Here is a 230686-nt window from a genome sequence, read left to right as displayed (position 1 = left end):
TCACTTCGAGGCGCGAACTTCCGGGTGACAGCTGGACCTCGCGCTCGACCGTTGCGCCGCCGGGATAGAGCGTGATACCCGATATCGCCGAAAGGGCCGCATTGGCGCTTGAGCCCGCGAAAACGCCTGCAAGCATCACCGCAATGGCGATAGGGGAGCGTCGAAGTATTGCGGATTTTTTGGATAACATTGGCGCGTTCCGTCGGGAAGATCATGTAGACGCCCTACAAGGCGCGAGCGAAGGTCGCACTTTAGCAGTGCGATTGAATGACACTGCGCCGTGTGGGATCTTCTCGTTCGTTATCGTTGACTAGCGTCACCGACCGCGTGATCTCAATTTCGTCGGAAATGTGCCGTGGTTAATTGCTACTTGCCGGCGTCGCGCCGCAACTGCGCAAATCGACGTGGTTCCCATTCACGTATGCCAATGAGCAGACCCGTTCCCCGCCGATGTGTCAGCGAGGCGTTGGCAGACTCGTCGTTTGACGCCAACACGGATCGCCAGTGGCGCATCGTGGTCGATACGCGCGGCGGAGGTCTCGGCAGCGGCACGCCGGCAGTCGAGGTGGGATGGCATCCCGCTCAACTGACCTTCGTGGCGTGTGGCAACGCGGTTATGCCCTCAGCGGCGACCGAGCGCGATGTGCTGGTCGTCGGCGCAACGGCGACGATCATGACCGCTCGCGTTGGTGCGATGCAGACGGACCAGTCGAATGTGGCGCCCGTCGTCGAACGCGTGTCGGCGGATTCGGATGCCTTGCGGCGGTACGTATTGTGGGGGGCGCTGGTGATTGCCGTCGAGGCATTGAATGCGATGGAGGTCCGGCTGGCGCGCGGTGAGATTGTGCGGGGAGGAGAGGATGAGCGGTAACAGGATGGGGGTTTCATGCGCGTCAGGATCTGCGCTAACGTACTGCGGCTGGTCTGCCTGAAAACGGCCGGAACCGCGAGCCGAAACTTCGAGCGTATGCACGCAGTCATGCAATGGGCTTGGGTGCACGAGACCATGTCGTCCATCGTTGCCCCCCGCCTCGCACGGCCAACATAAACTGAATCTAGAGGGCAGCAACGGCCTTGGGCGGTATCGACTGTTCGCTCGATGACGGGCTATTACTGGGCGGGAAAAACAAAAACCCCGCAAGCCATTGAGCTTGCAGGGTTTGGTCGACGTTATCTGGCGGAGGCGGTGAGATTCGAACTCACGGAAGGGTTACCCCTTCGCCGGTTTTCAAGACCGGTGCATTCAACCACTCTGCCACACCTCCGGAGCCGCGCATTGTAACCCAAAAGGGCTCATCGCCGGCATAGTCGCTTGACTCACTCCGTGTCTTTGAGAAACAGCCCCTGCAGATCGTTCAGGAAACGCTGGCCGAGTTCAGTCGGCGCGATGTTCTCGAAGTCGCGCGTGATGAGCCCGCGCCTCTCGGCCTCCTGAAGTGCCGGTTCGATCGACGTCATGGACAGCCCCGTGCGTTCAATGAAGCTATGCACCGGAAAACCTTCGACGAGCCGCAGCGTGTTCAGCATGAACTCGAACGGCAGGTCGCGCGGACCGACCTCGCGCTCTTCCTGCACCGGCGAGCCCGCGCGCGCCTGTTCGATGAACGTCGCCGGATGCTTGTAACGCGCCTGACGCACGATTCGGTTCGGGAACGACAGCTTCGTGTGCGCGCCCGCGCCAATGCCGAGGTAGTCACCGAAACGCCAGTAGTTGAGGTTGTGGCGGCTCTGCCGATCCGGCTTCGCGTAGGCGGAAACCTCGTAGTGTTGATAACCCGCTTCGGCCGTGCGCGCGTGGATCCAGTCCTGCATGTCGGCGGACTGGTCGTCGTCGGGTAGCGGTGGCGGGAACTTCGCAAACAGCGTGTTCGGCTCGAGCGTCAAGTGATAGAGCGACAGATGCGGCGGCGCGAACGACAGAGCGGTCTCGATGTCGGCGCGGCATTCGGCGAGCGTCTGCTGCGGCAGCGCGAACATCAGGTCGAGATTGAAGTTGTCGAAGTGCTTGGCCGCCACTTCGACGGCATCGCGTGCTTGCGCCGCATCGTGAATCCGTCCGAGCGCCTTGAGGTGTCCCTCGTTAAAGCTCTGGATGCCCACCGACAGCCGGTTCACGCCGCTCGCGCGAAACTGCGCGAACTTCGCTGCTTCGAATGTGCCTGGGTTGGCCTCGAGCGTGATTTCGGCGTCGGCGTCGAGCGGCAGTAGTGCACGCACGTCCGAGAGCAGCCGGTCGAGTCCGGCTGCGGACAGCAGGCTCGGCGTCCCTCCGCCGATGAAGACCGTATGCACCTGGCGGCCCCAGACGAGCGGCAGTGCCTGTTCGAGGTCGGCACGCAGTGCATCGAGGTAGTCGTTTTCGGGAAAGCGCTCGCCTTTCCACTCATGCGAGTTGAAGTCGCAGTACGGGCACTTGCGCACGCACCACGGGAAATGCACGTAGAGGGCGAGCGGAGGCAGCGAGGTCAGGCGGATGCTGCCCGGCATCGAGAACGCCTGGATCACGCGATTACCGGTTTGATGCGCGTCGCTCACGCGTCCTCCTTGAGCCGCGCGAGCAGGTGCGCAAGCGCGATCGCTCGATGGCTCGATGCGTTCTTCACCGCCGGATCGAGTTCGGCGGCGCTCGCCTTCAGGTCCGGAAGGTAGAAGTAGGGGTCATAGCCGAAACCGTTCGCGCCGCGTGGCGCGTCGAGCACGACGCCTTGCCAGCGTCCCTCGGCGATGAGCGGCTCGGGATCGTCGGGGTGGCGCACGAGCGCGAGGACGCAGTAGTAGTACGCGCGGCGGTCCGTATGTTCTTTAAGCATGTCGATGAGCCGCGCGTTGTTCGCCGCGTCGCTCTTTTCGCCGCCCGCGAGCTGCGCGTAGCGCGCCGAATAGACGCCCGGCGCGCCGCGCAGCGCACGCACGCACAGGCCGGAGTCGTCGGCGAGCGCCGGCAGGCCGGTCAGCTTCGCCGCGTGGCGCGCCTTCGCGAGCGCATTTTCGACGAAGGTCGGATGCGGCTCGTCCGCCTCGGGCACGTTGAACTGGCCCTGCGGCAGGAGTTCGATGCCGGCCGTTGCGAAGAGCGCCGCGAACTCGCGCAGCTTGCCCGCATTGTTCGAAGCGAGCACGACGCGCGCGAGCGCGTCGCGAGCCATGTCGGCCGTGTCAGACATGCGTGATCTCCAGCGCAGCCTTCTGCTTTTCGACGAGCGCGCGAATGCCGTTCTGCGCGAGGTCGAGCAGCGCGTCCATTTCGGCGCGCGAGAACGGTGTGCCTTCCGCGGTGCCCTGGACTTCGACCATGCCGCCCGAGCCCGTCATCACAACGTTCATGTCGGTGTCGCACTGCGAGTCTTCGGCGTAGTCGAGATCGAGCACCGGCACGCCTTCGTACACACCGACTGAGATCGCCGCGACGTAGTCGGTGATCGGCGAGCGTTCGATGCGGCCCATCGCCAGCAGCTTCGACACGGCGTCGTGCGCCGCGACGAAAGCGCCCGTGATGCTGGCGGTGCGCGTGCCGCCGTCGGCCTGGATCACGTCGCAGTCGATGTTGATCGTGCGCGCGCCGAGCGTTTCGAGGTCGAACACCGCACGCAGTGCGCGGCCGATCAGGCGCTGGATTTCCTGGGTGCGCCCGGTCTGCTTGCCACGCGCGGCTTCGCGGTCGCTGCGCGTGTGCGTGGCGCGCGGCAGCATGCCGTACTCGGCCGTGAGCCAACCCTGGCCCTTATCACGCAGGAACGGCGGCACGCTTTCGGAGACGCTCGCGGTGCACAGCACCTTCGTATCGCCGAACTCGACGAGCACCGAACCTTCGGCGTACTTCGTATAGTGGCGGGTGATGCGGACGTCGCGAAGCTGGTCGGCCGGGCGGCTGCTCGGGCGCTGGAGGGATTGGGTCATCGTTCAGACGTGCGCGCAGGCACGGTTGGCAGGGGAAACGCTAATTTTACCGCTTGCAGCGAGGTGTGCGATGGGCGGCGTGGGCGCGTCAGCGCAGACGGCCGTGCGAGAAAGGTAAAGAGGGCGGCAATGCGGCGGCGTCCTGGGCGTCCGCGCCCCCAAAAATGGGATAATGTGGTCTCTCCGCCCCGCGTCATCTCCTATACGCCGGGCGCCTCGATCCCTCTGCCGTGTTCCGCGCGCTTCTCCGCGCGAAGCCACGGCCTTATCGCGAGACGAACCATGATTTACAGCATGACTGGCTACGCAAGCGCCACACGCGAGCTTGTAGCGGCATCAGGCACGGGCGGTGTGAGCGTGTCCGTCGAATTGCGTACCGTCAATTCGCGGTTTCTCGATCTGAATTTCCGCATGCCCGAAGACGTGCGCGTCTGCGAGCCCACGTTGCGCGAGATGCTGATGACGAAGCTTTCGCGCGGCAAGGTCGATATTCGCATCAATGTGCAGCGCAGCGAGCAGGGCGCGAATGCGGGCGCACTGAACCGCGATGCGCTCGATCAACTCGCCACGCTCGAACGTGCAGTGCTCGAAGCGTTCCCGCAATCGGGCCATCTGCGTACGGGTGAGATCCTGCGCTGGCCCGGTGTGCTGGCTGAAAGCGAAATCGCGCCCGAAGTGTTGCGCGACGCGGTACTCGGTTGCGGCAAGCAGGCCATTGCCGATCTCATCGACGTACGCGGGCGCGAAGGCGCGCAGCTCGCGGGCGTGCTGCTCGCGAACGCGGCCGAAATGGAAGCGATCGTCGCGAAGATCACGCCGCTCGTGCCCGAGCTGATCGTGAAGCATCAGCAAAAGATCGTCGAACGACTGCAGGAGGCGCTCGGCATCGTCGCGCCTGAAGCGAACGGCAATCCCACGATCGGTGGCGTCTCGCGCGAGGAGATCAACGAGCGCATTCGCCAGGAAGTGACGATGTACGGCATCCGCATCGACATCGCCGAAGAACTTTCGCGTCTCACTGCGCATCTGAACGAAACGCGTCACGTGATCGAGAAGGGCGGCAGGGTCGGCAAGCGGCTCGACTTCATGATGCAGGAACTCAACCGCGAGGCGAACACGCTCGGCTCGAAGGCGGCGGCAAAGGAACTCGCCGATGCGTCGATGACGCTCAAGCTCCTCATCGAACAGATGCGCGAGCAAGTCCAGAATCTCGAGTGAACGAAGGAATGAACATGACCGTTACCGGACATCCCGGCGAAGCGAAACCGCGCAATCCGTACGCGGGCGTCTATCCGGGCAACCTCTTCATGGTGGTGGCCCCGTCGGGCGCAGGCAAGTCGACGCTCGTGAACGCGCTGCTTGCCTCGGACAGCGCGATCCGCCTGTCGATTTCGTACACGACGCGCGCGCCGCGCTCGAAGGAGCGCGACGGCGAGCACTACCATTTCACAAGCGTCGACGACTTCCTCAAGCGGCACGCCGAAGGCGAGTTCCTCGAAAGCGCCGAAGTGCACGGCAACTACTACGCGACGTCGCGTGTGTGGATCGAAGATCAGATGAAGATCGGCCATGACGTGCTGCTCGAAATCGACTGGCAGGGCGCGCAGCAGGTGAAGCAGCGCTTCCACAACGCGGTGGAGATTTTCATCCTGCCGCCGTCGCTCGATGCGCTCGCGGATCGTCTGAGAAAGCGCGGCGAAGACGAGCCGAACGTCATCACGCGGCGGCTCCTTGCGGCAGGTAGCGAGATGGCGCATGCGAGCGATGCGGAGTACGTCGTGATCAACGAAAACTTCGACACGGCGCTGCAGGATTTGCGTAACGTAGTGACGGCTACGCGTCTGCGTTTCGCGTCGCAATACGCGCGTCATACTGAACTCTTCGTGGAGCTCGGCATACACCACCCTCAGCCCGGGTCGTCGAGCACATAAGGTAGAATGAGAATCTGCTGAGAAAGAGAAGGAAACCGACATGGCCCGCATCACCGTCGAAGACTGTTTGAAACAGATTCCGAACCGCTTCGAACTGGCGCTCGCCGCGACGTATCGCGCGCGCCAGCTCGCACAAGGTCACACGCCGAAGATCGAGAGCCGCGACAAGCCGACCGTCGTCGCGCTGCGCGAGATCGCGGCTGGCCAGGTGGGCCTGGAAATGCTGAAAAAGGTGCCCGTTTAACGGCACCTCGACCGCATTCCTGGTCAGCCGTAAGTTGTACCTGTACCGCGCGCAGCCGCTCTAACGTCAACGCCAACCTGATACGGAGGGGAACATGAGCACCACGCCCTCGCCGGCCACGGAAGTGGACCAGGAAGCCGAGACCGCGAGCCCTGCGCGCAATTACATCGACGCGGTTCTCGAACAGTCGTTTCGCCATCTGTTCGGACCGACCGCGACGCCGGAGCAGCCCCGCAAGCACGGGGTCGTCTCCATCGCCAATCTGACCGCGGCACTCTCCGGTTACCTCACACCCGAGGAAATCAAGGAGGTCAAGTCCGCGTTCCACTTCAGCGATGAGGCCCACCTCGGGCAGTATCGTCAGAGCGGCGAACCATACATCACCCATCCGGTCGCCGTCGCGGAAATCTGCGCCGGCTGGAAGCTCGACGCCCAGTCGATCATGGCCGCGCTGCTGCACGACGTGATCGAGGATCAGGGCGTGACCAAGGCCGAGATCGCCGAGCGCTTCGGTGCGAAGGTCGCGGAACTGGTCGACGGGTTGTCGAAACTCGACAAGATGGAGTTCCGCAACCGCGAAGAGGCGCAGGCGGAGAACTTTCGCAAGATGCTGCTCGCGATGGCGCGCGACGTGCGCGTCATCCTCGTGAAGCTCGCGGACCGGCTGCACAACATGCGCACACTGGGCGCAGTGCCGCCGGAGAAGCGCCGTCGCGTCGCGCGCGAAACGCTCGATATCTACGCGCCGATCGCGCACCGGCTCGGCCTGAACAATACCTATCGCGAGCTGCAGGACCTGAGCTTCGCGAACTTCAACCCGAAACGCTACGCCACGCTTGAGAAAGCGGTGAAGGCAGCGCGCGGCAATCGCCGCGAGGTCGTTGGGAAGATCCTGGAAGCCGTGCAGCGCGCCATTGCTGACGCGAAGATCGACGCCGAAGTCACCGGTCGCGAGAAGACCATCTTCAGCATCTACAAGAAGATGCGCGACAAGCAGTTGTCGTTTTCGCAGGTGCTCGACGTCTATGGTTTTCGCGTCGTGGTCGAGTCGGCGCTTGAGTGCTACACCTGCATCGGTGCGCTACACGCGCTCTACAAACCGGTGCCGGGCAAGTTCAAGGACTATATCGCCATTCCGAAGGTGAACGGCTACCAGTCCCTGCACACCACGCTGGTCGGCCCGTTCGGCGCGCCGATCGAGTTCCAGGTGCGCACGCGCAAGATGCATGAGATCGCCGAAGCGGGTGTGGCCGCGCACTGGCTCTACAAGAATGGCGGCGCCGATCTGAACGATGTCCAGAAGCGCGCGCACCAGTGGCTCAAGTCGCTGCTCGACATCCAGAGCGAGGCGGGCGATTCGAGCGAGTTCCTCGAACACGTCAAGATCGACCTGTTCCCGGATGCGGTCTACGTCTTCACGCCGAAGTCGAAGATCATGGCGCTGCCGCGCGGCGCCACGGCGCTCGACTTCGCGTATTCGATCCACAGCGACCTCGGCAACCAGTGCGTCGCCGTGAAGATCAACAACGAACTGCTGCCGCTGCGTACCGAGCTGAAGAGCGGCGATATCGTCGAGGTGATTACGGCGCCGTATTCGAAGCCGAATCCGGCGTGGCTCGGCTTCGTGCGCACCGGCAAGGCGCGCTCGGCCATCCGTCACTACCTCAAGACGATGCGCCTCACGGAATCGGTGCAGCTCGGCGAGCGGCTCGTCGATCAGGCGCTCAAGAGCTACGGCTACCAGCTTTCGGAAGTCACGCCGGAAGTGTGGGACAAGCTCGTCCAGTGGACGGGCAACAAGGACCGCCAGGAAATCTTCGCGGATATCGGCCTTGGCCGGCGCGTCGCGGCGGTCATGGCCAAGCGCATCGAGGTGCTGATCAGCGGCCAGGATGCCGACGACGACGAGCACCACCACCATCCGTCGCGCGACCCGAACGCGCCGCACGCCCCACCCGTCGTCATCACGGGCACCGAGGGCATGTCGGTGCAGTTGTCGGCGTGCTGCCGGCCGATTCCGGGTGACAGCATCATGGGTTACATCGGTATCGGGCTCGGTATGGCGATCCATACGACCGACTGTCGCGTCGCACAGCGCATTCACCGCCGCGATCCGGGTCGCTGGATCGACGTGGCCTGGGCGCCGCAACCAGGGCGACTTTTCGACGTCGCGGTGAAGGTGCTCGTGAAGAACACGAAGGGCGTGTTCGCCCGCGTGGCCGCCGATATCACCTCCGCGGATGCGAACATCGTGCACATCGCCATGGACGACGACCTGGCGCAGGAATCGAACCTCTTGCGCTTCGTGATCCAGGTGAGCGACCGCGTGCACCTTGCGAACGTGATGAGGCGCGTGCGCACGAATCCGGACGTGATGCGTATTGCCCGTGAACGTTCGAGCGACGAAGGGCACCATCGTCACGACGGCGGCATGCGGATCGAACGCGAGCGCGCCGACTACTAAACGTGCCCACGCGGTCTGCCGAGGCAGGGCGGCGGACGTGTCACGGCCTTCGCGCCTCAACCGCTCGCTCACTACCGGCTCCCGGGACACAGTTCCAGTGGACTCGCCGCGCGGCAGGATCGGCTTGCTTGTCTGTCCTATTGCCGTCAGTCGTTCGATTCCCGATTCAAGGCGAGGGAGTGGCGATGAACGTAGCTGATCTGACCGGCGTCATGCTCGATTACTGGGTCGCGCGCAGCCTCCATGATTTTGTCCGCGAGATTTATTTCACCGATAGCGGTACGACGGTCGCGGTGCGCGGCAACGACCGCGGACGGCCGTGGGACGGTCGCTTTACGCCGTCGACATCGTGGGAGGCGGCCGGCGTCGTGCTCGAGCGAGCGCAGCGTTTCGAGTTGCGCGAGCGCCGCGACGGGGAGGAGGCGTTCTGCGTCGCCGAGTTTCAGGGCGGCCATCAATTGGTACAGGCGCACGGCGATACGGTGCGCATCGCGCTGCTGCGCGCGTTCGTGACGAGCCGCTTCGGCGATACGGTGACTGAGATGCTGCGCCAGCCGCAGGCGCTCACCGGCCCGCACGCGCAGCGAGTGGGGGAGCCGAGTGCTGTCGATGACGTGGAGGACCCGCCGCACCCGGATGCGCAGATCGGCGATATCGGGACGGCGCCGCGCTAGATGGCTGGCGAGACGCCGCGCGGCAATTGGGACGCGGAAGGGGCTCAAATGGGCCACAAACTGGCCACAAAAGACAAAGGGCCTTCCTGAATCATCAGGAAGGCCCTTCGAAAGATGGCGCGGCTGGCAGGATTCGAACCCACGACCCCTTGGTTCGTAGCCAAGTACTCTATCCAACTGAGCTACAGCCGCACGCTAAAACGGTACTACCGAATGCTGTAAAACAAAAGGACCTTCCATCGTTTGACTGAGGAAGGCCCTCGGAATAAGTGGCGCGGCTGGCAGGATTCGAACCCACGACCCCTTGGTTCGTAGCCAAGTACTCTATCCAACTGAGCTACAGCCGCACGCAGAAGTGAGATTATAGCAGAGCTTCAAGAAAAGAAAAGGCTTCTATCGCGATTTGTCTTGCTGTCCGCTTCGTGTAACCTGAGTGTGTAACCCGAGCGCATGTTGTACGCATAGCAGTGATCCATCATGAACAAGGCATTTGTTAAAGAGTCGACCGGCGACGACGATGACGATCTCGAAGGTGGTCTGCCCGAGATTCCACCGGGCGCGAAGAATTACATCACGCCTGCGGGCTACCACCGCATGCGCAGCGAATTGCTGCATCTGATCGACGAGGATCGCCCGGAGGTGGTCAAACTCGTATCGTGGGCCGCCTCGAACGGTGACCGCTCCGAGAACGGCGATTACATCTACGGCAAGCGGCGCCTGCGTGAGATCGACCGGCGTATCCGTTTTCTGACCAGGCGGCTCGATCTGGCCGAGGTGGTGGACAGCAGTCGTCAGGAGCACACCGATCAGGTGTTCTTCGGTGCGACTGTCGAATATGGCACCGGGGATGGCGAGTCGCATACGGTAACGATCGTCGGAATCGACGAGATCGATCTCGATCACGGACACGTGAGCTGGATCTCGCCCATTGCGCGGGCGCTGCTCAAGGCGAAAGTCGGGGATCAGGTGACGCTGCACACGCCTGCGGGTCCGGCGCCCATCGATGTGCTCGACGTTCAGTATCCGGCGCCCGGCGGTTGAGCTGCTGCAGGCGAGCCAGGATTTCCCGCACTCAAATAAAAAAAGGCGCCGCAAGCGGCGCCTTTTTTAGCTGCAGTACTGCCAGCAGGGTACTTCTTAGAAGCGGTGACGCATGCCGACCGTCACAGCGACCTGATCTTGCGTATGCGAAGCTGCGCCCGCACCCAGACCGTTCAGCATCGGGCCGATGCTTTCGCCAGACGCGTTCTTGTTCGACGACACGTGCTGCCAGTTGCCTTGCAGGTAGACGTCGGTGCGCTTCGAGAGCAGGTAGTCCGACTGCAGCGAAACCGTATTGAAGTTCGGGTTCACGCCGCTGCCGAGGTTTGCACGGGTGTACGTGTACGCGCCAGCCAGGGTCAGTGCCGGGGTCAGAGCGTAACGGATGTTGCCTTCGACGTTCTGGAAGCGTGCGCTGTTTGCGCCGAAGCCGATGCCAGCCGTGGTGCCCGACTGGACAGGCGAGATGTTGCCACCGTTTGTGCCGCTGAGGTTGGTCTGCGTGTACAGGAGGCCAGCGGTTGCCGGGCCGAACGTATAGTTCACGCCGCCGCCGAACGTGCGCTGACGGCCTGCGTTGAAGGTGTATTCGCCAGTTTGAGTACCCGGGTTCGACGCCGAGGCGCCCTGGAAGGCTGCGCCCGTGTCGTTGTTCAGTTGCAGGTAGCCGGCCGCGAACTTCAGGGGACCGTAGTCATACGACGCACCGAAGCTATACGCGCGGTTGTTTGCAAACTCGGTGCTGTTCGAGAACGCGTACATTGCGCCGAACTTGAAGCCCGCATAGTTGACGCTCGAATACTTGACCGCGTTGTTGAAGCGGATCGAGTTGTTCAGGTTGTCGTTGTCGAACGGGTGTGCAGCGATCGTGCCGCCGTATTGCGTGCCGGTGTTCGAGAGCGGTGCCAGGTAGTCGACGACGCTGTCGTACTGACGGCCGAGGGTCACGGCGCCGTACTGGTCGCTCGCGAGGCCCACGAAAGCTTGACGGCCGAACATGCGGCTCGACTGGCCGAGCGTACCGTTAGCGATGTTGAAGCCGTTTTCCAACGTGAAGATTGCCTTCAGACCGCCGCCGAGATCTTCAGCGCCGCGCAGACCCCAACGGCTACCGTTGACCACGCCGCTGCGCAGTTGCTCTGCGCTGTGGCCACCCTGGTTATTCGTGTACGTAAAGCCTGCGTCGATCAGACCGTACAGCGTAACGCTGCTTTGGGCGTGCGCGGCCGTTGCAAAAACGCCCGACAGGGCAGCGACCAAGAGAGTCTTTTTCATCTTTGTAAACTCCGAGAACAGTATGGGTTTTGGAAAACCCAGGCTTGTGGAAACCGCTCACGCGAAAGGCAGCGAGAGGCGAAATCGCGTGGTACGGATTATTCGGACGAAGTCGGTTTCCGGACAGGCAGAGTGTAGAGATGGCCTTTGGAAAGGAGGCGTTCCAATTGCCGCAATAAAGTATTGCGGTATCTGAAATTGTTTTTCAGATCGTGTTAAGCCTTACTCGTAAAGGCTTTGAGCGGTATTTGCCGGGAGCGGGGAGGGGGTGTCAACCGACTGACGTTGTGCAATCGCCACACCCCAAATGACTGCAAATCGAACAAGATAAATCGGTTCTGACGCGATTATTGCGCTTCAGGAAAGAGATGATTGTCTTTCGTATGGTTAATTCGCCATGCCTGACGCAGCTATACTGCACTCACTGCTTTCCGAAGCAGCCTTTTTCGTTGACGAAAAAGATCTCCAAACCTTTGTTAGCGCGGCCGCAAGCTGCGCTTTTTTTTGCCCGCCGTTTGCCTTGCCTTTGCCTGGCACTGCCGCTTGTCGTCGATTCACCAGATCGTTATCTGGCTTGCGTGCCGTGCGGCGGCTCGGGTTGCAGGCTCCAGTCTTCCATTACGTAGTGTCGCGCGTCCATGGGGGAACACAGCAGGTTGTGCCAGTGATCGCCGTGCCACGAACCGTAGGTGTCAAATTCGCCAGGTGCCTCGGGCGTGATGTCTTCCATTTGCACAAGCCACTTCAACCAGCGCCGCAGACTCGTCAGCATGGCAACCTCCCGATACGCGCAAACTATATTTATCCTGGATTGAATGTTTTACTTTAACAACCGGGAAAAACACTTACGTTTGACACTAATTGTTACGCCTCGGGAATTTTTTCCGGTTTTAACTATTTAAAGAGAAATCGGGTAAAAATGACGCAGTACAACCGCATTCCTCAACGACGCGTTTTTTCATTAACTTGATACACGCTCGTTTATCGTGAGTGTGGGAAAGCTGTTATAAAAAATTCGCTTGACTGGCGATTGACGTTCCCTTTATAACGGCAAAACTGATTTTCCCGCTGTGCTCAATATCGAAGCGCTTTGCCGAGATTGCGATGAAGCGGGTATCAGTTGCTTTTGGCGTAAGGGGTCATGCCCGCGTCACCCAAATTTCGAGGAAAACTGAAACATGGAAACCGGTTTTGTCAAATGGTTCAACGATGCGAAGGGCTTTGGCTTTATCACGTCTGACGCCGGCGGCGACGATCTGTTCGCGCACTTTTCTGAAATCCGCTCCGACGGCTTCAAGTCGCTCAAGGAGAACCAGCGAGTGTCGTTCGAGGTGAAGGTTGGGCCGAAGGGCAAGCAGGCTGCGAACATTCAGCCGCTGTAAGTGGCTGCGCCTCGCAGTTGCGACACGTTGCGATGCGACAAGAGCCCTGGCTACGCCAGGGCTCTTTGTATTTCGATGTATCAAATCCAGAATCAATAATCGGCCCTGCAATTTATTTTTTCGCAATCGGGAAATAACCGGATGCTAAACCACGGGGTCGTAATAGAAAGAAAATCATCTCCGCGCGGGCAACCCAGGCAAGCCGAGCGCGAACAGGGCATACTTCGCCTGTTTCCTCTCAATCTAGGTTTGCCGCTTCACCATGTCCGACAGTCATCTGAGTCCCGGCGTGTCGCCGGTCGATATCCCCATTGTTTTTGTGGACCTGGAAACGACGGGCGGTTCGGTGGGCGAACACCGGATTACCGAAGTGGGCGTTGTCGAAGTGGTGGCGGGTCAGGTTACCCGGTGGTGCACGCTGGTCGATCCGCAGCAGACAATTCCGCCCTTTATTCAGCAGCTCACCGGCATCACCAATCAGATGGTGCAGGGCGCACCAACGTTCGATGAAATCGCGCCCGCGCTGCTCAAGCGGCTGGAAGGCAAGTTGTTCGTCGCCCACAACGCTGCCTTCGATCGTGGTTTCCTGCGTGCGGAATTCGAGCGTGCTGGCTTCTCTTTCAACCCCGACGTGCTGTGCACGGTGCGTTTGTCGCGGGCGCTTTTTCCGGCCGAGAAGCGTCATGGTCTCGACGCGCTCGTCGAGCGACACGCGCTTGTGCCATCCGATCGCCACCGGGCGCTCGCCGATGCCGATCTGATCTGGCAATTCTGGCAGCAACTTCCAGCTCTCGTGCCGCAAGAAGTGCTCGACGCGCAGATCGACCGACTGACGCGTCGTCATCGCCTGGCCGGCGAGATCACCGACGAGCTGATCGACACGGCGCCGGCCGGCCACGGCGTCTACGCTTTTTATGGTGAAAACGGTGTGCCGATCTACGTAGGGCGCAGCGTGCGGGTGCGTCAGCGTGTTCGTGCGCATCTATCGGGCGAGCGACGCTCGGCGCGCGAGCAGCGTATGGCGCAGCAGATTCGGCGAGTGGAGTGGCGCGCGACGGGCGGTGAACTCGGCGCGCTGCTGGTCGAAGCGCAATGGATCGCCGCACTTCGGCCCGCCTTCAACCGCGTGCCGCGCGTGACGAGGCACGATCCGCAATCGGCGCCCTGGCCGTTCGAGGGCGTCGTGCTGGTCGAAGAGTGCGATGTGTCGGGCGGCCCCAGCGTCTTGCATCTGGTCGACCGGTGGTGCTACCTGGGCGCGGCGGCAAGTCTTGCCGAGGCGACGGCGCTCGCGCGCGAGGCAAGTGAGCCTCCATTCGAACTTTCGACGTGGCGTATCCTGCAGAGCCGTCTCGAACGCGGTTTGCGCGTGCAACCGCTGGACGCGTTCGGAGCGACTGGAATTGCGAACGTTGCCTGAGCACTTCACGATAAGCGCAGCGACTCCGGTGCCTGACGCTTAAGCCGTTCCGCCCACGCCGCCCGCTTCGCAGACGTGTCCGAGCGCGCGATTCATTGCATCGGCGCTCACGGCGTCGTAGCGAGTCAACTGTTTCCAGGTTGCAATCGATCGAGCCACGCGCACGGGGCAGTCGGCGGACGCGCGCAGCGGCTCAACTCGAGCGAGCGCGCTGACCAGTTGCCCCGTGAGACGGTCGAGTTGCGGACGCGTCACGGTAGCCAGATCGGGGGCCGGACCCGCCGGGGCTTGTGACTCACGCCAGGTTTCGAACAAGGCGTTCTGCACCTGCGTGCTTGCATCGATTTGATCGCGGAAAAACGTGCGCGCGAATGCGGGGTCGATACCTGCTGCGGACGCGCGCTTCTGCACATCGTCGAGCAGTGCCGCTTCGCGGGGTGCATCGGTGATCGGTTTGTGATTTGCCCACTTCCAGAGGGCGACCGGCTCGGCGAGCGAGAGGCGCTGCGCGACGAGCGCAATGAGACTGGTCAGTGCCGTGTCGTCGCCATCTGCGCGAACAGGGGCGACGGGCAGGGCGAGTAGCAATGCGGCGGCGCAGCATGCGCTCGCACGAACGAAGGCTTTCATGTCGGGAGGGAAGCCGGCAGGCCCGGAATGCAAAGAGCGAAGAATAGCCGGAATCATTGCCAATGCGGCAAATCGAATAACGGATCCGCGCGGCGAGTCACGACGGCAACGCGACGATAGCATGCGCGAACGCGCACAAAGGAGTGTGGCTACCTGATGCGGCGGATGAAGTCAGGCGCACACTCGATCGGCAGTCCGGTCGTCTCGCCTCTCCCCCGCGTGCGCGCGTTCCCCGTTATTTCTGTTCGTGGGCCTTGCGTTGCTCGTCAAGAAACGCCCGCACGTGTGCGGGCAATTCATCGCCGAGGAACTCGACGGCCACCGGTTCCGGATCCGGGCTGAAAACTTGGTCCGGGGTCGGAATGTTTGGCGCTTTGGCGTCCATGATCTTTCTCCTATATGAGTCGATTATCTGACTCGGCCCTTCAACTGCGCTAGTGCCGATCACGGAAACAGTGCTTTTCCGGCGCGCGTGTTGCTTTAACCGCACAACGTCACATCGTATTAATCGCCGGGGAATATAATCGAGCGGTTCCCTCTCTTTCCCTCGCATGCGCGCTGGATCTTTCCAGGCCCCGCGCCGAAACTAAACACGCTAGCATCCGCGCGCTGGCCGTCACAAGTGACGCGTTGCCACTTCTTCATGCGAGCGCGCCGCTGCGCGCTTCGCATTGCCCAGTTCATTTCCGCCGTGTTAACTCAACGGATAGTTATTGGCGGAGGTTGACGCCAAAACTGTTAATTCTTCTTTAAAACTCGCCGTGATGTTGTAGCAGTTCGTTCATTCGATTTAATTAGCCGCGAGAAAGTCAGTCTATATGATTTATCGTGTTGCTCACATAAATGAGGGTGCCAGGTAGTGCGAATCGCTCCGCCGCCATTGATTTACCGGTTCGCGCTGTTGCGCTCCGTGTCGCTTAAGTCGACGTCGGTTGCGGCGCAGGCACGCGTTGCGAGCGACTATAGTCTGGCGGTTGCGCGGCCACGTTGACCTGTCCGTGGATGCGCGCTTGATGACCGTCCGCGAACATGTAGTACGGGAACGGGTGGGATGGCTCAGAGGCCGCGTCTAGCCGGTCGACCAGTTCGGACGCCAGAACGAAATCCAGAGCGCAAAGCGATTCCTCGAGTTGCGCAGCCTTCGTCGCGCCGACGATTATGCTCGCGACGCCCCGTTTCTGATGAAGCCAGTTCAGCGCCACTTGAGCCATCGGCCGGTTCGCGATGTTCGCGACCGTCTCCAGTTCCGCGACGATCGCGAAGTTGCGCGCCGAAAGCTTGTCGAATCCGGGTGGCGGATTGGCGCCGATGGTCTGCAGGCGGCCGCTGCCCGTGACGTCGGTCGGACGTTGGGCGCCCTGTGACGGACGGTACTTGCCCGACAGTACGCCCATGCCGAGCGGGCTCCACGGTACGAGCCCCATCCCAAGGTTCGTCGCGAGGTCGGCGAACTCGTGTTCCGCGTTGCGTTCAATCATCGAATACTCCACCTGCATTGCTGCGACAGGTTCGAAGCCGCGCCAGTCGGCCAGCGTCTGCGCGCGGCCCGCGTACCATGCGGGTACGTCGGAGAGCCCGACGTAGCGGATCTTGCCCGCGCGCACGGCGTCGTCCATTGCGCGCATCACTTCGTCGACGGGTGTCATGCGGTCCCAGGTGTGCAGGTAATAGAGGTCGATGTAGTCGGTGCCGAGTCGCTTGAGCGAGCCTTCGAGCGCGCGTAGCAGGTTTTTGCGGTGATTGCCGCCCGCATTGGGGTTGCCCGGCTGCGCGTTGTAAGAGTACTTCGTCGCAATCACCAGCCTCTCGCGCAGCCCGCGCGCCGCCGTGAACCGGCCGATCCATTGCTCACTCGTGCCTTCCGTGTAGAGATCGGCCGTGTCGATGAAGTTGCCGCCCGCGTCGACGTAGAGATCGAAAAGCTGCCGTGCGGTGGTTTCGTCAACGCCCCAGCCCCATTCGGTGCCGAATGTCATCGTGCCGAGCGATATCGGGCTCACGCGCAGGCCTGAATGGCCGAGCAGGGTGTAGTGGTCGAGCGTCATGGCTGTCTCCTTGGGTGGTGGGTCAGCGATGGCCCTATCGTGCGCCCGTTCTTTTTGTGAAAAAATCGGCTTCACCTGAAAGGACTGTGAAGCGCCGCTTCACAATGGAGGCGTCATGGATGCGTCCCGCCTGTCCGCGCTGTCGGGCGTCGCTGCCGTCGCGCGGCTTGGCAGCTTTACGCGCGCCGCGCAGGCAATGAGCATGTCGACGTCTGCGCTTTCGCAGAATGTGCGCGCGCTCGAGGCGCAACTGGGTGTGCGCCTCTTCAATCGGACGACGCGCCGCGTCGTGCTGACCGAGGCCGGTGCGCAGTTCCTCGCTCGCGTGCAGCCGGCACTTGCTGAAATCGACGCCGCCTTCGAGGCGCTGGACGAAGCACGCGGCCGCCCGGCGGGTACGTTACGCATCAACCTTTCGCGTATCGCGAGCGAGTTGCTGGTGATGCCGCACCTCAGCGAGTTTTTGCAGCGGTATCCGCAGATCCGGCTGGAACTCGCACTCGACGACGGCTTCGCCGACCTCGTGGGTGAAGGCTTCGATGCCGCCATCCGCCTCGGCGAAAGTGTTGCGCCTGGGATGGTCGCGGTCGCGCTGGGCGGGCCGATACGGATCGCGGTCGTCGGCTCGCCGGACTACTTCATGCACCGTCCACCGCCTGCGACGCCCGACGAACTCGGCGCGCATGACTGCCTGCATTACCGGTTCGCGTCGGGTGGGGTGTATCGGTGGGAGTTTGCGCGGTCCGAAGAGCCGCGGCGTGTGTTCGACGTCATCACGCAAGGGCGCTTCGTCACCAACGATCTGCGGACGATGGTGCAGGCTGCAGAGCGGGGCGTCGGCTTGTTGCATGTGATCGACGACTACGTGCGTGCGCAGCTCGACGACGGGCGGCTCGTGCCCGTGCTGCAGACGTGGTGTCCAACGTTCCCCGGCTTCCACTTGTACACGGCGGGTCGCGCACAGATGCCCGCGAAGCTGCGGGCGTTGATCGACTTCTTGAGGGAGAAAAGAGAAGGGCTGTAACGACGTGGCAGCACGAAGCCGCTGCAAAGCAAAAAGCCCAGTCGCGAGGACTGGGCTTTTTGCTTGATTCTTTTGGTGCCGGAAAGAGGAATCGAACCCCCGACCTTCGCATTACGAATGCGCTGCTCTACCGTCTGAGCTATTCCGGCATCAGAGAAGGAAGATTATAGGAAGGATTTCGCTGTCTCGCAAGCCCCTCCTGCATTTTTTTATTTGTTTACTTCGTGGTGGTAGCGGGTCACACGCTCGACCTCATTTTTCGAGCCGAGGAACACCGCGACGCGCTCGTGCAGGCTCTTCGGCTGGACGTCGAGGATGCGCTGGTTGCCGTTGGTCGCCGCGCCGCCTGCCTGCTCGACGATGAACGCCATCGGATTCGCTTCATACATGAGTCGCAGCTTGCCCGGCTTCGACGGATCGCGGCGGTCCGCCGGGTACATGAAGATGCCGCCGCGGCTCAGGATGCGGTGCACGTCGGCGACCATCGACGCGATCCAGCGCATGTTGAAGTTATCGCCGCGCGGACCTTCCTTGCCGGCGTTCAGCTCGCTGACGTACTTCTGCACCGGCTCGTACCAGTGACGCGCATTCGAGGCGTTGATCGCGTACTCACGCGTGTCTTCGGGGATGCGCATGTTGCTCTGCGTGAGCACCCACGAGCCCAGTTCGCGGTCGAGCGTGAAGCAGTTCACGCCGTGGCCGGTCGTGAGCACGAAGACGGTCTGCGGGCCGTACACGGCGTAGCCGGCCGCGACCTGCTGCGTGCCCGGCTGCAGGAACGACGCTTCCGTGGGCTGCTTGCCGTCCGGGCAGCGCAGCACCGAGAAGATCGTGCCGATCGAGACGTTCACGTCGATGTTCGACGAGCCGTCGAGCGGGTCGAACACGAGCAGGTATTCGCCTTTCGGGTAGTTGGCGGGAATCGGGAAGAAGGTTTCCATTTCCTCCGACGCCATCGCGGCCAGGTTGCCGCCCCATTCATTGGCGTCGAGCAGGATTTCGTTCGACAGAATGTCGAGGTTCTTCTGGACTTCGCCCTGGACGTTCTCGCTGCCGGCGGTGCCGAGCGCATCGCCGAGCGCGCCCTTGCTGACGTTGTAGCTGATCGCCTTGCACGCACGCGCGACGACTTCGATCAACAGGCGCAGATCGGCGGGAAGATTGTGGTTTTCGCGTTGCTGCTCGATCAGGTACTTCGTGAGGGTGGTACGACGGTGCAAGGCCATTGCGGTCACTCCGGAAACACAGGGAATAGCGCAATTCTACCTGCTCGGTCTCGCCCGACCCGGGCGGGACGGGGTAAAAAATATTGCAGCGCGGCGATCCGGTCGTGCGTCAGGGTGCAACCGGCGCGCAGTCACGCGACAAAATGTGGAAAAGCAGGCGAAAAAAAACCGGCCACGCGGGCCGGTTTTGAGGGAGCGGTCACTGTCGCGCTGCCGCGTCAGGCCAGCGCCTTCTCGACGATCTCCCGCACGTCGCGCGACTTCACGCCCGCGGCGACCTTCTCCAGCGCCGCGCGCATCCGTTCGCGCAGTTGCGGCGTGAAACGGCGCCATAGTTCGAGATTGCGCGCGAGGCGAGCGGCGACCTGCGGATTGATGGCGTCGAGTTCCAGTACCTGTTCGGCCCAGAACGCGTAGCCCGAGCCGTCGGCGGCGTGGAACTGCGCCGGGTTCGCGGCGCAGAAGCTGAAGATCAGCGAGCGCGCGCGATTCGGATTCTTCAGATTGAACGCCGGATGTTGCATCAGCGCGCGCACGGTCTCGATCACAGGGCGCTGTGCGCTTCCGCGTTGCGTGGCTTGCAGGGCGAACCACTTGTCGATGACGAGCGGCTCGCGCTCGAATCGCGTGTAGAAGTCGGCCAGCGCGCGGCTCGCGACGTCGCCGCCTGTAGCGGCCGAGGTGTTCAGCAAGGCCGACAGCGCTGCCGCGCGGTCGGTCATGTTGTTCGCCGCGTCGTATTGCGCGGTGGCGAGGCGCACGGCGTCGGCGGGATCGTCGAGTTCGGACAGATACGACAACGCGAGGTTCTTGAGCGCGCGGTGGCCCGCCGCCTCGGGCGTCGGTTCGTAGGCGCCCGGCGTGCGGTGCTTGTCGAACGTGGCGAGCCAGTCGGCCTTGAGCGCGGTGCCGAGGCGCTTGCGCACGAACTGGCGCGCGGTGTGCACGGCGGCGGGGTCGGACAGGGCCATCTGTTCGGCGAGATACGTTTCCGATGGCAGCATCAGCGCCAGTTCGCGGAACGAAGGCGAAAGCGTTTCGTCGTTGAGCACTCGCCCAAATGCATCGACGAGCCCGCCGTCGACTTCGAGCGGCTCGCCAGCCGCCGCGCGCGCGGCAAGTGCCAGCAGTTCGCGCGTCGCGAACCGCTGACCGGCTTCCCAGCGGTTGAAGGCGTCGCTGTCGTTTGCAAGCAGGAACGCGAGTTCGTCGTCACCGTAGTCGTACTCGACGATCACGGGTGCCGAGAAGTCGCGCAGCAAGGAGGGCAGCGGCTTCGCGGGGACGTCGACGAACGTGAAAGTCTGCTGGGCCTCGGTGAATTCGAGTACGCGCGTCGTGCCGTTCGCCGCCGATTCGCCTTCGAGGCGCAGCGGCAGGTCTGCCCCGTCCGGGCCAATCAGGCCGATCGCGAACGGGATCAACAGGGGGCCCATCTGCGTTTCGCGTGCGGCGGGCGAAGCGTTGCCGTAATCCTGCGCGAGCGTCACGCTGTACCGCTTTTGCGCTTCGTCGTAGCGCGTCGTCACGCGCACGCGCGGCGTGCCGGCCTGGCTGTACCAGCGCTCGTACTGTGCGAGGTCGCAGCCGTTGGCATCGGCCATCGCGGCGCGGAAGTCGTCGCAGGTCACGGCCTGGCCGTCGTAGCGCTGGAAGTACAGATCCATGCCCTTGCGGAAGCCGTCGCGGCCGAACAGCGTCTGATACATCCGCACGACTTCCGCGCCTTTTTCGTAGACGGTCATCGTGTAGAAGTTGTTGATCTCGACGTAGCTCTCAGGGCGCACCGGATGCGCCATCGGACCCGCGTCCTCCGCGAACTGCATCTGGCGCAGCACGCGCACGTCTTCGATGCGCTTCGTCGCGCGCGCGGCGGCATTTTCGTCGCCGCCGGACATCGCCGCCGAGAACTCCTGGTCGCGGAACACCGTGAGGCCTTCCTTCAGGCTCAGCTGGAACCAGTCGCGGCACGTGACGCGGTTGCCAGTCCAGTTATGGAAGTACTCGTGGCCGACCACGGCTTCGATGTTGGCGAAGTCGGTGTCGGTGGCCGTTTCGGGATTCGCCAGCACGTACTTCGTGTTGAAGATGTTGAGCCCTTTGTTCTCCATCGCGCCCATGTTGAAGTCGCTCACCGCGACGATCATGAAACGGTCCAGATCGAGTTCGAGGCCGAAGCGCGCCTCATCCCAGCGGATCGAGTGGATGAGCGAGTCCATCGCGTGGCGCGTCTTGTCGAGGTCGTGCGGCTCCACCCAGACCTGCAGCAGCTTGTCCTTGCCCGAGCCCGTCTTGATGCGCTCTTCGAGCGCGACGAGCTTGCCCGCGACCAGCGCGAACAGGTAGCTCGGCTTGCGAAACGGGTCTTCCCACTTTGCGTAGTGACGGCCGTCGGGCAGGTCGCCTTCGGCGATCAGGTTGCCGTTCGACAGCAGCACGGGATACGCCGCCTTGTCGGCGCGCAGCGTGACCGTGTAGGTGGCCATCACGTCGGGGCGGTCGAGAAACCAGGTGATGCGGCGAAATCCTTCGGCTTCACACTGCGTGAAGAAGTTGCCGCTCGACACGTAGAGGCCCGAGAGCGTCGTGTTGGCCGCGGGGTCGCACGCGCCGGTGAGCGTGAGTTCGAACGAATCGGGCACGTCCTCGATCGTGATGCCGTGGTCGTGGACGCGCACATTCGCGTACGGCTTCGCGTCGATCGCCGCGCTGACGAATTCCAGTTGCTCGCCCATCAGTTCGAGGTCGCGGGTGTGAGCCGCGGCGGGGTTGCGGCGCACCCGCATCGTGTTCTTGACGATCGTACGTTCGGGGACGAGGTCGAACTCGAGATCGACCGTGTCGATCAGAAAGGCGGGCGGCGCATAGTCGGCGCGGCGGATCACGTTGGGCGTGGCGGCGGTATCGGTCATGGTCGGGGCTGGCGTTTCGTCGAATAGGTGGCACGCGGGCTCGGGCGGCGGGTTCGGGCCGCGACGCGAGGTGTATCGCGTTTCATTGTACAAAGGCGCGGGCGGCTTGTCCGGGGGCCGCTCGCACGACGGCCGTTGTGCAGCGTGCGACCTGGCTCCGAACGCGCAGGGCAGTGCGCCCGGACTGCTTTGCTAGCCGGCCGTTTTTCGCGTGCTCTCAATCCTTCAAGCAATGCTTCAGGCGCTTCAGACGCCCACGCCCATCACCGCAAGCACGCCGAGCACGACGAACAGGACGGCGGCGATGCCGTGCACGAGTTTCGTCGGCAGCTTGTGGGCGAAGCGGTCACCGAGCAGGATCGCCGGTACATTGGCGATCATCATTCCGAGCGTCGTGCCGGCCACCACGCCGATAAAGTCGTGAAAACGCGCCGCGAGCGCGACGGTGGCGATCTGCGTCTTGTCGCCCATTTCGGCGAGGAAGAAGGTCACGACGGTCGTGCCGAACACGCCAAGATGCGAGCGGTTGATGTTGCTTTCGCCATCGTCGAGCTTGTCGGGCACGAGTATCCACAGGCCCATGGCGACGAACGAAGCGGCGAGCGTCCAGCGCATCACCGAAGGCGTAACGAGCGAGCCGAGCCACGTGCCGAGCGCCCCTGCGCCGGCGTGGTTCACGAGCGTCGCGACGAGCACGCCGAGAATGATCGGCACCGGCTTGCGATAGCGGGCGGCGAGGACGAGCGAAAGCAACTGGGTCTTGTCGCCGATTTCAGCGAGCGCGACGGCGCCAGTAGAGACTAGAAATGCCTGGTTCACGTTTAGATGGATCCTCGGGCCGGAAGGTGTGCGAGCGACGACCCGCGACGCGCCGGGCCCTGTAGCGGCGGTCATGGGTCATCGGTCTCGCCAGGCCAGAGGCTGCACCTGCCATGGCCGCAACGGCCAAGTCTGTTGACAGGTGCCCCCGCGAATCGTGCGCGGCGCTTGCGCGGCTTTTGCGCGAATGGCGTCTGGTGTGATGAAAGTCCAGAAGCGCGGCACGATGCGGGGCGGCTACTCCCCAATGAGCGGCGGATTATAGCACCGCGGGTAGCGCTGCGCGCTCACCGCGGCGATGCACGCACTCGCCGGCCGCGTAGGTCTCGTACACGGTGCGGTCGTCGCCGAGCACCGCAAGCGCGAACAGCAGTTCTTCGAGCGATCGTGCGCGCGCCGTGCGCCGCGCGAGCAACGGCGTCGCCTGTAGATCGAGCACGACGAAGTCGGCTTCGCTCTTCGGCGCGAGCGTGCCGATTGTCTCGCCCAGGTCGAGCGCCTCGGCTGCGCCAGCCGTCGCGAGCCAGAACATGCGGGTCGCGGTGAGGTGATGGCCGCCCATGCGTGCGACCTTGTGCGCTTCGTTCATCGTTTGCAGCATCGAGAACGACGTGCCGCCGCCGACATCGGTCGCGAGCGTGACTCGCATCGCTGCCTCGCTGGCCTTTTCGAAGTCGAACAGGCCGCTCCCGAGGAACAGGTTCGACGTCGGGCAGTGTGCGGCTACTGCGCCCGTCTGCGCCATGCGGCGGCGGTCTTCGTCGTCGAGCCAGATACAGTGGCCATACACGGCGCGGCGCCGCAGGAGTCCGTAGTGATCGTAGACGTCGACGTAGCTGCGCTGTCGCGGGAAGAGTTTGCGCACCCACTTCACCTCGTCGCGATTCTCGGCGACGTGGCTCTGGATGAAGATGTCCGGATGCGCTTTCGCCAGCGCCTGGCAGGCCTCCAACTGCGCCTCGGTCGACGTGGGCGCGAAGCGCGGCGTCAGCGCGTACATCAGGCGGCCGCGATTGTGCCAGCGGCCGATCAACGCGGCGCTGTCGTCGTAGCCCGTCTGCGGTGTGTCGCGAAGGAACTCGGGGCAGTGGCGGTCCATCAACACTTTGCCCGCGATCATCCGCAGGTTCTTCGCTTCGCTCGCGCTGAAGAGCGCATCGGCGGACTGTTTGTGCACCGTGCAGTAGACGAGCGCCGTGGTCGTCCCGTTCGCGAGCAGTTCATCGACGAAAAAGCGCGCCGTGTCTTCGGCCAGCGCCTGGTCCTCGAAACCGCGTTCGGTCGGGTACGTCCATGTTTCGAGCCACGGCAGCAGGCCGGCCGCCGGCGACGCGATGATGTCGGTCTGCGGGTAGTGGATGTGCGTGTCGATGAAGCCCGGCACGATCAGCTTGTCGCGCAGGTCATGGACGCTCGCGTCATCTTCGACACAGTTGGCGAGCTCAGTCCACGCACCCGATGCGACCACATGTCCGTCTTCGACGATCACGACGCCGTCTTCATGATAGACGGCGGCGTCGGCCGATTGCGCGGGGTCGCCGGTAAACGTCAACAGTTTTGCGCGGTAAGCGGATTGAGTCATGGCAACGACGTCTCTGGAGTGTTCAGGTATTCAATGACGTTCAACGTTCGTCGGGCGTTGCGTTACCGCAAACACGGCGCGCAAGCGCCCATGGCCCGGCGTTCGCGCGGTGCAATGCGGTACGTTGCAGGCGCGCGGCGGCCTGGGCAGGGGCTCGCGTTTTGCTGGTCAATGGGCTTAGGCAGCGGTGCCGTTCCAGTAAGCGTCGAGTTTCGCGATCATCGCGTCGCGTTCTTGCGGCGTCACGAACGACGCCTCGAAGCTGTTGCGCAGGATGGTGTGGACCTCGGCGTCATCCAGTTTGAGTGCATCGATGGTCGCCGTGTAGTTGTCGTTCACGTAGCCGCCGAAGTAGGCGGGATCGTCGGAATTGACGGTTACCGCCACGCCGTGGTCGAGCAGGTCCTTGAGCGTGTGCCTCGTCATGTCGTCGAATACGCACAGCTTGATATTCGAAAGCGGGCAGACCGTGAGCGCCACGCGCGTGTCAGCGAGACGCGTGACGAGCGCCGCGTCTTCGATGCTGCGCACGCCGTGATCGACGCGGTCCACCTTGAGCAAGTCGAGCGCCTCGTAGATGTACGAGGGTGGACCTTCCTCGCCTGCGTGCGCGACCAGCTTCAACCCAATGGCGCGTGCGCGTTCGAATACGCGCTCGAACTTCGAGGGCGGATGCCCGCGTTCCGACGAATCGAGGCCCACGCCGATCAGGCGTGGGTAACGCTCGAAGAGCGGCAGTGCGGCGTCGAAGGTGGCAAGTGCATCGGCTTCGCTCAGATGGCGCAGGAAGCACAGGATGAGCTTGCTCGTGAGGCCGCGTTTTTCGGTGTCGGCGAGCGCGCGGTCGATGCCTGCGACGACCGTTTCGATCGCTACGCCGCGTTCGGTGTGCGTCTGTGGGTCGAAGAAGATTTCCGCATGTACGACGTTGTCTGCGAGCGCACGCTCGCAGTAGGCCATCGTCATGTCGTAGAAGTCGGCTTCCGTTAGCAGCACGCTCGCGCCCGCGTAGTAGATGTCGAGGAACGATTGCAGATCGGTGAATGCGTAGGCGTCGCGCAATGACTCGATCGAGTCGTAAGCGAGCTTCATGTTGTTGCGCTGTGCGAGCTTGAAGATCAGCTCGGGTTCGAGTGAGCCTTCGATGTGAATGTGCAGCTCGGCCTTCGGCGCGCGTGCGGCCTTTTCAGTGAGCGGGACGGTGTGGGTCATGACGGTCATGGTCTGGTTGGTCTGTGAGTAGGTGACATCACGCGCAATGCACGGCGGCGTGCGCCTCGATCGTCTGCAGCAGCTGCGCGGCGGCGGAGATCGCAATCGCTTCCGGCGACTTGTCGGCGATACCCTCGACGCCGAGAGGGCACTTCATCCGCGCGATCTGCGCGGGGTCGATGCCGCGTGCGGCAAGCCGGTGCTCGAACTGCTTGCGCTTCGTATGCGAGCCGATCATGCCGAAGAACACGTAATCGCCGCGCCGCAGGATGCGTTCGGCGAGTTCGAGGTCGCGCGAATGATCGTGCGTCATCACGATGAAGCTCGTGCCGGGCAAAGCTTTGTCGACGGCTTCGTCGGGGGCATCGTTCGCGTCGATTTCGACGTTGCGCGCGCCGAGCGCCGCGAATGCCTCGGGCGTCGGGAACGCAGCGTCGCGCTCGTCGACCCAGCGCACCCGGCACGGCAGCGTGCCGAGCACGCGCACGAGCGCCGCGCCGACATGTCCCGCTCCGAACAGCACGACGGGGAAATCGTTGGGCGCGATGGTCTCGGTGAGGATCGCCACGCCGTCGCCATCGCGGGCGTTCCAGAGCAGGCAGTCGGTCGCTTCGACGCCCGCTTCCGGTTCGGAAAGCATCACGGCGTCGGCTGTTGCCGCCACGCTCCTCTGGCCGTTTTGCGTCCCGGATGTGCCTGCGTCGTGCGAGGGGCGAAATGATACGCTACGCACCGTCGATTCACCCGCCGCCAGACGGCGCGCCAGCGACGCGAGCCACCCGAGATCGCCCACGTCGAGCCGCTCGAACGCGAGCACGACTGCACCGCCGCAACATTGGCCGAGGCTCGGTCCGAGTGCGAGGCGCTCGAGACGGCGCATGCGCGGCACGCGCATGCCGTCGCGCAGCACCTGGCGCGCGATTTCGGTGGCCTTCCATTCGAGGTGGCCGCCCCCGATCGTGTGTCGCGCGGTGTCGCGCGTGACGATCATCTTCGTGCCGGGATCGCGCGGTGCCGATCCCTCGACGCGCGCGACCGTCACGAGCACAGCGGCGTCGCCGTGTGCGAGCAGGTGTTGCAGATCGGTAAGCCAGGTGTGCATCTGGCGCTTCTCCTTCCTGTGCGGCACGTTTCGCGTGCCGCCGGTTCATCTTCTCGTGGCTTCGCGCGGGGCGCGGTCAGCTTCGTCGTGTGGTGCGCCGGACGAGTCGCGCGCTAACGCGCTGCCGCAGTCGCACTTGATCGTTCGAGCGCACAAGTCGTCAACTGGTTCGCGCCTTCAGTCCACCTTCTGGTTGCGGGCCGCTGCCGGCACGGCTGGAAGGTCGGCATGACCACGCCCGGCCGCGCTCGTCCCGGCTTGCGTCGGCGACAAGGCGCGCAGCGCGTCGAGCGCGTCGAGGATCGCCTCGGGCGTCGCCGGTGCACGCAGCGGCGCAGCTTCGCGCGCCTCGGGCACCGCCGCGCCGATCGCGTCGCGGATAGCAAGAAACACCGAGAACGCCAGCAACAGCGGCGGCTCGCCTACGGCTTTCGAGCGGAAGACAGTCGGCTCTGCGTTGTCGTTGCGATAGAGCCGGACGTTGAACGCGGCGGGTGTGTCGCTGATCGCCGGGATCTTGTAGGTGGAGGGCGCGTGCGTCATCAGGCGCCCGTCGTTGCTCCACCAGAGTTCCTCGGTCGTGAGCCACCCCATGCCCTGGATGAACGCGCCTTCCACCTGGCCCATGTCGATGGCCGGATTGATCGACCGGCCCGCATCATGCAGCACATCGGCGCGTACGAGCTTCCATTCGCCCGTGAGTGTATCGACGACCACCTCGGACACGGCGGCCCCATACGCGAAGTAGTAGAACGGATGGCCGGTGAGCGTGCGCGCGTCCCAGTGGACCTTGGGCGTCGCGTAGAAACCGTCCGACCACAGTTGCACGCGTTTCAGATACGCGAGTTCGACGAACTGCGCGAACGCGATCGACACACCGTTCGCACGCACCGCGCCGTTTTCGAATGCGACGCCATCGGGCGTGCCGCCATACTCGGCGGCCGCGAGTGAGGCGAGGCGATTGCGGATCGTGAGCGCTGCGTCTTCGGCGGCCTTGCCGTTGAGGTCGCTGCCGGTCGAGGCGGCGGTCGCCGAGGTGTTCGCCACCTTCGCGGTATCGGTGGCGCTCACGCGCACGCGTTCGAGAGGAAGACCGAACGCGCCTGCCACCACCTGTGCAACCTTCGTGTTGACTCCCTGGCCCATCTCGGTGCCGCCGTGGTTCACGAGCACCGAGCCGTCCCGGTAGACATGCACGAGCGCGCCCGCCTGGTTCAGATGCGGCACGTTGAACGAGATGCCGAACTTGACCGGCGTGATCGCAATGCCGCGCTTGAGCACCGGGCTCGCGCGGTTGTAATCGACGAGCGCGGCGCGTCGTTCGGCATAGCGGCTCGATGCGAGCAGATCGTCGGTGAGCGGGGCGAGCACGTTGTCTTCGACATGCTGGCCGTAGGGCGTGACGTCACGCTCGCCGATGCCGTAGTAGTTCACGCGCCGCACGTCGAGCGGATCGCGGTTCAGACGTCTCGCGATGGCGTCGAGCATCACTTCCATCACGAGCGCGCCCTGCGGTCCGCCGAAGCCGCGAAATGCGGTGTTCGACTGGGTATTCGTCTTGCAGCACAGCGCGACGATCTCGACGTCGGAGAGGTAATACGCGTTGTCGACGTGGCAGACCGCGCGTGTGGCGACCGCGCCGGACAGATCGGCGGAGTAGCCCGCGCGTAGTGCGATTTCCACGCGTGCGCCGAGCAGGCGGCCGTCGTCGTCGAAGCCTGCTTCGTATTCGTACTCGGCGTCGTGGCGCTTGCCGGTGATCATGAAGTCGTCGTCGCGATCGGCGCGCAACTTCACGGGGTGGCCGGTCTTGAGCGCCGCCAGCGCGGCCACGCACGCAAAGAGCGCCGACTGCGATTCCTTTCCGCCGAAGCCGCCGCCCATGCGGCGGCACTCGCATGCGACGCGATGCGCGGGCCAGTCGAGCAGATGCGCTACGACCTGCTGCATCTCGGACGGATGCTGCGTCGAACTGTGGATCAGCATGCCGCCCTGTTCCTGTGGCAGCGCGTAGGCGATCTGGCCTTCCAGATAGAACTGTTCCTGGCCACCCACTTCGAATGTGCCAGCAATGCGATGCGGCGCGGCGGCAATGCGTTGCGCGGGCTTGCCGCGCGTGAGACGCAGCGGCGGCAGCACGTAATGCTGCATCGCCTTTGCCTCGGCGACACTGAGCACGGGCTCGAGCGGTTCGTAGCGCACGACGTCGTCGCTCGCGGCTAGCGCGGCCGCGCGGCGCGCGAGATCGTGGCTCGTCGCGACCACCGCGAAGACGGGCTGGCCGAGGTACTGGACCTCATCGTGCGCGAGCACTGGGTCGTCGTGCAGCACCGGGCCGCAGTTGTTTTCGCCGGGGATGTCGGCCGCGCTGAGCACTGCGATCACACCAGGCGCTTCGCGCACGCGGCGCAGGTCTAGCGACACGATGCGCGCGCGCGCATGGCGCGAGAGGCCGAGCGCTGCATGCAGCGTGCCGTGCAGTTCGGGGATGTCGTCGATGTAACGGGCTTCACCGCTGACGTGCAGGTCGGCGGACTCGTGCGGTAGCGGTGCGCCGAGTGCCGGCGGGGCCGCAACGCCTTCGCGTGCCGGATCGGTCGAATGAATCGACTGCGTTGCGTGTGTGGCGATGGGATCGGATCGGCGGTTCATCGCGTGTCTCCAGTCCCATGCAGCGCGAGCGCCACGTCGTCCTCGCCTTCAAAGCCGAATACATCGACGTCGCGTAGCGCAAGCGGAGCGTCGTCGCGCGTTTCCAGCCAGCAGCGCCACAGCAGGTTGCGCGCGACCTTTGCGCGGTACGCTGCGCTTGCTCGAAAGTCGGTGAGCGGCTCGTAGTCGGAGGTCAGCGCGTCCATTGCGCGAAGCGCCGTCGCTTCGTCCCAGCGCGCACCGGTCAGCTCGGCTTCGGCGCGCGCGGCGCGCAACGGCGTTGCAGCCATTCCGCCAAAGGCGACGCGTGCATTCGCGATCACGCCGTCCTCGCCGATATCGAGTGCGAACGCAGCGCACACCGCCGAAATGTCCTGGTCGTACCGTTTCGCGATCTTGTAGGTGCGAAAGCGCAGCGTGGGAGCGGGGCGCGGTACGCGGATCGCCTCGATGAACTCACCCGGCGCGAGGGCGTTCTTTTGATAGCCGGTGTAGAAGGCGGCGAGCGGCAGCGTGCGGGTGCGATCGGCGCGGCGAAGCACGAGCTCTGCATCGAGCACGAGCAGCGCGGGCATCGAATCGCCAATCGGCGAGCCGTTCGCCACGTTACCGCCGAGCGTCCCTGCATTGCGTATCGGCAGCGATGCGAAGCGCGCCCATAGTTCGGCGAGCTCCGGATAGTCGACGGCCAATGCGGCATACGCCTCTTCGAGCGGCACCGCCGCGCCGATCGTGAGCGCCTGCGCGTCGCGCGTCAGCGCACGCAGTTCGGCGACGTTGCCGGTGAAGATCACGTCGCCGAGGTCGCGGAACTGCTTCGTGACCCACAGGCCGACGTCGGTGCTTCCGGCCAGCACGCGCGCATGTGGCCGGGCGGCGCGTAGTGCGGCGAAGTCAGCGAGCGTACGCGGCGCGAAGAACGTGGCGTCACCGTATTCGGCGCCGCGTGCGTCCGGGCCGCGGAACTCGAAGGTCCCTGGGCGTTGGAGCGGACGCAGGAGATTCTCGATCGCCGTGCGATCAAACGCGGCACGCGGATAGCGCGCGTAATCGAACATGCGCTGGGCGGCGTCGACGATGGGCCGGTAGCCGGTGCATCGGCACAGGTTGCCTGAGAGGGCCTGGCTGATCTCGTCGCGCGCGGGGAGGCCCGCGTCGGCGCGCTGGCGCTCGTAGAGCGCCCATAGCGACATCGCAAAGCCCGGCGTGCAGAAGCCGCATTGCGACGCATGGCAATCGACCAGGGCCTGCTGGACCGGATGCAGCGCGCCATCGGGCGCACGCAGGTCTTCCACGGTGAAGAGCGCGCGGCCGTCGAGCGTAGGCAGGAACTGGATGCAGGCGTTGACGGCCTTGAGGGCGAGACGCCCGTCACCATCGAGTTCGCCGATGACGACCGTGCACGCGCCGCAATCGCCTTCTGCGCACCCTTCCTTGGTGCCGCAGGCATGCAGGTCTTCGCGCAAGTACTGGAGCGTCGTGCGTGTGACGGGCACGTCGCGCACTTCATGCACGTCGCCCCGGTAGAGGAATCGGATGGATTGCGTTGTCATGGTGAACCCGGAAGACATTGCGGATCAGGCGCGCGTTACGCAGGGGGTGTGCCTCAGCCGGCCTCGCGCACGTAGATCGCCATCCAGTTCCGAAGATAGCACCGCTTGTGTCAGGAAAGTACTACCCGTGAATGATGGGGACTATTACACGGTTGTCATGACCGCGGTGCGCGTGATCGGGCCCTTTAATGGCGGCTGCGGGCGTGCAAAGACGGTTGGAAGATGAGGGAGGCCTGGCGCCCGCCTGCAAACGGGCGGAACGCAAGTCAGGCAGACGACGACGGCGCGCGGCGGCGCCGTCGCCCGGGGGACCGTGGGCGTGGAGGGTGGCTTAGCGGCGGATGCCCGGCCACGACACCTGGCGGCGCCGATTGCGCAACAGGCTAAACAGCACGGGCACGAATATAAAGAGGAATGCGATCAGGCCCCACATGGGCATCGACAAACCGAGGATCGGCGGGTAGACCGTCTCGCACAGGCCCTGAACCTTGAAGACACTCGGTAGCCAGCGCGCCGGGGGCAGGCCATCGACGATGGGCTGCAGCGCGTCGAAGCCGCAGCTGAAGTTCGGGAATGCCTGCACCCAGACGAGCCGCGCCGAAGCAACGAGGCCACCCGCGGCCGCCAGCACGATCAGACCTTCGAGCACTCGCACGCCGCGCCAGCTCGAGCTGCGCGCGCCGACGAACGCGCACAACGCGATCAGAAGGAAACAGTAGCGCTGGATGATGCACAGCGGACACGGGTCCTGGCGTTCGACGTGCTGCATGTACAGCGCGCCGCCGAGCAGGGCGAGGCAGATCAGGCCAAGAAAGGCTAGCAGGCTGCGCTCGCGGCGCAACAGTGCGTTATCGTCGTTCATGTTTTCGGTTTTCTGTTTTGATGGCGCAGCATGTGCGCGCTGCGACGGCGTGTTGGGGATTCTAGCGCGAAGGACGTAGCGCGCGCCTATGCCTGTGGGCCGCGGCGCGCTCGCGCCCACGATCCTGCGAGCGCGACACACACCGCGTCATGAGCCGTCAACGCAACGGCGCGAGGACGGCTTCCACGCCGCGCCCGATCGCGAGCAGCGCGTCGTCGGCGTACGGAGCGCCAATCAGCATCAGTCCGACCGGCGCTGCGCCGTGGTGGTGGCACGGCAGCGACAGCGCGCACGCATCGAGGAAGTTGAACGCAGCAGGATTGCGCAGCACGAGCGCGTTGGTCTGCGCGAAGACCTCGTCGTCGGCGACTAGCGGTGCGACGTTTGGCGGCACGATCGGCACGGTCGGCGCGATCACGGCGTCGAAGCGCGACCAGAGCGTCTCCTGCGCCTCTTCGAGCACGGCCGCGCGCGCGGCGATCAGATCGAGGTAGTCGACGGCGCGGGCCGGCTCGCCCTTCAGGATGCGCGCCAGAACGCGCGGGTCATATTCGCCGCGGTGCTGCGCGATCAGCTCGCGATGCCATGCGTAGGCCTCGATCGGCGAGAAGCCGAAGCGGTTGATTTCGGCCAGCCGGTCGAGCGCGCCGAAACGCACCTCGTTGACGATTGCACCGGCTGCGTCCAGATGCTTGAGCGCGGTGTCGATTGCGTCTGCAACCTCGGGCTCGACACCTTCGGTCACATGGTTGGTCAGCACGCCGAGTCGTACGCCTTCGAGATGCCGGGCAGCCGGCACGTGCGGTACGAGCCCGGCGAGGATGCGGTCGACGAGCGCGCAGCACGCCACGCTATTGCCGATCGGGCCGAACGAGTCGAGCGTTGGTGAGAGCGGCACGCCGCCCGTTTTCGGGATGCGTGCGGCAGTCGGTTTAAAGCCGGTGAGACCGCAGAACGCGGCCGGGATGCGGATCGAGCCGCCCGTGTCGGTGCCGAGCGCGACGGCGGCCATGCCGTCGGCCACAGATGCCGCCGCGCCTGATGACGAGCCGCCCGCCACGCGCGCGTCGCCCTCGACGCCACGCCGGTACGGCGAGAGCGGCGTGCCATAGTGGGGGTTCAGCCCGAGCCCGGAGAACGCGAATTCGCTCATGTTGGTCCGCCCGATCAGCACGGCGCCCGCGTTGCGCAGGCGCGCGACGGCGGCGGCGTCGGATCGCGCGGGGGCCGCGCCAGCGAGCATGGTGGAGCCCGCACGCGTGACTTCGCCAGCGATGTCGAACAGATCCTTGACCGAGACAGGAATCCCCGCGAGCGGTGAGAGCACGGTGCCGCTCGCGCGCAAGCGATCGTGGGCATCGGCGGCGGCGCGGGCGCGCGCGGCGTCGACGTGCATGAAGACGGTCGAGCCCTGTCCTGCCGGGTCTGCGATGCGTTCCAGCGCGATCTCGACGAGCGCCCGGCTAGTGGTGCGGCCCGCGGCAAGGTCGTCGCCGAGTCGGGCGAGAGGGGCAAAGGGCGTGAATTCGATGGTCATGGCGATGAGCGGTTTGGGGGCTGGCCAGCGCGGTGGCTGCGAAGCAGCAGTCGGCGCCGGATCGCCTCACGCTGCAGCAGCAAGGGACGCATCATTGTAGGGCCGTATGTTCGGCGTGGCGTGATCTTGACATGTATCGTATCGGCGCACGCGGATTCGATAGGGCCTCGTGCCTTCGTTATCGGTGCGATTGCGCGCCGGGTTGCGACGCTGCGCTCGTAGTTCCATCTTGGCGCTGGTCACGTGACGCTGGTCACGTGAAATTCGCACGTCGATTCGGCTCACCGCATTGCGCGAGACCAGCGGTGCATGTCAGGAGACGTAAGTGCCTGCCCCGTCCCGGTTGCGAGCGCCGCGAGCGGGTGGGCCGTTGCGCACGGGACTGGCGGCTCACCGCAGGGCGACGGATAATCCACGGATGTTCATCGTTCGCGCGCCGCGCGCCTGACCCCACGTCATGAGCGAAAACAAATCCGACAACCCCGAGATCCCCGATGGCGCTAGCCGCGCCTCCGATACCGGGTCCCCCGGCACCTCCCATCCCACTGCATCGGCCAGTTCGTCTGGCGCTTCAACCGATTCACCATCTGCGACCGCATCCGCTTCAACTGCTTCAACCGCTTCGGGCCGCGAGCCCGGGCAGCGTGCATCGAGCGATGCACCCGAACCTGCGCGGACGGTGACGCCTGGCGGTTCGTCGCGCGTGGCCGAGGTGGCAGAAGCGCGCGACGATGCCGCGCGTGCAGTCGCGCAGCAGGAAGCGGCGGCACGTGGACCTGAAATTCCGATCAGCGCGACCGCGGAGGCCGGCAAGACAGCGCCCGCCACGGCCGATGCCGCAAAGGCGCCTGGCGCCGTGCGCCCTGGTGCGGCGCCGGCGGGCTTCGGGAAGGCCCCGGACTTCAGTGCGCAGAACCCGCCGCCGCCAAACGCGCTGCCGCCCAATCCGCCGCGTTACTTGCGTCCGAGCGATTCGGCGTGGTCGGTGTTCGGGCGCATCCTTGCGGCGCGTGCGCGGCAGATGTTCGACCGCGCGGGGCAGCGCATCACGCAGCGGACGTTGCGCATCGGCGTGTCGGCGCGCCTCTTCCACCCCGAGCCGGGCGCGAAGGGGCTGCGCGGAAAGACGCTGCAATACCTGGAAGAATCGGTTGCGCACTGGGTCATGTCGCGCGACGTGATCGTGTTCATGATCCCGACGGTCGGGCATCAGGGCATGCTGCACCCGAGCAATATCCGCCTGCGCGACTACGCGAAGCATCTCGACGGCTTGCTGCTGCAAGGCGGTGCCGACGTTTCGCCGCAGAGCTATGCGGAAACGGGCGTGCATCCCGAGTGGCCAGGCGACCGCGTTCGCGACATGTACGAACTGGAACTGCTGCACGAGTTCATCGAGTCGGGCAAGCCCGTGCTCGGTGTCTGCCGGGGATGCCAACTGATCAACGTGGCATTCGGCGGGACGCTCTACCAGGACATCGCCACCGATGTGCCGACCGCCGGCGTGCACGTGAGCGAGCACTACGACCAGCATCGTCACGCGATTACTTTCCCGGAAGGCTCCTCGCTCGCGAGCATGTTCCCGGGTCGGCGCGAAGCGATCGTGAACTCGATCCACCATCAGGCGGTGAAAAATGTGGGCCGAGATCTGACGGTGGAGGCCGTGTCAGCCGGCGATGGACTGATCGAGGCGGTGCGCTATCGCCGCGCGCCGTTCGTGGTGGGCGTGCAGTGGCATCCGGAGTTTCATCGCGCAGGCGGGCCGGAACTGCTCGACTGCACGCCGCTGCTGGACAGTTTCCTGCGTTCTGCGCGCGAGACGCGTTTCTAGCAAGAAGTGGTGCCTTGCGTTGGCCCGCGTGTTTGCCCGCGCGGCGGGCCTTTGCGACTGCCGTTTTCCGGCGCGACGTTGCCACTCGACTTTGCAGCCCGACTTTGCCACCCGACGTTTCCACCATTACTGGCCTTACCGTGTTCCGGTCAATTTGAATTACGTTATCCGAAAATAAAGCGTGATTTTGAGATTTTCGGGCGGCGATAATGAGCGGTTACTCAGAATTGCTAACGGAAAACGGGCAGGTATGAAGCATTCAATCCAACTGCGACGCGTCTTGCTGGGTGCCGCGGCTGTCTTGATGATGGAGCACGGCGCGGTTGTGTGGGCGCAGAACAACACGACCGAACTGGCGCCGGTGGCGGGCAGCCGTCCGCCGCTCGGCAGCCTTTTGCCGCCGCCTGCCGATGCAGGGAAGAAGGCGCCGTGGGTCGACGAGCAGGCGAGCGTTGACGTGAGCCAGGGCGAAGTCGCCACATTGATGCAACTGATCCACGACGCGCAGATCGTCGAAATGCGTACGACGTACAACGGTAGTTACGGAGCGAGTCTGTTTTTCTATCCTCCTGACATGACCTGGTACATGGCGCTTTTCCAGGACAAGCGTTTCTGGCGCGTGATCCGGTCGCAGGACGAGATGCGCGCCGAGGCCATCTACGCGGATTTTGCCCGCCAGACCGAGCGGCTGGCGGACGTGGAGATTCGACGTACGCAGCTCGAAGCGCAGAAGGCGAATATCGAGCGGTTCATTGCCCTGTCGGAGGATCGCGCGCGGCGTCTGCAGGCCGATCTCGACGTTGCCCGATCGCAGCAGGCTAAGGTCGACGCGCGCCAGAGCCAGATGCAGGCCGACGCTGTGGCTTTGCGGACCGAGAAGGCGCGCGCGCAAGCGCAGTTGCAGGACTTGCAGCGCGAGGTTCAGATGCTGCAGCGCGCGACGGAAGCCGGGCTGCCAGGTGTGCAGAAGTGAGGCTGGCGATGCGGCGCGTTCTGCCGTCAACAAAAAGCCCGGCGGATGCCGGGCTTTTTGTTTTCGTTACACCGGGTCATTTCCCGAACCGATCGGGTATTTCGGTCACGCGACGCTGGGAAACGTGGTTGACCCACTCCGTGCTGTCGACAGGCACCGACGCGCGGCTCGCTGGACGCGGGGCCGTGTGCGTGGTCGCGTAGGTGATGATCGATGCATAGTCATCGTCCTGGCGTGCGCTGGGCTGGCGGGGCGAGTAGTCGCTTGCTTCGGAGTACGTGCCGAGCGTGCGGTGTGTTGTGACCGGCTTCGCCATGCGGGTCGGTGCGAACGAGTGTGCCGGATGGCGGCTGCTTTCGACACGTGACACGCCTGCGATGCGCTCGCGCGACGGGCGGCCCCGTACGGACTCTCGTTTCTTGTTGGTGCGGCCTTCGCCGGCCCGGTTTGCGCGATCTGATAGCGTTGCGCGTAGCGGCGCAGTCGGGTGATTCGCCGCAGCGTAGTCAGGTCTGGTCGAAGACGGACTTGGGGCAGGTGCAGTGACAACTGGGCTGGCAACTGCCCTGGCAACGTCCCTGGCAACCTCGCCGACGGTTGCCGAAGCCGCGCGCTGTGACGCATCAGTGATTTGACCTGACTGCGATGCGCTGGTGACCGTGTCTGTCGTGGGCGCGGTCGTGGTTGTCGTGGTCGTTTCGTGAGCGGCGCGTGTATCGGCAAGGCGTTGTGACGCGACGTTGCCTGCATCGCTGATCGGGCCGGCATCCACCGCGGCGTTCTTGTAGTCTTGATCGTGCGGCGTGTGGCTCGCCACGATCCACGCGAGGAGTGCGGCGCCGCCGATTGCGCATGCACCGCCCGCAAGTTTGTGCCCGCCGGATGCCGGCGTAGGCGAGGGCCTTGGGGACTGTGCGGCGGCGACGTGCGGCGGCGCCTTGTCTTTGGCGAGCGACTGGCTTGCCTTTACGCCTGCACTCGGGCGAACCGGCGCCGCGGTGGGCACAGGGAATAAGTGATGCTGCGTGTCCCAGCGGCAGGCTTCGCGAAAAGCCTCGGCGCTCAGGCAAACCGTGCGCATGATGGCGGCGTAGAGCGCCCGAATTTCGGCGCGCAGGCAGAAGTGCGGCGGTGTCAGCATCCATTCGCGGCCGAACGTCAGCGGCATACGGCCGAGCGGGCGTATGCGCGGGAGCGCGATAGAGCCTTCCACCTGAATGAAAGGAGAATTTAACATTGATCTCTCGCAACCACGGCGTGAAGGGGGGCCCGCACGTGCTTGTCACGCGGCGCCGAGGGGGCCGCACATGGCGCAGCAGTCTTGCTTAATAGTGCGAATAATGCGGGTGGTTGCGCGAATAGGCCATCAGATACGTCCGAAAATTCGGGAAGGAGCAGATTCCGATGGCTGGCGATCAATGAGTAGCGACGGACCGCGTTGTGTCGTCCGCAAGGGACTTCCTGGGCGGTCTCGGGAGTGTGGCCCTACGACATCAGAGCGCATTTAGCCGATAGATGTAGCGTAACGCGGTAATGTCGGCGCCGCCCATGCGATCCGGTTCGGCGCCCGAGTACTGCCACCCTTGCCGCTCGTAGAAGGCGATCGCCGCGGTGTTGCCTTCGAGCACATACAGATAGATCTGCGATTCGCCGCGCGCGCGTGCCCAGTCCTGGGCGGCCTGCATCAGCCGTTTGCCCACCCCGATGCCCTGCCAGGCGGGCAGTGTATGCAGGTTGTCGAGCAGCACGCCCCACGGTGAGTCGGGCTGGCGTTCGACGCACACGAAGCCGACGGGCGTCGTCTCGTTCAGTTCGGCGATCAGAACGAGGCGCCGGTCGCCACCGGGCGCTTCCATGCGGGCGCGCCACCAGGTCGCGCGCTCCGTGCCGACTTCGTCGTCGAGGAAGGCGGCGGGCAGGAGGTTGCGATAGGTGGCCTGCCAGCTCGCCGTGTGCATGGCGGCGATCAGCGGGGCGTCGGCAGCTGTGGCCGGACGTAGTGTCAGCGAGGGGATGGACATTCGATGATTGCGAGCGACGAAGCGGAACGCGCGCGGAACTGAGCGTGCATGATATTGTGCATGATAAGCGCGCGGGCGCAGCACGCTACACGCGCGATGAAAGCTGATGTAATGTTAATCGAAGCCAAAGTGAAAGAAATGGGCGACGTTGTTGCTGTTTAGTTTTGTGCGTCCTCGGGTGAAACCCGGATATCAGAAGGTGCAACCGGGGCGCATATAATAGCCGCCCGTCCGGACACGCCCCTCGCGTGGCACCCCCCGGCGGCGCCCATGTTCATTGTCTGCCCAGCCGGTCACGGCGGAGCAGACCGCATCAAACGAGACCCTCATGTCTACCGCTGCCCACGCTACCGATACCACCAGAGAATCCAAAATCCGGACTGTGTTCCGCGTCACGAGCGGAAACTTTCTGGAAATGTACGATTTCATGGTCTATGGCTATTTCGCGTCGGCGATTGCCAAGACCTTTTTCCCGAGTGACAACGCGTTCGCTTCGCTGATGCTCTCGCTCTCCGTGTTCGGCGCCGGCTTCCTCGTGCGGCCGATCGGCGCCATCGTTCTCGGCGCGTACATCGACCATCACGGACGGCGCAAAGGCCTGATCCTCACACTTGGTCTCATGGCGCTTGGCACGCTCGCTGTTGCAGTCGTCCCAGGCTACGCCACGATTGGTCTCGTGGCGCCGCTGCTCATCCTGTGCGGGCGTCTGCTGCAGGGTTTCTCGGCAGGCGTGGAGTTGGGCGGTGTCTCGGTCTATCTGTCGGAAATCGCCACCAAGGGCAACAAAGGTTTCTACGTGTCGTGGCAGTCGGGCAGCCAGCAAGTGGCCGTCGTGTTCGCGGCGCTGCTTGGTGTGGTGCTGCATCGTCTGCTGCCCGTCGAAGTGATGACGGCGTGGGGTTGGCGTGTGCCGTTCATCATCGGCTGCCTGATCGTGCCGTTCCTCTTCCTCATTCGCCGCTCGCTGCAGGAAACCGAAGAATTCGCGAAGAAAAAGCATCGTCCGTCGATGGGCGAAATCATGGCGTCCATGGCAGAGAACTGGGGCATCGTGCTGGGTGGCATGGGCATGGTCATCATGACGACCGTGTCGTTCTACATGATCACGGCCTACACGCCGACGTTCGGCCGCGAAGTCCTCAAGCTGAGCGATATCGACACGCTGGTCGTCACGGTCTGCGTCGGCCTCTCGAATCTGGTCTGGCTGCCGGTGTCGGGCGCCGTGTCGGACCGCATCGGCCGCCGCCCGGTGCTGCTCACCTTCACGATCCTCACGATTCTCACCGCTTATCCGTCGGTGCAGTGGCTTGTCGCGGACCCGTCGTTCGGCCGTCTGCTGATGGTCCTGCTGTGGCTGTCGTTCCTGTATGGCAGCTACAACGGTGCAATGGTCGTGGCGCTTACCGAGGTCATGCCGGCGGACGTGCGCACTGCGGGCTTCTCGCTCGCGTACAGCCTTGCGACGACGATCGGCGGCTTCACGCCAGCGATCTCGACTTATCTGATCCACGCGAGCGGCAACAAGGCCGCGCCGGGTGCGTGGATGGGCGTCGCCGGTATTTGCGGTCTCATCGCGACGCTCTGGCTCTATCGCACCGCTGAAGCGCGCAATCAGTACAAGGCGGCTTGATACACGTCGCGCACAGTCGCGCGTACCCGCCGTCGCATGACGAAACAGCCTCGCAGTTTGAATTGCGAGGCTGTTTTTTTTCTGCGTTCGAAACGGAAAGGGACGGGCGCTTCGCGCTCACGTCTCGCGTAAATCGCGCGCGACAGCCGCGACGACTTCGTCCCACGCGCCCGGTCGCGGCTGGCGCACGAGCCGCGCGCGCGGATACCACGGGCTCTCTTCGGTGTCGGCGAACCAGCGCCAGTCGGCGGCGTACGGCAGCATGAGCCAGAGCTTCGCATTAAGTGCGCCTGCGAGATGCGCGATCGATGTGTCGATCGATACCACGGCGTCGAGTCGGTCGATCACGGCGGCCGTGTCGGCGAAATCGGCGAGCTTGCTCCCGAGCCGGTGAATCGAGCGCGCACGCTGATGCGAATCGAGCGCGGCGTGCTCCGCATCGTTCAATTGCGGCTGGAGCACGATCCAGTCGATGCCATCGAGCGCGAAGAGCGGTTCCAGCGCGGCAAGCGGCATCGTCCGGTTCTCATGCTTCTGGATGCGCCCCGACCACGCGATGCCGATCTTGCGCTTTGCCTGACCGCCGAGCGAGCCGCGCCATTTGCGCTGGTACGTAGCCGGCACCGTCAGGTATGGCGTGCGCGTGGGCAGGTCGTCGAACGTTGTGCCAAGCGCGAGCGGCAAGGAGAGCAGCGGGCAGTGCAGATCGGCGGCGGGGCGCGGCGCACCCTGGGCGATCAGCGTGACACGCGTGGCCAGCGCTGTCGGCGCGATGAGCGGCAGTAATTGCGGTTGCACTTCCAGCACGATGCGCGCGCCGCGCGCCGCGAGGAGCGGCACAAAGCGCACGAACTGCAGCGTGTCGCCGAAGCCTTGCTCGGCCTGGATCAGGAGCGTGCGCCCGTCGAGTGGTTCGCCACGCCAGCGCGGCAGCGTGGTGGCCCGTGCGGCTTGCCCGGTGTGCGGAGCGGGCTGCGTCGGGCGCGTATCGGATCGCGCGGGTTCGCGCGCGGTTGGGTCGAGACGCCATTCGTATTCGGGCAGGCCGCGCCGGAAGTCGCCGATCGTGAGCCACGCCAGCGCGCGGTTCAGATGCGCGGCCGCGAGATCGGGGCGCGCGCGCAAGGCTTCGTCGAAGGCGCGCACGGCGGGCTCAAAATGGCCGAGCGCGTGGTGCGTGGTGCCGAGCGCAAGCCACGCCAGCGCGAATTTCGGATCGACGCCGACCGCACGCTCGAGCGGGGCGATGGCTTCGTCGTGCCGGCCGAGGGCGCAGAGCGCGTTGCCGAGGCCGAACAGCGCAGGCGCGAATCGCGACTGCAGTGCGATTGCTGCCTCGAACGCGGTAACGGCTTCGCTGTGCTGGCCGATGGCGTCGAGCGAATTGGCCAGGTTGAAGTGTGCGGCGACGAAGCGCGGTTGCGCCTTCAGTGCTGCACGGAACTGCGCAAGCGCGCCCGCAGTGTCGCCGAGCGCGTTCAGCGACATGCCGAGATTGTTATGCGCGCCCGCGTGCCCGGGGCGGATCTTCAGCGCGCGGCGGAACGATTCGACGGCTTCGGCGTGGCGTCCGAGCGCGTGGTAGGCGTTGCCGAGGTTGTTATGCGCAGATGCATCGCCCGGTTGCAGGCGCACGGCGTGGCCGAACGAGAACATTGCGTCCTCGTGGCGGCCGATCACCGCATAGGCGTTGCCGAGGTTGTAGTGCGCGAGCGCGAACGCGGGGGCGAGCGTCAGCGCGTTGCGAAAGCGTTCGATCGCGCCCTCGAGTTCGCCGAGCGCCTTGAGCGCATTGCCGAGGTTCAACTGCAGCGCAGCGTCGTCGGGGCGCAGATCGACCGCGCGCCGCACGAGGTCCACGGCTTCGGCGTGCTGGCCCTGCTGGTGCCGCAGCACGCCGAGCAGATGCAGCGCATCGACGTGCACGGGATCGGCGGCGAGCGTGGCGCGGTAGCCGCGCTCGGCGTCTTCCAGCCGGCCGTCGCGATGTGCGGCGTACGCGCGGACAAAAACCTGTTCCATGGCCGAATGGGCAAACCGAAATGCAAAGGACGCATTTTCCCATACTCGGGAGAGGGGCCCCGGAGCTTGACGTTAAAACGACATCGAATTAACATTTGAATACGTATTCATATGTTTGGATGAGATTTATGGCCCCGGTTTTTGACGACGAGCGCGTGACACCGCTCGCCGATCTGTTTCGCCTGCTCGGCGATCCCACGCGTCTGCGTATCGTGCTTGCCTGCGTGCGCGAGCGGATCGCCGTGGGCGCGATTGCGAATGCGCTCGGGCTTTCGCCGTCGCTAGTTAGCCACCATCTGCGGTTGTTGCGCGCGGCGCGCATCGTGCGCTCGGAACGCGAGGGCAAGCAGGTGTTCTACGCCGCCGCTGACGCGCACATCAGCGCGATGCTCGCGGGTATGCTCGAACACGTCGCGGAACCTGTGGCGGAGTCGGTTGTGGATTGGCAGGAGCACGCGTGATGGACGAGCAGCGCAGGCAGAAGGGCGCCGTCGAGGAGCGCGAGGACGAGCACGCGCCGACGTGGCTCGAAGACGAAGATGGCGGCTTGCCGGCGGCGTCTGCGGGCGAAGGGCGTGATGGCGAGCGCGTTGGTCACGGGGATGCCCACGAGCACCCGTGTGAACACGCGCATGCACATGAAGCAGGCCATGTACATGACCACGACGAACATGCCGCTCACGCACACGGCCACAGCCACGGCCACCATCACCACCACGCTCCCGTCGTCGGCCATGGCCGCGCTTTCGCGCTGGCCGTCGTACTGAACCTCGTGATCGTCGTCACGCAGACGATCTACGGCGTGATTGCGCATTCAACTGCGCTGCTTGCCGACGCGGGCCACAATCTCTCCGACGTCCTCGGCCTGCTGCTCGCCTGGGGCGCCGCGTGGCTTGCCACGCGCAGGCCTTCGGGGCGCTACACGTTCGGCTTCGGCAATTCGTCGATCCTCGCATCGCTCGCGAACGCAGCGCTGCTTCTGATCGCCTGCGGCGCGATCATCGCGCAGGCGATCGGCCGGCTCGTTTCGCCCGCGCCCGTGGCGGGCCTCGACGTGTTCATCGTCGCGACGATCGGCATGGTTGTGAACGGCTTCTCGGCGTGGCTCTTCATGCGCGGCCAGAAGGACGATCTCAACATCCGTGGCGCCTTCCTGCACATGGCCTCGGATGCGGGTGTGTCGGCCGCGGTCGCCATCAGCGGACTCGTGATCCTCGCCACCGGCTGGAGCTGGGTCGATCCCATGATGAGCATCGTGGTCGTCCTCGTGATCGTGTACGGGACCTGGGGCCTGTTGCGCGAGTCGATGCGGCTCGCGCTCGCGGCGGTGCCGCAGGGCGTCGACATGGAGCGCATTCGTGTCTTTCTCGCGGCCCAGGACGGTGTGACGGACGTACACGATCTGCACATCTGGCCGCTCTCGACCACGGGCAACGCGCTGAGCGCACACCTCGTGATGCCGGCCGGCCACCCAGGCGACGATGTCCTCGACGGCATCGTCCACGCGCTCTGCACGCGCTACAGCATGAAGCACGTCACGCTGCAGGTCGATCTGGGCACGACCGCGCATCGCTGCGCGCTCGACGTGCCGCCGCATCCGCACTGATTCGCGTTGCCCCTTTGTTTGATGCGCCGCCGCCGTGCCGGGGGCCCGGGTGGCGGGCGTACACTACGTTCACGTTGACCACATGGAGGTCTGCATGACCGTGGTTTCTCCCTTGTCGTCCGTGCTCATCGTCGGCGCAGGACCGACGGGTCTCGCTGCTGCGATGAGTCTCGCCCGTGCGCGCATTCCGGTCCGCCTGATCGATCGCGCGCCCGAGCCCGGGCGTCATACGCGCGCCATCGGCATTCAGGCGCGCACGCTCGAACTTTTCGAACAGCACCGCATCGTCGAGCCCTTTCTCAAGCTTGGCCACCGTGCTCATGTCGCGAATCTCTATTCGAACGGGCAACGCCGCGCGCGACTCGACTTCGATCCGCTGCTCACGCGTTACCCCTATCTGCTGTTTCTCGACCAGACCGTCACCGAACGCATTCTCACGGACCATCTCGCGACGCTCGGTGTCGAGATCGAACGCGGCAGCGAGTTGCTGGAACTCACGCAGGGATCGGCGGGGGTAAGCGCCGAAGTGCGTCGCCCCGATGGGCGAATCGAATCGATCCGAAGCTCATTCCTCGTTGCGGCGGACGGCGCGCATAGCACGATACGGCACAAGCTCGCGATGCAATTCGACGGCGATACCCTCGCGCAGTCGTTCCTGCTTGCCGACGTCACCGCAGAGGTGCCCTGGCCCGATGATGAATTTCACGTCTTCGCGTCCGGAGAAGGGCTCGTCGTGTTGCTTCCGCTCGGCAATGGGCGCTGGCGATTGATGGCCGATCACAAGGCCATGCCGCCCGCTGCGCCTGAAGGGGCTGTGGCGCTACCGACGCTCGACGAATGCCGCGAGATCATCGAGCACCGCGTACACCATCCGGTCGAGATCTCGGACATGACCTGGTCGTCGTATTTCACCGTGAACAGTCGCATGGTGCGCGAGCTGCGTATGGAGCGCGTGTTCTTTGCCGGCGACGCCGCGCACGTGCACAGCCCGGCAGGCGCGCAGGGGATGAACACGGGCATTCAGGAGGCGTTGAATCTGGGCTGGAAGCTCGCGCGCGTGCTCGCGGGCGGTGCGCCTGATCGCCTGCTCGACACCTATCACGCCGAACGCTACCCGATCGAGCGCAACGTCCTGCAGCAGACGAGCTTCATGACGCAACTCGTCGAAGCCGACCACGGCCCGATGAAGCTGTTGCGCGAGCGCGTGATGCCGGCCCTCGCGGCGCTTGGCCCGCTGCGCGACGCAGCGCGCGAGGCACTGAGCGAACTGTCGATCCAGTACCGGCGTAGCCCGCTCACGCTCGATCGTGTAGTGGACGGCGGTCCGCGTGCGGGCGATCGCGCGCCCGATGCTCTCGCGCGCGTAGTCGATGGACCTTTCGGGCAGGCGCCCGGCACGGGCCGCATCTTCGACCTGCACGATCCGGCGAGCTTCTCGCTGTTTCTACTCGTGGATGAGGATGTCGCACGCGCGGTCGATAACGGCAATGCCGCAGGTGATGCCGAGGCGCTCGCGCATTTCGTGCAGGCGATTGAGCGGATCTTGTCGCAGGCATTGCGCGTATGGTGGCTCAGCGACGCGCCGGCCGGCGAGACGACGCCCGTAGGTGAGGGCGCGCCGTCGCTGAGCGAGGCGTACGGGCGGACACGTCCCGCGTTCTATCTCGTGCGGCCCGATGGATATCTCTGCGCGCGCGGCCGCCCATCGTCCGATCTGAACGCCGTGCTGCGCCTTTGCGAGGCCTGGTTCGCGGCGAACGGCTTTCCGCAGGCAAGCGACGATTGACCTGCAGAGAAATGTCAAAACGCGGAACCGCGCACTGACCGCGTGCGCGGTTCCGCGTTACGGGTGCACGCGTTCAGGCTGCCGCAGCGGGCACCAGCGACTCGCGATGCTTCACCAGCGCGGCCAACACGATCTCAGTGAAGCCCGCCTCGACGCCGCTGTCGAGTTCGGCGAGCAGCACGCGGCGCATGCGCGGCTCCCAGAAGCGGCGGATGTGTTCCGCGATATCGAAGAGCGCTTCGTCACGATCAGGCAGCGAGTCGAAGAACATCCCGATCTGGTTGGCCATTTCGATCAAATGGTCTGCTTTCATCGCATCATTTCCCTGAAGTCGTGACAGCCTCGCCCTCGCGCCTGCGATGCAGGTCGAGCTGCTCGGCGTTGAAGCGCGAGTACTCGCGTTGCCACTCGGAAGGCTGCTGGACGTGGCTCACCTGCACCGCGGTCACCTTGTACTCGGGGCAGTTGGTGGCCCAGTCGGACGATTCGGTCGTGATGACGTTCGCGCCCGATTCGGGGAAGTGGAACGTCGTGTAGACCACGCCCGGCTGCATGCGCGTGCTGACTTTCGCACGCAACACGGTGTGCCCTGCGCGTGACTCGATGCCGACCCAGTCGCCGTCGCGGATGCCGCGATCGTCGGCGTCGACCGGATGGATCTCGAGCCGGTCCTCCTCGTGCCAGCGCGAGTTCTCGGTGCGGCGCGTCTGCGCGCCCACGTTGTACTGCGAGAGGATGCGGCCAGTCGTGAGCAGCAGCGGATAGCGGCGCGTGACCTTCTCCGGCGTCGCGAAGAACTTCGTGATCACGAACTTGCCCTTGCCGCGCACGAACTCGTCGATGTGCATGATCGGCGTGCCGTCGGGTGCTTCTTCATTGCAGGGCCACTGGATGCTGCCGAGTTCGTCGAGACGCGGGTACGAGACACCGTGGAAGGTCGGCGTGAGGCGCGCGATCTCGTCCATGATCTGCGACGGATGCGTGTAGTCCATCTCGTAGCCGAGCGCGCGTGAAAGCAGGATCGTGACTTCCCAGTCGGCGTAACCGGCGATCGGCGGCATCACCTTGCGAACGCGCGAGATGCGGCGCTCGGCGTTCGTGAACGTGCCGTCCTTTTCGAGGAACGACGAGCCCGGCAGCAGCACGTGCGCATACTTCGCGGTTTCGTTCAGGAAGATGTCCTGCACGACGATGCATTCCATCGACGCCAGCGCCGCCGACACGTGCTGCGTGTTCGGATCGGACTGGACGATGTCTTCGCCCTGGCAGTAGAGGCCCATGAAGGTGCCGTCGAGCGCAGCCTCGAACATGTTCGGGATGCGCAGGCCCGGCTCGGCCTGCAGCGCGACGTTCCAGGCGTCCTCGAAAAGCGTGCGCGTCGTGATGTCGCCGACGTGGCGGTAGCCCGGCAGCTCGTGCGGGAACGAACCCATGTCGCACGAGCCCTGGACGTTGTTCTGGCCGCGCAGCGGATTCACGCCGACGCCTTCACGTCCGATGTTGCCTGTCGCCATCGCGAGGTTCGCGATGCCCATCACCATCGTCGAGCCTTGTGCGTGCTCCGTGACGCCGAGGCCGTAGTAGATCGCGGCATTGCCACCTTTCGCGTAGAGACGTGCGGCTTCGCGCACGCTTTGTGCGGGTACGCCGGTAATCGCTTCGCTGGCTTCCGGCGAGTTCTCCGGCAGCGACACGAAATCGCGCCATTGCCCGAACGCGCGCGTCTCGCAACGCTCGGCGATGAAGGCTTCGTTCAGCAGACCTTCGGTGACGATCACATGCGCCAGCGCATTGACCATCGCGACGTTCGTGCCGGGGCGCAGTTGCAGGTGATGCTCGGCCTTGACGTGCGCGGTATCGACGATATCGATGCGGCGCGGATCCACGACGATCAGCTTTGCACCCTCGCGCACGCGGCGCTTCAGGCGCGAGCCGAAAACCGGATGGCCGTCGGTGGGATTGGCGCCGATCACCATGATGACGTCGGAGTGATCGACCGACGCGAACGTCTGCGTGCCCGCCGATTCACCGAGCGTCGTCTTCAGGCCGTAGCCCGTGGGCGAGTGGCAGACGCGCGCGCAGGTATCGACGTTGTTGTTGCCGAACGCGGCGCGCACGAGCTTCTGCACGAGATACGTTTCCTCGTTCGTGCAGCGCGACGACGTGATGCCGCCGATCGAATCGCGGCCGTATTTGGCCTGGATGCGGCGGAACTCGCTCGCGGCGTAGCTGATCGCTTCGTCCCAGCTCACTTCGCGCCACGGATCGGTGATCTTCGCGCGGATCATCGGCTTCTTGATGCGGTCCTTGTGCGTCGCGTAGCCCCACGCGAAGCGGCCCTTCACGCATGCGTGCCCTTCATTCGCCTGGCCGTTCTTGTGCGGCACCATGCGCACGACCTGATTGCCCTTCATTTCGGCCTTGAACGAGCAGCCGACGCCACAATAGGCGCAGGTCGTCACGACCGAGTGTTCGGCCTGGCCGAGCATCACGACGCTCTTCTCCTGCAGCGTTGCGGTCGGGCATGCGGCGACGCACGCGCCGCACGACACGCATTCCGAATCCATGAACGGCTCGCTCATGCCTGCCGCGACGCGCGATTCGAAACCGCGTCCTGCGATGGTCAGGGCGAAGGTGCCTTGCGTTTCCTCACAGGCCCGCACGCAACGATTGCAGACGATGCACTTCGACGGATCGTAGGTGAAGTACGGATTCGACTCGTCCTTCTTGTCCTTGAGGTGGTTGGCGCCCTCGAAGCCATAGCGCACTTCGCGAAGGCCCGTGACGCCCGCCATATCCTGCAGCTCGCAGTCGCCGTTGGCGGGGCAGGTGAGGCAGTCGAGCGGGTGATCGGAGATGTACAGCTCCATCACGTTGCGGCGCAGACCCTGGAGGCGATCGGTCTGCGTGCGCACTTTCATGCCCGCTTCCACGGGCGTCGTGCACGAGGCAGGGTAGCCTTTTCGTCCCTCGATCTCGACGAGACAAAGACGGCACGAGCCGAACGGTTCGAGCGAATCGGTGGCGCAGAGCTTCGGCACATTGATGCCTGCTTCGATCGAGGCGCGCATCACGGACGTGCCCGCGGGCACGGTCACGGACTGGCCGTCGATTTCGAGCGTGACGTCGACGTCGGAATGGCGCACGGGCGTGCCGTAGTCGGTGTCGTCAAACGGATCGCGTTGCTTCATCGCCTGCGACTTGCAACTGCAATTGCCGGAGCCGCAACCGGCTTGGGACATGAGCGTGTCGGACATGCTGGCTCCTCGTTCAGGCGGCCGCCGCGGGGGCGGCGGGTTGTGCTGCGGGTTCGAGACCGAAATCTTCGGGGAAATGGTTCAGTGCTGAGAGCACCGGGTAGGGCGTCATGCCGCCCATCGCGCAGAGCGAGCCGGCGACCATCGTGTCGCACAGATCGCGCAGCAGCGTGACCTGTTTCTCCGATGTGTCTCCATTGCGGATCTTCGCGATCACTTCGACGCCGCGCGTCGAGCCGATGCGGCACGGCGTGCACTTGCCGCACGATTCGAGCGCGCAGAACTCCATCGCGTATTGCGCGAGTCCGGCGAGATCGGAGGTGTCGTCGTGGACGACGAGCCCGCCGTGGCCAACCACCGCGCCGACGGCTGCATACGCTTCGTAGTCCATCGGAATGTCCCACTGGCTTTCGGGCAGATAGGTGCCGAGCGGGCCGCCGACCTGCACGGCGCGCGCAGGACGACCGCTTGCGGTGCCGCCGCCGTAGTCGAACATCAGCTCGCGCAGCGTTACACCGAACGCCAGTTCGACGAGTCCGCCGCGCGCGATGTTGCCCGCGAGCTGGAACGGCAGCGTGCCACGCGAGCGGCCCATGCCGAAGTCCTTGTAGAACGCGGCGCCCTTCGCGAAGATGATCGGCACCGTGGCGAGCGTGATGACGTTGTTGATGACCGTCGGCTTGCCATACAGACCGGAGAGAGCGGGCAGCGGCGGCTTCGCACGCACGATGCCGCGCTTGCCTTCGAGCGATTCGAGCAGCGCGGTTTCCTCGCCGCATACATAGGCGCCCGCGCCCTTTGCGACGAAGAGGTCGAACTTTTTACCGCTGCCGAGCACGTCATCGCCGAGCCATCCTGCTACGCGCGCGCGGCGGACGGCTTCTTCGAGTGCTGCGATCGAATGCGGATATTCGCTGCGCACATAGATATGACCGACCGTCGCGCCGACCGCGATGCCCGCGATCGTCATGCCTTCGATCAGCACGTACGGATCGCTTTCCATGACGAGCCGGTCGGAGAAGGTGCCCGAGTCGCCTTCGTCGGCGTTGCAGACGATGTACTTCTGGTCGGCCTGCGCGTTTGCGACCGTGCGCCACTTGATACCCGCCGGGAACGCAGCGCCGCCGCGTCCGCGCAGGCCCGATTCGATCAGCGCGTCGCAGACGGCGGCGCCCGTCATCGCGAGCGCGTTTTGCAGCCCTTCGAGGCCGCCGTGGGCGACGTAGTCGTCGGTCGAGAGCGGGTCGGTGATGCCGATGCGCGCGAACGTGAGACGCTGCTGGCGGCGCAGATACGGAATCTGTTCGACGAGCCCGACGCTGCGTGCGTGCTGCGCGCCTTGCACAAAGCCTGCATCGAAGAGTGCGCCGACTTCTTCGGGCTCAACGTTGGCGTAGCCGACGCGGCCTTCGTCCGTCTCCACTTCGATCAGCGGTTCGAGATAGAGCAGGCCGCGCGAGCCGTTGCGCACGAGATCGATCTGGATTCCGCGCGCGGCGGCTTCGCGCTCGATGGCTTGTGCGATGGCGTTGGCGCCGAGTGCCAGCGCGGACGAGTCGCAGGGGACATAGATCCGCGTCATGCGACCTCCCTGGCACCGTCGATGCTGGCCATGGCGGCGGCGAGCAGGGCGTCGAACTTCTGCGGGGTCACCTTTGCGTGCAACGTGCCGTTAATGGTCATGGTAGGCGAGAGAGCGCACTGCCCGAGGCAATAGACGGACTCCAGCGCGAGCAGGCTGGCACCTTCTTGCTCTTGCGGGTGATCGTGGCCGTGACCGTGCTGCTGGGCGAAACGGCAGCCGGTGCTCGACTCGACGTGCTGCGCGAGCGTTTCGCTGCCCATGCTGCGGCACGCTTCGGCGCGACAGAGTTGGACCGTCACGGCCGCCGGCGGCGAAGTGCGGAAATGGTGGTAGTACGTGATGACACCGTGAACTTCGGCGCGCGAAAGGTTTAGTGCCTTCGCGAGCGGCACCACCGTTTCGGGCGGAATGAAGCCGGTTTCGTCCTGAATTGCGTGCAGGATCGCGAGCAGCGTGCGGCCGGGTTGCGCGTGACGGCGCACAAGTTCGTCCGCAGGGGTGACTGTTATGTCGTCCAAAGTGGGGCTCCTCCTGGTGCATATATGCACTTGTAATTCATAAACTGTGCACGTATGCTGCGGTTGTCTTCGTTGTATGGTCGAACAATAGGTCGGTGCACCGGCTTTCGCAATAGGAACAACGATTTCATAATGATCAAGGTCGAATGCCGTGCCCAGCTGATCGTGCGTGATGGGGAAGGCCGCGAGTCAAGCCTGACGGACGTTGTAGCGCTTCTCGCGCTCGTTGCAGAGGAAGGCAGCATCGCGCACGCCGCGCGGCGCAAGGGTTTGTCCTACCGGCACGCGTGGGGGCTGCTGCGCGAAGTCGAGGAGCATCTCGGGGGGGCGCTGATCGCCAAAGAGCGCGGGCGAGGCTCCGTGCTTTCGGAACTCGGCGAGGCTGTGCTGCGCTCGCAACGGCTGTGCGGCGAGCGCTTGCAGGGGAATCTACAGGCGCTCGCGAGTGAGGTCGCGAGCGATCTGAACCGCTGGCTCGCGCCGCATGGGCCGGAACTTCGTATCCACGCGTCGCACGGCTATGCTGTGGCATCGCTCGTCACCGCGCTCGTTGCCGATCAGGTCCCGGTGGAGATCAAGTACCGCGACAGCGTCGACGCCATTACGGCGCTCACGCGTGGCGAATGCGATCTGGCGGGCTTTCATCTGCCGCGTGGAGATTTCCGTTCCGCGTGTGCCGATGCCTACCGGCAATGGCTCGATCCGCAGCGCCACGTGTTGCTCCACCTGACGCGCCGCAAGCAGGGACTTTTCGTCGGGCGAGGCAACCCGAAGCAGATTGCTGGGCTTGCGGACCTCGCGCGCGCCGACGTCCGCTTCGTTAACCGGCAGCGGGGCTCGGGTACCCGGATGCTGATCGATTTGCTGCTTACGCGGATCGGCATCGATCCGGAGCGCGTGAATGGCTACGCGTCATCGGAGTTGACGCACTCCGCGATCGCGGCGTTTGTCGCGAGCGGGGTGGCCGACGTCGGCTTCGGCGTCGAACCGGCCGCGCACCATTTTGGCCTTGATTTCGTGCCTATCGCCGACGAAGACTACTATTTCGCGTGTGATCGTACTCAGATCGAGCGTGAGCCACTGTTGTCGGTGCTGAAGCTGCTGCGCAGCGGTGCGTTCCGGCAGGTGGTCGCGCGTCTGGAGGGTTACGACCCGGCCGAATGCGGCAAGGTTGTGCCGCTCGAGGATGGCTGGGCCGGATTGCAGAGCGGGCTGTAACACGATGCAATCAGTCTGTGCTGCAGAGCGCGGCACTTTTTGTGATACTTTCGCCTACTTACTGGCTTCCCGTTTCAGATGCGCGCCCGACGCGCCGATCGACCATGAAATTTGCGCTTAATGTTTGTGCTGCTGCCGCGACCGCGGGAGCCCTGTTCGCCACCGTCTCGATTGCTTTCGCGCAGAACTCTCCGGGCGTGCCGGGCGGCATTCTTACCGACGGGTTCAAATTCCAGGAGCACCCGCAAATGCAGTTCGCGGCTTCGGCGCCTTCGGACAAATACCAGCACGGCAAGCCGTCGGCCAAGCGCCGCAAGGGCGATATGGGCGACCAGAACGGCTGCAATCTGCAGTGTCCGCAGGACGATTGATGTTTTGAGCGCCTGGGTGCCGGGAACGATGCGGTTTCAGGACAGGGCGGTTTCCGTGGCGCACAAGAAAAACTCGCGAAGCCCAAAAGGACTTTGCGAGTTTTTTTGTTTGAGGCGGGAATTCTGGTGACGTGCCCACCGTCGAGCGGGCTCCGTATAGTCGCGCCAAAACAAGCCACGGGGCGAAGGGCGGGCCAACGTGACTAGAATCGGTAGGCAAGCAGCAGTGTATTCGTCCCCGTGACGATCCCGGGATATGGGTTCCACTTCGAGCTGACGTTGTAATAGCGATAAGACAACGCCAGCGGCCCGCGTTCGATGCGCGTACCCGCGACGTACCCGAGTTGTGCGGTCGCCCTGTGGGACAGGTTGCCCCAGGTTCCCCACTCTTGAAACGCATTCACGTGCCACGTTTGCCAGTACACCCAGGCGCCCGCGTCAACCGCAAAACGCCATTTCCCCCATGAGTAACCCGCGTCGAGCGTCAACGGAATGCCCTGGACGTGGCCTTGTGAATGGAAGTAGGAGAGCTGCGCAGTCTGTCCGAGCGGAATGGCGCGCGCATGAGCGACGGCGTTGTATTGCGCATCAGGTACGCAGGTGCAACCTGCCTCAAGGCCGCCGTAATACACGTAGTCGAGATGCCAGCGAACCGACCAGTTTGCAGGCGCCCACACTGGGCCTGTGAGGCCAGCCATGAATGCGGGACCGCTCAGGCGCCGGGTGTACGGGCCGCCCTCCTGATACCAGGTACCGTCTCCCATATCTCGGGACACCTGCCAGCCAGCGCCGAGTTCTGGGCGCACGTAATCGGTGATGCCATTGGCGCGCGCGGCGCACGATGCGATCGCGACAACAAATACTGCAATACTGCGTTTCATGATTCCCCGGTGTTTCTAGTCTTTTCTTTGTGCGATCGCTCGCTCTGTGCGGCGGGCTGAACGCGGGCTCGGATTGTCCGCATTAGATAGTGGATATGTCAAGTTTCTCTCGCGCCCCTGCATACGCCTGGTCTGTCGCCTGGCTTTGTAGTAGCGGAAGCCAACTATTTCCGAGCATTCCGCGCGGCGCAGGTACGCCCACATGACGCAACCGACCGGTGCCGTGGCACAGGCAAGCAGACGTAACAGGTTGAGTCAGACTGAAGCGCGGAACCGAACCGTACTTGAAGGTAGGGTTTGTCGATTAACAGGGATGCCATCGAACCCGATACGAAATCGGGCAGCCGTGAACCCTATATGCTTGTGCGTTTCGGTCGGTTCCGGCTTCACCGGCTTGCTCATGGTTTCTGCAAATGTTCGCGCGCGCGTCGGCTTGCCGGTCGGTGCGGCTATTCCCATAGCGACAATCAACAGTTCGGGATTTGCTGCTATCAGCCTCGTCAGCGCTGTTCGCACCATAGGCTTACGGAGACATTCAGGATCGGGCAGTAAGCGGTCTATCGCCGTCCGATCGGCAGTCTCTCGTAAGGCTCCGCTAAGGCGCTTTGGCTGGCTCGGACGGGCTGGCGTGGCGACACCTGCGCGTGAAAATCAGCGTGGATCGCCGGCTGGTGTTACGAGAAGCATCAACCCCTCGCCGTCGAACAGTTTCTGTTGCTTGTCGGATGGGTTGGCGTTACGGATCGACAGATCGGATAGGCCCACGGTTCGCTCGCTGGGGTTGTCAGTACTGGGTTTAATCGACAACCGCCGATACAACCGCCCGGGCGGGGGTTATATCGGCTGGGGAAGTTTGACGCAGTCTGCAAAAGAGAAAACCCCGTTTGGCCAGGCCAGACGGGGTTTTCCAGGCAAACGTGGTTGACGTTTGATGATATTTTGGGCCGACGGCTCAAAACAACTCTCTGAATCGACCGCCTGATAAAGCCTCGTGAATTGGCTTTGCGAAAGTAACCACCAAACTTACCCTCCAATCGTGTTCGTTGGAGTCTCGCGAAAGGTTGCGAAAGCTGGCGGGTTCACGTCTGCGCTGTGCGCCGCCGGACCTGGCAAATCTGAACATCGCGGCGCTCAGTCCGGCAAGGCAGCAGTCGTGCCCATATCAGGCATCGGACAACGGGGCGCCGCTTATGTTGGTGGATTCGTGGCGACCGGTGGCCTCACTGAGTTATCAACGACGCCACCTGAATAGCAGTCGGACTATGCGGTCGCATAGTTTTTTGATGCCCGTGCCATTCGCCGACGATTTGCGCGAGCGTGCTGGCGGCGGCGTGTTTCGACGTTCCCGCTTCATCCGACGAGGGCCGATGCTGTACGCCAGTTCATGCCAGCGGCGGGTTGATTTCGAATCAATCTTGCCCGGCGGAAACCGCATTTCCCGGATTTCGACCAAGGCTCGTGCATCGTCGGCGGCATTGCCGCTGCTGCGCTTCAGGATCACATCCTGAATGCGGCCTTTGTCGTCAAGCAAGACTCGCACTATCACCTTACGGCTCAGCTCGTCTGAAGCGACGGCGCGCGCCAGCAATTTATCCATTAATGGCATTGAATCAACCCTCTCGGATTACGGGGCACGCCTTCGGCGGCTCGATCTTTCTGCGCATACGCTTCACCTTCGCCTGGTTCTTCGTCCCGTCCCCGTTGCCGAGCCGAGCGGTGTGCGGTCGCTTTCAGGTGCGTGGCAATCACGGAATTTTCAAGGGCGGTCTGCGCCGCAGCATCCTCAATGCTGACCGGATCGACCCGACTCCAGAGCGGACTAATCTCCATGTACGCAAACGGATCGTTCGAGTTGCCTCGCGAAGGCAAGCTGTGGCACGGGCGATGTCGCAGCAGTGGGCCGACTTGTGTGCACTGGGTATGGACCGGTTTTAGCGGAGTGCAGCGGCCATGCGACGGACGACACGCGTCGAGCCGAATCAACGGACCAGCCGTGAGACGATGCTCGATGATGGGTTGCGTGATGGGCTGAGAAAAATAAAACCCCTGCGAATCTTTGAATTCGCGGGGGTTTTTAGTGAAATTCTGGTGGAGCCGGCGGGAATCGAACCCGCGTCCAAAGGCAGTCCACACCCAGTTCTACATGCGTAGTTCTGTCATTTGATTTAACCGTAGAGACGCGGACGAACACGCTGCGCTACGGCGATTCACTAGATTTTCGACTCTGGCGTCGTGACGCCGACAGAGCTTAACTGACGTAAATGACCTCTGGCGGTATTGCTACCGGTCTTGCGACGCTAGCCCGTCAGTAAGCTAGGCAGAGGACGGCGGCCCTTAGGCTGCCAGTGCGAACGTATCGTCGTTTGCAGTTACGTTTTTCCCATTGATTAACGAGGTGACGGGTCCTCGGCATGCCCTGACTGCTTCATAACCCCTGTCGAAACCAGGTCGGCCCCAGAGGAAGTAACAATTATCCCACACTACGGCAGATGAGGCGAACCGCGTCCATTTCAAGGGCGCATGCCGCTGATGGCGCTCATACGGTGTCTATACCACCCGCGCCGCCCGTGCCGTTTGGCGGACGTGGCCGAGTAGCGTGAGCAACGTCGCTGCCGTGTCGGCAACGTAGTGCGCATTCCACCTGGATGGCGGCACGTCATTGCCGCAGTAGCCATAGGCGGCCGCGATGGTCGCCATGCCGGCGGCAGCGCCAGCCTGAACGTCGCGCAGATCGTCGCCGACATAGACCGCGCGGTGCGGATCGACGCCGAGCGTCTGCGCCGCGTGGAGCAGCGGCGCGGGATGCGGCTTCGAGTAAGGCGTGGTGTCGCCGCTGACGACGCAGGCCGCGCGCGTGTCGAGGTGCATCAGTGCGACGAGCGGGTCGGTAAGCCGCGCGACCTTGTTGGTCACGATGCCCCAGCGCACGCCTCGCGCGTCGAGGTCGTCGAGGACGGCATCGATACCCGGAAAGAGCGCCGTCTCGACGCGCAGGTTAGCCGCGTAGTTGGCGAGAAACTCCTCACGCATTGCCGCGAATTCCGGATGGTCGGGCCCGATGCCGAACGCACCGCCGATCAGTCCGCGCGCACCGGCGGAGGCAAGCGGCCGCAATCGTTCGAGCGGCGCGGGCGCGAGACCGCGTGCGTGACGCATCTGGTTGACTGCGGCGGCGAGGTCGGGCGCGGTGTCGGCGAGCGTGCCGTCGAAATCGAACAGCACGGCTTCGCACGCGGCAAGTGCTGCGCCGTTATCGGGCGCAGGAGAGGCTTTCGTGAATGAACTCATATCGGACGAGGAGCGCGCGCCTCAGGCGTCACGCCTGCAGGCGATCATGTAATTGACGCTCGAGTCGTTCGAGAGCGAAAAGTGCCGGGTGAGCGGGTTATACGTGATCCCCTTGATCTCGACGAGGCTCAGTCCGGCTTGACGAACCAGCCCGGCCAACTCGGACGGCCGGATGAAGCGCGCGTAATCGTGCGTGCCCTTGGGCAGCATCTGCGCGATGTATTCGGCACCGATCACGGCGAGCAGATAGGACTTCACGTTCCGGTTGAGCGTTGAGAAGAACACCCAGCCGCCCGGCTTGACGAGTGTGGCGCAGGCGTCGACCACACCGGACGGATCGGGCACGTGCTCGAGCATCTCCATGCAGGTCACGACGTCGAACGAGGCGGGTTCGCGCGCAGCGAGCGCTTCGGCTGCGATTTCCTCATAGTCGACGGTCACGCCGCTTTCGAGGCTGTGCAGGTCGGCGACGCCGAGCGCTTCGCGCGAAAGGTCGATGCCTTTGACGTTCGCGCCAAGTCCGGCCATCGACTCGGACAGGATGCCACCGCCGCAGCCGATGTCGAGCGCGCGCTTTCCGGTCAGGTGTGCGTGAGCGTCGATCCAGTCAAGCCGGACGGGGTTCAGTTCGTGCAGCGGTTTGAATTCCGCGTTCGGATCCCACCAGCGATGCGCGAGATCGCTGAATTTCTGTAGTTCATGGGGATCGGCGTTCGTCATGTCGTGTGGCCTGAGGCGCGGGTTCAGGTGGAAGAGGATAAACCCTGAGTATACAGGCGGGTCGGCATGGCAGCCAAATGCCACCGTTTCCCGCCAGTTGAGCAGACCGTCCGTCGGCGCAGGGCAGTCAGGGTAATAAAAACGGCAACAAAAAAGCCCCGCCGAAGCGGGGCTTTGAGACTTTCAGTCGCGACTCGCGAATTACTTGCGGGTGCCGACGACTTCGACTTCCACGCGACGATCCGGTGCGAGGCAGGCGATGAGAGCCTTGCGGTTCTTCTGGTTGCAACCCGTCGTAACCGGTTGACGCGGACCCTTGCCTTCCGTGTAGATACGGTCGGCCGGAACGCCCTTGCTGACCAGGTATGCCTTGACGGCTTGTGCACGACGCAGCGACAGACGGTCGTTGTAGGCAACCGTACCGATGCGGTCGGTGTGGCCCGTTGCGACGACGACTTCGAGGTTCAGCGCCTGGATCTTCGTTGCCAGTTCGTCGAGCTTGTCGCGGCCGGCCGGCTTCAGGATAGCCTTGTCGAAGTCGAACAGGGCGTCAGCCTGGTACGTGATCTTCTCGCTGGTGATGGCCGGGGCCGGTGCCGGAGCAACCGGAGCCGGTGCCGGTGCCTGGGCGACCAGAGCGCCATCGCACTTCGCGTTGGCCGTAGCCGGCGTCCAGAATGCATCGCGCCAGCAAAGCTCGTTCGTGCCGTTCATCCACACGTATTCGCCGGTGCCATTCACCCAGTTGTCATTGACGGCTTGTCGCGACGCCGGCACCGATTGTGCCGAGGCGGATGCAGCCATAACTGCGGTAGCTGCAATGAACGCGAGCTTTGAAAGTTTATTCATATTTCTCCTCTCGAAATTGAGATTACCGCAGGTTTACTGCGAGCTATATGACGAAGACCGGTCATACATTGCTCGAAGTATAACATCGGCGCGTTGTCGGAAACGTGTTGTGTAGACTTCGAGCAGTGTCTAACTCTAACTTTGTGCGTTGGCATTTTGCCATATCGTTCCCGTCCGACGATAAAAATTATCCGCCCCTTTGTTTACGGCGAGTTTAATGTGGTACACCCGCAACAAAAAGTTCCCGCGGCATACCCTGGGTGCGGGGCTCGGCCCCCAGTGTCCCGCAAAAGGCCCCGCGATGTCTTTCAATTGCCCGAGGTGTCCCGCGAGCGTCCATTCAACGCGCTTTTGAGCGGTCCGGCGCGACCCCTCTAATAGGTATACGCAGGGCGCGGACGGGGGTGTCGCGCATGGTAGAATCGCGTGATGCGCTGCGTCCGCGGCGTCCATGCGACAGCATGGGCGCGCCGGGCCGTCTGCCGGCTTCCTCCGGCTGCGTCCGGTGCGCCTGTATACGACATCGATAATGGATCAATTCGCCAAAGAGACTCTGCCTATCTCCCTCGAGGAGGAAATGCGTCGCTCGTATCTCGATTACGCGATGAGCGTGATTGTCGGACGGGCGCTCCCGGATGTTCGCGACGGCCTGAAGCCCGTGCACCGGCGCGTGCTCTACGCGATGCACGAACTGAACAACGACTGGAATCGTGCCTATAAGAAATCGGCGCGTATCGTCGGCGACGTCATCGGTAAATACCACCCTCACGGCGACACCGCCGTCTACGACACGATTGTCCGGATGGCGCAGAACTTCTCGCTGCGCTACATGCTCGTGGACGGGCAGGGCAACTTCGGCTCGATCGACGGCGACAACGCCGCGGCCATGCGGTACACCGAAATCCGCATGGCGAAAATCGGCCATGAACTGCTCGCCGACATCGACAAGGAAACGGTCGACTTCGGGCCGAACTACGACGGCAGCGAAAGCGAGCCGCTGATTCTGCCCGCGCGCATCCCGAACCTGTTGATCAACGGCTCGTCGGGCATCGCGGTCGGCATGGCCACGAACATTCCGCCGCACAACCTCAATGAAGTCGTCGATGCCTGCCAGCACCTGCTGAAGAATCCGCAGGCTTCCATCGACGAGTTGATCGAAATCATTCCGGCACCTGATTTCCCGACCGCCGGTATCATCTACGGCGTCGCCGGCGTGCGCGACGGCTATCGCACCGGACGCGGCCGCGTCGTGATGCGTGCGGCCACGCACTTTGAAGAGATCGATCGCGGCCAGCGCATGGCGATCATCGTCGACGAATTGCCGTATCAGGTGAACAAGCGTTCGCTGCTTGAGCGTATCGCCGAACTGGTCAACGAGAAGAAGCTCGAAGGCATTTCCGATATCCGCGACGAATCCGACAAGAGCGGCATGCGCGTCGTGATCGAGCTCAAGCGCGGTGAAGTGCCCGAGGTCATCCTCAACAACCTGTACAAGGCAACGCAACTGCAAGACACGTTCGGCATGAACATGGTCGCGCTGGTGGACAACCAGCCGAAGCTGCTGAACCTGAAGGAAATGCTCGACCATTTCCTGTCGCATCGCCGCGAGGTGCTGACGCGGCGCACTGTATACGAACTGCGCAAGGCGCGCGAACGTGGCCACGTGCTGGAAGGTCTGGCGGTCGCGCTCGCAAACATCGATGAGTTCATCGCGATCATCAAGGCCGCACCGACGCCGCCGATCGCGAAGCAGGAACTGATGAACCACTCGTGGGATTCGTCGCTCGTGCGCGAAATGCTCGCGCGCGCGGAAGCGGAGAACGCGGCGGCGGGTGGGCGCGAGGCCTACCGTCCGGAAGGGCTTAACCCGCTATATGGTATGCAGGGCGATGGCCTCTACCGTCTGTCCGATACCCAGGCGCAGGAAATCCTGCAAATGCGTCTGCAGCGCCTGACCGGTCTGGAGCAGGACAAGATCATCGGCGAGTACCGCGAAGTGATGGCGCAGATTGCCGACCTGCTGGACATCCTTGCGCGCCCCGAGCGCGTAACGCTCATGATCTCCGACGAACTCACCGCGATCAAGAGCGAATTCGGCGACGCGCGTCGCTCGAAGATCGAGATGAACGCGACGGAGCTGAACACCGAAGACCTGATCACGCCGCAGGACATGGTCGTCACCATGTCGCATACGGGTTACGTGAAATCGCAGCCGTTGTCCGAATATCGCGCCCAGAAGCGCGGAGGTCGCGGCAAACAGGCGACGTCGATGAAGGACGACGACTGGATCGACACGCTCTTCATCGCCAACACGCACGATCACATCCTGTGCTTCTCGAATCGCGGGCGCGTCTACTGGGTGAAGGTCTACGAGGTGCCGCAAGGTTCGCGCAATTCACGCGGCCGTCCGATCGTCAATATGTTCCCGCTGCAGGACGGCGAAAAGATCACGGTTGTGCTGCCGGTGAAGGAATTCTCGGCGGACAAGTTTGTCTTCATGGCGACCGCACTCGGCACCGTGAAGAAGACCCCGCTGGAGGCATTCAGCCGCCCGTTGCGCAAGGGTATTATTGCCGTCGGTCTCGATGACGGCGATTACCTGATCGGCGCTGCCATCACCGACGGCCAGCACGACGTCATGTTGTTCTCCGACGCGGGCAAGGCCGTGCGCTTCGACGAAAACGACGTGCGTCCGATGGGCCGCGAAGCACGCGGCGTGCGCGGCATGCAGCTCGATGACAACCAGCAGGTCATCGCGCTCCTCGTGGCGGGCGACGAGCAGCAGTCGGTGCTCACCGCGACCGAGAACGGCTACGGCAAGCGCACGCCGATCACCGAGTACACGCGCCACGGGCGCGGTACGAAGGGGATGATCGCGATCCAGACGTCGGAGCGCAACGGCCGTGTCGTTGCGGCGACGCTCGTGGAACCCGAAGCCCAGATCATGCTGATCACGACGACGGGTGTGCTGATCCGCACGCGCGTATCGGAAATCCGCGAAATGGGCCGTGCGACGCAAGGTGTTACACTCATCAGCCTTGACGAAGGTACCAAGCTCTCCGGTCTGCAGCAGGTCGCCGAGGCCGATGTGGACGGCGAAGCGGGTGACGCCGATTCAGGCGAGGGTGAGGCCCAGGAATAACTTAGGGTAACCCAGGGGTAATGGATGGTGGCGGTCCGCGCGAGCGAGCCGTTGCTTCAGAATGTAATGAATGGCCCCATGCGGTTCCGGCTGGATGCGAATGACGCATCTCGCGGTCCGCAGGGCAGGCGGTTCGACTAATTTCTCATAAGTGTGGGAGTAATGATGCAAAAACGATTCAAGCAGGTTTTGTTGCTGGCCGCTCTCGTGCCGACGTTTGCCATGGCCCAGGCGCTTTCGACCCAGGCGCCTGCCCAGGCACCGGCCGCTGCTGCCGCACCGGTTGATCCGGCCAAGCAAGCCGCGATCAAGGACCTGCTCGATGCGATCGATGCGGAGAAGCTTGTTGGCGCAATCGGCAACAGCGCGCAGATGCAGGCCAAGCAGCTCGTCCCGGCGATCCTGTCGGACGCGCTGTCGGAAAACAAGACGATGACGGACAAGCAAAAGCAGGCTTCCGTCCCGACGCTGCAAAAGACCGCCGTGCCGAAGCTGGTTGACGGTGCAGGCCAGGTCTTCACGACCGACGCGTTCAAGAACGACGCCATGCAGGCTCAGTACGAAGCGTATGCGAAGTACTACAGCGTTCAGGAAATCAAGGACCTGACCACGTTCTACCGCAGCCCGACCGGCCGCAAGTTCATCCAGGTCCAGGACCAGGTGGGCCGTGACGTCGTCAACAGCCTGATGCAGAAGTACATGCCGGCATCGATCAAGGCGACGCGTGACCAGGCCGACAAGGAAGTCGCCGCGGTCAAGCCGGCCAAGTAATTAGTCGAACGGCGGCGGCCGAAAGCAGGCGCGTCGGACCCGAGCGCACGTTTCGGGGTTCGATTAGCGCCGACGGCCGCCGGACCTGCGTTGGCGGGTTCCCGGTGACAGTGCGATAATGGCTGTTTGCGCGCAAGCGCAGACGGCCATTTTCTTTTTCGGGCGCGGTTTCCGGCCTTTTTTGCCGCAGCGCCTGCCTCGGGGATCTCATTACGATGCGCGTCTTCAACTTCTCCGCCGGACCTGCTGCCCTGCCCGAAGAGGTCCTGCACCAGGCCGCCGACGAAATGCTCGACTGGCACGGCAGCGGCATGGGCGTGATGGAAATGAGCCATCGCGGCCCGGAGTTCATGCAGATTCACAGCGAGGCGCTGCTCGACCTGCGCGACCTGATGGAGGTCCCGGCGAGCCACCACATCCTGTTTCTGCAGGGCGGCGGCATCGGCGAAAACGCAATCGTTCCGCTCAACCTGTTCGGTACGAAGCCGCGCGCCGACTTCGTGATCACGGGCTCGTGGTCGCAGAAGTCGCAGAAGGAAGCGCTCAAGTACGGCGCGGCACATATCGCCGCGACAGGCCGCACAGCCGAGGGGTTCACGCACTCGCCGCCGATAAGCGAGTGGCAGCTCTCCGACGATCCCGCTTACGTGCACCTTTGCACGAACGAGACGATCGACGGCGTCGAGACCTTCGAGATTCCCGATCTCGGTGACATTCCGCTCGTCGCGGACGCCTCGTCGCACATCCTGTCGCGTCCGATGGACATCGCCAAATACGGCGTGCTCTACGGCGGTGCGCAGAAGAACATCGGCATGGCCGGCGTTACGGTCGTAATCGTGCGTGAGGACCTGCTCGAGCGCGCGATGCCGATCTGCCCGTCCGCGTTCGAATGGAAGACGGTCGCCGCGAACAACTCCATGTTCAACACGCCGCCCACCTATGCGATCTACATCGCCGGGCTCGTGTTCAAGTGGTTGAAGCGCCAGGGCGGTCTCGCCGCCATGGAGGCGCGCAACATCGAAAAATCGAAGCTGCTCTACGACGCGATCGACGCGAGCAGCTTCTATATCAACAAGGTGGAGCGCCGCGCGCGCTCGCGGATGAACGTCCCGTTCTTCCTCGCCGACGAAACACGTAACGAAGATTTCCTTGCCGGCGCGAAGGCGCGCGGGCTGTTGCAGCTGAAGGGCCACAAGTCCGTCGGCGGCATGCGGGCGTCGATTTACAACGCGGTGCCGCTCGAAGCAGTGAAAGCACTGGTCGAGTACATGTCGGAATTCGAAGCAAAGCACGCGTGAGCGCTTCCTCACGCCTCCTTTCTGATTGCCGGTTTCACGCATGGACGACGAACTCAATTCAAAACTCAAACCACTGCGCGAGCGTATCGACGCGATCGATACGCAGCTCATCGCATTGCTGAACCAGCGTGCGGCGGTCGCGCTCGAAGTGGGCGAGGTCAAGAAGCACTACAACGCGCCGGTGTTCCGTCCCGAGCGCGAACTGCAGGTCATCGCGCGCCTGCAGGAGTTGAGCGCGGGGCCGCTCGGCAACGATCACATCAGCGCGATCTGGCGCGAGATCATGGCCGCGAGCCGCTCGCTCGAAAAGACGCTCACGGCCGCCTATCTCGGGCCGGTGGGCACATACACCGAGCAGGCAATGTATGCGTACTTCGGCCAGTCGATCGAAGGCCTGCCGTGTCCCTCGATCGACGAGGTGTTCCGTTCGGTGGAAGCGGGTGCCGCCGAGTTCGGCGTCGTGCCGGTCGAGAATTCGGCCGAGGGCGCCGTGTCGCGCACGCTCGACTTGTTCCTCGAAACGCAGCTCGTGATCGGCGGCGAGATTGCGCTGCCGATCCAGCACAACCTCATGACGCAAAGCGGGAACCTGACCGGCGTGACGCGCGTGTGCGCACATCCGCAGGCGCTCGCGCAGTGCCAGCAGTGGCTCACGGCGAACGTGCCGCAACTGGAGCGCCAGACCGTTTCGAGCAACGCCGAGGCTGCGCGTCTTGCCGCCACAGACCCGACCGTCGCGGCCATTGCCGGCGAGCGCGCTGCCACGCACTACGGACTCTTGATCGCGAACGCGTTGATCCAGGACGATCCGCACAACCGCACGCGTTTCGTGATGATCGGCAAGCAGCCGTCGGGTCCCTCGGGCCATGACCAGACGTCGATGATCGTATCGGTGAAGAACGAACCGGGCGCCGTCTACAAGCTGCTCGAGCCGCTCGCGCGGTACGGTGTGTCGATGACGCGCTTCGAGTCGCGTCCGGCGCGCGTCGGTACGTGGGAGTACTACTTCTACATCGACTTCGAAGGCCATCGCGATGATCCCGGCGTGGTCGCCGCGCTCGACGAGCTGGGCAAGAAGGCCGCGTATCTGAAGATCCTCGGCTCGTATCCTCGCACGCGCTAAGGCGGCGCACGGCGTCGCCGTTCTGAAACGATCCGCTGATGCCATCGGGCCTGTGGCCGGGCTGTGCATGGGATGACAGTAAGCGCTGAAGCACTTGGTACAACCGACAGCTTTGCATGGGATCGCACCAGGTGCTGAAGCACCAGGTGCGATCGACAGGAGAGACGCATGACAACGCAATTCGGCCCCGATTACGTGCGCGCAATCGCGCCATATATCGCGGGCAAGCCGATTTCGGAAGTCGCCCGGCAATTCGGGCTCGACGAGGCGCGTATCGTGAAGCTGGCGTCGAACGAGAATCCGCTCGGCATGCCCGAGTCGGCCCAGCGCGCGATGGCGCAGGCTGCGAGCGATCTGGGCCGTTATCCGGATTCGAACGCGTTCGAACTGAAGTCCGCCCTGGCCGCGCGCTACGACGTGCCGCCGGAGTGGATCACGCTCGGCAACGGAAGCAACGACATTCTCGAAATCGCGGCGCATGCGTTTGTCGAGCGCGGCCAGTCGATCGTCTATTCGCAGTACTCGTTCGCGGTCTACGCGCTCGCCACGCAGGGTGTGGGCGCGCGCCATCTCGTGACGCCCGCCGTGCAGTACGGTCACGACCTCGACGCGATGCTCGCGGCCATCGCTGACGACACGCGCCTCATCTTCGTCGCGAATCCGAATAACCCGACCGGCACCTTCATCGACGGTGCGGCGCTCGAAGCCTTCATCGCGAAGGTGCCGCGCCACGTCGTGGTGGTCCTCGACGAGGCGTACACGGAGTACCTCGCCGCCGACAAGCGTTACGACTCGATCGCGTGGGTGCGTCGCTATCCGAACCTGCTCGTCTCGCGCACGTTCTCGAAGGCCTATGGGCTTGCGGGCCTGCGCATCGGCTTTGCCATCGCCCAGCCTGGGCTGGCCGATCTGCTGAATCGTCTGCGCCAGCCGTTCAACGTGAACACGCTCGCGCAGGCCGCGGCGATTGCCGCGCTCGGCGATGCGGAATTTCTGCAGAAGAGCGCCGCGCTGAACGCCGAAGGCTATCGGATGCTGACCGCCGCGTTCGAGCGTCTTGGCCTTGAATACGTGCCGTCGGACGGTAATTTCGTCCTGGTGCGCGTCGGCAACGACAATGGCGCGGGCGATCGCGTGAACCTCGAATTGCTCAAAGAGGGTGTGATCGTGCGGCCGGTCGGCAACTACGGGCTGCCGCAATGGTTGCGCGTGACGATTGGCCTGCCCGACGAGAATGCAGCGTTTCTCGCTGCGCTCGAGCGCACGCTCGCGACCGCATGAGTGCCGTCCTTGTTTTCCTCCTTCCGGTGATGTCGTGAGCGCGTTTTCCTTCAACAAACTGGTGATCTTCGGCGTTGGCCTGATTGGCGGATCGCTTGCGCGCGGCTTGCGCGAGCGTGGCGCAAGAGGGCGCGTGATCGGCGTCGGGCGTCGCCTGCATGCGGTCGAGCGCGCGCTCGAGTTGGGCGTGATCGACGCTGGGGCAACGCTCGATGACGATGCGGCTCTCGCCGAAGCGCTCAAGGGCGCCGATATCGTGCTGCTCGCCGCGCCTGTTGCGCAGACGCGCGCGTTGCTCGAACGCATCATGCCGCACCTCGAAGCGCAGACCCTCATCACCGACGCGGGCAGCACCAAAAGCGACGTGATCGAAGCCGCGCGCTCGGTGCTCGGGGCGCGCACCGCCCAGTTCGTGCCGGGACATCCGATCGCGGGCCGCGAGTCGAGCGGCGTCGAGGCCGCGCTGCCCGAACTCTACGTCGGCCGCAACGTCGTGCTGTGCCCGCTCGCGGAGAACGCACCCGAAGCTGTCGAGCGCATTGCCGCAATGTGGCGCGAGGTCGGAGCCGTGATCGGCACGATGAGCGCCGCGCAGCATGACCGCGTATTTGCGTCGGTGAGCCATCTGCCGCACGTATTGTCGTTCGCGCTCGTCGATCAGATCCTCGCGTCGCCCGATGCCGAACTCAAGTTGTCGTTCGCGGCGGGCGGCTTTCGCGATTTCACGCGCATCGCCGCGTCGAGCCCCGAAATGTGGCGCGACGTCTGCCTCGCGAACCGTAGCGCGTTGCTCGCCGAACTCGACGGCTACACTGAAGTGCTCGCGAAACTGCGTGCAGCCATCGACGCGGGCGACGGCGCCGCGCTTGAGACGCTGTTTGCGCGATCGCGAGCGGCGCGTACCGCGTGGCAGGAGCGCGGCGGCAAGCGTGCCGCCGATGCGGTCCCCGACAAGTAAGCTGGCAAATGAGCAGGCCAATGAGCCGATAAACCAGCGCCCGACCGAACTCTCAGGACACGTTCATGGAATATCTCGATCTCGGACCGTTCTCCCATGCGTCCGGCACGATCCGTCTACCCGGCTCGAAGAGCATCTCGAACCGCGTGCTGCTGCTTGCGGCGTTGGCCGAAGGCGAGACGACGATCACGAATCTGCTCGACTCCGACGACACGCGCGTCATGCTCGACGCGCTTCAGACGCTCGGCGTGAAGCTCAGGGTCGAAGGCGACACCTGCGTCGTGCAGGGCACGCGCGGAGCGTTCACGGCGCGCCGCGCGGACCTGTTCCTCGGTAACGCAGGCACGGCAGTGCGGCCCCTCACGGCCGCGCTCGCGGTCAACGGCGGCGACTACCGCATCCACGGCGTGCCGCGCATGCACGAGCGGCCCATCGGCGATCTCGTGGATGGCCTGCGCCAGATCGGCGCGACGATCGACTATGAGGAGAACGAGGGATATCCGCCGCTGCGCATCCGTCCGTCGCAGATCACGGTTAATGAGCCTATCCGCGTGCGCGGCGACGTGTCGAGCCAGTTCCTCACGGCGCTTTTGATGACGCTGCCGCTCGTGCGCGCCCAGGACGGCGTGAGCGTCGTCCAGGTGGAAGGCGAATTGATCTCGAAGCCGTACATCGAGATCACGATCAAGCTGATGGAGCGCTTTGGCGTGACGGTGACACGTCACGGCTGGCATCGCTTCGAAGTGCCGTCTGGCGTGCGTTATCAGTCGCCGGGCAAGATCATGGTCGAAGGCGACGCATCGTCGGCTTCGTATTTTCTCGCCGCCGGTGCGATCGGCGGCGGGCCCGTGCGCGTGGAGGGTGTGGGTCGCGCGAGCATTCAGGGCGATATCGGCTTTGCCGAAGCGCTCGGCCGCATGGGCGCGAACGTGACGATGGCGGACGACTGGATCGAGGTTCGCGGCATCGGCAACGACCACGGCAAGCTCGCGCCGATCGACATGGACTTCAACCTGATTCCCGATGCCGCGATGACGATCGCCGTGGCGGCACTGTTTGCGGACGGCGCGACGACGCTGCGCAACATCGCAAGCTGGCGCGTGAAGGAAACCGATCGCATTGCCGCGATGGCGAAAGAACTGCGCAAGGTCGGCGCCGATGTGGAAGAGGGCCCCGACTACCTGATCGTGCGTCCGCCCGCGCAGCTCACGCCGAACGCCGTCATCGACACCTATGACGACCACCGCATGGCGATGTGCTTCTCGCTCGTGAGCCTCGGCGGCGTGCCGGTGCGCATCAACGATCCGAAATGCGTCGGCAAGACGTTCCCCGATTACTTCGAGCGTTTCCTCGCGCTCACGCAACCTTGAAGCCGAGCTTGTCGCCAGCATGAAATCGTCCCGCCCCTTTTATCCGACCCCCGTCATCGCGATCGACGGTCCGACCGCATCCGGCAAGGGCACGGTGGCCACGCTGGTCGCCGCGCATCTCGGGTTTCACCTGCTCGATAGCGGCGCGCTGTACCGGCTCGCGGCGCTCGCGAGCGTGCGCTACGCGATCGAGCCCGACGATGCCGACGGCCTGGCCAAGCTTGTCGACGATCTGCACATCACGTTCCGAGAAGGGCTCGCACAGCTCGACGGCGAGGACGTATCGAGCGAAATTCGCCAGGAGGCGGTCGGCAACCGGGCGTCGGTGATCGCCGCGCATCCGCAGGTCCGCACGGCGCTGGTGGCACGCCAGCGGGCTTTCCGCAAGCTGCCGGGACTCGTCGCCGACGGCCGCGACATGGGCACGGTGATCTTCCCGGATGCCGTCCTGAAGGTGTTTCTGACCGCCAGTGTGGAGGCCCGCGCGGCCCGCCGGCATAAGCAATTGATCCAGAAGGGATTTTCTGCTAATATGGATGACTTACTCCGGGATTTGCGTGAACGCGATGCGCGCGACAGTGGTCGCGCCGCCGCGCCGCTCAAGCCTGCGGAGGATGCGATGCTGCTCGATACCTCGGCGCTTTCGATCGATCAAGCGGTCGATCAGGTGGTGCAGTGGTACCGGGAAAGCCAGGCGAAGCCGCTCCGTCATCACGACGGGCAAGGCAAGCCAGTGTGAGCTGAGTGTGAGTTGTAAAAGTAGCAGTAGCAGTGGTGCTCCGCGTAAGCGGTGCGTGTGTTAAACCCCTTAACCCCGCGTGGCATTTTGCAGATGCGCCGTGAACAGGTGTTCCGGCAAGAAGGCGCGACCGGTCGTATGACCGGCATGCAGTGAAAACTGCAGTAAATCGCCGTGCAAAATCCATGCAAATTCAGATTTTTATGTCCGACCTGCAAACCTCTACCCCGAATACCGAATCTTTCGCGGCTCTGTTCGAAGAGTCGCTGACCCGCCAGGACATGCGCGCCGGCGAAGTCATCTCTGCCGAAGTCGTGCGTGTTGACCACAATTTCGTGGTCGTCAACGCCGGCCTGAAGTCCGAGGCCTACATCCCGCTCGAGGAATTCCTGAACGACGCGGGCGAGGTGGAAGTGCAGGCGGGCGATTTCGTTTCCGTCGCGATCGACGCGCTGGAAAACGGCTACGGCGACACGATCCTGTCGCGCGACAAGGCGAAGCGTCTGGCTTCGTGGCTGTCGCTGGAAAAGGCTCTCGACAACAACGAACTCGTGACCGGCACGATCACGGGCAAGGTCAAGGGCGGCATGACCGTCATGGTCAACGGCATCCGCGCGTTCCTGCCGGGTTCGCTCGTCGACACGCGTCCGGTCAAGGACACGACGCCGTACGAAGGCAAGACCCTCGAATTCCGCGTCATCAAGCTCGACCGCAAGCGTAACAACGTCGTGCTGTCGCGCCGCGCAGTGATCGAAGCCACGCAAGGCGAAGAGCGCGCAAAGCTGCTCGAAACGCTGAAGGAAGGCGCGATCGTCAACGGCGTGGTCAAGAACATCACCGACTACGGCGCGTTCGTGGACCTCGGCGGCATCGACGGCCTGCTGCACATCACCGACATCGCATGGCGTCGCGTGCGTCACCCGAGCGAAGTTCTCTCGGTTGGCCAGGAAGTCACCGCCAAGATCCTCAAGTTCGACCAGGAAAAGAACCGCGTTTCGCTCGGTATCAAGCAACTGGGCGACGATCCGTGGGAAGGCATCTCGCGCCGTTACCCGTCGGGCACGCGTCTGTTCGGCAAGGTCACGAACATCACCGACTACGGCGCGTTCGTTGAAGTCGAGTCGGGCATCGAAGGCCTCGTCCACGTTTCGGAAATGGACTGGACCAACAAGAACGTTGCTCCGTCGAAGGTTGTCCAGCTGGGCGACGAAGTCGAAGTCATGGTCCTCGAGATCGACGAAGACCGCCGCCGTATCAGCCTCGGCATGAAGCAGTGCAAGCCGAATCCGTGGGATGACTTCAGCCGCAACTTCAAGAAGGGCGACAAGCTCCAGGGCGCGATCAAGTCGATCACCGACTTCGGCGTGTTCATCGGCCTGCCTGGCGGCATCGACGGCCTGGTTCACCTCTCCGACCTGTCGTGGAGCGAAACCGGCGAAGAAGCCGTGCGCAAGTACAAGAAGGGCGACGAAGTCGAGGCTGTGGTTCTGGGCATCGACGTCGAGAAGGAGCGTATCTCGCTCGGCATCAAGCAGCTCGAAGGCGACCCGTTCAGCAACTTCGTTGCCATGAACGACAAGGGTTCGATCGTCGACGGTATCGTCAAGTCGGTCGACGCCAAGGGCGCTGTGGTCACGCTGAACGCCGACGTCGAAGGCTACCTGCGTGCTTCGGAAATCGCGCAAGACCGCGTGGAAGATGCTCGCAACGTGCTGAAGGAAGGCGACAAGGTCAACGCGATGATCATCAACATCGATCGCAAGTCGCGTGGCATCAACCTGTCGATCAAGGCGAAGGACTCGGCCGAGCAGCAAGAAGCGCTGCGCAGCATTTCGGCTGACTCGGGTGCGGCTGCCACCGGCACGACGAACCTGGGCGCGCTGCTGAAGGCCAAGCTCGACGGCCAGAACCAGTAAGCCTCAAAAACGGGGGCAGCTGAAGTATGACCAAATCAGAATTGGTCGCGCAGCTGGCTACGCGATTTCCGCAACTTGTTCTCAAGGATGCGGATTTCGCGGTCAAAACGATGCTCGATGCGATGTCCGACGCGCTTGCGAAGGGCCATCGCATCGAAATTCGCGGCTTCGGCAGCTTCGGCCTGAACCGCCGGCCGTCGCGTGTCGGACGTAATCCGAAGTCGGGGGAAAAAGTGTTGGTGCCCGAGAAGTTCGTGCCGCACTTCAAGCCTGGCAAAGAATTGCGCGAGCGCGTGGACCGGCGCTCGGGTGAGCCGTTGAAGGCAGACGAGCCGGACGACGATCTGTAAGTGTTGCTCGCAGCTTCGGTGATCTCTCGATCGCCGGCGGCCAATCGGGTTGGCCAGACGCATGGACCAGAAAAGCGCCTTAGGGCGCTTTTTTTTCGCCTGCTATTTTTGCCTCTGTTCCGCGCTCGCGGCCAGGCGCCATGTCCGGCAGCCGTGCGGCACATTTTCGTGTGGGTGCCCGCTCGCCAGGCGTTCATTTACAATACGGGTCACTTCTGCGCGGCTCGTGCTGCGGCGCAGTATGGCGACCGTCGCCGGCACCTCGCCGGTGCCTTCCTTGCAACTGCCAAGAGACTCTTTCATGAGATTGATCGCCTGGGTGGTCCGTGTGCTGGTGTTCGTGTTGCTGCTCGTCCTCGCACTCGACAACACGCAACCCTCGACGTTGAACTTCCTTGCCGGGTATGCGTGGCAAGCTCCGCTGATCCTGATCGGCCTCGCGTTTTTTGTGGTCGGGCTGCTCGCCGGGCTGCTCTCCGCAGTGCCCGCCATGTTCCGGCTGCGCATGGAGAACGGTCGCCTGAAGCGGGATCTGCGCACGGCACGCGAGACACCCGCGCCGGTCGCTGAACCGCCACTGCCGCCGCTTATCTGAAATGACCGCTTCGCCGCGTGCCTTGAAGGCGCGCGGTTCATCTTTCCGCTTACACCATCGCTCGCATGGATCTCGATTTCTGGTGGTTGCTCGTCATTCCCGTCGCGTTCGCGCTCGGGTGGATGGCGTCGCGCTACGACCTCAAGGCGCTCTTGTCCGAAAGCGCCAATCTTCCGCGTTCGTATTTCCGCGGCTTGAACTTCCTGCTCAACGAGCAGCCGGACAAGGCCATCGACGCGTTTATCGAGGTCGCTAAACTCGACCCCGAAACGGTCGAACTGCACTTCGCGCTCGGCAACCTGTTCCGTCGCCGCGGCGAGACCGACCGCGCAATCCGCGTGCACCAGAACCTGCTTTCGCGGCCCGATCTGCCGGTCAACGAACGCGACCACGCGCTCTATGAACTCGGCCAGGATTATCTGAAGGCGGGCTTGCTCGATCGCGCGGAAGAGACGTTCGTCTCGCTGCAGTCGGGCGACTACGCGCAAGGTGCGCAGCGCGCGCTTCTCACGATCTACGAGATCGAGAAGGACTGGAACCGCTCGATCGACACCGCACGTCAGCTCGAAAAGATGGGTGCGGGCTCGCTCGACCTCGAAATCGCCCAGTTCCACTGCGAACTGGCGCAGGAAGCGCTGCAGCAGAAGAAGCCCGACGAAGCGCGACGTCAACTCGCGTTTGCGCTGAAGGCCAATCCGCAGAACGTGCGGGCGACGATCCTCGGCGGCGACGTCGATGCCGCGAGCGGGGCCGGCGAGTCCGCGCTCGCGCAGTGGCGCCGCGTGGAAGAACAAAATCCCGCGTATCTGCCGCTCGTTGCCGAGAAGGTGATGAAGGCCTACGAGACGCTCGGCCGTGCCGATGAGGGTGCGCAGTTGCTGACTCAATGGGTCGATGCGTATCCGTCGAACGATCTGCTCGACGTCGCCTACAAGTACGTGGCGGCCCTGCGCGGCGCCGATGCGGCGCACGCGCTCGCTCGCGCACAGATGCAGAAGTCGCCGAATCTCGCTGGCATGTCGCGGCTACTGGAAGCGCAGCAGGCTGCTGCCGAGGAGCCGCGCCGCAGCGAACTCGAACTGATGCGCTCGCTGCTCCAGCAGCGCACCAAAAATCTGCCACGTTATACATGCCAGAATTGCGGTTTCCGGGCGCGCCTCTTCTATTGGCAGTGCCCGGGGTGCAGCGGCTGGGAAACCTATGCGCCGCGCCGCGTCGAGCCGGTTCCGGCCTCGAACTGACCGTCCGGTGGCCTTCGTGCGGACTGCGCCGCTGACTGGCGCGTCTGCCCGCGGTCCTCGCCGGCCGCGCGGCCGGCCACCCGCCCAACATCAGAATCTGTCACCGGAGAGCGTATGAAAATCACCATTATCGGTACAGGGTACGTCGGCCTCGTCACCGGGGCGTGCCTGGCCGAGATCGGTCACGACGTGTTCTGCCTCGATGTCGATCCGCGCAAGATCGACATCCTGAACGCCGGCGGCGTGCCAATCCACGAACCCGGCCTGCTCGAGCTCATCGCGCGCAATCGCGCGGCGGGCCGTATCACGTTTTCAACGGACATCGCCGCGAGTGTCGAACATGGCGACGTGCAGTTCATCGCCGTGGGCACGCCGCCCGACGAGGATGGCTCGGCTGACCTCCAGTACGTGCTCGAAGCGGCGCGCAGCATTGGCCGTTACATGAACGGTTTCAAGGTGGTCGTCGACAAATCGACGGTGCCCGTCGGCACGGCGCAGCGCGTGCACGACGTGCTCGCCGAGGAAATCGCGAAACGCGGCCTCGCGGGCAGCGCGCAGCACGGATTTTCGGTCGTCTCGAATCCCGAGTTTCTGAAGGAAGGCGCGGCCGTCGAGGATTTCATGCGGCCGGACCGCATCATCATCGGTATCGACGAGGACGAAAGCGGCAACGTCGCGCGCGAGAAGATGAAGCGTCTCTATGCGCCGTTCAACCGCAATCACGAGCGCACGATCTACATGGACGTGCGTTCCGCCGAGTTCACGAAGTACGCCGCCAACGCGATGCTCGCCACGCGCATCTCGTTCATGAACGAAATGGCGAATCTCGCCGACCGCGTCGGCGCCGATATCGAATCGGTGCGGCGCGGTATCGGTTCCGATCCGCGCATCGGCTATCACTTCCTCTATGCGGGCTGCGGCTACGGCGGCTCATGCTTCCCGAAAGACGTGCAGGCGCTGATTCGCACTGCCGCGGAATCGGGGCAGAACCTGCGCATCCTCGAAGCGGTCGAGGACGTGAATCACGGCCAGAAGGAAGTGCTGGTGCGCAAGATCCTCGACGCCTTCGGCGACGACCTGACGGGCAGGCACTTCGCCGTGTGGGGCCTCGCGTTCAAGCCGAACACCGACGACATGCGCGAAGCGTCGAGCCGCCGCGTGATCGAGGCGCTGCTTTTGCGCGGTGCGACGGTGACCGCGTACGATCCGGTCGCGACGGACGAAGCGAAACGTGTGTTCGCGCTCGACCTCAAGCAGGCGCCGGAACTGCTCGGCCGCCTCACGTTCGCATCGAGCCAGGACGAGGCGCTCGTGGGTGCCGACGCGCTCGTGATCGTCACGGAATGGACCGCATTCAAGGCGCCGGACTTCGTTCATCTGAAGTCGGTGCTCAAGGCGCCGCGTATTTTCGACGGACGCAATCTCTACGAGCCGGACGCAATGGCGGAACTCGGCATTGACTATCAATCGATTGGGCGGCCGCATGTCAAGCTCGCAACGGATGCAACCCCTGCAGTCTGAACCCGTGACGCCCCGCACGGGTATTCCGGCGGGAGCGACGCTTGCGCCCGCCGTCGAGCACGTGCCGCGCGAGAAGTTCGCCGCATCGCGCGTGCTCGTGGTGGGGGACGTCATGCTCGACCGCTACTGGTTCGGCGACGTCAACCGTATTTCGCCCGAAGCGCCTGTGCCCGTCGTGCACGTGCAGCGCCAGGAGGACCGCCTCGGCGGCGCGGCGAACGTCGCCCGCAACGCTGTCGCGCTCGGTGCGCAGGCGGGGTTGCTCTGCGTGGTAGGTCATGACGAGCCGGGTGAACGCATCGTCGAGTTGCTCGGCGAAAGCGGTGTGAACGCGTTTCTCGAACGCGATCCCGCGCTACCCACGACGATCAAGCTGCGCGTGCTGTCGCGTCAGCAGCAGTTGCTGCGCGTGGACTTCGAAAACACGCCGGCACACGAAGTGCTGCTCGCGGGCCTCGCGCGCTTCGACGCGCTTTTGCCGTCGCACGACGTGATCCTCATGTCCGACTACGCGAAGGGCGGTCTCACGCACGTCACGCAGATGATTGCCACGGCGCGCGCTGCGGGCAAAGCCGTGCTCGTCGATCCGAAAGGCGACGACTGGGAGCGCTATCGAGGCGCGAGCGTCATCACGCCAAACCGCGCGGAACTGCGCGAAGTGGTGGGCACCTGGAAGTCGGAAGCGGACCTGCTTGCGCGCGTGACGAAACTGCGCCGCGAATTGCAGTTCGATGCGCTGCTGCTCACGCGCTCGGAGGAGGGCATGACGCTCTTCACCGACGCGGGCGTGCTGCACGCGCCGGCCGATGCACGCGAAGTGTATGATGTCTCGGGCGCCGGCGACACGGTAATCGCGACTGTCGCGGTCTCGCTTGGCGCGGGCCTGCCGCTCGTGCAGGGCGTCGCGCTTGCGAACCGCGCCGCGGGCATCGTGGTCGGCAAGCTCGGCACGGCCACCGTCGACTACGACGAACTCTTTCACTGACGTTGCGCGCGCGGCCACCGCCCGCGCGCTGCGTATCCAACCGGTACGTGGCGTCGACGGCGGTGCGCTTCGCGCGCGACGCGACCTCCTCATCACAGGCACACCATGACCCTCATCGTGACCGGCGCGGCTGGCTTCATCGGCAGCAACATCGTCAAGGCGCTCAACGAGCGTGGCGAAAACCGCATCATCGCCGTCGACAATCTCACGCGCGCAGACAAGTTCAAGAATATCGTCGACTGCGAGATCGACGATTACATCGACAAGACCGAGTTCGTCGAGCGCTTCGCGCGCGGCGACTTCGGCAAGGTGCGCGCGGTGTTCCACGAAGGCGCCTGTTCGGACACGATGGAGACCGACGGCCGCTACATGATGGACAACAACTTCCGCTACAGCCGCGCGGTCCTCGACGCCTGCCTCGCGCAGCGCGCGCAGTTCCTGTATGCGTCGTCGGCGGCGGTCTACGGCGGGTCGACCCGCTTCGTCGAAGAGCGCGAAGTGGAAGCGCCGCTGAACGTCTACGGCTATTCGAAGTTCCTGTTCGACCAGGTGATTCGTCGCGTACTGCCCACCGCGCAGAGCCAGATCGCCGGTTTTCGCTACTTCAACGTCTACGGTCCGCGCGAAACGCACAAGGGGCGCATGGCGTCGGTGGCGTTTCACAACTTCAACCAGTTCCGTGCCGAAGGCCACGTGAAGCTTTTCGGCGAATACAACGGCTACGGGCCCGGCCAGCAGACGCGCGACTTCGTGTCGGTCGAGGACGTCGTGAAGGTCAACCTGTTTTTCTTCGATCACCCCGAGAAGAACGGCATCTTCAACCTCGGCAGCGGCCGTGCGCAGCCGTTCAACGATATCGCGAGCACCGTGGTCAACACATTGCGCGCGATGAAGGGCGAAGCGCCGCTCACGCTCGACGAGCAGGTGCAACACGGTCTGATCGAATACGTTCCGTTCCCCGACGCGTTGCGCGGCAAGTACCAGTGCTTCACCCAGGCCGATCAGACGAAGCTGCGTGCAGCCGGCTACGACGCACCGTTCCTGACGGTTCAGGAAGGCGTCGATCGCTACGTACGTTGGCTGTCTGGCCAGGTGTAATTCGAAGCCGCAACTTTCTAAACTGGACTCTCCCTGCCGGCGATGGTCGTCGGCAGGCGGTTTCAAGGGAGATCCAGCATGTTCAGGAAACTGCTCGCGGCAGCTCTGCTGCTTGCCGCATTCGGCCACGCGATCGCGGCGGTCGACGTCAATACGGCCAATGAAGACGCCCTGCGCGGCATCAAGGGCATCGGGCCCGCCAAGGCCAAAGCCATCCTCGACGAGCGCGAAGCGCACGGCCCATTCAAGGATTCCGCCGACCTCGGCAAGCGCGTGAAGGGCATGGGCGGCCATACGGTCGAACGTCTGCAGACCGAAGGATTGTCGGTCGGGCCGGCAAACACGCAAGCCGGCCAGAGTGGTCCGAGCGACCCGATAACGCAGACGGCGCAGGCGAAGACACCGCCACCCGGTCAACCCGCTACCACGGTGACGATCAAGAAGTAGTCCCGCGCCAGCACGTCCATTTCCGTCGGCCACTCACGGCGGTTATTCCGCGCGTGCCGGGGCCGTTCAACTATCCTTCAGGCGCCGCTTCTGCGGCGTTGACCCGCAGTCCGGGCTGCGGGTCTTTTTTGCGTGCTCGGCGCGGGCAGGGAATGTCACGCCGGGGCCACGCCGCGTGAGCGTCTGCGCTTACCCGGGCGCACCGGAAATGGCACAGTGGGCGTGCCGGGCGAGCACGTTACGGCCCTATGGCGGCAAGGGCTCATCGGCGCGGGCTCGCCGCGTGGTTTAGAATCGGTTCATCAGGTCAATCACATTAATGGCGCCGTGCCAGGCGCCGCGCGGAATCGCAATCAGCCATGTCATACAAAACCATCGAAGACACCATCGGCAATACGCCGCTCGTGCAACTCGTCCGTCTGCCGGACGATGAAATCCGCGCCCGTAACAACGTCGTCCTTGCCAAGCTGGAGGGCAACAATCCGGCGGGCTCGGTGAAGGACCGCCCGGCACTTTCGATGATCCGCAAGGCCGAAGAGCGCGGCCGCATCAAGCCGGGTGACACGCTGATCGAGGCGACGAGCGGCAACACGGGCATCGCGCTCGCGATGGCTGCAGCGATCCGCGGTTACAAGATGCTGCTGATCATGCCGGAGGACCTCTCGGTCGAGCGCCGCCAGAGCATGGCCGCCTATGGCGCGCAAATCCTGCTCACGCCTGTGAAGGGCGGCATGGAATACGCGCGTGATCTCGCTGAGCAGATGCAGCGCGACGGCAAAGGCATCATCCTCGATCAGTTCGCGAACCCCGACAATCCACTCGCGCATTACGAGGCCACCGGCCCTGAAATCTGGCGCGACACGGAGGGCCGCATCACGCACTTCGTTTCGTCGATGGGCACGACCGGCACGATCATGGGCGTGTCGCATTATCTGAAGGAACAGAATCCGGCTATCGAGATCGTCGGTGCGCAGCCGGAAGAGGGCTCGCGCATTCCGGGTATCCGCAAGTGGCCCGAGGCCTATCTGCCGAAGATTTTCGACCGTAGCCGAGTCGATCGTGTCGAGAACGTGAGCCAGGCCGCCGCCGAAACGATGGCGCGTCGTCTCGCTTCGGTCGAAGGTATTTTTGCGGGGATTTCATCGGGCGGGGCTTGCGAGGTGGCCATGCGTCTCGCGCGCCAGCTGGAGAATGCCACGATCGTGTTTATCGTCTGCGATCGCGGTGACCGCTATCTCTCGACGGGCGTGTTCCCGGCTTGAGGGACGCTATCGCGTGTGTATGGCGGATGCGGCCGCATGCACCTGTCGCACCCGCGCGTAATGTCGCGCGTCAGATCGAGTTAATCGGTCGGTGTGGGTGAGGCGGCACGTGGCCGCCTCCAGCGCACCCGTTACTGCTGGCCTGGCGCGGATGCCGGTGCCGGCGGCGGAGTCGCCCCGCCATTCGTAGCGCCGCTTCCGCCGCCTGGCTGCGTCGCCAGCATCTGCGCCTTGACGCGCTGACCCAGTTGATACACCGCGAGCGCGTAGAAGAAGCTGCGGTTATAGCGCGTGAGCACGTAGAAGTTCTTCAGCCCGAGCTTGTATTCGGTCGCGCGTCCCGGTGTCGGCAGATCGACGATCGTGACTGGCGTGCCCGCTTCGGCCACGATGTCCACACCCGGCTCGTTTAGCACGAGCCCCGAGCGCAGCAATTGTTCCAGCGGCCAATGCGGTTCGGGCGTTCCGTCCGCGGCGGCCTGTGCTATGCCCTGGCTGCCCGCGTCGGCAGCGATTCTCCACACCACCGGACGGCCCGACTCCCAGCCGTTCTGCTTCAGATAGTTCGCGACACTGCCGATCGCATCGGCTGCATTCGTGCGCAGGTCGATGTGATTGTCGCCGCTGAAGTCGACGGCGTATTGCACGATGCTGCTCGGCAGGAATTGCGGAATGCCGATTGCGCCCGTGTACGAGCCGAGCACCGACGTCGCGTCGATCTGCGCGTCGCGCGTCCACACCAGATAATCTTCAAGATTCTTGCGGAAGGTCACTTCGCGGTCGGCGCGGTTCGGCGTGTTCGGATAGTCGAACGCGAGCGTCGTGAGCGCGTCGAGCACGCGGAAGTTGCCCATGTAGCGCCCGTAGATCGTCTCGACACCGATGATGCCGACGATCACCTCCGGCGGCACGCCGAACTGGTCCGCCGCGCGCTGCAACGTGGCCTGGTTTTCGCGCCAGAACTTCACGCCCGCGTTGATGCGCACGGGATCGAGAAAGCGCGCCTGATACGCGCGCCAGTTCTTGATGCCCGGCGTGGGTGAGGGCGTGACGAGCTTAACTGCCGTCGCCGAGTAGCTCGCGCTCGCAAAGAGGGCATGCAGTGCGTTCGCGTCGAAGTCGTAGCGGGCCACCATGTCGTTGATGAATGCTTCGACGTCCGGGTTGTTCACGTAACGCTGAGGGACGATTTCCTCTTCGAACGTCTGTCCCTGCTGCGTGGGTGTTTGCGGTTGCGCCTGGGCGACGGTGAGCGGCGGGTGCTGCCGCGTTTGCGCCAATGCCACGTCGCTCATGGCCGGCAGCGCTGTGCTGCATGCGAGGGCGAGAATCGTGGTGCGCAGGCGGCCGGGGACTGACAGAACGGACTGGAGCGTCATGGGAAGCGGCGTGGTTCGAGCGAGGGTAGGTGAACCGGGGAAGTATACCCGAGCGTTTCGGCTGGAACGGAGGCATTTCGGGGCTGCGCGGCCCTGACAGAAAGGGCCGCTGTGGTAACGTGATGGCTGTGCGCGCAATCCGACGCGCCCCATGGATGGAGACACGCGGCGACGCATGTGCCGCGGCACGTACGACGACATATGACAACCGGATTTTTTTCGCACCCCGACTGCCTGCTGCACGAAATGGGCGAATGGCATCCCGAATGCCCGGCGCGCCTGCAAGCCATCGAAGATCAGCTGATTGCGAGCCGCATTGACATGTTGATCGAGCGCGACGAATCGGCGCCGCTCGCCGACGAATCGGCGCTATTGCGCGTGCATACGCAGGCGCATATCGACTTCGTCCGTAACACGTCCCCGGTGGAAGGCTACGCGGCGATCGACGCCGATACGTCGATGAATCCGCATACCTGGCAGGCTGCGTTGCGCGCCGCCGGCGCCGCGATCGCCGCCACCGACGCCGTGATCGAGGGCCGCTACGAGAACGCGTTCTGCGCCATCCGTCCGCCGGGCCACCACGCCGAGCCTGCGCGCGCCATGGGATTCTGTTTCTTCAACAACGTCGCCGTGGCGGCGCGGCATGCACTGGCAGTGCACGGTCTTTCGCGTGTCGCGGTCATCGACTTTGATGTACATCACGGAAATGGCACGGAAGCGGCTTTCGCGGGCGACTCTCGCGTCCTGATGTGCAGCATCTTCCAGCATCCGTTCTATCCGTTCTCGGGCGCAGACCAGGTGCCGCCGAACATGGTCAACGTGCCGTTGCCTGCGCGCACGAAGGGCATGGAAGTGCGCGAAGCGATCGATCTGCTGTGGCTGCCGCGTCTGCACGAATTCAAGCCGGAGATGGTGTTCATCTCGGCGGGCTTCGACGCGCACCGCGAGGACGATCTCGGCAACATGGGTCTCGTCGAGAACGACTTCGCGTGGATCACCGGGCAAATACGCGCGATCGCCGAGCGCTACGCCAAGGGGCGCATCGTGAGTTGCCTCGAGGGCGGCTACAACCTTTCCGCGCTCGCGCGAAGCGTGGTCGCGCATTTGCGTACGCTCGCCGACTTCTGAGCGCATCGCGTTCTGTGGCGTCGGCCTGGGCCCGTACATCCCCCTAATCGCCTCGCGCGTATCGCGTCCCTTCGTCAGGCGTGTCGCGCGACATTGTGCATAGACATTGAAGGAGATCTGACATGAGCGCTCACCCGTCCTCATCGGTCGTTGCCGACGCCGCCATGCCGCTCGTCGAACTGACGCACGACGCGTATGGCGTGCCCGGCGTCGTCCGGCTCACGCTGAATCGCCCCGATGCGTTCAACGCGCTCTCCGAGGCGCTCATCGATGCGCTACAGGAACACCTGAGCGCGCTTGCGTCGTCGTCGGCGCGCGTCGTTGTGATCGCGGGCGCCGGACGCGCCTTCTGCGCGGGACACGACCTCAAGGAAATGCGCGCGGCGCCGTCGCGCGACTACTACGTGCAACTCTTCGGGCGCTGCTCGAAGCTGATGCTGACGATCCAGAAAATGCCCCAGCCCGTGATTGCGCGCGTGCACGGCGTCGCGACCGCGGCCGGTTGCCAGCTCGTCGCGATGTGCGATCTTGCCGTCGCCGTCGATACCGCGCGTTTTGCCGTGTCGGGCATCAATCTCGGCTTGTTCTGCTCGACCCCCGCCGTGCCGCTCACGCGCAACGTCTCGCGCAAGGCGGCGTTCGAAATGCTGATGACGGGCGAGTTCATCGACGCCGCCGCCGCGCAGCGCGAGGGCCTCGTGAACCGCGTGGTCCCGCCCGACGAACTCGACGCCGCTGTGACCGCGCTCGCGGCGAGCATCTGCGCGAAGCCGCGCGAAGCGGTGCAGGCGGGCAAGGGACTTTTTTACCGGCAGCTCGAAATGGGCATCGAAGCCGCGTATCAACTGGCGGGCCAGACGATGGCCTGCAACATGATGACCGACCCCGCGCTCGACGGCGTGCAGGCGTTCATCGAGCGGCGCGGCACGAAGTAACGCGTTACCGACTGGCCGGTGCGCAGTGCGCGCCGACCCAGTCGATCATCGCGTCGATCACGCGCTTGCGGTCGAGGTCGTTCAGCGTCTCGTGATAGCTGCCCTCGTAGAGCATCAGCGTGCGGTCGGGCGAGCCTGCATGCGTGCCGAAGGCCCGGCTGCCGTCCGGCTCCGTGAGTTTGTCCTCGGTGCCGTGCCAGATCAGCAGTGGCACACGCAGCGATGCGCGTCCCGCTTCAATGCGCCGCATCGCTTCCAACACCTCGGCGCCTGTGCGTGCCGGGATTCCACCGTGATGGACGAGAGGATCGGCGCGGTTCGCGGCGACCACCGCCTCGTCGCGCGACAGCAGGGCCGCGTCGATCTTCATCGCCGGAAAGCGCGGGCACACCGCGCTGATCGCGCGGCTCGCAGCGATCATCCACGCGGGGACGTTGCGCCCGGGCGCGAGCGCGGGGCTCGACAGCAGCAAGCCCGCAAGCGGCACCCTGTCTCGTGGCGCGCGCTCGATGGCGTAGAGCGCGGCGATGGTGCCGCCCATGCTATGACCCATCAGGAACAGCGGCGTGGATTGCGGCGCGCATTTTGCACCAGCGTGCGCGACCAGCGCCTGCGCGTCTTCCAGATATTCGTCGAAACGCGTCACCCATGTGCGGCGGCCGCTCGCGTGGCCGTGACCGCGCAGATCGATCGCAAATACGTCGATGCCTGCCGCGTTCATGTCGGCCGCGAATGCCGCATAGCGTCCCGCGTGTTCCGCGAGGCCGTGCAGCAGCGCAATGGCTGCGCGCGGCGGCGTTGCGGTCGTGCGCCAGACGTAGAGGGGCAACGTGATGCCGTCGCGCGTGTGCAGCGTCGATGTTTCGGGTACCGCGGTTGGCTCGGTGTTGTGTACGGCAGCTTCGAACGGCGGGGTGGTCTCCATCATGTCTCTCCTCGTTCTCGTGTGTTTTTATCGGCTGGAGCGGACTGCCGCCCGATCATAGCGCCCACACCACGGCCGACGCGCCGCAGTAACCCTCTAATGCCGTTGGGTTATGAAGGCATCGGAATTGATTATTAAAATGAATTTAACGTGCCAGGGTAAAATCTGGGATCAAAATCAGACCAGCAACGGCGGCTGTCTGCTGGCGCGCGGCAGTTCCGGCACGTTCAATGTGACGTGCCCGGACGTGCGTGACGCCCGGCGCGCCCGCCGTTTCGTTTTTTCATGATCCAAATACGCAATGTGTCGCAACGCTTTGCCGGCCCACAAGGCTGGATCGAGGCGCTGCACAACGTCAATCTGACGATCCCCCCCGGCGAAGTGTTCGGCATCATCGGACGCAGCGGCGCGGGCAAGAGCACGCTCGTGCGCACCATCAACCTGCTCACGCGGCCCACCGAAGGCGACATCATCGTCAACGGTCGCACGCTCACGTCGCTCGCGCCAGCCGCGCTGCGCGAGGCGCGCCGTGAGATCGGCATGATCTTCCAGCACTTCAATCTGCTCTCGTCGCGCACCGTGTTCGACAACGTCGCGCTGCCGCTCGAACTCGCCGGCATGAAGCGCGCGCAGATCGAAGAGACGGTGCTGCCTTTGCTCGAACTCGTCGGGCTTGGTGCGCAGAAGGACCGCTATCCGTCGCAGATCAGCGGCGGGCAGAAGCAGCGCGTCGGCATCGCGCGCGCGCTCGCGAGCAAGCCGAAGGTGCTGCTCTCCGATGAAGCGACGTCCGCGCTCGACCCCGAAACGACGCGCGCGATCCTCGACCTGCTGCGCCGGATCAATCGCGAACTGAACCTGACGATCGTGATGATCACGCACCAGATGGAAGTGATCAAACAGGTCTGCGATCGCGTGGCCGTGCTCGATGCGGGTCGCCTCGTGGAGACCGGCCCCGTGATCGACGTGTTTCTGCAGCCGCGTCACGAGGTGACGCGCGCGCTCCTCGGCGACGTGATCGCACAGGAATTGCCCCCCGCGCTCAAGGCGCGCGTGGCCGAGCGCCTCGCGAAGGGCAGCGGCCATCTGCTTCGCCTCGCGTTCACGGGTACGGGTGTCGATGCGCCCGTGCTTTCGGAGACGATCCGTCGCTTCGAACTCGATTTCAACATCCTGCACGGCCAGATCGACGAGATCCAGGGGCAGGCGTTCGGCTCGCTCGCGGTGCTCGCGAGCGGCGATCCGGCGAAGGTGGCACAGGCCGTGGCCTGGTTGCGCGAGCAGGGCGTAGTGGTGGAGGAACTGTCCCATGTGGACTGAAATGTTCGACATGTTCGTCCAGTCGTTCTGGGAGACGCTCGTGATGGTGGGCATCTCGGGCGTCGTGGGCGCCGCCCTCGGTTTGCCGCTCGGCGTGCTGCTCTATCTGACCGACAGGGATGGTGTGCTCCAGAACCTCGCGGTGAACCGCGTGATGGGCGCGATCGTCAACGCAGTGCGCTCGACGCCGTTCATCATCCTGCTCGTCGCCGTGATTCCATTCACGCGCCTCGTGGTGGGCTCGTCGATCGGCACAGCCGCCGCCATCGTGCCGCTCACGATCGCGGCCGCGCCGTTCATCGCGCGTCTCGTCGAAACGGCGTTGCGCGAAGTCGACCGCGGTCTCATCGAAGCCGCGCTCGCCATGGGGGCGAGCACGCGCCAGATCGTCTTCAAGGTGCTGTTGCCCGAGGCGCTGCCTGGCGTCGTCGCGGGGCTGACGATCACGTTCATTTCGCTCGTCGGCTATTCGGCGATGGCGGGCGCGATCGGCGGCGGCGGTCTTGGCGACCTCGGCATCCGTTACGGGTATCAGCGCTTCGAACCGATGGTGATGCTGATCGTCGTCGTGATCCTGATCGTGTTCGTGCAGATCGTGCAGTCGTTCGGTGACTGGCTCGTGCGTCGCTTGAGCCATAAGTAGCACTACTAATATCGCGCTGTTTCGATAACTACAACGCAAGTCGGGGGTTTCGCATGCAACGTCGTTTCATCATCCGTATCGCCGCGGCGCTCGGTGCGGCAACGCTCTTCGCGTCGTTCGGCGCGCAGGCCGACGAGACCATCAAAGTGGGCGTAACGGGTGGGCCGCACGAGCAGGTGATGGAGGTGGTGAAGCAGGTCGCGGCGAAGAACGGCCTGACCATCAAGATCGTTGAGTTCTCCGACTACGTGCAGCCGAACGCGGCGCTCGCGGGCGGCGACCTCGACGCGAACAGCTACCAGCATCTGCCGTATCTGGATGCGCAGGTAAGGGATCGCAGCTACAAGCTTGTTCGTGTCGCCGATACGGTGACCTTCCCGATGGGCATCTACTCGAAGAAGGTCAAGTCGCTCACTGAACTGCCGCCTGGCGCGAAGATCGCAGTGCCCAATGATCCGACGAATGGCGGCCGGGCACTGCTGCTGCTGGAGAAGCAGGGCTTGATCAAGCTGCGCGCGGACGCGGGCCTGAAGGCGACGCCGCTCGACATCGTGGAAAACCCCAGGAAGCTGAAGATCGTCGAACTGGACGCGGCGCAGATCCCGCGCTCGCTTGCCGACGTCGATGCTGCCGCGATCAACACGAACTTCGCGATGGAAGCGGGCCTCAAGCCGAAGCAGGACGCGATTGCGATCGAGGACCCGAAGGGCCCGTACGTGAACATCATCGCAATCCGCGATGCCGACCGCAGCAAGCCGTGGGTGGCCAAGCTCGTAGCGGCTTACCGCTCGGCGGAAGTGAAGCAGTACATCGAGTCGAAATTCGGCGGCGCGGTGATCGCTGCGTGGTGATGCACCGAGCCACAGTTTTCAGTTTAGAGATATCAGTCGGAACCCGGACTTGAGCCCGGGTTGTCTCCGGCCTAAAATAGCACGACCGTTCACTATTGTCGATTCTCTGGCGCAGAAGCGGTATCGTGAAAAGTAATGGCGACAGACGCCTCCAGCGGGGCGCTCGTTATAATGTCGGCCAGGTTGACGTATTCGTAACTTCGGAGCATGTGAATGAAAGTCCTTGTGCCAGTTAAGCGCGTAGTCGATTACAACGTGAAAGTCCGCGTGAAGTCGGACGGTACGGGCGTCGATATCGCGAACGTGAAAATGTCGATGAACCCGTTCGACGAAATCGCAGTTGAGGAAGCGGTGCGCCTGAAAGAAGCAGGCGTGGCGACCGAAGTGATCGCCGTGTCGTGCGGCGTCGCGCAGGCGCAGGAAACGCTGCGTACGGCGCTGGCGATTGGCGCCGACCGCGCGATCCTCGTCGAATCGAATGAAGACCTGCAGCCGCTGGCTGTCGCGAAGCTGCTCAAGGCGCTGGTCGACAAGGAACAGCCGCAGCTCGTGATTCTCGGCAAGCAGGCCATCGACGACGATTCGAACCAGACCGGCCAGATGCTTGCCGCGCTCGCGAACCTGCCGCAAGCGACCTTCGCTTCGAAGGTCACGGTTGCCGATGGCAAGGCCACGGTTTCGCGTGAAATCGATGGCGGTGCAGAAACGTTGTCGCTGAAGCTGCCCGCAGTTGTCACGACCGATCTGCGCCTGAACGAGCCGCGCTACGTGACGCTGCCGAACATCATGAAGGCGAAGAAGAAGCCGCTGGAAACCGTCAAGCCGGAAGACCTCGGTGTGGACGTCACGCCGCGTCTGAAGACGCTGAAGGTTGCCGAGCCGCCGAAGCGTTCCGCAGGCGTGAAGGTGCCGGACGTGAAGACGCTGGTCGAGAAGCTGAAGACCGAAGCCAAGGTGCTGTGAGGAGCGAAGGAAAATGACGATTCTGGTAATTGCCGAACACGACAACGCATCGGTCAAGGCTGCAACGCTGAACACCGTGGCTGCCGCGCAGAAGATTGGCGGCGACGTGCATGTGCTGGTCGCGGGTCACAACGCGCAGGGTGCAGCGGACGCCGCTGCGAAGATCGCGGGCGTTTCGAAGGTGCTGCTGGCCGACGCGCCGCAACTCGAAGCGGGTCTCGCTGAAAACGTCGAAGCCACTGTGCTCGCGATCGCGAAGAACTACTCGCACATCCTCGCGCCGGCCACGGCTGCGGGCAAGAACGTTTCGCCGCGTATCGCCGCGAAGCTCGACGTCGCGCAGATCAGCGATATCACCGCGGTCGTTGGTGCTGATACGTTCGAGCGCCCGATCTACGCGGGCAACGCCATCGCTACGGTTCAATCGGCTGATCCGGTCAAGGTGATCACCGTGCGTACCACGGGATTCGATGCAGTGGCAGCAGAAGGCGGCAGCGCAGCGGTCGAGAAGATCGACGCAGCAGCCGACAGCGGTCTTTCCCAATTTGTGAGCCGCGAAGTCACGAAGCTGGACCGTCCGGAACTGACCAACGCGAAGATCATCGTGTCGGGCGGCCGTGGCCTCGGCAGCGGCGAAAACTACACGAAGGTGCTCGAGCCGCTGGCGGACAAGCTCGGCGCAGCGCTGGGCGCTTCGCGCGCGGCAGTGGACGCGGGCTACGTGCCGAACGATTTCCAGGTGGGTCAGACGGGCAAGATCGTCGCGCCGCAGCTTTATATCGCGGTCGGTATCTCGGGGGCGATCCAGCACCTCGCCGGTATGAAGGACTCGAAGGTCATCGTCGCGATCAACAAGGACGAAGAAGCACCGATCTTCAGCGTGGCCGACTATGGTCTCGTGGGCGATCTGTTCACGCTCGTGCCGGAGCTGGTCAAGGAACTCGGCTGATCGCCGGCGCTAATTGACGCCAATCGACGCGATGCGGACTGACCGCCTCGCGTCAGGCAAAACAGAAAGGGGCGCCGCGGCGCCCCTTTTTTTTCATCGTCCGAAATCAGGGAGCTGACATGTACAACGCACCAACGAATGACATGCTGTTCGTGATGAAGGAGCTGGCGGGCCTCGACGAAATTGCAGCGCTGCCGGGCTACGAAGACGCGACGCCGGAAACGGTTCAGGCCGTGCTCGGAGAAGCGTCGAAGCTGTGCGGTGAAGTGCTTGCGCCGCTGAATGCCGAAGGCGATCGCAACCCAAGCCGCTGGGACAATGGCAACGTGCGCGCGACACCGGGTTTCGCCGAGGCGTTTCGCCAGTTCGTCTCGGGGGGCTGGCAGGGCGTGCAGCATCCACAGGAGTACGAAGGACAGGGGCTGCCGAAACTCGTCGCGACCCCATGCATCGAGATGCTCAACGCGTCGAATTTGTCGTTCGCGCTGTGTCCGCTCTTGACCGACGGCGCGATAGAAGCGCTGCTTACCGCCGGAACGGAAGAGCAGAAGCGCCACTACGTGCCGCGCCTCATCGCCGGCGACTGGACCGGCACGATGAACCTGACCGAGCCGCAGGCCGGTTCCGATCTCGCAGCCGTGCGTACGCGGGCCGAGCCACAGGGCGACGGGACCTACAAGCTCTTCGGTACGAAGATCTTCATCACCTGGGGCGAGCATGACATGGCCGCCAACATCGTCCATCTCGTGCTCGCGCGCACGCCCGATGCGCCCGCGGGCGTGAAGGGCATTTCGCTCTTCATCGTGCCGAAGTTTCTCGTCAACGACGACGGCTCACTCGGCGCGCGCAACGACGTGCATTGCGTCTCGATCGAGCACAAGCTCGGCATCAAGGCGAGCCCCACAGCCGTGCTGCAGTTCGGTGACCATGGCGGCGCGATTGGCCAGCTCGTCGGCGAGGAGAATCGCGGACTCGAATACATGTTCATCATGATGAACGCCGCGCGTTTCGCGGTGGGCATGCAGGGCGTGGCCATGTCGGACCGTGCATACCAGAAGGCCGCCGCGTATGCGAAGGAGCGCGTGCAGAGCCGTCCGGTCGACGGTTCGTCGAAAGAGGCCGTCACGATCATTCATCACCCGGACGTGCGCCGCATGCTCTCGACGATGCGTGCGCTCACCGAGGCCTCGCGCGCGCTCGCGTATGTCGCGGCGGCGCAGAGCGATCTCGCGCGTCGTCACCCCGATGCGCAGATGCGGGCGATGCACGAGGCGCGCTATGAATACCTCGTGCCGATTGTGAAGGGTTGGAGCACCGAACTCTCGATCGACGTGACGAGCCTCGGCGTGCAGGTGCTTGGGGGCATGGGCTTCATCGAGGAAACGGGCGCTGCCCAGTTCTATCGCGACGCGCGCATCTTGCCGATCTACGAGGGCACGACGGCGATCCAGGCGAACGATCTCATCGGGCGAAAGACCCTGCGTGACGGCGGTGCGGCGGCGAAGGCACTGATCGCCGATATCGCGCGGACGGTTGCCGCGCTCGGTGCGCAGGACGGCGCGCCGTTCAAGTCGATGCAGAACCATCTCGCGCGCGGGCAGCAGGCGCTGGCGTCCGTGGTGGACTACGTCCTCGCGAACGCGAAAACCGATCCGAACGCGGTGTTCGCGGGCAGCGTGCTGTATCTGAAGCTGGCGGGCATCGTACTGGGCGGATGGCAGATGGCGCGGGCGATGTTGGCATCGGCACGTTTGAAGTCCGCGGATCCCGCGTTCCACGGCGCGAAGATCGCGACTGCGCAATTCTATGCGGAGCATGTCCTGCCGCAGGCGGTGGCGCTCGAAGCGGCAATCGTGAGTGCGAAGGGGGACGAGGGCGTGCTGGCGCTTTCGGCGGACCAGTTCTGATGCGCGTCCCACGAACGCAGAAATGAAAATCGGCACCCGAGGGTGCCGATTTCGCTTCCGACGTGCCGCAAGTGGCACGTAATGGCCGTGTTACGCGTAAGCCGGGCGAGGCGTGCCTTGGGTGTCGCCGAGGTAGCGGTGCACAGAGAGATCATCGGCCTTGATCGCGGGCTGCTTGCCCGAGATGAGATCGGCGAGCACCTGGCCAGAGCCGCACGACATCGTCCATCCGAGCGTGCCGTGGCCCGTGTTCAGGAACAGGTTCGACATCGGCGTGCGGCCGACCACGGGCGTGCCGTCCGGCGTCATCGGGCGCAGGCCGGTCCAGAAGGTGGCCTGGGTCGTATCACCGCCGCCCGGGAACAGGTCGTTCACGCACATTTCCAGCGTCTCGCGACGCGCGTCGCGCAGGTTAAGGTCGAAGCCTGCCACCTCGGCCATGCCGCCCACGCGGATGCGATCGTCGAAACGCGTGATCGCGATCTTGTAGGTTTCGTCGAGCACGGTCGAGACGGGCGCTGCGTCCGCGTTCACGATCGGCGCGGTGATCGAGTAGCCCTTGAGCGGATACACGGGGATCTTCACGACGTCCGCGAGCATCTTCGTCGAGTACGAGCCGAGCGCGACCACGTAGGCGTCTGCACGCACGAGTTCGCTGCCGCAATGCACGCCGGAGATGCGGTCGCCCGACACGGCGAGCCCGTCGATCGGCGTGTTGTAGCGAAACTTGACGCCAAGCTCCTCGGCCATCGCGGCGAGGCGCGTGGTGAACATCTGGCAGTCGCCGGTTTCGTCGCCGGGCAGACGCAGGCCGCCCGTCAGCTTGTGCGTGACTGCGGCGAGCGCCGGTTCGGCGCGCGCGAGTTCGGCGGGGCTGAGCAGTTCGTAGGGGACGTTCGCGTCCTCGAGCACTGCGATGTCCTTCGCCGCGCCATCGAATTGCTGCTGCGTGCGGAACACCTGGAGCGTGCCGCCCGTGCGACCTTCGTATTGGATGCCCGTGTCGGCGCGCAGCGCCTGCAGGCAGTCGCGGCTGTATTCGGCGAGGCGCACCATGCGGCCTTTGTTGATCGCATAGCGTTCGGCGGAGCAGTTCTGCAGCATTTGCCACATCCACTGCAACTGGAACTTCGTGCCGTCGAGACGGATCGCCAGCGGCGCGTGCTTCTGGAACATCCACTTGATCGCCTTGAGCGGGATGCCCGGCGCGGCCCACGGGGCGGCATAGCCTGGCGAGATCTGGCCCGCGTTGGCAAAGCTGGTTTCGAGCGCGGGGCCGGCTTCGCGGTCGATGACCGTTACTTCGTGACCCGCGCGAGCGAGGTACCAGGCACTCGCCACGCCGACCACACCACTGCCCAACACGACGACTCGCATAGCTGCTCCAATATTTATTGGTGGTTGATGCAAACCCGGGATGCAATCCCGGACGCTACCCCGCGAGCCCCGTCAAACAGCGGAAAAATGAGGTCAACACGGAGTGGCCAGTATTTGCAGCTATGCTATTGTTATATGTCCAGATTTTGTTATTGTATTTTTCAAATATTCAGGAAAAAAACATGAGAACGCAGCGCCAGCCGGTCCGCGCACTCGACCGGCTCGATCACCGCATCCTCAAGCTGCTTCAGGAGGACGGGCGCATGGCGATGAAGGACCTCGCCGAGCAGGTCGGACTCTCGGTCACGCCGTGCATCGAACGGGTCAAGCGCATGGAGCGGGACGGCGTCATCACGGGCTACTACGCGCGTGTGAATCCTTCGGTGCTCGGGGCCGCGCTGCTGGTGTTCGTCGAGATCACGCTCGACCACAAGAGCGGCAACATGTTCGATCAGTTCCGCCGCGAGGTGCAGAAGATTCCCGAGGTGCTCGAATGCCATCTGGTCTCGGGCGACTTCGACTATCTGATCAAGGCGCGCATCGGCGAGATGGCCGACTACCGCAAACTGCTCGGCGATATCCTGCTGCAGTTGCCGGGCGCCGTGCAGTCGAAGAGCTACGTCGTGATGGAAGAGATCAAGGAGACGCTGACGATTGCCGTCGGCGAGTGAGGGCACGCAGTCAGTCGTAGAGGCACATAGAGGACCGAAGAAGAGCGAGAAGTCCCCATTTTTCGGGCTCGACAAAGCGCGTTGATACTGTATATTTATACAGTATCAACGCGCTTTTTTGCATGCTCCCGTGAACGACTCCGATCGCGTACCGCACCACGATTCCGACACCTGGCAGACCGTCATGCCACCTGAACCCAGAAAGGGGCGAGGGGCTGTCACGAATCTGCAAGGGCGGTACGAAGTGGACCAGCGCGAGGCCTTCGACGACGGCTGGCAGCAGCTACCCGGCGAGGAGGAGGGCGGCGCGCCCGCGCTGCGCACGCAGGTTTTCGAAGAGCGCGCGAAGAGCATCCTCACGCGCAACCAGTCACCGGACATTCCGTTCAGTGTGTCGCTGAATCCCTATCGCGGCTGCGAGCATGGTTGTATTTACTGCTTTGCGCGGCCCACGCACAGCTATCTGGGGCTGTCGCCGGGACTCGATTTCGAAAGCCGCATTTACGCGAAGGTCAACGCACCGGAACTGCTCACGCGCGAGCTGTCGAAGCCCGCCTACGAGCCCGAGCCGATCGCGCTGGGTGTCAACACCGACGCATGGCAGCCCGTCGATCGTGACTTGCGTCTCACACGTGGCGTGATCGAAGTGCTGGCCGAGCGGCAGCATCCGTTTGCGGCTATCACGAAATCGTCGCTGATCGAGCGCGACCTCGACTTGCTCGTACCGATGGCGCAGCGTCAGCAGTTCATGGCGGCGATCACCATTACGACGCTCGATGCCGATATCGCCCGCACACTGGAGCCTCGCGCGGCGACACCTTCGCGGCGTCTGCGCACGATACGCACGCTTGCGCAGGCGGGCATTCCGGTCGGCGTGAGCATTGCGCCGGTGATTCCGTTCGTCACCGAGCCGGACATGGAACGCGTGCTCGAAGCCTGTGCCGAGGCGGGGGCGACGAGCGCGAGCTACATCGTGCTGCGTCTGCCGTGGGAGGTGGCACCGTTGTTCCGTCAGTGGCTTGCAGCGCATTTTCCGCAGCGCGCGGACCGCGTGATGAGCCGCGTGCGCGACATGCGCGGCGGCAAGGACTATGACGCGTCGTTTTCGCAGCGCATGAAAGGCACGGGCCTTTGGGCCGACCTGCTCAAGCAGCGCTTCCAGCAGGCCGTGAAGCGCCTCGGGCTGGACGCCCGGCCACAAGGCATCCTCGACATGTCGGCGTTCGTCGGCGCGAAGGTCGCGCGTGAGAAACCGCAGCTCGATCTTTTCTAGCTAGTGGTCACGCGCGTTACTGCGATAGCGCCTTCGCCGCTTCGACTTGCGATTCGAAATACGTCTGGAATGCGAGGGCGAGGCCCGTCATCAGAAGGAACGCGCCGATCAGCAGCGAGAAGATCACGACGAAAATGACAGCCCAACCGGAGCGGCTCTGGCGGCCAGCCTGGGCATTGAATTGAGCGTCCCACTTTGCGTCGGGCCGCAGGCCGTAGACGATCGCCGCCAGAAAAGCCACGAGCACGGACACGGCGCCGATCACCGCGAGCACCCAGCCTGGGATCGAGGCGCGTTCGGTGGCGACGAGCAGCATGACGCCGGGGATGCCGACGAGCGTGCCAATCACGTGTACCCAGCCCCAGACGTCGCGCGGGCCATAGAGATAGAAACGGTGTGCGCCGAGGCTGCCGAGAAAGAACGCGAGCGCGGCGGTCAGCGTTTTGGAGCGGAAACGCGCGGGATTATTTTCGTTGGACATGGGCGGGCGGATTCGTTGACAACGCAAGGGCGGTGACCGTCGGGCATTGTACGTCCCGACCGCGTGCGTCAGCAGTGGCGCACGTTCAGGGTTGAGGGAGCGGCGAGGGGCGAAGGATGCCGCTTACGGTTTGGTCCAGGTCACGCGATAGATCGCGCCTGCGTAATCGTCGCTGATGAGGAGCGAGCCGTCGGGTAACGGCTGTACATCGTCGGGGCGGCCCCATTCGGTTTCGTCGGGGTTGAGCCAGCCTTGCGCGAACACTTCCTGATGCGCGTTCGTCCCGTCGGCATTCGCCGTGATCCTGACGACGCGGTAGCCAACCTTCTTGCTGCGGTTCCACGAGCCGTGCTCAGCGATGAAAATGCTGTCCCGATACTCGGGCGGGAACATCGCGCCCGCGTAGAACCGCATGCCGAGCGAAGCGACATGCGCACCCAGCTTCGCGACTGGCGGCGTGAAGCCGCTGCACGGATGGCCCGCGCCAAACTCGGGATCCGCGACGTCGCCGCCGTGACAGTACGGGAAGCCGAAATCGAGCCCGACGCGCGCGAGGCGGTTGAGCTTGTCATCGGGGATATCGTCGCCCAGCATGTCGCGGCCGTTGTCGGTGAACCACAACTCGTGCGTCTGCGGATGCCACGCGAAACCCACGGTGTTGCGCACGCCGCGCGCGATCGTCTCGTAGTGGCTGCCGTCCGGATCCATGCGGCCGATCATGGCGTAGCGCGTACGTTGCGGGTCGCTCGACGGAAGGCACACGTTGCAGGGCGCACCTTGCGGCACGTAGAGCTTGCCATCCGGCCCGAACGCGATGAATTTCCATCCGTGGTGGCGCTCGGCGGGCAGCGAGTTGGTCACGACGACGGGTTTCGGCGGATCGTCGAGATGGGAGTCGATCGCGTCGAAGCGCAGGATCGACGAAACGGCCGAGACGTAGAGTGCGCCGTCGTGCCACGCGACACCCACCGGCATCTCCAGCCCCGAAGCGATCACACGGCGCCGCATGAGCTTGCCATCCCGCAGTTCGAGGGCGTAGACATGACCGTCCAGGCTCCCCACATAGAGGATGCCTCTAGGCGATAGCGTCATTTCGCGGGCTGCCGGAACGTCGTCCGAAAGCACTTCGATGTGGAAGCCGGGCGGCAACTGGATGCGCTCGATGGGCAGCGCTGCCCGGGCGACCGGAACCGCGAGCGCGAGAAGGGCGAGGGTGCGGGCGGCAAGGCGCGCGCCACATGTCAGAATATCGGGGCGAGACGCGCGAAAGCCCCCGCTAGCGAGGCCGACGTGCGTCGAATACGGGGATCGATCACAGGGCCACGCGCCTATGATGCCCCGCAGCCGCTCGCGCACCCGTTCAAATGGCCGCTGCAGCGCAGAGGGAACCTGCCCGGACCGGCCGCGGGCCGGGGATCGATCGCCATTCATCGCGCTTTTCCTCCTGGGTCCTTCCGGGTTCCCAGTTAAGTGTTTGTTATGGCTTCGGTTTCGGGCTATAATCGCGTGTTTCAGTGGTTCCGAACGGTTCCAAACTCTCCGGTTTTCAAGGATTCTAGTATGGTCATCATCCGTCTGGCACGCGGCGGCTCGAAGAAGCGCCCGTTCTACAACATCGTCGCAACCGATTCGCGCAACCGTCGCGACGGCCGTTTCATCGAACGCGTGGGCTTCTACAACCCGGTCGCGACCAAGGGTGAAACGCTGCGTATCGCGCAAGATCGCGTGACGTACTGGCAAGGCGTTGGCGCACAACTGTCGCCGGCCGTCGAGCGTCTCGTGAAGGAATCGCAAAAGGCTACGGCTGCTGCGTAAGCAGTGGTTGTCCCTTTCGTCGATTTTCGTCGCCAGGTTGGCCCGCGTGCGCGCAGCATGAGCCGCGTATGCGTGTCCCTTTGGCGGCGTGATTGAAGCAAGAGCTGTGAAGCATAAGCTGGCTGCGAGGTTCGCCGATGCATGACGACGCAAAAGCGGACGCCCCGGCGGCCAGCAAGCCGCGCAAGGGTGCGGCTGACGGTGCCGCGCCGTCCGCTGTTCCTTCCTTCGGTGCTTTCGTGCGCAAGCCTGCGCGCGCGAGCGCGGCAGGCGCGGCGACCGCAACGAATAAAGCGGCCGCGGCCGAAAGCCTGCGCCCCGAAACCGAGGTGAGCTTTCCCGCAGATGCGGTCGAAGTTGGCGCCGTGATCGACGCCTATGGTCTCAAGGGTTGGGTGAAAGTCGCGCCGCACGCTCAGGGCGGTGGTGCGTTGCTCTCGGCGAAACGCTGGTGGCTCGTCAAGGGCCACGGGCGCCAGTCGTCGGTGCGGCTCGCCGCGAAGGTGCACGGCGACAGCGTCGTCGGACAACTGGCCGGTGTAGACGACCGCGACGCGGCTTTGCTCCTGCGCGGTTCCCGCATTTACGTGAGCCGCGCCGAATTCCCGGCTCCCGCGGCTGACGAATATTACTGGGTCGACCTGATGGGGCTCGACGTCGCCAATGAGGCGGGCGTCGAACTCGGCAAGGTCGCCGACCTGATCGATAACGGCGCGCAGTCGGTGTTGCGCGTTGAGTATCCGTCGACGGACAAGGACGGCAAGCCGACCACCGGCGAGCGGCTGATCCCGTTCGTCGGCGTTTTCGTCAAGACGGTGGACCTGGCGGCGAAGCGCATCGTCGTCGACTGGGAAGCCGACTACTGAGCGCATGTTCACGGTACTGAGCGCGTTTTCACGTTTTACAGAATGGAGAGGGCGATGCAGTTCGATGTCGTGACGCTCTTTCCCGAGATGTTCGGCGCGCTGACCGACTGGGGTATCACCAGCCGGGCGGCGAAGCAGCAGCGCTACACGCTGCGCACGTGGAATCCGCGAGATTTCACAACCGACAACTACCGCACGATCGACGACCGCCCTTACGGCGGCGGCCCCGGCATGGTGATGCTGGCGAGGCCGCTGGAAGACGCGATCGGCGCAGCGAAGGCAGCGCAGACGCAGGCGGGCTTGCCCGCTCCGCGCGTGCTGCTGATGTCGCCGCAAGGCAAGCCGCTCACGCACGAACGCGTGATGCAGTTCGCACAGGAGCCCGGTCTCGTGTTGCTGTGCGGTCGTTACGAAGCGATCGACCAGCGTCTGGTGGACCGTTGCGTGGACGAGGAAGTCAGTCTCGGCGACTTCGTGCTGTCGGGCGGCGAATTGCCGGCGATGGCACTGATGGACGCTGTGGTGCGTCAGTTGCCGGGCGTGTTGAACGATGCGCAATCGGCCGTGCAGGATAGTTTCGTCGACGGTCTGCTCGACTGTCCGCATTACACGCGTCCCGAGGAATACGACGGCGTGCGCGTGCCCGATGTGCTGCTCGGCGGCCATCATGCGGAAATCGAGAAGTGGCGCCGTCGCGAGGCGCTGCGCAATACGTGGAACAAGCGGCCCGATCTGATCGCGCGGGCCAGAAAGAGCAAGATGTTGAGCCGTGCCGATGAGGCATGGCTTGCTAGTCTCGCGAAGGGTACGAGCGAAGCCTGACGTTACGTCGTGCTTCGAACGGGCGCGCGGCGAGGCGCAAAAGGCGGTGCCGCTTCATGCGTGAACGGCGCCAGTTGTGAATCCATCCTCTATCGGGGCCGTAGTTGCTGGAGAAATTCAGCACAGGTACGAACGCCGACACGATGGCTTTAGGAGTTAATCCATGAACCTGATTGCAAAGCTTGAACAGGAAGAAATCCAGCGCGTGCTGGGCGAGAAGACCATCCCCGAATTCGCCCCCGGCGATACGGTGATCGTCAACGTGAACGTGGTTGAAGGTAACCGCAAGCGCGTTCAGGCGTACGAAGGTGTCGTGATCGCAAAGCGTAACCGCGGTCTGAACTCGTCGTTCATCGTGCGCAAGATCTCGTCGGGTGAAGGCGTCGAGCGTACGTTCCAGACGTACTCGCCGCTGCTCGCCAGCATCGTCGTGAAGCGTCGCGGTGACGTTCGTCGCGCGAAGCTCTACTACCTGCGCAACCTGTCGGGCAAGAAGGCTCGTATCAAGGAAAAGCTGGTGTCGAAAGACCGCGCAGCAGCTCCGGTCGAGCAGGCGTAAAAGCTGTAAGAAAAAGCACCCTCCGGGGTGCTTTTTTTATTTTCGACGCAAAATAATCGCTGTGCAGGGCCGTGCGCGCCCCCTGGCACCCCCGTGCACCCCGATGGTGGCGGTTCGTCGGCGTGATTCGCACCAGCGTGCGCTTGCATTTTGAGATTTCCGTTGATCCGTCCAGTTTTTGAACCCGAAAGCCTGCCGATCGAATCGACCGGCGCCAGTCTGCCCGTCGTTGCGGCCGAACGGCTCACGCCAGAGGGTCTGCGCGCGCGCTTCACACAGCGCCTGCCGTGGGATCCCGAGCCGCAGGAATCGAGGCTCACCACCGACATGCGCGATCCGCGTAATGCTGCGGTGCTGATGCCGCTAGCGATGCGCGAGTCCGGTCTGACCGTGCTGCTTACCCAGCGCGCCGACAACCTCAGCAACCATGCCGGCCAGGTGAGCTTTCCGGGCGGTAGCGTCGAGCCCGTCGATCCGACGCCCATCGCCGCGGCGTTGCGCGAGGCGCACGAGGAAGTGAACCTCGACCCGGCGCGCGTCGAAGTGCTGGGCGCGTTGCCCGACTATTTGACCGGTACGGGCTTCCGTGTGACGCCGGTGGTCGGCCTCGTGCACGAACCGTTCAGCCTCGCCGCCGATGCTCTCGAAGTGGCCGATATCTTCGAAGTGCCGCTGAGCTTCTTGATGAACCCTGCACATCATCAGGTGCGTCTGCTGCGCTGGGAGGGCGGCGAGCGTCGTTTCTTCGCGATGCCGTATTCCGGGTCAGGTGCGAGCGGCGTTGCGGCGTCGCATTTTATCTGGGGCGCGACGGCGGGCATGTTGCGCAATTTCTATCGTTTTCTGTTGGCGTGAACTACGCCACGAACGCGAGTGCCGCGTGAAGCATATGCTTCACGGTGTTGTACGTTTGCCTCCCCCTGCTCAGGCACATCTGGCCCTGTGATATCGTTGCAAAAATTCCATAAACACGTACCACACGGCGCGTCGCATGACCTTCTTCTCCGTATTGCTTGCTCTCGTCATTGAACAGGTACGGGCGCTTTCGCCGAACAACCCCGTGATGGCGCTCGTGCGCCTCAATGCGGAATGGGCCGCGCACGGTTTCGACGCCGGCAAGCAAAAGCACGGATTGATTGCCTGGCTCGTTGTCGTGGTGCCGTGGACGCTCGCCACGGCGCTCGTCTACTACGTGCTCTACCACATCAGCTTCGTGCTGGCGTTTCTGTGGAACGTGGTGGTGGTGTACTTCACGCTCGGCTTCAGGCAGTTCAGCCACTATTTCACCGACATCCACCTCGCGCTGAATAACGACGATGCGCCGCGTGCCCGCGAAATCCTGCACGAGTGGTCCGGCATGGAGACGGCCGACATGCCCGTCAGCGAGATCGTGCGTCACACGCTGATTCATGCGGTGGTGGCGTCGCATCGGCACGTCTTCGGCGTGTTCTTCTGGTTCCTCGTGCCGATCGGTCCGGCCGGCGCCGTGCTGTACCGCATCGCCGAGTACCTTGCGCGCGAATGGTCACGTCCCGCAAACGAACGCAGCGAGCCGTTCTCGAACTTCGCGCAGCAGGTGTTCTTCGTGATCGACTGGGTGCCCGCGCGCCTCACGTCGCTCGGCTTTGCGATCGTGGGCAACTTCGAGGACGCGATCTACGCCTGGCGCAATCACGCGAACCAGTGGCCCGACACCAATGAAGGCGTGCTGCTCGCCGCAGGCAGCGGCGCGCTCGGCGCGCGCCTGTCGGGTCCGCTTGCCGAGCCGTCGAGCCTCGACGCGCTCGCCACGCCGGGCGACGGCGGCCCCTATACGGTCGGCGACGACTGCACGCCCCGCACGCTCCAGTCCGCCGTGGGCCTCGTGTGGCGTGCGGTGATTCTGTGGATGATCCTGCTGCTCATGCTCACGATCGCCTTGTGGCTCTGAGTGTCGTCGCCCTACGCGGCATCAACGGCTTCAATGCAAAACGGCCCGCTTCGCGCGGGCCGTTTTGCATCGTGCATCGTCATTCATCGCGCACATCGCGCTCGTGCCCGCATTGCCAGCAAACTGTAAATTGCGCCTCCAGCGTCTCGCCGCAGTGCGGGCAACGCCACGATGGCGCACCGGCGGGCGGGCCGCTCCGCGCTTCGTCGATGAGACGCCGCGCCAGCTTCTCGTCGCGCTCGTCGACAAGCCACAGCTCGGGCGCGCACTGCTCGGCGGGGATCTCGCCCATCGCGCCGCTCAGGTAGCGGTTGTGCAGCTCGCACGGAACGCCCGCAGTGGCGAGGATGTTCATCCAGTGCTGGGCGACCAGCAGGTTCGGTGCGCGGACGAGCCTGATCATGGTGTTTGCCGCCTTCAGCGCACGATCTGGCCGATCTCGTGCATGAGCTGCGCGTAGAGCGCGTGGCGTTCGGGCGCAACGCGTCCGTCCTCGACCGCTTCGAGAACCGCGCAGCCCGGCTCGTGCAGATGATGGCAGTTGTAGAAGCGGCAGTGCGCGAGGAGCGGCCGGAATTCCGGGAGCGCGCGCTCGAGCGTGCCTTCAGTGAGGTGATAGAGGCCGAATTCCTGAAAACCGGGCGAATCGATCAGCGCGCCGCGTGCAGTTTGATCACCCGGTCCGTCACCCGGCAGTCGGTAAAGCCGCGTGAACGTCGTCGTGTGGCGGCCGCTGTTGAGCGCCGTCGAGATCTCGCGTGTGGCTGCTTCCGCATCGGGGATCAGCAGGTTTACGAGCGTCGATTTTCCCATGCCCGACTGGCCGAGCAGGATCGTCGCGTGTCCGCGCAGATGCTCGGAAAGCGCTGCGCGCGCCGCTTCCGGCTGGCCTTTCACGGATACCTCGATGACCGTATAGCCGAGCGCCCGATAGCGTTCGAGCCGTGCGCGGGCGAGCGGCAGCGCCGCCTCCACGTCGATCTTGTTGAGCACGATCAGCGGCTTGAGGTCGTTGGCCTCGGCGGCGATGAGTGCGCGGCCGAGCAGGTCCTCGCTGAAGTGCGGCTCGGTGGCGAGCACGATCAGCAACTGATCGAGGTTCGCGGCGAAGAGCTTCGACTTGTACTGGTCGGAGCGATAGAGCAGGTTGCGCCGCTCGCCGATCGCAACGATCACGCCCTGATCGGCCGACGTCGATTGATACTCGACGCGGTCGCCCACCGCTACCTCGCTCTTCTTGCCGCGCGGAAAGCACTGGAACGGTGCGCCGCCGTCATCGGGTGCGACGAGATAGTGGCGGCCGTGCGCCGCGATTACGACGCCGTGCAACGTGTTCCCGGCTCCGCCTTTTGCGCTGGATGCAGCGGCCTTCGGTGCGCGCCGGTTCATGCGTGCGCGAGCAGCCGGTCGATCCGCTGCGATGCGGGCGGGTGCGAGTAGTAGAACGCGGTGTAGAGGGGATCGGGCGTCAGTGTCGACGCGTTGTCCTCGTAAAGCTTCACGAGTGCATTGACGAGGTGCTGGGCATCGGTCTGCGTTGCGGCGAATGCGTCGGCTTCGAATTCGTGCTTGCGCGAGCTGAGGCTGCCGAGCGGCGTCACGAAGAACAGGAACACCGGCACGGCGAGGAAGAACAGCACGAGCGCGAGCCCTTCGTTGCCGCCGAGCAGCGACGGCCGCACGCCGAGGCCCTCGAAGAACCAGACGCGCTGCGAGAGCCAGCCGAGCAGCGCGAGCAGAGCGAGGCTGATAGCAAACGTCACGACCATGCGCTTGATGACGTGGCGGCGCTTGAAATGGCCGAGTTCGTGCGCGAGCACGGCCTCGATCTCGCTGCCGGAAAGGCGCTCGATCAGCGTGTCGAAGAACACGATCCGCTTGGCAGCGCCGAAGCCCGTGAAATAGGCGTTGCCGTGCGCCGAGCGGCGGCTGCCGTCCATCACGAAGAGGCCTTTGGCGGCAAAGCCGCAGCGTTGCATGAGCGCTTCGATGCGCGAACGCAGCGCCTCATCCTTGAGCGGCTCGAACTTGTTGAAGAGCGGCGCGATGAACGTGGGGTAGAGCACGAGCACGAGCATCTGGAACCCGACCCAGACCGCCCACGTCCAGAGCCACCAGAGGCTGCCGGCCTGCCTCATGAGCCACAGCACGACGAAGAGGAGCGGAATGCCGAAGACGGCGCCGATGAGAAGGCCCTTGAGACGATCCACGACGAAGATGCGCCGCGTCATGCGGTTGAAGCCGAAGCGCTCTTCGATCACGAACTGGCGATAGTAGTCGAGCGGCAGCTCCACAGCGCCGCTGACGGCCAGCACCGCCGCGATGAGCGCCATCTGACCGACGTAGTCGCGCCCGAGCCAGTCGGAGAGGCCGAGATCGAGTTCTTGCACGCCGCCGAGCAGCGTCAGCCCGATCAGCACGACGGCCGAGAGCACGATCTCAATCATGCCGAGCCGGGTGCGCGCGACGGTGTAGTCGGCGGCGCGCTGGTGGGCGGCGAGCGGGATGGTGGCCGCAAATTGGGCCGGCACCGCGCCGCGGTGCGCACAGACGAAGCGAATCTGTCGCGAGGCGAGCCAGAGTTTGGTTGCGACCATCGCGAGCACGGCGATGACGAAGAGGGCGCTGAAGGCCAACGCGGGGGGCAAATTGGGCATCCGTGGGGTCCGTTTTATCTATGCGACAATTATATGTTCTTGCCGGCTGGGCCACGCATTGCCGCGTTGCCATCCAGCGGCCGCGTCCACATTGCTCCGGGTTACCTCTCATGAATGACATCGCATCCGCCACGACGGCCGGTCAGGCACCGCTCATCGAACGCACCGATATGAACCTGATCTGGCTCGACATGGAGATGACGGGACTCGACCCCGACAACGACCGGATCATCGAAATCGCCGTGGTGGTGACGAATTCGACGCTCGACAAGGTGGTGGAAGGCCCCGTGCTGGCGATTCATCAGACGCAAGCCGAGCTCGACCGCATGGACGAGTGGAACCGTAACACACACGGCCGCTCGGGCCTGATCGAGCGCGTGCGTGCATCGACGGTGACCGAGGAGAGCGCCACGGAGCAGATCATTGCGTTCCTGTCGCAATACGTACCGCCGGGCAAGTCGCCGATGTGCGGCAATTCGATCTGCCAGGACCGCCGCTTCATGGCGCGCTGGATGCCGACGCTCGAGCGCTTTTTCCACTATCGCAATCTCGACGTCAGCACGCTCAAGGAACTGTGCCGCCGCTGGCAGCCGGCGATCTACAAGGGCTTCCAGAAGCGCGCGATGCACACGGCGCTCGCGGACATCCACGAGTCGATCGACGAACTCAAGTACTACCGCGAGCATTTCCTCGTGCCGGCTGCGGCGGCGGACGTGTCCGCCACCGGGCCGGCCGTCGGCACGGAGAAGTAAGGCCGCCGCGCCTGGCGTGTCCGGGCAGCGGGATTTACGCGCGCGGCGGACGCTGCGCGCTCTTCGGCCGGAATGCCGTGACGATGGCCGGATCGGTTTCGATATACGGGCCACCGATCAGATCGATGCAGTACGGCACGGCCGCGAAGATGCCCGGCACTTTTATCGCACCCGCCTCGTCCCGCAGGCCCTCCAGCGTTTCCTTGATCGACTTCGGCTGGCCGGGCAGGTTGACGATCAGCGCCGCGTGATCCGCCGTTTCGCGGATCACCGCCACCTGGCGCGAGAGGATCGCGGTCGGCACGAAGTTCAGGCTGATCTGGCGCATCTGCTCGCCGAATCCCGGCATTTCCTTTGTCGCCACCGCGAGCGTCGCCTCGGGCGTCACATCGCGGCGCGCAGGGCCGGTGCCGCCCGTCGTCAGCACGAGGTCGCAACCGAGGCCGTCCACGAGCGCCGTGAGTGTCGCGGAGATGGTCGCCGCGTCGTCGTGGATCAGGCGCGTTTCCGCGCGCCACGGCGACTTGAGCACTGTGCCGAGCCAGTCGGTCAGCGCCGGAATGCCCTTGTCCTCGTAGACGCCCGCCGTCGCGCGGTCGCTGACCGACACGAGGCCGATCAGCAGTTCGTCGGGGTGGCTGCGCTCAAGTCTGGTCATCGTCGATGTCCTCGTTCGCGTTGCCGGCTTCTTCGGCGCCTTCCTGCGCGCTGCCGCTCGCGGTCTTGATCCACTGAAACAGTTCGCGGAAGTATTTCGGCGGACGGCCTTGCTGCTGTTCGCGGCGCACATTGCGGATCAGCGTGCGGCCTTCCTGCGGGTCCGCTGCGGGATGCTGGCGAATGAATTCGGTGAGCGCGGCGTCGTCGGCGAGCAGCTTGTCGCGCGTGCGCTCGATCCAGTGCAGGCGCGCCGTGGCGGCCTTGTTCACGCCGCGATGCTCGTCGAGCGTGGTACGCAGCGCGGCGGCTTCGGCCTCGGTGAGGCCGCGCATCATGCGGCCCACGTACTGGAGCTGGCGGCGCTTGCCTTCGTGGTCGGTGATACGGCGGGCCTCGTGGACGGCGTCAGAGAGGTCTTCCGTCATCGGCATGCGCTTCAGGGCGTCTTTCGGCAGATCGACGAGCGCCTCGCCGAGTTCCTGAAGGGCCACCATCTCACGCTTGAGCTGCGATTTGCTCGGGCGGTCGTATCCGTTGTCGTCCTCTTGGTCGACAACCTCGTTCATCGGTTGAATGCGGGTTTTGCGTTTCATGGGCGTTATTGTAGCGTGCCGGGGCGTGCGGCCCGGACTGGCGAGTCGCGGGCGCAAGCGCGCACTTGGGCCCGGCGCGAGTCATCGCCGTGGACGGCGCGGCGGCTGTGCAGGGCGTGCGCGATGCTGGCGCGGCATCGGCACCGCATGGCCGCCCAGCCCGGCTCGACGCCGCGCGGTGTTTTCCCCGGCACCCGAGACCGGTGAGGCACCGGATACCTTGATATGATCGCGGGATGCGCCAAGGCGCCGAATCATCCGACACACGACACCAGCGGGCCCGCGTCACTTGTGGGCCCAGAACCGGACCGTAACGACAATGGCAGCAGACATCGAAGCCCGGCAACGCGTTTTCCCGCATACCCAGGACGAACTGAAGGAGATCGCGTCGGACATCCTCCGACACGCGAAGGCGCTCGGCGCAAGCGACGCGGCGACCGAAATCTCCGAAGGCGACGGATTGTCCGTGTCCGTGCGGCGCGGCGAAGTCGAAACCATCGAGCACAACCGCGACAAGATGGTCGGCGTGACCGTCTATATCGGCAACAAGCGCGGCAATGCGAGCACCTCGGACTTTTCGCGCGAGGCGCTCAAGGACACGGTTGCGGCCGCGTACAACATCGCGCGCTTCACCGCCGACGACGACTGCGCGGGCCTCGCCGAGCACGATTTGCTCGAAATGTCGCCGCGCGACCTCGATCTCTATCACCCGTGGAATCTCTCGGCGGACGAAGCCGTCGAGATCGCGCGACGCGCCGAGGACGCCGCGTTCGCTACCGATCCGCGTGTGAAGAACTCGGAAGGCGCGAGTGTATCCGCGCAGCACTCGCAGTTCGTGCTCGGCACGACGGGCGGCTTCCTGCACGGTTATCCGTATTCGCGCCACTACGTTTCGTGCGCGCCGATCGCGGGCGAGGGCCGCAACATGCAGCGCGACGACTGGTACACGTCGCGCCGCAGTGCTGCCGAGCTGGCGTCGCCCGAAGCGGTGGGCCGCTACGCCGCCGAGCGCGCGCTTTCGCGCCTGAACGCACGCAGTCTCGACACGCGCAAGGTGCCGGTGCTGTTCGAGGCGCCGCTCGCGGCGGGCCTGCTCGGCGCGTTCGTGCAGGCGACGAGCGGCGGCGCGCTGTATCGCAAGACGTCGTTCCTCGTCGATAGCCTCGGCAAGCCGGTGTTCGCGCCGCATATCCAGATCGTCGAGGACCCGCACGTGCCGCGCGCGGCCGGCAGCGCGCCGTTCGACGAAGAGGGCGTGCGCACGCATCGCCGGGAGGTCGTGAAGGATGGCGTCGTGCAGGGCTATTTCCTGTCGTCGTATTCGGCGCGCAAGCTCGGCATGCAAACCACCGGCAATGCGGGCGGCTCGCACAACCTGCAATTGAAGAGTTCGCTCACGCAATCCGGCGACGATTTCGAGGAAATGCTGAGGAAGCTCGGCACGGGCCTCTTGCTGACTGAACTTATGGGGCAGGGCGTGAACTTCGTGACGGGCGACTATTCGCGCGGCGCGTCAGGCTTCTGGGTCGAGAACGGGAAGATCCAGTATCCGGTGGAAGAGATCACCGTGGCTTCGACGCTGCAGGAGATGTTTCACCACATCGTCGCCGTGGGTGCCGATACGCTCGCGCGCGGTACCCGGCAGACGGGCTCAGTGCTGATCGAACGGATGACGGTGGCAGGGCAGTAACGCTCGTTTCGGTCCTCGCGAATGCAAACGGCACGCCAATGGCGTGCCGTTTTTGCTTTGGCGCGTGAAGTGCGTGGCGTACGTTAAATCCGTCTCAGTCGTCGCGTCGCTCGTAAGTCACGAACGCGAAGTCGAAGTCGTTGGGTGCGTTGGCGTGCAGCGTCTCGCGTGACGTTTCGCGCCACTGCGCAGGATCTGGCGCGGGGAAGGTCGCGTCGCCTTCGAAGTCTGCGGCGATTTCGGTGATGACGAGCTTGTGCGCAAGCGCGAGGCCCTGCTCGTAAAGCTGCGCGCCGCCGATCAGAAACGCCTCGGGTGCGTCGTCCTGTGCCGCGATCGCAAGCGCCTCTTCGAGGCTCGTCGCGGTGTCGCAGCCGGGAAAGCGCTTCGAGCCGTCGCGTGTCACGACGATGTTGCGGCGCCCGGGCAGCGCGCGTCCGATCGATTCGTGCGTCTTGCGGCCCATCACGATCGGCGCACCCATCGTGGTCCGTTTGAAGAAGGCGAGGTCTTCGGGCAGCCGCCAGGGCAGTTCGTTGTCGCGGCCGATTACGCCGTTGCTGGCGCGCGCGACGATCAGCGTGAGCGTCGTCATCGAGTGAGTCGAATGGGAGGGAACATCCGTGCGATTCTACCCGACGCCGCCGAAGCGGCCGACCGTCGGCTTTGCCGCCTCACCTCATTCGTGGTGTCCCGGACGGTGTTCCGGCTGGTTTTCTGCCTCGCCTGCGAAGATCGTCTTTTCGTCGCGCAGTCCGTGCGTGCCCATCAGTCGATACAGTGTCACGCGCGAGATGCCGAGGTCCGCGGCCGCTTCGTTCAGGCGGTGGCGGTGGCGCAGGAGCGCGGCCTCGATCGCGCGCTTCTCCGCCGCCTCGCGCGCCTGCGCGAGCGTCACGGTCTCTCGCGCGGTGAACTGCGCGAGGTCGAGGTCAGCGGCCGAGAGCAGCTTGCTCTCGGCCATCACGATCGCGCGCCGCACGCGGTTGATCAGCTCGCGCACATTGCCCGGCCAGATGTAGTTGTACATTGCCTCGATCGCGTCGGGCGTAAACCCGCGGATCTTGCGCGCGCTATCCATCTGGAACTTGTGCAGCACGTGATGCGCGAGGATCTCGATGTCCTTGCCGCGTTCGCGCAGCGGCGGTTCATCGACGCGCAGCACGCACAGACGGTGAAAGAGGTCCGCGCGGAAGCTGCCGTCGCGCATCGCCGCTTCGAGATCGACGTGCGTCGCGGAGATGATGCGCACGTCGACCGGAATCTGCTCGTGAGCGCCGAGGCGCTCGATCTTGCCTTCCTGCAGGAAGCGCAGCAGGCTTGCCTGGCTCTCGACCGGCATGTCGCCGATTTCGTCGAGGAACAGCGTGCCGCCATTGGCCGCCTCCACGCGCCCGATCTTGCGCTGGTTCGCACCCGTGAACGCGCCGCGTTCGTAGCCGAATAGTTCGGATTGCAGAAGATGGTGCGGAATCGCGCCGCAATTGATCGGCACGAACGGTGCCTTGCGTCGCGCCGAGCGTTCGTGGATCGCGAGCGCCGTGAGTTCCTTGCCGGTGCCCGATTCGCCCGAGATGAACACGGTGGCGTCGGTGTTCGCCACCTTGCGGATCGTGCGGAAAAGCTGTTGCATGGCCGCACAGGTGCCTACCATTTCGTCTTCGTCGTGGCTCGCCGCGGCGGCGGCCGCGCTTTCGTCGACCTCGCACAGCGACACCATGCCGAATGCGTGGCTCACGAGGTAGTCGAGCGTCGCGTTCGCGACCGGCAGATGCACGTAGTCGAAGCAGAAATGGCGGATCATCCTGCGCACTTCCGAGCAGGCGAGCCGCGCGGAATCGGTCAGCGCGATCCAGCCCACCTGCTGCAGCCGCAGTACCGCTTCGAGCCCGGCATAATCGCTCGGCGCAAAGCCAGTCAGATCGACGAGGCCCGCGCACGCGGACGAGGGTTTCACGAGCCGCGACGCCTCGTGGACGGTGCGTGCCGTCGCCAGTTCCCAGCCGCGGTTCTTCAGGTAGGCGGACAGGTCCGGGTCAGGCGTGCGGGCAAGGTAGAGCAGCGTACGTGCGAGGCCCACCGCGATCCGCGCGACGGACTCGTCTGTCTCGCGCGGCGAGCTCACGGCATCTGGCGGATCGAATGGCGGTGGGACGGCAAGCCGTTGACCGGCGCCAGCGAGAGGCGTCACGGTGGCGCCGAAGTGAGAGGATTCGCGCACGATCGTTCTCGCATTTATCAGAAGGTGTAGGGGAACCGCACGCCGACGACGAAGTTCGGCGCGTCGGGTGTGAGGCCGACGGCAACCGCGCCGTTGATCGTCAGGTGCTTGTTGACGACGTGATTCAGGCCGAAGTTGAGCGTCGACGCGGTGGTCTCGCTGCCCGGCACGCCGACCCAGCCGCCGCCTGGCGACTTGGTCTGCGACTGCGGCGCGATCGCCATCGTGTATGAAATGCTCGCGGAATCCTTATCGGAGAACGCAAGCGCGACGCCGCCGCCGAACTGGTAAATGTCTCCGAGCTTCACGTCGGCCGGCTCGATTTGCCCGACCACCGACGAAATGTCGGCGAACGAGCGCGCAACGTTGTACGTGTACGAGAAACTGCCGAATAGCACGACCGGATCGTAGGTCTTCAACACGGACACGCCGGCCGTGATGTTCCAGAAACCGGTACCGGTGGGTAATTTGCTGGGCGCGACGAGGTTCGTGTTATCGGGGGCGAGTTGCACGAGCTTGATGCCGAACGGCGAACTGCCGGTTGGCGTTTTCACGCGCAGACTGCCGACCACGTCGGGTATGTCGTTGGTTTCCTTCAGGAACTGGTAGTACATGCCGAAGCTCACGTCGCCGATGTCGTGCGAACTGACCGAGGCATCGGAGAGTGTGCCGGCCGCCCCGCCTGCGCCGCCGATAATGAAGGTGCTGTGGCGGTAGATGTACGGCACGTCGACGTCGACGCTGATCCGGTCGGTGAGGCCGTAACGCGTGTCGAGGTCGGCCTGGACCTGGTGCGACTTCGTCTGGCCCAGATTGATGTTGCCGAGGAAAATCGCGTCCAGCGCGAGGAAGCCCGAGAGCTGCAACTGGCGCCGGTCGTAGTACGTGTCGCTGATGCCCCAATCCAGCGTGAGCCTGCGGTCGAAGAGCGGCGCATGCTCTCGTTGCACGACGGCCTGCTCGGCTTCGGTGCGCTGCGGCTGCGCCTGCTTCTGCGTTTCGCCGACTTCGGGATTCACGCCAACCGGCGCGCCCTGTTGCGGGCCGCTCGAAGCCGAGCTGCCGGTTGCGCCGGTCGTCGGCCCGGAATCGGGCGAGGGCGGATTGACCGGCACGCCCGTTGCGGTGCCCGTGAGCGAGCCTGGCGCTGCCGCGCCAGGCAGCACCTGCGCGAGCGGCGGCAGGGGCACCGGCAGGCCGTCGTCGCCGGGCTGCTCGGCAACCGCCGTCTCCGACGCCGCGTTGGGCGCACCCGAGCCTGGCGTGCCGCGGCCGCGCTGGGCCATCTCCAGGTTCGTGACCTGGCGTTCGAGCGACTGGATCTGCTTCTGCTGCTCGTCGACCACTCGCATGAGCATGTTCAAGCGGTCTTCGACCGACTGATTCTTGAGTTCCTGAGCGCCGGCCGATTGTGCGAGCGCGAACAGCATGGCCGCTGCGGGTATGGCCGCGAGCCTCATACGCGGCACCCCAGTCCTGGACATTGTGTTCATTCTTGTACCCCCGGGTTTGCACATGGGCGCATAGCCTGTCGTTCCGGTATCCGCGCCCGCATGCCGCGATGTTCCTCGTTCCTCCTGTACGGCTCGCGGGGCTCGTGCCCGCGTCGCTCCTCCTCGTCAGTGGCCGTTGCGCAGCGCCTGAAGGACACCGGTCTGCCGGATCATGGCGGCGCTCATCTGCTGTGTGCGCAGGCTCAGGGCCAACTGATTGGCCACCTGCTGGTTGTTGCCGGCGATCTGGAGCAACTGGGCGATCGCGCCGGTCTGTTGTGCGTTGCCCGGCACGATGCTCTGGGTCGCGATGCCGGAGGGTGTCTGTACCGACACGTTGATGCTGTTATTGGCGAACGTGATGCCCGCCTGAACGCTGCCATTCGCGTTTGCGGCGAACGCGGATGGCTGGCTGGTCGCGCCCTGGATGCCCGGGAGTTGCGGGGCGCTGTTGCTGTAGGTGATAGTCGCGGCGTTCGTGCCGACATTGCCGTTGCCCGCGACCTGCGTGATCTGCGACACCCCGTTGACCGCCACTTGCTGGCCGCCCGTGACTCGCGCGGCAGGGTTGGCGCCGCTGTTGCTCGTGGTGGTGACTTTGCTGTTTGCGCTGGCGCCACTGTTGTTCGCGACGGTCCCGCCGGTGTTTGCGCTGGTATTCGTGTTTGTGCCATTGGTTCCACTGGTTCCATTGGTGCCATTGGTCCCATCGGCTCCATTGGCTCCATTGGCTCCATTGGCGCCGGTGCCGCTCGTCTGCAGGCTGGCGCCTCTATCGTTCGTGTTGGTGTTCTGGGTGGTCTCCGTCACGCGTGCATAGGTCTCGACCTGGGCGGTGATCTGGTTGGCGAGGTTCTGCGCAACCGAGATCGCGCCCTGGGCGATCGCCGTAGCGCCATTGGGCAAATCCCACTTGGAAAGCACGCTTAAAACGAACCCGGAAATCATGCTGCTGCCGGCGTACTTGCCGGTCTGGCTGGAGAGCACGTCGTCGTCGACGGGCTCGCACTTGATGGTCTCTTTTGCGGCGCTGCCGGTGTTCAGGAAGGTCGGCAACGTCGAGGCTTCGATGCTGCCGGCGGCTGAAGCGTCGCCCGCATGGCTGCAGGCGAGCGCGAGGAGCGCTCCCGTGACGCCACAGTATGAGAGGCTGCGTTTCATGGCTCGATCAGGACATCAGAACATGACGGCCCGCTCGAGGCCGTAGTCGACGAAGGGAGTTGCCGCGGTGCCGGTTGCCAGTGCATTGGCGCGCAGCTTGAGCGCGAGCGACTCGTTGTTTTGCAGCAGAGGAGAATCCTCCCTGAATGGCTTGCCGAGCACGGCGAAGACGAGGCCGTTCCACGACTTCGCGAAATCGTCTTCGGCGACGATACGGTTGCCGAGTGCCGGATCCGCGATGAAGATCCGGCCTTCGTCGGCATGCTTGACGATGACGAAGTGCTCGTAGCCCTCGATGTTCATGAGAACGAGCACGGGAATCTGCAGGTGATGGAGCGCATCGATGTTGACGCGGAAACCGCGTCCGCGCAGGCCGATCGTTTCGACGAACTTCTTCATGTCGAGCATCGAGAAGCCGTTCTTCTGGACCACCTCCGGCGTCGAGAACGCCATCATCCGGCGGATCAGTTCCACTTCCGGAATGTCGATGTCGTAGCCGTACTTGAGCAGCGTCGCGAGCGCGGCCGCGCCGCAGCTGTAGTCGAACTGCTGGGTGACTACGCTGCGGTAGCGGAGGTCTTTCATCGAGCGAATCGGCAACTTGACTGGCACGCCGATCAGATTCGTCGCGTCGATGCTCGACTGCGCCTGGGCCGGCGCGTAAAACGCACAGGCAGCAAGCGCCGTTGCGCAAACCTTCCGCACCGGGAACCGAACGAGCCCGGACATGATGGTCTCCTTGGCGGCCGGCTTGCACGGGTTCCATAGCGGGTGTCGACTGGAGTTGCGGCTTCATCCCGCGTCGACCGGGGTCAGGACGTTAGCCCTCACTCCGGTCCATCCAGTACCCACTTTGCCCAGGCAGGTCTGCCGAAACCGTACCGGCTGCTGCAACGGCAGCCGGCACGGGTGCTTCGCTCAATCGACTACTTCGGGCTACTTCGATACGGTCACCGCGGCGATCGCGAGGCCGTTGTGCTGCACGTTCCCCGCGCCACCCGCGATGTTCACGCCGATATTGCCGCTTGCGCCGGCGAGCGCGTTCGCAGCCATCGAGGCGGTACCGCTGAACTTCCCGGAGAAGTCCATGCCGGCCGACTGGGTGCTTTCGTCGGTGGCGACCATGGCAGCGCTACTCGGGGCCGACTTCTCGGTGCTGCTCGATACGGCGAGGCTGTTGTTCTGCGCATTGCCCACACCTGCCGCGACGTTCACGCCGACGTTGCCGCTTGCATTGGCGAGCGCGTTGCTGCCGACGGACGCGTTGATGTTGAAGTTCTTGATCTTCGCGTTGCCCGAGGTCGACTGGTTGTTGAAGATCTGGGCGTTGCCGAACACGTTGCCTGCATCGATCATGGCGAGCGACGCATCGTTGCTCTGCGCATTGTCGACACCTTCCGTGATGTTGATGCCGACATTACCCGAAATGCCCGTTGTCGGCGCCGAGGTGGTACCGCCGATGTTCGCGTCGAGCGAGCCGGTCGGAACGCCGTTGTAGTGCGTCGTGACTGCACCGACGGTCGTTTCGTTGGTCGTGTTGTCATGCGACTTCACGTTCCAGTTGGCCTGGAAGGTGTGCGAGTCAATCGACCCGCCGACCGAATACCCGCTCGACTGCTCGCCGAACGCCTGGTAGCCCGAGCCCTCGTTCTTCGAGAAGCCCCATGCCACGCCCTGGCCCGAACCTTCCGAGGCCTCGAAGTTGCCGCCGATGCCCGACCCCTTCGCCCAGCTGGACGCGTTGTAGCCGGCTGAGAAGCCGCCCTGGACATGGGCTGAACCTCCGCCGAAATACTTGTTGCCGTAGTTGTTGTAGCTATACGAGCCGCCGGCATGGCCACCGGCTGAGATATGACCGCCCTGGCTCTGGTTCACGTCGTAGAAATAACCGCCGACAGCCGCGTGTTGCTGGCTATATTCGTAGCCACCGCCGGCGACGCTCGACTTCTGGTTCGCGTAGGCATAGCCCGACGATTCCTGGAAGCCCTGTGCGCCGCCCGACGCGTGGAAGCTCGTCGTCGTGACCGAACCGGACGCGGTTCCGCCGGCGTCGACTGAATGCTTTGTATCGTAGGTGTAGGTGGTCGTGTGGCCGGTCAGGTACGCACCGGTCGGATCGTTCGGTCTCAGCGTAACGCCGTCGAGGTTGACGGTCTGCGAATTGTTGACGACCGCGCCGGTGGTGTTCGACACGTTAACGCAGCCAAACAGCAGGACACCGCCCCAGATGCCGACGTTTTCGTTGACGACGGTCGAGTTGAAGATGAACGGGTCTTTCAACGCATGGGCGAAGACGCTGCCCGACGAGACCGCGAGAACTGCGGCAGCAATTAGAGTGCGCTTCATGATGTCGCTCCGATACTGATTGTCAGTTAGAAAAGAGTGCCCGCCGGGGGACGGAGCACAAAACTGTTCGCCGTAGCATTACCGGCTCCGACGGTCTGGTTCACCTGCACGAGACCCGTAGCATTCCTGAATGCCGCACTGCCGATACTGGCTTCACGAATGCCTCTTGCCTCGGGCGTTCGACCCGGACCCCCGTTCGTCGCAGCCGCCGCAGACAAGTCCCCATCTGAGACGGTTTCAACACCCACTACAGCAGTGCCGATGCGGGCACTGTTGCTCTGGGTATTCCCGATGCCCGCAGCCTGGTTGACCATGACTGCGCCCGACGCGTTGGCAAAGGCGCCCTCGCCGATGCTCGCGCTTGCCGCGCTTGCGTTAGTGAGGCGCGCCCGCGCGCCGGCGTTCTGCTCGCTGCTGGTGCCGTTGACCATGCCGGAGCCGCCGCTCGTGACCGTCAACTGGTTGGCCTGTGCGTTGTTGAGGCCCGCCGCTTCGTTGACGGCGACTACGCCGACCGTGCCGTTTGCCACGCCGGCCCCGATGTCCGCAATCGCGCCGGTGACGGCCTGTGCCTGCGCCGTGCCCGCGCAGACGATGAGCGCGGCGGTGGCGAGCACCGCCTGCTGCGGCCAGCAAGAGACAAGCGGGTGCGCGGTCATTTCGCGGCTCCGAGCGCCGCCGAGAGCGGCGCCAGCGCGCCGGCCATGGTGGACGAGATCATGCCGCCGATGCCTCCACCCTGGCCGCTTGCGCCCAACGCGACGTTGGAGCCGGTGTCTCGTCCAGTAAGGATGGACGAGAGCGCCTGCATGCCTGCCGCGTTGGCGCCGGTCGGGCCGCCGGGCGCGACACCCGCGGAACCGTGCGCGTTGGTGAGTTCGGTGTCGGAGACGACGGCCGCCATCGTCGGATCGAAGGTGTTGGCCGGGAAAGTCGTCGCGCGAACCACGACGGGGTCCTGGCTCTTTGGGACGCTGGCGAAGGCGCTGCGCGGGGTGATGTCACGTTCGACGATGATGTCGCCCGGATTCACGACCTGTTGCGCCGTCGTTACGGCCGAAATCCCTGCTGCAAGGCATCCGCAAACGATTGCGGCAACCCTCGCTGAACGCCGGCTGTGGGCCGGCGCCGTGTTGCATGCCGTCATGTCAGTCCCCTGCGAGTCCGGCGTGGACGGCTCACGTCACGCCGGACGCCGCGCCGCGCGAGCGGCCCGGTTCACTTTCTCGTATAACTGGCGATGTTTCCTTGTGCAGCCTGCGAGCTGTCGACCGGAATCGGCAGCGGGGCGGGCGGGGCAATCTCATCCCACAGCGTCACGCTGTTGCCGCCGTGCATCAGCTGCGGCGTGGCGGCGACCATCAACATGCCGACTGCGCCACCGCGCTGGCGCGACAACGTCTGATCGTCCAGTGCGCGAGCACCGACCAGCACGCTGTCGTCGCCGGGCGGCGTCGGGTCGGCGGCCACCGGGCCGTTGTCCGCGTCGGCGCTGTCCGTTTGCCCGGAGCGTGCTTCGAGCGTCGCGGGAACGATGGCCGGGGCGACGATGGCGTCGCGCGTTGCAGGAATGACATCGGCGTTCATGGTGGCGGGCGTCGCGGCGACCGGCGCATCGACTGCCGCTTCCAGCGACTGCGCGTGAACCGTGCTCGCAAGCCCGAGCAGCGCGGCGGCCGCGAGGGCCACAGTGCCGCCGAATGCATGGCGCCTGACGATGAAGGGATTGAATCGCATGGCGTATCTCCTCGTGCTGGAGATTTAGCGAAACATGTGCCATGCGCCGCAATCCATTGATGCACCTGATGCGTGCCTTTCCCGTCGGTTTTTGAATGGCCGATTTTGTCTAAAATGTTTCAGTGCTGAAACGCGTAACTAATTAAAGGACTATGCGCATTGCGCACAGGTAACCATTCGTTAAGCGGAGTCTTAATCAGAATGTAATCGGCGAGTGAAACATTCGATTAATTTCGCTTCTGACAAAGTGCGGTAATATTCGCCTTGAAAACCTTTTCATATCGCCCTGTTAGGGCGGGGTGCATGTAAAAACCATCCCGGAATTCCACATATAGAGTAAGCTTCAGGAAGCGCTCTAAAGAAGATAAGTAAAAAGTGCCCGTATGGGCCTGTGACACCCACGCCGAGATTCGGGGATTCATCGTCAGCAAAAGCATGTTCGTTCGCTTCTATTTCAGAGGCGAATTGGCGCTTTATGTTGGGTGTCTGGACATTCAGGTGCGTGCCGGCATTTTTAACGATCTAGTGGCGAGAGGATCTGAATAATGGAACCCGCAACACGGCAACTGATATACGTGACGCGCAGCCCGAGTGATGAGCTGAACGAGCGGTTCCACGAGCGTGGCTGGCAAGTGGAAGTCGTCAGCAATGCACGCGACGCGCGCAGGGTGCTGCGCGCGGGCCTTCCAGCGGGTGGACTTCTTGACGTCTCCAGTCATTTCCACCTGCAGGAGCTCGGCGCGTTCGAGCCATGCCTCACGTTGCCTAACATCGGCTGGGTGGCCGCGACGACCACGGGACAGCTTCAGGACGCAACGCTGCGCCGCCTGGTACGCGATTACTGTTTCGATTACGTAACGGTCCCATGGAGCGGCGATCGCATTGTCGATTCGGTCGGCCATGCGTATGGCATGGTTTCGCTCGGCGAACCGGCCTCGAACGACACGACCGGCGGCACGGAAGGCGAGATGGTCGGCTCGTGCGAGGCGATGCTCGCGCTCTTCCGCTCGATCCGCAAGGTCGCCATGACCGACGCCCCGGTGTTCATCTCGGGCGAGTCGGGCACCGGCAAGGAACTCACGGCCGTCGCCATCCACGAGCGCTCGTCGCGGCGCAATGCGCCGTTCGTACCGATCAACTGTGGCGCGATTCCGCCGCACCTTTTGCAGTCGGAGCTGTTCGGCTATGAGCGCGGCGCCTTCACGGGCGCGAGCCAGCGCAAGATCGGACGCGTCGAGTCGGCCAACGGCGGCACGCTCTTTCTCGACGAAATCGGCGACCTGCCGATGGAAAGCCAGGCGAGCCTGCTGCGCTTCCTCCAGGAAGGCAAGATCGAGCGGCTCGGCGGCCATCAGTCGATGCCCGTGGACGTGCGCATCATCTCTGCGACGCACGTCGACATGCGCGCCGCGATGCTCGAAGGGCGTTTTCGCCAGGATCTGTATCACCGCCTGTGCGTGCTGCAGATCGACGAGCCGCCGCTGCGCGCGCGCGGCAAGGACATCGAGCTGCTCGCGCGGCACATGCTCGAACGTTTCCGCAAGGACGGTTGCCGGCGCTTGCGCGGCTTCTCGCCCGACGCGATCGCTGCGCTTCACAACTACAGCTGGCCGGGCAACGTGCGCGAGCTCATCAACCGCGTGCGGCGCGCGATCGTGATGTCGGAAGGGCGCGCGATCACGGCGAGCGATCTCGAACTCGGCGACTACGTCGAGGTGATGCCGGTGTCGCTCGCGCAGGCGCGCGAAGCCGCCGAGCGCCAGGCGATCGAACTCGCGCTCCTGCGCCATCGCGGGCGCCTCGGCGACGCGGCGCACGAACTGGGGATCTCGCGTGTGACGCTTTACCGGTTGCTGTGCGCGCACGGTATGCGTCACATGGAAAGCGAACACCTCGCTCCGCATCCGGGGGGGCTGGCCTCGGGGGCGTAAATTCGAGGCACGTCCGCGCCTCGATGTGCGCCCCGGCGGGCCGGCAGGCCCGCGGGCGCGTTGTATGTCTCCTGTTCGCGTTTCCCGCACGCGACGCTTCGGGCGCTACCCTCGTGCCCGGTGGGTTTTCCCGGCTCCGCCGCCGCGCTTGTTAAAATCCCGGTTTCTCGATCCGAACCGGGTGCCGCGCGCGCCCGCCGAAGGGGCCCCGCATGAAACAGTACCTCGAGCTGGTCCGCTCGATTCTCGACACCGGCACCTGGCAGGAAAACCGCACGGGCATCCGCACGATCAGCCAGCCCGGCGCGATGCTGCGCTTCGATCTCCAGCAGGGATTTCCCGCCGTGACCACGAAGAAACTGGCGTTCAAGTCGGCGGTCGGCGAACTGATCGGCTTTCTGCGCGCGTCGCGCAGCGCGGCCGATTTCCGGGCACTCGGCTGCAAGGTCTGGGACGCCAACGCGAACGAGAACGCGCAATGGCTCGCGAATCCGTATCGCGAGGGGACCGACGACCTCGGCGACGTCTACGGTGTGCAGTGGCGCCGCTGGCCGGCGTACAAGGTGCTCGACGCCGATGCGGCGGCGCGTCTGGCGGACGCCGAGTCGCGCGGCTATGCGCGTGTGGCGCAGTTCGTCGAAGATGGTCGCCCGAAGGTGCTGCTCTACAAGACGGTCGACCAGTTGCGCCAGTGTCTCGACACCATCATGAACAACCCTGCCGATCGCCGCATTCTGTTTCATGGCTGGAATCCCGCGGTGCTCGAGGAAATCGCGCTGCCCGCTTGCCATCTGCTGTATCAGTTCCTGCCGAATCCGGCGAAGCGGGAGATCTCGCTGTGCCTGTATATCCGCAGTAACGACGTTGGGCTCGGCACGCCGTTCAACCTGACCGAAGGCGCCGTGCTGCTGCATCTGGTCGGCCGGTTGACGGGCTACACGCCGCGCTGGTTTACGTACTTCATCGGCGACGCCCACATCTACGAAAACCAGCTCGACATGCTCAATGAACAGTTGCGCCGGGAGCCGTTTGAGAGCCCGCAGCTGGCGATCTCGGAGCGCGTGCCCGAATACGCGAAGACCGGGGTCTACGAGCCGGAATGGCTGGAAAAAGTCGAACCCGGTGATTTTTCGCTTGTCGGCTACCGACACCATGAACCGTTGACCGCACCGATGGCGGTCTGATCCGGCGTTGCCCGGCTTAAGCTAAAAAGCCCGCGGACCTATGGTCCGCGGGCTTTTTAGTTTGTCAGGCGAGAGGCGAGGCCTTCGCGATGGGGGCGCTCAGCCGTGCGGATGGTCGTCGCGGCCGTGGCTCGCGCGTTCCTGTGGTTGCGGCGCCGGGTGTGCCTGAGGCTGGGGTTGCGGTTGCGGTTGCGGCTGCGGGTGGAACTCAGCACGCGGTTGGGGTTGAGGCTGCGGCTGCGGGCGAACCTCCGCACGCGGTTGGGGTTGAGGCTGCGGGCGAACCTCGGCACGCGGCTGGGGTTGAGGCTGCGGGCGAACCTCGGCACGCGGCTGGGGTTGAGGCTGCGGGCGAAACTCGGCACGCGGCTGCGGTTGAGGCTGCGGGCGGACTTCGGCGCGCGGTTGCGCTTGAGGCTGCGGCTGCGGGTTGAACTCCGCGCGCGGTTGCGGCTGCTGTTGCGGACGAACCTCCGCACGCGGCTGCCCTTGAGGTTGTGGCTGCGAGTTGAACTCCGCGCGCGGTTGCGGCTGCGGACGAACCGCCTCGCGCGGCGCGGGCTGTGGCTGTTGCATCGCGTATTGCGGCTGGCGGGCACCATCGACTGCGCCGGGCTGGCCACGCGTTGCCATCGGCTCGTGCGGCTGCGTCCACATCGGCTGACGCGCTTCGCCCGGGACCGCGCCAGGCGTGCGGCCAGGTGCGCGAGACATGTCGCCTTCCGGGCGGCCCGCCAACTGTGGCGGGCGTGGCACGCCACGCTCCTGTTCCGACGGACCACGCGGGTTCGCCATCGCAGGTGCTCCGCCCGGCTGGCCGCGTTCCTGCGTCGGTGCGTTCGCCGCAAAGCCTCCCGGACGGCCAGGCTGAGGCGCCGTGCTGCCGGGTCGTCCGGCCCCACCCATCACCGGCGAATGCGGCGGCACGACGCGCACATTTTGCGCAGCCCACGCGCCGTGCGCAGCATCGAGAGGCGCGTGCGCGGGCGCAGAAACGCGCACCACCGGCGCGCCTGCGCCCGGCACCGTGCCGTGCTCACGCGCAAAGCGCTGCGCGAGGTTGTCGCGCAAGGCTGGCGGCGCGACCGGCGCGCGCGTCGCTACGACCTGGCGCTGAGTGAGGGCAGCAGGAGGACGATAGTCGGCGCGCCGCGCGCTGCTGCCGAAGCTGCCCGCGACCGGTGCGATGCCCGGCGTGCCCGACTCGATGTGAGCCCCGTGCCATTGCCGCGGGTCGACGCGCTGTCCAAAGCGGGAGACAGGCTGGCCGTGGACGAACGCGGTTGCCGGCATCGCGGTGACGCCGCCCGGCACGCGATAGTTCACGTACGTGTTGTGAACGTTGTTGACGACGACGGTACGGTTCACGCGCTCGTAGTAATGCGGACTCCAGTCCGCCCAGCGCGGATGCCACGGCTCACCGGGGCCGAGCGCGAACCACGCGACGCCTGCCGCACCGATGCCGCCCGCCGCAAGGCTCACGCCCCAGTCGACGCCGCCATCCCCGCCGCCGACAAAGCCGACGAGCGCCGGCGCATAGACCGGCGGCTCGCTCTCGACCATGGGGCCCGGGACCCACGCCCAGGAATCGTCGACGTAGGCCCAGCGGCCGTAGTGATACGGGGCGAAGCCCCACGGCGCATCGTCGACCCACGTCCAGCCCCATGGCGCCTGCCAGACCCAGTGGCCGTCGTGATACGGCGCCCAGCCCTCGGGCGTCGCGTTCGGCACCCAGACTTCGCCGTACTGCGGGTTGTTGTGCCAGGTGCCGTTGGCGTCGAGGTCCTGATAGCCCGTCATGTCGCGCGAGACGTAGCGTGCCGACACCGAGCGGTCCTCGGCGTTGTCGCGCGCGAGCGCCCACTGGTCGAAGGCGTCGGGCTGTGGCGCCTCGTTGCTCGCGACCTGCTGCAGGTCCGCTCCCGCGAAGCGGATCTGCTGGCCCGCCGACATCGGCATCTGGCCGTTTTCGCCGTAGACCGTCACGTTGCCGCTGTGCACGGTGACCGTGGTCGAACTGCCATCCGGCGCCACGTCGACGCGATAGTCGCCCGGGCCGCTCACGCCGAGCGCCAGATTCGGCGTGTCGATTTCATACGACGTGCCGGCGGGCAGTTCGCGCACGCGCGTCGAGAGCGTGCCTTGCGCGACTTTCAACTGGGCTGTCGAGTCGTCGAGATTGAGGACGTTGACGCTCGTCTGCGCGCCCAGGCGCACCGCCGTCGATCCGATGTGCAACTCGGAGCGAGCATTCGCGTCGTTCCACAACTGGTCGCCGGTCGTGAGCGGGCGGTTGAGCTGGGCGTAGGACCAGTCGGTGGCGCCGGCCGGTTCAGTTGTGACGGGGCCGGACATGTAGTCGAGCCGCGCGACGCGCCCCGGCGGATCGATAGTCGCACCCTGGGACGGGGGCTCGCTCTGGACGTACCCGGGCGCGCTCTGGGCGAACGCAGGTACGGCGGCGAGTTGCAGCGCCGCAAGCGCGGCGCAGGCAACCAGGGTAGGCGTGTGGCGGGGAAGCCGGCGAAACTCGATGATCGGTAGGGTGCGCGTTTTCATGTTCTTTCTCCACGGCACGCCGTCGTTTGCAGCGTGTCCTGTTGGGGACTGTAGCGGGCTTGGCTGTTACCATGCGCGGCGAATTGTAATGAGCCATGATCCAGATGTAACAGAACGTGCGACTCCTGTCGGCGCGGTGACGCAGGAAAGGGGACACAGCCGTGTTGCCGGTGGTAAACGGGGACGCGCGACGAGCGCCAATGATTGTGGTGTGGCGACAGGTTTAGCGGGCAGTCAGCGCGTCGAAACCGCGCTGACCTGCGGGCGTGATGCGCAGTACGCGTGGCCGGCTCGCGCGCTCGACCCAGCCGCCGGCGATCCACGAATCGAGCAACGCGGCGCCGAGCGCGCCACCCAGGTGCGGCCGTCGCTCGCTCCAGTCGGGACACGTGCACGCGAAACGTCGCCGCCGCGCGCGCAGCGCGCCAATGTCCACGCCCCAGCCGGCGAGACGCGCCGCGCCCTCGGGGGTCGCATCGAGGTTGTCGCCGTCGCGCACGAGGAGGCCGCCTCCGACGAGCCGCTCAAACACCTGTACCGCGACTTCGCCTGCCATGTGGTCGTAGCAGGTGCGCGCATGGCGCATGTCGAGCGGCACCGTGCGCGCGGGCTTCGCCGCGTGCAATGACGACGTGCTTGCCTCGGCGACGTTCATGAGCGCCTCGATCGCCGCCGCGACATCGGCCGTTGCGATCCGGTAGTAGCGGTGCCGGCCGCGCACTTCGAGCGCGAGCAGGCCGCCGTCGGTGAGACGTGCGAGGTGCGCGCTCGCGGCCGATGGCGAAAGTCCCGCGATGAGCGTGAGTTCGCCCGCCGGACGCGCGGTGCCGTCCATCAGCGCCCAGAGCATTGCAGCGCGGCCGGGATCGGCGAGCAGTGCGCCGATGCGCGACAGGCCGGGAAAGTGGCCAGTTTCGTTGCCAGGTGTTGCGGACATGGCGATTCCTTCGTGGCTGTTGCGGCACGCGGGGTGCCCATGGCGCCACTTTAGCCGGAGGCGGCATTCGACGTTTCAGTACGACATGAAATGTCGAATCCGCTCGCTTCTGCAAGCTACTGGGCCTCGGCGCTAAAATTCCAGTTCTCCTCCCCATTTGCCACGCTGACATGAAACGCTTTTTCGCCCTCGCGGCTGTCTGCTCCCTCGCGCTGCTCGGCGCGGCGTGCGCCCAGGGCGGCCCCGCGCCGTCGAGCGGCGCGAGCGGCATCACGATGTACGGCACGGTGGACGAAGGCGTCGTCGTTCGCCACTGATCGCCCGGCTTGGACGTTCGGCACGCTCGGGACTGGCAGGAATTGATGCGGATTTGACGCGACTGCCAGGCGCGCCGGTGCGATGATGACGTCATCGTGTCCCGATCGACCTCTCTGCCATGTCCGTATCGTTTGCTGCGCGCCACATCGTCTTCGCCGTCGCACCCGATCTCGTGCTGCTCGACGCCTGCGGGCCCATCGAGGCCTTCTGGCGGGCCGAACTCACGGCGCGTGCCTCAGAACGAACGCTAGCCGGGCAAGGCGAGCCGTGCGCGTACCGCGTCACGGTTGCGTCGGTTGCGGGCGGGGTGCTGCCGACCTTCGCGGGCCTGCCGGTCGTCACAGAGCGGCTCGACTCGCTCGACTGTGCCGCCATCGACACGCTCATCGTCCCCGGCGTCCCCATCGACGACACCACGTCCCTGCAGCCCGAACTTGTCGCGTGGATCGCGGCCTGCGCGCCGCGCGTGCGGCGCGTGGCGTCGGTCTGCACGGGCGCGTTCTATCTCGCGGCCGCTGGTCTGCTGGATGGCCGTCGCGCGACGACGCACTGGCGCAACGCCGCGCAGCTCAGGCGGCGCTTCCCGCTGGTCGACGTCGACCCCGAGCCGATCTTCCTGTGCGATGCGAGCGACGGACGTGCCATCTGGACCTCGGCGGGCGTCACGGCCGGCATCGACCTCACGCTCGCGCTGATCGAAGAGGATTGCGGGCACGCCGTGGCGATGCAGGCCGCGCGGCGGCTCGTGGTGTTCATGAAGCGGCCCGGCGGGCAGGCGCAGTTCAGCGAGGCGCTGACCGCGCAGATGTCCGCGGGGGGGGACTTCGACGCCTTGCATGGCTGGATGGCGGCGAATCTTCATACGGAATTGAGCGTCGAGCGCCTTGCCGAGGCGGCGCGCATGAGCCCGCGCACATTCGCGCGCCGCTACGTCGAGGCGGTGGGGCGCACGCCTGCGCGCACGGTGGCGGCGATGCGCGTCGAGGCTGCCGCGACGCGGCTCGTCCAGTCGCGCCAGCCGCTCAAGCGGATCGCCGCCGATTGCGGCTTCGGCAGCGAACAAAACCTGCGGCGAGCATTCGAGCGCTCGTATGGCGTGCTGCCGCTCGATTACCGGGCGCGCTTCGCGGCCGCATAGCGCGACGGCAGCCGGTGGGAACTTTCCCCGCGAAGCCAGGCGTGGGACGGGCTAATTCTGCAGCGCGGCCCTTGGCGCGAGACTTTCGGAGTGCGTTCGAATCTACCGCAGCGCGCTCTTTATCGTCCTCGTATAATCGACGCCTTTCCATCAAACCGCCGCGCAAGCGGACGACCCACGAGCGAAGCTCAACATGAATATGCCTGCCCAGCCGCTGGACCGTTCGGAAACGACGTTCCGCTTCCTTGCCGAGCCGACCTCCGTGAATTTCGGGGGCAAAGTGCACGGTGGTGCACTGATGAAATGGATCGACGAGACGGCCTACGCGTGCGCGGCCGTCTGGTCGGGCCGCTACTGCGTCACGGTGAGCGTCGGCAATATCCGCTTTCGCCGGCCGATTCTCGTCGGTAACATGGTCGAGCTGCGTGCGCGCGTCGTCGCGACGGGCCGCACGTCGATGCACATCCATATCACCGTCCAGGCGGGCGATCCGAAGAGCGGCCAGTTGCGTATCACGACCGATTGCATGATCGTGATGGTCGCCGTCGACGAAAACGGCACGCCGATTCCGGTGCCGTCGTTCGTGCCGGAGACCGAAGAGCAGAAGCATCTCGCCAAGTACGCGCTGGATGTGAAGGAAGCGCTCGATGCGATCGTCGAGCTCAAACCCGACGAAGTTGCGAGGGGCGCGATCTGACGCGCAGATACAAAACGGGCGGCATTGCCGCCCGTTTTTCATTGGAGCGGGTTGAATGCGTCGTTATTTTTTCAGACTCCCGACCATGTCTTCAGGCTTCACCCATTCGTCGAACTGCTGCTCGGTGACGTGGCCGAGCGCGAGTGCCGCGGCCTTGAGCGTCGTACCTTCCTTGTGCGCCTTCTTGGCGATCTGCGCGGCCTTGTCGTAGCCGATGTGCGGATTGAGCGCCGTCACGAGCATCAATGATTCGTTGAGCAGCGTGTCGATGCGCGAGCGGTTCGGCTCGATGCCCACGGCGCAGTGATCGTTGAACGAGAGTGCGCCGTCGGCGAGGAGACGGATCGACTGCAGTACGTTGTGCGCGATCATCGGGCGAAACACGTTCAGCTCGAAGTTGCCGCTCGCGCCGCCGAAATTCACGGCGACGTCGTTGCCGAACACCTGGCAGCAGAGCATCGTCACTGCTTCGGATTGCGTAGGATTCACCTTGCCCGGCATGATCGAGCTGCCCGGCTCGTTCTCGGGGATCGACAGTTCGCCAAGCCCGCAGCGCGGGCCGCTCGCGAGCCAGCGGATGTCGTTCGCGATCTTCATGAGGCTCGCGGCGACGGTCTTGAGCGCGCCATGCGCGAACACGAGCGCGTCAGCGGCCGCCATGACCTCGAATTTGTTGGGCGCGCTCACGAAGGGCAGGCCCGTGAGCTTGCCAATTCCTTCGGCGACCTTCTGTGCGAACTGGGGATGAGCGTTGAGCCCCGTGCCGACTGCCGTGCCGCCCTGCGCGAGTTCGTAGAGATGCGGCAGCGTCGATTCGACATGCCGGATGCCCTGGTCGAGTTGCGCGACATAGCCCGAGAATTCCTGGCCGAGCGTGAGCGGCGTGGCGTCCTGCAGGTGCGTGCGACCGATCTTCACGATGTCGGCGAACTGGGTCGCCTTGGCGCCGAGCGTGTCGCGCAGCGTCTTCAGTGCGGGCAGCAGATGCTTGACGATGCCGTACGCAGCGGCCACGTGCATCGCCGTTGGGAAGACGTCGTTCGACGACTGGCCGCGGTTCACATCGTCGTTCGGATGGACCTTGCGCGCTTCACCCCGCTCGCCGCCGAGAATCTCGCTCGCGCGGTTCGCGATCACCTCGTTGAGGTTCATGTTCGTCTGAGTGCCCGAGCCGGTTTGCCAGACCGCTAGCGGGAATTCGCCCGGATGCTTGCCCGCGATGATCTCGTCGGCGGCCTGCATGATCGCGTGCGCTTTCTGCTCGTCGAGCACGCCGAGTCCAAGATTGACCTCGGCCGCCGCGCGTTTGACCGTCGCAAGTGCGGTGATCAGTTCCGGCGACTGCTTCTCGGTCGAGATGCGGAAGTTCTGCAGGGAACGCTGCGTCTGCGCGCCCCAGAGACGCGCGGCGGGTACGGCGATCTCGCCGAACGTGTCACGTTCCATTCTTGCTTCATCGGTCATGGTGCACTCCGGTGGATGCGCGCGGCACCGGCTCGCCGCGCGCCGTTTTCGGGTCCGGCAGGGGGAGGGAACGAAGAGCGAATGCGATGCGCGGTTACTGCTCGCCGCTATAGCTGATCGTTCACTGGCAACAGCAAGAATAGCCCCGTTAACACATTCCGGTAGAAACCGGCGTGCGGGTCGAGGTTGTAGGTACGGATCACGCCGTCTTCTTCGTCGGTCCAGACGAGCGGTGACTCCGCGGCGGGGGTACCCGCGAGCTGCGCACGCTCTTCGGGTGTGACGAGCGTCACGTGGTAGCTGATCTGGGGCGACGTCGCCCGCGCGAAATAGCCGGCGACTTCGTGAGCGAGCGCGGGGCTGTCGATCGTGAGCGCAAGCTCCGTATTCAGTCTCGCCGAACGCGGATCGAGGTTGAGCGAGCCGATCACGAGCGTGCGCTCGTCGATGACATACGCCTTCGCATGCAGGCTCGAACGCGAGCGCGAACCCATCATGCCGGGCCGCTGCCGCCGCTCGCCCCGCGCCGGTTGCGTCGGTTTGAACTCGTAGAGTTCGGCGCCCGCGTGCAGGAGCGGCACGCGAAACGGGCTGTAGCCGGACTGGACGACGACGGCATCCGTGGCGGCGAGCGAGTTCGTGAGAATGGCGACGCGCACACCGCGTGCGGTCAGCTTGCGCACTTCCTCCACGCCCGCGTCGTGCGGCACGAAATACGGCGAGAACACGAGCACGCTCTGGCGCGCCGCACGGATCTGTTCGATGAGCGAGCGCATCGCCTCGCCGGGTTGTGCGTTCTGGGTCGCTTGCGCGTTGGCGATCTTTTCGGGGGAGTCGGGGACGAACAAACAGTCCGCCCAGACGAGCACCAATTCGTGCCGGGCGATCTGCTCGGCAAGCGGCGTGGCATTCAGCGGTTTCGCGTCATAGGGCTCGGCGTTTTTGCGCCAGTGCTCCCGCAGCGCCTCGCGGGCGGTGTCGAGGTCGTGCGGATCGAACTTCTGCTTGCTCAGCGCGCTGAGCGGATAGGACACGCTGCTGTTCCAGTACTCGTCGAAGCTCGCGGACACCTGTGCGGCGACCGGGCCGGCAGCCAGCACATCGAGGTCGGAGAACTCCAGTGTCGGGCTCGCGTTGAAATACTCGTCGCCGAGATTGCGGCCGCCCACGATTGCCGTCTGGTTGTCGACGATCATCGCCTTGTTGTGCATGCGGCGCGTGAACTGGTCGAGTTTCGTCAGGAGGTTCGTCGTGCGCGCGAACATGCTTTCCTGCGCGCTGCCGTATGGATTGAACACGCGGACCTCGATCAGCGGGTGCGTGTCGAGCGCGGCCATCAGGCTGTCGATGTCGCGGAAATTCAGATCGTCGACGAGCATGCGCACGCGCACGCCCCGGTCCGCCGCGTAGAGCGCCGCGCCGAGCAGCAGCTTGCCGGTCGTGTCCTCGTTGGCGATGTAGTACTGCATGTCGAGCGTTTGCGTCGCCGCGCGCGCGAGCGCGATGCGTGTCTGCAGCGCGTCGGTCCCGTTCGCGAGCAGGCGAAAGCCCGACTGGCCGGGATGCGCGGCTTCGTCGGCGGCAAGTGCGGCGCGAAGCGGCGTATCCGCGGACGCGGACAGCGCATGCGTGGTCTCGCGCGGCAGGGCGGTGGCGGGCGGGCGTGTTGCGCACGCGGCGAGAAGTGTCGCGAAAAGCAGGGCGAGACACGCGCGCGCGACGATCGCGATGCGGTGCGTGCCGTTTGCGTGGGCAGTCGAGGGCGGCAGCGCGCCGCCGGTCGCGGGCGTGCTCCGCCGGCCGCGATGCGACGAGGGTTCGGTCGGGGCTGAAAAGACGGTCAAGCAGGGTTCTCCGGAGCGGGCGAGGTGCGCGGCGGTTCGCTGTCGTGTAGCGGCGTTCGGCCGGATTCTACGGGATGCGGCGCGGCTGGCGCGCAGACCCGTCCGGACCGCATATCTCGTTTCAGCACGGCCGGAAACGTCGCGACCCCGGTGCACGCGACACTGCAGACATCCTGGACGGCTGGAGGCGGCGATGAACGCAGTGGAGACGACGATGAACATCGCGCGCGGTACGTGCCGCACGTGGCGTGCCACGCGTGGCGGCTGGCTGGGCGCGCGCGCCGGGCTCGTGTGGGTCACGGTGGAAGGCGATTCCGAGGACTACTGGCTCGCGCCGGGCGAAGCGCTTCCCGTCGCGCGCGGCGAGCGGGTCCGGATCGGCGGGTGGGACGAGGACGTGATCTGCGCGTGGCATTCGCTTCATGCGGGAGAGGTGGTTCTACAGGCACCTCAGGCGGCACAGTCGCAGCGGCAGCCGTGGGCCGCGCTCCGTGTGTGGCTCGGCCGGCGGGCATCGCGTCTGGCGCATGGGTCCGGTCGCACGCGGTTGGGCGCGTTGCGCCGGATGCGGGCAATGCGCTGAGCCGGGCACTGGTGAAGCCGGAAAGTGCCACGGGCGTGCGGCGGCGATTCGCGGCAGGCCGCCATGGCGGCCCGTACGGCGAATGGCGCCTCGTCAGCGCCGCGTAACCGTGGGGCGCGGCTGCAGCACGGCGTCGGCATCGCGCATGCCGCCACGCACGGGTTTGCCTGCCCAGTAGCCGGCGAGCAGCGATCCCGAGAGGTTGTGCCACACCGAGAACAGCGCACCGGGCAGTGCCGCGAGCGGCGAAAAATAGAGCTTTCCGAGCGTCGCGGCGAGCCCCGAGTTCTGCATGCCGACCTCGATGGCGAGCGTGCGGCACACCGACTCGTCGAAGCCGAGCAGTCGTCCGCCCCAATAGCCGCCGAGGAGGCCGATGCCGTTGTGCAGCACGACCGCGAGCGCGACGAGCGGCCCGACCGTCGCGATGCTCGCGTGCGTGCCGCCCACGACGGCGGCGATGATCGCGAGGATCGACACCATCGAGACGAGCGGCAGTACGGGCTCGATGCGGCGCACGAGCGAGCCCGCGATGCGATTCACGACGAGACCGATCAGGATCGGCAGGGCGACGATCTGCAGGATGCTCATGAGCATGCCGCGCACGTCGACGGTGATCGACGCATCGACATAGAGGCGTGTGAGCAGCGGCGTCGCGAATACGCCGACGAGCGTCGAGAGCGCGCTGATCGTCACCGAAAGCGCGACGTCGCCGCGGGCGAGATAGATCATGACGTTCGACGCCGTGCCGCTGGCCACGCTGCCCACGAGCACCATGCCGGCGGTGAGATCGGGCGGCATGTGCAGCGCTTTCGCGATCGCCCATGCAGCGAGCGGCATCACGAGGTAATGCAGGACGATGCCGGCCAGCACCGGAGCGGGGCGTGTGAATACGCGCTGGAAGTCCGCGAACGAGAGCGTGACGCCCATCGAAAGCATGATGATCGTGAGCAGCGTCGTGACGTGCGGTGCGATCGGCGCGACCGAGGCTGGCGCGAAGTACGCGAGCAGCGACACGACGACGGCCCAGAGCGGAAAGAGTCGGGTAATCGGGGCGAGCATGGAAGGGGGGTCCGGTTGTGCGTTCGTTATAGTTCGTGGCGCAGTGCGGAGGTCTTGCGCACGCTGCGCGGTGAAGCCGGCAATGGACAGCGCGTGCGGTGCCGCGGTGGCGGCGGGGTCTCCTCGGCTACACGTCGATGTCGCTTTGTGGGCGGGACGGCGAGTGTGGCGGCCGGGGTATTTTAACTGCCTGCTTAACCGCGCGGGGGACCCGGCGAGGCATCCGCCGGCTCAGGCGGCGGCGGGCGCGGCGGCGCGGCGCAAGCTCATCCTGTGAAAGCGCAGCGTCATCATGAACGCAACGGTGGCGAGTCCTGCGGCGAGACCCCACCAGAGGCCGCGCGCGCCGAGGCCGAAGTGGAACGCGAGCGCGTAGCCCGTGGGAAAGCCAATGCCCCAGTAGCCGAGCGTCGCCGCCATCATCGGAACGCGCGTGTCCTTGAGGCCGCGCAGGCAACCGGAACCCACCGCCTGCACGCCATCGACGATCTGGAAGACCGCGGCCACGCCGAGCAGCGTCGTGGCGAGCGCGACCGTCGCCGCGTTGGCGGGGTCGTTCAGATGCAGGTACAAGCCGACGATCCAGTGCGGCGCGAGCACCATCACGAGCGCCGACATCGACATGAATCCCACGCCGAGTCCGAGCGCGGCGAAGCCCGCATGGCGCGCCGCGCGCGGCTCGCCCGCGCCTGCCCAGTAGCCGACGCGCACGTTCGCGGCCTGGCCGATCGCAAGCGGCACCATGAACGTCATCGACGCCACGTTCAGCGCGATCTGGTGCGCTGCGAGCGGCATTGCGCCAAGCAGGCCCATCAGGAGGCCCGTGGCGAGGAACAGCGTGGCTTCGACGGCGTACGTGATCGCCACGGGCCAGCCGATCGAGACGAGTTCGCCCATCAGCGGCGCCGTGGGCCGCCGCGCGGCGACGTAATGCTGGTGCGAAGGCCGAAGGTGCAGCAGCGCCATCAACACGGCGGCGGTGAGCCAGACCGTGATCGCGGTCGCCGCTGCCGAGCCGAGAAAGCCGAGTCGGGGCAGGCCCCACGCGCCGTGGATCAGGCCGTAGTTGAGGAAACCGTTGACGAACACCCCCGCGATCGACACCCACAGGAGGCGCCTCGCCGCGCCGATCGCCGGCAGGAACGAGCGCATGAGCCCGACGCCGATCAGACTGGCGGGCGCGCCCCAGCGCAGCACCGCCGCGTACTCGCCGACGTGATGCGCGAGCAGTGCCGGCTCGCCGAGCGCGAGCAGGAGAGGCCTGGCGAACGAGAGCAGCGCAAACGCGGGCAGTGTGAGCAGGAGCGACAGCGCGAAGCCCGTCCAGTAGATGTGCGGGACGTCGCTTTCGTTGCGCGCGCCGCGCGCCTGCGCGACGCTCACGCTCACCGAGGTCAGCACGCCTTGCAGCACGATCAGGGTGACCAGATACAGATTCGCGCCGAGACCGCCCGCCGCGAGCGCATCGGCGCCGAGCGAGCCGAGCAGCACCGTGTCGGTGACGCTCATCGCCGTTTGCGAAAGCTGGGCGATGGCGAGCGGGGCGGCGAGGCGGGCGGTGTCGGCGGCGTGGCGCGTCAGCGTGGGCGGCGCGACGGGGCGAGCGAAGAGCGTCGGTCGGGTCATGAAAAGCGCGCGGCGCGAAAACTCGCGCCGCAGGGAAGTCGGGGGCTGCTATCGGAAACAACAGCTTAGGGGGGGATTGCGCTGTTGTCGATCAAAAAGCCCGTTCCTGGTGCGCTTTCTTTCAATCGGCTTCGCGCACCGCGATGCGCGTATCGCCGAGCAGTACCACCTGACCCGCGCGGATCTTGCAGGTCTTGCGCAGTTCGACTTCGCCGTCCACCTTGACGGCCCCCGACGCGACGATCTGCTTGGCCGAGCCGCCGCTGTCGGCAAGTCCGGTGATCTTCAGGAGGTTGTGCAGTTCGACGTAATCGCCGGTCAGTGTGAAATCGAGGTTGGGCATGGCGTTTGGGTTTTCCGGATGCTCGCACGTACCGCGAGCCGGTGCGTCGAAGGGTTCGCATCATAAAGCATATGCCGTCGCCCGAATCGCAAACGGCGGGTCGATGCGCCCGCGCTTTGTCGCCGGAAGGGGAACCCCGGTGTGATCCGGCCGCGATGCGATTCGCGCCACGCGGCCGGAAATCCGCGAAAAATACCGCCAGATCGTGGCCTGATCGGCGCTTGCCGGGTTGGGGTGTATGGATATACAGTATCCGTCGCCACCCTTATCGACCTGACGCTCCTGACGTCCATTACCGTGTCCACCGTCCTCGAAACGCCTGCCGCGAGCAGCGTCACCGCTTATCTTTCGAAGCTCAATGACGCGCAGCGCGCCGCTGTCGAGCACGGCGGCGCCAGCGCGTTCGCACCGGGTGCCGTGCTTCCGGCACCGTTGCTCGTCATTGCGGGCGCCGGCTCGGGAAAGACCAATACGCTCGCACATCGCGTCGCGCATCTGGTCGTGAACGGCGCCGATCCGCATCGCATCCTGCTCCTCACGTTCTCGCGCCGCGCGGCGCTCGAGATGACACGCCGCGTCGGCCGCATCGCCGCCGGCGTGCCGGGTGCCGCGTCCGTGCTTGCGCAGGGGCTCACGTGGGCGGGCACGTTTCACGGCATCGGCGCGCGCCTGTTGCGCGAATACGCCGAACGGATCGGCCTGTCGCCCGCGTTCACGATTAACGACCGCGAGGATTCCGCCGATCTGATGAACCTCGTGCGCCACGAACTCGGTTTGTCGGCGAAGCAGAAGCGCTTTCCGTCGAAGAACACCTGCCTCGCGATCTACTCGCGCGTCGTCAACACGGGCGACACGCTTACGAACGTGCTCAATCGCTCGTTTTCGTGGTGCCTCGAATGGGAGCCGCAACTGAAGGCGCTGTTCGCGGCCTACGTCGACGCCAAGCAGAAGCAGAACGTCCTCGACTACGACGACCTGCTGCTCTACTGGGCGCACATGGCGGCTGAACCGTCGCTTGCCGCCGACCTCGCGGGCCGTTTCGATCACGTGCTCGTGGACGAGTATCAGGACACCAACCGCCTGCAGGCTTCGATCCTGCTCGCGCTCAAGCCCGACGGCCGCGGCCTCACGGTGGTCGGCGACGACGCCCAGGCCATCTACTCGTTTCGGGGCGCGACGGTGCGCAACATCCTCGACTTCCCGGCCCACTTCGATCCGCCCGCGCGCCAGGTCACGCTCGAGCGCAACTACCGCTCGACGCAGCCGATTCTCGCCGCGTCGAATGCCGTGATCGACGCCGCGCGTGAGCGCTTCACGAAGAACCTCTGGAGCGACAAGGCGTCGGCGCAGCGTCCACGTCTCGTGACCGTCGCCGACGAAGCCACCCAGGCGCGCTACGTCGTCGAACAGATCCTCGCGGCCCGCGAGGAGGGCATGAAGCTCAAGCAGCAGGCCGTGCTGTTTCGCGCCGCTCACCACAGCGCGACGCTCGAAATCGAACTCGCACGGCGCAACATTCCGTTCGTGAAGTTCGGCGGGCTGCGCTTTCTCGATGCCTCGCACGTCAAGGACGTGCTGGCCGTATTGCGCTGGGCCGAGAATCCGCTCGACCGCGTTGCGGGCTTTCGCGTGGCGCAACTGCTGCCGGGCGTCGGTCCCGCCACTGCCGCGCGGCTGCTCGATCAGGTTGCGGCCTGCACGGGCGCGTACCGTGCGGCCGAAGCGCTCGCTGCGTTTGCGCCGCCGCCGCGCGCAGCGGAGGACTGGGCCGCGTTCGTCGCGCTGATCGAGGATATCGGCGCGCACGTTACACCGTGGCCCGCCGGGTTCGAACGCGTGCGGCGCTGGTACGAGCCGCATCTGGAGCGCAACCACGAGGACGCCGCCGTGCGCCTGGCGGACCTGCTGCAGATGGAGAGCATCGCGAGCACCTACGCGTCGCGCGAGCGCTTCCTCACCGAACTCACGCTCGATCCGCCCGACGCAACGAGCGCCGAATCCGCCGATCCGCTGCTCGATGAGGACTACTTGATCCTCTCGACGATTCACTCGGCGAAAGGGCAGGAGTGGCGCAATGTGTTCGTGCTCAATGGTGTGGACGGCTGCATTCCGTCCGACCTGGGCGTCGGCAGCGACGAGGAACTGGAGGAAGAACGGCGCCTGCTATACGTGGCGATGACGCGCGCGAAGGAGGACCTGCATATCGTCGTGCCGCAGCGCTTTTACGTGCACAACCAGGCGGCGTCCGGCGATCGCCATGTCTGGGCGTCGCGTACGCGTTTCATTACGGCGTCGGCGCTGCCGCTCTTCGAATCGTGCGCCTGGCCCCCCGTGCCCGTGGCGAGCGCGCCCGGTACGGCAGGCCTGGCGGCTGCCGCGCACGCGAAGATCGAAATCGGTGCGATGCTGCGGAAGATGTGGGACTAGAAGGGCCGTGAAGGGCCTGTTCGTCGCGTGAACTGAACAGGCCCAGGGTGCGCGCGCGTCAGTTCGACTGACGACGCGGCTGACTGCGTTGCGGCGGCACGAAGAAGTTGCGCAACCAGGCGGCGAGGCGCGCGAACACGTCGTCGGGTTCCTCGACGAAGATGTCCGGCTTCAGAAGACGCAGATACTCCATGATCTGCTGCGCTTCCTGCTTCTGGAAGACCCCGTGGGTGATCGCAAGCCGCAACAGTCCGCGCAGCTCGCCGAGTCGCTCGCGCGCGGTGCTGCCGGTGCTCGTCTCGCAGTCGATCTTCGCTTCGTAGATGCGCTGGCGCAGCGATTCGGACAGGCGCCACGCGGGCGTCTGCATGGCTTCTTCCAGCGTCTGCATGTCCTGCACGGACGCCTTGATCTGCGAGGCGAGCGGATCGACCAGCATCGCGTCGCCCTGTGCCTCGTGGACGATTGCCGTCGCCCACTCGCGGCACTGCTTGGTCAATTCCTCGGGCGTCCACTCGGTCCGCGACGCAAAGCCGAAGCCGAACTCGCTCGCCTGCCGCATCAGGATCGAGACCACTTCCGGGAATTCCTTGTCGAGCGTGCGCTTGGCCCATGCGTACTGGCCGCCCGTCAACATGCGCTGCACCGCGTGCTCGGTCAGCGGCACCATGTTGTCGAGCAGCTTGGCGCGCAGGAAATCCTCGAAAGACGGCGTGGCGAACTGCGGATCGAGCTTGACCGATACGCGCAGGAATGCCTCGAAGTCCTTGCGCAGCGACGCAAGCGTTTCGTCCTTGATAGAGAGGGTGATGTGCCCCATTCGTTTTCCCGTGTGATCCGTGCTGCACTGCGTCGCGTGCGCTTTCGCGCAGCGCGGCAGCGCGAAAGCAGCCATTGACGGGATTAACGGCGCAGAAGGGGGAAACTTGAGGCGCGATCGTGAAGGGCTGCACCTGGTGCAACCGCCAGGCCCGGCGCGTCAGTGCAGCACGACGCCCTGCCAGAGGAAAAACACGCCAAGCCCGGCCGCGATCGTGACGAGGGGCCGCCGCGTGAGCACGCTGACTGCGATGGCCGCGAGTGCGCCGACGAGCTGCGGATTGCGCCAGGTGAGCTCGGCGCCCTGGCCGTGCGGCGAGACGGCCATCGGCACGATGATCGCGGTGAGCACGGTCACGGGCACGAAGCCGAGCGCGGTGCGCACGATCGGCGGAAACACGAGCCGCTCGCCGAGCACGAAAACCGCGGTGCGCACGAGCCAGGTGATGGCGGCCATGCCGAGGATGAGGACGACGTAGCTCATTGGCGGGCTCCTGCCGTGTGGCGGGTGTTGCTGGTATTGCGGGCGTTGTCGGTGTTGCCGGCGCTGCGCGTAGCGCCCGCCGACGGCGCTGCGGCTGCGCCGTCGCGCGCGCGGCGCGGCAGCGAGAGTGCGACGCCCACCGCGACGCCCGCGAGGACGGCGCCGAGCAGGCCGAGCTTGTACGGCCAGCCTTGCCAGAAGAACGCGAGCGTGCCGGCCGTGACGGCTGCCGCGATATAGCGCACGGCGACGAGTTGCGGCACGACGATCGCGATGAACGTGGCGACCATCGCGAAGTCGAGGCCGAGCGACTGGAGGCCGGGAAACGCTGCGCCGAACAGCAGGCCGACAGCGGTCCAGATCTGCCAGTTGACGTACATCGCGACACCGGAGCCGAGGAAGTGCCAAGGCGAGACATCGCCGCTGGGCGGGTGGCGGCGGAAATGCGCCCAGGCGACGGCAAAGACCTCGTCGGTGAGCAGGCCGCCCAGCACGAGACGCCAGCGCAGGGGCAGGTGCGAGACGTAGGGGGCGAGCGTCGCGCTGTAGAGCACGTGGCGCAGATTGACGATGAACGTGGTCGCCCAGATCACGACGAAGCTCGCGTGCGACGCGATCAGGCCGAGCGCAATGAATTGCGCGGAGCCGGCGAAGACGGCGAGCGACATGAACTGGCCATGCCACAGCGAGAGCGAGCCCGAGGTGACGAGCGTGCCGAAGATCACGCCGAACGGCGCGGCGCCGACCATCATGGGGATCGTGTCGCGCGCGCCGGCGACGAACTCCTGGGAGCGGGTGGGGTGAGTGGTCAAACTGTCCTCGTGATACGGCAACCGTCTTTCATGGGACCAGGTGGGGCTGTCGGGACTGTCCGGGACCGGTGTGAAGCCTGAAGCCCTGGTCCCCGTCGACGCGCCAACGCTGGTCGATACACGCCAGCAGCATAGCGGGCGCGTGTACGCGTGGCTTGTACGTTCTTGCGGGGAGGGGCGGCGGATTTATTCGGGGCCGGTACGCGATCGCGGCGTGAAGCCCGCTATAAGCCCATTAGAAGCCCACTACGCCGACTGCCAGCGCCCTGGCGGCACGCCGAACATACGGCGAAAGTGACGCGTGAAATGGCTTTGGTCGGTGAAGCCGCTGGCGGCGGCGACGTCGGCGATCGAAGCGCCCGCTCGCAGCGGCGCGAGCGCGCGCTGCAACCGCAACTGGGTGCGCCAGGCGTGCGGCGGCAGTCCGGATGCTTCGGTGAAGAGCCGCGTCGCGTGGAATGGCGAGAGGCTGACCGCCTGGGCGAGATCGGCCACGCGCAACGGCGTTTCGAGATCGGCGGCGAGCAGCGATTTCATCGTCTCGACGCGCGGATCGTTCATCTGCGGCTGCAGCGGCGCTTCGCGCGTGCGGCCGTGGCGCGTGAGCAGCGTCGAAAGTGCGTCGAGCAGCGCACCTTCCACGGCGAGCACGTCGATGTCCGTGACGGGACTGGCGTCGGCGCGGGCGATCCTGCTTGCGCCGGAAGCTGCGCGGCGCCGGTCGGCATCCGCTTCCAGCAACCGGTGGGCGAGCGAGAGGCGCCGGGCCAGATCGGGGTCGCGGATCACGTCGGCGCCGAACCACGGCAGCGGCTGCAGGCGGTCCGCGATTCCCGAGGCGAGATCCCGCAGGTAGTCGACCGGGACGTACATGACGCGGTAGCGCCAGCCCTCGTCGACGGCGCGCGATCCCGTGTGCAGCTCACCCGGATTGATGACCGGCACCGTGCCCGCCTCCGCGACGTGTTGCGCGCCCAGATAGCGAAAGCACTCGGCGCCGTCTTCGATCACGGGGATCGTGTACGCCTCGTGCCAGTGAGGCGCGAATTCGTGCTCGTGGTACTCGGCGGTAAGCAGATCCGCGCCGGGCAAAAGCGGCGTGCGCCAGTAGCGGGCGGAATCGCGGAAACGTCGGGCGGTCATGGCAGGTGTCCGGGCGAGGCTCTCAGTGTAGCGCGGGCCTATCGAAGCGGGATCGCCGTGCCGGCCGGCACCGGCACGGCGCTGACGCTGTTCTTCGCGCTGCCGCTCACGATACGGTCGCTATAGGTCAGGTAGACGAGCGCGTTGCGCTTCGCGTCGACGATGCGCACGACGTGCAGCGTCTTGAAGATGAGCGACATGCGTTCGCTGAAGACGTCGGTTTGCACTTTGAGCGGCCCGGTGAAGGACATCGGCCCGACCTGGCGACAGGCGATGGACGCTTCGGTGGGGTCCTCAGCGAGGCCTAGCGTGCCCTTCACGCCACCCTTGCGCGCACGCGAGACGTAGCACGTAACACCGGTCACTTGCGGATCGTCATAGGCCTCTACGACCACGCGGTCCGATCCGGTGATGTGGAAATTGGTGTTCACACTGCCGATCTCTTCGGCGTGCGCGGCAGCGAGCGCGCCGAGGCAGGCGCTGGCGACGGCTGCGCGCGAGACGAGTGACGCGAGTGACACGAAACGAGATGCTTTCATGGGGAATCCCAAAGATGACGACGCGCCATTATCGGGCAGTGCGATGGCTGTGCAGCAGTCGCAGCGCAAGCGCGATGCTGCAAAAAGAAAAAGGCGTTGCACGAGATTCGCGCAACGCCTTCGATTTTTTGGCTCCCCGACCTGGGCTCGAACCAGGGACCTACGGATTAACAGTCCGGCGCTCTACCGACTGAGCTATCGGGGAACAGCAGTACAGCAACTCTTCACTACATAAAAAAGCCCGTTATGGTTAGCGGGCTTTTGTGATTTTTTGTGACTTGCAATCTCGTTTGCAAATTCGTTTTGCCAATTTTATTTGGCTCCCCGACCTGGGCTCGAACCAGGGACCTACGGATTAACAGTCCGGCGCTCTACCGACTGAGCTATCGGGGATCAACAAAAGCAGAGAACGAGATTCTATGGGGCGCGGCTGGATCTGTCAACACCTGCACGTATTCCTGGAAATAAGTCGCTTCCGGGACGACGCAACGGCAGCCACAGCCGACGGCCCGCCGCACAGATCGCACGGCTAAGTGCACCTGGCGCGCGTATCGTACGCCGCACTTACGGCGCTTAGCGCACGAGCATCGCGAGCTTGTCCTTCACGTCCTTGAATTCTTCGGCTTCGGGCAGCGCGGCTTTCGTCTTGGTGATGCTCGGCCAGCCTTTGGCCAGCTCGGCGTTCAGGGGGATGAACTGCTGCTGGTCGCCAGGCACGTCCTCTTCGGCGTAGATGGCATTGACGGGGCACTCGGCTACACACACGGCGCAGTCAATGCACTCGTCCGGATCGATCGCGAGGAAGTTGGGACCTTCGCGAAAGCAGTCCACCGGGCACACATCGACGCAGTCGGTATAGCGGCACTTGATGCAGCTTTCGGTCACAACGTGGGTCATTCAGGCAACTCCTGCATGCTTTGTATCGGGGGATGGCACAGGGCCGAAACAGCTATTGTAACTGAACGTGAAAATCCCCAGCGAGCGGTCCGCATGGGTTTTTAGATCGTTTCGTGATTAGTTTATGGCGCTCTTGGGACCACGTGTCAAATCCCCCTCCTGGCCGCGCGGGCGTGCTGGCGGCGCGGCGGGGCGCCCGCGCGTTCAGGTAACATGGGCGCATCGCTGACGCCCGGCCTTGCAGGGCACGAGCCGGGAACAGCCGATGCGCGACGTCACGTCACAGGCCCGGTCCTCCCGCAGGCGCGCGTCCTCAGAATGCAGTCCGGCTGGCTCACCATGATCATTAATTCGCTGCTCGATACCGACCTCTACAAGTTCACGATGATGCAGGTGGTGCTGCATCACTTCCCGGCTGCGAGCGTGGAGTACCGGTTCCGCTGCCGCACGCCGGACGTCGATCTCGTGCCGTACGTCGACGAAATCAGGAGCGAGATCCAGAAGCTCTGTCGCCTGCACTTCACCGAAGCCGAGCTCGACTACCTGCGCCGCCTGCGCTTCATGAAGAGCGATTTCCTCGATTTCCTCGCGCTCTTTCATCTGAACGAGAAGTACATTTCGGTCACGCCGTCGCCGAAGAACAATGGCGAAATCGACATCGAGATCAAGGGGCCGTGGCTGCACACGATCCTCTTCGAGATTCCCGTGCTCGCGATCGTCAACGAGGTCTACTTCCGCAACACGCAGCGGCAGCCGCAGTACGAGGAAGGCCGCGAGCGTCTGCGCAGCAAGATCGAGATGCTCGGCGCGAAGCCCGAGTTCGCCGACTGCAAGATCGCCGACTACGGCACGCGCCGCCGCTTCTCGAGGCACTGGCACGAGGAGGTGATCCTCACGCTCAAGGAGGATCTCGGCGAGCAGTTCGCCGGTACGAGCAACGTGTACTACGCGATGAAGCACCACCTCACGCCGCTCGGCACGATGGCTCACGAGTATCTGCAGGCGTGCCAGGCACTCGGCCCGCGTCTGCGCGATTCGCAGATCTTCGGCTTCGAGATGTGGGCGAAGGAGTATCGCGGGGACCTCGGCATCGCGCTCTCGGATGTCTACGGCATGCAGGCATTCCTGCGCGATTTCGACATGTACTTCTGCAAGCTCTTCGACGGCGCGCGCCACGATTCCGGCGATCCGTTCGACTGGGGCGAGCGTCTGCTCAAGCACTACGAGGACAACCGGTGCGACCCGCGCACGAAGACAATGATCTTCTCGGACGCGCTCGATATTCCCAAGGTCCTGCGTCTCTACGAGCGCTTTCGCGGACGCTGCCGGCTCGCATTCGGTGTCGGCACGAACCTCACCAACGACCTCGGCTATCAGCCGCTGCAGATCGTCATCAAGATGGTTCGCTGCAACGGCCAGCCCGTCGCCAAACTGTCCGATTCGCCGGGCAAGAACATGTGCGACGACAAGGCCTATATCGCGTATCTGCGCCAGGTGTTCGGCATTCCCGCCGATGAGGAAAGCGCAGGCAAGTAGACCGGCCATCGAGGCGGCGTGCGCCGCATGATTTGCGCGCCTTCGTCGAGCGCGGCGGAGCGTCGCCGCGTGAGGACTGCGTACTCGCTCGTCACTTCGCGTCGGCGGCCCGCGTGCGCGCGATGCACGCCGCTTGCATCGGTATAATCGGCACGAGTGATCGCCACGACGCCCGACCCCCACGGTAAGAGGACCGCACATGGACACGACGGCCGCACGCCGCAGCATACTCGCGCGCATTCGCGCGGCCCAGGGGCGCGGCGCGACTCCCGACGCGTCCGAACGCGAGGCCGTCGCTGACTACCTGACTCACCATCCCGAAGGCCCGCGTCCGCCGCTGGAGGGCGATCTCGTTGCACGCTTCGTGCGTGAGGCGCGCAAGATGTCCACGACGGTCGATGAAGTCGAGGGCCTGGCTGGCGTACCCGTCGCCGTGCAGCGCTATCTCGCGGAAGGCGGACTGCCGATGCAGGCCGTCGCCTGGCAGACGCTCGATTCGTTCGATTGGGCCGCCGCAGGACTATCCGTCGAATTCCGCAAGCCCGAAGACCGCGATCTGGTCGGTCTCACCGGCTGCTTTTGCGCGACTGCCGAGACCGGCACGCTCGTGTTGCTCTCAAGCCCGCAGACCTGGGCCTCGGGCGCGCTCCTGCCAGAGACGCACATCGCCGTCGTGCCTGCATCGCGCATCGTCGCCGGTCACGAGGACGCCTTCGCGCTGATCCGCGCCGAACGCGGAGAACTGCCGCGCGCGGTCAACTTCGTATCGGGGCCGTCGCGCACCGGCGATATCGAGCAGACCATCGTCCTCGGCGCGCACGGGCCGTATCGCGTGCATGTCATCGTCGTGCATGGCGCGTAAGGGCGCGGCGCCCGTACCCCGGCAACGCGCTGGCGCGGGCCGCCGTCGCGGGCAACTCGCGCGTGGAATGCCCCGCATCGCACCGGGCCTGTGCGCCGCGCTGACGCTGATGCCCGCGTGGGCGCATGCCGAAGGCGTCAACGGCGCCACGCTCTCGCCGGCCTGGGGCCTTCCGTTCGCGGGCATGCTGCTTTCGATCGCGCTCTTTCCGATGTTTGCGCCCGTGCTCTGGCATCGGCACTTCGGCAAGATCGCCGCGCTTTGGGCGCTCGCGTTCCTGCTGCCCTTCGCCGTGACGCACGGCTTTGCCGCCACGTATCCGATGTTCCTGCACGCGGTGATCGACGAGTATCTCCCGTTCATCGTGCTGCTCGGTGCGCTTTTCACGATCGCGGGCGGCATCTGCGTTGAAGGCAACCTGCGCGGCTCGCCGCGCACGAATACGACGATCCTCGGGATCGGGACGCTGCTCGCGAGCATCATGGGCACGACCGGCGCGGCGATGCTGCTGATCCGGCCGCTCCTGCGCGCCAACGACAACCGGCGCCACAATGTCCACGTCATCCTGTTTTTCATCTTTCTCGTCGCGAATGCGGGCGGGCTGCTGACGCCGCTCGGCGATCCGCCGCTTTTCCTCGGGTTCCTGAACGGCGTTGGTTTCTTCTGGACTACGCAGCATCTCGTGTGGCCCTGGCTGTTTGTCTGCGGGGTGCTGCTCGCCGCGTTCTACGCGCTCGATTCGTGGTTCTTCCACCGCGCAGGCGAGGCGCGTGCCGCAATCCTCGACCCGACGCCTGACACGGGGCCGCTCGGCATCACGGGCAAGTTCAACTTTGTGCTGCTCGCACTCGTCATCGGCCTCGTGCTGATGAGCGGAGTCTGGAAGCCCGGCATCACGTTCGCCGTTCCCGGTGCGCATGTCGAATTGCAGAATCTTCTTCGCGATGCGGGGCTAATCGCGCTCTCGCTCGTTTCGCTCGCCTTCACGCCGCGTTCGGTGCGCGCCGCCAACGACTTCAACTGGGCGCCCATCGCCGAAGTCGCGAAGCTCTTCGTGGGCATCTTCGTGACGATTACGCCGGTCATCGCGATTCTGCGCGCGGGCGAGGCGGGCGCATTCGGGGGCCTGATTCATCTCGTGAACGAGACGCCGGGCCGCCCCGACACCATCATGTACTTCTGGGCGACGGGCCTCTTGTCGTCCTTCCTCGACAACGCGCCGACCTGGCTCGTGTTTTTCAACCTCGCAGGCGGCGACGCCCCGGCGCTGATGACGACCGGCGCGAAGACGCTCGCTGCAATATCGGCGGGCGCGGTGCTGATGGGCGCGCTCACCTACATCGGCAACGCGCCGAATTTCATGGTGAAGTCGATCTCCGAGTCGCGCGGCGTACGCATGCCGGGCTTCTTTGGCTATCTTGGCTGGTCGTGCGCGATACTCCTGCCGGTTTTCCTCATGGCGACCTGGCTCTTTTTCGCCTAGCCGCGCGGCCCGTCACGCCTGACAATGACGCATGCAGCGAACGCGTGCGCGACCGAACAACCTGAAGTGGAGAGTAACGATGCAAAAGATCCTTGTGGCGCGGCCGATTTTTCCGGACGTGATCGACCGGCTCAAACACTATTTCGACGTCGAGTGGAACAACGGCGACGCACTGCCTGCCGATGAACTCACGCGCCGTCTCGCCGACAAGGATGGCGCACTGACCGCGGGCGATCCCGTCGGCGCCGCGACGCTTGCTGCCGCGCCGCGTCTGCGTGTCGTCGCGAACATGGCCGTGGGCTACAACAACTTCGACATGGCCGCGTTCAACGCCGCGAACGTGCTCGGCACCAATACGCCCGACGTGCTCAACGAAACGACGGCCGATTTCGGCTGGGCGCTGATGATGGCCACGGCGCGCCGAATCACCGAATCGGAGCACTTCCTGCGTGCGGGCAAGTGGGAGAAGTGGGCGCACGACGCGTTCCTTGGCCCGGACGTGTACGGTTCGACGCTCGGTATCGTCGGCATGGGCCGTATCGGCCAGGCGATCGCGCGGCGTGCGAAGGGCTTCAACATGCGCATCGTCTATCACAACCGTTCGCGCGTCGCGCCCGAAATCGAAGCCGAACTGAACGCCGAATACCGCACGAAGGAAGCGCTCTTGCGCGAAGCGGATCACGTCGTGCTCGTGCTGCCGTACACCCCGGAAAACCACCACACGATCGGCGCGGCCGAACTCGCGCTGATGAAACCCACCGCGACGCTCACCAACATTGCGCGCGGCGGTATCGTCGATGACGCGGCGCTCGCCGAGGCGCTGCGCGCGCGCCGCATCGCGGCCGCGGGCCTCGACGTGTTCGAGGGCGAGCCGAACGTGCATCCGGCGCTGCTCACCGTGCCGAACGTCGTGCTCACGCCGCACATCGCGAGCGCGAGCGAAGCGACGCGCCGCGCGATGGCGAACCTCGCCGCCGACAACCTCATCGCCGCACTCGGCGAGGGACCGCGTGCAGGCCGTCCGCCCAATCCGATCAATCCTGACGTTCTCGGGAAAGCCCGTTCATGAGCCCATTGCTGCTGATGTCCGTCGCGACGTTGCTGGTCGCTGTTGCGCTTGTCGTCACGGTGGTTGCGCTCATGCGTGCGCGCGGTGGCAACGAAGGCGATGCCGTCCACGAGTCGCTCGACGCGCTCTCCGGCCGTGTTGCAACCTCGACCGAGACGCAGGCGCGCGCCGCCGAGCGCATCGAGCGTGAATTGCGCAATGAGATCGCGCATACCGCGCAGGTCTCGCGCAGCGAGTTCGGTGGCGGTTTCGCTCAAGTGCAGCAGGCGCTCGCATCGCAGCTCACGAGCATCGCGACGGTTCAGAACAACCAGATCGACGGTTTCGCGCAGCAGCTCGCCAAGCTCACCGAGACCAACGCGCAGCAGCTCGAAGCCGTGCGCCAGAGCTTGCAGCAGCAGGCGCAGCAGGCCCGCGAAGAGCAGGGCGCGGCGTTGCGCCATTTCGGCAACGTGCTCGCGCAGCAACTCACGCAGCTCACGGAGGCGAACGACCGCCGCTTCGCCGAAGTGCGTGCGACGCTGGAGCAGCGCTTGAAGGACATCGAGGCGAACAACGCGGCGAAACTCGAAGAGATGCGCCGCACCGTCGACGAAAAGCTGCACGCGACGCTCGAACAACGCCTCGGCGAATCGTTCAAGCTCGTGTCCGATCGCCTTGAGCAGGTGCATCGCGGGCTCGGCGAAATGCAGACGCTTGCGGCCGGCGTCGGCGACCTGAAGAAGGTGCTCACGAACGTGAAGACGCGCGGCACGTGGGGCGAAGTGCAGCTCGAAGCACTGCTGGAACAGATTCTCACGCCCGACCAGTACGCGAAGAACGTTGCGACGGTGCCGAAGAGTACGGAGCGCGTCGAGTTTGCGATTCGCCTGCCGGGGCGCGGCGACACAGGCGGTGCGGCCGAGCCGGTCTGGCTGCCCGTCGATGCGAAATTCCCGCGCGAGGACTACGAGCGCCTGATCGACGCGCAGGAGCGCGCGGACGTCGGGGCCATCGAGGAAGCGGGCCGTGCGCTGGAGGCGCGCGTGAAGGCAGAGGCGCGCACGATCGCCGAAAAGTACGTCGCGCCGCCGCACACGACCGACTTCGCGCTGCTGTTCCTGCCGACTGAAGGGCTCTACGCGGAAATTCTGCGCCGACCGGGCCTGACCGACCTGTTGCAGCGCGACTTCCGCGTGACGGTCGCGGGGCCGACGACGCTCACGGCGCTGCTCAACAGTCTGCAGATGGGCTTCCGCACGCTCGCCATCGAGCGGCGATCGAGCGAGGTCTGGCAGGTGCTGGGCGCGGTGAAGACAGAGTTCGGCAAGTTCGGCGACGTGCTCGCGAAAACCAAGTCGCAGCTGGAAACGGTGACGCGCTCGATCGAGGCGGCAGAGGTGCGCACGCGCGCGATGAACCGCAAGCTGCGCGATGTGGAGGCGTTGCCGGGCGAGGAGGCGACGAACCTGCTCGGCGATGCGCTGCCCAACGGGGCGTCGGACGAATAAAGCACGTTGCGTCCGCATCAATGCGAACGGGCCGCCTGCGCTTATACGCAGGCGGCCCGTTTCTTTGGGTGCATTCGAAAGCCGTGAGCCGTGCTTAGCCGGCGGACTGCTCTGCGGGCGCGGCGAGATAGTCGAGCGCCTCGCCGGTCACGCGCACGACGCGCCAGTCGGGCAGCACGGTCGCGCCCATTTTCTCGTAGAAGCTGATGGCCGGCTGGTTCCAGTCGAGCACGGTCCACTCGAAGCGGGCGCACTGCCGCTCGAGGGCGATCGCCGCTAGCGCGCGCAGCATCGCCGTGCCGAGGCCCGTGCCGCGCTGCGACGGCTGCACGTAGAGGTCTTCGAGGTAGAGTCCGCGGCGGCCAATAAACGTCGAGTAGTTATGGAAAAAGAGCGCATAGCCGACGATTCGCCCCGCCTCCTCGGCAACGAGCGCCTCGGCCGCCGGACGTGCGCCGAAGAGCGCGTCTGCGAGGGCGTCCGTCGTCGCGACGAAAAGATGCGTGAGCCTCTCGAACTCGGCCAGCTCGTACATCAGCGCGTGCATCGCGCCGACATCGGCGGGGTTGGCCGCGCGGATCGTCGCCGTCATTATGCTTCCTCAGGTACGTCGGAGAGATGGATCTCGATGCCGCCGAAGCGCGACGCGACCCAGTTGTACGCGTGGCACGCGATCCAGAGCAGGACGAAGCCGAGAATCGCGTTGAGCAGCAGCGCGCTGAAAATCGTCGACAGTTCGACCGAGCCGTACCGGAAGAAGGCGACGAGCACGCCAAGCAGCACGATCGGCACGCTGAACGTCAGGTACACGAGGATGAGCGCCTTGGCGGTCTGCCCCGGAGCGATGAACGAAATCTGTTTTTTCATGTTAGTCGGTCCGTATTACGTGGTGGACGTGCCGAATTTGACGATGGCGGGTAAGGGGCGGCCCGCACTAGACGAGTCCGTCGAAAAGCATGACGTCGACGACGTCGCCGGCGTCGAGATCGGAAGCTTCATGGGCAAGCACAATAAAGCAATTTGCTTCACTCATGGTGCTTAATGCGCCGGAACTTTGCGAACCGGTGGGCGTGACGCGCCACTGGCCTGTGCCGTCGCGCGTGGCGATGCCGCGCTGGAATTCGGTGCGGCCCGGGCGTTTCCTGATGGGCGCGTCGCAGCGGGTGGGGATCAGCGGCACCGGCTGGGGCGTCGCGCCCGCCATGGCGAGCAGGGCGGGGCGCACGATCTGGTAGAAGGTGACCATGGTCGCCACCGGGTTGCCTGGCAATCCAAAGAGGAGCGCGGGATGCCCAACGCCTGGCCGGCCGCCAGACCAGATGCGCCCGAATGCGAGCGGGCGACCGGGCCGCATCGCGAGTCCCCAGAACGTGACGTCGCCGAGTGTTTCTACCTGCTCGCGCGTGAAGTCGGCGTCGCCGACCGAGACGCCGCCCGAGGTCAGTACGACATCGGCGCATTCCGCCGCCTGTCTGAGCGTGGCGCCAAGCGCGACCGGGTCGTCGCGCACCATGCCGAGATCGATCGCCTCGACGTCGAGCCGCTTGAGCATGGCGCCGAGCGTGTAGCGGTTGCTGTCGTAGATGCAGCCCGCATCGAGTGGATCGCCCGGCGCACGCAATTCGTCGCCTGTCGAGAAGTACGCGACGCGCAGGCGCTGTTTCACCTCGACGTCGACGAGCCCGAGCGACGCCAGCAGACCGATGTCGGACGCGCGCAGCACGCGGCCCGCGCGCAGCGCGGCAAGACCCTTCGCGAGGTCTTCGCCCTGGCGGCGGCGGTTCGCGCCGCGCGCGACAGCGTGCGCCGCGAACGTGACGCTGTCGCCGTCCGGCTGTGTGTGTTCCTGTGGCACGACCGTGTCGCAACCGGCGGGCATCGGCGCGCCGGTCATGATGCGCACGCAGGTGCGCGCGGCGATTTCGCCTGTGTACGGATGCCCGGCGAACGCCTTGCCGACGATGTTCAGCGTGAGCGGATCCGTTGCTCCTTCCAGCGCTGTCCCGTCGAATGCGTAGCCGTCCATCGCCGAATTGTCGTGGGCGGGTACGTCGATCGGCGAAATGACGTCCGCTGCGAGCACACGCGCAAGCGCGTCGCGCAGCGGCACCCGCTCACTGGCCGCGAGTGGCGTCACCCACTGAAGCACGATTGCCTGAGCGGCGCAGACGGGCAAGGCTTGGGGATCGTAGCGAGTGACGCAACCGGACAGAGTGTTAAGCGTGGTCATCGGGTGGAGCAGCGGCGCGTGCGCACTGCGAGTGCGGCGATCGTCCTGATGGGCATGCCGGAGGATGGTGGGCGGCGACAGGCGGCTGGCCGGTCGCGCACTTCAGGCACGGTCGAGGTCGGCGAGTTCCTGTAAGGAATTGATATTGTAAAACGCACGCTCGTCGGCAAACGCCACTTCGACCGTCTTGTGGCGCGCGTACCACGCGCGCACCTTGCGCTCGCCCGCGTGCAGAAAGGCGGCGAGGTCGTCCGCGAGCGACGTGCGAACGAGCGCGAACACCGGGTGCAGCGAGACATCGCCTGCGGCGTTCATCGTGGTGACGGTGGCGATGTCGGCATCCTGCGCGAGCGCGGCAGCGGCGAGGCGCGCTGCGAGATCGGCCGGCAGCCACGGCGAGTCGCACGGTACGGCGAGCAGCCAGTTCGTGCGGCTGGCCTGCAACCCGGCGAGCAGACCGGCGAGCGGGCCAGGAAAGTCGGGCAGCGTATCCGCGAGAACGGCCGCGTGCCACGGCGCGCCTAGCGCCGCGTAGGTGTCGGTGTGTCGGTTTGCGCTGATTGCGAGCTCACCGACCTGTGGTGCAAGCCGCGCGAGCACATGGGCCGCAAGCGGCTGGCCACGCAGCAACTGCAGGCCCTTGTCGGCGCCGCCCATGCGCTGGCCGCGTCCTCCCGCGAGCACGAGGCCCGTGATCGCAGCAGCGCCCAGGATTGATTCCATCGATGCGTCAGCCACCGATGTAGGACATTTCGATGCGTCGCTCGGCACGGGTGGCCGGCCCGGTTTCGCTGCCGCGCAGTTGCGAGTAACGGTCGGTGCGCCCCGACCAGATCCGGGCAATGGCCGCGGAGATTGACTCGTCGCTCGCGCCGTTGCGCACGAGTGCGCGCAGGTCATAGCCCATCGACGCAAACAGGCACAGATACACCTTGCCCTCGGTCGACAGCCGTGCGCGCGTGCAGTCGCCGCAGAACGCGCGCGTCACGCTCGAAATCACGCCGATCTCGCCCGCGCCGTCTGCATAGCCCCAGCGCTGTGCGGTTTCGGACGCGCTGTGCGGATCGAGCGGCACGAGCGGGAAGTGCTCGGCAATGCGCGCGACAACGTCGGCGGATGGCAACACCTCAGCCATGTTCCAGCCGTTCGACGTGCCGACGTCCATGTACTCGATGAAACGCAGCGTAGCGCCCGAACCACGGAAGTGACGCGCCATGGGCACGATTTCGCGATCGTTGGTGCCGCGCTTGACGACCATGTTGATCTTCAGCGGGGCGAGCCCCACAGCGTGCGCCGCCTCGATACCGTCGAGCACGTCCGCGACGGCGAAGTCGGCGTCGTTCATGCGGCGAAAGAGTGCGTCGTCGAGGGCGTCGAGACTCACCGTGACCCGCGTGAGGCCCGCGTCTTTCAGCGAGCGCGCCTTGCGGGCGAGGATCGATCCGTTGGTGGTGAGCGTGACATCGAGTGGCTCGCCTTGGGGCGTGCGCAGTAGAGCGAGACGCTCGATCAGAAATTCGACGTTCTTGCGCAGCAGCGGTTCGCCGCCGGTCAGGCGGATCTTGGTCACGCCTTGAGCGACGAAAAGCCGCGCTACACGCTCGATTTCTTCGAGCGAGAGGAGCGCGGAATGCGGCAGGAATTGATAGTTCTTGTCGAAGACTTCGCGCGGCATGCAATAGACGCAGCGGAAGTTGCAGCGGTCCGTGACGGAGATGCGCAGATCCTTCAACGGCCGCGCGAGCGTATCGAGAACCTCACCCGTGGGCGAAGGTACGGCCGCGCCTGCTGCCGGGGGCGGCAGCGAGCGGAAATCGGCAACCGGGATCACGCGTCGGGACATTATGGTTTCGAATCAAACGTTATGTTGATTTTAGCCGAACACGAGAGTATCAGCGGACGGGGTGCGACGCTGTTGTACCAAAAAAAAGCCCGCCGATGAGGACGGGCTTTTTGCGGGGGGCGTGCAGCTCACGACGTCCCCCCGTCTGGCTTACCGTGGGCCTTACTGCGCCTGACGGTTCGTTTCGACTTGCTGCATCGGCGTCGTATCGGCCGGCGGCAGCGGCTTGCGCTCGCGCGGCACGCGTGCGGGCTTGGCGACCAACGCGGCTGCGGCATGGGCGGTGCTCAACTTGTCGGCGTCGGTGTTGACCCAGACGAGGCCCGCGGACGCGAGCATCGGGGCCAACGCCTCGGCCGACAGCGCGCTTGCTGCGGTCCCACGCGTTCCAGCTTGCGGTGCGGGTGCAGCGGCGACCGGAGCGGCTTCGGCCTGTGCGGTAGACTCGACCGGCTGCGGGGCGGGCTCGGAAACAGCCGGGGCCTCCACGCGGGCTTCGTGAGCCGGCACTTCGACCGGTGCCTGCGCCGCGACGGGCGCAACAGCCACTTCGGCCGGCGCCGCCGGTTCAACCGGCGCGACGGGTTCAGCCGCAGCCGGGGCGACGTGCTTGATCGGCGCAGCAGCCTGTTCGGCCTGTGCTTCGGTCTTCGACTCCACGGGCTGCGCCGCTTCCGGCAATGCCGTCACGATCACCGTTTCGGCGACGACAGCATGCACTGTCGCTTCCGACGATTTCGCTTCGGCCGGGACTTCCGGCTGCGCAACGACGGGGGCAATGACCGGGGCAACAGCGGGAGCCGCGACAGGGGAAGCAACCGGCGCGACATCGGCACGATGCTCCGGTGCCGATTCCTCGACATCCGTGTCGCCTTCCTGCGCGCCTTCGGCGGTCAGGCCAGCTACATCTTCGACCTCGCGCTCGCGACGGCCACCGCGACGGCCGCGACGGCGGCGACGACGTTCCTCGCCTTCACGCGGAGCGCCCGCGTCCTCGTCGGTGACGCCCGGCGGGACGCCTTCGGTCTGCACAGCGCCAGCGGTGTCGATGGCGGCTGCGTCGAGACGCGCTTCCTGGGCCTCGGCGGCCTCGGCCTGTTGCGGACGACGGCGCTCGCCACGTTCGCCGCGCTCACGGCGCTCGCCCCGTTCCTGACGCTCGCCACGCTCCTGGCGCTCACCGCGCTCCTGGCGCTCACCGCGCGGTGCGCCGGCTTCCGCCGTCTCGCTGCGGTCCTGACCGCGTTCGACACGTTCGATGCGTTGGTCGCGCGGCTCGCGTTCGGTACGGGCTTCGCGATTGTCCCGGCCCTCACGGCCTTCGCGGCCCTCGCGGCCTTCACGCGGTTCGCGGGTAGCCCGGCCTTCGCGTCCTTCACGGCCTTCGCGTCCGTCACGCCCTTCACGCGGCTCACGCTCTTCGCGGCGCTGCGACGGCTGGCCAGTGCGCGCGCCGCCTGCGGCTTCGCCGCGGCCTGCTGCGTCACGACCGCCACCGCGGCGATTGCGGTTGCGATCGCCAGCCTTTTCGCCGCGCTCGGTACGTTCACCGCGTGCTTCGCGGGCCGGGCGGCCGGCCTTGTCCTGCTGCTCGACCGGTGCCGGTGCGGGGGCCGCAGCCGGTGCGCCACCGAAGAGGCGCTTGATCCAGCCAAAGAAGCCGCCGCTCGCGGCCGTCACCGCGGCCTGCGCGGCAGCGGGCGCTGCCTCGGCGGGCTTGGCCGTCGAAGTCGGGGCCGGACGCTCCGGCGTGATGCCCTTCACAGCGGCTTCCTGCTTGGGCTTGGTTTCGGCGCTGCGCTTGCTGTAACCGGATTCCGATTCGAGTTCGCGAGCCGCTTCCTCGGCCATCTTCCACGAGGCGCGCGGTTCGTCGAGGCGCGCATCGTCGTGACGCAGGCGCTCGAGCTTGTAGTGCGGCGTTTCGAGATGCTTGTTCGGGATCAGGACGACGCCGACCTTGAAACGCGACTCGATCTTGTTGATCTCTGAGCGCTTTTCGTTGAGCAGGAAGGCGGTCACTTCGACCGGCACCTGGCAGTGGATTGCCGCGGTGTTTTCCTTCATCGCTTCTTCCTGGATGATGCGCAGGACCTGAAGCGCCGAGGATTCGGTATCGCGGATGTGACCCGTGCCGTTACAGCGCGGGCAGGTGACGTGGCTGCCTTCCGACAGAGCGGGGCGCAGACGCTGGCGCGACAGCTCCATCAGGCCGAAGCGCGAGATTTTGCCCATCTGCACGCGCGCGCGGTCGTGGCGCAGCGCGTCCTTCAGGCGCTGCTCGACTTCGCGCTGGCTCTTGGCCGACTCCATGTCGATAAAGTCGATCACGATCAGGCCGCCCAGGTCGCGCAGACGCAACTGGCGCGCGACTTCGTCGGCGGCTTCGAGGTTGGTGCGCGCGGCGGTTTCCTCGATATCGGCGCCCTTGGTAGCGCGCGCCGAGTTCACGTCGATGGCGACGAGCGCTTCCGTATGGTCGATAACGATTGCGCCGCCGGACGGCAGCGGCACCGTGCGCGAGTACGCGGTCTCGATCTGGTGTTCGATCTGGAAACGCGAGAAGAGCGGGACGTCGTCGTGGTAGCGCTTCACCTTGTTGACGTTGTCCGGCATCACGATGTCCATGAAGGCGCGTGCCTGGTCATGGATCTCGGTGGTGTCGATGAGGATTTCGCCGATGTCCGGCTGGAAATAGTCGCGGATCGCGCGGATCACGAGGCTCGATTCCAGATAGATCAGCATCGGCTGGCCGCTCTGGCCGGCTTGCGACGCGGCTTCGATGGCGCGCCACAGTTGCAGCAGGTAGTTCAGGTCCCACTGGAGCTCTTCGGCCGAACGGCCGATGCCGGCCGTGCGCGCGATGATGCTCATGCCGTCCGGCAGTTGCAGCTGCGCCATGGTTTCGCGCAGTTCCTGACGGTCGTCGCCCTCGATGCGGCGCGACACGCCACCGCCGCGCGGGTTGTTCGGCATCAGGACGAGATAGCGGCCGGCGAGCGAGATGAACGTGGTCAGGGCCGCGCCCTTGTTGCCTCGTTCTTCCTTCTCGACCTGGACGATCAGTTCCTGACCTTCCCTGAGGGCGTCCTGGATGCGCGCGGAGCGCATGTCGACGCCGTCACGGAAATACTGGCGCGCGACTTCCTTGAACGGCAGGAAGCCGTGGCGGTCTTCGCCGTAGTTGACGAAACACGCTTCGAGCGACGGCTCGATGCGGGTGATGACGCCCTTGTAGATATTGCCTTTGCGTTGTTCGCGTCCGGCGGTTTCGATGTCGATGTCGATCAGCTTCTGTCCATCGACGATGGCGACGCGCAGCTCTTCCTGCTGCGTCGCGTTGAACAGCATTCGTTTCATTGAACGGCTCCAGAGCGGCTTCGCGCGCGGCCCGTGCCGGCGCCAGGCGTCAAGCCTGGCGGCACAGGACGGGCAGCGGCATGCCGCGCCTTATCGTGTTTTCACAAGCACGCGGGAGCGGGAACGATGGCGGGGAGAATTGCCTTCAGTGCGCCCAGCCGGGGCACACGCAGCATACGGCTGCGCTGTCCTGGATGGGCCGCGGGGGCACATGCGAATACGGCTTCAACAAGCGGCGTGACTTGCCGCGGGAGCGCGACGGTGCGTCATCCTCAACTTCCGGCTTTCCCGCTGGGCGCACGATGCGAGGCATCAGCACGCGCGACAGGCGGTACAGGCATATCTGCCGCCGCGCGAACCGCGCGCTGCCGGCAGAAACGGGTTCGCGGCTGCTGCAGTCGATACCTGCAATACCTGCGCCGCGCACGGGAAGCTTTCGAGGAACGCCCGTCTTCCCCCTCGGGGTGTCTCGCCACCTTTTGACGTCGCCATGTCCCGCACGTTGCCAGGACGCTTCGGGCGCTCGCCGTATTTCGCCACCGGCGCGTCCTCTCGCCGGTCACTTCGACCGTGCGCCGGGACTCACCGGATGAATTCTTTATACCAATGTTCCGTTACCATCGGAGCCGTACCTGACCGAACGTGCCTGTGGGCGCCGTCCCTGCCGGTGCGGATTTCCGTGCGTGCAACTCGTTGCTTCTCATCATGCGGGGTGAGCAACCAACCCCGGGCGCAAGTAAAATAACCGTTTATCGCTTGCTGCCTGCGCCGTCGGCACGGATCGAGGACCTGGCGGAATTGCCGTCTAGTCAACCGTCGTCGCGTGAGCGCTGGGCAAATTATATTCAGAATGAAAGGGTTAGGCAAAACATCCCAGAATCAGGTCGCAAGCGACCAGGTTTCGTTCGTCGAAATCGACGACGGCGCGGCCGGGCAGCGCATCGACAATTTCCTTGTGCGCGTCTGCAAAGGCGTGCCGAAAAGTCACATCTACCGGATCCTGCGAAGCGGGGAAGTCCGCGTGAATAAGGGCCGGGTCGACGCGCAATACCGGCTGGCGGAAGGCGATATCGTGCGCGTGCCGCCCATCCGCACGGCTCAATCCGGCGCGAGCGCGAGCGCCGCGCCCGTGCCCGCTGGACAGTTCTCGGTGCTCTTTGAGGACGAGGGGCTGCTCGTGATCGACAAACCCGCGGGCGTGGCCGTTCATGGTGGCAGCGGCGTGGCGTTCGGCGTGATCGAGCAGTTGCGCGAGGCGCGGCCGCAGGGCAAGTTCCTCGAACTGGTGCATCGGCTGGACCGCGAGACCTCGGGTATCCTCATGCTCGCCAAGAAGCGCGCGGCGCTGGTCGGCCTGCACGAGCAGATTCGCGAAAACAGCATGGACAAGCGCTATTACGCGTGTGTCCACGGCGACTGGGAAAGCGATTGGGGCCGTCGTCGCGCCGTGAAGGAGCCGCTGCACAAGTATCTGACCCCGGAAGGCGAACGCCGCGTGCGCGTGCAGCCGGATGGTCTGGCATCGCATACGGTGTTCAATCTCGTCGAGCGCTGGTCTGAATACGCGCTTCTCGAAGCCGAACTGAAGACCGGACGCACGCACCAGATCCGCGTGCACCTCGCGCACCTTGGGCTGCCGATCGTCGGTGACGCCAAATACGGCGACTTCGCGCTCAATAAGGCGCTGGCGCGTCAAGGGGCGAATCCGGGCATCAAGCGCATGTTCCTGCACGCGCACCGGCTGAAGATTACGCACCCGATCACACACGAGACGCTCCAGTTCGAGGCGCCGCTGCCCGCGGAATGCCGCCGTTTCATCGACGAACTGCGGGCCCGGCGCGAGCGTGCCGAAGGCGCCGGCAGGCCCGCCGCGCAGCCCGACTAGAACGACACTGCATTGGAGAAGGACCGCATGGCCCGAGAGCAATTTGACCTGATCGTGTTCGATTGGGATGGCACGCTGATGGATTCGACCGTCCATATCACGCGCAGCATTCAGGCCGCCTGCCGCGACCTGGGTTTGCCCGTGCCCGGCGACGAGGCCGCGAGTTACGTAATCGGCCTTGGCTTGCGCGAAGCGCTGCAGATTGCCGCGCCGACGCTCGATCCGGCGGACTATTCCCGCCTCGCCGAACGATATCGCTTCCACTACCTCATCAAGGGACAGGTGACGGAGCTTTTTGTCGGCGTGCGTGAGATGCTGGCCGAGCTGCGCGACCGCGGCTACCTGCTGGCCGTGGCGACGGGCAAGAGCCGCGTTGGTCTGAACCGTGCGCTCGACGAGGCGCGCCTGACGAGCATCTTTGACGGCACGCGCTGCGCCGATGAAACCTTCTCGAAGCCGCATCCGGCAATGCTCCACGAACTGACGCGCGAGCTGGGGCAGGATAACGGCCGCACGCTCATGATCGGCGACACGACGCACGACCTGCAGATGGCGATCAACGCCGGCGTCGCCGGTGTCGGCGTGGGGTACGGAGCGCATTCGCCGGACTCGCTCGAGGCGCTCTCGCCGCGCTACGTCGCGTCGGACGTCGCGTCGCTCGCGCTCTGGCTGCGGGAACACGCGTGAGCGCGACGGCCAATGATCCGGTGCGCGTCTGCGCGGCGGAAGAATTGCTCGAAGGCGGTTTGGGCCACCGCCTGGACGTAACCTACGCGGGCGGCGACGCCGTGGTGTTTTTCGTGCGTTACGGCGGCGAGGTTTTCGGTTACCTGAACCGGTGCGCCCACGTACCCATGGAGCTCGACTGGGTGGAGGGGCAGTTCTTCGAATCTTCGGGCCTTTACCTGATGTGTGCGACACACGGCGCGATTTATGAGCCCGACACCGGCAAATGCGTGGGCGGCCCGTGCCGCGGGGGGCGGCTGCGGCCCGTGCGTGTCGAGGAACGGGACACGCCGGAGGGCCGTGCGGTATTCTGGCTGCCGGACGAGGATCTGCGTCCGCATCAAAACTGACAAACCACCATACGCATGTCCGACAATCCGACCCCTGAATCGAACGAGCCGGCCCGTCCGGTCCCGGTGGACCGCAACGCGCCTGCGCCCGGCTGGGAGCGCGACGCGCTGGAGCGTATTGCGCTCGCTGCGATCAACGAGCAGCGCGCCGCGCGGCGCTGGAAGATTTTTTTCCGCTTCGCGTTTCTGTTCGTGTTGCTGGTGATCGCGTGGAGCGTGGTGGACCTGTCCGGCGCACGCGTCGAAAACGGGGGGCGCCATACGGCGCTCGTGACGCTCGATGGCGAAATCGGGTCCGACACGAACGCAAACGCGGAGGACATCGACACCGCGCTCCGGAGTGCATTCGACGACGACGGCACGGCCGGTGTCATCCTGCACATCGACAGCCCGGGCGGCAGCCCGGTCCAGGCGAGCATCATCAACGGCGAGATCCAGCGACTGCGCGCGAAGTATCCGGCCATCCCCCTCTACGTCGTGGTAGGCGACATGTGCGCGTCGGGCGGCTATTTCGTCGCGGCCGCCGCCGACAAGATCTATGTGAACAAGGCGAGCATCGTCGGCTCGATCGGCGTGCTGATGGACGGTTTTGGATTCACCGGCCTGATGGACAAGCTCGGTGTCCAGCGCCGGCTGCGCACGTCGGGCGAGAACAAGGGCTTCTTCGATCCGTTCTCGCCGGATACGCCGAAGATGGACGCCCACGCGCAGGCCATGCTCGATCAGATCCACCAGCAGTTCATCGACGCCGTGAAGGCCGGCCGCGGCAAGCGCCTGCATGAGACGCCAGACCTCTTCTCGGGCCTTTTCTGGACCGGCGAAAAGAGCGTGGAACTGGGGCTGGCGGACGGCTACGGCGATACCGACTACGTCGCGCGCGAAATCATCAAGGCGCCCGATGTCGTCGATTACACCGTCAAGCAGAGCTTGACCGACCGGCTCGCGAAGCGATTCGGTGCCGCCGTGGGTACGGCGGCGGTTCACGCGTTGATTCTGGGCGGAAGCAAGGTCGTCCGCTAACACGCGCGTGGTGCCACGAACGGCCGCTAACGCCTTGCGTAAGCGGCCGTTGTGTTTTTGGGGCTTGCTGCGTGAGGGGCGTTTTGGGGCCCCGGAGGCACGGCTTCAGACCGCGAGTAGCAAGAAGATCGCCGGCCGCTTGTGCAGATCGGGGCCGGTGTGCTTCTTCCAGTCGGACACGGTGCGGCTCTGAATCGTTTCGGTGGGCAGTGTGAGGTCGGCGGCGACGCACACGAGCGTCGAAGGTGCGCAGGCGCTGAGCAGTGCGTCGAGCATCGTGCGGTTGCGATACGGCGTCTCTATGAAAATCTGTGTCTGCTTTGCCTTACGCGAGTGCTGTTCCAGTTCGCGCAGCTTCTTCGCACGCTCGTTGGCGTCGACGGGCAGATAGCCGTGGAACGCGAAGCTCTGGCCGTTCAGGCCCGAGGCCATCAGCGCGAGCAGGATCGAACTCGGCCCGACGAGCGGCACGACCTTGATGCCGCGCTCGTGTGCGCGCCGCACCAGCAGGGCGCCCGGGTCGGCCACGGCGGGCACGCCCGCCTCCGAAACGAGTCCAGTGTCGACACCGGCGAGAAGCGGCGCGAGCAGCTTGTCGATCTCGCCGGCCGGCGTGTTGACGTTCAGTTCGCGAATCTCGATTTCCTGGATCGGCCGCGTGGTGCCGACGCGCTTCAGAAACGCACGCGTCGTCTTCGCGTTTTCGCCGATATAGCTTGCGAGCGTTCCAGCGCGCTCGCGCACCGGCGCGGGCAGGACGGCAGCTAGCGCAGCTTCGTCGCCGTCGCCGAGCGTGTTCGGGATCAGATAAAGCGTGCCGGTCATTGCGCCTCCAGCAGCGGATAGCCCGCGGCGAGCAGCATGCGCGTGAGCGCGATCAGCGGCAAGCCGATCAGCGCGGTGGGGTCGTCCGATTCGATCGCTTCGAGCAGTGCAATGCCGAGCCCCTCCGATTTCGCGCTGCCCGCGCAGTCGTAGGGCTGTTCGGCGCGCAGATAGGCGTCGAGGGCCGCGTCGGGCAGGTCGCGAAAGCGCACCTTCGTCACGACGTCGACGGTATCCGTTTGGCCAGTAGCGGTATCTAGCAGACTGAGCGCACTATGGAACAACACTTCGCGACCGCGCATCGATTGCAGCTGGGCGAGGGCGCGCTCGTGCGTGCCGGGCTTGCCGATCTGGTGGCCGTCGAAAGTGGCGACCTGATCCGAGCCGATCACGAGCGTGCGGCCTGCCGTCGCGGGAAGGGCAGCAGCTACGGCGCGGGCCTTGGCGGCGGCAAGACGTAGCGCGGTGGCTTCGGGCGTCTCGCCCGCAAGCGGAGTTTCGTCGATGGCGGGCACAGTGGTCTGGAACGGAATACGTAGCCGCTCCAGCAGTTCGCGGCGATAGCGCGAGCTCGAGGCGAGAATCAGGGCGGGCCGGCTTGCGGCCGGAGTGGCTGGCGTGGCCGGACTTGAGAACGAGGAATCCTGCATGGTCGATCTGTCAGAAAAAGCGGGGGCGGATAACCGAAAAGTGAAGCTGCACAGGCACTTGCATCCGTGCAGTTAAGTGTTTGACTCGTAAAGACAAAGGCGATATGATTTTGGGCTTTTCATCGGTACGCTCGTTTCGCGTGCTTTTCCATGTGCCTGCAATATTGCAGCACGGACAAACACGAGCAAGCACGCTGGCGCCAGAGCTTACAGGCCATGTCTGCTTTGTGCGACGTCTGTATAAGCGAAAGTGGTAGCGAACACGTGCCGACTGAACGCCTCGAAGCAGGAGCGCACATGACCGAACGAACCGAACCGGCGGGCAAGCCTGCAGGTCCCATTGAGTCGCTGAATCCGCGCGATCTCGATATTTTCGAATTTGCGCGTAGCGCTCGCGAGGCCGCAGGAGCGGTGCGTCTGTCGCAACTGCCGCGCATGTTAAACGAAGTCCCGGTCGACGCGCCAGATCGTGACACCGTGTTCACGTGGCAGGCGGCAGGTTTCACGCAGCCGGAATTGCAGGACGACGGCGCCGAGGGTCAGCAGCCCTATCTGCGGCTCGCGATTCACGGTACCGCGTGGTTGACGTGTCAGCGTTGCCTCGCTCCCAGCGAGCAGGCGTTCAACGCTGACCCTGTCTTCCGTATCGTCCAGACGGAAGACGAAGCGGACGAGTTTCCGCTCGACGACGATGAAGCCGAAGTGATCGTAGGCTCGCGCCATTTCGATCTCGTCGACTTGATCGAAGAGGAGCTGTTGCTTGCGCTGCCGCTCGTGCCGAAGCACGAGGTCTGTCCGGCAATCCACGAAAGTCTTGCCTCGGGTGCCGACGGCGCGGACGGCGTGGATTCAGTGGACGATTTGCCGGAGCAGGAAATCGAAGCGGAGGAGCGCGTCAACCCGTTTGCGGCGCTCGAATCGCTGAAGAAGGACGGTCCCGGCGGCAAGCACTGAAGCGGCCGCAGGCGGCGGGCAGCATTGGCGCAGTACTCGCGCAGCTTTAGTGCGGTTTCGGCGCAGTTTCAGCGCAGTTTCAGATTTGTGGGCCTCGTCCCGGCGTCAGGTCATCCCCAGGGTGGCGGCTGCTGGATCGGGCTGTGATAGAATTCGCAAAATTTCTCAGGAGTTATCATGGCAGTTCAACAAAACAAGAAGTCGCCGTCGAAGCGCGGCATGCACCGCTCGCACGACTTCCTCACGGGCGCTCCGCTGGCTGTCGAGCCGAGCACGGGTGAAGTGCACCTGCGTCACCACGTCAGCCCGAACGGCTACTACCGCGGCAAGAAAGTCGTCAAGACCAAGAACGATTAATCGTTGCACTGTGCGGCGCCAGGTGGGGGACCACGCGGTGCCGTGCATGGCGATTCTGTTCGCTTGACTATATTCCGGCTCGGCAAAAAAGGCGGCATTCATCTGCCGCTTTTTTGTGCCTGAAATCCGTCGCATTCCATGACTGTTACGCTCACGATTGATTGCATGGGAGGCGACCACGGTCCGTCCGTGACGGTGCCTGCCGCAGTCAGTTTCGTCCGCCTGCATCCCGATGCGCGTCTTATGCTCGTCGGTATCGAAACGGCGATCCGCGCCCAGTTGAAGAAGCTGAAGGCGCTGGACAATCCTGCGCTCTCCATCGTTCCCGCCACCGAGGTTGTCGAAATGGACGACCCGGTCGAGGTCGCACTGCGCAAGAAGAAAGACTCGTCGATGCGCGTCGCGCTCAATCGCGTGAAGGACGGCGAGGCGCAGGCCTGCGTGTCCGCCGGCAACACTGGCGCGTTGATGGCCGTGTCGCGCTACGTGCTCAAGACGCTGCCTGGCATCGAACGCCCGGCCATCGCATCCGCGATGCCCACGCCCACTGGTTACACCACGGTCCTCGACCTCGGCGCCAACGTCGACTGCGAGCCGCAGCATCTGCTCCAGTTCGCGGAGATGGGCCATGCGCTCGTCGCAGCGCTCGAGGGCAAGGAGCGCCCAAGCATAGGGCTCCTGAATATCGGCGAAGAGGTCATCAAGGGCAACGACACCATCAAGCGCGCGGGTGAACTGCTGCGCGCGAGCACGCTGAACTTCTTCGGTAACGTGGAAGGCAACGACATTTACAAGGGCACCGTCGACGTGATCGTCTGTGACGGTTTCGTTGGGAATGTCGCGCTGAAGACATCCGAGGGGCTCGCGCAGATGCTCAGCAATGCGCTCAGGGAAGAGTTCAGCCGCTCGTGGCTCACGAAGCTGATGGCGCTCGCAGCGATGCGCGTGCTCAAGCGCTTCGGGAAACGTTTCGACCATCGCCGGTACAACGGCGCGGCGCTGCTCGGCCTGAAAAGTGTCGTTATCAAGAGCCACGGCTCCGCGGACGCTTACGCGTTTGAGTGGGCGATCAAACGCGGGTATGATGCCGTCAAAAATGGCGTGCTGGAACGCCTCGCGCATGCCATGGACGAGAACTCCGGATCGCTCGAACGGGCGGCCGACGCGTCTGCCAGCGGCCATTCTGGCGACCCGCTTCCGGGAGGAATTCCGCCCGGAACCGCATCTTCCCCGAAGGCATAATGACTCAACCGACTCTATTTTCCCGCGTGCTCGGCACGGGCAGCTATCTTCCGTCTGATCGCGTCACCAATCAGGCGCTGGCTGAACGTCTCGCCGCGAAGGGCGTCGAGACGAGCGATGAGTGGATCGTCGCCCGCACGGGCATACACGCGCGCTACTTTGCCGCGCCCGACCAGACCACGAGCGATCTCGCATTCGCCGCATCGCAGCGCGCGATCGAGGCTGCCGACGTCGACCCGCAGTCGATCGACCTGATCATCGTCGCGACTTCCACGCCTGATTTCGTGTTTCCGAGCACCGCCTGCCTGCTGCAGAACAAGCTCGGCATCCGCAATCACGGCGCGGCGTTCGACGTCCAGGCGGTGTGCGCGGGCTTTGCCTACGCCGTTTCGATCGCCGACAGTCTGATTCGCAGCGGGCAGCATCGCACGGCGCTCATCGTCGGCGCGGAGACCTTCTCGCGCATCCTCGATTTCAACGACCGCACCACGTGCGTGCTGTTTGGCGACGGCGCTGGCGCCATCGTGCTGCAGGCATCCGACAAGCCGGGCGTGCTGTCGAGCGCGCTCCACGCCGACGGCAGCTACGCGCATATTCTCTGCACGCCGGGCCATGTGAATGGTGGCGTGGTCGCTGGCAACGCGTTCCTGCACATGGACGGCCAGGCCGTGTTCAAGCTCGCGGTGAACGTGCTGGAGAAAGTCGCTATCGAGGCGCTGGAAAAGGCACAGCTCAAACCCGAGCAGATCGACTGGCTGATTCCGCACCAGGCAAACATCCGCATCATGCAGGGCACCTGCCGCAAGCTCGGCCTCCCCGCCGAGCGCATGGTCGTCACGGTCGGCGATCACGGCAACACGTCGGCGGCGTCCATCCCGCTCGCATTGGACGTCGCCGTGCGCGACGGCCGTGTCAAGCGTGGCGACAACGTGCTGATCGAAGGCGTCGGCGGTGGTTTTACCTGGGGCGCTTCCGTCATCCGTTATTGATTTTGACTGGGCGCGTAGCGCCACGCCTGCTTGCCGGCGCGCGCAATGCGCGCGGCTCGCCGCAGCGCGCCGCCCGTCTGCATTGAACGAATTTGGGGACGTTATGAAATTCGCATTTGTCTTTCCCGGCCAGGGCTCACAGGCAGTCGGCATGCTGGACGCTTTTGCCGATAGCGCCATCGTGCGTGAAACGCTGCAGGAAGCCTCCGATGCCCTCAACCAGGATCTCGGCAAGCTGATCGCCGAAGGCCCGGCCGACGAATTGAACCTCACGACCAACACGCAGCCGGTCATGCTGAGCGCTGCTTATGCTGTCTACCGTGCCTGGCAACAGGCGGGTGGTCCGCAGCCGGCGATCGTTGCTGGCCACAGCCTCGGCGAATACACGGCGCTCGTCGCTGCCGGCGTGCTCGCGTTTCGCGACGCCGTGCCGCTCGTGCGCTTCCGTGCCCAGGCGATGCAGAGCGCGGTGCCGGTAGGCGAGGGCGGCATGGCCGCCGTGCTCGGCCTCGACGATGACACCGTTCGCGCAGTCTGTGCAGAAGCCTCGGCCGCGGGTGGCGTAGTCGAAGCCGTGAACTTCAACGCGCCGGCGCAAGTCGTGATCGCGGGCCACAAGGCCTCGGTCGAAAAAGCCTGCGAGATTGCCAAGGTGAAGGGCGCGAAGCGTGCGCTCCCGCTGCCGGTCTCGGCGCCGTTCCACTCGTCGCTGCTCAAGCCCGCATCGGACCAGCTGCGCGAGTACCTCTCGAACGTGACGCTCAACGCACCGGCGATTCCCGTCGTGAACAACGTCGACGTGGCGTTCGAAACCGATCCCGCGAAGATCCGCGACGCGCTGGTGCGCCAGGCTGCGGGCCCGGTGCGCTGGGTCGAGTGTGTGCAGGCAATCGCGGCGCAAGGCGTCACCCACGTGATAGAGTGCGGCCCCGGCAAGGTGCTCGCGGGTCTCACGAAGCGCATCGACGGCAACCTCGTGGGCGCCTCGGTGGCGGACCCGAAGTCGCTCGAAGAAGCGCTCAAGCTCGCGACTGCCTGAGTACTTAACACAGCAGTTACCCGGGTCACACTGGCAACGGATACAACCGATGGAAAAGACTCTCGATAATCAAGCGGCGATCGTGACGGGTGCCTCGCGCGGCATCGGCCGGGCGATTGCACTCGAACTGGCGCGCCAGGGCGCGACGGTGATCGGCACCGCGACGAGCGAAGCGGGCGCGCAGGCCATCACGGCGGCGTTCGAAGAAGCGGGCGTAAAGGGCCGCGGTGCGGTGCTCAACGTCAATGACGCGGCGGCGGCCGAGGCGCTGATCGACGCGACCGTGAAGGAATTCGGCGGTCTCGCGATTCTCGTGAACAACGCGGGCATCACGCAGGATAACCTCGCGATGCGGATGAAGGACGACGAGTGGGACGCGGTCATCGACACGAACCTGAAGTCCGTGTTCCGCCTCTCGCGCGCCGTGCTGCGCCCGATGATGAAGGCGCGTACCGGCCGCATCATCAACATCACGTCGGTGGTGGGTTCGTCGGGCAATCCCGGCCAGGCCAACTATGCCGCCGCGAAGGCTGGTGTGGCTGGCATGACGCGCGCGCTGGCCCGCGAAATCGGCAGCCGGGGCATCACCGTGAATTGCGTCGCGCCCGGCTTCATCGACACCGATATGACGAAAGATCTGCCTGCCGAGCAGCAGGCGGCGCTCAAACAGCAGATTCCGCTGGGCCGCCTCGGCAGCCCGGAGGACATCGCTCACGCGGTTGCGTTCCTCGCATCCTCGCAGGCGGGCTACATCACCGGCACGACGCTGCACGTGAACGGTGGCATGTACATGTCGTAACAAGATTCGGGTACTATCCGCGCCTTGATGCGTTTGCTGGATCGCTTTCTCAAACGCCGTCGCGTATAGCACATCTGGAACCTCGAGCGCCGCTTTTCTGCCAGGTTAAACCTGCTAAAATGCGCGCACTCGCATTCATGAACTGACTTTTTCCCTTGGAGGGGTAATGGATAACATCGAACAGCGCGTCAAGAAGATCGTCGCCGAACAACTGGGCGTCGCCGAAGCTGAAATCAAGAACGAAGCATCGTTCGTCAACGATCTGGGCGCCGACTCGCTCGACACCGTCGAACTCGTGATGGCACTCGAAGACGAATTCGGTATGGAAATCCCGGACGAGGAAGCCGAGAAGATCACGACGGTCCAGCAAGCCATCGACTACGCTCGCGCGAACGTCAAGGCCTAAGGGCATTCAGGCGCCAATTGTCCGCGGTTGCGTAGTTGCTTTGAGTTGCCTTTGAGTTGCCTCTGAGGTGCTTCTAAGGGGCTACGCCTGCGTCGCGCAAGCGACCCGCCAGGACTCTCGCCAGTGAACCCGCATGCGAGCGCCGCACTAGCTGGCGCGCTCTTGCCGGTCAAACAGCCACAGGGCTCACAGGAGCATTTCCTGTGGCCTCTGTGGCTTTTGTTTTTGTCATCTATGGAAAAGGGGTTACCGTGAGCCGCCGTCGAGTTGTCGTTACAGGCCTCGGACTAATTTCGCCTGTTGGCAATAATGTTGCCGACGGCTGGGCCAATGTGGTCGCCGGCAAGTCCGGCATTGCCAATATCACGAAGTTCGATGCCACGAACTTTTCGACCCGCTTCGCCGGTGAGGTTAAGGACTTCAACATCGAGGATTACATCCCGGCGAAAGAAGCCCGTCACATGGATACGTTCATCCATTTCGGCATCGCCGCGGGCATCCAGGCGATGCAGGACAGCGGCTTCGAGGTCACCGAAGAGAATGCCGAACGCGTCGGCGTTGTGGTGGGCTCGGGTATCGGCGGCCTGCCGATGATCGAAGTCACGCAGACCGAACTGTTGAACCGCGGTCCGCGCCGTATTTCGCCGTTCTTCGTGCCTGCGTCGATCATCAACATGATCTCCGGCCATCTGTCGATCAAGTATGGCTTCAAGGGCCCGAATCTCTCGATGGTCACGGCCTGCACGACCGGCCTGCATTGCATCGGCGAAGCGTCGCGTCTCATCGAGTACGGCGACGCCGACGTGATGATAGCGGGCGGCGCGGAATCGACCGTTTCGCCGCTCGGCGTCGGCGGTTTCGCGGCAGCGCGTGCGCTCTCGCAGCGCAACGACGATCCTGCGACGGCGAGCCGTCCGTGGGACAAGGACCGCGACGGTTTCGTGCTGGGTGAAGGCGCTGGCGTGATGGTCCTCGAAGAGTACGAGCACGCGAAGAAGCGCGGTGCGAGGATTTACGCGGAAATCACCGGCTACGGCATGAGCGGCGACGCGTATCACATGACCGCGCCGCTCGAAGACGGCGACGGCGCACGCCGCTGCATGCTGGCGGCAATGCGCAACGCACGCATCAACGCCGACGAGGTGAACTGGCTGAATGCGCACGGCACGTCGACGCCGCTTGGCGACCTCGCGGAAACGATCGCGATCAAGCGCGCGTTCGGTGACCACGCGAAGGACATCGTCGTGAATTCGACGAAGTCGATGACCGGGCACCTGCTCGGCGGCGCTGGCGGTCTCGAATCGGTGTTCTCGGTGCTTGCCGTGCACAACCAGATCTCGCCACCGACGATCAACATCTTCAACCAGGACCCCGAATGCGACCTGGACTACTGCGCGAACACCGCGCGGGAGATGAAGATCGACGTCGCGCTGAAGAACTCATTCGGGTTCGGCGGCACGAACGGCACGCTGGTCATCAAGCGCCACGTTTGACCCTCATCGACGATCAAGCGGCTGCGCCGGATTCCCCGGCCAGCTGCGATTCCTCTTTCCTCTCGCGGCGCGTTGACGTGCCGCGCATCATGTTGCGCCAGTCCGTGGCGCTTCATCTCGTTCTTGCTACCGCTATCGGCATCGCAGTGGCGGCGGTCTATACGACACTGGCGCCCTGGCTTGGCGCCGCGCGCTCCGTCCTGCCTACACTGGCTTTCCTTGCCGTCTGCGGGCTGGCAGCCGCGGCCTGGCGTCGCAAGCAACCCGTTTTCGTCGAAATCGGGTCGGATTCGATCGCGGCCTGCTCGCGCGATGGTGCCCGTATTGAGCGGGGGCGTTTGACTGGTGCATCCCAGTGGGGCACCAGCCTGCTCGCGCTGGATCTGCGAGGAGGCAAGCGGCGCGCAACCGTGCTGATTGCCGCCGATGCGCTCGACTCCGAGGCTTTTCGCGCGCTGGCCGTCCGGGCGCGCTGCGCCGCCGGACGGTGAGCGCCCATCCTGCTCCGACAGTAAGCGACGACACTCGCTGTAAAGACTGTAACCGGTGATATTCGCGTAACGTGATGGGTGAGCGGGGGGCGCTACAATGGTCGCCCCGCGTCTACCATGAGCTAACGGATTTTTCAGGTGAGCGAAAAAGAAATCGACCAGGTACTTGTTGAACGTGTGCAGAATGGCGACAAGGCCGCGTTCGAGCTTCTGGTCTCGAAATACCACCGCAAGATCATCCGTCTGATCTCGCGCCTCGTGCGGGATCCCGCGGAGGTCGAGGACGTGGCGCAGGACGCCTTTATCAAGGCGTACCGGGCGTTGCCGCAGTTTCGCGGCGAATCGGCTTTCTATACGTGGTTGTACCGGATTGCGGTCAATACGGCGAAGAACTACCTTGCGACCCAGGGAAGACGTGCCCCCACATCTACCGAAGCAGATGCAGAAGAAGCTGAAACTTTCTCGGACGCCGATCAACTAAGGGATATCAATACGCCCGAGTCGATGTTGATGAGCAAGCAGATCGCCGAGACGGTCAATGCCGCCATGGCGCTTTTGCCGGAAGAACTGCGCACCGCCATTACGCTTCGGGAAATTGAAGGTTTGAGCTACGAGGAAATTGCTGAGATGATGGGTTGCCCGATCGGCACCGTCAGATCGCGAATTTTTCGTGCGCGCGAGGCCATTGCGGCAAAATTGCGTCCGTTGCTGGACACTCCGGAGGGCAAGCGCTGGTAGCGGATAACCCGCTCAGCGTGTCCTTCGGGCGCGGATACGATTCACGGGGTTGGTGTCGGTTGCTGTCTCTATGGGGCAGTTAGTCAGGGAATGGGGAGCATCATGGGATCGGTCTCGATGCAATCGGTGTCAGGCTCGCGCGGCGAGCGTCTGTCCGCGTTCGTCGACGGGGAATTGCCCGCCGGTGAGCATCCGAACGGTGTTTTTGCTGAACTCGATCAAGCCGATTACGCGGCGTGGTCCGTGTATCACTTGATCGGCGATGTGCTGCGTTCGGACGACCTCGCGGTCAAGCCGGCCGCGAGCCAGTCGTTCATGGCGGGCTTCGCCGCGCGCTTCGAGGCCGAGCCGCATGTGCTGGCGCCCGCGGCGCTGCCGGCCAGCCGCGTCAGTCGCATCCTCGCGCTGCGTCACCGCGTTGTCCCCACGCTTGCGGTTGCCGCTGCGGCTGCTACGCTCACGTGGATCGTCGTGCCGCAGATGCACGGCGTTGGCGTCGGCGGCGGCACGCAGGTTGCGTCGGTGGCCTCGTCGCAAGGCAACGGAGTCCAGCGTGTCGCGATGAACGCAGCGCCAGTGCAGACCGCCGCGACCCAGGATGGCAACTTCATTCGCGACGCGCGCCTCGACGCGTATCTGGAGGCACATCAGCAGTTCGCCCAGCAACCGGTGATGCTGGATTCCATGCCGCTGATCCGGGCTGCCGCCATTCCGGCGCAACCCGCGCAACACCAGTGAGTCTGATGCAGACATTGCGGTTCAATAAAACGACGAATTGGGGGCGGCTGCCGGCATTCCTGTGCTGCGCGGCCGTATTGCTAACCGCTCTGCCTGTGGTCGCGAGCACGCCGCAGGGGGCGTCGACTCCCGATGCTGCAGCGCAGCAAGGCGCGGCTCACTGGCTCGATCGCGTCCACCAGGCCGCCCAGCAGCAAAACTACGAAGGTACGTTTGTCTATCAGCGCGGCGCGTTCGTGCAGTCGTCGCGGATCACGCATTTCGCGACGAAGACCGACGGCGAGTATGAGCAGCTGGAAAGCCTCGAAGGCAAGCCGCGCAAGCTCTTCCGTCACAACGACGACGTTTATACGTTCGTGCCCGAGCGCAAACTTCTCGTCGTCGAGAAGCGCCAGAACAAGGATGCCTTCCCGGCGCTGCTGTCCACGAGTGCTGCCCAGGTGCTGTCCGTCTACACCCCGAAGATGCTCGGCACCGACCGTGTTGCGGGCATCGACAGCAAGGTCATCGAACTCGATCCGAAGGACGCTTACCGCTTCGCCTACAAGTTCTGGGCCGACGCCAAAACGGGTCTCCTGTTGCGCGCGCAGACGATCGATCCCTCGACCGGGCAGGTACTGGAACAGCTTGCGTTTACGCAGGTTCGTATTGGCGTGCCACTGGACAACGCCGCGATCATCAACGGCATGCGCAATACGGCTGGCTGGAACGTCGTGCACCCGCCGCTCGAGCCGGTCGACATGGAGGCGCAGGGCTGGCGTTTCGGCACGACGGTGCCGGGGTTCCGCAAAATTCGCGAACTGCGCCGCCCCATGGCTGCCAGCGACTCGAGCGATCCGCCCATTCCCGTCGATCAGGCCGTTTTTTCGGACGGACTCGCCGCTATCTCAATTTTCGTTGAGCCGGTCGCGCACAACAATCGCAAGGAAGGCTCGGGCAGCGACGGCGCTACCCACGTCCTCGTGAAGCGTAGTGGCGACTACTGGATCACCTTGCTCGGCGAAGTGCCCCAGACCACGTTGCAGCAGTTCGCGTCTGCCATAGAATATAAGGCTCCTAGGTAAAATCCTTCGGCTGACTACAAAATGACGATTCTTCCGCTGCGCAAATTGTTCGCGGCCGCGGTGCTTGCGGCGTGCCTGCCGTTTGCACCGCATGTGGCGTCGGCGGCACCTGCCGCCAACTTGCCCGATTTCACCGATCTCGTCGACAAGGTCGGACCATCCGTCGTCAACATCCGTACCACGACGCGCGTGAGTTCCGTGCAGCGCGGCCTGCCACCGGGCGTGGACAACGGCGACATGTCGGAATTTTTCCGCCGTTTCTTCGGCATTCCACTGCCTCAGGGGCCGCAGGGCCAGGTGCCGCGCGGTGGGCAGCAGGGTGACCAGGATCAGCCGACGCCCGATAACGGCGGTAACGACCCCGAGCAGAGCAGCGGTGTCGGCTCGGGCTTCATCCTGTCGAGTGATGGCTATGTGATGACCAACGCGCACGTCATCGACGACGCTGACACCATCTACGTCACGCTCACCGACAAGCGCGAGTTCAAGGCGAAGCTGATCGGCGTCGATGAGCGCACGGACGTCGCCGTCGTCAAGATTCAGGCGAGCAATCTGCCGGCCGTGACTATCGGCGATTCGAGGAAGCTGCGTGTCGGCGAGTGGGTCGTTGCGATCGGTTCGCCGTTCGGGCTCGAAAACACCGTCACGGCGGGCATCGTCAGCGCCAAGGGTCGCGACACGGGCGACTATCTGCCGTTCATCCAGACCGACGTGGCTGTGAACCCGGGCAATTCGGGTGGTCCGCTCATCAACATGCAGGGCGAGGTCATCGGCATCAACTCGCAGATCTACAGTCGGACCGGCGGCTTCATGGGCATCTCGTTCGCGATTCCGATCGACGAAGCGATGCGCGTCGCCGATCAACTGGAGCGGTCCGGCAAGGTCACGCGCGGTCGCATCGCGGTGGCGATCGGCGAGGTGACGAAGGACGTTGCCGACTCGCTCGGGTTGCCGAAGGCGCAGGGCGCACTGGTGTCGAGCGTCGAGCCAGGTGGCCCGGCCGATAAGGCCGGCGTCCAGCCGGGCGACATTATCACGAAATTCAACGGCCAGTCCGTCGACGCTGCGACGGACCTGCCGCGCATGGTTGGCGACACGAAGCCGGGCACCAAGGCGACGATCACGGTCTGGCGCAAGGGACAGACGCGCGAACTGCCGATCACGATTGCCGAAATGCAGACCGAGAAGTCGGCGAAGGGCGACCTGAAGAAGGCGCCGGAGCCGAAGCCGCGCGCTTCGAATGTGCTTGGCCTCTCCGTGGCGGAGATTCCGGCCGATCAGTTGGCGCAATTGAAGATCAAGGGCGGCGTGCTGGTGGATTCTGTCGACGGCCCGGCGGCACGCGCCGGTCTGCAGAAGGGCGACATCATCCTGCGAGTGGGCGACACCGATATCACGGGCGTGAAGCAGTTCCAGGAAGTGACCTCGCGCCTCGATCCGCAGAAGATGGTGGCCGTTCTCGTACGGCGCGGCGACAACACGCAGTTCGTGCCGGTCCGGCCGCACAGCCCGGCACAGAAATGACGAAAATGCCGACGCAAGCGCCGACACAAGCCTCAACGCCGATGCCTGCGCAGGCAAGCGTGGGCGCGCCGCACCTGGTGCTGTATGGCCGCGCATGGTGTCATCTGTGCGACGACATGCGCGCGGCGCTCGAGCCGTTTGCCGCGGCAGCGGGGGCGCGGGTCGATGTCATCGACGTCGATTCTGACCCCGCATTGGAGGCCCGCTACGACGAACTCGTACCTGTGCTCGTGTGCAATGGCGTCGAGTTGTGCCACTACTGGCTTGACGAGGCGCGTGTGCGCGAAGCGCTAGGGCTTGGCGCCTGAATGCACGTCCGCGCAGCGACGCACGCGCTCAACATACCGTGCCGTGCCGCCGCGCCCGCGCTGCCGTACGAGCCTCATCCTCCCGGACTCTGCCGGCCGCACCCCTTTTCGGCTAAAATAGTCCGGTTTTTCATCTGTTTACGAGGCGTGCTCTGCATTTCGTCTGGGCGCGCCTTTTCGCTTGATCGGCACTGAATGAATCATATTCGTAACTTCTCGATCATTGCGCACATCGACCATGGCAAGTCGACGCTCGCCGATCGCATCATCCAGCTGTGCGGCGGCTTGTCCGACCGCGAAATGGAAGCCCAGGTGCTCGACTCGATGGATCTCGAGCGCGAACGAGGCATCACGATCAAGGCACAGACCGCCGCGCTGACTTACAAGGCGAAGGATGGCCAGGTCTATAACCTGAACCTCATCGACACGCCGGGCCACGTCGACTTCTCCTACGAGGTGAGCCGCTCGCTTTCCGCGTGCGAGGGCGCACTGCTCGTCGTCGACGCGAGTCAAGGCGTCGAGGCTCAGACGGTGGCGAACTGCTACACGGCGATCGAACTCGGCGTCGAGGTCGTGCCGGTGCTCAACAAGATCGACCTGCCCGCCGCGAATCCCGAGAACGCCATCTCCGAGATCGAGGACGTGATCGGCATCGACGCGACCGACGCCACGCGCTGCAGCGCGAAGACCGGCCTCGGCGTGGACGAAGTGCTCGAAGCGGTAATCGCGAAGGTGCCGCCGCCGAAGGGCGACGCCGATGCGCCGCTGCAGGCGCTCATCATCGACTCGTGGTTCGACAACTACGTCGGCGTCGTGATGCTCGTGCGCATCGTCAACGGCACGCTGCGTCCAAAGGACAAGATCAAGCTGATGGCGACCGGCGCGCAGTATCCGGTCGAGCACGTCGGCGTGTTCACGCCGAAGTCGCGCGATCTGGAGTCGCTGTCCGCAGGGCAGGTGGGCTTCATCATCGCGGGTATCAAGGAACTCGCCGCGACCAAGGTGGGCGACACGGTCACGCACGCGAACAACGGCGCCACCGAACCGTTGCCAGGCTTCAAGGAAGTGAAGCCGCAGGTGTTCGCGGGCCTGTATCCCGTCGAGGCGAACCAGTACGACGCGCTGCGCGAGTCGCTCGAAAAGCTCAAGCTCAACGATGCGTCGCTGCAGTACGAGCCGGAAGTCTCGCAGGCGCTCGGCTTCGGTTTCCGCTGCGGCTTCCTCGGTCTCCTGCACATGGAGATCGTGCAGGAGCGCCTCGAGCGTGAATTCGACATGGACCTCATCACCACGGCGCCTACCGTGGTCTACGAGGTCGTGCAGCGCGACGGCACGACGTTGACGGTCGAGAATCCGGCGAAGATGCCGGACCCGTCGAAGATCGAAGAGATCCGCGAGCCGATCGTCACGGTGAACCTGTACATGCCCCAGGACTATGTGGGCTCGGTCATCACACTCTGTACACAGAAGCGTGGTAGCCAGATCAATATGCAGTACCACGGCCGCCAGGTGCAGTTGACCTACGAAATCCCGATGGCCGAAATCGTGCTCGACTTCTTCGACCGTCTGAAGTCCGTCTCGCGCGGTTATGCATCGATGGACTACGAGTTCAAGGAATACCGCAGTTCCGACGTCGTGAAGGTCGACATGCTGATCAACGGCGACAAGGTCGATGCGCTGTCCATCATCGTGCACCGCTCGCAGTCGCAGTACCGCGGCCGCGAAGTGGCGGCAAAAATGCGCGAGATCATTCCGCGCCAGATGTACGACGTCGCGATCCAGGCGGCGATCGGCGCGCACATCATCGCGCGCGAGAACATCAAGGCGCTGCGCAAGAACGTGCTCGCCAAGTGTTACGGCGGCGACATCACGCGAAAGAAGAAGCTGCTCGAAAAGCAGAAGGAAGGCAAGAAGCGGATGAAGCAGGTCGGTTCCGTCGAAATTCCGCAGGAAGCTTTCCTCGCGATTCTGCGCGTCGAAGACAAATAAGGCTGCTGTAAAGCGCGGTGCTTTTTCGCCGCGCTTTACGCCATATAACGTTGAAAAACGGATAACTACATGAATTTTGCGCTGATCCTTTTTGTGCTCGTGGTCGTTACGGGCGTCGCCTGGGTTGCAGACAAGCTCGTGTTCATGCCGCGTCGTCGCCTTGCCGCCGACGCTGCCGTCGTTGAGTTCGACCGCCAGCAGGCGCGCGTCGGCGAGCGCTTCGCAGACGAGAATGCTCCCACCACGCGCCAGCTACTGCGCAATGAGAAGCTGCGCCAACCGTGGTGGCTCGAGTACACGGCAAGCTTCTTCCCCGTGATCCTGGTCGTGTTCCTCGTGCGCTCGTTCGTCGTGGAGCCGTTCAAGATCCCGTCGGGCTCGATGGTGCCGACGCTGCTCGTGGGTGATTTCATCCTCGTGAACAAGTTCGACTACGGCATCCGTCTGCCGATCACCAATTCGCGGGTCACTCAGGGCCGCCCGCTCGAGCGTGGCGACGTGGTCGTGTTCCGCTATCCGAAAGACGAGTCGGTTGACTACATCAAGCGTGTGATCGGCCTGCCGGGCGATGTCGTCGCGTATCAGGACAAGCAGCTCACGATCAACGGCAAGCCGGTGCCCCAGACGCCGCAGCCGGACTACTTCGACGAAGAGCGCATCGGCTACGCGAAGCAGTTCACCCAGGATCTCTTCGGTCGCAAGAACAACATCCTGAACAATCCCGCTGTGCCGCCGTTCGTCATCGGTGCGGAAGATTTCCCCTATCGCGACAACTGCCAGTACAACGAGCGCGGCGTGATCTGCAAGGTGCCGCAGGGCAACTACTTCATGATGGGCGATAACCGCGATAACAGTGCTGACAGCCGCTATTGGGGCTTCGTGCCGGACGCGAACATCGTGGGCCGTGCGTTCTTTATCTGGATGAACTTCGGCAATCTGCGGCGCATTGGTTCGTTCCAGTAACGACGCGCCAATAGCGCAAGCACGGCACGAACACGCAAGAGCGACACCCGTGCTGATCCGGCCATCGCGCATCGACGACAAGCGTCGGGATGCGCACGGCGTGTTCGCACGCTACTTGAAGAACCCGCGGTAACTTCGCAACATCCACGCCATTTCACCGACCGTCCCGCGTTTCCGTCGGGGCGGTCCGGCGCGTTATACTCTGCCCATGCCCCAATCTCCGTTGGAAAGCCGGTTGCGCTACGAATTTCGCAATGCGGAATTGCTGCGCCAGGCTTTGACCCACCGCAGTCACAGTGCCACGCATAACGAACGCCTCGAGTTTCTCGGCGATTCGGTTCTGAATTGCGCGGTGGCGGCCCTATTGTTCCAGCGTTTTGGCAAGCTGGACGAAGGCGACCTTTCGCGCGTGCGCGCGAATCTGGTCAAGCAGCAATCGCTCTACGAAATTGCTCAGGCCCTTAATATTGCCGACGGCCTGCGGCTCGGCGAGGGCGAACTGCGCAGCGGTGGTTTCCGCCGTCCGTCGATTCTCGCCGACGCGCTGGAGGCGATCTTCGGCGCGATCTTCCTCGATGCCGGCTTCGACGCGGCCCAGACGGTCATCAAGCGACTCTACGTTCCGATCCTCGATCACATCGACCCGCGCACGCTCGGCAAAGACGCGAAGACGCTGCTGCAGGAGTACCTGCAGGGGCACAAGATTGCGCTGCCGACCTATACGGTCGTCGCGACGCATGGTGCGGCGCACAATCAGCAGTTCGAGGTCGAGTGCACGGTACCGAAACTCGACGTGAAGGTCTCCGGTTCCGGCGCGAGCCGCCGAGCGGCCGAGCAGGCCGCGGCCAAGAAGGCACTGGACGAGGTGATGGCGGCGGCTCCCGCTGCCGTCACCAAGCCGCGCCGTTCGAAAGGCGCGCGCGCTGCCAAGGCAGAGCCTGAAGTCGTGCCGGGTGTGACGGGCGTGCAGGGCGCGCTGGATCTGCGAACGCCCGAGCGCCGCGAGCGTTCGGCGCGTGGCGATCGCCAGAGCGTGCCAGCCGGGTTCAGCGACGACGTTCCGCCGCCACAAGCCGCGCCGCTCGCTGTCATTCGCGCGGCGCATGTTCAGGAACGTCCCGCGGAGAAGGCCGAAGGGCTCGCTCCGCGACCGCATTCGAGCGAAAAGCCCGTCGAGCGGAGTATCGGACGGGCCGAGCACGCACCCGACAAATCCGCGGACAAGCCTGTCACTGCCGAGCGCGGCGCCACGTCTGGGCATACATTGCATCGCGTGAGCGCTACGAAGGCCGAGGCGGCTCTGCGCGCCGTCGATCGCGCCGAATCCGGCACGCAAGCGGCCGAACCGCGCCCCGCTGTGCGCGGTCGCGACGGTGCCGAAACGTCTTCCGGCAACCCGACCGAGTCCGCTGGCGAGGCGGGTACCACCGCCGCGTTGCCTGTACGCGCGGCCGACGCCAGCCACTGATCCATCCCGTGCGCGCCGCGCCCGCGAGCGCCGCACCCAATGTCGCTTCAACGTTGCATTCGACGTCGCATTTAACGTATTCCTTGCCTGGTCCGATCATGAACGCTCCCACCTCAACTCCAGCTGGTTTTCGTTGCGGCATGGTCGCGATCGTCGGCCGGCCGAACGTCGGCAAATCGACGCTGATGAACGCCCTCGTCGGTCAGAAGATCAGCATCACATCGCGCAAGGCGCAGACCACGCGTCACCGCATCACGGGCATCAACACGATCGATGACGCGCAGTACGTCTTCGTCGACACGCCCGGTTTCCAGACGCGCCACAGCTCGGCGCTGAACCGCTCGCTGAATCGCGCCGTTACGTCGACGCTCAGTTCCGTCGATGCCGTGCTCTTCGTCATCGAGGCGGGCAGGTTCGGACCGGACGACCAGAAGGTGCTCGACCTGATTCCGCCGAATGCGCCGACGATCCTGATCGCCAACAAGATCGACCGGGTGAGCGACAAGGCGACGCTCTATCCGTTCATCCAGGAAGTGCAGAAACTTCGTGAGTTCCGCGAGATCGTTCCGCTGTCGGCGAAGAATTCCGACGACATCAAACATCTGCTCGCGACGCTCAAGCCGTATCTGCCTGAAGGCGAGCCGATCTACGGCGAGGACGACCTCACCGACCGCAGCGAACGCTTCCTCGCCGCCGAAATCCTGCGCGAGAAAGTGTTCCGCTGGACCGGCGACGAGCTGCCCTACACGAGCACCGTGCTCATCGACAAGTTCGAGCAGGAAGGGCGCCTGCGCCGCATCTTCGCGACGATCCTCGTCGAGCGCGACACCCAGAAGGCGATGGTCATCGGCCAGAAGGGCGCGAAGCTCAAGCAGATCAGCACCGAGGCGCGGCTCGATATGGAAAAGCTGTTCGACGGTCCCGTGTACCTCGAAACCTTCGTGAAGGTGAAGAGCGGCTGGGCCGACAACGAAGCCGGGCTGCGTGCCTATGGGTATGAGTGACGGCGAGACCGTAAGCACTCAAGACGCGTGGACGCCGCCCGACGCACAAGGCGATGAGGCGGCCCTATCGCCGGCACCGTCCGCGCCTGCTGCGCCAAGGCGCAAGCGCGCCAGGGCGCAGTCTTCAACGGGCGACACCGAGGGCGAGGCCGCACAGGCCCCGCGCCGCGCTTCGGTTCCGCGCGCGCCGCGCGGCTCGTCCGTCGACTCGCGCATCGCCGAGCAGCCAGCCTTCGTGCTGCACAGTTATCCGTACCGCGAAACCAGCCTCGTCATCGACGTGCTTTCGCGCGATCACGGCCGCATCGCGCTCGTCGCGAAGGGCGCGAAGCGGCCGCATTCCGCGCTACGCGGCGTGCTGCAGACCTTCCAGCCGCTCGCGCTCTCCTGGACCGGCAAGGGCGAAGTGCGCACGCTCACGGGCGCCGAATGGGTCGGCGGCATGTTGCCGCTCACGGGTGACGCGCTGCTCTGCGGCTTCTACGTGAACGAACTCCTCGTGAAGTTCATCGCGCGCGAAGACCCGCATCCCGAATTGTTCCGCCACTACGTCGTCACGCTTACGCGCCTCGCGCACGACGAGCCGCCCGTGCAGGTGCTGCGCTCGTTCGAGCGCGTGCTTCTGCGCGAGACCGGCTATGCGCTCGCGTTGAATCGCACCGTGAACCGCAAGACCGTGGTCGCCGATGGACGCTACGTTTTCGATCCCGAGCGCGGCGTGCGCGAGTTATCGGACCAGGTGGACCAGCGGGATGAATGGCCGGCACACTGGCCCGTCCTCGCGGGCCAGACGTTGCTCGACATGGAGGAGGACGATTACCATCGACCCCAGACCGTCGCGCAGAGCAAGGCGCTGATGCGTTTTCTCCTGAACACTTACCTTGGCGGAACGCCGCTTGCGACGCGCCAGATCCTGATCGACCTGCAGAACCTATGAGCTTCTTCCTGACTTCGCCTCAAGTGATCGACCTCGGTGTGAACATCGATCACGTCGCCACGTTGCGCAACGCACGCGGCACGACTTATCCCGATCCGATCCGCGCGGCGCTCATGGCCGAAGAGGCGGGTGCCGACGTCATCACGCTGCATCTGCGCGAGGACCGCCGGCATATCGTCGACGCGGACGTGCGCGCGCTGCGCCCGCTTCTGAAAACGCGTATGAATCTCGAATGCGCGGTGACGGCAGAGATGCTCGACATCGCGTGCGAGATCAAGCCGCAGGATGTCTGCCTCGTACCCGAGAAGCGTCAGGAGCTGACGACCGAAGGCGGTCTCGACGTCGCCGGGCATTTCGATGCCGTCGCCGCCGCATGCCGCCAGCTCGCGGACGCGGGCGTGCGCGTGTCGCTCTTCATCGACCCGGATGAAACGCAGATCCGCGCAGCGCACGAGACCGGCGCACCCGTCATCGAACTGCACACCGGACGCTATGCCGAAGCGCATGACGCAGGGGAGCAGGAGCGCGAATACGAGCGCGTCGTGCTTGGCGTGAACTGCGGCATCGGCCTCGGGCTGAAGGTCAACGCCGGCCACGGTCTGCACTATACGAACGTGCAGCAGATCGCGGCGATCGACGGCATCGACGAGCTGAACATCGGCCATGCAATCGTTGCGCACGCCATCTTCGCGGGCTGGGAGAACGCGGTCCGCGAGATGAAGGCGATCATGGTCGCGGCGCGCCTCGGTGCTTGCGCTTGAATCATCACGGCGTCATCGCAGCGTCACCGCAGCGCGCCGCGTCCGCCACACGGGCGGTGCGGATTGTGAATCAGCTGCACATTGAAGAGGGGCATATGTCGATCTACGGCATCGGTACCGACATCGTCCAGGTGAGCCGCGTCGCGGCGGTCATGGAGCGCACGAACGGGCGCTTCGCATCGCGCGTGCTCGGACCGGACGAACTGGCCGTGTACGAGGCGCGCAAGGCGCGCTCGGCGGTGCGTGGGCTCGCGTATCTCTCCACGCGATTTTCGGCGAAAGAGGCGTTCTCGAAGGCAATCGGACTCGGCATGCACATGCCGATGACCTGGCGCGCCGTGCAGACGCTCAACGAGCCGGGCGGCAAGCCGGTGATGGTGGCGTCGGGGCCGCTCGCTCAATGGCTCGACGAGCGTGGCATTACGATGCGCGTGACGATCAGCGACGAGCACGACTATGCCGTCTCGTTCGTCATCGCGGAAGTCTGCGAACCGGGTGAAACGCCCGGACGCGCCGCCGCCCGTTGATTCACCGCCGGGCCGTTTTTATAGAAGACACAACGATGAAGAAACTTCCCGGACTGGTGATGCTCGACGTGGTCGGCAAGACGCTGACCGAAGACGACGTGCGTCGCCTTGCCCACCCGATGACGGGCGGCGTGATCCTGTTCGCGCGCCACTACGAGAACCGCGCGCAACTCGTCGCGCTGACCGACGCGATCCGCGATGTGCGCGATGACCTGCTGATTGCCGTCGATCACGAAGGCGGGCGCGTGCAGCGCTTTCGCACCGATGGATTCACGGTGCTGCCCGCGATGGGGCGCCTCGGCGACCTGTGGGACAAGGACGTGCTGCTCGCGACGAAGCTCGCGACGGCGGTCGGCTATATCCTCGCGAGCGAGTTGCGCGCGTGCGGCATCGACCTGTCGTTTACGCCCGTGCTCGACCTCGGCTATGGGCACTCTAGCGTGGTGGGGGACCGTGCGTTCCATCGCGATCCGCGCGTGGTCACGATGCTCGCGAAGAGCCTGAACCATGGCCTCGCGCTGGCGGGCATGGCGAATTGCGGCAAGCATTTCCCTGGGCACGGCTGGGCGCAGGCGGACTCGCACGTTGCGGTACCCGTCGACGACAGGCCGCTCGAGGCGATCCTCGGCGAGGATGCGATGCCGTACGACTGGCTCGGACTTTCGCTTGCTGCGGCGATGCCGGGGCATGTGATCTATCCGAAGGTCGATTCGAAGCCAGCGGGTTTCTCGCGCGTCTGGGTACAGGAGATCCTGCGCGGCAAGCTGCGTTTCACGGGCGCGATCTTCAGCGACGATCTTTCGATGGAAGCCGCGCGGCAGGGCGGGACGCTGACCGAAGGCGCGCGCGCCGCACTCGACGCGGGATGCGACATGGTGCTGATCTGCAACCAGCCGGATGAGGCGGAGAAGGTGCTGGACGCGCTGAATATCGTGAGGTCGACGCGCGCCGCGCAGGAGTCGGCGAAGCGCATTCGTCGCTTGCAGCCGCGCGGCAAGGCGATGCGCTGGGACAAGCTCGTCGCGGAGCCGGCCTATCTCGCCGCGCAGACCTTGTTGCGCAGCGCGCTGCCTTGACGTAGCGGTTGAGTGGTTCGCGAGGCGGAGCGTCTCTAACCGGAATGCCGGGATTGCGCGAGCGTAATGGCTCCCTGAATGGCGGCGCGGGCTTGCGGGCTGTTCTTCCAGCAGGTGGCGCCCAGCATTTTCGATGCGCGTGCAACGATGTCCAGTGCGTTCGCCTTGCTCAAATGCGCCAGGGATTCGAAGCCCATCTGCTCTAGCCTTGCAACCACTGTCGGACCGACACCCTTTACGCCAAGAAGCGCCTTACGTTCATCGGGAGGAAATGGCATTTGGGGCACCGGGCAGGATGAAAATGGGAGCGGCGTGACGGGCTATCTATCGGCTTGTGCAGCCGGCAACGCTTCTTCATTCGCTCGACGTGGAATCAGATGGAAATGGACGTGCGATATCTTTTGTCCCGCGACGGCGGCATTGTTTGAACCGAAGTTATATCCACCGACGCCCGGGTCTTCTGCCATAACGGCGTCGCGCACCTGTCGCCCGAGCTCGAATATCGCGTGTTGCTCAGCAGGCGTGAGGTCAAACGTGTCGCCGACGTGCCGCTTGGGCAGAATAAGCGCGTGTAGCCTGCGGACTGGATACTTGTCCCGGATCGCAAAGGCGAGGTCGTTTTCCGCCAGGAGATCGAGATTTGCCCGGTCGCAGAAAATGCATGCACTCATCGTGTCTTATGTCCCAAGTATGTCGCAGGAAGGGGCGAGGTGTCAGCTTACAGACGCCCGCGGTGCGATGGATTGACGAGCGATAAGGACATTGACACTGCGACGGGCGCTTACAGCTTACGGCCGCCCCGAGGGGAGGCCGTAAGCTCGTGAGGCTAGTGTCGCGCTCAATTCAGGCGCATGCGCTGCAGCTTGTTGTAGAGCGTCTTCGGACTGATGCCGAGCAGCGATGCCGCGCGATGCCGCGTGCCGCCCACGGCGTCGAGCGTCGCGCGAATCAGCATTTCCTCGACATCGGCGAGCGGCGTGCCTACGGTCACCTGCACACGGCTGCCGCTCACGTCGCGCGGGAACGCGCCGCCGCTTTCTTCCGCCTGGAGCGTTTCGAGCACGTCTCCAGAGGCGTCGAAAGCGCCACGCACGCGTTCGCGCAATTCGCGCACGTTGCCCGGCCAGTTATAGGCGAGGCATTCGCGGATAAACGAAGGCGCAACCAGCCGCGTCCCACCGTCCCCACGCGCATGCGCTGCCTGGTTGAGTTCGTCGACCCACGCACAGGCGAGCAGTGCGGCGTCGTCGCCGCGTTCGCGAAGCGGCGGCAGGGCGAGCGCCGCGGCATCGAGGCGCAGCCACAGTTCCTCGTTGAGCGCGCCGTGCGCCACCGCATCGCGGGGCACGGCGCGTGTGGCGGCGATCAACCGGAAGTCCGTGCCAACTTCGTTGCTGCCGCCGGGCCGCATGAACGTCTGCGAATCGAGCGCGCGCAGCAGCATCTCCTGCTGGTCGTGCGGCAGGTCCGTGATTTCGTCGATGAAGAGCGTGCCGCCGCTCGCCAGATCGACGAGCCCGGGTTCGCGCTGGTCCGCACCGCTGAACGCGCCGCGCTCGTGGCCGAACAGCACGCTCGCTAGCGGTCGGCCGTTCACGGCGTCGGGGCTCGCGGTGCGCGCGTTCCACACGATGAACGGTCCCTTGCGGCGCCGGCTCAGCTGGTGCAGCGTATGCGCGGCCACATCCTTACCCGTGCCGGCTTCGCCATGGACGAGGATCGCGGATTCGGTGGGCGCGAGCTGTTCGAGTGCGTCGTAGACGTGCTGAATCGCGCTGCTGCGGCCGAGCATCGGACCGAAGCGGCCGATTTCGCGCAGCATGGCGCGCAGCGTGCGGACCTCTTCGGTGAGTTCATACGGACGCGGGATGCGCGCGAGCAGGCTGCGCAGGCGCGGAATGTTGACCGGTTTGAGGAGATAGTCCCAGATGCCGTGGCGCAGGCCCTCGATCGCGCTTTCGACGGTCGCGTTGCCGGTCATCACGATGACGGGCAGCGCGCCGCCGGGCGGCTGGGCAGGCAGGTGATGAAGCAATTCGAGTCCGCCGCCGTCCGGCAGATTCAGGTCGACGAGCACCACATCGGGGATGAAGCGTGCGAGCGCGGCCCGCGCGTCGGCGAGCGTGGCGGCGGTGTCGACCGTGAAGCCGTCGGCGACCAGTATCGCGGACAGGCCGGACAGGCTGTTGGGATCGTCTTCGACAATCAGGGCGTGTGGCATGGCGTGTGCTGCTTTACGAATGATTGTGGGCTGGAAATCGCGCGTCTTGCCGTGACGCGGCTCGATCAACCGGCGAGGCGACCGGTGCATCGCGCGACATGGATCAACTCGTTGTCCGTCAACTCGCGCCATGTCGCTTTGGCCTTGGCGATCAGTTGCGTCCATCGACCCGCGGCGTTGTCATTGTTCATCGAGCCCCCGCCTCACGGGAGACAGGATCGCTAGTCGCCTTTCCTCTGGCAGCAGAAACCGTGCCACGGGTCGAGCTTCGACGAAGAGCAATGCGAAACGTTTGCGCACCAACGCACAGCGTAAAGATTTCCGGTGTCTTTCACAAACATACACGCTCGGAAAAAAAAGAAAAAGCGCCCAGCGGGCGCCTTTTCTCCTGATTCACCCGCCACGCATGAGCGCGGCGGCCAGTGCGCGATGCTTACGCGCGGCTGCGATATTCGTTCGTGCGCGTGTCGATTTCGATCTTGTCGCCGATGTTGCAGAAGAGCGGCACTTGCAGTTCGAAGCCGGTGTTCAGCTTGGCCTGCTTCATGACCTTGCCCGACGACGTATCGCCCTTGACGGCCGGTTCCGTGTAGATGATCTCGCGGACCAGCGTGGTCGGCAGTTCGACCGAAATTGCCTTCTCGTTGTAGAACACGACTTCGCAAGCCATGCCGTCCTGGAGGTAGTTCAGGGCGTCGCCCATCATCTCGCCTTCGACTTCGAACTGGTTGTAGTCGGCGTCCATGAACACGTACATCGGGTCAGCGAAGTACGAGTACGACACTTCCTTGCGGTCCAGCACGACGACGTCGAACTTGTCGTCTGCCTTGTACACGGTTTCCATGCCCGCGCCGGTCAGCAGGTTCTTGAACTTCATCTTCACGACGGCGGCGTTGCGGCCCGATTTGTTGTACTCGGCCTTTTGCACGACCATGGCATCGTTACCGATCATCACGACGTTGCCGGTGCGGAGTTCCTGTGCGGTCTTCATAAAAAAACTGTCCTGTCCAGATTAAATAGCTTCAAGTGTGCTCGACGGCAAACGTCGCAAACGGGTTCAGATGGTTTTGCCCACGGAATAAGGGCTCGGTAGAACTGCGTTTTTCAGCCGCTTTACTAACTCTGCGACCGCTACCGGGTTCCGGGCCGTGTTCTCACCATCGTGGGGGAGATCGTTGCCGCCATGAATGCTGCAGCGCCCCCGCCCGCGGGCTGCCGTAACTGCCACAAATCCGCTTGAAACGGCTGCCGTCGGATAACCGCTTATTTTAACTGAGTTTTTGTGAACGCGGCTAGGTTTTGGGCGAGGTCGCCGGCTTGCGCGAGTTCGGTGGCCCAGGATGCCGCGCGGGCTTCGAATTCCGGCAGATGTCGCGCGAAATTCGCCCAATCGGGCGTGCCGTTTCCGTTCCACGCGTGCCAGAAGCGTTCGAGCGCGGCGCGCGCTTGAGCGGAGAGCGGCCGGGCGTAGTGCGCGAGGGCGGCGTCGAGCTTTGGCAGATGGGCGTCGTCGGCCTGCGGGTAGATGTGCCACACGAACGGCCGCGCGGCCCACTGCGCGCGCACGAACGAGTCTTCGCCGCGCACGAAGTTCAGGCCGCTCGCCCACAGCAGCGGGTCGTAGCCGCGCTGCTCCGTGAACGCGAGGCCGTGCGCGTGCAGATTGCCGCGCGTCGCGTGCGCTCCGGCGTCGAACGCTGGGAGGCCGAAAAAGCGCGCGACGGCGCCCGAGACGCGGCCCTGCGGCACCAGCACCACCACGGGCGACTCATTGTCGCGCCACTGCGCGAGCAGGCTGTCGAGCGCGGGGTTCTCGTAGGCGAAGAGCGAGATCACGGTCGCTTCCGGCGCGGGCGGCGGGCCGCCCGTCGCTCGCTGCCACCAGGCGGCGCGCGCTTCAGGCGATTGCTCGAAGGTCGCGCGCTGTGCATCGAGGTCGCGCTCCTTGAGCACGCCGCCCGTGCCGGGCACGAGGCCGGGAAAGAAGAAGTGCTTGATGAGCGGATAGCGCGGGTGCGGCGACGGCCGCAGATGGAAATCGGCGACCCAGTCCTCGGCGCTCAGGTATTCGAGGTTGAGCCATACGGGGCGCTGCCCGCGCTGGGCCATCCCCGTGACATAGACCGGCGGAAGTTCGCACGCGAAGGCCTCAATCACGACGTCGGCGATTTCAAGTGTCTCGCCCGCGTGCGCGGGCTCATGCCAATGCTCGACGACGATGCCTTCGACGGCCTGCTTCGCGCGTGCTGCGTCGAGCGACGGGCAGAGCTTCGTGAACGCATGCAGATCGTCGACGAACAGGCGCACCTGCCAGCCGTGCTCATGCGAAAGCTGGCGCGCGAGGCGCCAGCACACGCCGATGTCGCCGAAGTTGTCGATCACGGCGCAGAAGATGTCGCACGCGATGGCGGGCAGTGCGGTGCCGGATCCGGTGCGCTTGGGTGTGTCGGTCATAACTTGCGTGCGCGGGCGGTTGCAGGCCGGACGATCTGGCGCGTGGTCGGTGTGTCCACACGGCAGCTGTTGTAGCCGGCTCGGCCCGAAGCGGAATGATCTAAACTGACGATTCTAAGATATCCCCGGGACACACCCGTTACATAGGTGAGCGCGTCGCGACCGACGACGCGGCCTGTCCCCCGAGACCCCGAAACTGGATGACCGACTCCGAAGTTTTCGACCCGAAGAAGGCGCTGGCGCAACTGCCGCATCTGCCTGGCGTCTATCGCTATTACGACGCCCAGGGCGCGGTGCTCTACGTCGGCAAGGCGCGCGATCTGAAGAAGCGCGTTTCGAGCTACTTCACGAAGACGCAGCTTTCGCCGCGCATCGCGATGATGGTGACGCGCATCGTGCGTATCGAGACCACGGTCACACGGTCCGAGGCCGAAGCGCTGCTGCTCGAAAACAACCTCATCAAGGCGCTCACGCCGCGCTACAACATCCTGTTTCGCGACGACAAGTCGTATCCGTTCCTCAAGCTCACGGGTCACAGGTTTCCTCGGATGGCGTACTACCGCGGCGCCGTCGATCGCCACAACCAGTACTTCGGCCCGTTTCCGAGCGCCTCGGCAGTGCGCGAGAGCATCCAGATCCTGCAGCGCGTTTTTCAGTTGCGCACTTGCGAGGACTCGGTGTTCAACAACCGGACGCGGCCGTGCCTGCTCCATCAGATCGGGCGCTGCACGGCGCCGTGCGTCGGCGCGATCAGCGAGGAGGACTACGGGCGCGATGTGAGCAACGCGTCGCGATTCCTGCTCGGGCGGCAGAACGAGGTGATGAAGGAGCTCGAAACGAAGATGCACGCGTTCGCAGCCGAGCTCAAGTTCGAGCAGGCGGCGGGCGTGCGCAACCAGATGAGTTCGCTTGCGACGGTGCTGCATCAGCAGGCGATCGAGACGGGCAGCGAGAGCGATGTCGATATCCTCGCCGTCGTGGCGCTCGGCGGGCGTGTCTGCGTGAATCTCGCGATGGTGCGCGGCGGTCGGCATCTCGGCGACAAGGCGTATTTTCCGGCGCACGTCGAACGCGCGTTGACGGACGAGGAGGGGGGCGTAGCCGAAGACGTCGACCGCGAGGCGGTCCTGGCAGCGACGGCCTTGACCTCGTTGCCGTCGCTCGCGCGCAGGGCGCTAGAAGCGGCGGCGGGGCTGTCGGCGCAACAGGATTCCGACGACGAAGAGGCGGGCGCAGTGGCCGATCCGCTCGCGATTGCAGCGGAGCTGCCGCCGGAGCCGGAAATAGTCGACTCCGACGCAAACGCCGGGGAAGCCAGCGACGACGAAGGCGACGCGGCAACGCCGCCAGCGGCGGGTGGCAAGAAGGGCGAAGTCGGCATCGAATCTGAAGTGCTCGACGCCTTTATCGCGCAGCATTACTTTGGCCATCGCGTGCCGCCGGTGCTCGTCGTGAGCCACCCGCTGGCGAATCGCGAACTCGTCGACGTGCTCACCGAACAAGCCGGTCACAAGGTCACGCTGCTGCGTCAGCCGCAGGGGCAAAAGCGTGCGTGGCTCGCCATGGCCGAGCAGAATGCGCGGCTCGCGCTTGCCCGGCTGCTTTCGGAGCAGGGTTCCCAGCAGGCACGCACACGGTCGCTCGCGGGACTGCTCACGCTTGAACTCGACGATCTCGCGCAACTGCGCATTGAATGCTTCGACATCAGTCACACAATGGGCGAGGCGACCCAGGCGTCGTGCGTCGTTTTTCACCATCACAAGATGCAGTCGGGCGAGTACCGTCGCTACAACATCACGGGCATCACGCCAGGTGACGATTACGCGGCGATGCGCCAGGTCCTCACGCGTCGCTACGAGAAGATGGTCGCGCAGGCCGCGAGCAACGAGACCGACGAGGCGCAGTCGCAGCCAGGCGCCGATCCTGCCGATTCCACGGCGAGTCCCGAAGGGGCGGTCGCGGCAGGCAGCCTGCTGCCGAATATCGTGCTGATCGACGGTGGCAAGGGGCAGGTGGAAGTCGCGCGGCAGGTGTTTACGGAACTGGGTCTTGACCCTGCGATGCTCGTGGGCGTGGCGAAGGGCGAGGGCCGCAAGGTGGGTCTTGAGACGCTCGTGTTCGCCGACGGCCGCGCGCCGCTCGAACTCGGCAAGGAGAGTGCGGCGCTGATGCTGGTCGCGCAGATCCGCGACGAGGCACACCGTTTCGCCATCACCGGCATGCGCGCGAAGCGCGGCAAAACGCGCCAGACTTCGCGTCTCGAAGAACTCGAAGGCGTAGGCGCGAAGCGCCGCCAGCGCCTGCTGGCGCGCTTCGGCGGCCTGCGCGGCGTGATGGCGGCGAGCGTCGAGGATCTGGAGAGCGTCGAGGGCATCTCGCGCGCGCTCGCCGAACAGATATACCAGCAACTTCACTGAATCCGGGACACGCACAGCCGGCGCGACCTTACAGTTGCTTGTGGCAGGTGCGGCGACACGGCACAATTGCATCTCCCTCGACAGACAGCGCCCGCCGATGCCGTTCAATATTCCGATTCTCCTGACGTGGCTGCGGATCGTGCTGATCCCGCTCGTCGTTGGCGTGTTCTATCTGCCTCCGACGGTGCTGAGCCCGATGCACCAGAACATCGCGGCGATGCTGATCTTCGTGCTGGCGGCGCTCACCGACTGGTTCGACGGCTACCTCGCGCGCAAGTGGAACCAGACGTCGTCGTTTGGCGCGTTCCTCGATCCCGTCGCGGACAAGCTGATGGTCACCGCTGCCCTCCTGATGCTCGTGCACCTTGGGCGGCTCGATGCAGCGATCGCGCTAGTGATCGTCGGCCGCGAGATCGCGATCTCGGCGCTGCGCGAATGGATGGCGCAGATCGGCGCGTCGAAGAGCGTCGCCGTGAATTCGCTCGGCAAGTTCAAGACCGCATGCCAGATGGTTGCGATTCCGATGCTGCTTTTCTATGCGCCGCTCACGGTCGGCGGCGTGACGCTTTTCGATTCGCGCGTGTGGGGCACCTGGCTCATCTACGTTGCAGCGTTCCTGACGATCTGGTCCATGCTGTACTACATGAAGCTCGCATGGCCGCAGATTCGCGAGCGCGGGAGTCTCTAGGTGTGTCTCCCGACGTTCGTTCAGTCGCACGCCTGAAAAAGATTACCCGCAGGGGTTGACACGATTCAGCGGCTTATACATAATCTCACTTCTCCGCTGCACGACACTCTGGCGAAGCAGCAAATTAGCAGCAGCAAGCACGAAGATGCGGTGGAGATGGCTGAAGATCGGTAGTGGATCAACAGCAGAATGCGGGAGTAGCTCAGTTGGTAGAGCGCAACCTTGCCAAGGTTGAGGTCGCGAGTTCGAGACTCGTCTCCCGCTCCAGAATTCAGGTTCTGGCGATTGTGTATTCAGCGCCGTGCCGAAAAGCAGGATCTAGCAGTGCAACGCGGGAGTAGCTCAGTTGGTAGAGCGCAACCTTGCCAAGGTTGAGGTCGCGAGTTCGAGACTCGTCTCCCGCTCCAGCTATACCGGGGAAGCAGCGCTTCCCCTTTTGTTTGGCGGACCATGTTTGTACATCGGACCGTCGAAGAAATAATCTGTCCGGTCGTAGCGGGCGCAAGCAAGCGTCCAGTATCGGCAGTCCGCTTCTGGCGCGATAGCAAAGCGGTTATGCAGCGGCCTGCAAAGCCGTGTAGGCCGGTTCGACTCCGGCTCGCGCCTCCAAGTAAGAAAAGAAAAAGCCACCTTCGGGTGGCTTTTTCTTTTTCCATCCGCGACTGACGTCGAGCGAAGCGCCGCCTCGCGTTCCGTAAAGTCGCGTGCCGCCTCCACGATCGTCTCCTGTAACCCCGTCGGTCCGCTCTTTGGCGATCGGCACAAGCTCCCGCACGCAGGCTCGATATTGTGTGAAGAGGGCTCTGACCGCTGGCGACTGCGGAACGCATCCAACCGCAGCGAAGCTGCCACCCACGCGTTTTCGCGCACGCTCCGGATCGAAGAAGCGGAGACGTCCATGTTTTCGCCATGCATCGCTTCAGCACCCTCGCTCGCAGTCTTGACTCGATCGTCCGATCGGCTGGCACGATTCAGGCGGCAAATCCTCCATCCCGGTATCTCAAGAAAATCTGGCGCCTGGATTTTTCTCCTTCGCACGCAGTCTCGCTGCAATCGAAAACGATCCGCCGGGCGGTGGCCTCGAATTGCTGCAGCGCATTACTGAGTAGTCCATGCAAATGTGGCTGCTGTCGAATGGACTTAAGTCTGAGCGGTCTTCGGACCGACGCCGGCGTTGCTTCGGCCGTTGGAGACTGGTCCGAAAGCTGGCCGATTGCGGCTGGCGGTTCTCACTCAAGTCCGGCTATCGGTGAACGGAATCCCTTGCGCCTTCCGGGCAAACGCGCCCACGTATTTCAAGGCGCCGCGCTGTGCTAAATGCTGCGGCGAATTGGCACGGAAAGAGCGCAGCCGCTCCCTAGAAACGTCATAAACCGTTAATTCGTCTAGCTTTTTTTGAACTTGTGTGGCCGCAAGCTCCGACCAGTCGCATCTTTACACACCGCTTAGCCACAAACTATGATGCCGATAACATGCATCACCGATGCATCTTTAAGCGCAGTGAAAACGGGCTACTGACGCAGACATTGTCTCCGCAACTCATCCCCCTCTGGAGAAGGAGAGAGGAATATGCAATCAACAACTAGGTTATGGAAATGGCTGGGGCTTATCTGCCTCGCGTCATTTGCCGTTCTACTTTGGCTTGGCCGCGAGATCTACCTCGTCGCGCCACCTATCCCAAGCGCAGTCGTTAGCGATAGCGGCAGCGTCCTGTTCACGGGCGAGCAGGTTCAGCGCGGTCAGAAGGTATGGCTGGCCGCCGGTGGTCAGCAGGTAGGTACGGTCTGGGGCCACGGCAGCTACGTCGCCCCCGACTGGTCGGCAGACTGGCTGCATCGTGAAGCCGTCACGCTGCGCAACCTTTGGGCGCAACAACAGTTCGGCAAGTCGTATGAAGCGCTGACGCCGGACGAGCAAGGCACGCTCGACGGGCGTCTGAAGCGCGAAATGCGCTTGAACCGGTATGACGCCACGAGCGGGCGCATCACGGTGACCGATCAGCGTGCGGCCGCGATTCTCGATGTCTCGAAGCACTATGAATCGCTGTTCGGAACGGACCCGTCTTTCGACAAGCTGCGCGATCAATACGCAATGAACGCCGGCTCCGTGCCAGGAGCTGCCGACCAGGCCGCACTGGCAGCATTCTTCTTCTGGTCGTCCTGGTCAGCCACGACCGACCGCCCGGGGCAAACGGACGTCACCTACACGAACAACTGGCCGCATGAGCCGCTCGTCGCCAATACGCCGACGGTTGCCAACGGCATGTGGTCGATCGCGAGTGTGATCCTCTTGCTCGCTGGCATCGCTGGCCTGATCTGGTACCACGCGGCGCACCATGACAGCGAAGAAGAGGCCCCCGCTGCACCGGCCGAAGATCCGCTGTTCAACGTCAAGACGACGCCGTCCATGCGCGCGACGAAGAAGTACTTCTACGTCGTGATCGGCCTGATGCTGACGCAGGTCGCCATGGGCTCGCTGACGGCGCACTATGCAGTGGAAGGACACAGCGTCTTCGGGATGCCCATCGCTGAATTCCTCCCCTGGGTCGTGAGCCGCACGATTCACACCCAGTTCGGTGTCCTCTGGATTGCCACGGCATGGCTTGCGACGGGTCTCTACATCGCGCCGCTTCTTTCCGGGCGCGAACCGAAGCTGCAGAAGCTCGGTGTGGACCTGCTGTTCTATGCGCTGCTTTTCATCGTAGTGGGTTCGACCGTTTGCGGCTGGCTCGGCTCGCTGCAGCATCGCGGCACGTCGTTCGCCTTCTGGCTCGGTAATCAAGGCCTCGCTTACACGAGCATGGGCCGGGTCTGGCAATTGCTGCTCTTCGTCGGCCTCCTGTTCTGGGCATTCCTCCTCGGCCGTGCGTTGATGCCCGCGCTCAAGGATCCGAAGACCAACGGCCGCGGCATTATCACGATGATGTTCCTGTCGGCAACCTGCATCGGCTTGTTCTATGCGTCCTCGCTCGCGTGGGGCCAGAATACGCACTACTCGATGATCGAGTACTGGCGTTGGTGGCTTGTCCACCTCTGGGTGGAAGGGTTCTTTGAAGTGTTCGCGACGGCTGTCATCGCGCTCATCTTCTCGCGCCTGGGTCTGATCCGTGCCGCAACCGCGAACCGCGCGATTGTCATGGAAACGATCATCTTCCTGTTCGGTGGCATTCTCGGCACGCTGCATCACCTCTACTTCACGGGTACGTCGACGGCCATCATCGCGTTCGGCGCAGTGTTCTCCGCATTCGAAGTGGTGCCGCTCGCCATCATGGGCATGGAAGGCTGGCAAACGTATCGTCGTTCGCACGCTGCTCCGTGGGTGCAGAACTACAAGTGGGTGATTCTCTGCTTCGTCGCGGTCAGTGTCTGGAATACGGTGGGCGCAGGTCTGCTCGGCTTCTCGATCAATCCGCCGATCTCGCTGTACTACGTGCAAGGCCTGAACATCACGCCCGCACACGGCCACGCAGCACTCTTTGGTGTGTACGGTATGCTCGGCATCGGCCTGATGCTGTTCTGCCTGCGCGGCATGTCCGCACGGGAAGCCTGGGACGACTCGCTGCTCAAGCCGGCCTTCTGGATGCTCAACATCGGCCTGTTCATGATGGTGTTCTTCTCGATCCTGCCGTCGGGGATCTACGAAGCATGGGCATGCGTGAGCAAGGGCCTCTGGTATGCGCGTTCGCCTGAAGTGATCCATTCGACGATCATGCAGACGCTCGTCTGGGTGCGCGTGCCTGGCGACATCGTGTTTGCCATGGGCGTGTTGTACCTCGGCTGGTTTGCGCTGCGTCTGCTCGGTCGCGGTCCGACCGCACCGCAGGAAGCAGCCGCCAAACGCGTCACGCAACGCGTCTGAGCAGTGGGCGCGAGGGTGCCGGCCGGCCTGTAGTGGCCGGCACCTCGCCCCGATGATGAACAGGAGAGAGCATCATGATGTCCCCGGCCGACAATGCAGCACTGCCGAGCGAAAGTGAAATCCGCGAGGCCTTGCGCTATGTGATCGATCCCGAGGTCGGCGTCAACATCGTTGACCTTGGTCTCGTCTATCGCGTCGATGTGAGTCCGGAGATGCTGGAAATCGACATCGCGCCGACATCGCCGGCCTGCCCGATGGGCGAGGTGATTCTCGACGACGCGAGAGAGGTCGTCGATGCTCTCACTCCTGCAAGCATGGCTATCAATATCAAACTCGTATGGGAGCCGCCATGGGATCCCGCGATGATGACCGACGCGGCTCGCCGGGTGCTGGGATGGTCGGACGAGTGACGAACCGGCCGACCATCAAGGCTGCGAACCGGCAGGCAGAGCCGATGGCGAGGGGATTTTCCTTGCGGCTCGCGCCCCGCGCGTTGCTTGGCGCGGTCATTGTCGCGACGCTGCTGTGCGGTCTCGGCACCGGTCTTGCCCGCTTTGGCGTGGCGTTGCCGGCGCACGCCGTTGCCAGAGCAGGGTGGCACGGTGTGCTGATGGTTCCCGTATTCTTCGGCGCGGTCATTAGTCTCGAGCGTGCCGTCGCGATTGGTCGGACATGGTGTTTTGCCGCGCCTGTCGGCGCGGCGCTCGCCAGCGTGTTTCTGCTGGCCGGCGCTCCCGTCCCGCTTGCGCAGGTGGTCCTGCTTGTTGCGTCCATCCCGCTGCTTGTGGGTAGCATCTTCGTGATGCGCCGACAGTTCGCGCTCTATTTGATGACGCTTGCCATTGCCGCAGCCTGCTGGACCTTCGGCAATCTGGTCTGGATCATTTCGGGTGATCCGTTTGCTGCGGTGCCCGCCTGGCTCGCATTTCTCGTTTTGACGATCGTCGCCGAACGGCTCGAATTGATGCGCATGCGCCCCATGCGGCCCATGGCACCCTACCTGTTCGGCGGTTGCGTCGCGCTCTTGCTGACGGGACTCGCCATCGCGCTTTGGCAGCCAGAGTTTGGCAGCCGTGTTTTTTCGGCGAGCTACTTGCTGCTGGCGTTGTGGCTTGCGAAGTACGACATCGCGCGCTACACGGTACGTCAGCGCGGTCTAACGCGCTTCATTGCTGTTGCGTTGCTGGCCGGCTACGGCTGGTTCGGCGCTAGCGGCCTGCTCGGGCTCGACGGTGCATTCGTCGCAGGACACCCGTGGCACGACGCGGCGCTGCACGCACTCACGCTCGGCTTTGTGTTCTCAATGGTGTTCGGCCACGCGCCGATCATCCTGCCCGCCGTCACCCGCTTGCGCGTCAAGTACAGTCCGCTCTTTTATGTGCCGCTCGTGCTCTTGCATGGCGCAGTGGCGGCGCGCGTGGCCGGGGTTCTGTACGGCGATTTTGGCCTGAGACGTTTCGGCAGCGAAGCCGCTGCCGTAGCCCTCGCGATTTTTATATTCGTTCTGCTAACGGCGGTCTGGTCTGCACGCCGGGGCAGGCGATAAAACAATGCGTTCGAACCGATTCGTCAGTTGCACGCAAAACCGGCGCAACAACGCCACCCTGACTGTCTAACGTTACGACGTGGACTTGCTTGAACTTTTAGATGGAGCCTCACATGACCGAAGCCATTAATCGCAACGCATTTGTTTTCGATGCACGCGGCATCTCCAAGCGTTTTCGCCACGCCGCGATTTTCGGCGCACTGGAGTCGCTTGATCGTGGCGAAGCGATGCGTTTCGTGAACGATCACGATCCGCTTCCGCTCTTGCATCAGATCCAGTCGCGCTACGGCGACCAGGTCGAAATTCACTACGTGGAACGTCAACCCGCGCAGGTCGTGATCGACTTCCTGGTTGCGCCTGCCGCCGATGGCTCGGCACCGCAGGAGCGCGAGACCGGTGGCTGTGGTGGCGGCGCGGGCTCGGGCTGCGGTTGCAGCGGCGGTTGATCGGATCGTCAGTTCGCCGCTTTATCGATTGGCACCATGCGCCATTCCAGTAATGGCGCATGTGCGCCCGACCCACACGCTGCGAGCCAGGTGGCGCGTTGTGGGGCGTTCAGGTGGCACGGCATAATCGTGGATTGACACGACACTTGCCGGAAATCAACGATGACTACGCAGTCCCCCGCATTGCCGCTCCCGCAGTTCGACTGGCGCTGGAAGGCGTTCGACGCGCTCGAAACCCGTGAGGTCTACGAGATGCTCAAGGTGCGCTCGGAGGTTTTCGTTGTCGAGCAGAACTGCGTCTACGGCGACATCGACGGCCTCGATGCCGCCGCCTGGCACCTTTTCGCCTGGGATACGGCGGGGGAGCGTCCTGCGATTGCGGGCTATCTGCGCGTATTGCTACCCGATTCGAGCGACCCCGACGTGCGTATCGGCCGGGTGCTGACGACGGCGGGTTATCGCGGCATCAAGCTCGGCAATGCGCTGCTCGAACGGGTGATACGCCTGATCGGTCAGCAATGGCCACACGTGCCAATGCGTCTGCACGCGCAGGCCCATTTGCAGAAATTCTACGGGGCGTTCGGCTTCGAGCCGGTCTCCGATATTCACGACGAAGACGGCATCCCGCACATCTGGATGCGTTCGGAATAAGCACCGTGCCCCAGGACGCCGTCGCGATGAAGAGCGTTCCGGGTTCACGTGCCGCGTGACGCATGAAGAACCCACACCGGAAGACATAGGCGCGCGGCGTCCGATGCGGCACGCGGTCCGGCAGGCGCGCCGCTCTATTGCAGGTTGCTTTCCCGCGTTACTTCTGTGCGGGCGATTTCACCGTGAAGGGCGTATCGAGCGTTTCTCCGTCCGAGAGGTGCAGCTTGACGTGTACCGTGTCACCCGGCGCGATCTTGTGCTTCGCTTCCTCAAGCATCAGGTGATAGCCGCCCGGTGCGAACGACACGGACCCGTGCGCCGGCACCGTCACCTTGTCCACCATCACCATCTTCTGCGTCGAGCCGTTCGAGACGGTCTGATGCATCATCACGCTGCCGTAGTCGTCGCTTGAAACGTCGACGAGATCGACGTTCCGGTCGCCCTCGTTCTTGAGCGTGACGTAGCCTCCCGCGGGCAGGTTGTTGGGCAGCCAGCGCACCCACGCGTTCTGGGTGCTGATCGCCGCGTCGGCGGCCTGCGCAGTCGGCACGAACGTTGCGCAAGCGAAGGACAGCGAGCAGACCAGCGTGGCGGTGAGGGAGTGCAGTTTCTTCTTCATCATTTTTCCTGTTACGGGTGAGACGTGAAACCGGACCGGCGGCGTTGTACGGCCGACTACAGTCGACGAAAGCGTGACCAGGCGAATGGCGGCGCGAGATCGCCTTGAGCGGCGGCGCGCGGCAGGCCGCTGCGACTTTAGCAAAATTGGAGCCGGACTGCCGTGTGAGGCCGGATGCGTCGTCGACGGGAGTTACATCGCCGGCTGCGACGCGGCGAAAGCTGGGGTTCGAACCTTACGGTCTCGAAAATCCGGTGAAGGCGCGGTAAGATGCGCACACTTTCTCCGCCGGCGCAATGCGCCGCCGGAACCTTATCCGGCAAGCGCCGATGGGCGAAAAACACGGAATGCAAGCACTACCGGCTGTATTGCCGCCTGATCAGACGGCTTTCTTCTTCGATTTCGACGGCACGCTCGTCGATCTCGCACCGACGCCCGATGGCGTGCTGGTGCGTCCCGACATGCTCGCGTTACTCACCGAGCTGCGACGCGTGACGCACGGCGCAGTCGCGATCCTTTCGGGGCGCGGCATCGACAGCATCGACGCGTTCCTCGGCATGCCGGATCTGCCAGTGGCAGGCCTGCACGGCGCCGAGCGGCGCGACGCCAATGGCGACACACAGCGCGTGGGTTTCAACGATCAGCGGCTCCTGCACATGGAGCAGGTGCTCGCGGAAGTAGTGCGCTTGCATCCGGGCATGCTGCTTGAGATCAAGGGGGCAGCCGTGGCGCTGCATTACCGCAATGCGCCCGATTTCGAGGGTGCCGCGCGCGAAGTGACCACGCGTCTCGCGGGCGAATTCGCGGATGCCTACGTGTTGCAGCCCGGCAAGATGGTCTACGAAATCAAGCCGAAGGATGTCGACAAGGGCCGTGCGCTGCGCGCCTTTCTCGACGAGCTGCCGTTCGCGGGCCGCCGTCCGGTATTCGCCGGCGACGATCTGACCGACGAGAAGGGCTTCGCGGTCGTCAACGCGCAGCGCGGGCTTTCGATCAAGGTGGGCGGCGGCGATACGATAGCGCAGACGCGCGTCGATTCGGTCGATGCGCTGCTCGGCTGGCTCGCATCGCTCGTTGCAGCGATGCGCGAAGCGTGAGCCCCCGCCTGATGGCAATCGCGCCGCCAGTTCACGCAATCGCGGCGCTCACCCACTTATTCCTGAACGGACCCCGCACCTCATGAGCCGATTGATTATCGTGTCGAACCGGGTTGCGCCGATCTCCGAAGGCCTCCCGGCTGCGGGCGGCCTCGCGGTGGGCGTCTATGATGCGCTGAAAGAGACGGGCGGCATGTGGTTCGGCTGGAGCGGCGACATCCTCACGTCGGGGCAGCCGCAGATCAAGCTCGAGGAACACGGCCCGGTCACGTTCGCCACGATCGGCCTTTTGCGCCGCGACTACGACCAGTACTATCGCGGCTTCTCGAACGCGACGCTGTGGCCCGCATTCCACTATCGCGCCGATCTCGTCCAGTACGACCGTCACGACTTCGAAGGCTACTGCCGCGTGAATACGTGGCTCGCGCAGCAGCTCGTGCCGCTCTTGCGCGATGACGACGTCATCTGGGTTCACGACTACCATCTGATCCCGTTTGCGCAGGCGTTGCGCGCGGCGGGCGTGAAGAACCGCATCGGCTTCTTCCTGCATATTCCGTTTCCGGCTTCGCAGGTGCTGCTCGCGGTACCGCCGCATCGCGAACTGGTTCAGGCGCTGTGCTCGTTCGATCTGCTCGGCTTCCAGACGAAGCCCGACCTGCGCGCATTCTGCGACTACATTGTCAACGAGGCGAGCGGGGCGGTGGCGCACCAGCCGGACGGCTTGACGCGCATCGAGGCGTTCGGGCAGACCCTGTTCGCGGGCGATTATCCGATCGGCGTCTATCCCGACGAAGTCGCCGAACTCGCGAAGGCGGGCGAACGCGGCAAGGCCGTGCGCACGCTCAAGGAGACGCTGCACGGCCGCAAGGTCATCATGAGCGTCGACCGGCTCGATTATTCGAAGGGGCTTGTCGAGCGCTTTCGCGCGTTCGAGCGACTGCTCGACCACCATTCGACAGCGCGCAACAATGTCTCGTTCGTGCAGATCGCACCGCCCACGCGCGCCGATCTGCATGCATACCAGGACATCCGGTTGCGTCTGGAATCGGAATCGGGGCGCATCAACGGCCGTTTCGCCGAACTCGACTGGACGCCGATTCTGTATATCCATCGCCAGTACGAGCGCGCGGTCCTGGCGGCGCTATTCCGCGCATCGCACGTCGGTTACGTGACGCCGCTGCGTGACGGCATGAACCTCGTTGCCAAGGAGTACGTATCGGCGCAGGACCCCGAAAACCCGGGTGTGCTCGTTCTGTCGCGTTTCGCGGGCGCCGCGCAGGAACTGACTGGCGCGCTGATCGTCAATCCGCTCGACATCGACGGCATGGCCGACGCGCTCGCCACGGCGCTCGCGATGCCGCTCGCGGAGCGCGAGGCGCGTTATCGCGACATGATGGGTCAGCTTCGCGAGAATAACGTGTCGGTCTGGCGCGACCGCTTCATGCGCGACTTGACGCAGATGGTCGCGCGGCGCGGCGTCGCGCTGCCGTTCGCGAAGACGGCGCACGGCGAGGCGCAGGGGCAGCAGGGCTGAGCGTTCGCCGAAGGCGCGGCCAGCCGGCTCGCGCAAAAAAAAGCCGCTTCGGTCGAAGCGGCTTTTTTGTTGCCTTTCGCTTGATGCGCCGTCGCGGCGCTCGCGTCAGGCGACGTGTTTCTCGTCGGCCTTCTTGCTGCCCAGATGCAGCGTGGAATGCTTGCCGTACTGCTTCGCGAGCAGTTCGCGGTAGAGCCCCGCACGCTCGCGCAGTTCTTCCGGCGTGCCGTCGTCGATCACCTTGCCCGCGCTCATCACGATGATGCGGTCGAAATTCTGCAGCGTGGAGAGCCGGTGCGCGATGGCGATCACGGTGCGGCCGACCATCAGCCGGTCGAGCGCGAGCTGGATCGCTTCTTCGGAGGCGCTATCGAGTGCCGAGGTCGCTTCGTCGAGCAGCAGGATCGGCGCGTTCTTCAGGATCGCGCGCGCGATCGCGATGCGCTGGCGCTGGCCGCCGGAGAGCTTCACGCCGCGGTCGCCGACGATCGTGTCATAGGCTTCCGGCATCGCTTCGATGAAGTCGGCGCAGCGCGCCTCGCGGGCGGCGGCGAGCACTTCCTCGCGGGTCGCGTCGGGGCGGCCGTAGGCGATGTTCTCGTAGATCGAACGGTGCAGGAGCGAGATGTCCTGCGGCACGAGGGCAATCGCGTTACGCAGGCTCTCCTGCGTGACCGTCGCGATATTCTGGCCGTCGATCTTGATCGCGCCGCCCTGGGTCTCGTAGAAACGTTGCAGCAACGCGAGGACCGTGGTCTTGCCCGCGCCCGATTTGCCGATCAGACCCACGCGCTGGCCGGCTTCGATACGGAGGTCGAAATGGTCGAGGATCGCCTTGCGGTGCGGATAGGCGAAGGTCACGCCCTCGAAGTCGACGCGGCCTCCCTGGGCGACGAGCCGGCTGGCGTCGTCGCGGTCGGGCATTCCGTGCGGCTCGAGCAGCGTCTGGACGGCTTCCGCGAGGCGCGCGACGTGCTGCGTGACGTCCACGAGCGCGACAGCGAGGTCGCGCGTGCCGTGCAGGATCGTGAAGCCGAGCGAGCTGACGAGCACGATGTCGCCCGAGGTGGCGCGGCCCTGGTCCCAGAGCCAGAGCGCCCAGCCGAGCAGCCCCGCCGAAAGCATCGCGGTAATCACGGCGTGCAGGAGACGCAGCTTTTCGAGGTAGAGCAGGCTGTCGCGGCGGGCGTCCATCTCTGCCTGCACGGTCGCGCGAAAGCGTTTTTGCTCCCGGAAGGTCATGCCGAACGCGCGCACCAGCGCCATGTTGCCGATCACGTCGACCAGTTCGCCGTCGACGGAAGCGGCCCTCGACGCGAACGTGTGGTGGCGCGACGAGCCGCGCCCGGCAAGCTTGAAGAGGATCACCGAGAGGATCGCCGAACAGAGCAGGAGGCCGGCCGCCATCATCGGGTTCACTGTGATGATCATGACGATCGCGCCCGCCACGGCGATGCATGGCGGCAGCACGTTCCAGGCCGTGGTGTTCTCGGCGGTGTAGACGGCGTTCGAGGTCGCGGTGATGCGGCTGGCGAGCGTGCCCGGCTGTTTTTCCGCGTAGTAGGTGGGCGAGTGGCCGCTCAGGTACTGGAACAGGTCGCGCCGCAGGTCGCCGGTCACGGTCACGAACGTGTGCGCAGCGAACCAGCCGCCCACCCGCCAGAGAAGGTTGTCGGCGGCGATCAGGCCGACGAGGAGCGCGAACGCGCTCCACAGCGGCCCGGGGTGGTGGCGTCCCGCGCCGAGCACGTCGATCAGGTGCTTGATGGCGTACTGCGACGCGAGCGCGCAGCCGACGGCCGCGAACACGCTCGCGAGCACGATGGCATGGGCGAGCGGGTGGCGCCGGATGTAACTAAACAAGAACGCGAGCGGCCGCCGCGCATAGCTCGCGAGCTTTGCGTTGTGGGCGTTACGCTGGGCGATGGTCAGATGTTCCAATTGATCTGCGGTCGGTCTGACGGAGTGAATCCGTCCAGGGTGAAAAAAGTAGAGGGCAGGCGAGCAAACGCCAACAAAGGCGAACTATCACGCATTGTAAACACCCCTTGCGTATGGCGCATCGCCCAGGGCCATGGGACGCGCATCATATCGCGACACCGCCGCTCGAGATACGCATTGCCGACAGGCTGTTGCAGCCAAGGGTAAACGCGATCAGGCGGCTGTTTTAGAGATACAATTACGGGTTCCATTCACTGCGGTTTCGCGCATGGCTGCCGCCGGGGTGATTGGAGCGACGGCCGCGCGCGCATTTGACGTGCCGCTGTCGGGCTGCCGGAACCGTGTTCGATCCCCTGTTTTAAAACTGTGTTTTAAAACAGGGGGTTGCTGAGTGTTACCGGCTTGTAACAACGTAAAGTATTTGAAATGTTCTGATCGGCTGCGGGTGCGAGCCCGGATAATGCCGTCTCGGAAAGCGTAGGGAGTCTGACAGCTTTGTGTCAACGACCGCGAACCCTGCGCGTTTACTCGCTTGTGCCGTTTCGTCAATCTGACCCAGCGACGGCCAGCGCGTCGGCAAAGCCGGCGTGATTAGCGGTAACAGAGCCTCTGGTGGCGAACGGCAAGGGTGCCGGCGCCGGTGAGGGTCGATTGTCAAACCTGCAGTACTTTGCCCGATTTATTACGAGGAAGGAGTTCACCACTATGCGAATCGCTCAAATCGCTCCCTTGCACGAGGCGGTTCCTCCCAAGCTGTACGGCGGCACGGAACGGGTGGTCTCCAACCTGACCGAAGCGCTGGTCGCGCAGGGCCACGATGTCACGCTGTTCGCGAGCGGCGATTCGGTTACCTCGGCGAAGCTCGAAGCGTTCTGGCCGCAGGCCCTGCGTCTCGACCCGACGATCCGCGATGTGATGGCTCCGCACATGCTGCTGCTCGAAGAAGTTCGCCGCCGCGCGGACGAATTCGACGTGCTGCACTTCCACATCGACTACTACCCGTTCTCGCTGTTCCAGCGTCAGGAAGTGCCGTTCGTCACGACGATGCACGGCCGTCTCGACCTGCCGGAACTGCAGCCGATCTTCAACGCGTTCAGCGACGTGCCGGTCGTCTCGATCTCGGACAACCAGCGCCTCCCGCTCCAGCAGGCCAACTGGCAGAGGACCGTCTACCACGGTCTGCCGGAAAACGTGCTCAAGCCGATTCCGAACGTCAAGCCCGAGTACCTCGCATTCCTCGGCCGTGTTTCGCCGGAGAAGGGCCTCGACAAGGCGATCCGCATCGCTGGTCAGGCTGGCATGAAGCTCAAGGTCGCGGCCAAGATCGACAAGGCTGACCGCGCCTATTACGAAGAAGTCATCCGTCCGCTGATGGCGCTGCCGCACGTCGAGTACATCGGCGAAATCGGCGAAAGCGAGAAGGCCGAATTCCTCGGCAACGCGCACGCGCTGGTGTTCCCGATCGACTGGCCGGAGCCGTTCGGCCTCGTCATGATCGAGGCGATGGCCTGCGGCACGCCGGTTATCGCGTTCAACCGCGGCTCGGTGCCGGAAGTCATCGAAAATGGCGTGTCGGGCTTCGTCGTCGAAGACGAAATCAGCGCGGTCGCCGCGCTCAAGCGTCTGTCGTCGCTGCCGCGCGAGAAGGTCCGCGCAGCGTTCGAAGCGCGCTTCACGTCGAAGGTGATGGCGACGAACTACGTTTCGGTCTATGAGGAACTGCTGCGTCAGAAGCGCCGCACCGTGCTGCGCGAAGTTGCGGCCGGCTAAGTCCGTCTGACGTAGGGCGCCACAGGCTGCCCGCTCTGTTTCCCTGCAACGCCCCGGTGCCTGCGCACCGGGGCGTTGTCTTTTGTGCGAGCGCCTTGCCGATCAGCATGAGGGCGGGCGGCAATGTCCCTATAATGGCCGTGCCGCAAATCCGGCGGCGTCCATGACGTGAGGAGAAGAGCCTTGGCAAGAACCCGACCGACGCCCACGGCCGCCGTACCCGGCGCCGGGACGATGTTCGCCCTGCGCGCGATCGGTCTGGTGCTCCTTGCGCGGTGGCTCTATTCGATGGCGGAGATGAACTTCGTCTCCGCGCTCACCGGCATGGCTTCGTCGCCCTGGGCGTGCATCAATCTCGTCTTCCTGTTTCTGCTGATTGTCCTGCCGGGTGCCCGGGCGCGCGTGGAGCGGCCGTTCCATCCGTTGCCGCAGTGGCTGCGCCAGGCGCTGCGCTTTTTCGGCGTGCTCGGCTGCCTGTTCGCGCTGTGGTCGGTCGGGGCGTTCGTCTGGTCCGCGGGCTGGCGGCGGGCAGTCCACACCATCGTGGCGACCAACGGATGGCTCGTCGTCGCGCCTGCGCTGTACGCCGCTGTCGTCTGGATTTGCCGTCCGCGTGCCCTCTGGCGGACCAACATCGCCGCCCGGCGTTTTGCGATCGGCCGCTATGCGGTTTCGCTCGATTCGGCCACGCGCACTACCATTGTCTGGCTGGAAAGCCGTAAGGTCGGCCAGTACGATGCGCGCGAACTGTCCGTGCGTTGGCCGCAGGACGCGCAGCCCGTTGCGGTTGCGCCGGCGCTCCTGCCGCCGCCGCTACAGACTGACATCGGTGCAGGTACCGACAGCGCCGGGCGGTCGCCGGTCGAGGGATCGGCACGTTCTGCTGGCGCAGCGGCCTGGAAGTCGGAGAAGGGTGTCGCCCGGCGGTGGACGAAGATCGACTTGCTTTGGGATTCACCCGCGGCGGCGGGCCATAACCGACACACGGTGTTCAGCGTCCGGCTCGCTACCGACCGTGATCGCGTGGCCGCTCGCGCACTCGACGCTGCGCTCAAGCAGGCCTGATCGCGTAGTGACCGGTCGTCGCGTGGTTCGTCACGCGACGCCTGGCCGATCCCGTCGCTCAACCGAAGGAGTCGCGATGGTTTCCAGCTGGTTGCTTGCCTCCGTTCACCTGCTCGCGTTCGGTTTTGCGCTCGCATCGATTCTGCGACGCTCGCGCGGCCTGCGCCGCTGCACATCCACCGAAGACCTTCCCGTCATCTTCAGCGCAGACAATGGCTGGGGTCTCTCGGCGCTCGTGCTGATCGTGACAGGGGTGATGCGCGCGTTCGGCGGCTTCGAGAAGGGCGCGTCGTACTACTTTCACGAGCCGTTCTTTCACGTGAAGATGGCCGCGTTCGTGTTGATCCTGCTGCTGGAAATCGCGCCGATGATGGCGCTGCTGCGCTGGCGGCTCGCTGTGCGGCGCGGCGACGTTCCTGATCTGACCGGGGCCCCGAAGTACGCGCGCATCGGAGCGTGGCAGACCGTGTTGCTCATTGTGATGGTGTTCGCGGCCTCCGGGATGGCGCGCGGGATCGGGCTGGACGAGCCCGCATGAAATGCAGGACATCCGAAATTAACGACGCATTTCATCATTCATCGATTTTTCCGCAACGCTAACGTATGAAGAAACGCCGTGCGATACCGGCGCACTCGACGCGCGCGACGACGATCTTGCATAAATCTGCAAAGTCAAATATATTCCAGGTCAGTTTATGTGTTTGCTCGATCAGCCACATGTTCGGCCGGGCTCGAGCGTCATTTTTTATTCATATATCTGACACGTCAGATAATTGCCGGCTACCGGCCGGTGCTTCGATTCCAGACTAAGGACGCAACATGAATCCGTCGACCGATGCGAACGCGCCGATGCCCTTGACCGGCGCCCGATTTGTCCTCGGCACGTTCGCAGTGGCGCTCGCCACCTTCATGAATGTGCTGGATTCGTCCATTGCTAACGTCGCGATTCCGACGCTCTCTGGTAACCTGGGTGTATCGATCGACGAAGGGACCTGGGTCATCACGCTGTTCGCCGCGGCGAACGCGGTGTCGATCCCGCTGACCGGTTGGCTAACGCAGCGGGTGGGGCAGGTGAAACTGTTCGTCTGGGCGATTCTGCTGTTCGTGCTGTCGTCGGCGGCATGTGGACTCGCCCCCAACTTGCAGGTACTGCTCATCGCCCGGATCGTGCAAGGCGCGGTGGCGGGGCCGCTGGTGCCGTTGTCGCAGGCGTTGTTGCTGGCATCGTTTCCGAAGGAAAAGAGTTCGAGTGCGCTCGCGCTGTGGGCGATGACAGCGACGGTCGGGCCAATCGCAGGTCCGGCGCTGGGCGGCTGGATCACCGACAGCTACAGCTGGTCCTGGATTTTCTACATCAACGTGCCGGTCGGCCTCTTCGCCGCCGGGGCAATCTGGGCGATCTACCGCGACCGCGAAACGCCCGCGCGCAAGCTTCCGATCGACAAGATCGGGTTGCTGTCGCTGATAGCGTGGGTGGCGTCACTGCAGATCATGCTCGACAAGGGCAGGGACCTCGACTGGTTCAATTCGCCCGTGATCTGGGTGTTGACTATCGTGGCCGCGGTCAGCTTCCTTTTTTTCCTCGTCTGGGAGTTCACCGAGGAAAAACCGATCGTCAACCTGCGACTTCTTGCCGGACGAAACTTCGCTGGCGGCACAGTGGCGATTTCAGTCGCCTACGCGATCTTCTTCGCGAATCTCGTGCTCCTGCCGCAATGGATCCAGGGGTTTCTCGGCTATCGTGCGGTCGATGCAGGCCTCGTGACGGCGCCGCTCGGGATTTTCGCAGTGATCCTCGCGCCGGTGTTGGGCAAGATCATGCCGAAATCCGATACGCGGGTGCTTGCCACGCTGGCATTCCTTGGATTTGCGGGCGTGTTCTTCATGCGCTCGCACTACACGACAGGCGTCGACGCCTATACGATCGTGCTTCCCACACTGCTTCAAGGGATTCCCACCGCGCTCTTCTTCACGCCGCTTACGGCCATCATTTTGTCGGGGCTGCCGGCCGAAAAGATTCCAGCGGCGGCCGGCCTGTCCAATTTCGTGCGCATTTTCGCGGGGGCTGTCGGCACATCGCTGCTGAGCAACGGCTGGAGCGACCGGGCCATCCTCCATCACGCGCGGCTGATCGAGCGCACGAGCGCCGAAAATCCGGCCTTCGTCGCAGGCATCACCCATTTGCAGACGACGCTCGATGCCGGTACACCCAAGGCAACAGCTTTCTTCGAAGCGTCGCTCAATGCGCAAGCCACCATGCTGGGCCTGAACGACATCTTCTGGGTATCTGCCGTGATCTTTATCGTCATCATCCCTCTGATCTGGGTGACGAGACCGGTCAAGGGAGCCGACGCGGGCGCGGCGGGTGCGGGCGGGCACTGACCTGCCCGAGGCAGGCTCGAAGCAATGAGCGGCAGTTAAGACCCACGAAAAACTTGACAGTTTCTGACTTTGCAGATATCGTGGATTTCACTTGGAGGGATTGCGCGATGGACCATTATTCGACCAGAAACTTCACCGTCACCGGGAGCATTGGATTCTTGCTGACCAAGGCACGCAATCTGATCGTCGCGGAAATGGATACGGCACTCAAGGATCTCGACGTCACCAGCCAGCAGATGGGCATCCTGATGTCGATACAGAGCGGCCTGGCCGATACCCCGTTCGAGCTGTCGAAGCTGCTAGGGATCGATACCGGCCTGATGACGCGGACGCTGGACAAGCTGGAAGCAGGGAAGGGGTTGCTGGAACGTTCGCGTAACGCGGACGACCGCCGCGTCGTCAATCTCACTCTGACGAAAAAGGGCGAGGAAGTGACCGCGCTGATTCCGGAGATTGCGCCGCAGGTACTGAACGACCGGCTTCGCAAATTTACGAAGGCCGAGTTCGTGGAGTTGTGCCGTCTGCTCGGCAAGTTCAACGGTGACTGAATGGTGTGGACTAGCGCCGTTTTTTTTAACCATTAATCTGACATGTCAGAAAATGAAACAGCAGATGATTGAATCCAGCATTCGCCGCCGCGCATTGAGGCTGGGTGTATCCACGATCTTCGCGGCGATGCTGTCGGCATGCGTGAACTATGCGGGCATCCATAGCGACAAACAAGTCGCGAAGCCACAGCAGTTCGAGACGGTTCAAAGTCTGCCGCCGGAGCAAGGTCACTGGCCGGCGTCCAACTGGGCCGACCAGTTTGGCGATCCCCAACTGAAGGCCCTGATCGGCGAAGCGTTGCAGGGCAGCCCGACGATCGACGAGGCACATGCGCGGGTGGCACAGGCGCAGGCCTATAGTGAAGCGGCAAAGGCCGGCACGCTGCCTCGCGTGGACGCGAACTATTCGCTGACGCGCCAGCAGTACAGCAGTACGGCGCTCATTCCGCCGCCGTTCGCTGGCACATGGCAGACCGAGAACAAGGGACTGCTTAGCGCTTCATATGACCTCGACCTGTGGGGCAAGAACCGCGAAGCGCTAAAGGCGGCTGTGTCGCAGACGCAGGCAAGTCAGGCCGACGAGGAATTCGTCAAACTGACACTGAGCACCGCGATCGCGCGTACCTATAACCAACTGGCCCGCCTCTACGTCCTGCACGATATTGCGCAGGAGGAGGTCGCTCGCCGCGAGCAGATCGATCGCATCACCGTCGGCCGCATCGCTACCGGACTCGATACCGAGGTGGAACGCAAAACCGCGCAGGCGAATCTCGCCACGAGCCGCGCCAATGTCACCGCTATCGACGGCAGCATTCTGACCGCGCGATATCAACTGGCCGCGCTCCTCGGCGCGGGCCCCGATCGTGGGCTTTCGATCGAGCGGCCGATGCTCGGCGTCGGCGATGAAGTGCGTTTGCCGGATAACCTGCCGGCCGACCTGGTGGGCCGCCGTCCCGACATCGTCGCTGCGCGTTGGCGTGTCGATGCGATGACCCACGAGGTGAAAGAGGCGAAGGCCGAGTTCTACCCGGACATCAACCTGAGTGCGGCGATCGGCCTCGATGCGTTCGGTTTCGGCCGTTTTCTCACCGCGGCGAGCCGGACGGCTTCGGCGGGGCCGGCGATCCACCTGCCGATCTTCGACGCAGGCGAGCTTCGCGCGCAATTGAAGGGCCGCTACGCGGAGTTCGACTATGCCGTTGCCGTCTACAACCAGACGCTCATTACCGCTTTGAGCGACGTTGCCATGCAACTCGCACAGATCCGCTCGAGCGACGCCGAACTCGTCGATGCACAGACCGCGCAGCGAGCTGCGCAGGACGCCGACCAGCTCGCGATCACGCAGTTCAAGGCAGGCCTCACCAACCAGCTGACCGTGCTCAATGCCGATGTCACGGCCCTGAACGCCGATCAAGCCGTCGCCAATTTGAAGATGAACCGTCGCGACCAGCAGATAGCGCTCGCGTCTGCACTTGGCGGCGGGTATGTCGACACGTCGGCAGATGAAACACGCCGCGCGGATGCCGCCGCGTTAGCTAACCCCGTCGTCGCCGGGCGTTGAACGGCGCGCTTGCCAACCCGTCAGGAGATATGAAATGAGCGAAACCAGCGTGCCCGACCGCGAAAAGGCAGGGCCAACCAGCGAACGGACGAACGGCGCGCAAGCCACCGTGTCCGGCTCCGACTCCGGCAACGTAGCGGGGCCGACGCAACAGGGCCGCCGCAAGCGCCTGCTTGCGCTGCTCGCAGCGGCAGTCGTGCTGGCGGGTGCTGCCTATGGCGCTTACTACTACACGTTTGGCCGCTATTACGAGTCGACCGATGACGCCTACGTGAGCGGCAATCTCGTGCAACTGACGCCTCAGGTCACCGGTACGGTGGTCGCCGTCAACACCGACGACACGCAGATCGTGAAGGCAGGCGACGCGGTCGTCACGCTCGACCCGGCGGACGCAAAAATCGCGCTGGCGAGTGCCGAAGCGGCGCTGGGACAGACGGTGCGTCGCGTGAGCAGCCTGTATGTGAACAACGACTTCTATGCGGCGAATGTGGCGCAACGCGAGTCGGATCTGGCCCGCGCCAACGACGATCTGCGCCGCCGCCAGGCCGTCGCGGATACGGGCGCCGTTTCCGCCGAAGACATCGCTCATGCACGTGAAGCGGTGAATGCCGCGCAGGCCGCACTCGATGCAGCTCGTCAGCAGGCCGAAGCGAATCACGCACTGACTGACCGCACAACGGTCGAATACCATCCCGACGTGCAAGCTGCGGCATCGAAAGTGCGGGACGCCTATCTTGCATACGCGCGCGACACCTTGCCCGCACCGGTGACAGGCTATGTTGCGCAGCGCTCGGTTCAGGTCGGCCAGCGCGTGGCACCGGGCACGCCACTGATGGCGATCGTCCCGCTCGACGGCGTGTGGGTCGACGCGAACTTCAAGGAAGTGCAGCTCAGGCATATGCGAATTGGCCAGCCGGTTACGCTGACCGCAGACGTGTACGGTTCGGCGATCAAGTATCACGGGCGGATCGAGGGTTTTTCGGCTGGCACGGGTAGCGCATTCGCGACGCTTCCGGCGCAGAACGCAACGGGCAACTGGATCAAGATCGTTCAGCGCCTGCCGGTTCGCATCCAGCTCGATCCGCGCGAACTGGAAGCGCATCCGCTGCGTATCGGGCTGTCGATGCTGGTGGACGTCAATACGCACGACGATTCGGGCACCCAACTCGGCGCGGCGACCAACACGAGCTATCGCACGGACGTCTTTGCCCAATACGGTGAGCAGGCCGACGCCGAGATCGCGAAGGTCATCGCACAGAACGCGATGGATTCGCGTACGAGCAGGGCACAGCCGTCACTCGCAAGCGCTGTGTCGCGCGAACACGGGAGCAATACCGCTGAGGTGAAATTGAGTCGTGCGCGTTTGGCGACAGGAGCCGCTTTATTCCAGCCGCATTCTTGATGGTGGCTTCGCGTGTTGCAAAGTGTCGTCGCGCGGTGAAGCGAAACCGCAAGAGAATGTCGTAGGGGACGCCTCGTGACGCTGGCGTCTTCGGACGTCGACGCGACTTGGGGAGCCTTGCGGTTAGATCACCGCTACTTCGTAAAGGCAGCCACGCGCGGATAACCGACCGAACAGCACGGCTCACGGCTCTGCCACTCGACCACCGTGCTTGATGCTATATGGATTGCGGCTTCCAGCAGCAATCGTCCGATGGCTGGCAGTGCCGCTTCATTGAACGAGCGCTCCCGCTGTGGGAAGCGCTTGCTCTCGATTGATTGACATCACGCGATCAAAACGCCAAACGTTTTCGTCTGAGTTTTTCCTTAACTGCGTCCGCGTTTATAGGCTATTAAATAGCGAGCGGTGTTTTCGCCGATGACCGCCCGGGCAGAAACGAGTCCACCATGCGTGACAATTTGCCACGTGCACTGCATGAGCTTGAATGGAAGTGTGGCGCGACGATCACATCGGTCGCCGACGATTATGGCTGCATCGCTGCCGGCAACGCGGCATGCGTCGAGGTTAGCAGTTTCGACAGGACCGAATTGATCTGCGACGCATAAGCAGTCAGATGCGCCTGACGAGGTCGACGTCGCAACCGCGAACTTGACTGAACGATTCAACGCAATACGTCGCTTGTCGAGCAATCGGCAGCTGCGATGGAGAGTTTGTACGAGGAGCTAACCGTGTTTGGTGTGGCGTAAGGTCGGGTGAGTATCACCCCGCCGGAACGCGCAACTATGTCGACCCTGGAGTGCCTGCATGCGTGGATCAGATAGCTGCCTTGAGGCCAGAAAAATGAAACTCATCCCCAGCGGCCGAAACGGCCTTGAACTCGCATATGCCCGAGGTGACGCGAGCTCGCATTGTCTTGCCGTCGACTTCCGCGTGCGTCGGCAAGTCGATGATCTGTGCATCGCGCTTTTCGATCATTGGTGTGAGCGCCGTGAACTCATTCCTCTCGTCTATCTCCTGCATGTGTGGCCATTTCTACCCTCGACGCCGCATGCCGTCGCGACACTTTCGGCAGCACTGCGCGATCTTCTGGTCTTCCACGACGAAACGATCGACGATCGAGGTCGTCAGTTGATTGACGGCATTCATACTTTGGAAGCCGATGAGATGTGACTTGTCGACGGGGACGGGGCTGCATGCAGGCTCATCTGAATACTCCGTGGTCACGAGTTCAGAAAGACAAGAAGCGGTCCGGCGGAACGACGGCGATCCGACATGAGTGACGCGGCGTAGCGAACTGATGTGTGTTGAAATATCGGTCGGCGCGGGGCCGGAATTCCACGGACCATTCCGATACGTTCACCCGTCCCGGCTTCGGATCGTGCGAATACTCGCCAGCGTTCGCATCAGGTATCGCGGTATGTCTGCTACCCACCATTTCACGGAGCGTCACTAATGAAACGCATCTGCCGCGCGATGGCGGCGATGTTCATCGCCGCGCACGCTTATGCGGCTCCGCTCGATCATGGCGACCTCGTGACGCTCTCGACGCGGTCCGGCGTGACGCAGGGCATCTTCATTGAGTCGCCGATTGAGAATCCGCCATTCGCCGTAGCGCTTTATAGCGGGAGTAGTGGGGCGATCAAGCTCGACTCGACGGGCGCAACCGCCTATCAGGGCAACTTCCTGATCCGGACGGCGCACTACTGGATCGACAAGGGCTACGCCGTGGCGCTTGTCGACATGCCTTCTGACCACGCCGACGGTGGGGACGACCAATACCGCCTGAGCGGTGACAGCCTCGCCGATCAGCGCGCTGTCGTTGCTGAACTGCGCAAGCGCTTTCCGCGGGCCCTGGTGGTGTTGACCGGAACGAGCCGTGGAACGGTGACAGTCGGCAGCGTTCTCGCCAACGACGCGGGACTGGCCGATCTCTATGTGCTCACTTCTCCAGTCACTATCGCGAGCAGAAGTCAGCCGGGCATATCAGTGCTCAGCTTTGGCAACGCCGATCCGAAGAAGGTATTGGTCGTGTCGAATCGCAATGACCGATGCCCGGTTGCGCTATTTTCAGGCGGAGAGCAATTGGCCCGTCGTTACGGCATGACGTTCGTCGCCGAGGATTCGAGCGACGGCACCGACAACTGTGGCGGGCGTTCACCGCATGGTTTTTTCGGTATTGAGAAGCGGGTGCTCGATGATATCGACGGCTGGATGACCGCGCAGCGTCCTGCGGCCGCGCAGCAGTAGCGCTCAAGGCGTTACGGGCAGCGGAGTCCCGACGCCAGGCACGTTCGCGGCACCAGGCCTTCGCGAATCTGTGTTGCCGCTGAAGACAAAAAAACCGCATGCGCTTTCACGCATGCGGTTCCGTGCTGTATCAGCGGTCCCGGCACGTGGCCGGGCAGAACATCAGAAGATGTTGCGCAGGCCGACAGCGACGCCGGTCTGGTTGTTGCGACCCGGATAGTCGATGGTGTATGCGCCCGTACCGTGCGTATAGTCAACCGTGCCATAGACTTCAGTGCGCTTGGACAGCGAGTACTCAGCCAGCACCGTGGCCGAATAGTTCTTGCCATTACCGAGCCCACCGTTGAGCAATGCCGCATTACGCGCTTCGCCGTAGTAGCCGACAGCGGTAACCAGGAGCGGTGCAGTGGCTTGCCAGGTCGTGCCGAGGTAGAAGTTGTCGTCGATACGGTTCGGGCTCACGTTCGCGGTGGCCGGGAGGCCTGCTTGAGCCTGGGCGTTGTCAACCGTGCCCGTGTTGTCCTGCGAGTGCAGCCAGCCAGCGAGCAGGCGCACCGCCGGAACGACCGTATAAACCACACCTACGTTGACCTGATTCCACTTCCCGTTGCCCGTGCCGGCGCTCTTGAAAGCGTTGTTCACCTTGGGCGTGTCGTTCTGTTGCCAGCCAACGATACCCTCCACCGGTCCATACGCATACGTTGCGGTGAACGCGTACATGCTGTTCTGGCCGACGCTACCTGCGGTATTGCCGAAGCCGTACATCGCCTTCACGCTCAGACCGCCGATCGCGTAGGTGTACTTGGCCGAGTTGTTGCTGTACAGGAACGGGCCGATCGGGTTGTAGATCCAGCTGTTTTGCCAGTAGTTGCCGAGGGTCAGCGGGTCAAACGTGTCGCCGTATTCGTCGAAGAACGGCGTCTTCTGGCGACCAAAGGTCAGCTGACCGTACTTGTCGCTCTTCAGGCCGACATACGCCGAGCGGTTGAACAGGTTGCCGGAGCTCGCGAATGCGCCGTTCCACAAATTAAAGCCGTTCTCGAGGCGGAAAATCGTCGAGAGGCCGCCACCCAGATCTTCCGAACCCTTGAGGCCCCAGCGGCTGCCGGTGACCGGGCCTACGCCCATTGCCACTTGGCCGTTGTTTTGGCTGTCTGCGTTAGAAAGGTAGCGAATGCTGGTGTCGACAATGCCGTACAGCGTAACCGAGCTCTGCGCAAAGGCAGACTGGGCGGAGAGGGCAAGCAAGGCGGCGCCGATTGCGGCGGTGGTCTTTTTCATGTGATCCCCAAATTAGTTATAGCCGTCGCTATGCGACGGCTTGGCTCTGGAACCCGCTCGGTCGGTAAGGACCCGCGCGCTGGGTAACGCGGCGATGATATTTCCGGTGAATAAAAATCTGTTAAGAATTCGCGCAGATGTCGCCTGGCTACAACATTTCGCGAATTTGTGGTGGACGTCGCCGGCGGGCCGTGGCGCGGGGAGTCTGTCAGGGCGGGGTGACTTCTGCTCGATGCGGTCACAGCGCTTGAGCGCGCGGGTAGCGCGTACAGCGAGGAGATCGCCCCAATCATCGCGACGATGCCCAGCGCCAGGTCGCCGGGCGTTGCCGGGATCGTATGGGAGGTGCTGCGGGATGATGCAGATGCAACTGCCGACTTCGCTGACTGGTCGATCGTCGACCATGATCCCTGGTTTAAGGCATCGCTTGTTGAGTGCTGCTGGCGGCCACTGCGCGGCAGTGAAGACGGGGCGGCGCTATGCCAGGCGAGGCGAACAAACCACCGGATGCAAATCCGTCTAAGCGGTTTCGGGTCCGTACTCTTTCATAGAGGAACGATGCACTTGCACTGAATGCCGGCGTTGTGATCGATTCGAGGTGGGTGTGTCCCAAATCGCGAGGCGGACTGCGAGGGTTGGTGCCAATTCGACGGGTTTCCGCCAAAGAAGCGGAATCGATTTACGACTTTCCTGGAGTTGCCGCTTTTATTTATATTTGGAAATAACGAGCGTCGGTATTCATTTCGATCCACGTATTGTGAATTGGTGTGGAATGACGGAATTTCTGGATGGTGTGCGTAGGAAATCGTCCTGTTGATTGTCAATCGAGTGCGGTTCGATCTGCGAGCATATTAATTTTACGGCGTTCGCGGGCGGAGTTTATTCGGAACATATTTTCGATTCAAACCCCATCCGAATTCTCATCCAGCCTGCAGCGATTCCGGCTGCTCCTTAGCGACCATTGGGCACCGGGCGCGTTGATGGTTTTCAGTGCCGCGTCAAATTCATCAGAGTAGCCCCTTGCCGTCCGTTTTTTATAGATAACCCTTCGATCCTGAAAATATGGTTCTTGAAATGGTTTAGACGGAGGCCGCGAATTCATAGCGAATATCGGTAAACGGGGAGTTGAGCCGAATCTGAATCAAATTGACTCGTATCAAATGGCTGATTAGTGGTCGCATATCAAAAAATGCTTATATCGTGAGCCATGTTAGGCTGAACGGCCAGTTTGAGGTCCATCTCATAATCAGTCAGCTACGCATTCAGATTGACCGGATACCGACGAATTCATGCGCAAACTCGGTTCTGGGAAAAGAAATGGGGTTGCTTGATAAATAGCGCGGCTTTTCGCTGAGCAACACAACCACACCAAGCAGAGGAGTATGGAAATGAAGATGAACAAGGCGTGCATTGCAGGTGCTTTCGCAATCGCTTTGAGTGCCTGCGGCGGAATGCAGGGTATCAATCCTGATGCTGCGGTTTCCGCTGGCACGAACCTTTTCAAGGCCGCGACGCTATCCGACAGCGACATCGTGGCGCTATCGGGTGAGGCATGCAAAGCAAGCGATGCCGAGTCGAAAGTGGCCGCGTCCGGCAGTGCCTACGCGAAGCGTCTCACGCGTGTGATGAAGGGCTTTGGCGACATGACGCTGAACGGTCAGAAGATCAACTACAAGGTCTATATGACCAAAGACGTCAACGCGTGGGCGATGGGGAACGGATGCGTTCGTGTCTACAGCGGCTTGATGGACATGATGAACGATGACGAACTCCGCGGCGTTATCGGCCACGAAATGGGTCACGTTGCCCTGGGTCATTCGAAAAAGGCGATGCAGACGGCCTATACCGTGAGCGCGGCTCGAACCGCGGCGGGTGCGACCGGCAATTCAATGGCGAGCGCATTGAGCCAATCGCAGCTTGGCGATCTCACTGAGAAGTTCGTCAACGCGCAGTTTTCTCAATCACAAGAAAGCGCAGCTGATGACTACTCTTTCGATCTCCTGAAGCGACAGGGGATGAAGCGGGAGGGTCTTGTGACGGCATTCCAGAAGCTCGCAACGCTGGACGGTGGAGCCAGTTCGATGCTTAGTTCCCACCCGTCGTCGCCGAGCCGTGCGGAGCATATCCAGAATCGGATCAAGAGCGAAGGCTAATTCTGGTTGGAGCTGCACGGTAGCCAGAAGTTGCCGTTTGCCAGGGGGCGAGGCCGCGCGCTACAAGTTCCGCGCGGGCTTCGCTCATCGGGTCAGGGCTACGCGGCGCTTGCCGGGCAGCGCCTGGCATCTGGTGCATGTTGCGTCGTCGCGTGGCGAACTGGCGGTCGACGGGCACGGAACAGCGTTCGACACCTGCTGCAGAGATAGTTACCGCTCACGCGACATCTGGTGAATAGGGTTGCCGTGGGTTTCAGCAATACCAGGAAATAGCACCAGGAAAAGACAAAGGCCCTGCGACTTTCGTCGCAGGGCCTTTGTTCTTCGGGCTTCCAACATACCCATGAATCTGGTGGGTAGTACTGGGATCGAACCAGTGACCCCTGCCGTGTGAACCTAGAAACTAGCCCCGCTGCATCAAGTCTCGATGCACGCATGTTTATGATTATAAGGAATTTTCTCCGATAGTGCTCAGCTAGCATCAGCTAAATTCAGTACAGGTCTTTAGTTCACTCCGCCACTTTTCCGCCGGCGCGTACGATCGATCAGCGTCGCCGCATCCGCCTCTGACCGCGCAATTTGAGCGTTCCGGTCGATTGCCCGCGCGCCGATATCGTCGCCGTGCCACTCGGTCTCCCATTCATCGCCATCAAACTGCTCAGCAGTGATTTCGGGGCTGCAGAGGCTGGATTTCCGTTTGGGTTGCTCAAACCGCGCATGGTAGACGCTGTAGGGCATATCGCTTTCCGTCACGAGAATCAGGCGATCAACAAACGCGGTGCTGCCCAACATCCCATTGTGTTCCCACAACTCAAGGTCGAGGCCATAGATCGGCGGGCAGGGCGCTTCTCCGAGCGGCCAAGCATCGGCCCAAGTCTGCAGAAATACTTCCATCGTTTCTGCTGGATCGGCGTACTTGAACCAATCCAGCCACTGCTCCGCATCCATCACTCGGCAGCCGTAGGCTTCAATCTCATCGATCCATTCTTCCAGTGCAGCGCGAGCTTCCGCTGGAGTCACTTTCGTCCATTTCTTTGGCCTACCTGGCTTCGTTTCAGGCAAATGACCTCCGCGCATGCGGGTGCAGCCTTTTTCAAAAATCACCTGAGCTCCGTGCCGACGACTTAGCAGGCGCGCAATGCCTGATGGAGGGAGTTTTCTGTTAAGCAGCTGCCGAAGACCGAGTTCAAAGACGTATTGCTCGTCCAATCTACCTTTGTCGCAGCCAAGTTGGCTCTTGACAACGTAGTCCACTTCATGTAGGCCGCGCACCTTAAGCGGGCCCGGGCCATTCCTGGTGCGAGTCCGCCTGACGTACATGTGGTCCGCAAAAAATTCTTTAGGCAGACCAAGCAGACCTTCAACTATTTCCTGCGCCTTTAGTTCGCGGTCTTTACCTTTCCATAGGCAATTTGCCAAGTAGATAGCTGACTGCTGCCGGTCTTCATCGCTTTCTTTTCGTTGCCGGGCCATCCGAAACCCTCGCTTATACGCCGTGTGCGGTGTGTGTGTCATGCCGAATCATGTGAATGAGATTACATGATTCATATGGGGTGCACAAATGGCCGTCGAGGGAAATCGCGCTACTGAGGACTTCAGGGTGACGTTTGCTCGGTTGGATCCGAGCGCGTTGATTTCGCCCAAGGAATTTGCCTGCCTGTTGGGGATCAAGCCGGGGGCGTTCTACGAGCGAAATTCGAAAGGCAAGCTCCCCCAGCCAGCGATGACCGAACACCGGTGCGTACGCTGGCGTGCGAGGGACGTACGCGAGTGGCTGAACGGCCTTAATTCTGTCGCGCAGCGCCGAGGTCGACCGCGCAAGACGGGCGAGCAGTAACGTAGCGGCGCAACAATATGACGATGGAGCGTGACAACGAATTGCTGCCCCTTCAGGCTGGCGTCGTGGACGATTCTGAAGACACATTTGCGCGAGCAGATCACGCGCCGCGCCGTCATCCGCATCGTGTCCCGGTACGCCGAGATTCTATGCAGTGGCTCAAGGAAAAGACGGCTGCGGTCGCAGCTACGCTCGAGAAAAAGGCCGCCGAGGAGCCTCAGCAACTGTTCCTGCCAGGCTTCGATATCGGTGCGATGCCGAATCATCTGAATCGATCGAGTCTCATTGCCCCGATTGCGCGAGGGCGGCGCAAGTTCCACCGGCAGACCGTTATGGTCAGCCGGTCGGATTGCGTGCTGGAGTACACCGGAGAACAACTGGACGAGGCAGACGGCGAAATCATCATGGCGCTGATCTTCTATGCCCGGCCCTATCCGATGGGGACGCCTGTTCCGCTCGTTCGCGCCGAGTTGCTGCGCAAGCTCAAGCGCAACACGGGCCAGCACGATTACCAGTGGCTACAGCGCCGAATCCGGGCGCTAACTGAGGGGACCCTCTACGTCGAGGCCAAGAAGCCGGACGGCTCCACCCGGTACAAGATCGGCTCTTCCTTGGCTTTTCATGTCCTCCGCGACTTCCATTACGACGAAGACACCGAGACGTACAGCTACACGCTGGATCCCCGATGGGTACTGATGTTCGGCAACCGGGAATACAGTCTGATCGACTGGGACAAGCGGATGCAGATCGGGCGCGGGCTGGATATGGCCAAGACCCTGCAAAGGCTGGTGGCCACGTCCGCCGACCCGGTGCAGCGGTACGCGCTAGATTGGCTCAAGGGCAAGACGGAGTACGGAGGACGAATGCGGGACTTTCGAGGCGCCCTCGATCGTGCCGTGCGCGAAATGGAGCGACTGGAGATCATTGCCAAAGGGAATATTGAGGACAGCACCAAAGGCAAGCCGCAGCTTGTCCTGCGGCTCCAGCCTCGGGATAGCGTCGCGCCCTCATCGGGATAGCGTCGCTTCGTGTCGGGATGGCGTCGCTTCGTATCGGGATGGCGTCGCACGCATCATCTGTAACGATTTGATTTGATTAGGGAAAATTGGATATTTTTTCCTTCTACCTTCTTTCTACCTTTCTTTTACTGGCTATGGCCCGTAAACAACTTGCTGTACACCGCGATTGGCCTGTGGATTTGTGGACAGCCTCGCATCGCGAGGTGACAGCCTGAGCGCTGCGCACTCTCTGGTTGACAAGCCGGGACAACTCTTCGGGTTGCCCCACCTTGCCAACCGGCCGGCTGCTGCCCACAAGCCCCACAGGCCGCTACCACGAGAGAGATGTGAAACCTAAGGCTGACCGGTAACAACCAAAACAAAAGCACCAACCTACGAGGGAGCAATGATTAACGTATTTATCTTGAGACTTTGTGTGCTGGCCATGCTGCTCCTGGCTGGACCTGAGGCGATAGCTGCACCAGTCGGCTGCGTGGCGGGATATCAGGATTCGACGTGCCTGGGCCGGATTGGCGCTGCTGCCCAGCCGCAACCGGCCTGTTCCACTGCTGATGGATGGACCACGGTAACAGCGTCACAGTGGATCGGATCCGGATGGTCAAGTCCGCAATGCAGCTATCAGGCACCGCCGAGGTGCCCGAGTGGTTACAGTCAAACAACAGCGCCCTCGTGGGATGGGGCGAGCTGGGTAGGGTTGCGATGTTGGCCGCCCGCGCCGACACCTGCCGCCGCGGTGTACATCTGCATGAACCTTGCCACCAGCCTCTACCCTTATTGGATAGTAGACGCGGTAGACAATCCGCCCGCGTCCGTGGTACCGCAGTCGTGGGTTGCCCCGTATTTAGGGCAATCAGGCACTGTTAGGATCGCTAACGGCACGATGTATGCTGTATCGATGCCGGCCAACATTAGCGGGACATACGTGGTTGTGTCGTATTCCACCGCTCCCGCGCCTTATGTCGGGGGCGGCAACTACGATTCCACAACCCTTTTTTGCGCAGTGAGTCAAGTCGATGGTTCTATCGTCGGCGTGTTCTTGGACAACACGACCTATACCGATTCGTCGGGCGGCACCTGAGAGTTCCGGCTAATACGGTAAGACCGCTCCGCGAGTCAGGGACAAAGTCCCGCCAGAAGGCGGGGCCGCACCGATAAGGTAAGCGCTACTCAACCGACAACGTTCCCCGTCGTGAACGTAAAGCTGCGCGAGAACGGCGTGCCGTTGATTGTCCCCGTCAGCGACACCGAGTAAGTTGTGTTCGCGGTCAACGGTGACGTCGGGTACGCGACGGCTTCGAACGCAGGCAGATGAGCTTCGACTTGACGAGACCCGTCATCTGATCGTTTCTTAAGACAGATGTCTCGCCTCCTGTCGGGCACGTTTGCCACGATCGGCAATTCGATGCAGAACTTGTCGAGAATGTGGGTGAACTGATTGCGCACTAGCGACATGTCGCCCGGTGTCGTACCATTCTGACAGTAGGCCTTTTCTAAGGTGATTTGCGAATGACCGTCGACGGATACACTCTGGCGCTCGCCAAGCGCAACGGCGATGCGGCCGATAGCTGGAAAAGTTATGCGCGGCAACTCGAACAGGAGCTGGTGAACGCGAAAGCTGGCCTTGAAGCGATGAAGGCACTGAAAGACGTTGTGATCAGCGAACTTGCCAAACTGGACCCGAACCACCATTTAATGGTCAAAGAGAACCAGCAGAACATCATTCATAGAGCATATGTGGCCTATGGCAAGCCGAAATCCTGATCGGTGACGATAAATAGAAGAAAGCCCGCTATTGCGGGCTTTCTTCATTGTAGTCCGCGTTAAATCTGTGGTTCACCACTGTTGTTAGGTCCGATACTCCCGGCACGACTTCCCGTTGCATTACCTTTCGGTTTGCCGCCGAGCATCCCGCTTTGAAAATGCCCACCGGCCGTGCGACTTGCGCCGCCAAGATGCCCTTGCACCTTGTCGTGAATGTCGTGACCGACCGTGGTTGCCATCGACGCGCCCACCCAAGCGAACACCGCGTTCGGCAGATGATTAACCATGCTGAAGAGAGCCTGGCAAAGCGACTGGCACATGCTGACGTAGAGCACGATATACGCGATGATGCTGACGAGGCCCGTTACGCTGTCAAATTGCGCGTTCGCCATTGCGACGGAAAACATCGTGTTGAGCATCATGCCAAGGCCAGTGATGCCAACAGTCGCGAGCAGGAACCCGACCACCATGAACGTTGGCCGGAGCATCAGGTTGAGCAGAAAGACGTAGCCGTGCGTGGTTTTCGGCCCCATGCCCTCGCCCTCGCCGTCGAGGTGCGCGAAGGCCCACAATGGCGCAGCGACGACTCCCTCGCAGACAGTCACAAACCACGAGACGATTCCACTGAACCAGATGATGAACGGCAGCATCGGCAGGTACACCGAGAGCGTTGCCCCGAAGAAGAACAGCGACACCATCAGCATCAGCAGGATCGGCGAAACGGCCTTCAGCGCGGCCTGAACGGCTCCATTGGCCGACGACACCGTGCCAAGCGTCGCAACAGATGCCGCCTTGCTGGCGAGCCAGCCTATGCCGTCCGAGATAGCCCCCTGTGATGCTGCATTCGCCACATAGAGGCCCAGCATGGTCCAACCACCATCGAGGATGATGTCCCCGAGGTTTTTCATGCCAATCAGCGGATTCACGGTGCCGCCCGTGCCACTCGTTGACATGATGTACGTGACACCATTGACAATATTCTGGCCAGGGAAGATGGCCGCGAGGATGTGCTCGGGATCTACCGACGCCCCAAGGAAGTTGCTGACGCTCGACGTGGCGGATCCGGCCGCTACACCCGTCGAACTCGTGGCCGAGCCCACCGCCGGAACGTTGGTGCTTTCGTCCTGCTGGAGCTGCTTGTTGTACACCGCCATGACAGTATTGAACACATCCGGGTATGGGAGGTCGGAGAGGTCGGTCGGGCCAAACGCCGTGGCCGTGGCCTGCGCGGAGTTGGACAGTTCGGAATTCGCAATCGCAAACGATTCATACCAGGCCCCGAGCATGGACCAGCCGTTTTGCGTCAGGTTGCTTGCCAACGTGCTCGACATGCTGCTTACGCCGCCGGCGGCACCCTGGATCGCGCTCTGGATCGAGGACTGATATGCCAGGGCAGCATTGTTGATTGTCTGCTGTGGATCCGCAGGCCGAGAACCAGAGGTGACGGCCGACACATACGACTGTGCTGCGCTTGATAGCGTCGATTGCATTGTGGTCAATGCGCTTTGCTGGGCGCTCGACAGCGCCGACGTGATTGCACTGGTATCTGGCGACAAGGCGGTCATGCCCGTGCTCGAGCTGCTGTTGCCGTTCGACCCGCCGGCGAGACTTACCTGAGCCCCGCCACAGGAAGATCCGTTCGCGTTCATCAGAACGACCTTGCCGGTCCCCGTTTGCGGGTTGAACTGTTCACCCGCGTCGGCGGATACTCCGCCGGTATCGGTCGAGACAGCCGCGAGGCCCGCATTCGCGGCCGCCGCGCAAAGGTCGGCCTCGAAAAGTGATTTCGACAATGACGTTACCTGGGGCGCGACGGGGCTCGCGACCATCGACCCGCCGCTGGTCAACACGCTCGTTGCGCTCGACGTGCTGAGGTTTGCAATCCCCACGCCCATCATCGTGGCCCACATCATCAGCAGTTGAGCGCCCGAGTAGCCAAGCGGAAGCGGCACGAGCAGCGTAAAGCCCACCCCATTACGAATCGTGAACCAGATCGAGGATCGTTTCTGGCCCATGAATTCCCCCTCTGCGCCGGTCGCGATCATCGCCGCGACGAAGAGGTATACAGCCCACAACGCACCGACGACGAGGATGCAGGCGTTCAAGGTTGAGAGCACCTGACCGATCACGGAACTCGAACCGCCGCCGTTTATCGGGTTCGTGGCCACGCTGCCGAATACAATTTTCAGCAGAGCCATCGACTGATCCGTGCCGCTGTTCGCGGCGCTCGTGATCGAACTGACGGATTCTGTGGATTGCGCATGCGCGAGCTGGGTCGACGTCAACAGCGCAAACGCGACGCCGGCCAGGCGTTGGAAAGGAGGTTTGCGCATGATTATTTCCACTCCAGACGCGGGTTCAACAGGTGTTTCACGAAACCCTTACTGCGCAGGAATTCGCCCGCCGAGATGAGGAAACAATCCGGGTTGAGTGGGCCAATTTCCATCTGCCGCACGCGTAGCTCAAACTTGAACATCTGCATCACGCAGATCAGCGTGAACAGGCCACAGGAAAAAACGCCCGTCCAGTTGTGATTGATGGCATTGCCCAAGTTCAGGCACAGGCCAAGAAAACCGGCCACCATGAAAATCTGCTTGGCCTGTGTGTTCAGCCGCTCAATCTCGCGCAGCGGAAGTGCATCTGCCGGGCGGGCCGCGAGCGCCTGATTCCAGGTGCGAACACGCTTGCCGGTACGTCGCTGTGGCAACTGCTTTGCGAGATCTGCGATGACAGCAGCACCCGGAGCGGTGGCTTTCCCGAAACCCTTGACGGCTCCGACCAGCGGGTAGCCGGGGATCATGTTCAGGGCAACCTGTTTGCCCGCGCTTTTCACCAGTTCGAGCGCCGGGCGTGCGTTGTTTTGTTGATCGATCATTTCTGGCTCCTGGAGAAATAGACCTAGGGACGCAGCTCAAGCGTGAGCATTTTCAGGAGTGCACCCCACGAAACGACGAAGAAGATTCCCACCATTCCGACGACAGACCAGGCGCTGATCAACGTGCCCACGTCGTGCGGCAACTCCGTTGCGCGAACCGCCCACACCGTCACGAACGCCTGGGCGATCGTTGTCTCGATCGTAGTGACGACGCCTAGGCGGAAATCAGGGTCGCGACGTGGGCGCCCTTTCAGTTTCGCCAGCGCGCGTAGATAGTCGACAAGTAGCATGTCACTCTCTCCTCGCTATTGCTCATTCTGAGCGGGTGGGTTTTCACGGGGTGTGCTTCCGTCAAACAGAGGACGTTCAGCGACCGCTTTCTTTCTCGATGTTTGCCGAGACTGCTGGAGGTAGTTCTTTAGCGTGCTCCCGCTGATTGCCAAACCGGATGCAGTAAGTCTCTCCGCGACTTCAGCCAGGCTGTAGCCGTTACGTTGCGCGGTTCTAATGGAGTTTGCGAGAGCACGGATAGATTCGACTTTCGTCAGATCCTGCGGTTTTGCCTCGACCTTGGGTAGTGACCGCAACTGGCCTTCGAGCTGTGAGATCAGCGTGCGACTAAAAGTGTGTTTTGCCATTGAATTTCTCCGGTAGAGAATTCATCGTGTACTCGTGATCTTCCTGCCGTCAACGACATATAAGACCTGCAGAGCAGGTAGATTTCGAAGGCGTGTGAGGGTCCAAATTACAGGATGGGGTTTGTCTTACACATGGCTTCGCTCATGTTGCAGACAAACCACGCCAGCCCGTTCGGCGCTTCGCTTCTCACATGCCGGCTCATCATCCTGAAGCGTCTGAATCCGGGTGATCGGTGTTCTGACGTTCGTGTGTAGCCGACACGAAACTCATGCATATGCGCCATGGTCCGAATCGCTCACATCGTTAGTAATGGAGGGATTGGAACCTGATGGAGTTGTAGTCATGCCGTTTGAACAGAAGGGAACGGAACCGCTGGATGCGAGCGTCACCATCAGGCTGAGTGTCAGTGAACGAGACCGCCTCAAGGAGGACGCAGATCTCGCTGGCCTGACTGTTAGCGAACTGGTGCGACGCCGCTACTTCAATCGCCCAATAGCAGCGAACGTCGATCGAGCCTACTTCAAGGGGTTGCTGCGCATCCGGTCTGAGCTTGGCCGAGTTGGCGGCCTGCTGAAGCACGTACACGTTGAAAGTGGCGGCAGCTACAGTGCCCAAACAGCCGAAGCATTGCGAACCGTCACGGCAACGGTCGAATCCGTACGTTCCTACATGGAAGCTGTCCATAGGGAGACTGCCGGTGATCGGTAAGAAGATTTCCAATCCGCGTCGGTCAGCGAGCAAAGCTGAGCGCATCAGCGCGCTTGCTGAGTATGTCCGTTCACCGGAGGCGGCCGACAGCAAGGAAAAGTGCGTCTATTCGGGTGCGCGAGGTTTCACTTCGGATCTCCCAGATGTGCAGGCACTGGAAATGATTGCATTGGCAGAGGAAGCAACCCGTAGCCGTGATCCAGTTCAGCACTATGTGCTGAGCTGGCGTGAAGGCGAGCAGCCGGCAGCGGCTCAGGTTGAGGAGGCCGTTACGATATTGCTTCATGAGCTCGGACTGGAACAGCATCAAGTGATCTATGGGCTGCATGCCGATAGCCGCAACCAACACGTGCATGTGTTGGTGAATCGCGTTCACCCCGAAACCTTGAAGTGCATCGAGATCAACCGAGGATTCGATATCGAAGTGGTCCATCGTGCCGTCGCCCGGATCGAGCACACGCAAGGCTGGCAACGCGAACGGAATGGCCGCTATATCGTCTTACCCGACGGACAGCTGGCGCGTTCTGCCTCGGAGCAGAAGCAGTCTAGTGAGCCAAATCAGCAACGTCGAGATATGGAAAATCGCACCGGCGAAAAATCTGTCGTGCGAATCGCGAAAGAGAATGCAGGAGATGTTTTCCGTACGGCCACGAGCTGGGATGAACTTCACTCCCGGCTTGCGGCCGTCAACATGCGGTATCAGCGTACCGGTAGCGGTGCGGTTATCTTTGTTGGCGAAGTAGCGGTGAAGGCATCCTCCGTCGATCGTGCTGCCAGCCTGGCGAAGTTAGAAAAGAGATTTGGAGCATTCCGACCTTCTGATGAGGCGACGCAACGTGCTTCCTTGGGCAATGCGGAACGCGTGACACCGCAGCCAGTTGTGCCGGGCTTACCCGCTTGGGAAAAGTACACGGCTGAGAGGCAAGCCCATATCAAGGAGCGTTCCGCCGCGCGTCTGGAACTACGCTGCCGGCACGACGCCGAGAGAGAGGGAATGCGGAAGCAGAACCGGGAAGCACGGCAAGAACTTTTCGCGTCGCGCGACTGGGTGGGGCGTGGCGTGGGTTTGAATGCGTTGCGTAGTGTTCTGGCGGCAGAGCAAGCCGCCGAACGAGCTTCATTGTTTGATCGGCAGGCCGCAGAGCGGAAGCAACTTACCGCGCGCCTTCCCGCTTTTCCAAGTCTTGAAGAATGGCTACGCCAGCGTCAGATGTCGGCCGTCGCCGCAGTGTGGCGTTATCGCGCAGATATTCCGCAGGAGATCATCGGAGATAAACCGGCTGACGACGTTCCAGCAGCTCCAGCCAACGATATCCGGGCATTCCGGCCACGGTTTAGCGGGAAGCAAGTTGAGTATGTCCGGCGCGATGCGCTAGACGACCTGCTATTCAGCCACAGGGCATCGTTTGTGGATTGCGGGAGCACCATCCAAGTTTACGCTTGGAAGGACGAGCGAAGTACGCTGGCGGCTCTTCAACTCGCGGCACAAAAGTGGGGTTCATTCTCGCTGCAAGGAAGTCCCGACTACAAGGCGCTATGTGTTCGTCTCGCAGCAGAGCACGGATTGCGAATCAAGAATCCGGAGCTCCAGGATGCTATCGAGCGGGAACGCGACCGGCTCACTCGCGAGCTTGTCGACGCCCGAAAATCCGACCGGCAGCGTCAGTTTGAACGATACGCCGCAGCGGTCCGAGCGGATCGATATCGAATCACGTACATACGCACGTGGCCGGATGGAGGCCGGCAGCCGATGGTCATGGGTGGTCGAATCGATGGCTATACAGTTGAGGAAATCGGCCGACGGGCGCGATACATCGACGGACTTCATGAGCTTGAGTACACCCCGCTGTCGGATGAACGACGGCACGTTGTAATTCATGGCATGACGCGGGAACAGGCCCGGAATTTTCTTATCGACGGCTTTAAGCCTGCGGCCCTTGTCGAAAGCAGTACGGACTCGTTCGAGGCTGTTGTCAATGTCGGGGAGCTTGCTGAGAATTCTGACGTTGTGGCGATCAGCCGAGTATTGAACGAACGGTATGGCGACGCGACGCCGGCCAAAGGGATTCTGTCACATCGAGCGCCAGAGATTTCTGGCAGCTCACCCGGCGATTGGCCAGGAATCCGACTTCGGTATGCCGAGCACCATATCTGCTCCAAGACCGGTGAACTCATACAGGAACTTCGAGCACGATTGGTTTCGGCCCGCGGGGAAATTACCCAAATCCAGCTTCCGCGCACGGCGGCGACTGCGGCCGATGCATATCGAGTACATCGTGCTGACCTTATGACGAGGCAGATCCGGGATGCGCTTGATATCTCAAGCATCGACGCCGCGATCGCCGTGCGTCTACGCGTTACAGGCTACACCCGTGCGGAAGTTGAGCACGCGCTGATGTCCGAGCGAGCCGGCGAGGAAGCACGTGACTGGGACGGCTACGCGCGATGGGCCGCCGATTTCGCGTTTGGAGAGGTAGGCAATCGCGAAGCTGTACGCCTCGATCGCTACCGGGAAAGATGGCTTGAGCTTGAAGGTCGAACCAGTGAACAACAGATGTCACGGCCACCCAGCTCACCCCGAAAATGACAAACAGCGAGGACAAGGGCCGCCGTCCGCTTCGTTGCCTTCGATTTCGAATCACGGCGTCACCAATGAGGCTGCATTGACGCCACAATGACGCCGCGTGGCGCCAATATTTTGTGCGGATGCTGTCGGATTCGACTTCAGTCGCTGTGATCGACGCCACAACGACGCCACAACGACGCCACAACGACGCCACAACGACGCCACAACGACGCCACAACGACGCCACAACGACGCCACAACGACGCTGCAATGACGCCACAAGGCGTCGCTGATACCGAAGTGCACCCGGTTATTGACTGGGAGAGGGTGTGTTCTGTTTTTTGCCTTGTTCGAGCTTCTCTGCCCTTTTAGCCGACTCGCTCAAAAAATCCAAGCAGAGGTGCGGGTTCATCGAGGGATCTGGCTGCGCCCATTTCGAGAGCTTAAACGATGCAGGAAGCATCGCTGCCGGCTGATTGATGGGCGAAATTGTCAGTACGTTACGCTTCCGATCGGCAACCATCTGAAGGACGGCGAAGACCACCTTTTTCCCACCGATATAGTCGTAAAGCATAGCGTCGATTCGATCCCCAGAAGCAACGCCGTCCACTCCTAGCCGGCTGTACGGGCTGAACTTACAAAAGCGGTTGCTTGTCGACTCTCCTGATACCTTCCCTCGCTCGACAACTAGATTGAATGCGACGGCGTCGTCGGTGCTCGTGGTCCAATCTTGGGCATCGATGATGCCTTCTCCGTCGTTTGTCCAGAAACCCGTGAGCTCGTGATCTGTCCGATACCACCTCATTGCCGCTTGAGCGTTCCTCAGGATCGCCGGTCCGTTTTGGGTAAAAGATATAACCAGAGAAAAGACTGAGATCGCGACCCCGACACCGGATATCACCAACGGACCGTACCTAAGGAACCACCCAGTCGAAGGTGCTGCAGTCGTCTGGTTATTCAACTGCTTTTTTGCGATTGTCCGCGGAGACCTCGGAATCTCTTTTCTCATCTGAATAGCCAATTCTCTACATGTGGAGGACGTGGAGTGAATCGCGCCGGAAACGCTGCATTTTGCCGAAAAATGATTGCCTGATAATAAACATTATCAGGCAATGCCACACCGGGAAAAGCGGGCGAGGGCGGTCGGAGCGCATACGCAACTAGAGCTGTTTCCAGGTTGCAAGTAAAGTTGTGCCTATCCACGTGCACGCACTGGAGCACCTTTGATGCTGGCCAGTGGCACCTCCTGTGGGCGGGCGAAATAGTCCAGGCACACGCGCGGGAGCTTCTCGCGGCCGAGCTCGAATGTCTCGAAAAGGCACAGCGTCGCGGCCTCCTTGGATTCGTCGGCAGCCTGATGGAACCGATTGCAGGCGTCGACGAGGCCTCGTCGTTGGATCTGCGCCTGTGCCGCGTCAGACAGAACACCGCCGTTCAGGACTCGATGGACGAATTCCGACGCTACGAGCGCAACGTCATCTGCAAGTCCCGGATCATTGAGCACAGCGCCAACGCGCACTTCCCAGTACCCTCGCGCGTTTCGGTAGCGGGCCAGCTCGCGAGGCACGATAAACAGGTGCTCGATCTGGCTGTCCAGGCATTCAAACTGTGTGGTTTCGTCGTCGAGCCTGTGCTCATCGCCACAGCGGCGCAGTTTCGGCACACCATCGACAAAATACCGCTTCAGGTGCAGCAGCTCGTGGAAGACCGACGACACGCGCGGCGGACCGGCGTCGGGCACCTGGATAACGGCCACGTGCCGGTCGAAGTCGCAGGCCATTTTCCCTATTTCTGTCCGCTCTACTGCAATGCGCCGGCCAGCATGGTGCTCGATGTTGCCGACGAGTTCGCGCAGATCGACAGACAGGCCCGCAAACAAGGGGAGTTCCGAGAAGTATTGGACCGGCATAGTCTGCTCCTTTCCCTTCATCTCCAGCCCACGGTCCGGATCGACGCCGTCCGGGATCGGGTTGTCGTCGTGGTCGGGCATTTGGCCGGCTATTGCGACGCAAGATTAGATGCAATCCGCCACCGCGTTACGACTTTAGTTGACGCGGTCACCGCCGATAGCCACAACTTTAGTTGAAACGGACTTTGGCCGCCGCGCCTTGTGGTGCAAGGGATTACGGGAAACATTGCGACGCACGACGATAGGCACAAGTTTAGTTGTGCAAGCGGTAGGTAAGGCGTGCCAACACGATGGTGGCGTGCCTTCAAGGACCGTGGTTGTGGCGACGAAGAAGCTCGGCCTCCGAGCACCTCCATACGGCACAGAAGAGAGTCGCCGAACAGGCCGGCGTGCCTTTCGACGTGAGTTGATCGCCACAGCCGCACCGGGCCAGCCACGCGTGAACGCCTGATCCAATAGGGGCCGCTATGCCGGTCTGTAGCCTTTGCCGCGCGAGCGCACGTGGTCGGCCATTTGCGTCGCCCGCGTGGCCTGAAATTGCCCACAGGGGTGTCGGCCGTGATTGGGCGCAGGCGCGATGGCACGCGCCGATTTTTCCTTTGAAGTGGCGTGCGGCTCGGGTTGCATAAATAGGGCCGTATCATCCATAATGCCCTGTAATGTGCAACCGAATCGATCCTATTACAGGATGTCAGAGTCACTCATTATCGAGCCTCAGGCGACGTTGAGCGCAATCAAAATCGGTAGGAAAAGCGGCTCGACCGCTCGACAAGGAAAGCGTGATGACGAAGCGCGAACCGCTCCGGAAATCCATCCGAATCGACGCTCACCCTGGAGGGTTCAGCATTGTCGCAGGGGTGGGCGTATCCATGCAGCGGCTCGCAGAAGCGCCGACGATGCCGCTTGCCAGGGCGCAGTTGCGTGAACAGGCAAACCGTCTGAAGGCGCTCGATGCTGAGGAACGTGGCAACAGGTGACCACGGAAAAGAACCATGAGCAACATCGCACTGACACTCGTGCGCGGCGCACGCAAAACCGACGGGATATACGAGATTGGGGAGCGCACGCTGCGCTCGTTGGCCGCTCGCATTATCGCCGGTGAGTACAACGGCGAGGCGTTCACTGTGGACGCTTCGCGCGGCATTTGAGAGGAAAAGCGGCTCTTGCCGCTCAACAGGAAAACATTAACTAACCTACGGGGTACGCAGTATGAAAATGAAGCTTCTTGTCGCCATTCTTTCCGCCTTGGTGATGACGTCGGCCTCGGCGGCGGTGCAATGCGGTCCAGATAATCAACGCGTGGTGGTCAAGCACGACGTTATCGGGGCGGTCAGTGTGGATGCGTTCCAACACATCGACTACGCATCATCTCAGTCGCTGGCGAGCGCTCTGTCTGAACAGACTGCTCACCGTTTGGCGGCCGGGACAGTCGCCTGCCAGATCGGTCGCGACGGTTTTCATGTCGGTGCTGCTCATCTCGTGGTGCCTGGCCAGAAAGTGGATTACTGGGTCCCATACCGCGACGTTGCGGCGGCTGAGTGACCGGACGCAGGACAACACGGAAAAGCGCGTGGCATGATTTTGCATGCACAGAACAAGATTAACCATAGGACAACGCTATGACTCAGCAGGCAATCAGCATGCTCCACATTGAGCATCCAGATGTAGGCTCGGTTAGCTCACGCGGATATGTGGGCGATCAGGCTGACGGGATTTTTAACGCGATCCGGGAACATCTCATCCCTACAGAACAGCGCTTGCGGACGTTGATGGGGCGTGAGCGAGAAGGAACCCACTTCGAGGCGACCGCAGATATTCAAGTGACCAAGGAGGGCGGCGGAGAAACGCACTTCGTCCGAAAGGGAGAGATCGTGGTCTATTCCGTCCACGGCGACCGGCACTGAGTCGGCACACGGTGGCGGCGAAGGGGGCCACGGCGGCGGGCACGGTGGCTGAAACCACTCATTGTACAAATCGGAAAAGCGGCGCAGGCCGCGTGCAAGGAAGACAACGGGAGAGAACGATGCAGCACAAAGGCGATTTGATTGTTGACGGCGACCATGAGACGTCTGGACAGGTCACTGGAACGACCTACGTTCGCTCGGGCGGCCGACTAATCGCGAATGGCCAACTTGCGGGAGGGTTGATCATTGAACCGGGCGGGATAGCCGTCGTGCACGGGCAAGTCGCGCGAAACGTCATCAATCATGGGACGCTGACCCTCTATGGGCAAGTGGCAGGCAAGGTCATTGGCCATTCTCCCGTGAATAGGGTCGGCCCTAACCAGATTGTCGGAAACGACTTGGAGGTGCCTTTTCGCGGGACGACCATTTCATGGACCAGCAGTCAATAAACTCCGGAAAAGCCAAGGCTGATAACGGCAACGGTTTCCTGTCGGGCACGATCCACTATCGGCTCGTTTGAACGAGAGCCATCAACTAGTAGCGGCAAGGGATCTAAGTATATGAAAATCACAACTCTCGTCCTGAATGTAAAGGGCGAACCGCATTTCGAGGCTGTAGACCATCTGGACATCGACGAGCTGCTGACGGTAGCCAAAGAGCGTGTGCAGATCGCACGTGATAAAGGCGTGGACTGGACGATGGGAGCGGTGACTTTTTTTGGTGGCGAACTGGTAAAGGCGGTGAATACCGGCGAACACCGAGACGTGACCAAGGCCATCATCCAGATGGTCATGGCCGCGTGGCTGCTGGATTCGCTGTATTTCGGGATTACCGAGATCCAGTACCGCGAGTCGGAATTTCGGTTCGTCGTCGCCAACGATGGCGCGGTGTCACATACCCGGGTGCCTGCCACAGCGTAGGTATTGCATGCGACCCGGCGACCGAGTGAACGAGTGAATCGGCGGTACACACAGCGCGGCTATCTGGACCGCTCAGCTTCGAGATCTGAACAAGGCGTCCATCACGTCCTCGTCAAAGGTGGCGATGCCTTCGTGGGTGGCTTGCTAACCGGTATGACGATCCCGGTTGCTGCATGGGCATGCGCTTCCCTGGGCTGAGGTTTGTTTTGCTGTCGATCAGTTTAACCAGGGTAAGAACAGGAAAAGAGATGAAAGGACCAAGGAAAATCAGCCTTCCTGAAACGTATACGAACCGTCGCGGCGAGACGTTTGAGTACACCATCCACGACCATGAGATCGGTGATGGTCGAGATTATTGGCTGTACACAATTCAGGTCAAGCATGAGACGTGGGGCTTTCGTGCGTTTGGTGTTCACGCGACGAAGCAAGCCTTTCCAACGACCGCTTTGGCCGAGCATCTGGCGCGAACCGTTGCACTCGAGGCGGTGCAGCAACGACTTGAGCAAGCGACGGCAACAGGATTTCCCCTTGTATTCCCGACTTGGTTCGATGGTTGGTTTGTCATCTGAGGCCGCACACTGGAAAAGCGAGACAACACAATGAGGCCTTCGATTGACCCGCGTTCCGCGAAACTCAACGTGATGGCTTTGAAGCGGTACGGATTCGCCTGCCTCGTTGGAGCGTTGATAACGGCTTTAGTCTTGCACCTACCCGTCACAAGTGCTGACTATGCCGGATGGGTGCAGGCGTTCGGCTCAATAGGTGCAATCTTATATGCGGTGAGCATCGCGTCCAACCAGCGCCGCGATGCCGACAGACGCGACATTATGCTCCGTTCAAGTAGGCTCGCCGCGGTTCGGGGAATGACAGAACACGCAGTTGGCGTCGTAGAAGGGGCGGCCGTTGCGCTGCTCGATCGCAACCTTGCCGAACATTATGTCGCGAACCATGACGCGGCGATCTTCGATGAGGCATTTCGGATGCTCCAACAAATCCCGATGCTTGATCTGGGAACGGTCGGAGCGGTCGAGGGTGTGACACTGATAAAGAACGGAGTCAACGCGATGAAGCTCAATTTGGCGACGCTGCACGGGAATCCCATGCCCATCCACCAAGACCACGCCGAAGTTGCACGGAGGGCGGGCCAGATCCAGCTTCAGATGGAATTGGGGCGGCAAAAGGTCGCCGCGGAGATCATTCGGCTCTTGAACGAATTTGCCCCAATATCCGAAGCCGACTGAGCGGGAATCTGACCGTATCGCTCACGTCTGTACCGGCTCTACCCGCATTTCGTCGACCGCCATCAGTTGAAGCATCGAGCGGGCCGCCTCAACGTTTGTCGTGTGCAGCCACTCATCGTAGTCGGCGGGCTGCAGGATCGTCTGATCAGCCGTTGGTCGTGGAATCGTCCGGATTACACCGTGACCTATTCAAGATGGCTGTGTGAGCGAATATGCACGTCGATCGACCGAAGCAGCGGAATACACCCCTAAGCGTCGCTGAAGCGACTGCGCGCTTGCAACTATTCGGTCTTACGCTGACTAGCAAGCCCTCCGGTAATGTCGTGACAACGTCGACCTTGGTGAACGTCACTTGTGCCGCCGGCCACACGATGCGCCGGCGTTACGGTGACATTCGTAAGCGCGGATGTCCCGAATGTAAAGCATCGTTCGGAGAGCGACTTCTGTACGCGCTTCTGCGGCATTACGCGTTGGGGTCGGATGATTGGCAACACATGACGGTGCGAGGACTCGACCCTACGGACCCAACGCGGAAGCTAATCTACGATGCGGCATCTCCAACTCGCAAAATAGCGATCGAGAATCACAGCTCCTATCACCGTCCTGAGACGGACGTTCCCATATTTCAACGGGGTATTTCGAAGGCAGAACGACTTCGTCGGGATGATGTGAAAGAGGCGAAGGCGACGAACGGCAGGCACCAGGGCGGTCCACTGCACGATTGGCGGGTCGACGTTGTCTGGTTCGAGTCGGATCGACTTGCCAAACTGACAACGAGTTCGAGGTCCTACTTGCCGACTGCCATCCGGGAATTTAGGCGCATTGCGAGGTCGGTAGGGCTCAAACTTCGCAGGGACGGTGTCGAGATTGACGCGAAGCAGGTCTATCAAGCGCTAGGCCGTGATTCGCTGGCAAGGATCGGGGCCGAGTTCAAGCTCGTTGGACCGTGGCTCGGTAGATCGTACATACATCGGTGGCGCCATACCTGCGGCGGCGAGTTCGGCAAGTTGCCACGAGAGCTGGAAAACAGGTTTCCCGGCAAGACCGGATGCCCGTTTTGTGACAGGGAAGGAAACGGTGGTCGATGGCTCGATTTTCTCGACCGACTGGAACAGCACGGTTATCAATTCGCTGGTCGAAACAGATATTCCATATGCACGGAGCATCAAACAGTGCCCTTACGTTGTGTTGCACACCCTTCGGCCAAGGTGCGCAGGCTGACCCGCTCCGATCTCTATAAGTGGCTCGTAGCGCCGGTTTGGCGAAGCCTTCCACCGCCTTGCGCCGCATGCCGGACGATTTATACGCAAGAAGTTAATGCGCGGGCGAGGCGACGACGCGAAGCCGAGCGGCGGAAGCTCAATGACCGGTTGGAATTGCTCGGATTTACACTGGTAGGCACGTTGCCGACCTCAATGCGTGATCCGGTGACCGGGACAATACGGGCGCAGAAGAATGTGATTCGCTGCCTCAACTGCGACTACTGTTGGCCAGTATTCGTTGCTCAGCGCCTGGCCAAAGCCGAAAAGAGAGGGCAAATGGGGTGCCCAAACTGTGCTTCATTGAAGAAAGGCTCGAAAGTCGAAGATTCGATCGACTGACGGTTCACACCCAGTCCATCTCGTCGATATGCCGCCGCGCGCGTCGCTGCTCGACCTATGCTGTGATATGGCCGAACTTGGAGAGTTGGTCGGAGTAACGGTCGATGTGGTTACGCCCAATGCGCTGCCAGCGAAGTTGCCCGCAATAGTGCTAGCGGAAGCGAAGCGTCTTTAATTATGTTTCTAATTTTGGAGCCCAGATTTTGAGGTTGATGCCATCAGGTATTGCTGTGTCGCGGAATGACTTTGGCCCTGTAGCTCGACGGGTACATTTCGACTCGAAGCGGATTTTCGCCCGCATCAGAAGTGGCCATATACGCTCATGGTATCGGCGGGTTGCCCCCTGTGAAGTGAGATGTATGAGGGGACTGCATAAGCAGTCCCCTGTCAAATTGTCCGATCAATTCCCGCTCGGCCGCAGGCCTCCCCTGCAATAGTGTTGCTGCTGCGGTGGTGCCAATTGAGTGACACGCACCCACTGAGTCGGTGGGTTGTATGAGGTTCCCCCGGTTTTTCGCCTTCCAGAGGCCCCGGGTTATGCAGCCGCATCTCTTGTCCGCTGAGCCACAAGCCAGTCTTGTATG

General features: G+C 63.8%; 209 protein-coding genes, 9 tRNA genes, 1 other RNA gene, 2 pseudogenes and 1 riboswitch (1 of these 222 cut by a window edge). Of the genes and pseudogenes, 126 read left to right on the top strand and 95 right to left on the bottom strand.

Annotated elements, in window-relative coordinates; all coding sequences use genetic code 11:
* Positions 1-190, bottom strand: partial view of a DUF4139 domain-containing protein gene (locus tag D1Y85_RS01100; RefSeq protein ID WP_124149178.1) — the 5' end (the start) only. The gene continues 1406 nt to the left of window position 1, outside the view; 190 of the gene's 1596 nt are visible here — the first part of the coding sequence; its start codon is at positions 188-190; its stop codon lies beyond the left edge, outside the window.
* Between the two features lie 237 nt (positions 191-427).
* On the opposite strand from D1Y85_RS01100, the gene D1Y85_RS01095 reads away from it, so the two are divergent.
* On the top strand, positions 428-871 hold the full coding sequence (locus tag D1Y85_RS01095; RefSeq protein ID WP_342773440.1) for a DUF3999 family protein: 444 nt from the start codon (positions 428-430) through the stop codon (positions 869-871).
* Between the two features lie 304 nt (positions 872-1175).
* On the opposite strand, the gene D1Y85_RS01090 is transcribed toward D1Y85_RS01095, so the two are convergent.
* From D1Y85_RS01090 to rph, 4 genes are all read right to left on the bottom strand, one after another.
* Positions 1176-1265, bottom strand: a tRNA-Ser gene (locus D1Y85_RS01090).
* A 52-nt stretch (positions 1266-1317) separates the two neighbouring features.
* Complete coding sequence (gene hemW, locus D1Y85_RS01085) at positions 1318-2535, bottom strand: radical SAM family heme chaperone HemW (protein WP_124149176.1); 1218 nt, start codon at positions 2533-2535, stop codon at positions 1318-1320.
* Positions 2532-3164: an RdgB/HAM1 family non-canonical purine NTP pyrophosphatase gene (rdgB, locus tag D1Y85_RS01080; protein WP_124149175.1), complete on the bottom strand. Its 633-nt coding sequence runs from the start codon at positions 3162-3164 to the stop codon at positions 2532-2534. The genes hemW and rdgB overlap by 4 nt, the downstream gene beginning before the upstream one ends.
* Positions 3157-3897 carry a ribonuclease PH gene (gene rph / locus D1Y85_RS01075; protein ID WP_124149174.1) on the bottom strand — a complete coding sequence of 247 codons (741 nt, stop codon included), beginning with the start codon at positions 3895-3897 and terminating at the stop codon, positions 3157-3159. The genes rdgB and rph overlap by 8 nt, the downstream gene beginning before the upstream one ends.
* A gap of 282 nt (positions 3898-4179) precedes the next feature.
* Here rph and D1Y85_RS01070 point away from each other — a divergent pair, with 282 nt between their 5' ends.
* The 5 genes from D1Y85_RS01070 (at position 4180) to D1Y85_RS01050 (ending at position 9210) form a co-directional block, all read left to right on the top strand.
* Positions 4180-5115, top strand: coding sequence for a YicC/YloC family endoribonuclease (locus D1Y85_RS01070; protein ID WP_124149173.1), 936 nt, complete (start codon positions 4180-4182; stop codon positions 5113-5115).
* Between the two features lie 14 nt (positions 5116-5129).
* Complete coding sequence (gmk, locus tag D1Y85_RS01065; protein WP_124149172.1) at positions 5130-5828, top strand: guanylate kinase; 699 nt, start codon at positions 5130-5132, stop codon at positions 5826-5828.
* A 40-nt stretch (positions 5829-5868) separates the two neighbouring features.
* On the top strand, positions 5869-6072 hold the full coding sequence (gene rpoZ / locus D1Y85_RS01060) for a DNA-directed RNA polymerase subunit omega (RefSeq protein ID WP_006400783.1): 204 nt from the start codon (positions 5869-5871) through the stop codon (positions 6070-6072).
* A gap of 94 nt (positions 6073-6166) precedes the next feature.
* Positions 6167-8536 carry a RelA/SpoT family protein gene (locus tag D1Y85_RS01055; RefSeq protein WP_124149171.1) on the top strand — a complete coding sequence of 790 codons (2370 nt, stop codon included), beginning with the start codon at positions 6167-6169 and terminating at the stop codon, positions 8534-8536.
* 185 nt (positions 8537-8721) lie between these two features.
* Positions 8722-9210 carry a phage protein NinX family protein gene (locus tag D1Y85_RS01050; protein WP_124149170.1) on the top strand — a complete coding sequence of 163 codons (489 nt, stop codon included), beginning with the start codon at positions 8722-8724 and terminating at the stop codon, positions 9208-9210.
* Between the two features lie 115 nt (positions 9211-9325).
* Here the strand turns inward: D1Y85_RS01050 and D1Y85_RS01045 are convergent.
* Positions 9326-9402, bottom strand: a tRNA-Arg gene (locus tag D1Y85_RS01045).
* 78 nt (positions 9403-9480) lie between these two features.
* A tRNA-Arg gene (locus D1Y85_RS01040) sits at positions 9481-9557 on the bottom strand.
* A gap of 130 nt (positions 9558-9687) precedes the next feature.
* Between D1Y85_RS01040 and greB the strand changes: the two genes are divergently transcribed.
* A complete protein-coding gene (gene greB, locus D1Y85_RS01035; RefSeq protein ID WP_124149169.1) occupies positions 9688-10251 on the top strand; it encodes a transcription elongation factor GreB in 564 nt (187 codons plus the stop codon).
* Positions 10252-10347: 96 nt separating this feature from the next.
* Here the strand turns inward: greB and D1Y85_RS01030 are convergent, their stop codons facing one another.
* Both D1Y85_RS01030 and D1Y85_RS01025 read right to left on the bottom strand, forming a co-directional pair.
* On the bottom strand, positions 10348-11526 hold the full coding sequence (locus D1Y85_RS01030) for a porin (protein WP_124149168.1): 1179 nt from the start codon (positions 11524-11526) through the stop codon (positions 10348-10350).
* Positions 11527-12091: 565 nt separating this feature from the next.
* A complete protein-coding gene (locus D1Y85_RS01025; protein ID WP_124149167.1) occupies positions 12092-12298 on the bottom strand; it encodes a hypothetical protein in 207 nt (68 codons plus the stop codon).
* A gap of 406 nt (positions 12299-12704) precedes the next feature.
* Between D1Y85_RS01025 and D1Y85_RS01020 the strand changes: the two genes are divergently transcribed.
* Positions 12705-12908, top strand: a complete 204-nt coding sequence (locus D1Y85_RS01020; protein WP_124149166.1) for a cold-shock protein — start codon at positions 12705-12707, stop codon at positions 12906-12908.
* A gap of 262 nt (positions 12909-13170) precedes the next feature.
* Positions 13171-14328: an exonuclease domain-containing protein gene (locus D1Y85_RS01015; protein ID WP_124149165.1), complete on the top strand. Its 1158-nt coding sequence runs from the start codon at positions 13171-13173 to the stop codon at positions 14326-14328.
* Between the two features lie 39 nt (positions 14329-14367).
* Here D1Y85_RS01015 and D1Y85_RS01010 read toward each other — a convergent pair whose 3' ends face one another.
* The 3 genes from D1Y85_RS01010 to D1Y85_RS01005 form a co-directional block, all read right to left on the bottom strand.
* Positions 14368-14958: a chorismate mutase gene (locus D1Y85_RS01010; RefSeq protein WP_124149164.1), complete on the bottom strand. Its 591-nt coding sequence runs from the start codon at positions 14956-14958 to the stop codon at positions 14368-14370.
* 235 nt (positions 14959-15193) lie between these two features.
* Positions 15194-15343 carry a hypothetical protein gene (locus D1Y85_RS26915; RefSeq protein WP_185218870.1) on the bottom strand — a complete coding sequence of 50 codons (150 nt, stop codon included), beginning with the start codon at positions 15341-15343 and terminating at the stop codon, positions 15194-15196.
* Positions 15344-15875: 532 nt separating this feature from the next.
* Positions 15876-17003: an aldo/keto reductase gene (locus D1Y85_RS01005; protein WP_124149163.1), complete on the bottom strand. Its 1128-nt coding sequence runs from the start codon at positions 17001-17003 to the stop codon at positions 15876-15878.
* A 115-nt stretch (positions 17004-17118) separates the two neighbouring features.
* Here D1Y85_RS01005 and D1Y85_RS01000 point away from each other — a divergent pair, with 115 nt between their 5' ends.
* Positions 17119-18027, top strand: coding sequence for a LysR family transcriptional regulator (locus tag D1Y85_RS01000; protein ID WP_124149162.1), 909 nt, complete (start codon positions 17119-17121; stop codon positions 18025-18027).
* Between the two features lie 73 nt (positions 18028-18100).
* Here the strand turns inward: D1Y85_RS01000 and D1Y85_RS00995 are convergent.
* The 11 genes from D1Y85_RS00995 to D1Y85_RS00945 form a co-directional block, all read right to left on the bottom strand.
* A tRNA-Thr gene (locus D1Y85_RS00995) sits at positions 18101-18176 on the bottom strand.
* A gap of 60 nt (positions 18177-18236) precedes the next feature.
* A complete protein-coding gene (locus tag D1Y85_RS00990; RefSeq protein ID WP_124149161.1) occupies positions 18237-19253 on the bottom strand; it encodes a class 1 fructose-bisphosphatase in 1017 nt (338 codons plus the stop codon).
* Between the two features lie 218 nt (positions 19254-19471).
* Positions 19472-22165 carry an aminopeptidase N gene (gene pepN / locus D1Y85_RS00985; RefSeq protein ID WP_124149160.1) on the bottom strand — a complete coding sequence of 898 codons (2694 nt, stop codon included), beginning with the start codon at positions 22163-22165 and terminating at the stop codon, positions 19472-19474.
* A 246-nt stretch (positions 22166-22411) separates the two neighbouring features.
* Positions 22412-22984: a TMEM165/GDT1 family protein gene (locus D1Y85_RS00980; RefSeq protein ID WP_124149159.1), complete on the bottom strand. Its 573-nt coding sequence runs from the start codon at positions 22982-22984 to the stop codon at positions 22412-22414.
* Between the two features lie 56 nt (positions 22985-23040).
* Positions 23041-23242: riboswitch (yybP-ykoY riboswitch) on the bottom strand.
* Position 23243: 1 nt separating this feature from the next.
* On the bottom strand, positions 23244-24566 hold the full coding sequence (gene guaD / locus D1Y85_RS00975; protein WP_124149158.1) for a guanine deaminase: 1323 nt from the start codon (positions 24564-24566) through the stop codon (positions 23244-23246).
* A gap of 177 nt (positions 24567-24743) precedes the next feature.
* Positions 24744-25778 (bottom strand): adenosine deaminase, encoded by a 1035-nt coding sequence (locus D1Y85_RS00970; RefSeq protein WP_124149157.1) that lies wholly within the window; start codon positions 25776-25778, stop codon positions 24744-24746.
* Between the two features lie 37 nt (positions 25779-25815).
* On the bottom strand, positions 25816-26880 hold the full coding sequence (xdhC, locus tag D1Y85_RS00965) for a xanthine dehydrogenase accessory protein XdhC (RefSeq protein WP_124149156.1): 1065 nt from the start codon (positions 26878-26880) through the stop codon (positions 25816-25818).
* A gap of 177 nt (positions 26881-27057) precedes the next feature.
* Positions 27058-29532: a xanthine dehydrogenase molybdopterin binding subunit gene (gene xdhB, locus D1Y85_RS00960; RefSeq protein WP_124149155.1), complete on the bottom strand. Its 2475-nt coding sequence runs from the start codon at positions 29530-29532 to the stop codon at positions 27058-27060.
* On the bottom strand, positions 29529-31085 hold the full coding sequence (gene xdhA, locus D1Y85_RS00955) for a xanthine dehydrogenase small subunit (protein WP_124149154.1): 1557 nt from the start codon (positions 31083-31085) through the stop codon (positions 29529-29531). Before xdhA ends, xdhB begins: the two co-directional genes overlap by 4 nt.
* A 331-nt stretch (positions 31086-31416) precedes the next feature.
* On the bottom strand, positions 31417-31947 hold the full coding sequence (locus D1Y85_RS00950) for a disulfide bond formation protein B (protein WP_124149153.1): 531 nt from the start codon (positions 31945-31947) through the stop codon (positions 31417-31419).
* A gap of 157 nt (positions 31948-32104) precedes the next feature.
* On the bottom strand, positions 32105-33484 hold the full coding sequence (locus tag D1Y85_RS00945; protein ID WP_124149152.1) for an amidase: 1380 nt from the start codon (positions 33482-33484) through the stop codon (positions 32105-32107).
* Positions 33485-33941: 457 nt separating this feature from the next.
* Between D1Y85_RS00945 and D1Y85_RS00940 the strand changes: the two genes are divergently transcribed.
* Entirely contained in the window at positions 33942-35312 is a 1371-nt protein-coding gene (locus D1Y85_RS00940) for a gamma-glutamyl-gamma-aminobutyrate hydrolase family protein (RefSeq protein ID WP_124149151.1), read from the top strand.
* 250 nt (positions 35313-35562) lie between these two features.
* Positions 35563-36285 carry a DUF2968 domain-containing protein gene (locus D1Y85_RS00935; RefSeq protein WP_124149150.1) on the top strand — a complete coding sequence of 241 codons (723 nt, stop codon included), beginning with the start codon at positions 35563-35565 and terminating at the stop codon, positions 36283-36285.
* A gap of 76 nt (positions 36286-36361) precedes the next feature.
* Here D1Y85_RS00935 and D1Y85_RS00930 read toward each other — a convergent pair whose 3' ends face one another.
* Positions 36362-37522, bottom strand: coding sequence for a hypothetical protein (locus tag D1Y85_RS00930; RefSeq protein WP_124149149.1), 1161 nt, complete (start codon positions 37520-37522; stop codon positions 36362-36364).
* Positions 37523-37778: 256 nt separating this feature from the next.
* Entirely contained in the window at positions 37779-38306 is a 528-nt protein-coding gene (locus tag D1Y85_RS00925) for a GNAT family N-acetyltransferase (RefSeq protein WP_124149148.1), read from the bottom strand.
* A 328-nt stretch (positions 38307-38634) separates the two neighbouring features.
* Between D1Y85_RS00925 and tcuC the strand changes: the two genes are divergently transcribed.
* Positions 38635-39936, top strand: coding sequence for an MFS transporter (gene tcuC, locus D1Y85_RS00920; RefSeq protein WP_124149147.1), 1302 nt, complete (start codon positions 38635-38637; stop codon positions 39934-39936).
* A 117-nt stretch (positions 39937-40053) separates the two neighbouring features.
* Here tcuC and D1Y85_RS00915 read toward each other — a convergent pair whose 3' ends face one another.
* Positions 40054-41958 (bottom strand): tetratricopeptide repeat protein, encoded by a 1905-nt coding sequence (locus D1Y85_RS00915; RefSeq protein WP_124149146.1) that lies wholly within the window; start codon positions 41956-41958, stop codon positions 40054-40056.
* A 128-nt stretch (positions 41959-42086) separates the two neighbouring features.
* Between D1Y85_RS00915 and D1Y85_RS00910 the strand changes: the two genes are divergently transcribed.
* The 3 genes from D1Y85_RS00910 (at position 42087) to D1Y85_RS00900 (ending at position 45350) form a co-directional block, all read left to right on the top strand.
* Positions 42087-42419: an ArsR/SmtB family transcription factor gene (locus D1Y85_RS00910; protein WP_246024727.1), complete on the top strand. Its 333-nt coding sequence runs from the start codon at positions 42087-42089 to the stop codon at positions 42417-42419.
* The gene (locus D1Y85_RS00905) at positions 42419-43564 is read left to right on the top strand and encodes a cation diffusion facilitator family transporter (protein ID WP_246024726.1); all 1146 of its coding nucleotides are present in this window, start codon (positions 42419-42421) and stop codon (positions 43562-43564) included. The genes D1Y85_RS00910 and D1Y85_RS00905 overlap by 1 nt, the downstream gene beginning before the upstream one ends.
* 94 nt (positions 43565-43658) lie before the next feature.
* Positions 43659-45350, top strand: coding sequence for an FAD-dependent monooxygenase (locus tag D1Y85_RS00900; protein ID WP_124149144.1), 1692 nt, complete (start codon positions 43659-43661; stop codon positions 45348-45350).
* 73 nt (positions 45351-45423) lie between these two features.
* On the opposite strand, the gene D1Y85_RS00895 is transcribed toward D1Y85_RS00900, so the two are convergent.
* Genes D1Y85_RS00895 through D1Y85_RS00880 form a run of 4 tightly spaced genes read right to left on the bottom strand, consistent with a single transcriptional unit; the run spans position 45424 to position 50710 of the window.
* Positions 45424-45663, bottom strand: a complete 240-nt coding sequence (locus tag D1Y85_RS00895; protein ID WP_124149143.1) for a formate dehydrogenase subunit delta — start codon at positions 45661-45663, stop codon at positions 45424-45426.
* Positions 45664-45667: 4 nt separating this feature from the next.
* The gene (gene fdhF / locus D1Y85_RS00890) at positions 45668-48607 is read right to left on the bottom strand and encodes a formate dehydrogenase subunit alpha (RefSeq protein WP_124149142.1); all 2940 of its coding nucleotides are present in this window, start codon (positions 48605-48607) and stop codon (positions 45668-45670) included.
* Positions 48608-48620: 13 nt separating this feature from the next.
* Positions 48621-50189: a formate dehydrogenase beta subunit gene (locus D1Y85_RS00885; RefSeq protein ID WP_124149141.1), complete on the bottom strand. Its 1569-nt coding sequence runs from the start codon at positions 50187-50189 to the stop codon at positions 48621-48623.
* The gene (locus D1Y85_RS00880) at positions 50186-50710 is read right to left on the bottom strand and encodes an NAD(P)H-dependent oxidoreductase subunit E (protein WP_124149140.1); all 525 of its coding nucleotides are present in this window, start codon (positions 50708-50710) and stop codon (positions 50186-50188) included. Before D1Y85_RS00880 ends, D1Y85_RS00885 begins: the two co-directional genes overlap by 4 nt.
* Before the next feature lie 132 nt (positions 50711-50842).
* Between D1Y85_RS00880 and D1Y85_RS00875 the strand changes: the two genes are divergently transcribed.
* Positions 50843-51928, top strand: a complete 1086-nt coding sequence (locus tag D1Y85_RS00875) for a substrate-binding domain-containing protein (protein WP_124149139.1) — start codon at positions 50843-50845, stop codon at positions 51926-51928.
* A gap of 104 nt (positions 51929-52032) precedes the next feature.
* Entirely contained in the window at positions 52033-52299 is a 267-nt protein-coding gene (locus tag D1Y85_RS00870; protein WP_124149520.1) for a hypothetical protein, read from the top strand.
* Positions 52300-52502: 203 nt separating this feature from the next.
* Here D1Y85_RS00870 and D1Y85_RS00865 read toward each other — a convergent pair whose 3' ends face one another.
* From D1Y85_RS00865 to ompA, 6 genes are all read right to left on the bottom strand, one after another.
* Positions 52503-53180, bottom strand: a complete 678-nt coding sequence (locus tag D1Y85_RS00865; RefSeq protein ID WP_124149138.1) for a hypothetical protein — start codon at positions 53178-53180, stop codon at positions 52503-52505.
* Between the two features lie 1231 nt (positions 53181-54411).
* On the bottom strand, positions 54412-54777 hold the full coding sequence (locus D1Y85_RS00855) for an energy transducer TonB (protein WP_246024725.1): 366 nt from the start codon (positions 54775-54777) through the stop codon (positions 54412-54414).
* Between the two features lie 489 nt (positions 54778-55266).
* Positions 55267-55636: a transfer-messenger RNA gene (gene ssrA / locus D1Y85_RS00850) on the bottom strand.
* Between the two features lie 91 nt (positions 55637-55727).
* On the bottom strand, positions 55728-56468 hold the full coding sequence (locus D1Y85_RS00845; protein WP_124149136.1) for an HAD-IA family hydrolase: 741 nt from the start codon (positions 56466-56468) through the stop codon (positions 55728-55730).
* Positions 56469-56489: 21 nt separating this feature from the next.
* Positions 56490-57188, bottom strand: a complete 699-nt coding sequence (ubiG, locus tag D1Y85_RS00840) for a bifunctional 2-polyprenyl-6-hydroxyphenol methylase/3-demethylubiquinol 3-O-methyltransferase UbiG (RefSeq protein ID WP_124149135.1) — start codon at positions 57186-57188, stop codon at positions 56490-56492.
* A 201-nt stretch (positions 57189-57389) separates the two neighbouring features.
* Entirely contained in the window at positions 57390-58037 is a 648-nt protein-coding gene (gene ompA / locus D1Y85_RS00835) for an outer membrane protein OmpA (protein ID WP_124149134.1), read from the bottom strand.
* Between the two features lie 529 nt (positions 58038-58566).
* Here ompA and gyrA point away from each other — a divergent pair.
* From gyrA to cysM, 17 genes are all read left to right on the top strand, one after another.
* Positions 58567-61179 (top strand): DNA gyrase subunit A, encoded by a 2613-nt coding sequence (gene gyrA / locus D1Y85_RS00830; RefSeq protein ID WP_124149133.1) that lies wholly within the window; start codon positions 58567-58569, stop codon positions 61177-61179.
* Between the two features lie 165 nt (positions 61180-61344).
* On the top strand, positions 61345-61950 hold the full coding sequence (locus tag D1Y85_RS00825; protein ID WP_124149132.1) for a DUF2059 domain-containing protein: 606 nt from the start codon (positions 61345-61347) through the stop codon (positions 61948-61950).
* Between the two features lie 215 nt (positions 61951-62165).
* A complete protein-coding gene (serC, locus tag D1Y85_RS00820) occupies positions 62166-63248 on the top strand; it encodes a 3-phosphoserine/phosphohydroxythreonine transaminase (protein ID WP_124149131.1) in 1083 nt (360 codons plus the stop codon).
* Positions 63249-63288: 40 nt separating this feature from the next.
* A complete protein-coding gene (gene pheA, locus D1Y85_RS00815) occupies positions 63289-64371 on the top strand; it encodes a prephenate dehydratase (protein WP_124149130.1) in 1083 nt (360 codons plus the stop codon).
* A gap of 168 nt (positions 64372-64539) precedes the next feature.
* Positions 64540-65652 carry a histidinol-phosphate transaminase gene (gene hisC, locus D1Y85_RS00810; RefSeq protein WP_124149129.1) on the top strand — a complete coding sequence of 371 codons (1113 nt, stop codon included), beginning with the start codon at positions 64540-64542 and terminating at the stop codon, positions 65650-65652.
* 34 nt (positions 65653-65686) lie between these two features.
* Complete coding sequence (locus D1Y85_RS00805; RefSeq protein ID WP_246024724.1) at positions 65687-66610, top strand: prephenate dehydrogenase; 924 nt, start codon at positions 65687-65689, stop codon at positions 66608-66610.
* A gap of 65 nt (positions 66611-66675) precedes the next feature.
* On the top strand, positions 66676-67980 hold the full coding sequence (aroA, locus tag D1Y85_RS00800) for a 3-phosphoshikimate 1-carboxyvinyltransferase (protein ID WP_124149127.1): 1305 nt from the start codon (positions 66676-66678) through the stop codon (positions 67978-67980).
* 19 nt (positions 67981-67999) lie between these two features.
* Positions 68000-68719 (top strand): (d)CMP kinase, encoded by a 720-nt coding sequence (cmk, locus tag D1Y85_RS00795; protein ID WP_124149126.1) that lies wholly within the window; start codon positions 68000-68002, stop codon positions 68717-68719.
* Positions 68720-68904: 185 nt separating this feature from the next.
* A complete protein-coding gene (rpsA, locus tag D1Y85_RS00790; RefSeq protein WP_124149125.1) occupies positions 68905-70635 on the top strand; it encodes a 30S ribosomal protein S1 in 1731 nt (576 codons plus the stop codon).
* A 26-nt stretch (positions 70636-70661) separates the two neighbouring features.
* Positions 70662-70985, top strand: coding sequence for an integration host factor subunit beta (locus tag D1Y85_RS00785; protein WP_111487974.1), 324 nt, complete (start codon positions 70662-70664; stop codon positions 70983-70985).
* 301 nt (positions 70986-71286) lie between these two features.
* Entirely contained in the window at positions 71287-71580 is a 294-nt protein-coding gene (locus tag D1Y85_RS00775) for a LapA family protein (RefSeq protein WP_124149123.1), read from the top strand.
* 65 nt (positions 71581-71645) lie between these two features.
* On the top strand, positions 71646-72821 hold the full coding sequence (gene lapB, locus D1Y85_RS00770; RefSeq protein WP_124149122.1) for a lipopolysaccharide assembly protein LapB: 1176 nt from the start codon (positions 71646-71648) through the stop codon (positions 72819-72821).
* Positions 72822-72935: 114 nt separating this feature from the next.
* Entirely contained in the window at positions 72936-74342 is a 1407-nt protein-coding gene (locus D1Y85_RS00765) for a UDP-glucose dehydrogenase family protein (protein WP_124149121.1), read from the top strand.
* Positions 74323-75327, top strand: coding sequence for a D-glycero-beta-D-manno-heptose-7-phosphate kinase (gene rfaE1 / locus D1Y85_RS00760; RefSeq protein WP_124149519.1), 1005 nt, complete (start codon positions 74323-74325; stop codon positions 75325-75327). The genes D1Y85_RS00765 and rfaE1 overlap by 20 nt, the downstream gene beginning before the upstream one ends.
* A gap of 105 nt (positions 75328-75432) precedes the next feature.
* Complete coding sequence (gene rfaD / locus D1Y85_RS00755; RefSeq protein WP_124149120.1) at positions 75433-76425, top strand: ADP-glyceromanno-heptose 6-epimerase; 993 nt, start codon at positions 75433-75435, stop codon at positions 76423-76425.
* A gap of 78 nt (positions 76426-76503) precedes the next feature.
* Positions 76504-76872, top strand: a complete 369-nt coding sequence (locus tag D1Y85_RS00750; RefSeq protein WP_124149119.1) for a ComEA family DNA-binding protein — start codon at positions 76504-76506, stop codon at positions 76870-76872.
* 359 nt (positions 76873-77231) lie between these two features.
* The gene (cysM, locus tag D1Y85_RS00745; RefSeq protein WP_124149118.1) at positions 77232-78134 is read left to right on the top strand and encodes a cysteine synthase CysM; all 903 of its coding nucleotides are present in this window, start codon (positions 77232-77234) and stop codon (positions 78132-78134) included.
* 131 nt (positions 78135-78265) lie between these two features.
* On the opposite strand, the gene mltB is transcribed toward cysM, so the two are convergent.
* Positions 78266-79429, bottom strand: a complete 1164-nt coding sequence (gene mltB / locus D1Y85_RS00740) for a lytic murein transglycosylase B (protein ID WP_425466869.1) — start codon at positions 79427-79429, stop codon at positions 78266-78268.
* 285 nt (positions 79430-79714) lie between these two features.
* On the opposite strand from mltB, the gene D1Y85_RS00735 reads away from it, so the two are divergent.
* Together D1Y85_RS00735 and D1Y85_RS00730 are read left to right on the top strand one after the other, a co-directional pair.
* Positions 79715-80641: a histone deacetylase family protein gene (locus D1Y85_RS00735; RefSeq protein ID WP_124149116.1), complete on the top strand. Its 927-nt coding sequence runs from the start codon at positions 79715-79717 to the stop codon at positions 80639-80641.
* A gap of 122 nt (positions 80642-80763) precedes the next feature.
* Positions 80764-81576, top strand: coding sequence for an enoyl-CoA hydratase (locus tag D1Y85_RS00730; RefSeq protein WP_124149115.1), 813 nt, complete (start codon positions 80764-80766; stop codon positions 81574-81576).
* Positions 81577-81580: 4 nt separating this feature from the next.
* On the opposite strand, the gene D1Y85_RS00725 is transcribed toward D1Y85_RS00730, so the two are convergent.
* On the bottom strand, positions 81581-82429 hold the full coding sequence (locus D1Y85_RS00725) for an alpha/beta hydrolase (protein ID WP_246024747.1): 849 nt from the start codon (positions 82427-82429) through the stop codon (positions 81581-81583).
* A 184-nt stretch (positions 82430-82613) separates the two neighbouring features.
* On the opposite strand from D1Y85_RS00725, the gene D1Y85_RS26910 reads away from it, so the two are divergent.
* The 7 genes from D1Y85_RS26910 to D1Y85_RS00695 all read left to right on the top strand — a co-directional run bounded on the left by D1Y85_RS26910 (position 82614) and on the right by D1Y85_RS00695 (position 89134).
* Positions 82614-82790 carry a hypothetical protein gene (locus tag D1Y85_RS26910; RefSeq protein ID WP_185218868.1) on the top strand — a complete coding sequence of 59 codons (177 nt, stop codon included), beginning with the start codon at positions 82614-82616 and terminating at the stop codon, positions 82788-82790.
* The gene (locus D1Y85_RS00720; protein ID WP_124149114.1) at positions 82787-83821 is read left to right on the top strand and encodes a methionine ABC transporter ATP-binding protein; all 1035 of its coding nucleotides are present in this window, start codon (positions 82787-82789) and stop codon (positions 83819-83821) included. Before D1Y85_RS26910 ends, D1Y85_RS00720 begins: the two co-directional genes overlap by 4 nt.
* Positions 83811-84464, top strand: a complete 654-nt coding sequence (locus tag D1Y85_RS00715) for a methionine ABC transporter permease (protein WP_124149113.1) — start codon at positions 83811-83813, stop codon at positions 84462-84464. Before D1Y85_RS00720 ends, D1Y85_RS00715 begins: the two co-directional genes overlap by 11 nt.
* 53 nt (positions 84465-84517) lie before the next feature.
* Positions 84518-85315, top strand: a complete 798-nt coding sequence (locus D1Y85_RS00710; protein ID WP_124149112.1) for a MetQ/NlpA family ABC transporter substrate-binding protein — start codon at positions 84518-84520, stop codon at positions 85313-85315.
* A 213-nt stretch (positions 85316-85528) separates the two neighbouring features.
* Positions 85529-86278, top strand: a complete 750-nt coding sequence (locus D1Y85_RS00705) for an electron transfer flavoprotein subunit beta/FixA family protein (RefSeq protein ID WP_124149111.1) — start codon at positions 85529-85531, stop codon at positions 86276-86278.
* Positions 86279-86291: 13 nt separating this feature from the next.
* Positions 86292-87227: an electron transfer flavoprotein subunit alpha/FixB family protein gene (locus D1Y85_RS00700; protein ID WP_124149110.1), complete on the top strand. Its 936-nt coding sequence runs from the start codon at positions 86292-86294 to the stop codon at positions 87225-87227.
* A 119-nt stretch (positions 87228-87346) separates the two neighbouring features.
* Positions 87347-89134 (top strand): acyl-CoA dehydrogenase, encoded by a 1788-nt coding sequence (locus tag D1Y85_RS00695; RefSeq protein ID WP_124149109.1) that lies wholly within the window; start codon positions 87347-87349, stop codon positions 89132-89134.
* A 90-nt stretch (positions 89135-89224) separates the two neighbouring features.
* On the opposite strand, the gene D1Y85_RS00690 is transcribed toward D1Y85_RS00695, so the two are convergent.
* Entirely contained in the window at positions 89225-90511 is a 1287-nt protein-coding gene (locus D1Y85_RS00690; RefSeq protein ID WP_124149108.1) for a D-amino acid dehydrogenase, read from the bottom strand.
* 182 nt (positions 90512-90693) lie between these two features.
* Here D1Y85_RS00690 and D1Y85_RS00685 point away from each other — a divergent pair, with 182 nt between their 5' ends.
* Positions 90694-91182 (top strand): Lrp/AsnC ligand binding domain-containing protein, encoded by a 489-nt coding sequence (locus D1Y85_RS00685; RefSeq protein ID WP_028212875.1) that lies wholly within the window; start codon positions 90694-90696, stop codon positions 91180-91182.
* Between the two features lie 184 nt (positions 91183-91366).
* Positions 91367-92455, top strand: a complete 1089-nt coding sequence (locus D1Y85_RS00680) for a PA0069 family radical SAM protein (protein WP_124149517.1) — start codon at positions 91367-91369, stop codon at positions 92453-92455.
* A 16-nt stretch (positions 92456-92471) separates the two neighbouring features.
* On the opposite strand, the gene D1Y85_RS00675 is transcribed toward D1Y85_RS00680, so the two are convergent.
* Together D1Y85_RS00675 and D1Y85_RS00670 are read right to left on the bottom strand one after the other, a co-directional pair.
* Positions 92472-92936 carry an NINE protein gene (locus tag D1Y85_RS00675; protein WP_124149107.1) on the bottom strand — a complete coding sequence of 155 codons (465 nt, stop codon included), beginning with the start codon at positions 92934-92936 and terminating at the stop codon, positions 92472-92474.
* Between the two features lie 123 nt (positions 92937-93059).
* Positions 93060-94367 carry a PQQ-dependent sugar dehydrogenase gene (locus D1Y85_RS00670; RefSeq protein WP_124149106.1) on the bottom strand — a complete coding sequence of 436 codons (1308 nt, stop codon included), beginning with the start codon at positions 94365-94367 and terminating at the stop codon, positions 93060-93062.
* Positions 94368-94496: 129 nt separating this feature from the next.
* Here D1Y85_RS00670 and rpsP point away from each other — a divergent pair, with 129 nt between their 5' ends.
* The 6 genes from rpsP (at position 94497) to D1Y85_RS00640 (ending at position 98928) form a co-directional block, all read left to right on the top strand.
* Complete coding sequence (gene rpsP / locus D1Y85_RS00665) at positions 94497-94751, top strand: 30S ribosomal protein S16 (protein WP_124149105.1); 255 nt, start codon at positions 94497-94499, stop codon at positions 94749-94751.
* A gap of 137 nt (positions 94752-94888) precedes the next feature.
* Complete coding sequence (gene rimM, locus D1Y85_RS00660) at positions 94889-95617, top strand: ribosome maturation factor RimM (protein WP_124149104.1); 729 nt, start codon at positions 94889-94891, stop codon at positions 95615-95617.
* 54 nt (positions 95618-95671) lie between these two features.
* Entirely contained in the window at positions 95672-96439 is a 768-nt protein-coding gene (trmD, locus tag D1Y85_RS00655; RefSeq protein WP_124149103.1) for a tRNA (guanosine(37)-N1)-methyltransferase TrmD, read from the top strand.
* 163 nt (positions 96440-96602) lie between these two features.
* Complete coding sequence (gene rplS / locus D1Y85_RS00650; protein WP_124149102.1) at positions 96603-96998, top strand: 50S ribosomal protein L19; 396 nt, start codon at positions 96603-96605, stop codon at positions 96996-96998.
* Positions 96999-97160: 162 nt separating this feature from the next.
* Positions 97161-97853, top strand: coding sequence for a CoA pyrophosphatase (locus tag D1Y85_RS00645; protein ID WP_124149101.1), 693 nt, complete (start codon positions 97161-97163; stop codon positions 97851-97853).
* Positions 97854-97989: 136 nt separating this feature from the next.
* Entirely contained in the window at positions 97990-98928 is a 939-nt protein-coding gene (locus D1Y85_RS00640; RefSeq protein ID WP_124149100.1) for a CobD/CbiB family protein, read from the top strand.
* A gap of 79 nt (positions 98929-99007) precedes the next feature.
* Here D1Y85_RS00640 and D1Y85_RS00635 read toward each other — a convergent pair whose 3' ends face one another.
* From D1Y85_RS00635 to D1Y85_RS00625, 3 genes are read right to left on the bottom strand one after another with little or no spacing between them, the layout of a single operon-like run.
* On the bottom strand, positions 99008-99331 hold the full coding sequence (locus D1Y85_RS00635; RefSeq protein ID WP_124149099.1) for a putative signal transducing protein: 324 nt from the start codon (positions 99329-99331) through the stop codon (positions 99008-99010).
* A 14-nt stretch (positions 99332-99345) separates the two neighbouring features.
* Positions 99346-100317 carry a ribosome small subunit-dependent GTPase A gene (rsgA, locus tag D1Y85_RS00630; protein WP_124149098.1) on the bottom strand — a complete coding sequence of 324 codons (972 nt, stop codon included), beginning with the start codon at positions 100315-100317 and terminating at the stop codon, positions 99346-99348.
* Entirely contained in the window at positions 100314-101585 is a 1272-nt protein-coding gene (locus D1Y85_RS00625) for a M48 family metallopeptidase (RefSeq protein ID WP_124149097.1), read from the bottom strand. Before D1Y85_RS00625 ends, rsgA begins: the two co-directional genes overlap by 4 nt.
* 110 nt (positions 101586-101695) lie before the next feature.
* Between D1Y85_RS00625 and orn the strand changes: the two genes are divergently transcribed.
* Positions 101696-102337, top strand: coding sequence for an oligoribonuclease (orn, locus tag D1Y85_RS00620; protein WP_124149096.1), 642 nt, complete (start codon positions 101696-101698; stop codon positions 102335-102337).
* A gap of 34 nt (positions 102338-102371) precedes the next feature.
* Here the strand turns inward: orn and mog are convergent, their stop codons facing one another.
* Both mog and yjgA read right to left on the bottom strand, forming a co-directional pair.
* A complete protein-coding gene (gene mog / locus D1Y85_RS00615; protein ID WP_124149095.1) occupies positions 102372-102995 on the bottom strand; it encodes a molybdopterin adenylyltransferase in 624 nt (207 codons plus the stop codon).
* Positions 102982-103590 carry a ribosome biogenesis factor YjgA gene (gene yjgA, locus D1Y85_RS00610; protein ID WP_281278255.1) on the bottom strand — a complete coding sequence of 203 codons (609 nt, stop codon included), beginning with the start codon at positions 103588-103590 and terminating at the stop codon, positions 102982-102984. Before yjgA ends, mog begins: the two co-directional genes overlap by 14 nt.
* A 319-nt stretch (positions 103591-103909) precedes the next feature.
* Between yjgA and pmbA the strand changes: the two genes are divergently transcribed.
* Positions 103910-105280, top strand: a complete 1371-nt coding sequence (gene pmbA, locus D1Y85_RS00605) for a metalloprotease PmbA (RefSeq protein ID WP_124149094.1) — start codon at positions 103910-103912, stop codon at positions 105278-105280.
* A 94-nt stretch (positions 105281-105374) separates the two neighbouring features.
* Here pmbA and D1Y85_RS00600 read toward each other — a convergent pair whose 3' ends face one another.
* The 9 genes from D1Y85_RS00600 to D1Y85_RS27380 form a co-directional block, all read right to left on the bottom strand.
* On the bottom strand, positions 105375-105875 hold the full coding sequence (locus D1Y85_RS00600; RefSeq protein ID WP_124149093.1) for a dihydrofolate reductase: 501 nt from the start codon (positions 105873-105875) through the stop codon (positions 105375-105377).
* Positions 105876-105959: 84 nt separating this feature from the next.
* The gene (locus tag D1Y85_RS00595; protein WP_124149092.1) at positions 105960-107501 is read right to left on the bottom strand and encodes a sigma-54-dependent transcriptional regulator; all 1542 of its coding nucleotides are present in this window, start codon (positions 107499-107501) and stop codon (positions 105960-105962) included.
* 17 nt (positions 107502-107518) lie between these two features.
* Positions 107519-108985: a hypothetical protein gene (locus D1Y85_RS00590; RefSeq protein ID WP_425466863.1), complete on the bottom strand. Its 1467-nt coding sequence runs from the start codon at positions 108983-108985 to the stop codon at positions 107519-107521.
* A gap of 135 nt (positions 108986-109120) precedes the next feature.
* Positions 109121-110050 carry a peptidase C39 gene (locus D1Y85_RS26905; RefSeq protein ID WP_221410254.1) on the bottom strand — a complete coding sequence of 310 codons (930 nt, stop codon included), beginning with the start codon at positions 110048-110050 and terminating at the stop codon, positions 109121-109123.
* 120 nt (positions 110051-110170) lie between these two features.
* Entirely contained in the window at positions 110171-110884 is a 714-nt protein-coding gene (locus tag D1Y85_RS00570) for a C39 family peptidase (RefSeq protein WP_124149088.1), read from the bottom strand.
* Positions 110885-111091: 207 nt separating this feature from the next.
* Complete coding sequence (locus D1Y85_RS00565; protein ID WP_124149087.1) at positions 111092-112501, bottom strand: serine-rich family protein; 1410 nt, start codon at positions 112499-112501, stop codon at positions 111092-111094.
* A gap of 26 nt (positions 112502-112527) precedes the next feature.
* A complete protein-coding gene (locus D1Y85_RS00560) occupies positions 112528-113160 on the bottom strand; it encodes a hypothetical protein (protein ID WP_246024722.1) in 633 nt (210 codons plus the stop codon).
* On the bottom strand, positions 113157-113534 hold the full coding sequence (locus tag D1Y85_RS00555; protein WP_342773439.1) for a hypothetical protein: 378 nt from the start codon (positions 113532-113534) through the stop codon (positions 113157-113159). The genes D1Y85_RS00560 and D1Y85_RS00555 overlap by 4 nt, the downstream gene beginning before the upstream one ends.
* Positions 113535-113719: 185 nt before the next feature.
* Entirely contained in the window at positions 113720-114238 is a 519-nt protein-coding gene (locus D1Y85_RS27380; RefSeq protein ID WP_246024721.1) for a hypothetical protein, read from the bottom strand.
* Positions 114239-114783: 545 nt separating this feature from the next.
* On the opposite strand from D1Y85_RS27380, the gene D1Y85_RS00545 reads away from it, so the two are divergent.
* On the top strand, positions 114784-116169 hold the full coding sequence (locus D1Y85_RS00545; RefSeq protein ID WP_124149085.1) for a sigma-54 dependent transcriptional regulator: 1386 nt from the start codon (positions 114784-114786) through the stop codon (positions 116167-116169).
* A 212-nt stretch (positions 116170-116381) separates the two neighbouring features.
* Positions 116382-117353: a thymidylate synthase gene (locus tag D1Y85_RS00540; protein WP_124149084.1), complete on the top strand. Its 972-nt coding sequence runs from the start codon at positions 116382-116384 to the stop codon at positions 117351-117353.
* Between the two features lie 99 nt (positions 117354-117452).
* Here D1Y85_RS00540 and D1Y85_RS00535 read toward each other — a convergent pair whose 3' ends face one another.
* Entirely contained in the window at positions 117453-119912 is a 2460-nt protein-coding gene (locus D1Y85_RS00535) for a DUF6600 domain-containing protein (RefSeq protein WP_124149083.1), read from the bottom strand.
* Positions 119913-120135: 223 nt separating this feature from the next.
* Positions 120136-120849 (bottom strand): ArsR/SmtB family transcription factor, encoded by a 714-nt coding sequence (locus D1Y85_RS00530; RefSeq protein WP_124149082.1) that lies wholly within the window; start codon positions 120847-120849, stop codon positions 120136-120138.
* Positions 120850-121019: 170 nt separating this feature from the next.
* Here D1Y85_RS00530 and D1Y85_RS26900 point away from each other — a divergent pair, with 170 nt between their 5' ends.
* From D1Y85_RS26900 to D1Y85_RS00520, 3 genes are all read left to right on the top strand, one after another.
* Positions 121020-121166 carry a hypothetical protein gene (locus D1Y85_RS26900; protein WP_185218866.1) on the top strand — a complete coding sequence of 49 codons (147 nt, stop codon included), beginning with the start codon at positions 121020-121022 and terminating at the stop codon, positions 121164-121166.
* Positions 121167-121285: 119 nt separating this feature from the next.
* Complete coding sequence (locus tag D1Y85_RS00525; protein WP_124149081.1) at positions 121286-122305, top strand: GlxA family transcriptional regulator; 1020 nt, start codon at positions 121286-121288, stop codon at positions 122303-122305.
* Positions 122306-122498: 193 nt separating this feature from the next.
* Positions 122499-123002, top strand: coding sequence for an acyl-CoA thioesterase (locus D1Y85_RS00520; RefSeq protein ID WP_124149080.1), 504 nt, complete (start codon positions 122499-122501; stop codon positions 123000-123002).
* Positions 123003-123065: 63 nt separating this feature from the next.
* On the opposite strand, the gene fumC is transcribed toward D1Y85_RS00520, so the two are convergent.
* A complete protein-coding gene (gene fumC, locus D1Y85_RS00515; RefSeq protein WP_124149079.1) occupies positions 123066-124466 on the bottom strand; it encodes a class II fumarate hydratase in 1401 nt (466 codons plus the stop codon).
* A 107-nt stretch (positions 124467-124573) separates the two neighbouring features.
* Positions 124574-126235 carry a phospholipase D family protein gene (locus tag D1Y85_RS00510; protein WP_425466868.1) on the bottom strand — a complete coding sequence of 554 codons (1662 nt, stop codon included), beginning with the start codon at positions 126233-126235 and terminating at the stop codon, positions 124574-124576.
* Between the two features lie 268 nt (positions 126236-126503).
* Between D1Y85_RS00510 and D1Y85_RS26895 the strand changes: the two genes are divergently transcribed.
* Positions 126504-126893, top strand: coding sequence for a DUF2917 domain-containing protein (locus D1Y85_RS26895; protein ID WP_185218865.1), 390 nt, complete (start codon positions 126504-126506; stop codon positions 126891-126893).
* A 93-nt stretch (positions 126894-126986) separates the two neighbouring features.
* Here D1Y85_RS26895 and panS read toward each other — a convergent pair whose 3' ends face one another.
* The 3 genes from panS to D1Y85_RS00490 form a co-directional block, all read right to left on the bottom strand.
* Positions 126987-127955 (bottom strand): ketopantoate/pantoate/pantothenate transporter PanS, encoded by a 969-nt coding sequence (panS, locus tag D1Y85_RS00500; protein WP_124149078.1) that lies wholly within the window; start codon positions 127953-127955, stop codon positions 126987-126989.
* A gap of 231 nt (positions 127956-128186) precedes the next feature.
* The gene (locus tag D1Y85_RS00495) at positions 128187-129581 is read right to left on the bottom strand and encodes an MATE family efflux transporter (protein ID WP_124149077.1); all 1395 of its coding nucleotides are present in this window, start codon (positions 129579-129581) and stop codon (positions 128187-128189) included.
* A 121-nt stretch (positions 129582-129702) separates the two neighbouring features.
* The gene (locus D1Y85_RS00490; protein WP_124149076.1) at positions 129703-129924 is read right to left on the bottom strand and encodes an RNA-binding S4 domain-containing protein; all 222 of its coding nucleotides are present in this window, start codon (positions 129922-129924) and stop codon (positions 129703-129705) included.
* Between the two features lie 297 nt (positions 129925-130221).
* Here D1Y85_RS00490 and D1Y85_RS00485 point away from each other — a divergent pair, with 297 nt between their 5' ends.
* A complete protein-coding gene (locus tag D1Y85_RS00485; protein WP_246024720.1) occupies positions 130222-132351 on the top strand; it encodes an ATP-dependent helicase in 2130 nt (709 codons plus the stop codon).
* 58 nt (positions 132352-132409) lie between these two features.
* On the opposite strand, the gene D1Y85_RS00480 is transcribed toward D1Y85_RS00485, so the two are convergent.
* The 8 genes from D1Y85_RS00480 to fdxA form a co-directional block, all read right to left on the bottom strand.
* Positions 132410-133171, bottom strand: a complete 762-nt coding sequence (locus D1Y85_RS00480) for a DUF4088 family protein (protein WP_124149074.1) — start codon at positions 133169-133171, stop codon at positions 132410-132412.
* 159 nt (positions 133172-133330) lie between these two features.
* Positions 133331-133654, bottom strand: coding sequence for an AzlD domain-containing protein (locus D1Y85_RS00475; protein ID WP_124149073.1), 324 nt, complete (start codon positions 133652-133654; stop codon positions 133331-133333).
* Positions 133651-134406 carry an AzlC family ABC transporter permease gene (locus tag D1Y85_RS00470; RefSeq protein WP_124149511.1) on the bottom strand — a complete coding sequence of 252 codons (756 nt, stop codon included), beginning with the start codon at positions 134404-134406 and terminating at the stop codon, positions 133651-133653. Before D1Y85_RS00470 ends, D1Y85_RS00475 begins: the two co-directional genes overlap by 4 nt.
* Positions 134407-134712: 306 nt before the next feature.
* Complete coding sequence (locus D1Y85_RS00465) at positions 134713-135609, bottom strand: AraC family transcriptional regulator (protein WP_124149072.1); 897 nt, start codon at positions 135607-135609, stop codon at positions 134713-134715.
* 38 nt (positions 135610-135647) lie between these two features.
* Positions 135648-136148 carry a CreA family protein gene (locus D1Y85_RS00460; protein WP_124149071.1) on the bottom strand — a complete coding sequence of 167 codons (501 nt, stop codon included), beginning with the start codon at positions 136146-136148 and terminating at the stop codon, positions 135648-135650.
* A 129-nt stretch (positions 136149-136277) separates the two neighbouring features.
* Positions 136278-136353, bottom strand: a tRNA-Asn gene (locus tag D1Y85_RS00455).
* Positions 136354-136465: 112 nt separating this feature from the next.
* Positions 136466-136541 (bottom strand) — tRNA-Asn (locus tag D1Y85_RS00450).
* 180 nt (positions 136542-136721) lie between these two features.
* On the bottom strand, positions 136722-137045 hold the full coding sequence (gene fdxA, locus D1Y85_RS00445; RefSeq protein WP_124149070.1) for a ferredoxin FdxA: 324 nt from the start codon (positions 137043-137045) through the stop codon (positions 136722-136724).
* Positions 137046-137384: 339 nt separating this feature from the next.
* On the opposite strand from fdxA, the gene pncB reads away from it, so the two are divergent.
* The 5 genes from pncB to D1Y85_RS00420 all read left to right on the top strand — a co-directional run bounded on the left by pncB (position 137385) and on the right by D1Y85_RS00420 (position 143485).
* On the top strand, positions 137385-138581 hold the full coding sequence (gene pncB / locus D1Y85_RS00440; RefSeq protein ID WP_124149069.1) for a nicotinate phosphoribosyltransferase: 1197 nt from the start codon (positions 137385-137387) through the stop codon (positions 138579-138581).
* 199 nt (positions 138582-138780) lie between these two features.
* The gene (locus D1Y85_RS00435; protein ID WP_124149068.1) at positions 138781-139443 is read left to right on the top strand and encodes a LutC/YkgG family protein; all 663 of its coding nucleotides are present in this window, start codon (positions 138781-138783) and stop codon (positions 139441-139443) included.
* A gap of 67 nt (positions 139444-139510) precedes the next feature.
* A complete protein-coding gene (locus D1Y85_RS00430; RefSeq protein WP_124149067.1) occupies positions 139511-140926 on the top strand; it encodes a sodium:proton antiporter in 1416 nt (471 codons plus the stop codon).
* A gap of 79 nt (positions 140927-141005) precedes the next feature.
* Positions 141006-141995 (top strand): 2-hydroxyacid dehydrogenase, encoded by a 990-nt coding sequence (locus D1Y85_RS00425; protein ID WP_124149066.1) that lies wholly within the window; start codon positions 141006-141008, stop codon positions 141993-141995.
* Positions 141992-143485 carry a DNA recombination protein RmuC gene (locus D1Y85_RS00420; RefSeq protein WP_124149065.1) on the top strand — a complete coding sequence of 498 codons (1494 nt, stop codon included), beginning with the start codon at positions 141992-141994 and terminating at the stop codon, positions 143483-143485. Before D1Y85_RS00425 ends, D1Y85_RS00420 begins: the two co-directional genes overlap by 4 nt.
* Before the next feature lie 94 nt (positions 143486-143579).
* Here the strand turns inward: D1Y85_RS00420 and D1Y85_RS00415 are convergent, their stop codons facing one another.
* The 6 genes from D1Y85_RS00415 to D1Y85_RS00390 all read right to left on the bottom strand — a co-directional run bounded on the left by D1Y85_RS00415 (position 143580) and on the right by D1Y85_RS00390 (position 150918).
* Complete coding sequence (locus D1Y85_RS00415; RefSeq protein WP_124149064.1) at positions 143580-144077, bottom strand: GNAT family N-acetyltransferase; 498 nt, start codon at positions 144075-144077, stop codon at positions 143580-143582.
* Complete coding sequence (locus D1Y85_RS00410) at positions 144077-144352, bottom strand: hypothetical protein (protein ID WP_124149063.1); 276 nt, start codon at positions 144350-144352, stop codon at positions 144077-144079. Before D1Y85_RS00410 ends, D1Y85_RS00415 begins: the two co-directional genes overlap by 1 nt.
* Positions 144353-144419: 67 nt before the next feature.
* Positions 144420-145715, bottom strand: coding sequence for a molybdopterin molybdotransferase MoeA (gene moeA / locus D1Y85_RS00405; protein WP_124149062.1), 1296 nt, complete (start codon positions 145713-145715; stop codon positions 144420-144422).
* A 102-nt stretch (positions 145716-145817) separates the two neighbouring features.
* Positions 145818-146438, bottom strand: coding sequence for a molybdenum cofactor guanylyltransferase MobA (gene mobA / locus D1Y85_RS00400; RefSeq protein WP_124149061.1), 621 nt, complete (start codon positions 146436-146438; stop codon positions 145818-145820).
* Positions 146439-146445: 7 nt separating this feature from the next.
* Positions 146446-147558: a GTP 3',8-cyclase MoaA gene (gene moaA, locus D1Y85_RS00395; RefSeq protein ID WP_124149060.1), complete on the bottom strand. Its 1113-nt coding sequence runs from the start codon at positions 147556-147558 to the stop codon at positions 146446-146448.
* Between the two features lie 162 nt (positions 147559-147720).
* Positions 147721-150918: an Rne/Rng family ribonuclease gene (locus D1Y85_RS00390; RefSeq protein ID WP_124149059.1), complete on the bottom strand. Its 3198-nt coding sequence runs from the start codon at positions 150916-150918 to the stop codon at positions 147721-147723.
* Between the two features lie 850 nt (positions 150919-151768).
* On the opposite strand from D1Y85_RS00390, the gene D1Y85_RS00385 reads away from it, so the two are divergent.
* From D1Y85_RS00385 to D1Y85_RS00370, 4 genes are read left to right on the top strand one after another with little or no spacing between them, the layout of a single operon-like run.
* On the top strand, positions 151769-152803 hold the full coding sequence (locus tag D1Y85_RS00385) for an RluA family pseudouridine synthase (protein WP_124149058.1): 1035 nt from the start codon (positions 151769-151771) through the stop codon (positions 152801-152803).
* 27 nt (positions 152804-152830) lie between these two features.
* Positions 152831-153490 (top strand): HAD-IA family hydrolase, encoded by a 660-nt coding sequence (locus tag D1Y85_RS00380; RefSeq protein WP_124149057.1) that lies wholly within the window; start codon positions 152831-152833, stop codon positions 153488-153490.
* A complete protein-coding gene (locus D1Y85_RS00375; protein ID WP_124149056.1) occupies positions 153487-153879 on the top strand; it encodes a Rieske (2Fe-2S) protein in 393 nt (130 codons plus the stop codon). Before D1Y85_RS00380 ends, D1Y85_RS00375 begins: the two co-directional genes overlap by 4 nt.
* 15 nt (positions 153880-153894) lie before the next feature.
* A complete protein-coding gene (locus D1Y85_RS00370) occupies positions 153895-154899 on the top strand; it encodes a S49 family peptidase (RefSeq protein ID WP_124149055.1) in 1005 nt (334 codons plus the stop codon).
* Positions 154900-155004: 105 nt separating this feature from the next.
* On the opposite strand, the gene D1Y85_RS00365 is transcribed toward D1Y85_RS00370, so the two are convergent.
* The gene (locus D1Y85_RS00365; RefSeq protein WP_124149054.1) at positions 155005-155724 is read right to left on the bottom strand and encodes an SAM-dependent methyltransferase; all 720 of its coding nucleotides are present in this window, start codon (positions 155722-155724) and stop codon (positions 155005-155007) included.
* Complete coding sequence (locus D1Y85_RS00360) at positions 155721-156374, bottom strand: Maf-like protein (protein WP_124149053.1); 654 nt, start codon at positions 156372-156374, stop codon at positions 155721-155723. The genes D1Y85_RS00365 and D1Y85_RS00360 overlap by 4 nt, the downstream gene beginning before the upstream one ends.
* 297 nt (positions 156375-156671) lie before the next feature.
* Here D1Y85_RS00360 and D1Y85_RS00355 point away from each other — a divergent pair, with 297 nt between their 5' ends.
* The 22 genes from D1Y85_RS00355 (at position 156672) to nagZ (ending at position 177241) form a co-directional block, all read left to right on the top strand.
* Positions 156672-157328: a DUF177 domain-containing protein gene (locus D1Y85_RS00355; protein WP_124149052.1), complete on the top strand. Its 657-nt coding sequence runs from the start codon at positions 156672-156674 to the stop codon at positions 157326-157328.
* A gap of 177 nt (positions 157329-157505) precedes the next feature.
* Entirely contained in the window at positions 157506-157685 is a 180-nt protein-coding gene (rpmF, locus tag D1Y85_RS00350) for a 50S ribosomal protein L32 (protein WP_014191965.1), read from the top strand.
* A 138-nt stretch (positions 157686-157823) separates the two neighbouring features.
* Entirely contained in the window at positions 157824-158927 is a 1104-nt protein-coding gene (plsX, locus tag D1Y85_RS00345) for a phosphate acyltransferase PlsX (protein WP_124149051.1), read from the top strand.
* Positions 158927-159916 carry a beta-ketoacyl-ACP synthase III gene (locus D1Y85_RS00340; protein ID WP_124149050.1) on the top strand — a complete coding sequence of 330 codons (990 nt, stop codon included), beginning with the start codon at positions 158927-158929 and terminating at the stop codon, positions 159914-159916. The genes plsX and D1Y85_RS00340 overlap by 1 nt, the downstream gene beginning before the upstream one ends.
* Before the next feature lie 103 nt (positions 159917-160019).
* A complete protein-coding gene (gene fabD, locus D1Y85_RS00335; protein ID WP_124149049.1) occupies positions 160020-160955 on the top strand; it encodes an ACP S-malonyltransferase in 936 nt (311 codons plus the stop codon).
* Between the two features lie 49 nt (positions 160956-161004).
* Positions 161005-161754 (top strand): 3-oxoacyl-ACP reductase FabG, encoded by a 750-nt coding sequence (gene fabG, locus D1Y85_RS00330; RefSeq protein WP_124149048.1) that lies wholly within the window; start codon positions 161005-161007, stop codon positions 161752-161754.
* A gap of 166 nt (positions 161755-161920) precedes the next feature.
* Positions 161921-162160, top strand: coding sequence for an acyl carrier protein (gene acpP, locus D1Y85_RS00325; RefSeq protein WP_004197638.1), 240 nt, complete (start codon positions 161921-161923; stop codon positions 162158-162160).
* A 251-nt stretch (positions 162161-162411) separates the two neighbouring features.
* Positions 162412-163653: a beta-ketoacyl-ACP synthase II gene (gene fabF, locus D1Y85_RS00320; RefSeq protein ID WP_124149047.1), complete on the top strand. Its 1242-nt coding sequence runs from the start codon at positions 162412-162414 to the stop codon at positions 163651-163653.
* Positions 163650-164144, top strand: coding sequence for a protein YgfX (locus tag D1Y85_RS00315; RefSeq protein WP_124149046.1), 495 nt, complete (start codon positions 163650-163652; stop codon positions 164142-164144). The genes fabF and D1Y85_RS00315 overlap by 4 nt, the downstream gene beginning before the upstream one ends.
* Positions 164145-164282: 138 nt before the next feature.
* Entirely contained in the window at positions 164283-164882 is a 600-nt protein-coding gene (gene rpoE, locus D1Y85_RS00310; protein WP_124149045.1) for an RNA polymerase sigma factor RpoE, read from the top strand.
* Between the two features lie 102 nt (positions 164883-164984).
* The gene (locus D1Y85_RS00305) at positions 164985-165620 is read left to right on the top strand and encodes a sigma-E factor negative regulatory protein (protein ID WP_124149044.1); all 636 of its coding nucleotides are present in this window, start codon (positions 164985-164987) and stop codon (positions 165618-165620) included.
* A gap of 5 nt (positions 165621-165625) precedes the next feature.
* A complete protein-coding gene (locus D1Y85_RS00300; protein ID WP_124149043.1) occupies positions 165626-166684 on the top strand; it encodes a MucB/RseB C-terminal domain-containing protein in 1059 nt (352 codons plus the stop codon).
* Between the two features lie 21 nt (positions 166685-166705).
* The gene (locus D1Y85_RS00295) at positions 166706-168208 is read left to right on the top strand and encodes a DegQ family serine endoprotease (RefSeq protein ID WP_124149042.1); all 1503 of its coding nucleotides are present in this window, start codon (positions 166706-166708) and stop codon (positions 168206-168208) included.
* A 41-nt stretch (positions 168209-168249) separates the two neighbouring features.
* Positions 168250-168516 carry a glutaredoxin family protein gene (locus tag D1Y85_RS00290; protein WP_124149510.1) on the top strand — a complete coding sequence of 89 codons (267 nt, stop codon included), beginning with the start codon at positions 168250-168252 and terminating at the stop codon, positions 168514-168516.
* 195 nt (positions 168517-168711) lie between these two features.
* Positions 168712-170505 carry a translation elongation factor 4 gene (lepA, locus tag D1Y85_RS00285; protein ID WP_124149041.1) on the top strand — a complete coding sequence of 598 codons (1794 nt, stop codon included), beginning with the start codon at positions 168712-168714 and terminating at the stop codon, positions 170503-170505.
* 69 nt (positions 170506-170574) lie between these two features.
* Positions 170575-171468, top strand: a complete 894-nt coding sequence (gene lepB / locus D1Y85_RS00280) for a signal peptidase I (RefSeq protein ID WP_124149040.1) — start codon at positions 170575-170577, stop codon at positions 171466-171468.
* Positions 171469-171676: 208 nt separating this feature from the next.
* Positions 171677-172936: a ribonuclease III gene (rnc, locus tag D1Y85_RS00275; protein WP_124149039.1), complete on the top strand. Its 1260-nt coding sequence runs from the start codon at positions 171677-171679 to the stop codon at positions 172934-172936.
* Between the two features lie 98 nt (positions 172937-173034).
* Positions 173035-173940, top strand: coding sequence for a GTPase Era (gene era / locus D1Y85_RS00270; protein WP_124149038.1), 906 nt, complete (start codon positions 173035-173037; stop codon positions 173938-173940).
* A complete protein-coding gene (recO, locus tag D1Y85_RS00265) occupies positions 173927-174877 on the top strand; it encodes a DNA repair protein RecO (protein ID WP_246024719.1) in 951 nt (316 codons plus the stop codon). Before era ends, recO begins: the two co-directional genes overlap by 14 nt.
* The gene (gene pdxJ, locus D1Y85_RS00260) at positions 174874-175638 is read left to right on the top strand and encodes a pyridoxine 5'-phosphate synthase (RefSeq protein ID WP_124149037.1); all 765 of its coding nucleotides are present in this window, start codon (positions 174874-174876) and stop codon (positions 175636-175638) included. Before recO ends, pdxJ begins: the two co-directional genes overlap by 4 nt.
* Before the next feature lie 95 nt (positions 175639-175733).
* Complete coding sequence (gene acpS, locus D1Y85_RS00255) at positions 175734-176165, top strand: holo-ACP synthase (protein ID WP_124149508.1); 432 nt, start codon at positions 175734-175736, stop codon at positions 176163-176165.
* Between the two features lie 35 nt (positions 176166-176200).
* The gene (gene nagZ, locus D1Y85_RS00250) at positions 176201-177241 is read left to right on the top strand and encodes a beta-N-acetylhexosaminidase (protein WP_124149036.1); all 1041 of its coding nucleotides are present in this window, start codon (positions 176201-176203) and stop codon (positions 177239-177241) included.
* 35 nt (positions 177242-177276) lie between these two features.
* Here nagZ and D1Y85_RS00245 read toward each other — a convergent pair whose 3' ends face one another.
* From D1Y85_RS00245 to earP, 6 genes are all read right to left on the bottom strand, one after another.
* Entirely contained in the window at positions 177277-177519 is a 243-nt protein-coding gene (locus tag D1Y85_RS00245) for a helix-hairpin-helix domain-containing protein (protein ID WP_124149035.1), read from the bottom strand.
* A 42-nt stretch (positions 177520-177561) separates the two neighbouring features.
* On the bottom strand, positions 177562-177912 hold the full coding sequence (locus D1Y85_RS00240) for an HIT family protein (protein ID WP_124149034.1): 351 nt from the start codon (positions 177910-177912) through the stop codon (positions 177562-177564).
* Between the two features lie 167 nt (positions 177913-178079).
* Positions 178080-179462: a sigma-54-dependent transcriptional regulator gene (locus D1Y85_RS00235; RefSeq protein WP_124149507.1), complete on the bottom strand. Its 1383-nt coding sequence runs from the start codon at positions 179460-179462 to the stop codon at positions 178080-178082.
* A gap of 65 nt (positions 179463-179527) precedes the next feature.
* Complete coding sequence (locus D1Y85_RS27865) at positions 179528-179653, bottom strand: CsbD family protein (protein ID WP_281278261.1); 126 nt, start codon at positions 179651-179653, stop codon at positions 179528-179530.
* Positions 179654-179895: 242 nt separating this feature from the next.
* Positions 179896-180453, bottom strand: a complete 558-nt coding sequence (gene efp, locus D1Y85_RS00230) for an elongation factor P (protein WP_124149033.1) — start codon at positions 180451-180453, stop codon at positions 179896-179898.
* 272 nt (positions 180454-180725) lie between these two features.
* Positions 180726-181916, bottom strand: a complete 1191-nt coding sequence (gene earP, locus D1Y85_RS00225) for an elongation factor P maturation arginine rhamnosyltransferase EarP (RefSeq protein ID WP_124149032.1) — start codon at positions 181914-181916, stop codon at positions 180726-180728.
* A 200-nt stretch (positions 181917-182116) separates the two neighbouring features.
* Between earP and uvrC the strand changes: the two genes are divergently transcribed.
* From uvrC to D1Y85_RS00175, 10 genes and pseudogenes are all read left to right on the top strand, one after another.
* Positions 182117-184333: an excinuclease ABC subunit UvrC gene (uvrC, locus tag D1Y85_RS00220; protein WP_124149031.1), complete on the top strand. Its 2217-nt coding sequence runs from the start codon at positions 182117-182119 to the stop codon at positions 184331-184333.
* A 97-nt stretch (positions 184334-184430) separates the two neighbouring features.
* Positions 184431-185021, top strand: coding sequence for a CDP-diacylglycerol--glycerol-3-phosphate 3-phosphatidyltransferase (pgsA, locus tag D1Y85_RS00215; protein ID WP_124149030.1), 591 nt, complete (start codon positions 184431-184433; stop codon positions 185019-185021).
* A gap of 191 nt (positions 185022-185212) precedes the next feature.
* A tRNA-Gly gene (locus D1Y85_RS00210) sits at positions 185213-185288 on the top strand.
* A gap of 64 nt (positions 185289-185352) precedes the next feature.
* Positions 185353-185428: transfer RNA gene (locus D1Y85_RS00205), tRNA-Gly, on the top strand.
* A 128-nt stretch (positions 185429-185556) separates the two neighbouring features.
* Positions 185557-185630, top strand: a tRNA-Cys gene (locus D1Y85_RS00200).
* A 960-nt stretch (positions 185631-186590) separates the two neighbouring features.
* Positions 186591-188879 carry a nitric-oxide reductase large subunit gene (locus tag D1Y85_RS00195; RefSeq protein WP_124149029.1) on the top strand — a complete coding sequence of 763 codons (2289 nt, stop codon included), beginning with the start codon at positions 186591-186593 and terminating at the stop codon, positions 188877-188879.
* Between the two features lie 74 nt (positions 188880-188953).
* The gene (locus tag D1Y85_RS00190) at positions 188954-189289 is read left to right on the top strand and encodes a metal-sulfur cluster assembly factor (RefSeq protein ID WP_124149028.1); all 336 of its coding nucleotides are present in this window, start codon (positions 188954-188956) and stop codon (positions 189287-189289) included.
* 44 nt (positions 189290-189333) lie between these two features.
* Positions 189334-190425 carry a hypothetical protein gene (locus tag D1Y85_RS00185; RefSeq protein ID WP_124149506.1) on the top strand — a complete coding sequence of 364 codons (1092 nt, stop codon included), beginning with the start codon at positions 189334-189336 and terminating at the stop codon, positions 190423-190425.
* A 101-nt stretch (positions 190426-190526) separates the two neighbouring features.
* Positions 190527-190778 (top strand): annotated as a pseudogene (locus tag D1Y85_RS00180) (DUF2249 domain-containing protein); the annotation flags it as partial.
* A 255-nt stretch (positions 190779-191033) separates the two neighbouring features.
* Positions 191034-191522, top strand: a complete 489-nt coding sequence (locus tag D1Y85_RS00175; RefSeq protein ID WP_124149026.1) for a GNAT family N-acetyltransferase — start codon at positions 191034-191036, stop codon at positions 191520-191522.
* A 157-nt stretch (positions 191523-191679) separates the two neighbouring features.
* On the opposite strand, the gene D1Y85_RS00170 is transcribed toward D1Y85_RS00175, so the two are convergent.
* Positions 191680-192141, bottom strand: a complete 462-nt coding sequence (locus D1Y85_RS00170; RefSeq protein WP_124149025.1) for a copper chaperone PCu(A)C — start codon at positions 192139-192141, stop codon at positions 191680-191682.
* A 347-nt stretch (positions 192142-192488) separates the two neighbouring features.
* Here D1Y85_RS00170 and otsB point away from each other — a divergent pair, with 347 nt between their 5' ends.
* Positions 192489-193238, top strand: coding sequence for a trehalose-phosphatase (otsB, locus tag D1Y85_RS00165; protein WP_124149024.1), 750 nt, complete (start codon positions 192489-192491; stop codon positions 193236-193238).
* An 82-nt stretch (positions 193239-193320) separates the two neighbouring features.
* Positions 193321-194772, top strand: a complete 1452-nt coding sequence (gene otsA, locus D1Y85_RS00160) for an alpha,alpha-trehalose-phosphate synthase (UDP-forming) (protein ID WP_124149023.1) — start codon at positions 193321-193323, stop codon at positions 194770-194772.
* Between the two features lie 105 nt (positions 194773-194877).
* Here the strand turns inward: otsA and D1Y85_RS00155 are convergent, their stop codons facing one another.
* Positions 194878-196713: an ABC transporter ATP-binding protein gene (locus tag D1Y85_RS00155; protein WP_124149022.1), complete on the bottom strand. Its 1836-nt coding sequence runs from the start codon at positions 196711-196713 to the stop codon at positions 194878-194880.
* Positions 196714-197418: 705 nt separating this feature from the next.
* Here D1Y85_RS00155 and D1Y85_RS00150 point away from each other — a divergent pair.
* The 9 genes from D1Y85_RS00150 to D1Y85_RS00110 all read left to right on the top strand — a co-directional run bounded on the left by D1Y85_RS00150 (position 197419) and on the right by D1Y85_RS00110 (position 207688).
* Positions 197419-198483, top strand: a complete 1065-nt coding sequence (locus D1Y85_RS00150) for a glycosyltransferase family 4 protein (RefSeq protein WP_124149021.1) — start codon at positions 197419-197421, stop codon at positions 198481-198483.
* Positions 198484-198666: 183 nt separating this feature from the next.
* Complete coding sequence (locus tag D1Y85_RS00145) at positions 198667-199548, top strand: hypothetical protein (RefSeq protein ID WP_124149020.1); 882 nt, start codon at positions 198667-198669, stop codon at positions 199546-199548.
* Between the two features lie 76 nt (positions 199549-199624).
* The gene (locus D1Y85_RS00140) at positions 199625-200086 is read left to right on the top strand and encodes a DUF2214 family protein (protein ID WP_124149019.1); all 462 of its coding nucleotides are present in this window, start codon (positions 199625-199627) and stop codon (positions 200084-200086) included.
* A gap of 281 nt (positions 200087-200367) precedes the next feature.
* On the top strand, positions 200368-201930 hold the full coding sequence (locus tag D1Y85_RS00135) for a DHA2 family efflux MFS transporter permease subunit (protein WP_124149018.1): 1563 nt from the start codon (positions 200368-200370) through the stop codon (positions 201928-201930).
* Positions 201931-202037: 107 nt separating this feature from the next.
* A complete protein-coding gene (locus tag D1Y85_RS00130) occupies positions 202038-202478 on the top strand; it encodes a MarR family winged helix-turn-helix transcriptional regulator (RefSeq protein WP_124149505.1) in 441 nt (146 codons plus the stop codon).
* Positions 202479-202530: 52 nt separating this feature from the next.
* On the top strand, positions 202531-204039 hold the full coding sequence (locus tag D1Y85_RS00125; protein ID WP_124149017.1) for an efflux transporter outer membrane subunit: 1509 nt from the start codon (positions 202531-202533) through the stop codon (positions 204037-204039).
* Positions 204040-204073: 34 nt separating this feature from the next.
* Positions 204074-205441 (top strand): HlyD/EmrA/EmrK family protein, encoded by a 1368-nt coding sequence (locus tag D1Y85_RS00120; RefSeq protein WP_124149016.1) that lies wholly within the window; start codon positions 204074-204076, stop codon positions 205439-205441.
* Positions 205442-206245: 804 nt separating this feature from the next.
* Entirely contained in the window at positions 206246-206611 is a 366-nt protein-coding gene (locus D1Y85_RS00115; RefSeq protein WP_246024718.1) for a hypothetical protein, read from the top strand.
* Positions 206612-206914: 303 nt separating this feature from the next.
* A complete protein-coding gene (locus D1Y85_RS00110) occupies positions 206915-207688 on the top strand; it encodes an alpha/beta fold hydrolase (RefSeq protein WP_124149015.1) in 774 nt (257 codons plus the stop codon).
* A gap of 162 nt (positions 207689-207850) precedes the next feature.
* Here the strand turns inward: D1Y85_RS00110 and D1Y85_RS00105 are convergent, their stop codons facing one another.
* Positions 207851-208969 carry a porin gene (locus D1Y85_RS00105; protein WP_124149014.1) on the bottom strand — a complete coding sequence of 373 codons (1119 nt, stop codon included), beginning with the start codon at positions 208967-208969 and terminating at the stop codon, positions 207851-207853.
* Between the two features lie 1388 nt (positions 208970-210357).
* On the opposite strand from D1Y85_RS00105, the gene loiP reads away from it, so the two are divergent.
* Entirely contained in the window at positions 210358-211122 is a 765-nt protein-coding gene (gene loiP / locus D1Y85_RS00100) for a metalloprotease LoiP (RefSeq protein WP_124149013.1), read from the top strand.
* Between the two features lie 504 nt (positions 211123-211626).
* On the opposite strand, the gene D1Y85_RS00095 is transcribed toward loiP, so the two are convergent.
* Positions 211627-212595 (bottom strand): hypothetical protein, encoded by a 969-nt coding sequence (locus D1Y85_RS00095; protein WP_124149012.1) that lies wholly within the window; start codon positions 212593-212595, stop codon positions 211627-211629.
* 381 nt (positions 212596-212976) lie between these two features.
* On the opposite strand from D1Y85_RS00095, the gene D1Y85_RS00090 reads away from it, so the two are divergent.
* Positions 212977-213978 carry a plasmid-related transcriptional repressor protein gene (locus D1Y85_RS00090; RefSeq protein WP_246024717.1) on the top strand — a complete coding sequence of 334 codons (1002 nt, stop codon included), beginning with the start codon at positions 212977-212979 and terminating at the stop codon, positions 213976-213978.
* A 1167-nt stretch (positions 213979-215145) separates the two neighbouring features.
* On the opposite strand, the pseudogene D1Y85_RS00085 reads toward D1Y85_RS00090, so the two are convergent.
* Positions 215146-215286: pseudogene (locus D1Y85_RS00085) on the bottom strand (CAP domain-containing protein); the annotation flags it as partial.
* A 198-nt stretch (positions 215287-215484) separates the two neighbouring features.
* On the opposite strand from D1Y85_RS00085, the gene D1Y85_RS00080 reads away from it, so the two are divergent.
* Positions 215485-215739 (top strand): hypothetical protein, encoded by a 255-nt coding sequence (locus D1Y85_RS00080; RefSeq protein ID WP_124149011.1) that lies wholly within the window; start codon positions 215485-215487, stop codon positions 215737-215739.
* Positions 215740-215798: 59 nt separating this feature from the next.
* Here D1Y85_RS00080 and D1Y85_RS00075 read toward each other — a convergent pair whose 3' ends face one another.
* Genes D1Y85_RS00075 through D1Y85_RS00060 form a run of 4 tightly spaced genes read right to left on the bottom strand, consistent with a single transcriptional unit; the run spans position 215799 to position 219252 of the window.
* Positions 215799-218072, bottom strand: coding sequence for a DotA/TraY family protein (locus D1Y85_RS00075; protein ID WP_124149010.1), 2274 nt, complete (start codon positions 218070-218072; stop codon positions 215799-215801).
* 2 nt (positions 218073-218074) lie between these two features.
* On the bottom strand, positions 218075-218614 hold the full coding sequence (locus tag D1Y85_RS00070) for a hypothetical protein (RefSeq protein WP_124149009.1): 540 nt from the start codon (positions 218612-218614) through the stop codon (positions 218075-218077).
* 23 nt (positions 218615-218637) lie between these two features.
* The gene (locus D1Y85_RS00065; protein WP_124149008.1) at positions 218638-218904 is read right to left on the bottom strand and encodes a hypothetical protein; all 267 of its coding nucleotides are present in this window, start codon (positions 218902-218904) and stop codon (positions 218638-218640) included.
* A gap of 15 nt (positions 218905-218919) precedes the next feature.
* Positions 218920-219252, bottom strand: coding sequence for a hypothetical protein (locus D1Y85_RS00060; RefSeq protein ID WP_124149007.1), 333 nt, complete (start codon positions 219250-219252; stop codon positions 218920-218922).
* 343 nt (positions 219253-219595) lie between these two features.
* On the opposite strand from D1Y85_RS00060, the gene D1Y85_RS00055 reads away from it, so the two are divergent.
* Complete coding sequence (locus D1Y85_RS00055; protein WP_124149006.1) at positions 219596-219961, top strand: plasmid mobilization protein; 366 nt, start codon at positions 219596-219598, stop codon at positions 219959-219961.
* Positions 219951-222548 carry a TraI/MobA(P) family conjugative relaxase gene (gene traI, locus D1Y85_RS00050; RefSeq protein WP_124149005.1) on the top strand — a complete coding sequence of 866 codons (2598 nt, stop codon included), beginning with the start codon at positions 219951-219953 and terminating at the stop codon, positions 222546-222548. Before D1Y85_RS00055 ends, traI begins: the two co-directional genes overlap by 11 nt.
* Positions 222549-222837: 289 nt before the next feature.
* Here traI and D1Y85_RS00045 read toward each other — a convergent pair whose 3' ends face one another.
* Both D1Y85_RS00045 and D1Y85_RS00040 read right to left on the bottom strand, forming a co-directional pair.
* Positions 222838-223536 carry a hypothetical protein gene (locus D1Y85_RS00045; RefSeq protein WP_124149004.1) on the bottom strand — a complete coding sequence of 233 codons (699 nt, stop codon included), beginning with the start codon at positions 223534-223536 and terminating at the stop codon, positions 222838-222840.
* 186 nt (positions 223537-223722) lie between these two features.
* The gene (locus tag D1Y85_RS00040; RefSeq protein ID WP_124149003.1) at positions 223723-224517 is read right to left on the bottom strand and encodes a hypothetical protein; all 795 of its coding nucleotides are present in this window, start codon (positions 224515-224517) and stop codon (positions 223723-223725) included.
* Between the two features lie 701 nt (positions 224518-225218).
* On the opposite strand from D1Y85_RS00040, the gene D1Y85_RS00035 reads away from it, so the two are divergent.
* From D1Y85_RS00035 to D1Y85_RS00005, 8 genes are all read left to right on the top strand, one after another.
* On the top strand, positions 225219-225413 hold the full coding sequence (locus D1Y85_RS00035) for a hypothetical protein (protein WP_124149002.1): 195 nt from the start codon (positions 225219-225221) through the stop codon (positions 225411-225413).
* Between the two features lie 15 nt (positions 225414-225428).
* A complete protein-coding gene (locus D1Y85_RS26890; protein WP_185218864.1) occupies positions 225429-225584 on the top strand; it encodes a hypothetical protein in 156 nt (51 codons plus the stop codon).
* Positions 225585-225645: 61 nt separating this feature from the next.
* Positions 225646-225978, top strand: coding sequence for a hypothetical protein (locus tag D1Y85_RS00030; RefSeq protein WP_124149001.1), 333 nt, complete (start codon positions 225646-225648; stop codon positions 225976-225978).
* A gap of 77 nt (positions 225979-226055) precedes the next feature.
* A complete protein-coding gene (locus D1Y85_RS00025) occupies positions 226056-226340 on the top strand; it encodes a hypothetical protein (protein ID WP_124149000.1) in 285 nt (94 codons plus the stop codon).
* A 119-nt stretch (positions 226341-226459) separates the two neighbouring features.
* Entirely contained in the window at positions 226460-226789 is a 330-nt protein-coding gene (locus D1Y85_RS00020; RefSeq protein ID WP_124148999.1) for a hypothetical protein, read from the top strand.
* Positions 226790-226900: 111 nt separating this feature from the next.
* The gene (locus tag D1Y85_RS00015) at positions 226901-227260 is read left to right on the top strand and encodes a hypothetical protein (protein WP_124148998.1); all 360 of its coding nucleotides are present in this window, start codon (positions 226901-226903) and stop codon (positions 227258-227260) included.
* 173 nt (positions 227261-227433) lie between these two features.
* A complete protein-coding gene (locus D1Y85_RS00010; protein ID WP_185218863.1) occupies positions 227434-227829 on the top strand; it encodes a hypothetical protein in 396 nt (131 codons plus the stop codon).
* A gap of 30 nt (positions 227830-227859) precedes the next feature.
* A complete protein-coding gene (locus tag D1Y85_RS00005) occupies positions 227860-228501 on the top strand; it encodes a hypothetical protein (RefSeq protein ID WP_124148996.1) in 642 nt (213 codons plus the stop codon).
* The last annotated feature ends 2185 nt before the right edge of the window (positions 228502-230686 follow it).

The sequence above is a fragment of the Paraburkholderia dinghuensis genome (assembly GCF_003837865.1).
In the GTDB taxonomy this organism is placed as follows: Bacteria; Pseudomonadota; Gammaproteobacteria; order Burkholderiales; family Burkholderiaceae; genus Paraburkholderia; species Paraburkholderia dinghuensis.
Note: the sequence above shows the minus strand (reverse complement) of the source record. Positions and strands in the feature narration are given on the sequence as shown.

Coding starts and splice junctions, on each gene's coding strand:
- otsB (WP_124149024.1), top strand. CDS start 192,489: ATGCAAGCACTACCGGCTGTATTGCCGCCTGATCAGACGGCTTTCTTC.
- serC (WP_124149131.1), top strand. CDS start 62,166: ATGCGCGTCTTCAACTTCTCCGCCGGACCTGCTGCCCTGCCCGAAGAG.
- D1Y85_RS00095 (WP_124149012.1), bottom strand. CDS start 212,595: ATGGCCCGGCAACGAAAAGAAAGCGATGAAGACCGGCAGCAGTCAGCT.
- D1Y85_RS00785 (WP_111487974.1), top strand. CDS start 70,662: ATGACCAAATCAGAATTGGTCGCGCAGCTGGCTACGCGATTTCCGCAA.
- D1Y85_RS00150 (WP_124149021.1), top strand. CDS start 197,419: ATGCGAATCGCTCAAATCGCTCCCTTGCACGAGGCGGTTCCTCCCAAG.
- D1Y85_RS00680 (WP_124149517.1), top strand. CDS start 91,367: ATGCCACCTGAACCCAGAAAGGGGCGAGGGGCTGTCACGAATCTGCAA.
- pdxJ (WP_124149037.1), top strand. CDS start 174,874: ATGAGCTTCTTCCTGACTTCGCCTCAAGTGATCGACCTCGGTGTGAAC.
- D1Y85_RS00570 (WP_124149088.1), bottom strand. CDS start 110,884: ATGTCCGGGCTCGTTCGGTTCCCGGTGCGGAAGGTTTGCGCAACGGCG.
- D1Y85_RS00695 (WP_124149109.1), top strand. CDS start 87,347: ATGTACAACGCACCAACGAATGACATGCTGTTCGTGATGAAGGAGCTG.
- D1Y85_RS00900 (WP_124149144.1), top strand. CDS start 43,659: ATGACCGTGGTTTCTCCCTTGTCGTCCGTGCTCATCGTCGGCGCAGGA.
- D1Y85_RS01025 (WP_124149167.1), bottom strand. CDS start 12,298: ATGCTGACGAGTCTGCGGCGCTGGTTGAAGTGGCTTGTGCAAATGGAA.
- rpoZ (WP_006400783.1), top strand. CDS start 5,869: ATGGCCCGCATCACCGTCGAAGACTGTTTGAAACAGATTCCGAACCGC.
- cysM (WP_124149118.1), top strand. CDS start 77,232: ATGTCATACAAAACCATCGAAGACACCATCGGCAATACGCCGCTCGTG.
- D1Y85_RS00590 (WP_425466863.1), bottom strand. CDS start 108,985: ATGTCCAGGACTGGGGTGCCGCGTATGAGGCTCGCGGCCATACCCGCA.
- D1Y85_RS00055 (WP_124149006.1), top strand. CDS start 219,596: ATGCCGTTTGAACAGAAGGGAACGGAACCGCTGGATGCGAGCGTCACC.
- D1Y85_RS00115 (WP_246024718.1), top strand. CDS start 206,246: ATGCGTGGATCAGATAGCTGCCTTGAGGCCAGAAAAATGAAACTCATC.
- D1Y85_RS00930 (WP_124149149.1), bottom strand. CDS start 37,522: ATGTTAAATTCTCCTTTCATTCAGGTGGAAGGCTCTATCGCGCTCCCG.
- D1Y85_RS00290 (WP_124149510.1), top strand. CDS start 168,250: ATGCCTGCGCAGGCAAGCGTGGGCGCGCCGCACCTGGTGCTGTATGGC.
- D1Y85_RS00690 (WP_124149108.1), bottom strand. CDS start 90,511: ATGCGAGTCGTCGTGTTGGGCAGTGGTGTGGTCGGCGTGGCGAGTGCC.
- xdhA (WP_124149154.1), bottom strand. CDS start 31,085: ATGACAACGCAATCCATCCGATTCCTCTACCGGGGCGACGTGCATGAA.
- D1Y85_RS00425 (WP_124149066.1), top strand. CDS start 141,006: ATGCAAAAGATCCTTGTGGCGCGGCCGATTTTTCCGGACGTGATCGAC.
- yjgA (WP_281278255.1), bottom strand. CDS start 103,590: ATGAAACGCAAAACCCGCATTCAACCGATGAACGAGGTTGTCGACCAA.
- ompA (WP_124149134.1), bottom strand. CDS start 58,037: ATGAATAAACTTTCAAAGCTCGCGTTCATTGCAGCTACCGCAGTTATG.
- rfaE1 (WP_124149519.1), top strand. CDS start 74,323: ATGCAACCCCTGCAGTCTGAACCCGTGACGCCCCGCACGGGTATTCCG.
- D1Y85_RS00415 (WP_124149064.1), bottom strand. CDS start 144,077: ATGACGGCGACGATCCGCGCGGCCAACCCCGCCGATGTCGGCGCGATG.
- tcuC (WP_124149147.1), top strand. CDS start 38,635: ATGTCTACCGCTGCCCACGCTACCGATACCACCAGAGAATCCAAAATC.
- trmD (WP_124149103.1), top strand. CDS start 95,672: ATGCAGTTCGATGTCGTGACGCTCTTTCCCGAGATGTTCGGCGCGCTG.
- D1Y85_RS01070 (WP_124149173.1), top strand. CDS start 4,180: ATGATTTACAGCATGACTGGCTACGCAAGCGCCACACGCGAGCTTGTA.
- D1Y85_RS00735 (WP_124149116.1), top strand. CDS start 79,715: ATGACAACCGGATTTTTTTCGCACCCCGACTGCCTGCTGCACGAAATG.
- D1Y85_RS00110 (WP_124149015.1), top strand. CDS start 206,915: ATGGCGGCGATGTTCATCGCCGCGCACGCTTATGCGGCTCCGCTCGAT.
- moeA (WP_124149062.1), bottom strand. CDS start 145,715: ATGACCACGCTTAACACTCTGTCCGGTTGCGTCACTCGCTACGATCCC.
- D1Y85_RS00040 (WP_124149003.1), bottom strand. CDS start 224,517: ATGCCCGACCACGACGACAACCCGATCCCGGACGGCGTCGATCCGGAC.
- D1Y85_RS00295 (WP_124149042.1), top strand. CDS start 166,706: ATGACGATTCTTCCGCTGCGCAAATTGTTCGCGGCCGCGGTGCTTGCG.
- ubiG (WP_124149135.1), bottom strand. CDS start 57,188: ATGACGAACGCCGATCCCCATGAACTACAGAAATTCAGCGATCTCGCG.
- D1Y85_RS00135 (WP_124149018.1), top strand. CDS start 200,368: ATGAATCCGTCGACCGATGCGAACGCGCCGATGCCCTTGACCGGCGCC.
- gmk (WP_124149172.1), top strand. CDS start 5,130: ATGACCGTTACCGGACATCCCGGCGAAGCGAAACCGCGCAATCCGTAC.
- xdhB (WP_124149155.1), bottom strand. CDS start 29,532: ATGAACCGCCGATCCGATCCCATCGCCACACACGCAACGCAGTCGATT.
- D1Y85_RS00600 (WP_124149093.1), bottom strand. CDS start 105,875: ATGACGACGCTCACGCTGATCGTCGCGCGCGCCAGCAACGGCGTAATC.
- rimM (WP_124149104.1), top strand. CDS start 94,889: ATGCATGACGACGCAAAAGCGGACGCCCCGGCGGCCAGCAAGCCGCGC.
- D1Y85_RS00480 (WP_124149074.1), bottom strand. CDS start 133,171: ATGGGGCACATCACCCTCTCTATCAAGGACGAAACGCTTGCGTCGCTG.
- D1Y85_RS26900 (WP_185218866.1), top strand. CDS start 121,020: ATGAAACGCTTTTTCGCCCTCGCGGCTGTCTGCTCCCTCGCGCTGCTC.
- D1Y85_RS00185 (WP_124149506.1), top strand. CDS start 189,334: ATGGCGAGGGGATTTTCCTTGCGGCTCGCGCCCCGCGCGTTGCTTGGC.
- D1Y85_RS00895 (WP_124149143.1), bottom strand. CDS start 45,663: ATGAAAGCAGACCATTTGATCGAAATGGCCAACCAGATCGGGATGTTC.
- D1Y85_RS00015 (WP_124148998.1), top strand. CDS start 226,901: ATGAAAATCACAACTCTCGTCCTGAATGTAAAGGGCGAACCGCATTTC.
- D1Y85_RS00475 (WP_124149073.1), bottom strand. CDS start 133,654: ATGAGCTACGTCGTCCTCATCCTCGGCATGGCCGCCATCACCTGGCTC.
- D1Y85_RS00625 (WP_124149097.1), bottom strand. CDS start 101,585: ATGCCCAATTTGCCCCCCGCGTTGGCCTTCAGCGCCCTCTTCGTCATC.
- D1Y85_RS00195 (WP_124149029.1), top strand. CDS start 186,591: ATGCAATCAACAACTAGGTTATGGAAATGGCTGGGGCTTATCTGCCTC.
- D1Y85_RS00915 (WP_124149146.1), bottom strand. CDS start 41,958: ATGGAACAGGTTTTTGTCCGCGCGTACGCCGCACATCGCGACGGCCGG.
- fumC (WP_124149079.1), bottom strand. CDS start 124,466: ATGACCGATGAAGCAAGAATGGAACGTGACACGTTCGGCGAGATCGCC.
- D1Y85_RS00305 (WP_124149044.1), top strand. CDS start 164,985: ATGGGATCGGTCTCGATGCAATCGGTGTCAGGCTCGCGCGGCGAGCGT.
- D1Y85_RS01010 (WP_124149164.1), bottom strand. CDS start 14,958: ATGAAAGCCTTCGTTCGTGCGAGCGCATGCTGCGCCGCCGCATTGCTA.
- mltB (WP_425466869.1), bottom strand. CDS start 79,429: ATGAGCGACGTGGCATTGGCGCAAACGCGGCAGCACCCGCCGCTCACC.
- D1Y85_RS26910 (WP_185218868.1), top strand. CDS start 82,614: ATGAAGGCATCGGAATTGATTATTAAAATGAATTTAACGTGCCAGGGT.
- mog (WP_124149095.1), bottom strand. CDS start 102,995: ATGACCAGACTTGAGCGCAGCCACCCCGACGAACTGCTGATCGGCCTC.
- pncB (WP_124149069.1), top strand. CDS start 137,385: ATGATCATTAATTCGCTGCTCGATACCGACCTCTACAAGTTCACGATG.
- D1Y85_RS01030 (WP_124149168.1), bottom strand. CDS start 11,526: ATGAAAAAGACTCTCTTGGTCGCTGCCCTGTCGGGCGTTTTTGCAACG.
- D1Y85_RS00775 (WP_124149123.1), top strand. CDS start 71,287: ATGAGATTGATCGCCTGGGTGGTCCGTGTGCTGGTGTTCGTGTTGCTG.
- D1Y85_RS00925 (WP_124149148.1), bottom strand. CDS start 38,306: ATGTCCATCCCCTCGCTGACACTACGTCCGGCCACAGCTGCCGACGCC.
- D1Y85_RS00635 (WP_124149099.1), bottom strand. CDS start 99,331: ATGATCAGGCTCGTCCGCGCACCGAACCTGCTGGTCGCCCAGCACTGG.
- D1Y85_RS00865 (WP_124149138.1), bottom strand. CDS start 53,180: ATGAAACGCAGTATTGCAGTATTTGTTGTCGCGATCGCATCGTGCGCC.
- D1Y85_RS00990 (WP_124149161.1), bottom strand. CDS start 19,253: ATGGCCTTGCACCGTCGTACCACCCTCACGAAGTACCTGATCGAGCAG.
- D1Y85_RS00370 (WP_124149055.1), top strand. CDS start 153,895: ATGTCCGACAATCCGACCCCTGAATCGAACGAGCCGGCCCGTCCGGTC.
- cmk (WP_124149126.1), top strand. CDS start 68,000: ATGAAATCGTCCCGCCCCTTTTATCCGACCCCCGTCATCGCGATCGAC.
- acpP (WP_004197638.1), top strand. CDS start 161,921: ATGGATAACATCGAACAGCGCGTCAAGAAGATCGTCGCCGAACAACTG.
- D1Y85_RS00870 (WP_124149520.1), top strand. CDS start 52,033: ATGAAATTTGCGCTTAATGTTTGTGCTGCTGCCGCGACCGCGGGAGCC.
- D1Y85_RS00245 (WP_124149035.1), bottom strand. CDS start 177,519: ATGCCATTTCCTCCCGATGAACGTAAGGCGCTTCTTGGCGTAAAGGGT.
- D1Y85_RS00390 (WP_124149059.1), bottom strand. CDS start 150,918: ATGAAACGAATGCTGTTCAACGCGACGCAGCAGGAAGAGCTGCGCGTC.
- lepA (WP_124149041.1), top strand. CDS start 168,712: ATGAATCATATTCGTAACTTCTCGATCATTGCGCACATCGACCATGGC.
- hisC (WP_124149129.1), top strand. CDS start 64,540: ATGACAACGCAATTCGGCCCCGATTACGTGCGCGCAATCGCGCCATAT.
- D1Y85_RS00300 (WP_124149043.1), top strand. CDS start 165,626: ATGCAGACATTGCGGTTCAATAAAACGACGAATTGGGGGCGGCTGCCG.
- mobA (WP_124149061.1), bottom strand. CDS start 146,438: ATGGAATCAATCCTGGGCGCTGCTGCGATCACGGGCCTCGTGCTCGCG.
- D1Y85_RS01050 (WP_124149170.1), top strand. CDS start 8,722: ATGAACGTAGCTGATCTGACCGGCGTCATGCTCGATTACTGGGTCGCG.
- D1Y85_RS00845 (WP_124149136.1), bottom strand. CDS start 56,468: ATGAGTTCATTCACGAAAGCCTCTCCTGCGCCCGATAACGGCGCAGCA.
- D1Y85_RS00360 (WP_124149053.1), bottom strand. CDS start 156,374: ATGCAGGATTCCTCGTTCTCAAGTCCGGCCACGCCAGCCACTCCGGCC.
- D1Y85_RS00685 (WP_028212875.1), top strand. CDS start 90,694: ATGAGAACGCAGCGCCAGCCGGTCCGCGCACTCGACCGGCTCGATCAC.
- D1Y85_RS00640 (WP_124149100.1), top strand. CDS start 97,990: ATGACCTTCTTCTCCGTATTGCTTGCTCTCGTCATTGAACAGGTACGG.
- D1Y85_RS00235 (WP_124149507.1), bottom strand. CDS start 179,462: ATGCCACACGCCCTGATTGTCGAAGACGATCCCAACAGCCTGTCCGGC.
- D1Y85_RS00950 (WP_124149153.1), bottom strand. CDS start 31,947: ATGAACGACGATAACGCACTGTTGCGCCGCGAGCGCAGCCTGCTAGCC.
- aroA (WP_124149127.1), top strand. CDS start 66,676: ATGGAATATCTCGATCTCGGACCGTTCTCCCATGCGTCCGGCACGATC.
- D1Y85_RS00670 (WP_124149106.1), bottom strand. CDS start 94,367: ATGAATGGCGATCGATCCCCGGCCCGCGGCCGGTCCGGGCAGGTTCCC.
- D1Y85_RS00715 (WP_124149113.1), top strand. CDS start 83,811: ATGTGGACTGAAATGTTCGACATGTTCGTCCAGTCGTTCTGGGAGACG.
- pheA (WP_124149130.1), top strand. CDS start 63,289: ATGGACGACGAACTCAATTCAAAACTCAAACCACTGCGCGAGCGTATC.
- D1Y85_RS00520 (WP_124149080.1), top strand. CDS start 122,499: ATGAATATGCCTGCCCAGCCGCTGGACCGTTCGGAAACGACGTTCCGC.
- moaA (WP_124149060.1), bottom strand. CDS start 147,558: ATGTCCCGACGCGTGATCCCGGTTGCCGATTTCCGCTCGCTGCCGCCC.
- fabD (WP_124149049.1), top strand. CDS start 160,020: ATGAAATTCGCATTTGTCTTTCCCGGCCAGGGCTCACAGGCAGTCGGC.
- D1Y85_RS00825 (WP_124149132.1), top strand. CDS start 61,345: ATGCAAAAACGATTCAAGCAGGTTTTGTTGCTGGCCGCTCTCGTGCCG.
- D1Y85_RS00465 (WP_124149072.1), bottom strand. CDS start 135,609: ATGACCGCCCGACGTTTCCGCGATTCCGCCCGCTACTGGCGCACGCCG.
- D1Y85_RS26890 (WP_185218864.1), top strand. CDS start 225,429: ATGAGCAACATCGCACTGACACTCGTGCGCGGCGCACGCAAAACCGAC.
- plsX (WP_124149051.1), top strand. CDS start 157,824: ATGACTGTTACGCTCACGATTGATTGCATGGGAGGCGACCACGGTCCG.
- D1Y85_RS00005 (WP_124148996.1), top strand. CDS start 227,860: ATGAGGCCTTCGATTGACCCGCGTTCCGCGAAACTCAACGTGATGGCT.
- orn (WP_124149096.1), top strand. CDS start 101,696: ATGAATGACATCGCATCCGCCACGACGGCCGGTCAGGCACCGCTCATC.
- otsA (WP_124149023.1), top strand. CDS start 193,321: ATGAGCCGATTGATTATCGTGTCGAACCGGGTTGCGCCGATCTCCGAA.
- D1Y85_RS00190 (WP_124149028.1), top strand. CDS start 188,954: ATGATGTCCCCGGCCGACAATGCAGCACTGCCGAGCGAAAGTGAAATC.
- D1Y85_RS00710 (WP_124149112.1), top strand. CDS start 84,518: ATGCAACGTCGTTTCATCATCCGTATCGCCGCGGCGCTCGGTGCGGCA.
- D1Y85_RS00130 (WP_124149505.1), top strand. CDS start 202,038: ATGGACCATTATTCGACCAGAAACTTCACCGTCACCGGGAGCATTGGA.
- D1Y85_RS00090 (WP_246024717.1), top strand. CDS start 212,977: ATGACGATGGAGCGTGACAACGAATTGCTGCCCCTTCAGGCTGGCGTC.
- greB (WP_124149169.1), top strand. CDS start 9,688: ATGAACAAGGCATTTGTTAAAGAGTCGACCGGCGACGACGATGACGAT.
- D1Y85_RS01005 (WP_124149163.1), bottom strand. CDS start 17,003: ATGACGCTCGACCACTACACCCTGCTCGGCCATTCAGGCCTGCGCGTG.
- D1Y85_RS01015 (WP_124149165.1), top strand. CDS start 13,171: ATGTCCGACAGTCATCTGAGTCCCGGCGTGTCGCCGGTCGATATCCCC.
- D1Y85_RS00380 (WP_124149057.1), top strand. CDS start 152,831: ATGGCCCGAGAGCAATTTGACCTGATCGTGTTCGATTGGGATGGCACG.
- D1Y85_RS26915 (WP_185218870.1), bottom strand. CDS start 15,343: ATGGACGCCAAAGCGCCAAACATTCCGACCCCGGACCAAGTTTTCAGC.
- D1Y85_RS00240 (WP_124149034.1), bottom strand. CDS start 177,912: ATGAGTGCATGCATTTTCTGCGACCGGGCAAATCTCGATCTCCTGGCG.
- D1Y85_RS00355 (WP_124149052.1), top strand. CDS start 156,672: ATGACCGAACGAACCGAACCGGCGGGCAAGCCTGCAGGTCCCATTGAG.
- xdhC (WP_124149156.1), bottom strand. CDS start 26,880: ATGCACACCTGGCTTACCGATCTGCAACACCTGCTCGCACACGGCGAC.
- D1Y85_RS00700 (WP_124149110.1), top strand. CDS start 86,292: ATGACGATTCTGGTAATTGCCGAACACGACAACGCATCGGTCAAGGCT.
- pgsA (WP_124149030.1), top strand. CDS start 184,431: ATGCCGTTCAATATTCCGATTCTCCTGACGTGGCTGCGGATCGTGCTG.
- D1Y85_RS00540 (WP_124149084.1), top strand. CDS start 116,382: ATGAAACAGTACCTCGAGCTGGTCCGCTCGATTCTCGACACCGGCACC.
- D1Y85_RS00675 (WP_124149107.1), bottom strand. CDS start 92,936: ATGTCCAACGAAAATAATCCCGCGCGTTTCCGCTCCAAAACGCTGACC.
- guaD (WP_124149158.1), bottom strand. CDS start 24,566: ATGACTCAATCCGCTTACCGCGCAAAACTGTTGACGTTTACCGGCGAC.
- D1Y85_RS00545 (WP_124149085.1), top strand. CDS start 114,784: ATGGAACCCGCAACACGGCAACTGATATACGTGACGCGCAGCCCGAGT.
- D1Y85_RS00945 (WP_124149152.1), bottom strand. CDS start 33,484: ATGACCATCGAATTCACGCCCTTTGCCCCTCTCGCCCGACTCGGCGAC.
- panS (WP_124149078.1), bottom strand. CDS start 127,955: ATGCTCGCCCCGATTACCCGACTCTTTCCGCTCTGGGCCGTCGTCGTG.
- D1Y85_RS00535 (WP_124149083.1), bottom strand. CDS start 119,912: ATGAAAACGCGCACCCTACCGATCATCGAGTTTCGCCGGCTTCCCCGC.
- D1Y85_RS00025 (WP_124149000.1), top strand. CDS start 226,056: ATGACTCAGCAGGCAATCAGCATGCTCCACATTGAGCATCCAGATGTA.
- D1Y85_RS00940 (WP_124149151.1), top strand. CDS start 33,942: ATGAGCGAAAACAAATCCGACAACCCCGAGATCCCCGATGGCGCTAGC.
- loiP (WP_124149013.1), top strand. CDS start 210,358: ATGAAGATGAACAAGGCGTGCATTGCAGGTGCTTTCGCAATCGCTTTG.
- D1Y85_RS00905 (WP_246024726.1), top strand. CDS start 42,419: ATGGACGAGCAGCGCAGGCAGAAGGGCGCCGTCGAGGAGCGCGAGGAC.
- recO (WP_246024719.1), top strand. CDS start 173,927: ATGGGTATGAGTGACGGCGAGACCGTAAGCACTCAAGACGCGTGGACG.
- D1Y85_RS00170 (WP_124149025.1), bottom strand. CDS start 192,141: ATGAAGAAGAAACTGCACTCCCTCACCGCCACGCTGGTCTGCTCGCTG.
- lepB (WP_124149040.1), top strand. CDS start 170,575: ATGAATTTTGCGCTGATCCTTTTTGTGCTCGTGGTCGTTACGGGCGTC.
- D1Y85_RS00080 (WP_124149011.1), top strand. CDS start 215,485: ATGACCGTCGACGGATACACTCTGGCGCTCGCCAAGCGCAACGGCGAT.
- gyrA (WP_124149133.1), top strand. CDS start 58,567: ATGGATCAATTCGCCAAAGAGACTCTGCCTATCTCCCTCGAGGAGGAA.
- uvrC (WP_124149031.1), top strand. CDS start 182,117: ATGACCGACTCCGAAGTTTTCGACCCGAAGAAGGCGCTGGCGCAACTG.
- rsgA (WP_124149098.1), bottom strand. CDS start 100,317: ATGAACCGGCGCGCACCGAAGGCCGCTGCATCCAGCGCAAAAGGCGGA.
- D1Y85_RS00410 (WP_124149063.1), bottom strand. CDS start 144,352: ATGAAAAAACAGATTTCGTTCATCGCTCCGGGGCAGACCGCCAAGGCG.
- D1Y85_RS00750 (WP_124149119.1), top strand. CDS start 76,504: ATGTTCAGGAAACTGCTCGCGGCAGCTCTGCTGCTTGCCGCATTCGGC.
- D1Y85_RS00020 (WP_124148999.1), top strand. CDS start 226,460: ATGCAGCACAAAGGCGATTTGATTGTTGACGGCGACCATGAGACGTCT.
- efp (WP_124149033.1), bottom strand. CDS start 180,453: ATGAAGACCGCACAGGAACTCCGCACCGGCAACGTCGTGATGATCGGT.
- rpmF (WP_014191965.1), top strand. CDS start 157,506: ATGGCAGTTCAACAAAACAAGAAGTCGCCGTCGAAGCGCGGCATGCAC.
- acpS (WP_124149508.1), top strand. CDS start 175,734: ATGTCGATCTACGGCATCGGTACCGACATCGTCCAGGTGAGCCGCGTC.
- D1Y85_RS00560 (WP_246024722.1), bottom strand. CDS start 113,160: ATGACCGCGCACCCGCTTGTCTCTTGCTGGCCGCAGCAGGCGGTGCTC.
- D1Y85_RS00970 (WP_124149157.1), bottom strand. CDS start 25,778: ATGACCCACACCGTCCCGCTCACTGAAAAGGCCGCACGCGCGCCGAAG.
- D1Y85_RS00035 (WP_124149002.1), top strand. CDS start 225,219: ATGACGAAGCGCGAACCGCTCCGGAAATCCATCCGAATCGACGCTCAC.
- nagZ (WP_124149036.1), top strand. CDS start 176,201: ATGAAGAAACTTCCCGGACTGGTGATGCTCGACGTGGTCGGCAAGACG.
- lapB (WP_124149122.1), top strand. CDS start 71,646: ATGGATCTCGATTTCTGGTGGTTGCTCGTCATTCCCGTCGCGTTCGCG.
- D1Y85_RS01000 (WP_124149162.1), top strand. CDS start 17,119: ATGGATGCGTCCCGCCTGTCCGCGCTGTCGGGCGTCGCTGCCGTCGCG.
- D1Y85_RS00140 (WP_124149019.1), top strand. CDS start 199,625: ATGGTTTCCAGCTGGTTGCTTGCCTCCGTTCACCTGCTCGCGTTCGGT.
- D1Y85_RS01020 (WP_124149166.1), top strand. CDS start 12,705: ATGGAAACCGGTTTTGTCAAATGGTTCAACGATGCGAAGGGCTTTGGC.
- D1Y85_RS00385 (WP_124149058.1), top strand. CDS start 151,769: ATGAAAGGGTTAGGCAAAACATCCCAGAATCAGGTCGCAAGCGACCAG.
- D1Y85_RS00490 (WP_124149076.1), bottom strand. CDS start 129,924: ATGCCCAACCTCGATTTCACACTGACCGGCGATTACGTCGAACTGCAC.
- D1Y85_RS27380 (WP_246024721.1), bottom strand. CDS start 114,238: ATGCGATTCAATCCCTTCATCGTCAGGCGCCATGCATTCGGCGGCACT.
- D1Y85_RS01055 (WP_124149171.1), top strand. CDS start 6,167: ATGAGCACCACGCCCTCGCCGGCCACGGAAGTGGACCAGGAAGCCGAG.
- D1Y85_RS00340 (WP_124149050.1), top strand. CDS start 158,927: ATGACTCAACCGACTCTATTTTCCCGCGTGCTCGGCACGGGCAGCTAT.
- D1Y85_RS26895 (WP_185218865.1), top strand. CDS start 126,504: ATGAACGCAGTGGAGACGACGATGAACATCGCGCGCGGTACGTGCCGC.
- D1Y85_RS00705 (WP_124149111.1), top strand. CDS start 85,529: ATGAAAGTCCTTGTGCCAGTTAAGCGCGTAGTCGATTACAACGTGAAA.
- D1Y85_RS00470 (WP_124149511.1), bottom strand. CDS start 134,406: ATGATGGTCGGCGCCGCGCCGTTCGGCGTGATCTTCGGCACGCTCGTC.
- D1Y85_RS00125 (WP_124149017.1), top strand. CDS start 202,531: ATGAAACAGCAGATGATTGAATCCAGCATTCGCCGCCGCGCATTGAGG.
- rfaD (WP_124149120.1), top strand. CDS start 75,433: ATGACCCTCATCGTGACCGGCGCGGCTGGCTTCATCGGCAGCAACATC.
- D1Y85_RS00730 (WP_124149115.1), top strand. CDS start 80,764: ATGAGCGCTCACCCGTCCTCATCGGTCGTTGCCGACGCCGCCATGCCG.
- fdxA (WP_124149070.1), bottom strand. CDS start 137,045: ATGACCCACGTTGTGACCGAAAGCTGCATCAAGTGCCGCTATACCGAC.
- D1Y85_RS00435 (WP_124149068.1), top strand. CDS start 138,781: ATGGACACGACGGCCGCACGCCGCAGCATACTCGCGCGCATTCGCGCG.
- D1Y85_RS00720 (WP_124149114.1), top strand. CDS start 82,787: ATGATCCAAATACGCAATGTGTCGCAACGCTTTGCCGGCCCACAAGGC.
- D1Y85_RS00065 (WP_124149008.1), bottom strand. CDS start 218,904: ATGCTACTTGTCGACTATCTACGCGCGCTGGCGAAACTGAAAGGGCGC.
- rdgB (WP_124149175.1), bottom strand. CDS start 3,164: ATGTCTGACACGGCCGACATGGCTCGCGACGCGCTCGCGCGCGTCGTG.
- D1Y85_RS00875 (WP_124149139.1), top strand. CDS start 50,843: ATGATCAAGGTCGAATGCCGTGCCCAGCTGATCGTGCGTGATGGGGAA.
- D1Y85_RS00120 (WP_124149016.1), top strand. CDS start 204,074: ATGAGCGAAACCAGCGTGCCCGACCGCGAAAAGGCAGGGCCAACCAGC.
- rpsP (WP_124149105.1), top strand. CDS start 94,497: ATGGTCATCATCCGTCTGGCACGCGGCGGCTCGAAGAAGCGCCCGTTC.
- D1Y85_RS00175 (WP_124149026.1), top strand. CDS start 191,034: ATGACTACGCAGTCCCCCGCATTGCCGCTCCCGCAGTTCGACTGGCGC.
- D1Y85_RS00365 (WP_124149054.1), bottom strand. CDS start 155,724: ATGACCGGCACGCTTTATCTGATCCCGAACACGCTCGGCGACGGCGAC.
- fabG (WP_124149048.1), top strand. CDS start 161,005: ATGGAAAAGACTCTCGATAATCAAGCGGCGATCGTGACGGGTGCCTCG.
- D1Y85_RS00910 (WP_246024727.1), top strand. CDS start 42,087: ATGGCCCCGGTTTTTGACGACGAGCGCGTGACACCGCTCGCCGATCTG.
- pepN (WP_124149160.1), bottom strand. CDS start 22,165: ATGACCGATACCGCCGCCACGCCCAACGTGATCCGCCGCGCCGACTAT.
- D1Y85_RS01095 (WP_342773440.1), top strand. CDS start 428: ATGAGCAGACCCGTTCCCCGCCGATGTGTCAGCGAGGCGTTGGCAGAC.
- rph (WP_124149174.1), bottom strand. CDS start 3,897: ATGACCCAATCCCTCCAGCGCCCGAGCAGCCGCCCGGCCGACCAGCTT.
- D1Y85_RS00010 (WP_185218863.1), top strand. CDS start 227,434: ATGGGCATGCGCTTCCCTGGGCTGAGGTTTGTTTTGCTGTCGATCAGT.
- D1Y85_RS00045 (WP_124149004.1), bottom strand. CDS start 223,536: ATGAGAAAAGAGATTCCGAGGTCTCCGCGGACAATCGCAAAAAAGCAG.
- rplS (WP_124149102.1), top strand. CDS start 96,603: ATGAACCTGATTGCAAAGCTTGAACAGGAAGAAATCCAGCGCGTGCTG.
- D1Y85_RS00565 (WP_124149087.1), bottom strand. CDS start 112,501: ATGAAGCGCACTCTAATTGCTGCCGCAGTTCTCGCGGTCTCGTCGGGC.
- D1Y85_RS00420 (WP_124149065.1), top strand. CDS start 141,992: ATGAGCCCATTGCTGCTGATGTCCGTCGCGACGTTGCTGGTCGCTGTT.
- D1Y85_RS00070 (WP_124149009.1), bottom strand. CDS start 218,614: ATGATCGATCAACAAAACAACGCACGCCCGGCGCTCGAACTGGTGAAA.
- D1Y85_RS00030 (WP_124149001.1), top strand. CDS start 225,646: ATGAAAATGAAGCTTCTTGTCGCCATTCTTTCCGCCTTGGTGATGACG.
- D1Y85_RS00495 (WP_124149077.1), bottom strand. CDS start 129,581: ATGACCCGACCGACGCTCTTCGCTCGCCCCGTCGCGCCGCCCACGCTG.
- D1Y85_RS27865 (WP_281278261.1), bottom strand. CDS start 179,653: ATGAACAATGACAACGCCGCGGGTCGATGGACGCAACTGATCGCCAAG.
- D1Y85_RS00075 (WP_124149010.1), bottom strand. CDS start 218,072: ATGCGCAAACCTCCTTTCCAACGCCTGGCCGGCGTCGCGTTTGCGCTG.
- D1Y85_RS00855 (WP_246024725.1), bottom strand. CDS start 54,777: ATGGATAAATTGCTGGCGCGCGCCGTCGCTTCAGACGAGCTGAGCCGT.
- D1Y85_RS00105 (WP_124149014.1), bottom strand. CDS start 208,969: ATGAAAAAGACCACCGCCGCAATCGGCGCCGCCTTGCTTGCCCTCTCC.
- fdhF (WP_124149142.1), bottom strand. CDS start 48,607: ATGTCCGACACGCTCATGTCCCAAGCCGGTTGCGGCTCCGGCAATTGC.
- D1Y85_RS00765 (WP_124149121.1), top strand. CDS start 72,936: ATGAAAATCACCATTATCGGTACAGGGTACGTCGGCCTCGTCACCGGG.
- D1Y85_RS00530 (WP_124149082.1), bottom strand. CDS start 120,849: ATGTCCGCAACACCTGGCAACGAAACTGGCCACTTTCCCGGCCTGTCG.
- D1Y85_RS00885 (WP_124149141.1), bottom strand. CDS start 50,189: ATGACGCGGATCTATGTCCCCTGCGACTCGTCCGCGCTGGCACTCGGC.
- rnc (WP_124149039.1), top strand. CDS start 171,677: ATGCCCCAATCTCCGTTGGAAAGCCGGTTGCGCTACGAATTTCGCAAT.
- era (WP_124149038.1), top strand. CDS start 173,035: ATGAACGCTCCCACCTCAACTCCAGCTGGTTTTCGTTGCGGCATGGTC.
- D1Y85_RS00460 (WP_124149071.1), bottom strand. CDS start 136,148: ATGAAAGCATCTCGTTTCGTGTCACTCGCGTCACTCGTCTCGCGCGCA.
- rpsA (WP_124149125.1), top strand. CDS start 68,905: ATGCAAATTCAGATTTTTATGTCCGACCTGCAAACCTCTACCCCGAAT.
- D1Y85_RS00060 (WP_124149007.1), bottom strand. CDS start 219,252: ATGGCAAAACACACTTTTAGTCGCACGCTGATCTCACAGCTCGAAGGC.
- D1Y85_RS00430 (WP_124149067.1), top strand. CDS start 139,511: ATGCCCCGCATCGCACCGGGCCTGTGCGCCGCGCTGACGCTGATGCCC.
- D1Y85_RS00935 (WP_124149150.1), top strand. CDS start 35,563: ATGAAGCATTCAATCCAACTGCGACGCGTCTTGCTGGGTGCCGCGGCT.
- D1Y85_RS00525 (WP_124149081.1), top strand. CDS start 121,286: ATGTCCGTATCGTTTGCTGCGCGCCACATCGTCTTCGCCGTCGCACCC.
- pmbA (WP_124149094.1), top strand. CDS start 103,910: ATGGCAGCAGACATCGAAGCCCGGCAACGCGTTTTCCCGCATACCCAG.
- earP (WP_124149032.1), bottom strand. CDS start 181,916: ATGACCGACACACCCAAGCGCACCGGATCCGGCACCGCACTGCCCGCC.